Source organism: Georgenia sp. SYP-B2076 (assembly GCF_003991205.1).
Taxonomy (GTDB): domain Bacteria; phylum Actinomycetota; class Actinomycetes; order Actinomycetales; family Actinomycetaceae; genus Georgenia.
Genome location: NZ_RXOZ01000011.1, coordinates 459,394 through 679,682 on the forward strand (window position 1 = coordinate 459,394; position 220,289 = coordinate 679,682).

Below are 220,289 nucleotides of genomic sequence, written 5' to 3' on the forward strand. Positions count from 1 at the left end.
CCGGAGCGACTCCGGCATGACGTCGGCGACGAAACCGCCGTCGTCGAGGTCTCTTACGGTCAGGCACACGCCGGCCACGGCGACGGAGTCCCCGTGGGCCAGGCCCTCCCGCGCGGCGCGGGCGGCCACGGACAGGAGCACGGCGCCGTCGACCTCCCGGCGCGAACGGATGGTGCCGACCTCTTCGACAAGTCCGGTGAACATCAGCATTTCCCTTCTCGGGTGCGGAGGGCGGTGAGGAGGACATCGTCCCCGAGCCGCCGGATCGAGGTGGTGCGCCAGCGCAGGGCCTGGCCGATCGTGGTGACGCCGAGGTCGCCGACCGCGCCCGGCCCGGCGCCGAGCAGGACCGGGGCGACGTACGCGTGCAGCTCGTCCACCAGTCCCGCCCGCAGGGCGGCGGTGAGCAGCGTGGGGCCGCCCTCGAGCAGGACGTGCCGCATCCCGCGGGCGTGGAGCTCGCCGAGCACCGCCGCCAGGTCATGGGTCGGCCGGTGCAGCCACTCCCCCTCGCCGCGGCGCAGGCGGGCGTGGGCGGGGACGGGGCGCTCGCCGACGACGACGCGCACCGGCTGCCGCGGGGCCGCGGGGCCGCCGGGGGTGCGGACGGTGAGGGCGGGGTCGTCCGCCAGCACGGTGCCGGTGCCGACGACGATCGCGTCGACCTGGCCGCGCACCTCGTGGGCGTGGGCGCGGGCCTCGGGGCCGGTGATCCACCGGCTCGTCGCGTCCGGTGCGGCAACCCGGCCGTCGAGCGTGGTCGCCGTCTTGCCGATGAGCCAGGGACGGCCCCGCAGGCCCGCGGTCGCCCAGGAGGCGAGCAGCTCGCGCGCCCGCGTCACGAGCTCACCGCGCAGGCCCGCCTCGGCCGCCGTGACCACGTCGACGCCCTGCTCCCGCAGCCACGCGGCGCCCCCACCGGCCCGCGGCGTGGGATCGTCCAGCGCGTGCACGACCCGCGCCACCCCGGCGGCGTGGAGGGCGCGCGAGCACGGCGGGGTGCGACCGGTGTGGTGGCAGGGCTCGAGCGTGACCACGGCCGTCGCACCGACCAGGCGGGCACGGTCCTGGGGTGCCACGGCGGCCAGCGCGGCGGCCTCCGCGTGGGCGGTGCCGGCGCCGCGGTGCCAGCCCTCGGCGAGGACGGCCCCGTCGGCCGCGAGGAGCACGCAGCCCACGCGGGGGTTCCCGCCCGCGAGCGTGCCGCGGGCCGCCAGGTCGAGGGCGCGCTCGAGGGCGGCGTCCTCGCGGGTGATGGGCCTGGTCTCCACGTCTCTCCTCTCCTCCGGCACGTGGGCCGGGGCGAGGGGACGCCGCAGGGTGGCGACGGCGCCGACCCATCGGTCCGCGGCGCGCCGCCACGTGCTGCCTCCCATCCGGACTTTCACCGTCGGTCCTGGAGTTCCACCAGGTCAGCCGTGCGCCGAGGCGCACGGGTCGCGGACTGTCACCGCCGGCTCGGAATTTCACCGACCCCGGAGCACGTGTTGCTCTGCGGCCATCATGCATGACGTCAGGTGTCGCCGTGCACGGATCGGTCACCATGCGGACACGACGGCGCACACGGCCCGGCATGCGGACGGGCCTGGACGAGGGGTTCGTCCCGCCACTTTCACGATATAGCCCGCCGGGGGCCTTGCCGCAAGACCCGGGTCGTGCCGCAGAATCGCCGACCGAGGCGGAAGCAGCTCGCCCAGCAGGCGTGACTGTGGCGAACCGGCGATCTCGTGGGTGGGAGCGTTCATGATCGACGTCATCGTGGTCGGCGGCGGGCCGACCGGTCTGATGCTGGCGAGCGAGCTGCGGCTGCACGGCGTGCACGTGCTCGTGCTGGAGAAGGAGGCGGAGCCGAGCAGGGTCGTCCGCGGGCTCGGCCTGCATGCGCGCAGCGTCGAGGTGATGGACCAGCGCGGCCTGCTGGAGCGATTTCTCGCGCTCGGCACGAAGTACCCGCTGGGCGGGTCCTTCGCCGGCATCACCAAGCCGGCGCCGGGCCTGCTGGACACCGCCCACCCATACGTCCTCGGCATCCCGCAGACCACCACCGAGCGCCTGCTGGCCGAGCGCGCCGCGGAGCTCGGCGCCCGGATCCGGCGCGGCGGCGAGCTCGTCGGCCTGAGCCAGGACGCCCGCGGGGTGGACGCCCGGCTGGCCGACGGCACGCAGCTGCGCTCGCGCTACCTCGTCGGTTGTGACGGCGGACGCAGCACGGTGCGCAAGCTGCTCGGCGTCGGCTTCCCCGGCGAGCCCGCCAGCGCCGAGTGGCTGCTGGGCGAGGTGGAGACGACGGTGCCGCCGGCGGAGCTGGCCGCGGTGGTGGCCCAGGTCCGCGAGACGCAGCGCGGGTTCGGCGCCGGGCCGCTCGGGGACGGGGTGTACCGCGTCGTCGCGCCCGCTCGGGAGGTCGCCGAGGACCGCACGGTCCCGCCGACACTGGACGAGCTGAGGCAGGCGATGCGGGCCGTCGCCGGCACCGACTTCGGTGCGCACTCACCGCGCTGGCTCTCCCGCTTCGGCGACGCCACCCGGCTGGCCGAGCGCTACCGGGCCGGCCGCGTGCTGCTCGCCGGAGACGCGGCGCACATCCACCCGCCGATGGGCGGGCAGGGACTCAACCTCGGCATCCAGGACGCCTTCAACCTCGGCTGGAAGCTGGCCGCCGCCGTTCACGGCTGGGCGCCCGAGGGGTTGCTGGACAGCTATCACGCCGAACGGCGCCCCGTGGCCGCCGACGTGCTGGACACCACCCGCGCACAGGCCCAGCTGCTGTCCCTCGAACCGGGCCCCCAGGCCGTGCGCCGGCTGCTGTCGGAGCTGATGGACCTCGAGGACGTGAACCGGTATCTCATCGAGAAGATCACCGCCATCGGCGTCCGCTACGACTTCGGCGAGGGCCACGAGCTGCTCGGCCGCCGGCTGCGGGACGTTGCGCTGCGGCACGGTCGCCTCTACGCGCTGACGCACGGTGGCCGCGGGCTGCTCCTCGACCAGACCGGCCGGCTCTCAGTGGCGGGCTGGGCGGACCGGGTCGACCACGTCGTCGACGTCAGCGAGGAGCTGGACCTGCCCGCGGCGCTGCTGCGGCCCGACGGCCACGTGGCGTGGGTCGGCGACGACCAGCGGGACCTGCTCAGCCGGCTGCCCACGTGGTTCGGCGCCGCCGCGCGCTGACCGAGCCCCATCCGCAGGACCGGCGCGCGCCCCGCCCCTACGCTGAGCCCATGAGTGCGAGCGGCGACGCGGCCGGACCGGCCACCAGGAGACCTGGCATGGACCTGCCCGTGATGCCGCCGGTGGCGCCCATGCTGGCCAAGTCCGTCAAGGACGTGCCGACCGGGGACTACCTGTACGAGCCGAAGTGGGACGGCTTCCGGGCCATCATCTTCCGCGACGGCGACGAGGTGGAGATCGGCAGCCGCAACGAGCGCCCACTGACCAGGTACTTCCCGGAGGTGGCCCAGGCGGCCCGCGCCCAGCTGCCGCCGCGCTGCGTCGTCGACGGGGAGATCGTCATCGTCACCGGCGACCGCCTCGACTTCGAGGCCCTGCTCCAGCGCATCCACCCGGCCGCCTCCCGCGTCCATCTCCTCGCCACCGAGACGCCCGCCGCCTTCGTCGCGTTCGACCTCCTCGCCCTCGGCGACCGCGACCTCCAGGGCGAGCCACTGTCCGTGCGCCGCGCCCTGCTCGAGCAGGCGCTCGCCGACGCCCGGCCGCCGGTCCACCTGACCCGCACCACCACGAGCGTCGACGTCGCCCGCGAGTGGCTGCGGCTCTTCGAGGGCGCCGGGCTCGACGGCGTGGTGAGCAAGCCGCTGGCCGCGCCGTACCAGCCCGACGTGCGCGCGATGCTCAAGACCAAGCACGAGCGCACCGTCGACTGCGTGCTGGCCGGCTTCCGGTGGCACAAGACCGGCGACGTCGTGGGCTCGCTGCTGCTGGGTCTGTACGACGACGGCGGACGGCTGCAGCACGTGGGTGTCGCCGCGTCGTTCCCGATGAAGCGCCGCGCCGAGCTGGTGGAGGAGCTCGAGCCGCTCCGCCTCGCCGAGGGGGCCGAGCACCCCTGGGGAGACTGGGCGGACGCGGCGTCGCACGAGGGGGGCCGCCGGCCCGGCGCCCAGAGCCGGTGGAACGCCGGCAAGGACCTCACGTGGGTGCCGCTCCGGCCCGAACGGGTCGTCGAGGTGGCCTACGACCACATGGAGGGCACGAGGTTCCGGCACACCGCGCAGTTCCGGCGCTGGCGCCCCGACCGCGCGCCGGAGTCCTGCACCTACGAGCAGCTCGAGGTGCCCGTGCGGTTCGACCTGGGCGACGTCCTCGGGGACGTCGCCGCCGACCGGTAGCGCCCGGCGGGCCCGGAGCGCCGCCCCCGGCTACTCCTGCTTGGCCCGGCTGGGCTGGACGCGGCTCGGCTCCCCCGGCATCTTCGGATACTCCGGCGGGTAGGGCAGGTCGCCCAGCCCCTCGTCGCGCTCGTCGCGCGCGAACCACTCCAGCAGCGGGGTGAGGTCGTGGGCCACGTCGTCGATCCCGGCGTGGACGTCGCCGCGCTCCGCGAACCGCGCGGGCATCGTGGCGACGGTGAGGTCTCGGGGGTCGACGTCGGCGATCTCGTCCCAGGCAAGCGGCGCCGAGACCGGCGCGTGCGGCAGCGGACGCACGCTGTAGGCGCTGGCGATGGTCCGGTCGCGCGCGTTCTGGTTGTAGTCGACGAAGATCTCCTCGCCCCGCTCCTCCTTCCACCACTTCGTCGTCACACGGCCGGGGAGCCGCCGCTCGAGCTCGCGCCCCAGGGCGATGGCCGCGTGCCGCACGTCGGTGAAGGTCCAGCGCGGCTGGATCCGCACGTACATGTGCAGCCCGCGGTTGCCCGACGTCTTCGGGTACGCGGTCCAGCCGAGCTCGTCGAACAGCTCCCGGGCCACGGCGGCGACGGCGACGGCGTCGGCGAAGTCGGTCCCGGGCTGCGGGTCGAGGTCGATGCGCAGCTCGTCGGGGTGGTCCACGTCGGCGCGCCGGACGGGCCACGGGTGGAACGTGATCGTGCCGAGGTTGACGGCCCAGGCGATGGCCGCGAGGTCCGTGGGGCACAGCTCGGCCGCCGTCCGGCCGCTCGGGAAGGCGATCGTGGCGGTCTCGATCCAGTCCGGCGCGCTCTCCGGGATGCGCTTCTGGAAGAAGGCGTCGCCGTGGGGGTCGGTGCGCGTGGCCCGCTTGGCGTCCGCGCGGACCCCGCCCGGCCAGCGCTCCAGCGTGACCGGGCGCTCCCGCAGGGCGCGGAGGATGCCCTCCCCCACGCTGAGGTAGTACTCGACGAGCTGCCGCTTGGTGATCCCGACCTCGGCGAAGTACACCTTGTCCGGGTTGCTCACCCGCACGGCGCGCCCGCCCACCTCGATCTCGACCGCCGGGGTCTTCGCCGCTGCCATGGCCGAACGCTACCGCGGGCCCAGCCGCGGGGCGTGGCGATCGGGCGCAGCACGCTCGGCGCCCTCACCGAGGGCCGGTAGCGTGACGGGCGTGATGATCTGGCGTGACGGCGTGGTCCGGGCCCTTCGGGCGACCTGGGACGGGGCGACGGAGCTCGCGGTGGAGATCCAGGGGCCGCCGTCCGGCAGCGCACCGGACGACGCCCCGGACGGCGTGCTCCCGCCCGGCGCGACGGTCCGGGCGCTGGCCTACCCGGGGCTCGTGGGCGAGCCCCGGGTGGGCGACCGGGTGACCCTCTCGGCTGCCGCCCTCGCCCGGGGCCTGGGCACCGGGGGCTACGCGATGGTCGTGGCGCTGCCCGACCGGCTGCCGGCCGACCCCCCGGCGGGGCCCGGGCACCTCGTCAAGGGCAGGTACACGCCGCTGCAGACGATGGTCCTCGGCGTTGACGAGCAGGAGTCCGCCCACCATCACCTGCTCGAGGACGCGGACGACCTCGCCGGGCTGCCGGTCGTCGTCGCGGACCTGCACTCCGCCGTGCCGGCCGTCGTCGCCGGGATCCGGAGCGCCGCGCCCGCGCTGCGCGTCGCGTACGTGATGACCGACGGCGGGGCGCTGCCGGCGTGGTTCTCCCGCACGCTGGCCGGGCTGCGCGAGGCCGGGTGGCTGTGGGGGTCGGTCACGGTGGGTCAGGCGTTCGGCGGCGACCTGGAGGCCGTCAGCCTGCACTCGGGGCTGCTCGCCGCGCGCCTGGTGCTGGGGGCGGACGTCGCCGTCGTCGCCCAGGGGCCGGGCAACCTCGGCACCGGCACCCGGTGGGGCTTCTCGGGGACGGTGTGCGGGGACGCCGTCAACGCCGTCGCGACGCTCGGCGGCGCGCCCGTCGCCTCGCTCCGGGTCTCGGGGGCGGACCCGCGGGAGCGGCACCTCGGCATCTCCCACCACTCGATGACCGCCTACGGGCGCGTGGCCCTGGCCCCGGCCGACGTCGTCGTGCCGCACTTCGACGCCGGCACCGACCTGGAGCGCGGCCTCCCCGCGGGGCTGGGCGCGCGCGTGCGCGAGCAGGCCCGGACGCTCGGCGCCCCGACCGGCATCCACCGCCTGGTCGAGGTCTCGACCGAGGGGCTGGCGGCGGCGCTCGCGGACTCGCCCGTGCGGCTGTCCACCATGGGGCGCGGCCTGGAGCAGGACCCGGCGGCGTTCCTCGCCGCCGGCGTCGCGGGGATGCACGCGGCGCGCCTGGCCGAGGGCGCCGCGGAACCACCGGCCTGAGCCCGGGGCTACGACCCGCCCGGCGAGCGTGGCGCCCGCACGCCCCACCGGTCGAGCTCGAGCTCGGCGAGCGCCCTGACGACCGCGGGAGTGCCGGCGCGCCAGTCGCGGACGGGCGACGCGCTCACGGCGGCGAGCCGGCGCAGGGGCTGCCCGGCCAGCGCCCGCAGGGCGAGCAGGTCGATGGGCTCCGCCGAGGCGAGCATCGCGCGCAGCGCCCCCGCCTCGCGCGCATACCGGACCCGCAGCACCAGCCACGGCACCACGACGAGGAGCGCGGGCACCACGGCGACGACGACGCCGAGGGTGAACGCGATGTCGCCGACGACGCGCACGAGCTGGTCGCCGGCGTCGCGCGCCTGCGCCCCGGCGCCCGCCACCGCCTCGAACGGGAGGCCGAGCCGTTCCCCCAGCAGCGGGATGCTGCCGGCCTGGCGCCCCGCCTCGGCCATGTTCGCGGCGACGCTCGCGCCGACGTCCGCGAGGCGCCGCCCCGGTTCCTGGGCGGCGAGGATGGCCGTGTGGACCGTGCGCCCGGCGAGGATGCAGATCACCAGCCAGGCGGCGACGGTGGCGTCGCCCAGGATCTGACGGGCGCGGCGTGCGGGCTGGTCGGCGTAGGGGGCCATGAGCCCTCTCTATACCCCACGGCGCCCCCTCGGCGCAGCGTGTCCCGGAACCGTCGGTACTTGACCGCTCGAGCCCCTCTCTCAGCCGCCCGTCGGCTCGTGCAGGGCGACGAGGGTGGCGAGGCGCCGCGACTCGGCCACGCCGCGCGCGCCGTCGGCCCGCTGGATCGCCATGACGGCGAGCGTGTCGCCGTCGGAGAGGTCGAGCTGGACCCAGGGGTTGCCCTCGCCGAAGGTCACGGAGACGATCTCCGCCCACTCCACGGTGCGGGTGTAGATGAAGTTGCGCACCGTGAGCCCGCGCTCGTCGGGCACCGCCCGCACGGCGCCCTGTCGCCAGAGCAGCCAGCAGATCACCGCGGCGAGCAGCGCCGTGCCGGCCTGGTCGGCGACGCCGAACCGCACGTTCTCCAGCTGGGGCACCGCGATCATGATGAACGCGGCGCCGGCGACGGTCATGACGCCCAGGACCTGCGTGACCCGGCGGGCCATCCGGGGACGGAACGGTGCGTGAAGGTCCTGGCGCGACGTCATGGTCAGAGGCGGCAGGCGTGGATGGAGGTCACGAGGATGGCGCGGGCGCCGACGTCGTACAGGTCGTCCATCACCTTGTTGGTGATCGCCTTCGCCACCATCGCGCGCACGGCCACCCAGGCGCCGTCGTGCAGGGGCGAGATCGTCGGGGACTCGAGGCCGGGCGTGATGGCCACGGCGCGCTCGACGTGCTCGACCGGCACGTCGTAGTCCATGAGCACGTACCGGCGGGCCACCAGCACCCCCTGGAGACGGCGGTCGAGGACCTGCATGGCGGTGGTGACCTCGTGCCCCTCGGGGTGGATGAGCACGGCGGCGGAGTCGAGGATCGGGTCCCCGAACGTCTCCAGGCCCGCGGCGCGCAGGGTGGTGCCGGTCTCGACCACGTCGGCGACGACGTCGGCGATGCCGAGCTGGACGGAGGACTCCACCGCCCCGTCGAGGTGGACGACGCTCGCGTCGATGCCCCGCTCGGCGAGGTAGTTGCCGACGAGGACGTCGTAGCTCGTCGCCACCCGCTTCCCGCGCACCTGCTCGAGCGTGGTGATCTGCCCGGCGGGGGCCGCGAACCGGAACGTCGAGCGCGCGAAGCCGAGGTCGCGCAGCTCGACGGCGGCGACGCCCGAGTCGAGCAGGAGGTCCCGCCCGGTGATGCCCACGTCCACCGTGCCCGACCCGACGTACACGGCGATGTCACGCGGGCGCAGGAAGAAGAACTCGACGTCGTTGACCGGGTCGGCGAGCACGAGCTCGCGGTTGTCGCGGCGCTGGCGGTAGCCCGCCTCCGTCAGCATGGTCGAGGCGGGCTCGGACAGGGAACCCTTGTTGGGCACGGCGATACGCAGCACTTCTCAGCTCCGTGTGGGGGTGGGGTCGGTCGGGGACGTACGCGGCAGCGGGCCGGGCGGCGGCAGCCGCCGCCCGGCCCGCTGTGGCGTTGCGGTCACAGGTGGCGGTACACGTCGTCGAGGGTCAGCCCTCGCGCGATCATCACGACCTGGAGGTGGTAGAGCAGCTGGCTGATCTCCATCGCCGTGGCCTCGTCGCTCTCGTGCTCGGCGGCCATCCAGACCTCGGCCGCCTCCTCGACGACCTTCTTCCCGATGGCGTGGATGCCGGCGTCGAGCTCCGCGACGGTTCCCGAGCCCTCGGGGCGGGTCTCGGCCTTGTCCTGGAGCTCCGCGAAGAGCTGTTCGAAGGATTTCACGGCCCCCACCCTAGTTGCTCGCTCCGGGCAGGAACTGGTCGGTCCATGCGGCGGCGGGGTCGACCTCTCCCCCGAGCAGGCCGCGGCTCGAGAGCAGCCCCACCATGGCGTCCCAGGTGGCGGGGTCGTGGGCGCCGAGCGCGGGCCCCGCCTGGAACAGCGGCACCGTGGCCTCGAGTGCGGCGAGGGCCGCCTTCTGCTGGTCCGGACGGGCCAGGTCGGGCACGTACTTGGCGGAGAGCTCGACGGCGGCGCCGGGGTCGTCGATGACGTCCTGCACGCCGTGCAGCGAGGCGGCGACGACGGCGGCCACGTCGTCCGGGCGGGCCTCGGCCGTCTTGTCGAGCAGCCCGAGGCTGATGCCGACCAGCGGCACCGTGCCCTGGGCGTCGTCCGGGATCGCGATGGTGCGCACGTCCATGCCGGCCTGCGCGAACCGGACGGCGTCGTTGTTGACGAACCCCATGACGGCGTCGACGTGGCCGGCGGACAGCGCCGCCTGCTGGGTGAAGCCGATGTTCTGCACGTCGACGTCCGACTCGGTCAGGCCGGCGCTGCCGAGCAGGGCCAGCAGCCCGAAGTAGGTCTCGCCGAAGGGGCCCGGGATGCCGACGCTGTGTCCCCGGAGGTCGGCGGCGGAGGTGATGTCGGAGTCGGCCGGGACGATCAGCACGACGGGGTAGCTCTGGTACAGGGTGGCCACCGACTTCAGCGGCACCCCCTGGGAGCGGGCCTGGAGCATCTCGTCCCCGCCGGCGACGACGAGGTCCTCCTGGCCCGCGCCGATCGCGGAGAACAGGCCCTCGCTGGCCCCGTGGTGGCGCAGCGTGACGTCGACCCCGGCATCCTCGTAGTACCCGCGCTCCGCGGCGACGTAGAACGGCGCGAACTGGATGTCCGGGGTGTACGTGAGGCCGATCGTCATCGCATCCTGCCCGGCGCTGGCCGAGTCCGTCGGGGGGGCGCTCGTGTCACCGGACGTGGGCGAGGCGCACGCGGCGAGGGTCAGCACGCCGGCGGCGAGGGCGGCGAGGGCGGGGCGGACGGTCATAGAGGTTCTCCTTGGGCTGGGGGCTTGATGGTCGGGGGCGGGTGGACGTCTCACCGGCGCTCCAGGTGGCGCTCGACGGCGCGGAGCAGGCCGAAGATGGCCATCGCGAGGGCGCAGAGCACGAGGAGCGCGGAGAAGAGGCCGGTGGTGTCGGAGGAGCCGCCGCGCACGGAGAGCACCTGGCCCAGCCCCTCGCCGCCCATGACGAACTCGCCGACGACGGCGCCGGTGATGGAGAGCGTGAAGCCGTTGCGCAGCCCGGTCAGCAGGCTCGGCAGCGCGAGCGGGAGCTGGATGGTGCGCAGCAGGGCCCAGCCGGCCGCCCCGTCCAGGCGGGCCGCCTCGACGACGTTCCTGTCGACGGTGCTCAGACCGTGGACCGTGGCGAGGAGGATCGGGAAGAAGACCAGCAGCGCGCAGAGCGTGGCGATGGGGAGCAGGCCGTAGCCCAGCCAGATGACCAGCAGCGGCGCGATGGCGACCGCCGGGATGGCCTGCGAGGCGGCGATGTAGGGGTTCAGCGCGGCCGCGGCCCAGCGACTGCGGAAGACCGCGTACCCCAGGGGCAGGGCGACGACGGTGCCCAGCAGGCACCCGAGCAGCGCCTCGACCAGGGTGGGCACGGTGTAGCCGAGCAGGCCGCCCAGAGTGAGGTCCTGCCAGAGCCTGACGGCCACGGCGGTGGGCGCGGGGAGGAAGAACGCCGGGACCGCCCCGGACCGGGCGGCGGCCTCCCAGACCAGGAGGCCGAGGAGGCCGACGCTCAGGGGGGCGATCCACCGGGGGCGCGCGGCGGTGGCTGTGCGGCGGCCGGCCGACGTGACGGGCGTCGTGTGCCCGGCTGCGACGCGGGCCGCCGTGGGCCCGGGCGACGCGGACGGCGCGCCGTTCGTCGGCGCCGTGCCGCCCGTCGGCGCGGTGCCGGTCTCTCGCGCTGCCTCGGTACTCACTCTGCGTCCTCCCCGTCCGGGCACGTGGACCGGGGACGACGAGGCGCGCGGCAGAGCCGTCACCTCTTCGGCACGCATCGGATGCGTGCCGCGTGCTTCCTCCCATCCGGACTTTTACCGTCGGTCCTGGAGTTCCACCAGGTCAACCGGCACCGTGAGGTGCGCGGCTCGCGGACTGTCACCGCCGGTTCGGACTCTCACCGACCCCGGAGCACGTGCTTGCTACCCGCGCATAGTAACGCGTGCGCCGCCCGCCCGGGTGGGGCGGGCGGGCCGCGGGGGCTAGACCGCGAAGAAGACGGTCTCGCCGGGTCCCTGGACCCGGATGTCGAAGCGGTACCCGTCGCCGTCGCGCCGGGCGATGAGCGTGCCGCGGCGGTCGGCCGGGACGGACTGCAGCACCGGGTCGGTGTCGTTGAGCGGCTCGCCGGGGAAGTAGATGCGCGTCACGCAGCGGTCGAGCATGCCGCGGGCGAGCACGTTCACGTCGATGTGCGGCGCCTCCACCGGGCCGTCGGCGCCGTCGACGTCCGCCGCGGGCAGCGCGCCGGGGCGCACCGTGTGCACGCGCCAGCTCAGGTCGTCCTCCCAGGTGGCGCTGCGGCCGAGACCGGTGAAGCCCTCCACCGTGCTCGGGCGCGCGCCGCGCGGGTCCTCGGGGGTGTCGAACCGCCCCTCGGGGTCGGCCTGCCACGTCTCGACCAGGGCGTCCCGCATGGGCTCGCCGTCGCCGTCGAGCACCAGCCCGGTGATCCAGAACGCGCCCGGCGTGCCCTCGGGCACGACCATCCGGCCCTCCGCGCCCCAGTCCAGGCCGATGGCCAGGTACGGGCCGACGGTCTGTGACGGGGTCAGTCCGAGACGCTCACTCATCGTCCTCGTCCTCCTCTTCCTCGAAGACGCTGGCCTCGGGCCCGCGCAGCACGATGTCGAACTCGAAGGCCAGCGCCCAGGTGTCCTCGGTCTTGGCGTAGTCGAAGCGGGAGATCATCCGGGCGCGGGCCTTCTCGTCCCGGACCGAGTTGTAGATCGGGTCCTGGAAGAACAGCGGGTCGTCGGGGAAGTACATCTGGGTGACGAGGCGCTGGGTGAACGCGCGGCCGAACAGCGAGAAGTGGATGTGGGCCGGGCGCCACGCGTTCGGGTGGTTCCGCCAGGGGTACGCGCCGGGCTTGACGGACGTGAAGCGGTACCTGCCCTCGGCGTCGGTCAGCATGCGCCCGACGCCGACGAAGTTCGGGTCGAGCGGCGCGGGCCAGGTGTCCCACACGTGCGCGTAGCGCCCGGCCGCGTTGGCCTGCCACACCTCCACCAGGGTGTTCGGGACCGGCCGGCCGTCCTCCTCGAGCACGCGGCCGTGCACGATGATCCGCTGGCCGATCGGCTCCCCCGGCCCGCCGTGGGCCACGGTGAGGTCGTTCTCGTTCTCCCCCACGCGGTCGTTGCCGAACACCGGGCCGGTGAGCTCGGTGAGCCGCTGCGGGAGCGCCCGGAGCGGCTCCTTGGGGTGCCGCTTCACGGTCGAGAGGTACTCCGGGCTGTCGAGCGGGGGGTGCACGTCCTGGGGTATCGGGTACTGGGGGACCACCAGGCCGCCACGGGTGATGGCCCCCGGGGCGCGGAGATCGTGCAGACCGCTCATGTCGTCCTCTCCTGGGTCACGTCCTCGTGCCGCACGCGCACCGGCCGCGAGGGACGTCCCTCGTGTTCCCCATGCGCACACTTGTTCCCGGGGACGCTAACGGAGGCGCCGAGTGTCGTCAATCACATCTACCGGCCGGGAGCCGTCGAAAACCACGGTATGCCCGCGGCCAGAAGTACGCGCCGCCTGCTTGACGTGGGACCTACGTCACCCCTACGTTCTCCCTGCGAACTCAAGTTCCCATCGAGAACGACGAGGCGCGCCTGTGCAACGCGGCGCAGGACCAGCCGGCCCCACCCCTGGCCATGACCGTACCGACGACGCCCAAGACAGGCTGAACGACAGCTGGACCGCACGAGCGGGGGCCGAGCCATCACCCCGCCGGCACCCCCGACATAAGGACCAAGAATGCGAATGCGACGCACACCGATGGTGCTGGCCGCCGCCACCGCCCTCATGCTCACCGCGGCCTGCTCCGGCGGGGGCTCCGACGAGACCCCCAGCGCGGCCGGGTCCAGCGACGCCGCCAGCGGCGGAGAGCTGACCTCCATCACGGTCGGCGTCCTGCCCATCGTCGACACCGCGGCCATCTGGCTCGGCAAGGACAAGGGCATCTTCGAGGAGCACGGGCTGGACATGAAGCTCGAGGTCGCGCAGGGCGGTGCCGCCGTCGTGCCCGCCGTGGTCTCCGGGGAGTACCAGTTCGGCTTCTCCAACGTCACCTCGCTGCTCGTGGCCAGCGGCAAGGGCCTGCCCCTCAAGCTCGTGGCCCCGGGTAACTTCTCCACCGGTGACACGAAGTCGGACATCGGCGCCGTCGTCGCGATGCCCGCCTCCGGCATCACGTCCCCCGCCGACCTGGCCGGCAAGACCGTCGCCGTGAACACCCTGAACAACATCGGCGACTCGACCGTGCGCGCGGTCGTGGACAAGGCCGGGGGCGACCCCTCGACGATCAAGTTCGTCGAGATGGGCTTCCCGGACATGCCCGCCGCCGTGGCCTCCGGCAAGGTGGACGCCGCGTGGATCCTCGAGCCCTTCCTGACGATCACCAAGGAGCAGGGCGCGCAGGTCGTCACCTACAACTTCGCCGAGGTCGACCCCGACCTCATGATCGCGGGCTACTTCACCTCGCAGCAGTACGAGCAGAGCGACCCCGACACCGTCAGCGCCTTCACAGACGCCATGGAGGAGTCGCTGAGCTACGCGCAGCAGCACCCCGACGAGGCGCGCGCCATCCTGAGCACCTACACGGAGATCGACCCCACCGTGCAGGAGAAGATGGTCATGCCGCGGTTCGAGAGCGCCATCAACGCCGACAGCGTCCAGCTCCTGGCCGACCTCGCCCTCAAGTACGGCCTGGTCACCGAGCCCGTCGATGTGAGCAAGCTGCTGCCATGAGCACCGCGGCCCTCTCGACGAACGCCGCCACCCCCGGCACGGCCTCTCCCCCGCGACGACGCCCGCGTCGTCGCGGGGGGAAGGCCGTGCTGGGCCTGGCGGGCATCCTCTGCGTGGTCGCGGTGATCGAGCTCGCGCCGCGGGTCGGCATCGTCGACCGGCGCTTCCTGCCCCCGTTCTCGGAGATGTTCGCGGCGCTGGTCGCGCGGGTCCAGACGCCCGAGTTCTGGACGGCGTTCGGGCAGACCCTGACGACGTGGGCGGTCGGCCTGGTCATCGCGATGGCCGCGGGGATCGTCATCGGGATCGTCGTCGGCGGCATCCCCGTGCTGCGCGAGGCGACCTCGTCGACGATCGAGTTCCTGCGCCCGATCCCGTCCGTCGCGCTGATCCCGCTCGCCGTGCTCCTGTACGGCACCGGCATGCGCTCCACGCTCCTGCTGGTGGTCTACGCGTCCTTCTGGCAGGTCCTCGTCCAGGTCCTCTACGGGGTCCAGGACGTCGACCCGGTCGCGCGGGACACCGCGCGCTCGTACCGCTTCAAGGCGCTGACGCAGGCCCGCACGGTCATCTGGCCCACGGCGCTGCCCTACGTCGTCACCGGCTTCCGGCTCGCCGCCACGGTGGCGCTGATCCTGACGATCACCGGCGAGCTGATCATCGGCACCCCGGGCCTGGGCAAGCTGCTGGCCGTCGCCCAGCAGTCCGGCGCGGTGGCCTCGATGTACGCGCTCGTGATCGTCACCGGGCTGCTCGGCGTCGCCGTCAACGTCCTCGCCCGGCTCGTCGAGCGCCGGGTCCTTCGCTGGCACCCCTCGGTGCGACGGGAGAGTGCCGCATGAGCACCACCACGACCCCCATCACCGCCCCGACCGTGCGGCCCGCCGGGCGCCGGGCCCGCCGGGGGATGTCCACGGGCAGGCGCGTCCTGCTCGTCGTCGCCCTGCCGGTGGTCCTGATCGCCGCCTGGTGGGTGGCCTCCGCCGGCTCGACGAGCTTCTTCTTCCCGCCGCTGCGCACGATCCTGGGCGTCTTCCCCGACACGTGGCTGACCGGCCGGATCGCCTCCGACGTCCTGCCCTCGCTGTTCCGGCTCGTGGCCGGCTATCTCATCGCCCTGGTCGCGGGGATCGGGCTGGGCATGCTCATCGGCCTGAACCCGCTGCTGCGCGCGTTCACCGAGCCGGCGCTGGAGTTCTTCCGCGCCATCCCCCCGCCCGTGATGATCCCGATCCTCATGCTCTTCCTGGGCATCTTCACGCCCATGAAGGTCTTCGTCATCGCCACCGGCTGCGTGTGGCCCATCCTGCTCAACACCATCGAGGGGGTGCGCGGCATCGACGACGTCCTGCGCGACACCTCCCGCGTGTACCGCCTGGGCACCGCCGCACGGCTGCGGACCCTGGTGCTGCGCGGCGCCTCGCCGCAGATCATGACCGGGGCCCGCCAGGCCCTGTCCATCGGCATCATCCTCATGGTCATCTCCGAGATGTTCGCCGCGAACAACGGACTCGGCTTCACCATCGTCCAGTTCCAGCGCAGCTTCGCCCTCCCCGAGATGTGGACCGGCATCATCCTGCTCGGCCTCGTCGGCGTCCTGCTCTCCATCATCTTCCGCGCCGTCGAGCGCCCCGTCCTGGCCTGGTACACCGGCCTGCGGCGGTCCCAACGAGGAGGTAACTGATGTCCACCCCCACCGACCGCCCCGCCCCCGGCTCCACGCTGCTCGACGTCCGCGCCCTCCACAAGGTCTACCCCGGCGCCGACGGCGGCACCGAGGCCATCCGCGACCTCACCTTCGAGGTCCGCGCCGGGGAGATGGTCTGCATCGTGGGCCCCTCCGGCGCGGGCAAGACCACGCTGCTGCGCTGCATCTCGGGCCTGCTCGCCCCCAGCTCCGGCCAGGTCGTCCTCGAGGGCACCGCCATCTCCGGGCCGCCCAAGGGCATGGCCGTCGTGTTCCAGGAGTACGCCCGGTCCCTGTTCCCCTGGCTGACCGTGGCGCAGAACGTCGAGCTGCCCCTGAAGGAGAAGGGCCTGGGCAAGGCCGAACGCAAGCGGCTGGTCGCCACCGCCCTGGACGCCGTCGGCCTCGCCGACGTCCCCGCCTCCTACCCCTGGCAGCTCTCCGGCGGCATGCAGCAACGCGTCGCCATCGCCCGCGCCGTGGCCTACGAACCCCACATCCTCCTCATGGACGAGCCCTTCGCCGCCGTCGACGCCCAGACCCGCGCCGACCTCGAGGACCTCGTCCGTGCCCTGTGGCACCGCCTGGGCGTGACCGTCCTGTTCGTCACCCACGACATCGACGAGTCCATCTACCTCGGCCAGCGGGTCCTCGTCCTCTCCGGCCGCCCCACGGTGATCCTCGAGGACGTCACGGTCAACCTGCCCGACGAGCGCGACCAGCTCACCACCCGCAACGACCCCGAGTTCGCCCGCCTGCGCGCCCACATCTACGACCTCGTCCAGAAGGCCAAGCGCGGCTACCGCCCGGGCGACGACGTCTTCGTGCCCGCCGCCGGCGCGCGCGGCGACCTGCCCCCGACGGTCGGTGACGGCCCCTACGCCGGTCTCGCGGGCGCATGAGCACGGAGCGGACGCAGGTCGTCGTCGTCGGCGCCGGCCCCGCCGGCCTGCTGCTGTCACACCTGCTCCATGAGGAGGGCATCGCCACGATCCTCGTGGAGGCGCAGGACCGCGACTACGTCCAGGCCCGGGTGCGCGCCGGGGTCATCGAGCACGGCGCCGCCGACATCCTGCGCCGCGCGGGCGTCGGGGACCGGATGGACCGGGAGGGACTCCCGCACGAGGGCATCGAGCTGCGCTTCGACGGCACCGCGCACCGCATCGCCATGACGGACCTCACGGGGCGCCACATCACCGTCTACGGGCAGCAGGAGATCGTCCACGACCTGACCGAGCGGCGGCTCGCCGACGGCGGCGACGTCCGGTTCGCCTGCGGGCCGGCGGCGATCCACGACATCGACTCCGCGGAACCGTCCGTCACGTACACCGCGGACGGCGGCGAGCACCGCATCGTGGCCGACTTCGTCGTCGCCTGCGACGGCGCCCACGGCGCGGGCCGCCCCGCCCTCGGCGGCGCCCTGACACCCATCGAGAAGGTGTACCCGTTCGCGTGGCTGGGGATCCTCGCCCACGCCGCGCCGCGCATCCACGAGCTCGTCTACGCCAACCACGAGAACGGCTTCGCCCTCTACTCGATGCGGTCCCCGACCGTCACACGGCTGTACCTGCAGGTGCCGTCCACCGACCGCCTCGAGGAGTGGCCGGACGAGCGCATCTGGGACGAGCTCGCGCTGCGGTTCAGCCTCGACGGCCAGCCGTGGGAGCCGACCCGCGGGGAGATCTTCGAGCGCTCGCTCGCGCCCCTGCGCAGCTACGTGGGCGAGCCCATGCAGCGCGGCAGGCTGTTCCTGGCCGGCGACGCCGCCCACACCGTGCCCCCGACCGGCGCCAAGGGCATGAACCTGGCGATCCGCGACGTCGACCTCCTCGCCCGGGCGCTCACCGAGCAGGTCCGCACCGGCGAGGAGGCGGGGCTGCGGACGTACACCGACCGCGCGCTCCGCGCCGTGTGGCGGGCCGAGTACTTCTCGTGGTGGATGACCACGATGCTCCACCGCTTCGACGCCGACTCCGCCTTCGACCGGCGGGTGCAGACGGCGCAGCTGACCAACGTGGTCTCCTCGCGCGCCTACTCCACGGCGCTGGCCGAGAACTACGTGGGATGAGCGAGGACCCAGTGGTGGCCGAGCCGCGCGGCGCCGCCCCGCAGGAGCGCAGCACGAGCTACGTGCAGTCCCTCGACCGGGGCCTGGCGGTGATCCGGGCGTTCGACGCGGACCACGCCCGGCTGACGCTCAGCGACGTCGCCCGGCGCACCGGGCTCACTCGCGCCGCGGCCCGGCGCTTCCTGCACACCCTCGTCGAGCTGGGGTACGTCCACGCCGACGGCCGCCTGTTCGCGCTGCGCCCCCGCGTCCTCGAGCTCGGGTACGCCTACCTCTCGTCACTGACCCTGCCCGAGATCTCCACCCTGCACGTCCAGCAGCTCGCGGAGACGCTGGGCGAGTCGGTGTCCGTCTCCGTCCTGGACGGGCGGGAGATCGTCTACGTCGTCCGGGTCGCGGGCCGACGGATCATGAGCGTGGACCTCGGCGTCGGGACCCGGCTGCCGGCGTACGCCACCTCGATGGGCCGCGTGCTGCTGGCGGCCTTGCCGGGCGACGAGGCCGCCGCCCGCCTGGGCGACCTGGAGGCGCTGACGCGGTACACGGTGACGGACCCGGCGGCGCTGCTCGCCGAGCTCGCCAAGGTCCGCGAGCAGGGCTGGGCGCTGGTCGACGAGGAGCTCGAGGAGGGGCTGCGCTCGATCGCGGCGCCCATCCGCGACGGCTCGGGCGCCGTCGTCGCCGCGGTCAACCTCTCGACGGCGGCGCGGCGCGGCCCCGCCGCGGCCCTGCTCAGCGACGTGCTCCCCCACCTCCTTCAGACCGCCCAGGCGATCTCGGACGACCTCGCCACCCGCCGGTGACGACGGGACGCTCGTGCGACGCCGCGACGACCGGCCCATGACGACCGAGAGCGCCCGCCCGTCCCCCGGCGGGCCGGCCGCCCGCCCGGGCCTGGGCCTGCTGGTGCTCGCCGTCGTCCTGGTCGGCCTGAACCTGCGCGGCCCCATCGTGGGCATCCCGCCGCTCATCGACCAGATCAGCTCGGACCTGGACCTGACAGGGACGACGGCGGGACTGGTCACCTCCGTGCCCCTGATCTGCTTCGCGGTCGGCTCTCCCCTGGTCGCGCTGCTCACGCGGCGCGTCGGCCTGGACCGGGCGGTGCTCCTGAGCCTGGTGCTCCTCGGCGTGTCGGTGGCGCTGCGGCCGTGGGGCGGCCTCGTCACGCTGCTGCTCGGCACCGTGGGCGTGGGGCTGGCTATCACGGTGGGCAACGTCGTCGTCCCGGTCCTCGTGCGGCGCGACGCCGGCGGGCGCACCAAGGAGGTCATGGCGGCCTCGACGAGCTCCTACGGGGTCGGCGCAGCGCTGGCGGTGGCGGTCGCGGTCCCGGTGGCCGCCGTCGTCGGCTGGCGCGGCTCGACCGCCCTGCTCGCGGTCCTCGTGGTGCTCGCGCTGGTGGTCTGGCTGGTGCGCATGCGCCGCGCGGCTGCCGCGCCCGCGGCGGGGCCGGCGGCGGGACCGACGGCCGGGCCCGCGCGGGCCGTGCCGGGTCCCGCCGCCCGTCCCGGGCGGGCCGACGGCCGCGGCCCGGCGGCCCGCCCCTCGGTGTGGACCCAGCCGGCCGCGTGGTGGCTCGCGCTCTTCTTCGGCCTGCAGTCGACGCTGTTCTACAGCTCGAGCGCCTGGCTCCCGCCGCTCGTGGCGGATCAGGCGGGCGTCACCACCGCCACGGCCGGCACTGCCGTGTCCCTCTTCCATCTCCTCGGCATCGCCGGGACGCTCGCCGTGCCCACCCTCCTCGCGCGGCTCGGCAACGCCCGCCGGGTCGCCGTCACGGTGGCCGCGGGCTGGGCGGTGCTCCTCGCCGGGCTGCTGCTCGTCCCGGGGCTGTGGCTCGCGTGGGTGCTGGTCGGCGGCGTCGCGCAGGGCGCCGGCATCGGTCTGGGCCTCACGCTCGTCGCCGTGCGCCCCGTCGACGCCGACTACGGACGCTCGGTCTCCGCGATGGTGCAGGGCGCCGGGTACGGGCTGGCCGCCGTGGGCCCGGTACTGGTCGGCTGGTCGCACGCCGTCACCGACGGCTGGGCCACCCCGGTCCTGATCCTGCTGGCCGCCGCCGCCCTCATGGGCGTCGCGGGGCTGCGCGCCGGGGAGGACGCGCCGATCGGCGCCCGGCGGGGCGTGCCGCACGGCTGACGGCCGTGCGTCACGCCGACGCCGGGCCACGACCCGGGTGGGGCGGTGGCCGGCGCCCCGGCAGGGTCAGTGCCGGTGGGCCTGCTGCGCGAGCCCGCGCAGCGCGTCGACCTCGGCGGCGGCGTCGTCCGCCTTGTACACCGCCGAGCCGGCCACGAAGACGTTGGCCCCCGCGTCGGCGGCCCGCTCGATCGTGGCGCGAGAGACGCCGCCGTCGACCTGGACCCACACGTCGAGGCCGGAGGCGGAGATCGCCTCGCGGGTGCGGCGGATCTTCGGCAGGGTGCCGTCGATGAAGGACTGGCCCCCAAAGCCGGGCTCCACGGTCATCACGAGGATCATGTCGAACTCGGGCAGGAGGTCGAGGTAGGGCTCGATCGGCGTGGCCGGCCGCAGCGCCAGCCCGGCGCGGGCCCCGGCGGCGCGCAGGTCGCGCGCGAGCTTCACGGGCGCGGTCGCCGCCTCGGCGTGGAAGGTCACCGACGCGCAGCCGGCCTCGGCGTAGGCGGGGGCCCAGCGGTCCGGGTCCTCGATCATGAGGTGCGCGTCGACGGGCACGGGCGTGGCGCGGACGATGGCCTCGACCACGGGCAGGCCGAGGGTCAGGTTCGGCACGAAGTGGTTGTCCATGACGTCCACATGCGCATAGTCGGCGCCGGCGATCTTGGCGAGCTCTCCGCGCAGGTCGGAGAAGTCGGAGTTCAGGATGCTCGGGGAGATGAGGATGCTCACTCCCCCAGACTAGGGGCCGACCGTGCGGCGGGCCGGGCGTGCCGCTGTGTCGGTGGCCACCCGGGCGCCCCAGACCGGGCCCGGCGCCCCGAAAGCCCGCCAGCTGCGCCTTGGCATTGTCCCGGCGGGGCCGCGGGAGGACGATCGGGGTGCGACCTGAGGACGTGCGCCCGGCAGAGCGCACGAGGCCGCGCGGGAGGCCAGAGATGGGCACGATGGACCCGCACGCACCGGTGCGCGCCCGGGCCGGGCCCTCGCGCCGGGCCCGGCTCCTCGCCGTCCTGGCGCTCGGGGTCGGGGTCGCGGTGGCGTTGGGTGTCTACGGCCGCCTGCACCCCGCCGCCGGCCGTCCGCTGTTCACCCTCGGCTTCTCGGGCATGCTCCAGATGAAGGCGTGGCTGGGCAGCGCGGCGGTGGCGCTGCTGCTGGTGCAGGTCACCACCGCACTGTGGATGTGGGGGCGTCTGCCGGGCGCCGGGACCGCCCCGCCCTGGGCGGCGCTCGTGCACCGCTACAGCGGAAGCGTCGCGTTCGTCCTCACCCTGCCGGTCGCGTTCCACTGCCTCTGGGCGCTCGGCCTGGCCACCACCAGCCCCCGCGTCGTCGTGCACGGGATCGCCGGGTGCCTGTTCTACGGCGCCTTCGCCGCGAAGATGCTGGGCCTGCGCGTCCGCCGGCTCCCGCGCCGGGCGATCCCGCTGCTGGGTGTCACTCTCCTGGCCCTGCTCGTGCTGGCCTGGCTCACCGCGGCGCTGTGGCTGTTCACGCGCCCCGGCATCCCGCTGACCTGACCCGGAGGGCCCGCCCATGCCGACCGGCACGATGTCCCGTCGCTCAGCGCTCCACGGCCTCGCCATCGCCGTGGCAGCGGCGGTCGCCGGCTACGTGGCCGCCAGGGTGGCCGTCGCCGGCCGCCCGCAGAACGAGGGTGGGGCGGCGAACGCGTACGGCATGACCGCCGCGCCCGCCCAGCGCCTCGCCACCCTCGACCAGGTGCCCCCGGGCGGGGGCCTCGTCCTCACCCAGAGCCGCATCGTCCTCACCCGCGACGCGGGTGGCACGGTGCGCGGGTTCTCCGCCGTCTGCACGCACCAGGGCTGCACCGTCGCGACCGTCACGGCGGAGGCCATCGTCTGCCCGTGCCACGGGAGCCGGTTCAGCCCCCGCACCGGTGCCGTGCTGGGCGGCCCGGCGCCCCGCCCGCTTCCCGCCGTGTCGGTCACGGTCCGCGACCGGGTCGTCTACACCCTCTGAGGTGGTCCTATGCGCTGGGTACAGGCCTTGCCGACGCTGCTGTGGCTGGTGGCCGCCGGGTTCACGATCGGTGCGCTCATCGCCCTGTCCTGAGCGCCGCCGCGGGCAGGGCCGGGGTGCGGCTCACGCCGTCCGGCGGATGAGGGCCAGGAACATCGCGTCGGTCTCGTGCAGGTGCGGCCACAGCTGCACGAAGGGACCGTCGCCCAGGCCCGGCAGCGGGGTCACGGCCACGTCCTGGACGGCGCGGACCGCGTCGAGGAGCTCGACGTCGTCCCGGCGGCGCAGGGCGTCCTCGACGACGACGCGGGTCTCGGCCACGTGCGGGGAGCACGTCACGTAGGCGACCACTCCCCCGGGCCGGACCGCCTCCAGCGCCGAGGCGAGGAGCGCGCGCTGCAGCGGGCCGAGCGCGGCGAGGTCGTCCAGGCTCCGGCGCCACCGGGACTCCGGCCGGCGGCGCAGCGCACCCAGGCCGGTGCACGGGGCGTCGACGAGGACGCGGTCGAACTGTCCCGGCCGCTCGGCGCCGAGCTCGCGGCCGTCGCCCGTGACGACGTCCACGGTGCCGGTTGGGATCGCCGCGACCGAGGAGCGGACCAGGCGGGCGCGGTGCGGGGCCACCTCGTTCGCGGTCAGGTGCGCGCCGCGGACGTGGGCGAGGGCGCCGAGCAGCGCCGCCTTGCCGCCGGGCCCGGCGCAGAGGTCCAGCCAGGCGGCGTCCGGGACGTCCCCCGCGGTGCCGGCGGCGTGCGCGGTGCCGGCGGGAGCGAGCGGCGCGGCGGCCAGCGCCAGGGCGACCAGCTGCGAGCCCTCGTCCTGGACGCCGGCGGCGGCGGCCCGCACCGCGGGCAGGTGCGACGGGTCCCCACCGTCCGGGACGAGGGCCTGCGGGGACCAGCGGCCCGGTGCCGGGTCGGCGCCGGTCTCGCGCTCGGCCTCGGCGGCCAGCTCGTCGACGGAGACGATGCCGGGCCGGGCGACGAGGGTCACCCGCGGCGCGAGGTTGTCCGCCGCCAGCAGCTCCGGCAGCTCCGAGGCCGGGCGGCCGTTCGCGAGGAGGGACTGGCGCATGGCACGGGCGATCCACTCCGGGTGGGAGGTGGTCACCGCGAGCCGCGCGACGGCGTCCGTGCCGGCCGGGTCCGCGGCGTCGGCGATCTCCGCGAGCCAGTCCTCCAGCGGCCGGCGCCCGATGGCGCGGAGCACCGCGTTGACCATGCCCGAGGCGCCGACGCCGACCGTGGCGCGGGCCAGCGTCACCGTCTCGGAAACGGCGGCGTGGGTCGGGACCCGCATGCCGAGGAGCTGATGCGCGCCGAGCCGCAGCAGGTCCAGGACGGGGGCGTCGAGGGTGTTCAGCGCGCGGCCCTTGGTGCACCGGGCGATGACGGCGTCGTAGCGGCCCTGCATCCGGAGGGTGCCGTACGCGAGCTCGGTGGCGAAGGCGGCGTCGCGCCCGACGATCCGTCGCTCGCGCAGCAGGCCGGGCAGGACGAGGTTGGCGTAGGCGTCGCTCTGCCCCACCTGCCGCAGGACGTCGAACGCGGCGCGGCGCGGCTCGTCCGGGGTGGTCGGTCGCTGCACCCGTGCCCGGGCGGCCCGGTCGCGGCCCGCCGCGCGGTCGCGGCCGGCCGGCGGGTGCGCGGCGCGGCCGGGGGCCTCGCTCATGAGCGGGCCCCCAGCGCGCTCGCGTCGGGGAGGTGGGCGCCGCGGGCCCAGGCCTCGGCCGGCATCCAGCTCTTCCCGGCGGGGGCCACCTCGCCGAGGGCGACGGCGTGCGACCCGGTGCCCACGAGCACCTCCCGCTTCCCGGCGCGAACCTCCCCCGGCCGCAGGTCGTCGACGTCGGGCCGGGGCAGGACCGGGCGGAGCTTGAGGCGCGCGCCGCCGGGCGCCGTGGTCCACGCCCCCGGGGCCGGCGTGCAGCCCCGCACGAGCCGGTCGACGGCCAGGGCCGGGTCGGTCCAGCGCACCTCCGCGTCCGCGGGCTCGAGCTTCGGGGCCAGGCTCACGCCGTCGGCGGGCTGCGCCTCGGCGCGGGCGTCGCCCGCGGCGACACCGTCCATGACGGCGGTGAGGAGGTCGGCGCCGGACACGGCCAGGCGGCCCAGCAGGTCCCCGGCGGTGTCACGGGGCCGGACGGTCTCGGTGAGCGTGCCAAGGACGGGCCCTGTGTCCAGCCCGGCCTCGATCTGGAAGACGCTCGCCCCGGTGACCTCGTCGCCGGCGATGACGGCGCGCTGGACGGGGGCCGCGCCGCGCCACGCCGGGAGGAGGGAGAAGTGGAGGTTGATCCACCCGTGCCGCGGGACGTCGAGCAGGGCGGCCGGGATGAGGCCGCCGTAGGCGACGACCGCCGCGGCGTCGAGGTCGAGCGCGTTCAGCTGCTCCGGCACGCCCTCCTCGCGGAGGGTGCGCGGGGTCAGCACTCTCACGCCCTCCGAGCGGGCCAGCTCGGCGACCGGGCTGGCGGCGAGGGCCCGGCCCCGGCCGCGCGGCGCGTCGGGGCGGGTGAGGACGGCGACGACCTCGTGCTGCGAGGCGAGGAGGGCACGCAGCGAGGGCAGGGCGACCTCGGGGGTGCCGGCGAAGAGCAGGCGCATGGTGGACGAGTCTAGGCGCCGGGCCCGCCCGGGGCCGCGGCGGTGCCGGCGCCGGCGGTGGCGTGGCCGTCGATGACCGCGGGCGCGGCCGCGGGCAGGGCGAGGGGCAGGCCGAGCGCGAGGAGGTCGCGGCGCAGGGCGTCCGCGCCGGTGAAGCGCAGGGCGGTGATGCCGAGCGCGGCGGCGCCCGCGACGTTGGCCGGAGAGTCGTCGACGAACACCGTCCGGGCCGGGTCCAGGGCGTAGCGGCCCAGCAGGATGCGGAAGATCTCCGGGTCGGGCTTGACCACTCCCTCGCGGCCCGAGACGACGATGCCCTCGAGGTAGGCGATGGCCGGGGCTGCCGGCAGTGCGTGGGCGAAGGTGTGCGCCGACCAGTTGGTCAGGCCCAGGAGGGGCACACCGGCGTCGGCGAGCTCCGCGACGACCGCGGCGGTGCCCGGGACCGGCCCGGTCAGCGCCGCGGCGAAGTTCTCGCAGTAGCGCGCGAGGGTTCCCGCATGCTCGGGGTGCGCGCCGGCCACGCGGGACTCGGCCTCGGCGAGGGTGAGGCCGGCGTCCATCGCGAGGTTGAGCGCCGGGAAGTCGACGTCGGCCGAGAACCGCTCCCAGGCGGCGCGGTCGAGGTGGTCGGAGACGGCGCCGTACGGCTCCCAGCCCACGAGCACCTGCCCCAGGTCGAACACGACGGTGAGCTCGGGGCCGGGGGTGCGCGTCATGGCGCCATCCTCCCCCACCGGGCGGGCGGCGGGGACGCACTCACCCGCCGGGGCGCGGCGGCGCGCCCGGTCCTCACCACAGGTCCGGCGGGTCCACCTGCACGCGCACCGCGCCGTCCTCCTTGCGGGCGCTGCGGGCCGCCGACGCGTGCGCCAGCTTCCGGCACAGCTCGGTGCCACGGCGCCGGTCCACGCGCAGCACCGCGCGGACCTCCGCCTCCGCGGCGGCCCGCGGGCGGCCGGGACGGCGCGGCGCGTCGGGCGGCGCGGCGTCGGCCCCGGGGGCGCCCGCGGGAACCTCGACCGGGCCGAGCACCTCGAGGTCCTCGAGCGGCTCCAGGTGCGCGAGGAAGGACCGGACCGCGCCGGGCGTCCCCTGGACGGCCGCGAGCCGCACCGCCGGCGGGAACGCCAGCTCGGTGCGCTCGGCGAGCTCCCGCTCCGCGAACCCGGCCGGGTCCCACCGCACGAGGGCCTGCGCGGGCACCGGCGCCGGCTGGCCGAGCAGCATGACCCGGCCCCCGCCGTCGGCGCCGCGCACGAGCGCGGCGGCGTTGAGCCAGCGCCGCAGCGCCTCCGCCGACGCCCAGAGCTCGGGCCGGGACGTGCTGGCGGCGCCGTCGAGGAGCAGGGCGGCGGCGTAGCCCCCGCTGGCGACGGGCTCCGCGCCGGGCGTCGCCACGACGAGCCGGGGCCGGTCGTCGACCGTCTCGACGACGCCGTGGCGCGCCGTCGCCCCGGAGACGACGACCGGGACGGAGGGGAACGCGCGGCCCAGCTCCTCGGCGGTGCGCGAGGAGCCCACGCGGGTGGCGCGCAGGGCCGAGTGGCTGCAGGTGGGGCAGCTCCAGTCGACCGCGTGACGCCCGCACCACGAGCACGTCGGCGCCCGGCCGGCGCCCTCCAGCCGCAGGGGGCCGTGGCACGTGCGGCAGCGCGCGGGCTCGTGGCAGCGCGCGCAGGAGACCACCGGCAGGTAGCCGCCGCGGGCCACCTGGACGAGGACGGGCCCGACATCGAGCGCCTCCTTGGCGAGGCGCCAGGCGGGGTGCGGGATCCGCGCCGCGGCGGCGGCGCCCTCTCGGGCGAGGTCGATCTCGCTGGGCGCCTGCACGCGCGGGGTGGCCCGGCGCACCACCTCGCGGGGCGCCTGCACGGGGAAGGCCCACCGCTGCTCCAGCAGCAGCTGGGCCTCGACCGTCCTGGTGTAGCCGCCCACGAGGAACGCCGCGCCCTCCTGCTCGGCCCGCAGGGCGAGGACCTGCCGGGCGTGCGGGTAGGGGGCGCGGGGCTCGGCGAGGCGGTCGTCGCCGTCGTCGAAGCAGACGCACAGGCCGAGGTCCGGCACGGGGGCGAAGGCGGCGGCGCGGGTGCCGACCACCACCCGCACCTCCCCGAGCAGGACCCGCAGGAAGCTGCGGTAGCGCTTGGCGGGACCGTCGTCCGCCACCAGGCGGACCACCGGCTCGCCCGGCAGGTGCGCGGCGAGCCGCTCGGCCACCTCGGTGACCTGCCGGCTGGTCGCGACGACGACGAGGACACCGCGCCCCGACGCGAGCGTGGCCTGCGCGGCCTGGGCGACCGCGGTGGCCCACGGCACCACCGCGGCCGCGTCGTCGTGGGCGGGCAGCGCGGTCCACACGGCGCGCGGGCCCTCCCCGGCGGCGAGGTGGCGCAGGAACGCCGGTCCGCCGGTGTACGGCCGCCACGCGGCGCCCTCCGGTGCGGGGACGTCGGGGCCGGCGTCGGCCCGGGGGCTGTGCTTCTCGAGGACGGACTTCTCGGTGGTCGCGTGGCGCGGCGGGACCGCGAGGCGGACGACGTCCATGAGCGTCCCGGCGTACCGGTCCGCGACGGCCCGGCACAGCCGCAGCACGGCGGGCGACAGCACGGGCACCGGGGAGACGGCGCGGCGCAGCGGGGCCAGGGCGGTGCGGTGGTCCGTGTCGGCGCGCCGCTCGACCACGAACGCCGACCGGTCCTGGCCGGCGAAGCGGACCTGGACGCGCGTGCCCGGCAGCGCCGTCTCCGCCATCGCGGGCGGGACGAGGTAGTCGAAGGCGTGGTCGAGGTGCGGCAGGGGCACGTCGACCACGACGCGCGCGACCGGGTCGCTCACGCCGTCCCCGTCGACGGGGACGGGACCGGGGGCGGGCAGGTCGAGGAGCGCGCCCTGCTGGGGGCGGGAGCGGCTCGTCGGGGTCATGCCCACATCACATCACGGACGTCCCACACGCCGTCCCGCGGGGTGTGCGCCGGGGTTCACGCGACGGCCGAGCGGAGGTCGTCGACGCGGTCGGTGCGCTCCCACGTGAACTCGGGCAGCTCGCGGCCGAAGTGGCCGTAGGCGGAGGTGTGGCGGTAGATCGGGCGCAGCAGGTCCAGGTCCCGGACGATGGCGGCGGGACGCAGGTCGAAGACCTCGCGGACGGCGGCGACGATCCGGGGCACCGGCACGGTCTCGGTGCCGAAGGTCTCCACGAACAGGCCCACCGGACGCGCCCGGCCGATCGCGTAGGCCACCTGGACCTCGCAGCGGCGCGCCAGCCCCGCCGCGACGACGTTCTTCGCCACCCACCGCATGGCGTAGGAGCCCGAGCGGTCGACCTTGGAGGGGTCCTTCCCGGAGAACGCCCCGCCGCCGTGGCGCGACATCCCCCCGTAGGTGTCGACGATGATCTTCCGGCCGGTCAGCCCGGCGTCGCCCATGGGGCCGCCCACGACGAACTTGCCGGTGGGGTTGACCAGCAGCTCGTGGCCGTCGGTGACCAGCTCGAGGTTCGCGGCGGCGAGCACGGGCGCGACGACCTCGGCCGCCACGGCCTCGCGCAGGAGGTCCTGGCGCACCCACTCGTCGTGCTGGGTGGACACGACGAGGGTGTCCAGGCTCACGGCCCGGTCGCCCTCGTACCCGATGGTCACCTGGGTCTTCCCGTCCGGGCGCAGCCCCGAGACGATGTTCTCCTTGCGGACCTTGGCCAGGCGCTCGGCGAGGCGGTGCGCGAGGTAGATCGGCAGCGGCATCAGCTGCGCGGTGTCGTCGCAGGCGTAGCCGAACATCAGGCCCTGGTCCCCGGCGCCCTGGACGTCCAGGGGATCGAGCGTTCCGGCGTCGTCGCGGCCCTCGAGGGACTTCGTCACGCCCTGCGAGATGTCCGGGGACTGCTGCCCGATCGAGACGGAGACCCCGCACGAGGCACCGTCGAAGCCGATCTTCGACGAGGTGTACCCGATCCGGGTGACCTCGTCCCGCACGATCTGCGGGATCTCGACGTACGCCTTCTCGGTGGTGACCTCGCCGGCCACGTGCACGAGGCCGGTGGTGACCATGGTCTCCACCGCCACCCGGGCCTCGGGGTCCTGCTCGAGGATCGCGTCGAGGATCGAGTCGGAGATCCGGTCGCACACCTTGTCGGGGTGACCCTCGGTCACGGACTCGGACGTGAACTGACGCAGAGCAGGGGCAGAAGTCACCGGTCGATCGTAGTGGCAGCGCGGCGGCGGGCCGTGACCGCGTCCCACAGGCCGTCCGCGACGTCGTCCTTGCTGCCCTGCGCGCGGGCGACGACCTCGCCGTCGGCGTCGAGGATCGTCACGGCGTTGGGCACGTCGCCGAACCCGAGGCCCGCGCCGACCTCGTTGACGGCCAGGAGGTCCGCGCCCTTGCGCCGCGCCTTGGCGCGCCCGTGCGCGAGGGCGTCGGCGTCGGCGTCGCCCGTCTCCGCGGCGAAGCCGACGACGACCTGGCCGGCGCGCAGCCGGTGGGTGGCGAGCTCGGCGAGGATGTCGGGGTTCTGCACGAGCACGATCGGGTCCGGTGTGGCGTCGGCCGTCTTCTTGATCTTGTGCCCGGACGTGGCGGCGGGCCGGAAGTCGGCGACGGCGGCGGCCATGACGACGACGTCGGCGCCGGCCGCGGCGGAGCGCACGGCCTCGCGCAGCTCGGCGGTGGTCTCCACCCGCTCGACGGCGACGCCGGGGTGCGCGGGCAGCAGCGCCGCCTCGACGTTGGCGGCGACGAGCGTGACCCGGGCGCCGCGGCGGGCGGCGGCCAGGGCCAGCGCGATGCCCTGGCGGCCGCTGGACCGGTTGCCGAGGAACCGCACCGGGTCGAGGGGCTCGCGGGTGCCGCCGGCGGAGACGACGACGGTGCACCCGGCCAGGTCGGTCACGGGGCCCGTGCCGACGAGGGCCAGGGCCGCCGACACGATCGCGGCCGGTTCGGGCAGCCGTCCGGGCCCGGAGTCGGTGCCGGTGAGCCGGCCGGAGTCCGGGTCGAGCACCGTCACGCCGCGCGCCCGCAGGGTGGCGACGTTGGCCTGGGTGGCGGGGTGCAGCCACATCTCGGTGTGCATGGCCGGGGCGAGGAGCACCGGGCAGGTCACGGTCAGCAGGGTGGCCGTGAGGAGGTCGTCGGCCAGCCCGGCGGCGGCCCGGGCGAGCAGGTCCGCGGTGGCCGGCGCGACGACGACGAGGTCCGCGCCGCGGCCGAGCGCCACGTGGTCGACGTGCTCGGCGTCGTCGAAGACGTCCGTGCGCACCGGCTCCCCGGACAGGGCCTCCCAGGTGGGCCGGCCCACCATCCTCAGGGCGGCCTCCGTGGGGACCACCCGGACGCGGTGCCCCGCCTCGCGGAGCAGGCGCAGGACGTAGGCGGCCTTGTACGCGGCGATGCCGCCGGTGACTCCGAGGACGACGCGCAACGCGCCGCCCGTCCCCCCGGGGGTCGTGGCGGCGCGTGGGCCGGACTGCTCGGTCATGCCGACGAGGTTAGTCCTCAATCCGCGTGAGGGTCAGCATGCCCTGGTTGATCTCCTGCATGGCGATCGAGAGCGGCTTGTCGTCCTGCCCGGAGGCCACCAGCGGGCCGACGAACTCCAGGAGGCCCTCCTGCAGCTGCGAGTTGTAGGTGTTGATCTGGCGGGCGCGCTTGGCGGCGTAGATCACCAGGGCGTACTTGGAGTCCACGCGCTCGAGCAGCTCGTCGATGGGCGGGTCGGTGATGCCCTCGGGGGCGGCGACGGTTCCGTACATGGGTGACCTTCTTAGGGCTCGGCGGTTCGCGGTCGATGCGCGACGGCGACGCCTGGGGGCGCGGCGCGCATACAGCCCTCGATACTACCCCGCGCTACAACCCCATGAGGGCCATGAGCTCGTCCGTGGCGCGTCCCACATCGTCGTTGACGACCACGTGGTCGAACTCCGGGACGGCCCGGAGCTCCTCCCGCGCGGTGGCGAGCCGGCGCTCCCGCTCCTCGGGGCCCTCGGTCCCCCGCCCGACGAGGCGGTGCACGAGCTCCTCCCAGGACGGCGGGGCGAGGAACACGAGCTGCGCCTCCGGCATCGCGCCGCGGACCTGGCGGGCGCCCTGGAGGTCGACCTCCAGGAAGACGGGACGGCCGGCCGCGAGCATCCGGTCCACCGGGCCCCGGGGGGTGCCGTACCGGTTCCGGCCGTGCACGACGGCCCACTCCAGCATCTCCCCCGCCTCGACGAGGGCGTCGAAGCGCTCGCCCGTCAGGAAGTGGTAGTGCACCCCGTCCACCTCACCGGGCCGCGGCTCCCGCGTCGTCGCGGAGACGGAGATCCACAGCTCGGGGCTGCGCCGACGAAGCTCGGCCATGATGGTGCCCTTCCCCACCGCCGTCGGTCCGGACAGCACCGTCAGGCGTGCGGGGCGGGTGGTCGGCGCGGAGGGGGCGGGGGCGGGCTCGGTCATGACGGCCATCCTGCCAGCACCCGCCGGCACCTCAGCCGAAGCGCTTGATGAGGGCGGCGCTCTGGTGGGGGCCCAGGCCGCGGACGCGACGCGCCTCGGAGATGCCGAACTCCGCCATGAGCGACCGTGCGGTGGCCTTGCCGACGCCGGGCAGCGACTCCAGGAGCGAGACGACCTTGAGCTTGGCCAGCGCCTCGTCGGTGCGGGCCGCCTCCAGCACCTCGGACAGGCTGACCTGGGAGTACTTGAGCCTGCTCTTCACCTCCGCCCGCGTCGCGCGGGCGGCGGCAGCCTTCACCAGGGCGGCGGCACGCTGTTCAGGAGTCAACGGCGGCAGGGCCACGTCGGTCACCTCGTCATGTCACAGGGGCACTGCGTTGGAAGGTAGTTGCTCACCACGCTACCGGCAACGGCTGTCGAACTGGTGGTGAACCGCACACGTCCCGGCGCCCTGAGGGGGTCACCCGGGCGGGTCGCCGCCGTCGGCACCGCCCCCGGCGAGGAGCGCGGTGGCACGCTCCACCGCGGCGGCGAGGCCCCGGCTGTGCGCGCCGCGCCAGAAGGGGCGACCGCAGCGGGCGCACCGGACGAAGTCGTCGTAGCTGCGCCGGGTGCCGGCGGGCAGCACGTCCAGCAGCGCCGCCTTCGCTGCGGGGACCAGCGGGCCGCCGCACGCCAGGCACCGGGTGAAGGGCGCCAGCACCGGCGCGAACCGGCCCAGCACGTCCGCCGTCTGCGCCTCGACCTCGGTGCCACGCACGAACGCGCCGAGCCGGGGCACCGGCTCGCCCAGGACGCGTCGCTTGAGCAGCTCGCGGTCGCGCGTGAGGAGCACCCGCGACTCGGCGAGGGCCAGCTCCGCGAGCTCGTCGTCGCCGGCGTCGGTGCGGTAGGCCACGTCCAGGCCGAGCAGGCGCAGGCGGCGCGCGAGGGAGCCGAGGTGGACGTCGAGGACGAAGCGCAGGGGCTGCGGCGCGGGCTGCGGGCGCGGCGCCGCCGGGACGGCGAGCCGGCGGCCGACCGCGCGCCGGGACGCCGCGGCCGGGGCACCGTCGAGCAGCAGGACCCCCACCTCCGTGAGCGGCACGCCGATCGACTGGACAAGGTGCCCGAGCGTGGCGGAGGGGTCCGCCGGGACGGTCACGGAGCCGCGCCGGCGCGGCGGCGGCAGGTGGAACCGCAGCTCCGGGTCGAAGACGATCTCGAGGCCGGCGGCGCCCGGCTCCCCCATCGACCTCGCCCGCCTCGCCCCGCTCAGCGCGCCAGCGCCGTCCGCACCGTCGTCGTCACCCGCTCGGCGGCGGCGCGCAGGCTCGCGACGTCCGGGCCGGCGCCGAGCACGGCCCGGGACGTGCTCGCCAGGACCTGGTCGCGGGCGTCGCCGAAGACCTCGGCGAGCTCGGCGGGCCCGGCGCCCTGGGCGCCCACCCCGGGCGCGAGCAGCGGCCCGCGGACCGCGGCCAGGTCGAGGCCGAGGTCGCGGACCGCGGACCCGGTCGTGGCGCCGACCACCAGGCCGACGGGGCCGAGGGGGCCGTCGTCCCCCGAGGCGGCGGCGTCGGCGTTCTCGCCGCGGGCGCCGGCGACCATCTGGCCGGCCACGGAGAGCCCCGCGCCCCCGGCGTGCTGGACGCCGGCCCCCTCCGGGTTGGAGGTCAGGGCGAGGACGAACACGCCCCTCCCGTTCGCCCTGGCGAGGTCGAGCGCCGGGCGCAGGGACCCGAACCCGAGGTAGGGCGAGAGCGTGATCGCGTCGGCGGCCAGCGGCGAGCCGTCGCGGAGGTAGGCGTCGGCGTAGCCGGCCATGGTGGAGCCGATGTCGCCGCGCTTGACGTCGAGGACGGTCAGCGTGTCCGCGTCGCGGGCGCGCACGAGCACCTCCTCGAGGACGGCGATCCCGCGCGAGCCGTGCCGCTCGAAGAAGGCCGACTGCGGCTTGAGCGCGGCGACCCGACCGGCCAGGGCGTCGACCACGGTGAGGCTGAAGCGGCGCAGGCTCGCGACGTCGTCCGCGAGCCCCCAGCGCTCGAGCAGGCCGGGATGCGGGTCGATCCCCACGCACACGGGCCCGTGGGCGCTCATGGCGCGGGCGAGCCGGTGCCCGAACGGCGCCCGGCCGGCGGGGTCGCCGGTCCCGGCGTACCGCGCCGTGGGACCCGGCGCGCTCACGCGCCGGCCCCGACCGAGGCCGCGCGCACCGCCGCCGCGCCCACGGGCTCGCCGCGCTGGGCGGCGGCGCGGCGCTCGGCCCGGACGGCGTCGTGCTGCTGGAGGCTGCGCACCTTGAACGCCCCGGCGGTGACGGCCTCGATGGCCTGGACGGCCGCGCCGAACTGCTGGACGGTGGTGATGATCGCCTTGTCCGCGGCCGTGGTCGAGGCCCGGATCTCGTAGCCGTCGGCGCGGGCGCCCTGCCCGTTCGGCGTGTTGACGACCATGTCGACCTGCCCCGAGGAGATCAGGTCGATGATCGTGGGCTCGCCGCCGAGCCCGCGCCCGTCGGACGCCTTGCGCACCACCGAGGCGTGGATGCCGTTGCGGCGCAGGACGACGGCGGTCCCGGCGGTGGCCAGGATCTCGAAGCCGAGCTCGACGAGGCGGGTGACCGGGAAGACGATCGAGCGCTTGTCGCGGTCGGCGACGGAGACGAACACCCGGCCGGAGGTCGGCAGACCGCCGAACGCGGCGTCCTGGGACTTGGCGAAGGCGAGCGGGAAGTTCACGTCCAGGCCCATCACCTCGCCGGTCGAGCGCATCTCCGGTCCGAGGATGGTGTCGACGATCGAGCCGGTGGCGGTGGCGAAGCGCTTGAACGGCAGCACGGCCTCCTTGACCGCGAGCGGCGCCTCGAGGTCGAGGACCGACGCGTCCAGCTGCGGCAGCATGCCCTGCTCGCGCAGGCCGGCGATGGACTCCCCGGCCATGATCAGGGCGGCGGCCTTGGCCAGCTGCACGCCGGTGGCCTTGGCGACGAACGGCACCGTGCGCGAGGCCCGCGGGTTCGCCTCGATGACGTAGAGCACGTCGGAGACCAGGGCGAACTGGATGTTGATGAGCCCGCGCACGCCGACCCCGGCGGCGATGGCCTCGGTGGAGCGGCGGATGCGCGCGATCTCCGCGGTGGAGAGCGAGACGGGCGGCAGCACGCAGGCGGAGTCGCCGGAGTGGATGCCCGCCTCCTCGATGTGCTCCATGACGCCGCCGAGGAAGAGCTCGGTGCCGTCGTAGAGGGCGTCGACGTCGATCTCGATGGCGTCGTCGAGGAAGCGGTCGATGAGCAGCGGCGCCACCCGCCGGGACGCGTCGGCGGAGCCCACGTGCCCGCCGAGGGAGGAGCGGGTGACGTAGTCGGCCAGGCCGGCCTCGTCGTAGACGATCTCCATGCCGCGGCCGCCCAGGACGTAGCTGGGGCGGACCAGGACGGGGAAGCCGACCTCGGCGGCGACGGCGTGGGCCTGCTCGGCCGTCGTCGCGGTCCCGAACGCGGGGGCGGGCAGGCCGGCGCGGGCCAGCACCGCGCCGAAGGCGCCGCGGTCCTCGGCCAGGTCGATGGACTCCGGCGACGTGCCGAGGATGGGCACGCCGGCGTCCTGCAGGCGCTGGGCGAGGGACAGCGGGGTCTGCCCGCCGAGCTGGACGATGACGCCGGCCACCGGGCCGGCGGCGAGCTCGGCGTGGTAGACCTCCAGGACGTCCTCGAAGGTGAGCGGCTCGAAGTAGAGCCGGTCGGAGATGTCGTAGTCGGTGGAGACCGTCTCCGGGTTGCAGTTGATCATGACGGTCTCGTACCGCCCGGCCAGCGCCATCGTGGCGTGCACGCAGGAGTAGTCGAACTCGATGCCCTGCCCGATCCGGTTGGGCCCGGAGCCGAGGATGATCACGGCCTCGCGCTCGCGCGGGCGGACCTCGGTCTCGGTGTCGTACGCGGAGTAGTGGTACGGGGTCTGGGCCGCGAACTCGGCCGCGCAGGTGTCCACGGTCTTGTACACCGGGCGCAGGCCGTAGGCGTGACGCACCTCGCGCACGGCCTCCTCCCCCAGGCCGCGGAGGCGGCCGATCTGGGCGTCGGAGAAGCCGTGGCGCTTGGCCTGGCGGAGCACGCCCTCGGTGAGGGCCTCCGCGCCAGCGACCTGCGCGGCGACCTCCTCGATGAGCGCCAGCTGGTCGAGGAACCACGGGTCGATCGCGGTGGCGCCGTAGAGCTCGGCGACGCTCGCGCCGCCGCGCAGCGCCTGCTGCACGTCGACGAGGCGGTGCTCGGTGGGCACCTTCACGGACTCGAGCAGCGCGGCCGTGGCGGCGGCGTCCGGCCGGGCGCCGTCCCAGTGGAAGACGCTGCCGGTCTTGTCGATCGAGCGCATCGCCTTCTGCAGCGCCTCGGTGAAGTTCCGGCCCAGGGCCATGGCCTCGCCGACGGACTTCATGGTGGTCGTCAGCGTCGGGTCGGCGGCGGGGAACTTCTCGAACGCGAACCGCGGCACCTTGACGACGACGTAGTCCAGGGTGGGCTCGAAGCTCGCCGGGGTGGAGCCGGTGATGTCGTTGGGGATCTCGTCGAGGGTGTAGCCCACCGCGAGGCGCGCGGCGATCTTCGCGATGGGGAAGCCGGTGGCCTTGGAGGCCAGCGCGGAGGACCGCGAGACCCGGGGGTTCATCTCGATGACGACGACCCGCCCGGTGGCGGGCTCGACGGCGAACTGGACGTTGCAGCCGCCGGTGTCGACGCCCACCTCGCGGATGATCGCGATGCCCACGTCGCGGAGCTTCTGGAACTCGCGGTCGGTGAGCGTCAGGGCGGGCGCCACGGTGATGGAGTCGCCGGTGTGCACGCCGACGGGGTCGACGTTCTCGATCGAGCAGACCACGACGACGTTGTCCGCCTTGTCGCGCATGAGCTCGAGCTCGTACTCCTTCCACCCGAGGATGGACTCCTCCAGGAGCACCTCGGTGGTGGGCGAGTAGTGCAGGCCGGCGCCGGCGATGCGGTCGAGGTCCTCCGGGGTGTAGGCCATGCCGGAGCCCAGGCCGCCCATGGTGAAGGACGGGCGCACCACCATCGGGTAGCCGAGCTCGGCCGCGATCGCGTGGCACTCCTCGATCGTGTGCGCGATGGCCGAGCGGGCGCTCTCCGCGCCGCAGCGCTCCACCACGCCCTTGAACTGGTGGCGGTCCTCGGCCAGGTTGATGGCGTCGATGGAGGCGCCGATGAGCTCGACGCCGTACTCCTCGAGCACGCCCGCCTCGTGCAGCGCCAGCGCGGTGTTCAGCGCGGTCTGCCCGCCCAGGGTGGGCAGCAGCGCGTCGGGGCGCTCCTTGGCGATGATCGTGGCGACCACCTCCGGGGTGATCGGCTCGACGTACGTGGCGTCGGCCAGCTCCGGGTCGGTCATGATCGTGGCCGGGTTGGAGTTGACGAGGATGACGCGCAGGCCCTCCTCGCGCAGCACCCGGACCGCCTGGGTGCCGGAGTAGTCGAACTCGGCGGCCTGGCCGATCACGATCGGGCCGGAGCCGATGACCATGACGCTGGAGATGTCGGTGCGCCTGGGCATCAGTGGGTCTCGCTCTCGGTGGTGGGGATGGTGGTGGTGGCGGACCCCGCGGCGGCCGGGGTGCCCGAGCCGGCCAGCGCGGGGGCGGCCGTGTCACCGGCGCCGCCGCCCCGGCGGGTCTGCATGAGGCGCACGAACCGGTCGAAGAGGTGCTCGGCGTCGTGCGGGCCGGCGGCGGCCTCGGGGTGGTACTGGACGGAGAACGCGGGGACGTCCAGGGCGCGCAGGCCCTCCACCACGTTGTCGTTGAGGGCCACGTGGGAGACCTCGACCCGGCCGTACCGGCCGCCGTCGTAGGGGGCCGTGGAGGGCTCGGTGACCGGGGCGTCGACGGCGAAGCCGTGGTTGTGCGCGGTGATCTCGACCTTGCCGGTGGTCCGGTCCAGGATGGGCTGGTTCACGCCGCGGTGGCCGTACTGGAGCTTGTACGTGCCGTAGCCCAGGGCCCGGCCCAGGAGCTGGTTGCCGAAGCAGATCCCGAAGAACGGCAGCCGGGCGTCCAGGACGCCCCGAAGGAGGTCGACCTCGTGCGTGGCGGCCTCCGGGTCGCCCGGCCCGTTGGAGAAGAAGACGCCGTCGGGCTGGTAGGCGAGGACCTCGGCGAGCGAGGTGCGCTGCGGCACGACGTGCACCCGCACGCCGCGCGCGGCGAGCTGCTGGGGCGTGCGGTTCTTGATGCCCAGGTCGAGGGCGACGACGGTGGCGACGGGGTCCTTGCCGGCGAACTCCCCGGCGGGCTCGACGACGTAGGGCTCGTCCGTGGAGACCTCCTGGGCGAGGTCGGCGCCGAGCATCTGCGGCGACTCTCGCACGACGTCGAGCAGCACTTCCAGGGCCTGGTCGGTGAGGTGGTCGGCGCCCGCGGGCAGCGCGGCGCCGGAGAAGATGCCGGCGCGCATGACGCCGCGCTCGCGCAGGTGCCGGGTGAGCGCGCGGGTGTCGACGTCGCAGAGGCCCACGATGCCCTGGTCCGCCAGCTCGTCCTCCAGCTCGCGCACCGAGCGCCAGTTGGAGGCGCGGCGGGCGGCGTCGCGCACGACGAAGCCGGCCACCCAGATCTGGGAGGACTCCGGGTCCTCGTCGTTGACGCCGGTGTTGCCGATGTGCGGGGCGGTCATCACGACGATCTGACGGTGGTACGAGGGGTCCGTGAGGGTCTCCTGGTAGCCGGTCATGCCGGTGGAGAAGACGACCTCGCCCACGGTGCGCCCGGTGGCCGCGTAGGCGCTGCCGCGCAGCACGTAGCCGTCCTCGAGCACCAGGAGCGCCGGCCCGCGCGCGGCGCCGCCGGGCCTGCCGGGCTGCGCGACCGCCGCGTTCTCGGCGGGCGTGCCCGCCGCGGGGTCGTTCACGGCCGGGGTGTTCGTGGCGGGCGCGCTCATGCGCCGACCTCCTCTCGCGCCACGGGGGCGCCGTCGAGCACGGTGGCGCGTCCCCGCAGGAACGTCGCCATGACCTGGCCGGGGAGATCCATCCCGGCGTAGGGGGAGTTGTTGCTGCGGGTGGCCTGCGCGGCGGGGTCGACCACCCGGCGCGCGGCCGGGTCCACCAGGGTCAGGTTCGCGGGCTCGCCGACGGCGAGGGGCCGGCCGTGGTCGTCCACGCGCCCGATCCGCGCGGGGGCGGTGGACATCACGCGCGCGACGTCGGCCCAGCTCATCCGGCCGGTCTCGACCATGACCTCCTGGACGACCGGCAGGGCCGTCTCCAGGCCGGTCATGCCGAAGGCACCGGCGGCCCACTCGCAGTCCTTGTCCTCAGCGGCGTGCGGGGCGTGGTCGGTGGCGACGATGTCGATGGTGCCGTCGGCCAGGCCGGCGCGCACCGCCTCCACGTCCTCGGCCGTGCGCAGCGGCGGGTTGACCTTGAACAGCGGGTCGTAGGACCGGGCGAGGTCGTCGGTGAGGACGAGGTGGTGCGGGGTCACCTCGGCGGTCACGTCGATGCCGCGGGCCTTGGCCCAGCGGACGATGTCCACGCTCCCGGCGGTGGAGAGGTGGCACACGTGCAGGCGGGAGCCGACGTGCTCGGCGAGGAGCACGTCGCGGGCGATGATCGACTCCTCGGCCACGGCCGGCCAGCCGGTCAGCCCGAGCTCGGCGGAGACGGCGCCCTCGTGCATCTGCGCCCCCTCGGTCAGGCGCGGCTCCTGGGCGTGCTGGGCGACGACGCCGTCGAGGCCCTTCACGTACTCCAGGGCGCGGCGCATGAGCACGGGGTCCGCCACGCACTTCCCGTCGTCGGAGAAGACGCGGACGCGGGCGGCGGAGGCGGCCATGGCGCCGAGCTCGGCGAGGACCTCGCCCGCCAGGCCCACGGACACGGCGCCGACGGGGTGGACGTCCACCCAGCCGGCCTGCCGCCCGAGGTTCCAGACCTGCTCCACGACGCCGGCGGTGTCCGCGACCGGGGAGGTGTTGGCCATGGCGTGCACGGCGGTGAACCCGCCGAGCGCCGCGGCACGGGTGCCGGTGAACACGGTCTCGGTGTCCTCCCGGCCGGGCTCGCGCAGGTGGGTGTGGAGGTCGACGAGCCCGGGCAGCGCCACGAGGCCGTCCGCGTCGAGGGTCACCACGTCGGGCGACCCGGCGGCCAGCCGCGCGGCGCCCTCGCCGACGGCGGCGATGACGCCGCCGCTGAGGAACAGGTCCGCCGGGTCCCCGCCGAGCGGACGGGCCCCCCGGATCAGGTAGTCGGTCACAGTCCCATCCCTTCGGTCGTCGTTCCCTCGCCGCCGGCGAGGAGCAGGTAGAGCACGGCCATGCGCACGCTCACGCCGTTGGCCACCTGCTCGATGATGGTCGAGCGCGGCGAGTCGGCGGCCTCTGCGCTGATCTCCAGCCCCCGGTTCATCGGGCCGGGGTGCATGACGATCGCGCGGGCCGGCAGCGTGCGCAGCCGGGCGCCGTCGAGGCCGTAGCGGCGGTGGTACTCCAGCGGCGACGGGAAGAACCCGCCGCCCGCCAGGGACATCCGCTCGCGCTGGACCCGCAGCATCATGATCGCGTCCGGGCCGTCCTGCGCGAGCGCCTCGTCCAAGTCGTGGCACACGGTGGCGGGCCATCCGTCCATGCCGACCGGCAGGAGCGTGGGCGGGGCGACGAGGGTGACCCGCGCGCCGAGGGTGGTGAGCAGGTCGACGTTGGACCGGGCCACGCGCGAGTGCAGGACGTCGCCGACGATCACCACGCGGGCGCCGGCGAGGTCGGAGCCGTCGGGCGCGGCGGGTGCGTCGCTCGCGCCCGGCGTCGCCGCGTGCAGGTGGCGGCGCAGCGTGAAGGCGTCCAGCAGCGCCTGGGTGGGGTGCTGGTGCGTGCCGTCGCCGGCGTTGAGCACGGGCACGTCGATCCAGCCGGAGTGCGCGAGCCGGTGCGGGGCGCCGGAGGCCTGGTGGCGGATGACGACCGCGTCGGCGCCCATGGCCTGGAGGGTCTGGGCCGTGTCCTTGAGGGACTCGCCCTTGGACACGGACGAGCCCTTGGCCGAGAAGTTGATGACGTCGGCGCTGAGCCGCTTGGCGGCGGCCTCGAAGGAGATGCGGGTGCGGGTCGAGTCCTCGAAGAAGAGGTTGACCACCGTGCGGCCGCGCAGGGTGGGCAGCTTCCGGATCGTGCGGCCCTGCGTGGCGGCCATCGCCTCGGCCGTGTCGAGGATCTCGACGGCCTCGGCGTGGCTGAGGTCCTTGGCGGAGAGCAGGTGCCTCATCGGGCCACCTCCTCGGCGCCGTCGGAGATGGTCACCGCGTCGGGTGCGCCGCCGTCGGTCTCGGCGAGCTGGACGCGGACCCGCTCGGTGCGGGACGTGGGCAGGTTCTTGCCCACGTAGTCCGCGCGGATCGGCAGCTCCCGGTGGCCCCGGTCGACGAGGACGGCCAGCTGGACGCTGCGCGGGCGGCCCAGGTCGTTCAGGGCGTCGAGCGCCGCGCGGATGGTGCGCCCGGAGTAGAGGACGTCGTCGACGAGGACGACCACCTTGTCGTCGATGCCCGCGGCCGGCAGCGTGGTGCGCCCCAGCGTGCGGGTCGGCTGGCCGCGCAGGTCGTCGCGGTACATCGTGATGTCGAGCGCACCGACCGGCATCGAGCCGCGGCCCTCGGTCTCGCCGATCCGGGCGGCGATCCGCGTCGCGAGCGGGACGCCGCGGGTGGGGATCCCCAGCAGGACGACGTCGTCGCTGCCGTGGTTGCGCTCGAGGATCTCGTGCGCGATCCGGGTCAGGGACCGGGAGATGTCTGAGTCGGAGAGCACCTGGCGCGCGCCGGGACTCCTGGGCATGCTGGCCACAAAGGACCTCCTTCCCCGCCTCACCGGACGGGCCTTAAAGGATGTCGGACGGCGCCGATGCTACCCCGGCGCGGCGGGTGCCCCGTCCGGCGTCCCGACGGCGAGACGCCGCACGACCGGGCGGCGCGGCCGTGCGGCGCGCCTGCGACCCCGCGCCGATACCGCCGCCCAGAATGGGGAATCGCCGGGCCGCATCGGCGCCGCGCGGGTGGCCGTGGCCAACGTCACCGTCCGAGGAGCATCCATGCGCACCGTCGCACTCAAGAACGTCGTCCTGGGCGAGGGCGCCACGAAGGTCATCGTCCCCCTCACCGGGACCGACGCCGGGACGCTCCTCCGGCAGGCCGACGGGCTCGCGGGCCACAGCCTCGACATCGTCGAGTGGCGCGTGGACCACTACGAGGACGCCCCCGACGCCCAGAAGGTGGTCGCTACGGCCCGGACGCTCGCCGCGCGGCTCGCCGGCAGGCCGCTGCTCGTCACGTTCCGCACCGCGGCCGAGGGCGGCCGGGCGGCCATCGAGGACGGGGCCTACGGCGACCTGCTCGTCGCCGTGGCGCGCTCGGGCGTCGCCGACGCCGTCGACGTCGAGCTGTTCCGCGACGAGGCGCAGGTGCGCCGCGTCGTCGAGGCCGCGCACGAGGCCGGAGTGCGGGTCGTCATGTCCAGCCACGACTTCGCCGGGACCCCGGCCGAGGACGAGATCGTCGCGCGCCTGCGCCGCATGCAGGACCTCGGCGCGGACGTCGTCAAGCTCGCCGCCATGCCCCACGACGCCGGCGACGTGCTGACCCTCCTGGGCGCCACGTGGACCATGCACTCCGTGCACGCGGACCGTCCGGTCATCACGATGGCGATGGGCGGGGTCGGCGTCGTCTCCCGGCTGGCCGGGGAGATCTTCGGCTCCGCGGCGACCTTCGGCATGGTCGGTGAGGCCTCGGCGCCCGGGCAGGTCGACGTCGACGCGCTCGGGCGGGTGCTGGAGCTCATCCACCGCGCCCGCTGAGGGGCAGGCGCCGGCGGGTGGGCGCTGGTCGGCGCCGTCGGTGCCGGTGAGCGGTCAGGTACCGGGGGCCCGGGGGGCGGCATCCGCCGGGAGCGCGAACACCGCGGGCGAGGGGGGAACCTCTCCCCCGCCGGCGCGCCGGCCGAGCTCGGCGACCACGGCCGCACGCATGACCTCGACGTCGGGCTCGTGGCCGGTCATCAGCTTGACCTGGACCTGGGCCTGGTGCAGCAGCATGACCCAGCCCGGCGCGACGGCGCCGCCGGCGTCCCGCCAGGCTCGGGCCAGCGGGCTGGGCCACGGGTCGTAGACGGCGTCCAGGAGCACCGTGCCGGCGAGGGCCGACGCGGAGCCGGCGAGGCGCTCGGTCAGGGCGGCCGCGACGGCGTCCGCCGCGCCGGCGGGGACCGTGGACACCACGACGTCGGCCCCCTCGAGCGCGGCCGCTGCGACGTCGGCCGAGGACCACAGGACGTTCTCGGTGGCCACGCCCATGCGGTGGGCGGCCGCCGGCGCCGCGCCCGGCCCCGCGAAGCTGCGGCCCACGACCGTGGTCCGGGCCGCGCCGAGCTCGGTGAGCGCGGCGACGGCGGAGGAGGCGGTCGCGCGGGCGCCCAGGATGGCGGCGTGCCGGGGTCGCCAGCCCGCCGGGGCAGTCTCCCGGACGGTGGCGACGATGCCGTGGACGTCGGTGTTGAAGCCGACGAGCGGGCCGACCCGCCCGGCGCGGCCGGGCTGCACGACGAGCGTGTTCACGGCGCCGGTGACCTCGGCGAGCGGGTCGACGACGTCCAGCAGCGGGATGACGACCTGCTTGAGCGGCATGGTCAGGGAGAGGCCGCCCCAGGTGGCGTCCAGCTGCGCCAGCACCGCGGGCAGCTGGTGCTCGGTGACGTCCTGGAGCCCGTAGCCCCACCCGGCCAGGCCGAGCCCGGCGTAGGCCGCCCGGTGCAGGGCCGGCGAGAGCGAGTGCGCCACGGGGTGCCCGAGCACCGCGCAGCGGCGCCCGATCCCGGGCGCGGTCAGGTCCTGACCGACGACGGCCATGTGCGTGTTCCTCCTTGGACGACCGCCGCACCGCCGCGCTCGCGGTGCACGGCGGCCGTGCGCGGTCAGCCGAGCAGGGTGGGCTTGAGCTCCAGGATCCGGCCGAGCAGGCCGTTGACGAAGGACGGCGACTCGTCGGTGGACAGGTCGGCGGCGAGCTGGACGGCCTCGTCGATCGCGACGGCGTCGGGCACGTCGTCGTTGTACAGGATCTCCCACACGCCAAGGCGCAGGATCCCGCGGTCCACGCCAGGCATGCGCTCGAGCGACCAGCCCTCCGAGTAGGTGCGGAGCAGCTCGTCGATCTCGACGCGGTGCGCCGCCACCCCCTCGACGATCTCGGCGGCGTAGGCCGGGAAGGCGCCCTGCGCCACCGTCACCTGCTTGCGCTCGGCGAGCAGCGCGAGCAGGTCCTGGGACCTTTCCTCGCCCTTCTGGTCGGCCTCGAAGAGGACGTCCAGCGCCCGGCGACGGGCCTTGCTGCGTGCGGCCACAAGGGTCCTTCCTAGTTCTGGTGCTGCGGTGTCCTGGTGCTGCGGTCGGCGGCCGCGGCCGCCAGCGGGGTGGGTCAGTCGTTGACGCGGCCGAGGTAGTCCCCGGACCGGGTGTCGACCTTGACCTTGGTGCCGATCTCGAGGAACAGCGGGACCTGGATCTCGTAGCCGGTCTCGACGGTCGCGGGCTTGGTGCCCGCGGAGGAGCGGTCGCCCTGCAGGCCCGGCTCCGTGTAGGTGATCTCCATGACCACCGAGGCGGGCAGCTCGACGAAGAGCACGACGCCCTCGTGCGTGGCGACGATGGCGTCCTGGTTCTCGAGGAGGAAGTTCGCGGCGTCGCCGACGGTCTCGGACGCGATCGGGATCTGCTCGTACGTCGCGGAGTCCATGAAGACGAAGAAGTCGCCGTCGCGGTACAGGTACTGCATGTCGCGACGGTCCACCGTGGCGGTGTCGATCTTGACGCCGGCGTTCAGCGTCCGGTCGACGGTCTTGCCGGAGAGGACGTTCTTGAGCTTGGTGCGCACGAAGGCCGGGCCCTTGCCGGGCTTGACGTGCTGGAACTCGACGACGGACCAGAGCTGTCCGTCGATGTTGAGCACGAGGCCGTTCTTCAAGTCGTTGGTCGAAGCCACTTCGGGAGCCGTCCTTCAGATCATGGGAGGCGGCCCGGCCGGAACCGTGGTCCGGCGGGCCGCGCGAGCGCCCGTCAGGATACCCCGTACAGCGCCCAGACACCGAGGACGCCCCACAGCGCCGCCCAGATGTAGCTGGCCAGGGTCCCGATGATGAAGCGCTCCGCGGCGGGGCTCCGCTTGTCGGGGTGCGCCTCCCGCAGCTCGGGGTAGCGCCCGAGCCCCTTGACCGCCAGCACGATCGCCACGGCCTCGGGGAAGCCGGCCAGGACCGACCCGGTGATCGCGAGCCGCTCCAGCATGCCGATCCACGTGCCCCCGCGCAGCACGCCCGCCACGGCGGGGCCTGGCTCCACGCGGCGCAGGACCGCCCAGACGACGAACCGGCCCAGCAGCACGGACAGGACCAGCGCGACGACGACGACGGCGCCCTGGACGCCCGGTCCCGTGGCAGAGATCACTGCGCCTCCTTCTCGCCGGCGCGCACGGCGCCCTCGCCCTCGGCGCGCGCGATGAGCGCGGCCGCGAGCGGGCGTACCGCCCGCTCCTCCTCCAGCAGTGCCGACCGTACCCGCTGGCTGACCGCCTGCTCGGAGATGCCCAGCGCGGCGGCGACGTCCTTCTGCCGCGCCCCGGGGACGAGCCGGTCCGCGACCTCCCAGCCGGCCCTGGACCGGCGCCGGAGCACGGACGCGAGCAGCTGCACGAGGGCGGTGGCCTGCCCGGCCGCCTCGTCGTCGTCGCCGGCGACGACGACGGGCGCGGGCACGCTGCGCCCCCGGGCCCGCTCGACGGCGCCGCGCGCGTGGACGAAGGCCGGCCCCGAGCTCGCGCGCGACGTCTCGGCGAGCGGCTCGTCGACCGCCCCGGCGCCGATGCCCACGGCCCACTCCCCCAGGCGGACGAGGTGGAGCGCGAGGTCGAGGGCGGCGTCGGCGGTGCCCAGCACCGTCTGGACCTCGTCCCCCACGGTGCGCTCCAGCGGCCGGACGACGGCGGACGGGTCCGTGTGCGCGGCGGTCCAGCGGCCCACCTGGTCCAGCAGCGCGGCGACCTTGTCCCCGTGGCGGGTGCTGGCGTTCTGGTCAGCGGTCAGGACGAACATTGCTCAAGGCTAGGGCATTGACCTTGCAGGATCAAGGCACTGACCTTGATAAGGCCAGATCAAGGTGCCGGGGGGCGCCCCAGCTCGGCGAGGACCGCGTGGGCGACCTCCTCCACCGAGAGGTCGGACGTGTCGACGACGGCCGACGCGCTGGCGGCGTAACGGGGACGGCGCTGCGCGGCCATCGAGGAGAACTTCGCCCGGGGGTTGCCGAGGCTGACCGGTCGCGGGACGTTGAGGCCGACGCGGGGCGCACCCGCGGCCAGGGAGACGTCGAGGAAGACGACGGTGCCCCCGGCCCGGGCATACCGCTCCAGGTCCGCGCCCGCGTGCTCCACCGCGCCGCTGCCGAGGGCGACGACGCCCGGCTGCGCGAGCACCTGGGCGACGACGTCGTGCTCGAGCTCGCGGAACCGCTCCTCCCCCACGTCGATGAACAGCTCGCCCACGCCGCGCCCGGCGCCTCCGGCGAGCACCGCGTCCGTGTCGACCAGCGGCACGCCCAGGCGCCGGGCCACCAGCGCGGCGACGACCGACTTGCCGGCGCCCGGCGGCCCGACGAGGACCACGGCGGGGCGGGCGGCGGCTCCGCCGTCGGGGGCGGCCGGCATGCTCTCCCGCCCGTGGCGCGTCACGCGCTCACCCGCGCGTAGGCCTGCGCCAGGTGCTCGGTGGCGGGCGCGCGGAGGATGGTGGGGCGGCCCACGTCCTCGAGGACCACGAACCGCAGGGCGTTGCCGCGGACCTTCTTGTCGTGGGTCATCGCCTCGAGCAGCTCGGGCCACCGGTCGCCGCGGTAGGAGGTCGGCAGGTGCAGCATGGTGAGGATGTCACGGTGGCGCTGGACGACGTCGGCGCCGAGGACGCCCGCGGCGTGGGCGAGCTCCGCGACGAAGACCATCCCGACGGCGACCGCGTCCCCGTGCCGCCACCGGTAGCTCTCGGTGTGCTCGATCGCGTGGGCGAAGGTGTGGCCGTAGTTGAGGATCTCGCGCAGGCCGGCCTCGCGCAGGTCCTCTCCCACGACGCGGGCCTTGACGGCCACGGCCCGCTCCACCAGCTCGCGCAGGGCGGCCGAGCGCGGGTCCAGGGCGCCGAGCCCGCCGTTGGCCTCGATGATGCGCAGGATGTTCTCGTCGGCGATGAACCCGCACTTGACGACCTCGGCGAGGCCCGAGCGCAGCTGCTCGGCCGGCAGCGTGGTCAGGGCGTCGAGGTCGCACACGACCCCGGCGGGGGTGTGGAAGGCGCCCACGAGGTTCTTGCCGGCGGCGGTGTTGATGCCGGTCTTGCCCCCGACGGCCGCGTCCACCATGCCCAGCAGCGTCGTGGGGACGTTGACGAGGCGGACGCCCCGCAGCCACGTGGCGGCGACGAAGCCCGCCACGTCGGTGGTGGCGCCGCCCCCGAGGGCGACGACGGCGTCCTCGCGCCCGAAGCGCAGCTCGCCGAGCAGATCCCAGCACGCCGCCACGACGTCGATCGTCTTGGCCTGCTCGGCGTCGGGGATCTCGCGCAGGACCGCCGTGCGCCCGTCACGCTCGAGGGCCGCGCCCAGCCGGGCCGCGCGGTCGGCCAGCGCGGGGGCGTGGACGACCAGGACGCGGGAGGCCTCGGTGCCGACCATGGCCACGACGTCCTCGTCCAGCCCGTGGCCGACCACGACGTCGTACCCCGGCTGCGCCGCGACGTGGGTGCGGGAGGCGGGCGCGTGCTCGGCGACGGCCGCCCGGACGGCGCCTGCGTCGATCACCACCCGGCCGCGGCGGGCCAGCCCGAGCAGGACGTCCTCCGCGACCTCCTGCGGGCGCCGGTCGGTGGTCGGGACCTGGAGGGTGGCGACGCCCTCGTAGATCGGGCGCCGCTCCTGCATGAGGGCGTTGAACTTCGAGACGGGGTCGCCCATCAGCAGGGGGCGGACGCCGGAGAGGCCGACGCGCGGGAGCGCCTGCGAGACGTCGACGTCGAGGAAGACCACCTCGTGGCCGCGCAGCGCCTCCTGGGTGCCGGGGTGCAGCACGGCGCCGCCGCCGAGCGCGATGACGCCGTCGTGCCTGCGCAGCGCGTCCGCGACGACCTCGTGCTCGAGCTCCCGGAACGCCTGCTCGCCGCGCGCGAGGAAGAAGTCGGGCACGGACATGCCGGCGGCCCGTTCCACCTCGTGGTCGGTGTCGAGGAGCTCGACGCCCAGGACGCGGGCGACGAGGGTGCCGATGGTGGTCTTGCCCGCGCCGGGCGGGCCGACGAGGACGACGTGCGGACGGGGTTCAGCCACCCGTGCACGGTACAACGGCGCCCTGACACGGCGAGACGGGGTCTCACGCGACGCCCCCGGCGTGTGTAGGTGTTGAGCGGTCAAGTCCTCGCAGTGCGGGAACGTGATGCGCTCGGCGGGACGGGCGGGCGCGCCTGCGCCGAACCACCACACACCATCCCTGTCAGTACTTGACCGCTCGCGGAATGTGGGAGCGGGTCTAGCGCTGGTGGGGCGGGATCGCCTCGAGGTAGCCGCGCAGGTTCCGGGCCGCCTCGTCGACGGAGTCGCCGCCCACCTTCTCCAGCAGCGCCTGGGCCAGCACGAGCGCCACCATGGCCTCGGCGACGACGGCCCCGGGCGGGACGGCGCACACGTCCGAGCGCTGATGGATCGCCGTCGCCACGTCGCCGGTGGCGACGTCCACGGTGGCCAGCGCCCGCGGCACGGTGGAGATGGGCTTCAGGGCCGCGCGCACCCGGAGGACCTCGCCGTTGCTCATGCCCCCCTCGGTGCCGCCCGCGCGGTTGGTCCTGCGGCGCAGGCCGTCCTCGCCGGGGACGATCTCGTCGTGGGCGGCGGAGCCACGGCGCGCGGCGGTGCGGAAGCCGTCGCCGATCTCCACGCCCTTGACGGCCTGGATGCCCATGACCGCGCCGGCGAGGCGCGCGTCCAGGCGGCGGTCGCCCGAGACGTGGGAGCCGAGGCCCGGCGGGAGGCCGTACGCGAGGACCTCGACGACGCCACCGAGGGTGTCGCCGTCGCGCTGGCACTGGTCGATCTCGGCGACCATCGCGGCGGAGGTGGCGGCGTCGAAGCAGCGCACGGGATCGGCGTCCAGGGCGGCGACGTCGTCCGGGCCGGGGCCGGCGGCGTCCTCGGGGACGGCGACGGGGCCGATGGCGACGACGTGGGAGGCGAGGCGGACGCCCGCGACCTGATCGAGCAGCGCGGCGGCCACGGTGCCGAGCGCCACGCGGGCGGCGGTCTCGCGTGCGCTGGCGCGCTCGAGCACGGGCCGGGCGTCGTCGAGGTGGTACTTCTGCATGCCGACCAGGTCGGCGTGGCCCGGGCGCGGGCGGGTCAGCGGCCGGTTGCGGGCGATCTCCCGCTCGTCGCCGGTGCCGGCGTCGACCAGGAGCGACTCGCGGGCGACGGGGTCCGCGGACATCACGGTCTCCCACTTGGGCCACTCGCTGTTGCCGATCTCGATGGCGACGGGGCCGCCCATGGTGCGGCCGTGCCGCACGCCCCCGATGACGCGCACGACGTCCTGCTCGAACTTCATGCGCGAGCCGCGCCCGTGGCCGAGACGACGGCGGGCGAGCGCGTCCTGGATCTGGGCGGTCGTCACCTCCACCCCGGCCGGGACCCCCTCGAGGATCCCGACGAGCGCGGGGCCGTGCGACTCACCTGCGGTCAACCATCTGAGCATGCCCGCGATCCTGCCATGTCCGCCGGGCCGGTCCCGCGCGCGTCCACCGCGGGCGGCGGTCTCACGCCCGGATCTGCGGCGCGGCGACGGCGAGGACGGTGGCCACGGCCGCGCCGAGGATCATCCACGGCCCGAAGGCGATGGCCGTGGTCCGCCCGGCCCGCCGCGTGAGCAGGAGGACGACGGCGAAGAACCCGCCGAGCAGGAAGGCGGCGAACGCCCCGGAGAGCACGTGGGCCCAGCCGAACCAGCCGAGCCACAGCCCCAGCAGGCCGCCGAGCTTGACGTCTCCGAGGCCGAGGCCCGCCGGGTGCGCCAGCTTGAGCAGGAGGTACCCGACGAGGCAGGCGAGGGCGGCGAGCAGGGCGCGGCCCAGGTCCGCCCACGCCCCGGTTGTCGTCGCCGCGAGCAGCAGGAGGGCGCCGGCGCCCGCGACCCCCACGAGGAGCAGCCGGTCGGGGAGCCGGTGCGTGCGGGCGTCGACGATGGCCAGCGCCGTGGTCACCGCCGCGAGGAACGCCCCGGCGGCGGCGACGAGACCGGGCTCGCCCGCGAGGGCGACCACGGCGAGGGCGGCGGCGAGCAGGGCGGCCGCGGCGGAGGCGGGGTAGGGCCGCAGGGCCGCGCGGATGGCCGCCGCCGTCATGCCCACGCCGGGGGCTACCCGCCCTGCCGCATCGACGCCCGCAGCTGGGCCACGTTGGCGTTGTGCTCCGCGAGCGTCGCCGCGAACTTCGTCTCGCCCGTGTCGAAGTTGACGGTGACGAAGTACATCCAGTCGCCGGCCGGCGGGTGGACGACGGCGTCGATGGCCGCCGTGCCGGGGGCGCCGATGGGCGTGGGCGGCAGCCCCGGGTGCGTGTACGTGTTGTACGGGTTGCTCGCGTCCGCGAGCTCGGCGCTGCTGGGCACGCCGCCGACCCGGCCGAGGCCGTAGACGACGGTGGAGTCCATCTGGAGGCGGCCCGCGACCTGCCCGGTGTCGGCGAGGCGGTTCTCGATCACGCGCGCCACCTGCCCGTAGTACTCGGGCAGGTTGACCTCGCGCTCGACGATGGAGGCCTTCGTGAGCACGGCCTGGCGCTGGTCGGCGGGCACGCCCCGCTCGTCCAGCCGCGAGACGGTCAGGGCCACCATCGTGCGGAGCATGGCCGCCGCGTCGTCGCCCGGCTCGAAGGAGTAGGTGGCCGCTGCGAGCCAGCCCTCGGGGTTGCCGCCCGCCTCGGCGGGCAGGGCGATGGCGGCGGGGTCGGCCGCCGCCGCCTGCACGTCGGCGAGCGGGACGCCCGCGACGTTCGCGATGCGGTCGTAGACCTGGCTCGCGTGGAAGCCCTCCGGCACGGTGATGGTGATCTCGGCCTTGTTCGCCGGGTCGAGGAGCGCGGCGACGGCGTCGCGCGCCGGGATCTTCTGCGGCAGCGTGTACGTGCCCGGCTGGATCCGGGAGGCGTTGACGTTCTCGGCGAAGGCCTTGGTGAACGCCCGGACGGAGGCGACGACGTCCTGCTTCTCGAGCTCGACGCCCATGTCGTTGCCGGTGTACCCCTCACCGATGACCACGGAGACCTCGCCGGAGCCAGGCCCCGGGTAGTCCTGGGCGGCCGACGGGCGGTTGGACAGGAGGTCGCGCACGTTCGGGACGGCGAAGGCCACGACGGCGACGACCAGGACGAAGGTGAGCGTCATGACGATCCCGGTGCGACGGCGGCGCCTGCGCCGCCGTGCCTCGGCCGCGCGCCGGTGCTCGCGCCGCCCCCGGCGGGGCGGGTCCTCGGCGGGCAGCTCGGCGGCGTCCGGGCCGCCCGGCGGCACGTTCTCGAACAGGTCGTTCACGGGGTCGTCTCCTTGTCCGCAGCATCCGTCCCGGCAGCGCCACCGACCTTGAGCAGCTCACCGGCGGGGACCCCGGTGCGGCGCTCCACCTCGAGAGCCTGCTCCAGGATCACGACCGCGGCCACCTGGTCCACGACCTCCCGGTGGCGGCGTCCCGGCCGGCCGGACGCGTGCAGCGCCTGGTGGGCGCTGACCGTGGTGAGCCGCTCGTCGACCAGCCGCACGGGGACCGGGGCCAGCGCGGCAGCGAGGCGGGCGGCGTACCCGCGCGCCGCCGAGGCGGACCTGCCCTCCCGGCCGGACAGGCTCCGCGGCAGCCCCACGAGCACCTCGAAGGCCTCGTGCTCGTGGACGAGCGCGATGAGCTCGCCGAGGTCGGCGCCGTCCTTGCGCCGGGCGACGGTGCGCACGGGCGTGGCGAGGATGCCCGCGGCGTCGCACCGGGCGACGCCGATCCGGACGGTCCCGACGTCGACGCCGAGCCGGACGCCGCGGCGCAGGGCGGGAACGGCCGCGGGGCCCTCGGGCCCTGTGGGGTCGCCGGCCCCGCCGGCCGCGTCGTGCTGGCTCATGTGCCTGCGATCTTGCCGACCTCGGCGCGCACCGCGTCCAGCGCCCGGCCCAGCGCGGCGACGTCGGTGCCGCCGCCCTGGGCGACGTCGTCCTTGCCGCCGCCGCCGCCGCCGAGGGTGGTGGCGGCCGTGCGGACGAGGGCGCCGGCGCGGACGCCGGCCTCGCGCGCCCCGGCGTTGGTGGCCACGACGACCACCGGGCGCTCCTTGGCGACGCCGCCGACGGCGACGACGGACGGCGCGGCCTCGCCCAGGCGGGCGCGGACGTCCAGGGCCAGCGTGCGCAGGTCGTCCGCCGAGGAGACCTCCCCGGCGTCGTGCGTGACGACCAGGGACGGGCCCACCTGGGTGGCGGCGTCCACGACCTTCCCGGCGCCGGCGAGCAGCTGCGCCTGGCGCAGCGCCGCGAGCTCCTTCTCGGCCGCCTTGAGCTTGGTCATGATGGAGTCGATGCGCTCGGGCAGCTCCTCGGCCCGCCCCCCGACCAGGTGCGTGACCTGGCTGACGAGGGCGTGCTCCTTGGCCTGGTAGCCGTACGCGCCGGCGCCGACGAGGGCGTCCACGCGGCGCACGCCCGAGCCGATGGAGGCCTCGCCGAGCACGGTGACCAGGCCGAGGGTGCCGGTGCTGGGCACGTGGGTGCCGCCGCACAGCTCTTTCGACCAGTCGCCGCCGATGGAGACCACGCGCACGTTCCGGCCGTACTTCTCGCCGAACAGCGCCATGGCGCCGGCGGCGCGGGCCGCGTCGATGTCCATGACCTCGTCCGTGACGTCGAGGTCCTCGGCGAGCTGGTAGTTCACCCGCTCCTCGATCTCGCCCAGCACCGAGGTGGGCACCGAGGAGCCGTGGCGGAAGTCGAACCGCAGCCGCGAGGGCGCGTTCTCGGAGCCCGCCTGCGTGGCCTGGTCGCCGAGGAACTCGTGGAGGGCCTTGTGCACCATGTGCGTCGCGGTGTGGGCGCGGGCGATCGCCTTGCGGCGGGCGGTGTCGATGGCCGCCACCGCCTTCTCGTCCAGCGTGAGGGTGCCCTCGGTGAGGCGCCCGCGGTGCACGGACAGGCCCTTCATCGGGGCCTGGACGTCCGCGACGTCCATGATGGCGCCGCCCTGGAAGGTGATGGTGCCCTGGTCGGCGAGCTGGCCGCCGGACTCCGCGTAGAAGGGGGTGCGGTCGAGGACGACCTCGACGTCCGCGGGCGCGGTGGCCGTGGGCGCGGGCGCCCCGTCCACCAGCAGGCCCATGACCCGGCCCTCGGCCGTGGCGTCGGTGTAGCCGAGGAACTCGACGGTGCCGCCGAGGCGCTGCTGCAGGTCGTGGTACAGCGAGGTGTCGACGTGCCCGGTCTTCTTGGCCAGCGCGTCGGCGCGGGCGCGCTGGCGCTGCTCGTCCATCAGCGAGCGGAAGCCGGCCTCGTCGACGGTGACGCCGTGCTCGGCGGCCATCTCCAGGGTCAGGTCGATGGGGAAGCCGTAGGTGTCGTGCAGGGCGAAGGCCTCCTTGCCGGGCAGGACCGGCCTGCCGGAGGTGCCCGAGACGGCGCCCTTCGCCTTGGTGACGGCCGTGTCCAGGATCGTCGTGCCGGAGACGAGGGTGCGGCGGAACGCCTCCTCCTCCTCGTACGCGACGTGCGAGATCCGCTCGAAGTCGGTCTCGAGCTCCGGGTAGGAGCCCTTCATCGCGTCCTTGGAGGCCGGCAGCAGCACCGGCAGGGCCGGGTCGTCCACGCCGAGCAGCCGCATGGAGCGCACGGCGCGGCGGATCAGGCGGCGCAGCACGTAGCCGCGGCCGTCGTTGCCGGGCCGGACGCCGTCGGCGATCAGCATCATTGCGGAGCGGACGTGGTCGGCGACCACGCGCATGCGCACGTCGTCCTCGTGGCCGCCGGCGGCGCCGTAGGCCCGTCCGGACAGCTGCTGGGCGGCCTCGATGACGGGATAGGTCTCGTCGATCTCGTAGAAGTTCGCCTTGCCCTGCAGGATGAACGCCAGCCGCTCGACGCCGAGGCCGGTGTCGATCGACTTGTGCTCGAGCTCGCGCAGGAGCGGGTAGTCCTTCCCGGCGCCCTCGCCGCGAAGGTACTGGTCGAAGACGAGGTTCCAGATCTCCACGAACCGGTCGCCCTGCTTGTCGACCTCGGGGCCGCCGTCGGGGCCGTGCTCCGGCCCGCGGTCGTAGTGGATCTCCGAGGTCGGGCCGGCGGGACCGGGCTGGCCGGTGTCCCAGAAGTTCTCCTCGCGGGTCTGGAACTGCAGGCGCGACGCGGGCAGGCCGATCTTGTTCAGCCAGACGTTCTTCGCCTCCTCGTCCTGGTCCCAGCAGGTGATCCAGAGACGGTCGCCGTCGAGGCCGTACCCGCCCTCGTCGAGGCTGGAGGTCAGCAGGTCCCACGCGAACGTGATCGCCTCCTCCTTGAAGTAGTCGCCGAAGGAGAAGTTCCCGGCCATCTGGAAGAAGGTGCCGTGGCGGGTGGTCTTGCCGACCTCGTCGATGTCGTTGGTGCGGATGCACTTCTGCACGGACGCCGCGCGCGGCCACGGCGGCTGCTGGGTGCCGACGATGTAGGGGATGAAGGGCACCATGCCGGCGATCGTGAAGAGGATCGACGGGTCGGGCGAGACTAGGGGGACGCTGGGCACGACGGCGTGGTCGTGCTTGGCGAAGTAGTCCAGCCAACGGGTACGGATCTCAGCGGTGCGCATGGTTCCTCTCGGGGCGTGCTGTGCGGTGGTGCGGGTCGGCCGGTGGTGCCGGTCAGTAGAACGAGTACGGCAGCTCGTCTGTTGCGTCGTCGGTCTCGCCGGGGGCGGTGCCACGGTGACGGGCCGCGCGGGCGCGCGCGACGTCCTCGCGCGCGGCCGCGACCGCGTCCTCGCCCGGCAGGAGCGCGGCGCGCAGCTCGGCCTCCCGCTCCCGGAAGGCCGTCGTGAAGTCCTCCGGGAGGCTGCGCAGCCGGTCGAGGAGCGACGGGGCGCGGCCCGCGACCATGGCCGCCGTCGCGGTCACCGCGAGGAGGCCGAGGCCGACGAGCCCGAGGACCAGGCGGGGGCGCATCTCAGCGGCCCTTCCCGCCGCCGAGCACGGAGCGCACGGCGTAGGAGAAGGCGGAGAGCTTGATGAGCGGGCCGCCCACGGTGGCCGAGACGAGCGTGGTGAGGGCGGAGACGTCCTCGGTCGCGCGCGCCGCCGACGTCGTGATCGTGTCGACCTTGCCCAGCTGCCCGTTGGCGGCGCGGATGGTCTCCACCGCCTCGTCGATCGCGGGCAGGGTGTGGCTGGTGAGCTCCTTGACGGTGCCGCGCGCCTCGTCGAGGACCTTGCCGAGCTTGAGCAGCGGGACGGCGAGGACGACGACGAGCGCGACGAAGGCGAGCGCGGCGACGAGACCGGCGATGTCTCCGACCGACATGGGAGCTCCTTTTCGGAAGACGTGGTGCAGGGCTGGGGGACGGACGGTGGCGGGTCATGCAGCTGACCAGGCACGGGGCGCCATCGGAACGTCGTGGACGAGGCTACCCTGCCGACAGCAACGCCCCGGGCACCGGCACAGGCCGGCTGCCCGGGGCGCAGCGGTTCAGGAGTGTGAGGCGGTCAGCGCGAGTAGTACTCGACGACCAGCTGGACCTCGCAGGTCACGGGGACCTCGGCGCGCTTGGGGCGGCGGACCAGCTCGGCGCGCAGCTTCGTGAGCTCGACGTCGAGGTACGCGGGCAGGTTCGGCAGTACGTCGCGGTGGGCGCCCGCGGCGGCCACCTGGAACGGCGTCATGGCCTGGCTCTTGGGCTTGACCTGGATGACCTGGCCGGGCTTCACGCGGAACGAGGGGCGGTCGACGAGCTTGCCGTCCACGAGGATGTGGCGGTGCACGACGGCCTGGCGGGCCTGGGCGATGGTGCGGGCGAAGCCCGAGCGCAGGACGAGGGCGTCCAGGCGCATCTCGAGCAGCTCGACGAGCGACTCACCGGTCAGGGCCTGCTCGCGGCGGGCCTCCTCGAACACGCGCTGCATCTGCGCCTCGCGGATGCCGTACTGCGCGCGCAGACGCTGCTTCTCCTTCAGGCGGACCGCGTAGTCCGACTCGGTGCGGCGACGGGCGCGGCCGTGCTCGCCGGGCCCGTAGGGGCGCTTCTCGAAGTACTTGACGGCCTTGGGGGTCAGGGCGATGCCCAGGGCGCGGGAAAGGCGCACCTGACGGCGCGTACGGCTCACTGCCATGATCTGTTCTTCCTGTCGTTGTGACGTCACACCGCCCGGGTGGAGGTACCCGTCCGGCGTGGGGTCGACCGTGATGGCCAGGACCCCAGGTGGTTGGCGGCCCCCGTGGGGGGCTCGGCGCAACCGGGAAAGCCTAGCACTACCGCTCGGAGAGGATCTGCCTGATCCTGGTCAGCCGGGCTGTGATGTCGCGCTCGTGGCCGTAGGCCGTCGGCTCGTAGTACCGCTTGCCGACGAGCTCGTCCGGGGCGTACTGCTGCGGGGCGATGCCGTGCGGGTAGTCGTGGGCGTACCGGTAGCCCTGCCCGTGCCCGTGCTGCTTCGCCCCCGCGTAGTGGGCGTCGCGCAGGGGCAGCGGGACGGCGCCCGCCTTGCCGGCCTGCACGTCGGCGATGGCCGCGTTGATCCCGTTGTACGCGGCGTTCGACTTCGGGGCGGTGGCCACGTGGACCACGGCCTCGGCCAGGACGAGGCGCCCCTCGGGCATGCCGATGAGCGCGACGGCCTGCGCGGCGGCGACGGCGGTCTGCAGCGCGGACGGGTCGGCCATGCCGACGTCCTCCGCGGCGGCGATGACGATCCGCCGCGCGATGAACCGGGGGTCCTCCCCCGCCACCACCATCCGGGCGAGGTAGTGCAGGGCGGCGTCGACGTCGGAGCCGCGCATGGACTTGATGAACGCGGAGATCACGTCGTAGTGCTGGTCGCCGTCGCGGTCGTAGCGCACCGCGGCCACGTCCACGGCCCGCTCGACCGCCTCAAGGCCGATCTCCGCCTCCTCGGCGGCGTCGGCGGCCCCGGCCGCCGCCTCGAGGATGGTCAGGGCCTTGCGCGCGTCGGCGCCGGCGAGGCGGACGAGGTGGTTCTCGGCGTCCGCGGCGAGGGTGAGCGCCCCGCCGAGGCCGCGCTCGTCGGTCAGGGCCCGCTCGACGAGCGTGCGCACGTCCCGCTCCCCCAGGGGGCGCAGCGTCAGCAGGAGCGAGCGGGAGAGCAACGGGGAGATCACCGAGAAGCTCGGGTTCTCCGTGGTGGCCGCCACCAGGGTCACCCAGCGGTTCTCGACGCTGGGCAGGAGCGCGTCCTGCTGGGACTTGGAGAAGCGGTGGACCTCGTCGATGAACAGGACCGTCTCCTCGCCGGAGGTGACGAGGCGGCGGCGGGCGGCCTCGACCACCTCGCGGACGTCCTTGACGCCCGCGGTGACGGCGGAGAGCTCGGTGAACCGGCGGCCGGAACCGTGCGCCACGAGGTAGGCGAGCGTCGTCTTGCCGGTCCCGGGCGGCCCCCACAGGACCACGGAGGACGGCGCGATCCGGCGTCGCCCCGTCTCCGCCGGCTCGACCAGGCGGCGCAGCGGCGACCCGGTCTCGAGCAGGTGCTCCTGCCCCACGACCTCCTCGAGGGTGGCCGGGCGCATGCGCACGGCGAGCGGTGTGCCGGCACGCGCGACGGGTACCCCGACGTCGTCCGCGCCGGCAGCCTCGAAGAGATCCATCCGACGAGCCTACGCATCCCGCGGGGGCCGGGCGGCACGCGCCCCGCGCCGCCCGTGCGCCCGTGCGCGTACCCGGCGCGACCCGTGCGCGCGCCCGGTGCGCCCCATTCGCGTGCCCGGCGCGACCCGTGCGCGTGCCCGGCGCGCCCCGGTGCGTTGCCCGGGGCGGGCGCGCGCCGGTGCGAGACTGTCCCGGTGTTCGACCTCCTCGGCCGCGCTGTCGCCCGGCATCCACGGACCATCGTCGGCGTCTGGGCGGTCCTCGCCCTGCTCTGCGGCCTCGGGTCGCTGACCGGGTTCGGCGGGCAGGGCCTGTTCGACCGCCTGCACACCGGGGAGCCGTCCGTGCCGGGCTCCGAGAGCGACGCCGGCCGGGACATCCTCGCCGGTGTGGGCGACACCCCGGACCAGATCTCCCTGCTGGTGCAGGGCACCGACCTCGCCGACCCGGCGGTGGCGGCCGATGTCGCCACCGCCCTGGAGCCCGCCCACGCCGGCCTGGCCGAGATCGACGGCGTCGACACCGTCGTCGACCCGTTCCTCCTGCCGGACATGCTCGCCAGCCCGGCCGCCGCGGGGCTCGTGTCCGCCGCGGAGGACGGCTTCCTCATGGTCGTGGTCCTGGAGGACAACCTCGACGACGACGCCCAGGGGGCCGCGCACGCCGCCGTCGTCGACCGGCTCCGGCAGGTGCCCGCGGACCTCGCCGGCGTCGCGCCGGGGGCCAGCGGCATCGCCAGCTCGGGCACGCTGATCGGCCAGAGCATCGTGGACCAGGTCCGCGAGGACCTCGTCACCGGGGAGATGGTGGCCCTGCCGGTGGCCCTGGTCATCATGGTGCTCGTGTTCGGCGGGTTCCTCGCCGCCGGGCTCCCGCTCCTCGGGGCGCTCGTCTCGATCGTGGGCGGGCTGGGCGTGCTGCTGGCGCTGAGCTACGTGATGAACGTCGACTCGTTCGTCGTCAACGTCATCACGGTGATCGGCCTCGCGCTGTCCATCGACTACGGGCTGCTCGTCGTGTCGCGCTACCGCGAGGAGCTGCACCGGCTCGCCGCGGGCGCCGACGGCGTCGTCGACGCCGGCTCGCCGGCCGCCGGCCTCCCGACCAGGCGCGTGCGGCTTCGGCGGCGCGCCCGGCGGGACCCGCTCGTCGCTGAGGCCGTGCGCGCCACCGTCGCCACGGCGGGGCGGACGGTGATCTTCTCCGCGATCACCGTGGCCCTCGCGATCACCGGCCTGCTGCTCATGCGGCCCGAGGTCCTGCGCTCCATCGCCGCCGCCGGCATCGCCGCCGTCCTCTTCGCGGTCGCCTCCGCGATCACGCTCGTGCCCGCCGTGATCACGCTGCTCGGCGGGCGGCTGGGGCGCCCGTCGTCGCTCACGCGCGTGCCGGCCCTGCGGCGGCTCGTCGGGGCGCTCGGCGACGTGGCCCCGCGCGACGGGTTTTTCTCCGCGCTCGCCCGCCGCGTGCACGCCCACCCGTGGGTCGTCCTCGTCGGCACCCTCGCGGTGCTGGTGCTCCTGGCCTCGCCGGTCACCGGGCTGAGCATGCGCAGCTCGGGCACCGAGATCCTGCCCACGGAGTCCGACCAGCGCGACTACATCGCCGTCCTCGCCGAGGACTACCCGGCGTCCGCCACCGCGGACCTCACCGTCGTGACCGACGCGTCCCCCGCGGAGGCGACGGCGTGGTCGCAGGAGGTCGCCGACCTCCCGGGCGTCGAGCGCGTCGACCCGCCCGTCGCCGCCGGCGACCACACGGTGCTCGGCGTGTTCTTGGACGCGGCCGACCCGGCCGGCGCCGAGGCCACCGCCGTCGTCGAGGCGGTCCGCGCCCTCGACCCGCCCTTCGGCACGTGGGTGGTGGGGCAGGCCGCGAGCCAGCTCGACTTCAACGACTCCCTGGTGAACGGGCTGCCGGCGGCCGGCGCCGTCGTCGTCGTGGCGATCTTCGTGCTGCTCTTCCTCATGACCGGCTCGGTGCTGGTGCCCGTCAAGGCGCTCCTGGTCAACCTCCTCTCCCTGACCGCCTCCCTCGGGGTGACGGTGTGGATCTTCCAGGAGGGGCACGGCGCCGGCCTGCTCGGCTTCACCCCCGTGGCCGGCCTGGAGTCCTACGTGGTCGCCATCGCCGTGGCGTTCGGGTTCGGCCTGGCCATGGACTACGAGGTGTTCCTGCTCTCGCGCATCAAGGAGTACTGGGACGCGGGCCTGAGCAACGACGAGGCCGTAGAGCGGGGCCTGCAGCGCTCCGGGCGCATCATCACCTCCGCGGCCCTGATCATGGTGGCCGTGTTCGCCGGGTTCGTCAGCGGGGACCTCATCGTCATCAAGGAGGTCGGGGTCGCGCTGGCGGTGACCGTGCTCGTGGACGCCACCCTCGTGCGGATGCTGCTCGTCCCGGCGACGATGACGCTGCTCGGGCGGTGGAACTGGTGGGCGCCGGCACCGATGCGCCGGATGTACGAGAGGTTCAAGCTGGTGCACTGAGGGTCGGGTGGGTCGGGGCGGGGCCCTGCCCCGCCCCTCCCGGCCGTCGCTCACCTGCCGCCGCCCGCGCGGTCCTGCCCCGCGTCAGCCAGACCTTAGGCTGCGGCCGTGCCCCTGCTGCTCGACCTGACGCCGCTGCGCGTCAACGCGTCCTACCGTCGGCTCTGGACCGGGTTCACCCTCTCCGGGATCGGCACGCAGCTGGCGACGACGGCGATCGGGCTGCAGGTCTACGAGATGACGGGCAGCTCGTTGGCCGTCGGGCTGGTGGGCGTGTTCGCACTGGTGCCCATCGTGGTGCTGGGCCTGTACGGCGGCGCCCTGGTCGACACCCACGACCGGCGCACCGTGGCGCTGGTGGGCGGGGCGGTGCTGTGGCTGGCGGCGATCCTCAACACGGTCCAGGCGTGGGCGGGCAACACCGAGCCATGGGTGCTCTACGTGCTCGTCGTGGTCTCGAACGCCGGCTTCGCCGTCGTCTCCCCGGCGCGCTCCGCGATCTACCCCCGGCTGCTCCCCGACGCGCTCCTGCCGGCCGCCAACGCGCTGAACGTGGGCGCGATGAACGCGGCACTGACCGTGGGGCCGCTCCTGGCCGGCGTCCTCATCGACCAGTACGGGTACACCGCGACCTACGCCCTGGACGCCGCCATGTTCGCCTTCGCGATGTGGGGCCTCCTGCGCCTCGAGCCGGTGCCGCCGGCCGGTCCGGACGGCGGCCGCCCGGGGGCCCGCCGGCGGGCGCCGGGCCTTACCAGCGTGCTCGACGGCCTCAGGTTCCTCGCGACCCGGCCCAATGTGCGCATGACGTTCCTCGCCGACTTCTGCGCGATGATCCTGGCGCAGCCCCGCGCCCTGTTCCCCGCCGTCGCCCTCTTCGCCTTCGGCGGGGGCGCGGCGACGGTGGGGCTGCTCAGCGCCGCGATCGCGGTCGGCGCGATGACGGCGATGATCTTCTCGGGCCGCCTGGGGGCGGTCGTGCACCAGGGGCGGGCGGTCGTCGTCGCCGTCGCCCTCTGGGGTGCCTCGATCGTCGGCTTCGGGATCGCCGTCCTGACGGCCGGGCGGGCGATCGAGCGAGGGCTCGCGCTCGTGCTGGCCGCCGTGTGCCTGGCCTGCGCGGGTGCGGCGGACTCGGTCTCCTCCGTGTTCCGCAACACGATCCTGCAGTCCGCCACCCCGGACCACCTGCGCGGACGGCTGCAGGGCGTCTTCATCGTCGTCGTGGCGGGCGGCCCCCGGCTGGGCGACCTGGTCTCCGGGTCGGCCGCGACCCTGTGGACGGAGTGGGGCGCCGTCGTCGCGGGCGGGGCGGCGTGCATCCTCGTCGTGCTCGCGCTGGCACGGTGGCAGCGCGGCTTCCTCGCCTACGACTCGCGCCGCCCGGCGCCCTGACCGCGGCACCCCCGCGGGGCCGCCCTACGGGGAACCCGCCGCCGCGCGCAGCGCCCGCACCGCCTCGGCCGCCGACCCGACGTCCTGCGGCCGGGCCGGGCCGGCGCGCTGCGCCAGCGTGTCCTGGTACGCCATCATCGCGATCACGCGACCGGCGGAGGCGTCGACCGCGTCCCGGTCGAGGGTGCCGTCCTCGATGGCGGCGACCACCGCGGCGTGCGCGACCGCGTTGTCGGCGGGGCTGAGCAGGAGGTCGGCGCCCGCGGCCAGCGCCGCGACGGCGACGTCGCCGGGCCCGCCCACGCCCCCGAGCGCGCCCATCCCGAGGCTGTCGGTGACGCTCACGCCGCCGAAGCCGAGGTCCTCCCGCAGCACCCGGTAGGCCCGCGGTGACACCGACGCCGGCGTGCCCGGGTCCCACGCCCGCACGTCGACGTGGCCCATCATCACCATCGGCACCTCGGCCTGCACGGCCGCCCGGAACGGCGGGAGGTCGTGGGCGCGGAGCTCGGCGTCGGTGGCGTCCCGGACGGGCAGGGCGACGTGGGAGTCGGTGGTGAGCGCGCCGTGGCCGGGGAAGTGCTTGGCGGCGGGGAGCACGCCCCCCGCGAGGAAGCCCTTGGTGGCGCGGGCGATGGTACGGGCGACCACGGCCGGGTCGGTGCCCGCCCCGCGGGTCGCGATGGTGACGTCCGCCCCCGGCACGGTCACGTCCGCGACCGGCGCCCAGTCCACGGTGACGCCGGAGGCGCGCAGCTCGGTGGCCATCGCCGCGTAGGCGTCCGTGACCACCCTCGCGTCGTCGACCTCGCCGGCGACGGCGAACGGCGGGAACGTCGTCCAGGGGCCGACGTCCCCGGACATGCGCTGGACGGCGCCGCCCTCGTTGTCGGTGCCCACCAGGCCGGGCCAGTCCCGCCCGTCGGCGGCCACGGCCCCGTGCACGCCGGTGGACAGGGCCAGCACCTGGTCGAGGCTCGCGACGCTGTCCCCGGTGACCATCACCCCGGCGAGGTGCAGGTCACTCACCAGGTCGACGGCGGTGGCGGGGTCCGTGCCGCGCAGCCGTCCGACGATCAGCTGCCCGGCGACCTGCTCGGGGGTCATGGCGGCGGCGCGCCGGGTGGCCGCGACCACCTGGTCCGGCGTCGGGCCCCACGGCGCGGCGGCGAGCTGTTCGGCGCGGACGTCGTCGAGCGCGGAACGGGCGGAGGTCTCGGCCGCCGCGGGGCTCTCTCCCGCGCCCCGCACCGCCGTGCCGCCGGCGCAGCCGGCGAGCAGGGCCGCCAGGCAGGCCACGGCGGCGGCCCGGCGCGCCCGGCCGGCCGCGCGGGACCGCCGCGGCGTCACAGGAAGCGCGCGGGGTCACCGGCGCCGACGCGAAGCACGTCGGGAGCGCCGGAGGTCAGGTCCACCACGGTGCTCGGCTCGGCCGAGCCGACATCGGAGTCGATGACGACGTCGACGGCGTCGCCCAGCTCGTCCTTGACCTCCCAGCCCTCGGCCAGCGGTTCCTGGCGGCCCGGGAGGATCAGCGTGCTGGACACGAGCGGCTCGCCGAGCTCGGTCAGCAGGGCCTGGGTGGGTCGGTGTGCGGGGATCCGCACCCCGACGGTGAGCTTCTTCGGGTGGAGCATCTGCCGCGGCACGTCCTTGGTGCCCCGCAGGATGAACGTGTAGGGCCCCGGCGTCGCCGCCTTGATGAGCCGGAAGACCGCGTTGTCGACGACGACGAGCTGCCCGAGCTGGGCGAAGTCGCTGCACAGGAGCGTGAAGTGGTGCTTGTCGTCCAGGCGCCGGATGGCGCGGATGCGGTCCAGCCCCGTCTTGTTGCCCATCGTGCACCCGAGCGCGTACCCCGAGTCGGTGGGGTACGCCGCCAGCGCGCCCTGCCGCAGCAGGTCGACCGCCTGGGTGACCAGGCGGGGCTGCGGGTCCTGCGGGTGGATCTGGAGGTAGCGCGTCACGAGAGGTGAGTCTTCCGCACCGGCGCGACATGCGCCCGCCCCCTGGAGCGCGACAGGTCAAGTCCTAGCAGCCGGGTCGATCGGGTTGCTAGGACTTGACCTGTCAGCGCCAGAGGGAGGGGTCAGGACTGGGTGGCCTCGGCGGTGGCGCGGGCCTGCCGGCCGTTCGCCTCACCGTCGCCGGTGTCCTTGGGCTTGGCGTCCACGCCGGCCTCCTTGCGCTGCTCCGGCGTGATCGGCGCCGGCGCCTGCGTCAGCGGGTCGTAGCCGCCCCCGGACTTGGGGAAGGCGATGACGTCGCGGATGGAGTCCGAGTGCGTCAGGAGGGAGACGATGCGGTCCCAGCCGAACGCGATGCCGCCGTGCGGCGGGGCGCCGAGCTTGAAGGCGTCGAGGAGGAAGCCGAACTTCTCCTGCGCCTCCGCCTCGCCGATGCCCATGACCGAGAACACCCGCTCCTGGACGTCGCGGCGGTGGATACGGATGGAGCCGCCGCCGATCTCGTTGCCGTTGCAGACGATGTCGTAGGCGTACGCCAGGGCCTCGCCCGGGTCCTCCTCGAAGCGGTCGATCCACTCCGGGGTCGGGGACGTGAAGGCGTGGTGCACGGCTGTCCAGGCGCTGTGGCCCAGGTCCACGTCGTCGTCCTCGCCGGCCGGCTTGAACAGCGGGGCGTCGACGACCCACACGAAGGACCACGCGTCCTCGTCGATCAGGCCGACGCGCCGACCGACCTCGAGGCGGGCGGCGCCGAGGAGCGCGCGGGCGTCCGAGGCCTTGCCGGCGGCGAAGAAGACGCAGTCACCGGGCTGTGCGCCGACGGCGGCGGCCAGCCCGGCCCGCTCGTCGTCGGAGATGTTCTTGGCGACCGGGCCGCCGAGGGTGCCGTCCTCGCCGACCGTGACGTAGGCCAGGCCCTTGGCGCCGCGGGACTTCGCCCAGTCCTGCCACGCGTCGAAGGTGCGGCGCGGCTGCGCGGCCCCGCCGGGCATGACGACGGCACCGACGTAGGGGTTCTGGAACACGCGGAAGGGGGTGTCCTTGAAGAACTCGGTCAGGTCGGTCAGCTCGAGGCCGAAGCGCAGGTCGGGCTTGTCGGTGCCGTACCTCTCCATCGCATCCTTGAAGGTCATCCGGGCGATGGGGCGCGGGATCGACACGTCGATGAGGTTCCAGACCTCCGCGAGGACCTCCTCGGCGACGGCGATGACGTCGTCCTGGTCCACGAAGCTCATCTCGACGTCGAGCTGGGTGAACTCCGGCTGGCGGTCGGCGCGGAAGTCCTCGTCGCGGTAGCAGCGGGCGATCTGGTAGTAGCGCTCCATGCCGCCGACCATGAGGAGCTGCTTGAACAGCTGCGGCGACTGCGGGAGGGCGTACCAGGATCCCGGGGAGAGCCGCGCGGGGACGAGGAAGTCGCGGGCGCCCTCCGGGGTGGAGCGCGTCAGGGTGGGGGTCTCGATCTCGACGAAGTCCTGGCCGTCGAGGACGCGGCGCGCGGCCTGGCTGACCTTGGCGCGCAGGCGCAGGGCGTGCTGGGGCGCCTTGCGGCGCAGGTCGAGGTAGCGGTACTTCAGCCGCGTCTCCTCCCCCACCTGGCCGGCGTCCTCGGCGTGCTCGGACACCTGGAACGGCAGGGCGTCGGCCTTGTTCAGGACGACGACGTCGCTGGCGATGACCTCGACCTCGCCGGTGGGCAGGTTGGGGTTGGCGTTGCCCTCGGGGCGGCGCTGCACCTCGCCGGTGACCTGCAGGACGAACTCGCTGCGCAGCTCGTGGGCGACCTGCTCGTCGCGGATGACGACCTGGGCGATGCCGGAGGCATCCCGCAGGTCGATGAAGGCCACGCCGCCGTGGTCACGGCGGCGGTCCACCCAGCCGGTCAGGGTCACGGTGGTGGAGATGTCGCTGGCGCGCAGGGAGCCTGCGGTGTGTGTGCGGAGCACGGGGTTCCTTCCGGATCGGTACGGGCGCACCGCTAGACGGGCGGGCGCTGGGGCGATCTTAGTTCCCCGGTCCGCCGCCCCGTCCCGGCGGGCCGGCCCGCCGGGTCGGCGCGGGCGAGGTGGCCCGGTGCGCCCCGCGTCGGGGATGATCGGGCGGTGCGTGCGCAGACCTCCCGGACCAGCGCCGGCCCGGGGCACCCGGACCGGCGTGCCGGCGACCGCCCCGGCGCGGCCGCGCCGGACCTCGTCCGGCTCCTCCTGCTCGCCTCCGTCTCGTTGATCACGCTCGTGGCGTTCGAGAACCTCGCCGTGGGCACCGCCATGCCGCGGGTGGCGGAGGAGCTGGACGGGCTGCGGCTGTACGCCGTCGCCTCCGGCGTCCCGCTCGCGGCGCAGCTGGTGGGCACGGCGGTCGGCGGCGGCTGGTCCGACTCGCGCGGGCCCCGCGGGTCGCTGGTGGCCGGCATCGGGCTGTTCTGCGCCGGGCTCGTCGTCGCCGGCCTCGCGCCGACCATGGAGGCCCTGGTCGTCGGTCGCGCCGTGCAGGGCTTCGGCGGCGGCCTGCTCCTCGTGCCGTTGTACGTCCTGGTGGGCTCCGTGGTGCCCGCGTCCCAGCAGCCCCGGTTCTTCGCGGCCTTCGCGGCGGCCTGGGTCGTGCCCGGCCTCGTCGGGCCGGGGGCGGCCGGGCTGGTGGTCGAGCACACCTCCTGGCGGTGGATCTTCCTCGGCGTGCCCGCGCTCACGCTCGCCGCCTCCGCGCTCCTCGTCCCCCTGCTGCGCCACCTCGGCCGCCCTCCCGCCCCGCCGGCCGGGGACGCCGGGGCGCGACGGCGGACCAGGCGGCTGCTGCTCGCCGCGCTCGGCGCCGGCGTCGCGGCGGCCACGCTGCAGGTCGCCGGCGCGGAGCCGGGTGCGTGGACGCTCGGCGCGGCCGCGGCGGCCGTCGTCGTCCTCGCGCTCTGCTCGCCCGTGCTCCTGCCCGCCGGCACCGTGCTGCTGCGCCGGGGCGTGCCCGCGGCGGTCGCCTGCCGCGGGCTGCTCAACGCGACGTTCATGAGCGCGCAGACGTTCCTGCCCCTGCTCCTGGTGCGCGAGCACGACTGGTCCGTGGCCGCCGCCGGCCTCGTGCTCACCACCAGCTCGGTCACCTGGGCCCTCGGCTCGCAGCTCCAGGGCCGGGTCCGCGGCCCGCGCGGCCGCGCCCGCCTGGCGTGGCTCGGACCGCTGATCCTGTCCGCCGGCACCCTGATGACGGCCGGGGCGACCCTCCCGGGCGTCCCCGCCTGGGCCGTCGTCGTGGGCTGGACCGTCGCGGGCGCCGGGATGGGCCTCGTCTTCCCCGCCCTCGCCGTGCTCGTGCTCCAGGCCACCGCGCCCGAGGAGCACGGCCGCGTGAGCTCCTCGCTGCAGATCTCGGACGCGCTGGGGGCCGCCCTCGGCCTGGCGGGGGCCGGCGCGCTGTTCACGGCGCTCGTCGGCTCCGGCGGCACCGGCGCCTACCTCGCGGGCCTGCTGCTCGCGACCGTCCTGGGGCTGCTCGCCGCCGCCGCCGGTGCCCGGGCGGTCTCCCGGGACCGGCCTGTGCCGTAACTCACCGGCCCCCCACTGTCGCCGCGGCGGTCCGCACCGATAACCTGGTCTCTCCTGGAGTGCACATACCGCTACCGGGCCCCGCGCGGATGTTCGCATGGCCGGGCCCCTCGTGCGGACGGTGCTTCGCCCACCTGGCGAAAATCACCTCGCTCCGCATCTGATGAGGGGTTCCCCTTGACCATTCATGCCATCGACCATGCCCGCACGCTCGACGACGACGTCGTGGCGGACCAGCCCGTCCTCGCCGCCGTCGAGGCCGACGCGGCCGAGCCCGAGACCACCGACGCGGTGACCTTCGCCGACCTCGGCCTGCCGAGGGACCTCCTGTCCGCGGTCGAGGACCTCGGCTTCACCATCCCCACCGACATCCAGGCCGAGGCCATCCCGGTCCTGCTGAGCGGCCGCGACGTCGTCGGGATCGCCCAGACGGGCACCGGCAAGACCGCCGCGTTCGGCCTCCCGCTGCTCGCCGCCGTCGACCCGAGCCGGCGCGAGGTGCAGGCGCTCGTCCTCACGCCCACCCGCGAGCTCGCCATGCAGGTCTCCGACGCGATCGCGTCCTTCGGCCACCGCACCCGCGACCTCACGGTCCTCTCGGTCTACGGCGGCTCGAGCTACGTCCCGCAGCTGCGGGCGCTCAAGGACGGCGCCCAGGTCGTCGTCGGCACCCCCGGCCGTGTGATGGACCTGATCGAGCGCGGCAGCCTCAGGCTCGGCGCGCTCCGGTTCCTCGTGCTGGACGAGGCGGACGAGATGCTGCGCATGGGCTTCGCCGACGACGTCGAGCAGATCGCCTCGCACGTGCCGGACGACCGCCGCACGGCCCTGTTCTCCGCGACGATGCCCGCGGGCATCAAGAAGGTCGCCGCCACGCACCTGACGGACCCGGTCCGGATCGCGACCAGCCGCGCCGCCTCCACCGTCGCCACGGTGCACCAGACCTACGCGATCGTCCCCTTCCGTCACAAGATCGGCGCGCTGGCCCGGGTGATCGCCACCAGCGAGGCCCAGGCGGCCATCGTGTTCGTGCGCACCAAGGGCACCGTGGAGGACGTCTCCCTCGAGCTCGCCGGCCGCGGCATCTCCGCGGCGGGCCTGTCCGGCGACGTGCCCCAGAAGGAGCGCGAGAAGCTCGTGGACCGCCTGCGCCACGGCACCCTCGACGTCCTCGTGGCCACCGACGTCGCCGCCCGCGGCCTCGACGTCGAGCGCATCGGCCTGGTCGTCAACTTCGACGTCCCGCGTGAGGCGGACACCTACGTCCACCGCATCGGGCGCACCGGCCGCGCTGGTCGCACCGGCACCGCGCTGACGTTCCTCACCCCGCGCGAGCGGGGCCAGCTCAACCAGATCGAGCGGCTCACGGGCACCAAGCTCGAGGAGATCACCCTGCCGACCCCGGCCGACGTCTCCGCCCACAAGGCGCAGCAGCTCTTCACGAAGGTCGCCGGCCGCCTCGAGGGCGGGCGCCTGGAGATGTACCGCGACGCCGTCGCCGGCTACGTCGAGTCCACGGGCGCCGACGTCGCCGACGTCGCCGCCACCCTGCTCGCGCTGGCCGTGGGCGACGAGGGCCCGCAGCCCCGCACCGACGGGGACGACCACCGCACCCGCCACGACGAGCGCATGGACGACGACGGCACGTTCGTCGCCGCCCGCTTCGACGCCGGCCCCTCCCGCAACCACACCGTGGGCGGGTCCCGCGGGCCGTCCGAGCGCGGCGGGCGCCGCCCCCGCGTGGCCGGCGTGCGCTACCGCGTGGAGGTCGGGCACAAGGACGGGGTCCAGCCGGGCGCGATCGTCGGCGCGATCACCGGCGAGGGCGGCCTGCGCGGCTCCGACCTCGGCAAGATCGACATCTTCCCGAGCTTCTCGCTCGTGGAGATCAGCGGCGACATGTCCCCCGAGACGACCCGCCGCATCGGGCTCGCGAAGGTGGCCGGCCGGCCCCTGAAGATCCGCCCGGACGAGGGCCCGCGCGGCGCCGGGGACCGCAAGGGGCACGGCGACCGCGGTGGCTACGGCGACCGCGACCGCGGTGGCGACCGCGACCGCGGCAGCTACGGCGACCGCGACCGCGGCGGCTTCCGCGCCTCCCGGCCGTCCTCCGGCGGGGCCGGTGCGCGCCGCACGTACGGACACTGACTCCCGCCCGGGCCGCTGACGCCCGGACGACCACGACGCCCGCCCCGCCTCGAGCGGGGCGGGCGTCGCCGTCTCCCCGGCCGCCCTCCGCCCGCGAGCGGTCAAGTACTAGCTGCGACGTCACGAGCGCCAGCCACGGAGGGACGCGGGCTTGACCGCTCGGCGCACAGGGGCCGGCGGGTCAGCGGGTCAGGTGGGCCAGGGCCGCGTGGAAACGCGCGAACGCCGCGAGCTGGGACTCGAGCGGGTCCACCACCTGCTCGCGCACCGAGGCCGCGACCACCGCGCGGAGCCGGTGCTCCACCCGGCGGGCGCGCCGGCGCGCGCCGGCGCGGGCGGCGAGGCCGCCCAGCAGCGCCAGGACGAGCCCGACGGCCAGCCCGCCGGCGAGCAGCACCGTCGGCCACGGCACCGGGCCCGCCATGGGCGTCACGAGCTCCGGCAGCCGCAGGTAGGCCATGACGGCCAGGACCCCCAGCCACGCGCCGCCGACGAGGGCGGCGAGCACGAACAGCCACTGCGCCGCGCCGAAGACCCGCCACCACGCGGGCCGGCGATCCTGCTCCAGCTCGGTGCCGGCGATCTGCTGGTCGAGGGAGTCCACGAGCGACGGGATCCGCGCGCCCACGTCCTCCAGCACGTCGGCGCGCCACGGCCCGGGCAGGTGCGTGGTGCCGGCGGCCGCCAGGGCGTGGGCCGCCGAGCGGACCGCGGCCTCCTGCACCGGCGTGGGGCCGGGCAGGGACGTGCGCACCAGGCGCGCGTCGTCGGTGGGCGCGTCGAGGTGGAGGCGCCTGAGCGGGTCGGGCCGCAGGCGCGCGAGCCAGCGCACGGGCGGCCAGCCCACCCGGCGGCGGGCCGCGCGGATGTAGGAGCCGCGGACGGCGTCCCGCACGGCGTCGACGCCCGCGGCGCGGGCGGCGGCCGTGGTGAGCCGGGCGGCGGGCCCCTCCCCCACGGTCGTCGGCGGCTCGGGTGCCGCGGGGTCGGTCTCGGCGGCCGCGGCGAGGGCGGCGGCGCAGGTCCGCACGTCCGCGGCGAGGCGCAGCTGGGCCGTCCGGGTGTTCTCGGCGACCTCGGTCAGGCGGGCGCGCAGCTCCGGCAGGCCGGTGCCCTCGCGCGCGGAGGCGGCGAGCACCAGGGCGCCGTCGAGGCCGTCGCGCTCCAGGAGCCCGGTGAGGTCCGCCAGGACGCCGTCGCGCTCGGCCGGCGAGAGGGTGTCGACCTGGTTGAGCACCACCACGGTCACGTCCGCGTGGGCGGCCATGGGGCGCAGGTAGTCGCGGTGGACCACCGCGTCGGCGTACTTCTGCGGGTCGAGCACCCACACCAGGACGTCGACGCGGCCGGCCATGCGGGCGGCGACCTCGCGGTGCCGGACGGCGGTGGAGTCGATGTCGGGCAGGTCCACGAGGACGAGGCCACCCGGGGTCTCGCCGCCGTAGGTGCGCTCGGGCACGCCGAGCCAGTCCAGCAGGTCGGCGGCGTCGTCCTCGCCCCAGACCGCCGCCAGCGGCCGGCTCGTCGTCGGGCGGGTCGCGGCGACGCGCGCGACCTCGCGGCCGACCAGGGCGTTGAACAGGGACGACTTGCCCGAGCCGGTGGCGCCGAGGAGCGCGACGACGGTGCGGCCCGCGGGCAGGTTCTGGCGCTGGTCCGCGCGCAGCAGGAGCGCGTGGGCGCTCTCGACGACAGGCGCCGGCAGGTGGTGCTCGGCGAGCACGACGGCGCGCCGGAGCTGGGCGAGGTCGTCGGGCAGGGTCGCGGCCGGGTCGGCGGGGCGTCGTCGGATCCTCACAGCCCCGCCTCCGCACGGCGGGCGGCCCGCACGGCGGTCACCGCGCCGGCGATCCGGTCGGGGGCGTCCGCGTCGATCTCCAGGGCCGCGAGGGCGCCGCGATAGGCGCCGGCCTGCTCGGCGAGGTACACGCCGGCGCGGCGGTGGAGGTCCTGCCGGGCGGCCCTGGCCATCTTGCGCACGGCGTCGTCGCCGAAGACCGCCTCGAGGAGCTTCTGGGCGACGACGGCGGTGCCGCCGGCGATCGCGATCTCCGCCCCGGTCAGGCCCGCGGTGGAGGCGAAGATGACGACCATGAGGGCGATGGCCAGCCCGTTGACGCCGAAGGAGAGCATCCGGGCGGTGAAGCGCTTGTCCGCCCCCTCCTCGCGGATCATCGACAGGAGGTCGCCCTGCCAGCCGCGGACCTGGCGGGACGCCTGCTCGATGAGTGCGGTCTCGGGCGTCAGCGCGCGCGTGGCCTCGGCGAGGACCGCGCGTGCCCCGGGCTCGAGGCGCCACGCGTGGTCGACGTCGGCGGCGGCGCGCTCGGCCTCCGCGACCAACAGGGTCTGCATCCCCGTCTCGATCGCGGCCTCCACCTGCTCGGTGGGCGCCGGGCGCCCCTTGAGGAAGCCCCCGATGCGGTCCCGGAGGCGGCCGACCTGGGCCTCGACGGACCGGAAGAAGTCGCCCGTGCCCACGAACTCCTGCCAGCGGGCGAGCACCTCGCCGCGCAGCAGGGCGCCGTCCTCGGTGGCGTCCATGATGCGCTGGTGCGCCTGGGCGTACGCGGTGTCGACCTGGCCCGCCAGGGTCACCTGGGCGCCGATCTGCGCGCGGGCGCCGTCCGCGACGATGCTGGCCCGCGCCAGGGCGGCGTCGACGGCGCCGCCGAGGGTCTGGCGCGCGACGGACGCCCGGGTGCCGGCGTCCGCGGCGATGCCCTGAAGCCAGCTCTGGAGGGCGGCGACGTCCTCGGCGGGCAGGAGGCCGGCGCCGTCCAGCGCCGTCTCGCCGATGACGAACAGCGGCGCCCGGCCCAGGCCCTCGTCCTCGAGGCGGCCCGCGAGGTCCTGCCGCACCTCCGCGCTGACGCCCGCGGGCACCCGGTCGAGCACGACGGCGATGACGATCCGCCGGTCCGCCGCCTCGGTGAGCAGCGCCCACGGCACCGCGTCGCCGTAGCGCGCCGCGGTCGTGACGAAGACCCACAGGTCCGCGGCGGCCAGGAGCTGACCGGCGAGCTCGCGGTTCTCCGACACCACGGAGTCGATGTCGGGCGCGTCCAGCAGCGCCAGGCCCTGCGGGATCCGCGGGCTGGCCCTCAGCTCCAGCTCGCGCTGCACGCCGACGCCCGCCGGCGTGGGCGGCGCCCCCGGGGCGACGTGCACGCGGGACAGGCCGGGCAGGATCCGGTCGTCGGTGAACCATGCCTCGTCGTCGGGGTGGTGCACCAGCAGCGGCCGGCGGGTGGTCGGACGGATCGCGGAGGCCATGGTGACCTGCTCGCGCAGCAGGGCGTTGACGAGCGTGGACTTGCCCGCGCCCGTCGAGCCGCCGACGACCGCCAGCAGCGGCGCCTCGATCTGCTCGTAGCGCGGGATGACGTAGTCGTCGAGCTGGTCGAGGACCTCCTTGCGCTCCCGGCGCGCCTCCGGGGCGCTCTCGACGTCGAGGGGCAGGACCACGTCGGTGAGCACGGAGCGCAGCTCGCCCAGCGCCCCGAGGACGGCACGGGCCCCGTCGCCCGTGCCGGAGGGAAGGGACAGGCTCATCGCGGCCCCAGCGGCAGGTCGGCCAGGGACGCCACCCGCGGCCACAGGTCCTCGGCGGGCGGCGCCCACGCGGCGGGGTCCGCGGCCTGCTGGTCGCCGGAGCGGATGTCCTTGACCTCGTCCCCGGCGCCCGGCGCGCCGGGGAACCACACGAACGGGATGCCGCGGCGGTCCGCGTAGCGGATCTGCTTGCCGAACTTCGCTGCGGTGGGCGCGACGTCGGTGGGGATGCCCCGCCCGCGCAGCGCCGCGGCGACGCGGTCGCTCGCGGCGCGGTGCTCCTCGTCCGTGACAGCGACGAGCACGGCGGTGGGCACCGCGCGGCTCGCCGTCGCGAGCCCGTCGCCGAGGACGCGCGCCAGCAGCCTGGAGACGCCGATGGAGAGGCCCACGCCCGGGAAGGTGCGCTTCCCGTCGGAGGCGAGGGAGTCGTACCGGCCCCCCGAGCAGATGGACCCGAGGTTCTCGTGGCCCACGAGGGTCGTCTCGTAGACGCTGCCGGTGTAGTAGTCCAGGCCGCGGGCGATCTTGAGGTCGGCGACGACGGTGCCGGGCGAGCGCTCCTGCGCGGCCTCGAGGAGCGCCACCAGCTCGCCGAGCCCCTCGTCGAGCAGGGCCGAGCGGGCGCCGAGCGCCAGGACCCGGTCGGCCACGGAGGCGTCGGTCCCGCTGATGGCGGCGAGCTCGAGGGCCTGCGCGGCCTGCTCGGGCGTGGCGCCTGCCTCCTCCCGGAGCCCCTCCGCGACGCCGTCGCGGCCGATCTTGTCGAGCTTGTCGATCACCCGCAGGGCGGACTCGACGTCCGCCAGCCCGATCGCCTCGTAGAAGCCCTGGGCCACCTTGCGGTTGTTGACGCTGATGCGCACCGGCGGGATCGGCAGGGCGGCCAGCGCCTCCGCCATCACCAGGGGCAGCTCGACCTCGAAGTGGAAGGGCAGGGTGTCCGCGCCCACGACGTCGATGTCCGCCTGGGTGAACTCCCGGAACCGGCCGTCCTGGGGGCGCTCGCCACGCCAGACCTTCTGGATCTGGTAGCGCTTGAAGGGGAAGGTGAGCTGGCCCGCGTGCTCGAGGACGTAGCGGGCGAACGGCACGGTGAGGTCGAAGTGGAGGCCGAGCTGGCGCTCGGCGTCGCCGTCCCCCGCGGCGTCCTGCTCCTCCTGGAGCCGACGGAGCAGGTAGACCTCCTTGGAGGTCTCACCCTTGCGCAGCAGCTGGGAGAGCGGCTCGACGGCGCGGGTCTCGACGCTCGCGAAGCCGTGGAGCTCGAAGGTCCGGCGCAGCGAGTCGAGGACATGCTGCTCGACCACGCGCCCGTCGGGCAGCCACTCGGGGAATCCGGACAGAGAAGACGCACGTGCCATGGGGCTGATCCTTCCATCCCGGCGCGCCCCGCGCCGATTCGGCCCGCCGTCCGATACCAGCCGGATTCCGGCGGCGACGCGCGCCGGCCCGTCGCCGACCCTCACCGACCGAGCACGTCGCGCAGGTACGGGTTCGTCGTCCGCTCGCGAGAGAGCAGCGAGACGGCGCCGTGCCCGGGCAGCAGGACGGTCGTCGGCGGAAGGGCCCGGACCAGGGTCCGCAACGTCGCGCTCATCTCCCGCTCGTCCCCGCCCGGCAGGTCGGTGCGGCCGACCGAGCGGGCGAAGACCACGTCGCCGCACAGCGCGAGCAGGTGCGTCCCGTCGTCGTCGGGGGCGACGTCGGCGGGGAGGAGGCGCGGCGCGTCGACCTCGCCGCGCACGAGCAGGACGGTCGATCCCTCGGTGTGGCCGGGCGCCGGCAGGGCACGGACGACCACGCCCGGCACCAGGAGGCCCCCACCGCCCGCGAGCGTCGCCGACGGGAGCGGCACCACGGTCTCGGGGCGCCGCCACGGGGTGCCCGCCAGCTGGAGGAACGTCGTGGCCAGCGGCTCGCCCAGGGCGGCCGCGGGGTCGTCCAGGCGGTACAGGTCCGGCGCGGCGACGTAGACGGGCGCGGGACCTGCCACCGCCGCCGCGTCCCAGACGTGGTCAGCGTGGGCGTGCGTGAGCACGACCGCGCCCACGCCCAGCCGGTAGCGCTCGAGGAGCTCCGCCACGCCGTCCGCGGCACCCGCGCCGGGGTCGACGACGAGCGCGTCACCTCCCTCCGCGGCGGCGATCACGTAGCAGTGGGCGTCGAACACGGGGGCCGTGGTCCTCAGGAGCAGCATGGCGTCAGGCTAACGGCGTCGCGGCCGCCGGCGCCGCGACGCGTGCGCGCGGGACGACGCGGGGCGTGCCGGACAATGAGGTGTGTTCGTGGTCGCCGCAGTCCCTAGACTGGGAGCCTCGTCAAGCACCGCCTGCCACCGTGCTGGCCGGCGGGGTGCGTCCGCATGGCGCGTCCGCGCGACGGGGCTCTGGGGGCACGCCTCCAGCAGAAGTACCGAGAACGGTGTGGCGCCTCGCCAACCCCGTCATCCCGAAGGAGTGACCTCGAAGTGACCGAGCAGCCGAGCCCCCGCGAGACCTACGACGACCCGTCGACCACGCAGACCGAGGTGACCGCCCCGGCCGACTCACCGGCCCCCGAGACGGCGCCCGCCCAGGGCGAGGCCCAGGACCGCACGGACGTTCCGGCGGTCGCGGAGGCCTCCGTCGCGCCGGCCCAGGAGGCGGCAGTGCCCCCGGCCGAGCCGGCCCCCCTGCCCCCGGCCGAGGAGGCGGCTGTCCCTCCGGCCGAGCCGGCCCCCCTGCCCCCGGCCGAGGAGGCGGCAGTCCCTCCGGCCGAGCCCGCCCCGGCACCGGCCGCCCAGGCCGAGCCCGCCCCGGCACCGGCCGCCCAGGCCGAGCCCGCCCCGGCACCGGCCGCCCAGGCCGAGCCCGGTGATGCCCGCCCCGCGCCCCGGCCCACGCCCCGCCCCGTGCCCCGGCCCCGGGTCCCCGGCGCCGCGGGCGGTGCGGCGCAGACGCCGGTGCCCCCCGCCGTGACGGCGCCGCCGGTGGACGCGCACGACGCTGCCGAGGCGGCCGCCTGGGGACGGGTCGACGACGACGGAACCGTCTGGGTGCGCGAGGCCACCGGTGAGCGCGTCGTGGGGCAGTACCCCGGTGCCGACACCGAGGAGGCGCTGGGCTTCTACGTCCGCCGGTTCCTCGACCTCCAGGCCCAGGTGGCGCTCTTCGAGGCGCGCCTGCCCCAGATCGCCGGCAAGGAGATCGACCAGACCCTCGCCACCCTGACCGAGGCCCTCGAGGCCCCCACGGCGGTCGGCGACATCGACGGTCTTCGCTCGCGCCTGGAGCTGCTGCGGGCGGTCGCGGACCAGCGGCGCGAACAGGCGGCCGCCGAGCGCGAGGCCGCACGGGCCGAGGCCGTCGCCGAGCGGACCGCCATCGTCGAGAAGGCGGAGAAGATCGCCGCCCAGGACGGGTCCCGCACGCAGTGGAAGCAGTCGGGTGAGCGGCTGCGCGAGCTCCTCGACGCGTGGAAGACCGCGCAGCGGTCGGGTCCGCGCCTGGACCGGGCCACCGAGGACTCCCTGTGGAAGCGTTTCTCGCACGCCCGCACGGCGTTCGACCGGCACCGCCGGCAGTACTTCTCCGACCTTGACGCCAGCCAGGCCTCGATCAAGGACGCCAAGGAGAAGCTGATCGCCCGGGCGGAGGAGCTGTCCACCTCCACCGACTGGAGCCGGACCGCCACCGCCTACCGGCAGCTGATGGACGAGTGGAAGGCCGCGGGCCGGGCGTCCCGCAAGGACGACGACGCGCTGTGGGCGCGCTTCCGCGCCGCACAGCAGAAGTTCTTCGACGCCCGCAGCGCCCTGAACGCCGAGGTGGACGCCGAGTTCGGCGAGAACCTCAAGGTCAAGCTCGCCCTCCTGGAGGAGGCCGAGGCGCTGCTGCCCGTCACGGACGTCAAGGCCGCGAAGGCCGCGCTCCGCCCCATCCAGGAGCGGTGGGAGGAGGCGGGCAAGGTGCCCCGCAACGACGTCCAGCGCGTCGAGGGCCGGATGCGCGCCGTCGAGCAGGCCGTCCGCGACGCCGACCAGGCCGTCTGGCAGCGGTCCAACCCCGAGAAGCGTGCGCGCGCCGAGGGTGCCGTGGCGCAGCTCGAGTCCGTCATCGCCACGCTCGAGACCGAGCTGGAGGAGGCCCGCGACAGCGGGGACGAGAAGCGCATCAGCGACGCGCAGGCCGCGCTCGAGGCGCGCCGCGCCTGGCTCGCGCAGGTCCAGCGCACCGCCCAGGGCTGAGCCGCCCCCGGCCGCGCGGCCACCGCCGCGCGGCCGGGGCCCACGCGGCCCGGGCCTACAACGGCCGGGGCCTACAACGGCTCGGGCGCCGGCGTCCTTGCGTTCTTCGTCCCGGTGACGCGGTAGGCGTCGAAGACGCCGTCGATGCGGCGCACCGCGGCGAGCACGTGGCCAAGGTGCGACGGCTCGGCCATCTCGAACACGAACTTGCTCAGCGCGACCCGGTCCCGGGACGTCGAGACCGCGGCCGACAGGATGTTGACGTGGTTGTCGGACAGCACCCGCGTGACGTCGGAGAGCAGGGCGTTGCGGTCCAGCGCCTCGACCTGGATCTGCACGAGGAACGTGGTCTGCGCCCGCGCCGCCCAGCTGACCTGGACCAGCCGCTCGGGCTGGTTCCGCAGCGCGTCCACGTTGGCGCAGTCCGCCCGGTGCACCGAGACGCCCGCCCCGCGCGTGATGAAGCCGACGATCGGGTCCCCGGGCACCGGCGTGCAGCAGCGCGCGAGCTTGACCCAGATGTCGCCGTCGGACATGCCCTCCACGATGATGCCGGAGTCGCCGGTGCGGTGGCGCGGGCGGTGCTCGCCGGGAACGGTCGCCTCGGCCAGCGTCTCCTCGGCGCCGGGCTCGCCGCCCATCGTCTGGACGAGGCGGCGCACCACGGTGCTCGCGGAGACGTGGTTCTCGCCGATGGCCGCGTACAGCGCGGAGACGTCGGCGTAGCGCATCTCGGTCGCCAGGGCGCTGAGCGACTCGTGGTTCATGAGCCGCTGGATCGGCAGGTTCTGCTTGCGCATGGCCTTGGTCAGCTGCGTCTTGCCGACCTCGATGGCCTCCTCGCGCCGCTCCTTGGTGAACCAGGCCTTGATCTTGTTCTTGGCGCGCGGGCTCTTGACGAAGGAGAGCCAGTCCTGGCTCGGGCCGGCGCCCTCGGCCTTGGAGGTGAACACCTCGACGCTGTCACCGTTCTCCAGGATGGAGTCCAGCGGCACGAGCCGCCCGTTGACGCGGGCGCCGACCGTGCGGTGCCCGACCTCGGTGTGGACCGCGTAGGCGAAGTCGACCGGCGTCGCCCCGGCGGGCAGCGCAAGCACGTCACCCTTGGGCGTGAACACGTACACCTGCGAGCCGGACATCTCGTAGCGCAGCGAGTCGAGGAACTCGCTGGGGTCGGCCGTCTCGCGCTGCCAGTCCACCAGCTGGCGCAGCCACCCCATCTCCTGCGTCCCCGGGGGCTCGGCGTCCGCCTTCGCGCCCTTGGCGTTGGGGTTCTCCTTGTACTTCCAGTGCGCCGCCACCCCGTACTCGGCGCGCCGGTGCATGTCGTGCGTGCGGATCTGGATCTCGACCGGCTTGCCGCCCGGGCCGACCACCGTGGTGTGCAGCGACTGGTACAGGTTGAACTTGGGCATCGCGATGTAGTCCTTGAACCGCCCCGGCAGGGGCGTCCACCGGGCGTGCATCGCGCCGAGCGCCGCGTAGCAGTCGCGGACGGTGTCCACGAGCACACGGACGCCCACGAGGTCGAAGATGTCGTCGAAGTCGCGGCCGCGCACGATCATCTTCTGGTAGATCGAGTAGTAGTGCTTCGGCCGGCCCGTGACCGTCCCGCGGATTTTGGCCGTGCGCAGGTCCGCCTCGATCTGCATGCTCACCGTGGCGAGGTACTCGTCGCGCGCGGGCGCCCGCTCCGCGACCAGGTGCTCGATCTCCTCGTACACCTTGGGGTAGAGCGTCGCGAACGAGAGGTCCTCGAGCTCCCACTTGATGGTGTTCATCCCCAGGCGGTGCGCCAGCGGGGCATAGATCTCGAGGGTCTCGCGGGCCTTCTTCTCCGCCTTCTCGGCCGGCACGTACTTCCACGTCCGGGCGTTGTGGAGGCGGTCGGCGAGCTTGATGACGAGGACGCGGATGTCCTTGGCCATCGCGACGACCATCTTGCGGACCGTCTCGGCCTGCGCGGCGTCACCGTAGGTGACCTTGTCGAGCTTGGTGACGCCGTCGACCAGCAGCGCGATCTCGTCGCCGAACTCCGCGCGCAGCTGCTCCAGCGGGTAGTCGGTGTCCTCGACCGTGTCGTGGAGCAGCGCGGCGGCCAGCGTCGACGGCGTCATGCCGAGCTCGGCGAGGATCGTCGCGACGGCGACGGGGTGCGTGATGTAGGGGTCGCCGCTCTTGCGGAGCTGCCCGCGGTGCGCCTTCTCGGCGACCTCGTAGGCGCGCACGAGGATCTGCGTGTCCGCCTTCGGGTGGTTGGCGCGCACGGCGCGCAGCAGCGGCTCGATCGCCGGGGGGTTGCTGTGCCCGCGTGACCCGAGCCACACGAGGCGCGATCGCACGCGGGAGCCGGGCACCACCGTGTCGGTGGAGCCGCCCTCACCCGTGGTCGAGACTCGTTCGCCGGCCATTGGTCGATCTTACGGCGTACCGACAAGCCGGACGACCACCGGCTCCCGCGACGTCGGCGGGCGCCTCCCCCTGCGCACAGCCCGCACGGGGGCCGGCGCCCCGGGCCGCGTCAGTACCGGCGCCCCGCGGGACGCGTCAGTAGACGAGGACGGAGTCCACCTGGTAGCCGTCCAGCTTCGCGCGGCCGCGCAGGCCGGAGAGCTCGAGGAGCATGGCCAGCGCGACGACCTGGCCGCCGCTGCGCTCGACGAGCTCGATGGCGGCCGCGCCCGTCCCGCCCGTGGCGAGGACGTCGTCGATGATCAGCACCCGCTGGCCCTCCTCGACGGTCTCGGGCCGCAGCTCCATGCGGGCGGTGCCGTACTCCAGCTCGTAGTCGACGCCGACCACGGGGCCGGGCAGCCGACCGGCCTTGCGCACGGTGATCATCCCCACGCCGAGCTCGAGCGCGAGCGGGGCCGCGAGGATGAAGCCCCGGGACTCCAGGCCCGCGACGGCGTCGACCCGACCGCGGTACTTCTCGGCCAGCCCGCGCACCAGGGACCCGAACGCGTCGCCGTCGGCGAGCAGCGGGGTGATGTCCCTGAACAGCACCCCCGGTGCCGGGAAGTCCGCGATCTCGCGGACGTGCCCGCGGACCAGGTCGGTCAGCGCGTCGGGGAACGCGGTGGTCGGTGTTGTCGTCATCGTCGACCTCTCGTGCGTCGCTTGGGCTGGGCCGCGGTCCCCAGGTGGTGACCCGCGACGACGCCGACACCGAGCTCCTCGCGGGTCGCCGGCAGGTCCTCTGCGTCGTCCTCGATCGCGCCGGCGGCGGCGCGGGCCTTCGCGCGGTGCGCGAGCACCGAGCGGGTGTGCTTGGCGATCGGCGCCTGTCGCTCCCTCAGCACCACCTCGAGGGGGGTGGCGATGAAGATCGACGACGCGGTGGACAGGAGCATGCCCACGAACAGCGCCAGGGCGATGTCGCGCAGCGTGCCGGCTCCGAGCAGGAACGCCCCGACGAACAGGACGGAGGCGACCGGCAGCAGGCCCGTGACCGACGTGTTGATCGACCTGATGAGGGTCTGGTTCACCGCGAGGTTGGCGCCCTCGGCGTAGGTCCGCTTGTTCTGGTTGAGCAGGTGGGCGTTGTTCTCGCGGACCTTGTCGAAGACCACGACGGTGTCGTAGAGGGAGTACCCGAGGATCGTGAGGAACCCGATGACCGAGGCCGGCGTGACCTCGAAGCCGACGAGCGCGTACACGCCCACGGTGATCACGAGGTCGTGGAGCAGGGCGCCGATCGCGGCCAGGGACATGGTCCAGGTGCGGAAGTACGCGGCCATGACCACGGAGACGAGGACGAGGAAGATCACCAGGCCCTGGATGGCCTTGGCCGTGACGCCGGCGCCCCAGGTGGGGCCGACGAACGTCGCGGCGACGTCCTCCACCGGGACGCCGTAGGCGTCGGCGAGCCCCTGCTGGACCTGGTCGGTCTGCTCGGGGGTCAGCTCGCCGGTCTGGACGCGCAGGGAGTCGGTGCCGACGGTGGAGACGCGCGGCGGCTCACCGGCGCCCAGGTCCGCGAGCACGGTCTCGGCCCGCTGCTGGTCGAGCGTGGCCGCCCCGGAGACGGTGAACTGCGAACCGCCCCGGAACTCGATGCCGGGGTTGATCCCCTTGATCCCGAGGACGAGGAGCGAGCCGATGACGAGCGCGAGGCCGACGGCCAGCCAGCGGCGGCGGTGGCCGACGATGTCGGGCGACCGCTTGCCGGTGTAGAGCTCGTTGCCGATCGTGGCGAGGCTGGGCATCACCGCTCACCTCCTGCGGAAGGGCTGTCGATGGGGCGCTCGGACGCGGGCGGCGGGTCCGCCGGATCACCCGGTGGCGGCGCGGCGGCCGGGCCGGCCTGGTCGGCGGCCTCCGCCTCGCGGCGGCGGGCCTCGGCCCGCTCCGCGGCGCGGCGCTCGGCGATGGTCATCCGCGGCGCGTCGTCGATCGGCTCGGTCGCCACCGGCGCGGCGCGCCGCTCGGCGCGCCCGGGGCGGGCCTCGGCGCCGCCGGCGGAGGAGCCGACGCCGGCACCGACGAGGGTCTTCTCCTCGGCGCCGGCGCGCGCCGGTCGGGCGGGTGCCGCGGACGGGCCGAAGCGCCCGCGGCCGCGGTACGTCGACGCGGTGGCGCCGAGGTGGACCGGGTCGAGCCCGGAGAGCCGGTGGCCCTGGCCGAAGAACTTCGTGCGCACGAGCAGCTGCATGAGCGGGTGCGTGAACATCACGACGACGACCAGGTCGATCAGGGTCGTCAGGCCCAGGGTGAACGCGAAGCCGCGCACCCCGCCCACGGCGAGGAAGTACAGCACGACGGCCGCGAGGAAGTTGACCGCGTCCGAGGCGAGGATCGTGCGCCGGGCACGGGACCAGCCGTGGTCGACGGCGTCCGCGAGGATGCGGCCCTCGCGGACCTCGTCGCGGATGCGCTCGAAGTAGACGATGAACGAGTCCGCGGTGACACCGATCGCGACGATCATGCCGACGACGCCCGGGAGGGAGAGCCGGTAGCCGATCGTCCAGGAGAGGAGGGCGATCACCCCGTAGGTGAGCGCCGCGGCGATGAGGAGGCTCGCGACGGCGACCAGGCCCAGCCCGCGGTACTGCCAGAGCATGTACAGCACGACCAGCGCGGCGCCGAGGATGCCGGCGAGCACGCCGCGCGCCAGCTGCTCGCTGCCGAGCGTGGCCGAGATCTGGTCCTCGGACTGGACCTCGAAGTTCAGGGGCAGGGAGCCGAAGTTCAGCTGGTTCGCCAGGGCCGTGGAGCTCTCCCGGGTGAAGCTGCCGCTGATCTGGGCGCGGCCGTCGAGGATCGCGTTCTGCATGACGGGGGCGGAGATGACGAGCCCGTCGAGCACGATGGCGAACTGGTTCTGCGGGGGCTGCTGGCCCACGAGGCGCTGGCTCACCTCGGCGAACTGCTTGGTGCCCTCGCGGTCCATCTGGAGGGAGACGATCCACTGGCCGGTGCTCACGCCCTGGTTGTTCGTGCCCATGCCGGAGGACGCGGAGCTGATGCGCGTGCCCTCGAGGTCTGTCGGGCCGAGGACGTACTTGGCGCTGCCGTCGGTGGAGCACGCCACCAGCGGGGCCGCCGGGTCGTCGGTGATGCCGCCGGTGCGGTTGGCCGGGTCGGTGCAGTCCAGCGTGAGGTAGTCGTAGGTGGTCTGCTCCGTGAGCCAGGCGAGGTCGGAGTTCGACGTGGGCGCCGCGGTCGGCTCGGTGGAGAGCTGCCCGTCGCCGTTGGTGTCGGCAGCGGTCCGCGCGGCCTGCTCGACCTCCTCCCGGGTGGGCGGCGTCGTCGGCGTCTCGGTGGGCGCGGGTGTCGCGCCGTCGGCGGGCTGCTGGGCGGCCGCCGCGGCGGCCGGGTCGATCGTCGTCGGCGCGCCGACGAGCAGGACCGGGCGGAAGCGCAGCTGGGCGGAGCGCCGGACGAGGTCGAGCGTGGCCTTGTCGGGCTTGCCCGGCAGGGACACGACGATGTTCTGCCCGCCCTGGCTCGTGATCTCCGCCTCGGAGACGCCCGAGGCGTCCACGCGCTGGCGGATGATCTCGATCGCCTGGTCGACGTCCTCCTGGGTGACCTTGGAGTTGTCGGTGGTCTTGGGCGTGAGGATCAGCTGGGTGCCGCCCTCGAGGTCCAGCGCGAGCTTGGGGGCAAAGGTGGCGTCAGAGAGCCGGTTACCCGCCACCACCGACCCGAGCAGGGCGATGAGGAGGACGAACAGGAGGCCGAGGGTCCGGCGTGGACGTGCTTTCGGGCGTTGCGCCACCGATGTCTTCTCTCGTGCGGGGCGTGCCTGCGGCACGGCCTGTGCTGTCGCGGTCGGGCGGGAGGGTCAGGCGCGCGGGCCGGCGCCCGTCTCCCCGTCACGCTTGTCAAGGTCCAGCGGCGTGTGCCCGTCGGGGCGCGTCGCGTCGTCCGGACCGGCGATCAGCGTCGACGCGTCGTCGGGGACCACGAGGGACTCGTCGGCCTGCTCCTCGTCGTGCACGACGGCGAAGGGCGGCTCCTTGATCTCCTTGATCGCGGTCTTGAACCAGATGGTCTCCACGCCGGAGGGGCTCTCGAGGGTGACCACGTCGCCGTCGATCTCGACGATCCGGCCGAAGAACCCGCCGATCGTCATCACCGAGGTGCCGGGCACCATCATCTCGTCCATGCGTGCGCGCTGCTCGGCGACCTTCTTCTTCCCGCGGGTGGTGGTGAACCACATGACACCGATCATCAGTGCGAGGAAGATAAAGAGTTCATATCCCATGAGGGCGTGGCTCCGGTCAGATCGTGGGCAATAGCCCCATGAGTCTAGGCGAGACGCGCGCCTGCCCCCAACACCCCGCGCCCGTGAACCGCCACACCGTCATTTTCCGGCGCGCATTTCTCGGCGCGTGCGGGGGCGCCGGTGCGTTCAGGCGAACAGCATCCCGTCGGCCGGCCGTGCGATGCCGAGGTGGTCGTAGGCGGCGCTGGTGGCCATGCGGCCCCGCGGGGTGCGGATCACGAGGCCCTCGCGCACAAGGAAGGGCTCGGCCACGGTCTCCACGGTCTCGGGCTCCTCCCCCACGGTCACCGCCAGCGTCGTCAGCCCCACCGGCCCGCCGCCGAAACGGCTGCACAGCGCCTGCAGCACGGCGCGGTCGAGGCGGTCCAGGCCCAGGCGGTCCACCTCGAAGACGTCGAGCGCGCCGTGCGCGGCGGCCAGGTCGAGCACGCCGGTGCCGCGCACCTGGGCGAAGTCCTGGACCCGGCGCAGGAGGCGGTTGGCGATGCGCGGCGTGCCGCGCGAGCGCGAGGCGAGCTCGCGGGCGGCGTCGTCGTGCAGCGGGGCGCCGAGCAGCCCGGCGCTTCGCCGGAGGACCCGCTCGAGCTCGGCGGGCGAGTAGAAGTCGAGGTGCCCGGTGAAGCCGAAGCGGTCACGGAGCGGCGCGGGTAGCAGGCCCGCGCGGGTGGTGGCGCCCACCACGGTGAACGGCGGCAGCGCCAGCGGGATGGACGTGGCGCCTGGCCCCTTCCCGACGATGACGTCGACCCGGTAGTCCTCCATCGCGAGGTAGAGCATCTCCTCGGCCGGGCGCGCCAGCCGGTGGATCTCGTCGATGAAGAGGACGTCGTGCTCCTGGAGGGAGGACATGATGGCGGCCAGGTCGCCGGCGTGCTGGATCGCGGGACCGGAGGTGATCCGCAGGGCGCCCTCGACCTCCGCGGCGATGATCATCGCCAGCGTCGTCTTGCCCAGGCCGGGCGGCCCGGAGAGCAGGACGTGGTCGGGCGGAGTCTGGCGGCCCTTCGCCGCGTCGAGCAAGAGTGAGAGCTGGTCGCGCACGGTCTCCTGGCCGACGAAGTCCTCCAGGCGCCTGGGGCGCAGCGCGGCCTCGGCGGCCCGCTCGACGTCGTCGGCCCCGGCGCCGAGGACCTCCCGGTCCTCAGCCACGGCCGTGCCCGCCGAGGTGCTGCAGCGCGGCGCGGAGGATGGCGGGCACCTCGGTGGGGCCGCCGTCGCCGGACAGCACGGCCTCGACGGCCGTCTCGGCGACCTTCTCGCTCCAGCCCAGCTGCACGAGGGCCTCGACGACCTCTGGCGCGCGTCCGCCGCCGGTCGCGGCCGGGGTCGCGGACGGCACACCGTCCGTCGGGGCGCCGAGCTTGTCGCCGATCTCCAGGACGATGCGCTGGGCACCCTTGCGCCCGATGCCGGGGACCCGCTGGAGTGCGGCGAGGTCCTCCCCCGCGACGGCGCGGCGCAGCGCGTCCGGGGTGTGCACGGCCAGCATGGCCAGCGCCAGGCGCGGGCCCACGCCCGAGACGGTCTGGAGCGTCTCGAAGACGCCCCGCTCGTCGTCGTCGGTGAAGCCGAAGAGGGTGAGCGAGTCCTCGCGGACCACCAGCGAGGTCGCGAGCCGCGCCTGCCGTCCGGGGGCAAGGCCGGCGAGCGTCGTCGGTGCGGCGTGCACGAGCATCCCGACACCTCCCACGCGGACCACGGCGTGGTCGAGGCCCACGGCCTCCACCTCGCCCGTCACTGACGCGATCATGTTCCTCCGGTCACTCCTGCGCGCACCCACCGCGCGCGACGAACAGCTGTACGACTGTGAACCTACCCCTTGGGGGCGACGGCCCCGGCCCGCCGCGCCCCCCGCTCCGCCTCGGCCCAGATCCGCTGCGCCGCGGTGAGGCCGCCGCCGGTCGCGCGCGGCAGGGTGTCCGCCCCGCCGTACTGGGCCCGCACCGCGCTGCCGGCGCCGCCGCCGCGCCACGCGTGGCAGATGGCCAGGGCGAGGGCGTCCGCGGCGTCCGCGGGCTTGGGGCGCTCGGCGAGCCCGAGGATGCGCCTGACCATCTCCTGGACCTGCGCCTTGTCGGCGCGGCCGTTGCCGGTGACGGCCGCCTTGACCTCGCTCGGGGTGTGCAGCGCGAGGGGCAGGTGGGCGCGGGCCGCGGCGAGCATGGCCACCCCGGCCACCTGCGACGTGCCGGTTACGCTGCGGACGTTCGACTGCGCGAACACGCGCTCGACGGCCACGACGTCGGGCCGGTGCCGGGTGAGCCACTCGTCGAGCGTCTCGGCCACCGTCAGCAGCCGCAGGTGCGGGGCCTGGTCCGGGGGCGTGCGCACCACCCCGACGTCCACGAGGCTGACCTTGCGGCCGGCGGTGGACTCGACGACGCCGAGCCCGCACCGGGTCATGCCGGGGTCCACTCCGAGGATGCGCACGCCGCTACTCTCGCACCGCGTGCCCACACCGGGGCGCAGCGCCCCTGCGCGTCCGGCGGACGTGCCGGGAATCACGCCGCCGGACGGCGCGCGGGTCGGTCAGTCCTCCTCGTCGAGCGCGGCCATGACCTCGTCGGAGGCGTTGAAGTTCGCGTAGACGTTCTGGACGTCGTCGCTCTCCTCGATCGCGTCGATGAGGTGCAGCACCTTGCGCGCGCCGTCGACGTCGACGTCGACCTCCATCGACGGCACGAACTGCGCCTCCGCGGAGTCATACTCGATGCCGGCCTCCTGCAGCGCGGTGCGGACGGCGACGACGTCGGTCGCCTCGGAGCGGATCTCGAAGGCCTCACCCAGGTCGATGACCTCGTCGGCGCCCGCGTCGAGCACCGCCGCGAGGACGTCGTCCTCGTTCAGGCCGTCGGTCTTGGGGGCGATGACGACGCCGCGCCGGTTGAACAGGTACGCCACCGAGCCCGGGTCGGCGAGGTTGCCGCCGTTCCGGGTGAACGCGACGCGGACGTCCGAGGCCGCGCGGTTGCGGTTGTCCGTCAGGCACTCGACGAGGAGTGCGACGCCACCGGGGCCGTACCCCTCGTACATGATCGTCTCGTAGTCGGCGCCACCGGCCTCGACGCCGGAGCCGCGCTTGACGGCGCGGTCGATGTTGTCCGCGGGCACGGAGTTCTTCTTGGCCGTCTGGACGGCGTCGAAGAGCGTCGGGTTGCCGGCCAGGTCACCGCCGCCCGTGCGGGCGGCCACCTCGATGTTCTTGATCAGCCGCGCGAAGAGCTTGCCGCGCTTGGCGTCGATCGCGGCCTTCTTGTGCTTGGTCGTGGCCCATTTGGAGTGACCGGACATGTGATCTCCTAGCTGCTTCGGTCGTGCGTGCGTGGCACGGCGGTGGCGTCCCGGACCATCGTGACGAAGAGACGGTGCACCCGCGTCTCTCCTCCGATCTCGGGGTGGAACGCGGTGGCGAGCAGCCTGCCGTACCGAACTGCCACGATCCTACCGTCGCCCTCGTCGCCCGGGGCCCGCGTGCGGGCCAGGACCTCCACGCCCTCCCCCGCGCGCTCGACCCACGGGGCGCGGATGAACACCGCGCGCAGGGGCGGGTCGTCCGGGCCCGCGCCGAGCGCCGGGGCGAGGAGGTCCTGCTCGAAGGAGTCGACCTGGCGCCCGAACGCGTTGCGCCGCACCGTCATGTCGATGCCGCCGAGCGTGGCCTGGTCGGCGGTCGCGCCCTCCACGCGGTCGGCGAGCAGGATCATGCCCGCGCAGGAGCCGTAGACCGGCAGTCCCTCGGCGATCCGCCGGCGCAGCGGCTCGAAGAGGTCGAAGGCGCGGAGGAGCTTCTCCATCGTGGTCGACTCGCCGCCGGGCAGGACCAGCCCGTCGACGGCGGCGAGCTCCGCCGCCCTGCGCACCGTGACCGCGGCGGCGCCCTCCGCGGTCAGGGCGACGACGTGCTCGCGCACGTCGCCCTGGAGGGCGAGGACGCCGATGGTCGGGGACACCTGGGTCCGCGCGGGCGAGGAGGGGGAAGCCGTCACGAACGGCAATTCTATGTCCGCGCCGGTACCGCTCCCCCGCGCCGGGCAGCGGGGCGGCGGACGGTCCGCCCGGTCGTCAGAGCGACGACTCGTCCAGGTGCGGGGTCGTGCCGTCCCACCCGTGGGTCAGCAGGGCGCGCAGCAGGTCCGGCAGCGGCCGCGGGTACACGGTCGTCCCGGCGGCGACGGCGGCCTCGAGCTCGGCCAGCGGCCACCAGCGCACCTCGTCCAGGACGTCGCGCTCGAGGTCCGTCCAGCCCGCGTCGACGATCGCCGCCGCGGAGGAGACCCGGGCGAGGAAGAACTCCTCGTCCTGCCGGCACGTGACCCGGGCGAAGTCGAACACCGCGCTCCGCGTGAGCACCGGGCCCTCGAGGTCGCCCGGCCCGACGACCAGGCCCGTCTCCTCGAGGACCTCCCGGGCGGCACCGACGCGGACGTCCTCCGTCGCGTCGAGCCCGCCGCCCACGGTGAACCACCAGGACCGGGTCACCTCACCGGCGTCGTGGCCGCGCACGAGGAGGACCCGACCCGACTCGTCCACGAGGATCACCCGCGCGGCCCGCCGGAACGGCACCCCGTCCGGGCCCGGGACCCACTCGGGTCCCAGGCCGTAGGTCAGGACGTCAGCCATGCCGGGCCAGGGTCACCAGCCGCGCTCGGCCAGGCGGTGCGGGACGGGGATCTCGTCCACGTTGATGCCGACCATGGCCTCGCCCAGACCGCGGGAGGCCTGGGCGATGACGCCGGGGTCGTCGAAGAAGGTCGTGGCCTTGACGATGGCGGCCGCGCGCTGCGCGGGGTTGCCGGACTTGAAGATGCCCGAGCCGACGAAGACGCCCTCGGCCCCGAGCTGCATCATCATGGCCGCGTCCGCGGGGGTGGCGATGCCGCCGGCGGTGAAGAGCACCACCGGGAGCTTGCCGGCCACGGCGACCTCCTTGACGAGGTCGTACGGGGCCTGGAGCTCCTTGGCGGCGAGGTACAGCTCGTCCTCGGGAAGGTTCTGAAGGCGCCGGAGCTCGTCGCGGATCTGACGCATGTGGGTCGTGGCGTTGGAGACGTCGCCGGTCCCCGCCTCGCCCTTGGAGCGGATCATGGCCGCACCCTCGGTGATGCGGCGCAGGGCCTCGCCGAGGTTGGTGGCGCCGCAGACGAAGGGCACGGTGAACCGCCACTTGTCGATGTGGTGGGAGTAGTCGGCCGGGGTGAGGACCTCGGACTCGTCGATGTAGTCGACGCCGAGGGACTGAAGCACCTGGGCCTCGACGAAGTGGCCGATACGGGCCTTGGCCATGACGGGGATCGTGACGGCGCTGATGATGGAGTCGATCATGTCGGGGTCGCTCATGCGCGAGACCCCGCCCTGGGCGCGGATGTCAGCGGGGACCCGCTCGAGCGCCATGACGGCGACGGCGCCGGCGTCCTCGGCGATCTTGGCCTGCTCGGCCGTGACGACGTCCATGATGACGCCGCCCTTGAGCATCTCGGCCATGCCCCGCTTGACCCGCGCGGTGCCCTGCTGCGGCGACTGGGCATCTCGCTCGACGGTGGCGAACTCGTTCTCTGACACGGTGACCTCTACGGGACGGGGGACGGACAGGGCCGAGTCTAGTCGGCGCCCGCACACGCCCTCCGCCACGTCTCAGCGGCGGTCAGGGGCCCGCGGTCAGGGCGCGGCGGCGGCGAGCACCGAGCGGCTGCGCAGCACCGTGTCCAGCAGCTCTCGCTCGTCGCGGCGCACACCGACGTCGTACCGGCCGCTCAGCCCGCGCTGACGGGCGAACGCCAGCGCGGTGGCCGCGGCCTGGAACTCGGTCATGGCGGCGCCGACGCGCGGCCCGCGGGACGCCGCCCAGGCGCGCGCCCGGCGTCGTCCCCGCATCGACGTCAGCATGGTGATCTCGTACGGGGCGAACCAACCGGCCTGGGCGTACTCGGTGAGCCGGTTGCCGATGGTGGCCTTCTCGTCGTTGCGCAGCCACACCACCAGGACGATGCCCGCGACGAAGAGCGGCACCTGGAACAGCCAGTAGAGGGCCTGGTACACCGCGAGGACGGCGGAGGCGTTCCAGACGGCGTGCAGCAGCATCGCGGAGACCAGGCCGAGCGGGAGGAGCCACACCCAGGCCGCGCGGCTGCGGGCGCGGGACGCGAACCCGAGCGCGATGCCCGTGCAGGCCGTGAAGGTCACGTGCGCGAACGGCGCCTGGAGCGCGCGGGAGACGAACACCTCGGTGAGGCTGTCCTGGAAGCGGACGAAGTACAGGACGTTCTCGGTGAACGCGAAGCCCGCCGCGACGACGGCGGCGTAGACGATGCCGTCGACCGGGCCGTCGAAATAGCGCCGGCGGAGCAGGAAGATGAGCAGGACGCCCAGGCCCTTGGCGCTCTCCTCCACGACGGGCGCGCCGAGCACCGAGGCGACGACCTCCGTGTGCATCGCGCTGCCGGTGGCCGCCAGCACCATGCGGCTGAACTGGTCGTTGAGGGAGAGCGAGACGGCGGTGGACACCCCGATGCCCCAGGCGAGCGCGGCGAGGAGCATGCTGCGCGGCTCGGGCTCCCAGCGGTCGACCCAGCTGACGACGACGAGGACGCCCACGAGCGGGCCGAACGCCAGCACCCCGGCCACGGCGGTGGGGACGGTGCCGCCCTCGCTGAGCACCAGGGACAGCACCCAGATCACGCCCACGAGGCCGAGGGCGATGCCGACCGTCTCCACCACCAGCGTGGAGGTGCGCCGCGGCGGCGCCTGACGCCACTGGGGCTGCGCGGGGAACGGCGCCCCCGGGGCGTGCGGTCCGCTGCTCATGCGCGCCACCCTAGGGCCATCACGGCGACGACGGCGGAGCGGGACCGCGGCTCAGTGCTGCGGCCGTGCGTCGTCCATGTCGAAGGGCTCGGGCAGCGGGGCGCGGCCGGCGAGGTGGAACACCCGGACGACGCTTCGGGCCCGGATGCGCCGGACCTGCTGGACGTGGGCGTTGTGGAACCGGCGGGCCAGCTGCAGGCGGTACCAGGCCTGGTCCAGCTGGGCGAGCACGTCGCGGGCCCTGGGGTCCTCGGCCAGCTCCGCGCGCTCCTCGTCGGCGCCGAGCACGGCCCGCAGGGTGCGGCTCAGCTCGCTCTCCAGCAGCCCACGGTCCACCCGCGGCCCGCCCGCCGGGTCGGGCGGCGGGGCGGCCAGGGCGTCGGCCTCGGGCCGGCCCTCCAGGCCGTCGCGGACGAGCCCGACGGGGGCGGCGTCGATGGCCCGCAGCGCCACGTCCGTGACGATGAGGGCCTCCGCCGGGTCGAGCACGCCGCACCCGGCGAGCTCGGTGGCCGCGGTGGCGCGCCGCACCAGCTGGGCCTCGAGGGTGGTCCTGGAGCGCAGCACGGTGCGGTGCAGCCGGTCCACCCGCGAGGCCTGGACCCACAGCGCCCACGCCGCGACGGCCAGGACGCCGACGGCGACCAGCGCCCACTCGCTCAGGCCCACGTCTGGCCCTCTCCCCCGGTGACCAGCTGGGTCGCTGCCCGCAGCCGCCCGAACATGGTGCGTGAGCGCGGGTCCTCCCGGACCCGGGCGTGGGCCGTCGAGAGCACGAGGTCGTAGACCGAGAGCACCTGGCTCGTCACCCGCGACCAGTCGTAGCGCCGCACGGCGACGGCGGCCCGCTCGCGTGCCGCCCGGGTCGACGCCGGGTCGCGGAGCACCTCGACGAGGGTGCGCGCCAGGCTGGCGCTGTCGCCGCGGTGAAAGAGCCGGCCCAGCTCCCCGCCGTCGAGGACGGCCTGGAAGGCGGGGATGTCCGCGGCGACCACCAGCGAGCCGGCGCTCATCGCCTCCACGAGGACGATGCCGAAGCTCTCGCCGCCGGTCTGCGGGGCGACGTAGACGTCCACCGAGGCGAACAGGCTGGCCTTCTCCTCGTCGCTGATGCCGCCGAGGAAGGTCACGGAGTCCCCGAACCGGGCCAGGAGGGCGCGCTCGTCGGCGGCGTCGCCGCGGCCGGCGACGAGGAACCGCGCGCCCGGGACCTGCTCGAGCACGGGGCCGACGGCGTCGGCCAGGATGGGCAGCCCCTTGCGGGGCTCGTCCAGGCGGCCGAGGAACGCCACGGTGGGCCGCTGCGGCGTCCCCGACCAGGCGGGGTTGCGCGGCGCGGCGGCGAACCGGTCGACGTAGACGCCGTTCGGGACGACGACGGCGTCGCCGCCGAGGTGCTCCACCAGGGTGCGCCGCGCCTCCTCGGACACCGCGATCCGCCCGGTGATCTTCTCGAGCATGGGGCCCACGAGCGGCGAGATCGCCTGAAGCGCGCGCGAGCGTTCCATGGAGGAGTGGAAGGTGCCGACGACGGGACCGTCGGCCACCCACAGCGCCAGCATGCCCGCCGACGGGATGACCGGCTCGTGGATGTGCAGCAGGTCGAAGTCGCCCTGATCGACCCAGCGGCGCACGCGCCCGGCGACGACTGGCCCGAAGTTCAGCCGCGCGACCGAGCCGTTGTACGGGATCGCCACCGCCCGCCCGGTGGAGACGACGTAGTCGGGGACCGGCGTGGCGTCCTCCGCGGGCGCCAGCACGCTCACCTCGTGGCCCAGGCGGATCAGCTCCTCCGCGAGGTCACGGATGTGGAACTGCACCCCGCCCGGCGCGTCGAAGGAGTACGGGCAGACCATGCCGACCCGCATCAGCGCGGGTCCCGGGCGGCGGGCGCCGCCGTCGGCACGGAGGCGGGTTCCGCCGTCGGAGCGGGGCCGGCGGCGGCGGGTTCCGCCGTCGGTGCGGGGCCGGCGCCGGCGGGTTCCGCCGTCGGAGCGGGGCCGGCGGCGGCGGGTTCCGCCATCGGTGCGGGGCCGGCGGCGGAGCGGGCCAGGCGGTCGGCGTCGAGGTCCTCGAGGAAGACCTTCTGGAGCATGTGCCACTGCGCCGGGTGACGGCGGATCGCGTCGGCGAGCCAGTCGACCCAACGCTGCGTGAGCTGCTCGACCGTGTCCTCCCTGCCGCGGTCCAGGCGCGGGGAGAACTCGATCACGAGGCCCCACGGCGTGCCGGCCGCGCGGCGGCGGGCGCCGCGGAGCCGCTCGTGGCGCACCATCGTGGCGTGCAGGGCGCGGCCGGCGGCCAGGCTCAGTGCGGCGGGGCCGGGCGCGACGCGTGCGCGGTGGCCGAGCAGGTCCACCTCGATGCCAGTGCGGGACAGGTCGCGGTCGGCGAGGAGCGGGATGATCGCCGCCTCGGCGCGCGCGTGGCGGAGCAGGTCACGGAAGACGGACCCGCCCTTCTCCAGCGGGATGATGGTCATCCCCAGGCCGGTGCGGAAGTCGAGGAAGCCCTGGAAGATCTCCTCCGGCTCCAGGTGCTCGGCCACGGTGACGACGTGCGCGAGGTCCTGCTCGCCCCAGGCGCCGGCAAGGTCCCAGTTGCCCGAGTGGGACAGGGCCGCGACAACGGAGCGGCCGGCCTCGAACTCGGCCCGCAGCGGGCCGTCGCCGGTCACCCGGACGCGCGCGGCCACCTGCTCGGCGGACATCCCCGGCAGCTGGAAGGCCTCCCGGTAGTAACGCAGGTAGGCACGCAGGTTCTGCCGGGACACCCGGCGCAGGGCGCGCCGGCCCAGGTCCGGGCGGATGCGCGCGAGGTTGGCCTCGAGCTGCCGGATGCCGCCGACCCGGGCGAGCCACGCCCCGTCGGCGGCCAGGCTGAAGAGCCCGCGGGTCACGGGCTCGGGCAGCCGCACCACCGCGCCCTGCGCGAGCCGGAAGACCCGCACGGCGTCCAGGCTCACCGTGGCGCGCCTTCGGAGCCCCCCGGGGCGGACGGGCCGGACGTGCCGGGCGCCTCAGTCCCGCGCGCCTGGACGTAGACGGTGCGCATGCGCTGGACGACGGTGACGGCGCTGGCCAGGGCGAGCAGCCCGAGGGCCGCCGTCATGACCTCGGCCGGGAGCCCGAGGCCGACCAGCAGGGTGGCGACGAGGACGACGACGAGGCGGTCGGCCCGCTCGGCCAGCCCGATGTTCGCGGTCATGCCGAGCCCTTCGGCGCGCGCCTTGGCGTAGGGCACGACGCCGCCGAGTACGAGGCAGGCAAGCGCGGCCGCGGAGGTCGCGGTGCCCGTGGCGCCGTCCAGGTGGCGCAGCGACCAGAGCAGGACGCCGGAGAAGATGGCCGCGTCGGCGAGGCGGTCCATGGTGGAGTCCAGGAACGCCCCCCAGCGCGAGCTCCGGCCCAGCTGCCGGGCCATCTGACCGTCGAGGTTGTCCGCGACGACGAGCGCCCCGAGCACGAGCGCCCCCACGGCGAGATGGCCGGTGGGCAGCAGCGTGAGGGCGGCGCCCGTCACGGCCACCGTGCCGACGACGGTGACGACGTCGGGGCTCACTCCGAGGCGCACCAGCAGCCGTGCGGCCGGCCCGAAGACGATCGTGGCGAAGCCTCGCCCGCTCCTGCTCAGCACTACTGCTCCGTCCTGCGGGCCGCGTGCCCGTCCGTCGCGGCGACCTGGTCCCAGCCGCGCGCGAGCAGGTCCCGGGTGTCCCCGAGGATCTGCGGCAGCGCCTTGGTCCGGGCGATGATCGGGAAGAAGTTGGCGTCGCCGCCCCACCGGGGCACCACGTGCTGGTGCAGGTGCCCGGCGATGCCGGCCCCCGCGACCGCGCCCTGGTTCATCCCCAGGTTGAACCCGTGGGGCGCGGAGACGTCGCGGAGCACCCGCATCGCGGTGGCGCTGAGGGTGCCGATCTCGTCGCGCTCGTCGTCGGTGAGGTCGGTGAGGTCCGCGACGTGGCGGTACGGGCAGACGAGCAGGTGCCCGGGGTTGTACGGGTAGAGGTTGAGCACCACGTACGCGGACGCGCCGCGGTGGACGATCAGGCCGTCCTCGTCGGTGCGCCCGGGGGCGCGGCAGAACGGGCACGCCGCCTCGCCGTCGTCCTCGGGGCGGTCGTCGCCGTCGATGTACGCCATCCGGTACGGGGTCCACAGGCGTTGGAAGGCGTCCGGGACACCGGCGTGGTCGGCGGCCGGCTCGGCCTGGACGCGGTCGGGCTGGGCCGGCTCGGCCGCCGCCGGCTCGGCGCCGCTGCGCTGCTCGTCCACGCTCAGACCTGCTCCCGGCCGGCGATGGCTGCCGTGATCCTCTCGACCGCCTCGGCGACCGGGACCTGGTTCTCCTGGTGGCCGTCCCGGAACCGGAACGACACGGCGCCCGCCTCGACGTCCTCGCCGCCGGCGATGAGCACGAAGGGCACCTTCTCCTTGGCGGCGTTGCGGATCTTCTTGCCGAAGCGGTCGTCGGAGTCGTCGAGCTCGACGCGCACGCCCTTGGCCCGCAGCTGATCGAGGACGCCGCGGAGGTAGTCGTCGAAGGCGTCGGCCACCGGCACGCCGAGCACCTGCACGGGGGCGAGCCACGCCGGGAACGCGCCCGCGTAGTGCTCCAGCAGCACGGCGAAGAACCGCTCGATCGAACCGAACAGGGCGCGGTGGATCATCACCGGCCGCTGCCGCGAGCCGTCCGCGGCGGTGTACTCGAGGTCGAAGCGCTCTGGCAGGTTGAAGTCCAGCTGGATCGTGGACATCTGCCAGGTGCGGCCGATGGCGTCCTTCGCCTGGACGGAGATCTTCGGGCCGTAGAAGGCCGCGCCGCCCGGGTCGGGCACGAGCTCGAGCCCGGACGCGGTGGCGACCTCCTCGAGGGTGCGGGTCGCCTCCTCCCAGGCGTCGTCGGTGCCGACGGACTTCTCCGGGTCGCGGGTGGAGAGCTCGAGGTAGAAGTCCTCCAGGCCGTAGTCCTTGAGCAGGCCGAGGACGAAGGTGAGCGTGCGGGTCAGCTCGTCCTTCATCTGCTCGCGGGTGCAGTAGATGTGCGCGTCGTCCTGGGTGAAGCCGCGCGCCCGGGTGAGGCCGTGGACCACGCCGGACTTCTCGTACCGGTAGACCGTGCCGAACTCGAACAGCCGCAGCGGCAGCTCGCGGTAGGAGCGGCCGCGGGAGTCGAAGACGAGGTTGTGCATCGGGCAGTTCATCGGCTTGAGGTAGTAGTCCTGCCCCTGCCGGCGCACGTTGCCCTCGGCGTCGAGCTCCTCGTCGAGGTGCATCGGGGGGTACATGCCCTCGGCGTACCAGTCGAGGTGCCCGGAGATCTCGAACAGCTGCTTCTTGGTGATGTGCGGGGTGCTGACGAAGGAGTAGCCCTCCTCCAGGTGCCGACGGCGGGAGTAGTCCTCCATCACGGTGCGCACGATCCCGCCCCTGGGGTGGAAGACGGCGAGGCCGGAGCCGATCGCGTCGGGGAAGGAGAACAGGTCCATCTCCGCGCCGAGGCGGCGGTGGTCGCGCCGCTCGGCCTCGGCGAGCCGCTCCGTGTAGGCCTTCAGTTCGTCCTTGCTGGGCCAGGCGGTGCCGTAGACGCGCTGGAGCTGGGGGTTCTTCTCACTGCCGCGCCAGTAGGCGGCGGCAGAGCGCATGAGGGTGAAGCCGTTGCCGAGCAGCTTGGTCGAGGGCAGGTGCGGCCCGCGGCACAGGTCCTTCCAGGCGACCTCTCCCCCGCGGCGGACGTTGTCGTAGATGGTCAGCTCGCCGCCACCCACCTCGACCGAGGCGCCCTCGGCGACCTCGCCGTCGGAGTCGTGCCCGGGGCCCTTGAGCCCGATGAGCTCGAGCTTGTAGGGCTGGTCGGCGAGCTCCGCGCGGGCCTCCTCCTCGGTGACGACCCGGCGGCGGAAGGTCTGCCCCTCCTTGACGATGCGGGACATCACCTTCTCCAGCGCCTTGAGGTCCTCCGGGGTGAACGGCTGCTCGACGTCGAAGTCGTAGTAGAACCCGTCCTTGATGGGCGGCCCGATGCCGAGCTTCGCGTCGGGGTTGACCTGCTGGACCGCCTGGGCGAGCACGTGCGCGGCCGAGTGCCGCAGGATCATCAGGCCGTCCGGGCTCTCCAGGGTGACGGGCTCGATGCTCGCGCCGCCCGGCAGCGTGGCCAGCTCGACGGCGAGGTCCCGCAGGTCGCCGTCGACCCGGAGGGCGACGACGTCGCGGCGGTCGGCGAAGAGGTCCGCGCCGGTCGTCCCACCGGTGACCGTCTGCTGAACGCCGTCGATGGTCAGTGGGTGGTCGGTGGCCACGGTGTGTCTCCTGCTCGTGCTGCGGATAAGGACACAGCGATCGTACCGATGCGGCGGCAGGCGCCCGACGTCGCCGCCGGGCCGGGGTACCCGGCGGCGGCCGCCGCTCCGCCCGGGGACGACGAAGAGGCCCGGAACCATGCGGTTCCAGGCCCTGGTGGATCACCCATGGGCTCTTAAGGCTGAATCTGGAAGGCAATCGGAGGAGGCTGAAACTCGAGTGGCTCACGAGGCGGCGGGACCGGATCACGACCGGGTTGAGTGCCAGGGAGGACCCGCCGATGCTGAATGACGCACCACCTCGTTCTGACCACGCAGCCGATCGCCGGATCCCAAAGACGTTCGCGGGTCCTCCGTGGTCCAGCGGACGCTTGGAGCTCAAGCGATGCGACTTCTACCTGGCGATATGGAACCCATCGTCCCAGGTCACGGCGGCACCCGTCGCTCATGACTCGCCTACGCCATCGGTGGATCCAGGATCAGAGGGAACGCTCACGGCGATTCCGGTGGCGTTTCCAACCTCTGTGTGAGGGGGGTGCTGGCCAGGTCGTGAGCACCGGTGAAGGTCCAGCGCCGTCGGTAGCGACGGCGGCGCGTTCGGCCGTGATGTGATCGAGGTTGTCCACGGCACGGCCGGGCTAGGGGCACGCCCGTAGCCAGTTCGCGGCGGTCGGCCGCCGGGAGGCCGAGCTTGTCCCGGGCGCGGGCGACGAGGACGCGATGCCTCCGCGAACGGCTTACTAACATTTCCGGCGAAAGTGTTAGTAGTATCGCCGACGTGGAGACACTTCCCGTCCCTGGCCTCGGCTACGAGGACCACACCTGGGTCGCCGAGAGCGACGGCACGTCCTCGCGCGCCAAGATCTCCGCCGCCTCGGGCCCGTACCGCTCCGCCGTCGTGCCCGACCTCGCCGAGTACGACCCTCGACTCCCGGCCGACCTCGCCGCGGACGCCGAGGAAGCCACCTCCGCGTTGTCGCGCTTCGACGCCTACGCCCGCTCCGTGCTCGGGGTCGACTCCCCCACGCTCGGGCCGATGTCGTCCATCCTGCTGCGCACCGAGTCCACCTCCTCGTCGCAGATCGAGAACCTCACAGTCGGCGCCCGCCAGCTCGCCCTGGCCGAGATCGGCCAGTCCACCTCCGGCAACGCCCAGGTGGTCGTCGCCAACGTGCGCGCCATGGAGGCCGCGCTCGAACTGGCCGACCAGCTGGACGAGCAGGCCGTGCTGACCATGCAGGCCGAGCTGCTGCACGCCCAGCCCGGCTGGGAGCAGCACGCCGGCCGCTACCGCGACGGACTCGTGTGGGTCGGCACCAGCAGCATCTCCCCGCGCGGTGCCTCCCATGTCGCCCCGCAGCCCGAGCAGGTGCCCGCCGCGATGGCGGACCTGATGCGGTTCATGCGCCGCGACGACCTGCCCGTGCTCGTCCAGGCCGCCATCGCCCACGCCCAGTTCGAGACGATCCACCCGTTCGCCGACGGCAACGGGCGCACCGGCCGAGCCATCGTGCACGCGCTGCTGCGCGCCAAGGGCGTGCTGCGCTCGACCACGGCGCCGGTGTCGGCCGGACTGCTCAAGGACACCGACGGCTACTTCGACGCGCTGACCGCGTACCGCGCCGGCGACGCCCGTCCCATCGTCGAGCGGTTCTCCGACGCCTCCCGGTTCGCCGCCTTCTCCGGCGCCCAGCTCGTCGACGACCTCGCCGCCCAGGTCGACGACGCCCGCCAGCGGCTGACCGGCTTGCGCCCCCAGGCCGCGGCTTGGCGGGTCGTGCCGCACCTGGTCGCCCACCCGGTGGTCAACGCGAACCTGCTGACCACCACCCTCGGCCTGAACCAGATGGCCGCCCAGCGCGCCCTCGCCCAGCTCACCGACGCCGGCGTGCTCGAGGAGCGCACGGGGAAGCAGCGCAACCGCGTCTGGCAGCACCTCGGGATCATCGAGGTGCTCGACGTCTACGCCCAGCATCTGCGCCGGACCTGACCCGGGTGCCTGGTTACGACGACCATCACCACGACGCGCACCGTCGCCTGAGACGCACACCGTGGCCATCGCCGCCGCCCAAGAAGGCGCCCGCGCGGCCGGAGCGAAGGAATCCACCCTCGGCGCCGGCATTGCCGCCGCGACGGACTTCGTCACCGACGTCGGTCGCCACGCAATCACCGACGTCACGGTCGGCGGGGAACGGGGAGACCTGGTCGCACGCATCACTGTGACCGGCACCGCGACTTCCGTCCTGCCCGGCTTCGCACCGCAGATCACCGCGCGGGCCGAGGCACCCGTGGAAAAGGGCGACGGCACCATGAACCGGCTGCGGAGGCGCTTGCACCGCGGCGGCGACCGCGGGTCGTCGTCGCTCGAGGCGGCGATTGTCGTGCCCGCGTTCATCCTCTTCGTCGGTCTGCTGATTTACGCCGGCCGCACCGCCGTCGCCCACCAGGGCGTCGAGGGCGTCGCCTACGACGCCGCCCGGTCCGAGTCCATCGCCCGCACCCCCGCCGAGGCCCAGACCCGTGCCGCGACGGCGGTCGACTACGCGCTCGTGGCTCAAGGGCTGCGGTGCGCGAGCCACGACATCGACCTCGACGCCTCCGGCCTGGACAAGCCGGTCGGTCAGCCTGGCACGGTCACCGCGACCGTCTCGTGCACGATCGACCTGGGAGACCTCGCCGTGCCCGGCGTGCCGGGCCAGCGCACGGTTTCCGCGACCATGTCCGCCGTCGTCGACGCCTACCGGGCGGCGCCATGAACCGGCTGCGCCAGGCCGTGTGGCGGTGGCTGGCGGCGGCCGGGCGTGACGAGCGCGGCTCGATCTCGGTGTGGGCGGCGACGTCGGCGGTCATCATGATGATCTGCGTCGGCATCGCCCTCGACCTTGGCGCCCAGGTCCACGCCCAGCAGCACGCCCGCGGCGTCGCCGCGCAAGCGGCCCGCGTCGGCGGCCTGCACCTGGATGCCGCCGCCGTCACCGGCGCCTATCCGTCCATCGCTGTCGGCGAGGCCCGCGTCGCCGCGCAGGCCTACCTCGACGCCTCCGGCGTGGCGGGGACCGTGACCGTCACCGGCGGCGACACCGTGCACGTGTCCGTGACTGACACCTACGACCCACGCTTCCTCGAGATCTTAGGGGTCTCGAACCTGACCGTCACCGGGGATGCCTCCGCCCAGGTGATTCGCACGTTGGGAGACCGCGAACAATGACCTCCCTCAAGCAACGGCTCTTCGGGCTGCTCGTCACTCTCGGCCTGGTCGCCTTCGCCGTCGGGTTCCCCGCGCTGCTGACGCTCATCGGTCTCAGCCCCGCCGGCATCGCCGCCCACCCCGCGTGGGCGCACCTGCTCGACGCCGCGGACTGGAAGGTGGTGTGGGTCGGGCCGGGCATCTTGGGCTGGGGCGTGTGGTCGGTCCTGGTCTACTGCCTGTTCGTCGAGCTGGTCGCCGCAGTCCGTAACGTCCACGCCCCTGAGCTCCACGGTCTGTCGCTGCCGCAGCACACGGCTCGCACCCTGATCGCGTGAGCCGCGCTGCCTTTCATCACCACGAGCGTGTCCGTCCCGCTCGCCGCCACCGCCGCCGCCGGCTCGGAGGGCCGCCGCCACCACCGAGGACGACGTCGCCTCCCTCGACCCACCCGTCCCGCAGTCGACCGCGGGCGCTGTGCTCGCGGCCTACCCGACCCTTGAGGACGACCTGAAGCTGTGGCGAATGGGTGACAAGTGCCCGGTGCCGCGGGTGATGCTGCTCGGCAAGCTCCGCGCCACCGCGCACGGCGTCAGCAAGGAGGTGTCCGAGCGCAAGCATCACTACATCGAGCTGATGACCTACCTGTGGTCTCACCCGCACGGCGTCACCTCAGCGACTCTGGCCGATGAGTTCGGGTACACGCGCGAGCGCGCCCGCGTCGAGGTCAGCCATCTGCGCAAGTACCTCGGCACCGACCCGCGCACCGGCGAGACCTACCTGCCCACCGCCCCAGGCACCCGCGAGCGCACCGAGAACGGCTGGACCGGCTACACGCTGCGCGGCGTGCTGTTCGACGTCGACCTCTTCCGCCGCCTACGCGCCCGTGCCCAAGCACGCGGCGCCGACGGGATGCCTGACCTCCTCGCCGCTCTGCGCCTGGTCCGCGGTGAGCCGTTCGCGGACCTGCGCCCCGACTCGTGGAGATGGATGTTCGAGGGCGAACGCTTCGACCAGGAGTTCGCCGCCGCGATCAGCGACGTCGCCCACCTCATCGCCAACCGCGCCATGAAGGACGGCGACCTGCCCACCGCCCGCCGCGCCGCCGAGATCGCACTCAGCGCCTCCCCATACGACGAAATCTCCCGCCTCGACCTCGCCAAGGTCGCCGAGCTCGAAGGCAACCACGCCGAGGCCGCGCAGATCAGGGGCGAAGGCATCTTCGAGCGCACCGACGACTACCGCGGCCCGCTCGACCCGTCGGAGCGGACAGGAAAGATCGCGTCGACGCGTCGACGCCGCCCCTAGCGGCGGTTGGCGGGTGGGTCTGGGCGCCGACGAGGCGCTGGAGTTCCTCCACACTCATGAGGTACGCGTCGCGGCGGGTGCGGTCGGGGCGTTTGTCGGCCTCAATGGCGACCTGCTCGTCGAGCATCCGCTGGTACATGTCGGCAAACGGTGCGTGAGCGTTGCCCCGCGGTCGTTCTTGGCAGAGAAGGCGTACTGCAGCTCCGGCCAGCGCTCATCGCCGACCAGGTAGTGGGCGTACAACGGTAGCCCCGCCTCTCGGCAGTCGTTGAGGTCGAAACCGGCGAAGCGCAGGCTGTGGACGAGTTCGCTGACGAGTTCGAGCCATCGCCCCTCAGCCTGTTGATGCTGAACGTCGCGATCCGGAACAGGTCCGGCACGACCGCGCTGTCGCTGGCGCTGAGCTCGGGGTCGATGCCTGCAAACTCGGTCGTACACTCACGAGAGAACCCGTGTTCAAAACCATCACGGAGAAGCCCGCGTTCAAGAACGCGGCACGGTAGCACCTGTGCATAGTCCCCGCCGGACGGGTACTACGGGTGGCAGAAGCTCGGTGAGGCCGGGAAGAAAGAGCAGCCGTACTACCTGCACGCCGAGGACGGTTCCATCCTGGCCTTCGCCGGTCTGTACGAGTGGTGGAAGGACCCGTCCATGCCGGACGACCACCCGGACAAGTGGCGGTGAACCAACACGGTTCTGACCACGAGCGCGTCCGACGGGCTCGGGCACGTGCACGACCGCTCGCCGGTGAACGTGCCGGCTGACCTGCTCGACGGCTGGCTCGGCCCGGACCTCACCGACCCAGACAAGGTGCGGGAACTCGTCGCCGCCGTGCCCGAACCGAGGCTGGTTCCGCGGCCGGTCGGCAAGGCCGTGGGCCCGGTTCGCAACAACGGACGGGAGCTCGTCGAGCCGGTCGAGACCTGACCGTGCGCATCGCCGGCGCCGAATTCCGCGTAGCCGTCCCCCACTGAAGGGCTAACACGCACTAACGCAGTTGCAGGTGCCAGCGCACCAACCTTGTGGCTCGGGCCGCGGTCTGGTGAGCGGTAACCCAAGAGGTCGTGAGAGGAGGGCGGTCGAGCTTCGTGGCAGAGCCTTGTGTGGTCACGGCTTCAGCAGCCCGGACGGCGAGACCCCCGGATGACGTGAGGAGATCCTGACGCGCAGCACCGTGGGTCGGATCAGGAGCTCCAGCGGCGGTCGCAGAATGACCGCCTCGCCGTCGAGCCCTGCGTGGACCGGCTCTTTAGCGTCGATGACCACGGAGCTGGCGGTCCACGCCCGGCCGGCCTGAGGCCGGGGGCCATCTGGGAGGTCCAGGACCACTATTCCGAGCTGCCCACTGGCCAGTGTGGGCCGGGTCCCGGTCACGAGCGGCCGATTCAACGCGTAGGGGTTGTTGGACACGAGCACGGCGGCCGGATGCGCGTGCTCGCGACCCCGGTCGTCGACGATGTGCAGTGCGGGGGCGGCTCGGCTCGGCCCGAGCACCGCCCGGACTGTCTCCGCGAGGGTCCGCACCTTCGCATCGCGGTACCCGGAGCGCTGGATCGCCTCGCCGTAGATCCCCAGCGAGACGTTGTTGAGGAACAAGCGCCCGTCGACCTTGCCGACGTCGATCCGGCGCTCGACCCCCTCGGTAAACGCCTCCAGCGCACCTACGAGATCGCGCCGATCCACACCGAGGTCGAGGGCGAAGTGGTTGCGGGTCCCGGCCGGGATGCAGACGAGGGCCAGCCCGTGGGTGACCGCCGCTGCCGCGGCGACGGCAAGCGAGCCGTCGCCGCCGGCAACGCCTAGGCCGTCGGCGCCCCCGCGCACCGCGTCGGCGACGAGCTCGTCGAGGCTCGCGTCCGGGCCGAAGGTGAAGACGTCGATCCCGAGCGCTCGGGCCCGCCCGGCGAGGTCCGCGTGCACCGCCTTCCCGCCGCCGGAGGCCGGGTTGATGAACAGCACGGGCCGTCGCAACGGGGCGGCCGGCGTCCATCCATGCCGCAGGGGGCTGGGCCGGGGCAGCTCGGGCGCGCTCATCGGGGCCGCTCACAACCACCCGGCGCGCCGGAAGTTCCAGTGGAGGGCCCAGACGGCGGCGACCATGACTGCCAGCGCGTAGGCGTAGCCGAAGGGCCAGGTGAGCTCGGGGATGTGGCTGAAGTTCATGCCGTAGATCCCGGCGATGATCGTGGGCGCGGCCGCGATCGCGGCCCATGCCGACACCTTCTGCATGATCACGTTCTGACGGACGGTGACGCGCGACAGGTTGGCACTGAGCAGGCCGTCGAGGCGGCCCGACAGCAGCTCCACCTCCTCGGACAGTCGGCGAGCGTGGTCGCCGGCATCCCTCAGGAGGGCGCGCACGCCGTCTGGGGACATCACCGGCTCGCCGCGCTGGAGCGTGTCAAACACGGCGAGCACGGGATGCACCGCCCGGCCGAGCTGGTCGACGCGGCGGTGGTGGAGGTAGATCGCCTCGCTCTGATCCCGATCTCCCTGGAAGACGGCCTGCTCCATCCGCTGGGCCTCATCGACCAAGAGGTCGGCCACGCGCTCAGCATCGTCGACCACCGTGTCGAGCACGGCCCACAGGGCCGCCATCGGGCCGAGCGCCGTGACCACCGGATGCCCGTCGATGCGCCGGCGGATGCTGCCGAAGACGTCGCCGGCTGACCGGCTGACCACGATGGCGTACCGCGCTCCCACGAAGACGTCGAGCTCGCCGACGTCGAGCTGTCCCACGGCCTCGTCGTAGCGGACCGTCTTGACGACGACGAAGACGCAACCACCATACGCCTCCAGCTTCGGGCGCTGGTGGCCCTCGAGCGCGTCTTCGACGGCGAGCGCTGGCAGGTCGAAGCATCCGCTGAGCTCGTCGAGCTCCTCGCGAGCGGGCTGGCTCACCGCCACCCACACGAACCCCGGCCCTTCGCGGGACAGGCGAGCGGCGTCGGCGACGCTCGTCGCCTCCGCGTCGCGAACCCCGGCGTGGTACCGCGCGGAGTCGACGATCACGGCCGATCCAGACTCGACACCGGGCGGCCTCACACGCTACGGCCGCAGGTGGATAGACAGGGCCCGACGAACTCGGTCATCCGCTCGCCTCCAAGGACGCCGCCGAAGAAGCCTGCCCCCGTGCCTTGCTGACGAAGTCGACGGAACACAGAGTAGTAGCAGCGGAAGACCAGAAGCCAGGGCGCCAGGTGGCCGACCGCGCTCACGGACAGGAGGAAACGATGGCCCTGACCAGAATGAGCTGTTTGCGGGAGCCGGTGGATCTCGGCGGCGCGTGCTTGGGCGCGGTCCGATGACGAGTCCTGCCGGCGCGGACGCACCGGTGCCACCCACGTCAGCCGCGCGTCCCGCCGGGCCGCCGTCGGGCCGCCTCGCCGCGCGCTTGGAGGCGCGCGACATGACGCCGCCGTCCGTCCTCGACGACCTCACACGGCTCGACCTGGCGACGTACCAAGCGATCGCCGAGACCCCGACGCCCACGCTCGACGAGCCGCTCCGCCGGCTGTCCCTCGTCGCCAGCCACTCCAAGCTCTGGATGGGGATCGCCGCGCTCATCGCGGCGCTGGGCGGAGCCTCGGGTCGTCGCACGGCCGTCACGGCGCTGACGGCGGTGGCGGTCAACTCGCTCGTCGTCAACCTCCCGCTGAAACTGCTCGGCCGACGTGCCCGGCCGGACCGTGTGGCAGCACGCGTGTCGCCGACCCGCCAGGTCCCGATGCCGACGTCGCCCTCGTTCCCCTCGGGTCACGCGGCGTCCGCGTTCGCCTTCGTCGCTGCGGTGGCGCGGACGATGCCCGGCGTGGCCCGCTGCTTGAGGGCGCTGGCGTACCTCGTCGGCTACTCCCGCGTCCACACCGGCGTCCACTATCCCGGCGATGTCATCGTCGGGGCCTTCGTCGGCACGGCGATCGGCGAGTCCGTCGCCTACGCCGCCAGCCATCGACCGCGTGGTAGGCGGTAGCGCCGACGGGATCCCGTGCAGCGGACGGCCACGAGGGTCAGTGGATCAGCCTCTCGAGCAGCAGCAGCACCACCCCGAGCGCTCCCTCGACCGCCGCGAATAGGCCCGCGCGGAGCCATGTCGCGCCGGCACGTCGGCCGGCGACGAATCCCCAGCCGACGATCTGAGCGATTGCGGCGGCCATCGCGAGCGCCGCGCCGGTCTCGCGCGACCACGCACCGACCCACGCGAGCGCGAGCAGGAGCGTGGGGACGACCGCCGCTTCGACGAGTGGCCATTCGCGGCGTGCAATGGTGAGCGCGTCGCGGCGCCGGAACATCTGGCCTGCCGAAATCCGCGCGCCGACGACCTCCGACCACCAGTGCGCCAGCCAGAAGACGAGCATCGATCCGAAGGCGGTCAACGTCATCGCGCGCGCGTCGCGTCCGACCTCGAAGGAGAGCCCGACGACGGAGGCGACGAGGAACGATCCGTAGACGGCGGCGCCGAACCGGATGCTCGCACGCGATTCGAACGGGGCGTTCGCCGTGCCGTCCTGCGCTCTCACTTCGAGGCGGGCGAGTCGGCGGCGGACGTCGCGCGGGCGTTCGTCCGTTGCTGTGGCCATGGGGGGCTCCTCCCTCGTGTTTGCGAACACAAGGGAGCGTGGTCCGCCCCGCTGCCAGACCGCTGCCGCAGGCGCGGTCGCGGCTGCCACGCGGGCCGGCGCGCGGGATCGCCGGCTCAGGAAGGCGCGGCCGCGGCTGTCGTCTCGGCGCCGTCGCCCAGACCTGCCAGGCGGACTGCAGCCGCCGCGGCCGGGTCCTCCGACAGCACCACGAAGAGGCTCTCGCGCGGCCGGTGCGCCCGCGGGGCCTTGGACCACGTGAGCACGTTGCGATATAGTTTCGCGGCCGTCTCGGCGTCGCCGGCCACCGCGAGGACGCGACCGAGTTCCACGCGCGCATGGGCAGCGGCCCAAGACGCACGCGCCGCCTCGGCCGTAGCCAGCGCGCGTCGTGCGAGCTCTTCGGCCTGGGTGACGTCGCCGCCCGCGAGGGCGCTCGACGCGAGCCCGGACAGCGCGAACGCGGCGTGATCGGCGAGGCCTGTTCGACCTGCGAGGTCGAAGGCGCGACGGTACGCGACCGTTGCGGCGCGGCTGTCGTGCCGGTGCTCGGCGACCCACGCCTCGAGCAGCACCGCGGGAACGAGGAACGCGTCGAAGCCTGTGGCCTTGGCGTGACGGCGCGCTTCCGCTGCCATGGCGGCGACCGTGGCGACTTCACCCGCCGCTGCGGCGACCTGCGCACGGAGGAGGCCGGCCGCTGCGCTCGCCCAGTGGTTCTCGCCGGCGAGCCTCGCACACCCCCGTCCCGCGAGCGCGGCACCCCGTTCGACGTCGCCTGCCTCGGCGATCGCGAGGCCGAGCGCCGCCTCGACCAGGCCGAGCTCCGGAGATGCCGCCTCGCCGCCTTCGACCGCGAGGGCCCGTTCGCCGATCTCGATCGCGGCGTCGAGGTCGAGTTCCTCGGTGGCGAGGTAGCAGCGGAAGGCCTGGAGCTCGAGCCACTCGCCGACCGGCACGGTCCCTGACGCCGCGGCCAGCGCGAGCTCAAGGAAGCGTCGGCCCTCGGCCACGCGTTGGGCGAGGATGAAGTACCAGACGAGCGGCGCCAAGCGCGCAGCGATGCCGCTGTCGCGGGCATTGCGAGCGTAGGTGAGCGCAGCCCACAGGTTGTCGTTCTCGAGCTCGAGCCGGCGGACCCAGGCCTGCCAGTCGGCTCCTCGAAGCTTTGTCTGCGCCGCCTCGGCGAGGGTCGCGAAAGACTCGGCGTGCGCCCGCCGGGCGGCGGCGAGACGACCGTTCTCGGCGAGGCGACCGAGCGCGTACTCCCGCACCGTCTCCAGCAGGTCGTAGCGCGCGCCTTCGGCCGGGAACGACACGGACAGGATCGACTTGTCGACGAGCACGCCCAGCAGGTATGTCATGGTCGGCTCATCGAGTCCGTCGCTCGCCGCGGTGGTGACCAGGGACGGCAACGACGCGCCGCCCCGATGTACCGCGACGTGGTGGAGCAGCGACTTCTCGTCCGCGTGCAGGAGGTCGTAGCTCCACTCCACGAGCGTCCCAAGAGCCACGCGGTTCACATCCAACTTCGACAAGTCGCCGAGGAGCTCGAGGCGGTGCTCGACGAGGTGAAGGATCTCCACGACCCCGAGGGCGTGGGCGCGCGCGGCGGCAAGCTCGATCGCGAGCGGCAGCCCGTCGAGCTGGCGGCTGATCTTCGCCACGAGCGGGGCGGCCTCCGCCGTGAACTGGAACCCAGGTCGTGCGGCCTGTGCGCGCTCGACGAAGAGCCGCACTGCCGGCGAGTCGACGCCGTCGCCCGGGCCCGTACCGGGCCCTCGGAGCGGCTCGACCGTCACCCGGGCCTCGCCGGGCACGTGCAGCACCTCGCGGCTCGTCGTGAGCACCCGCACGTCCGGACAGCCGGCGACGACCGCTGAGGCGACGCGCGCCGCCTCTACGACGACGCGACCGCAGCCGTCGAGCCACAGGATCGCGTCGGCGTCCCGCAGGCGATCAACGACCCGGGCGAGCGGGTCGGTGCCCCGGACGTCCACGGCGTGCGCGACCAGGCGAACGACGTCGTCCGCCCCGCCGGCACGGCCGAGGTCGACGAACCACACCCCGTCGGCGAACTCGTGCTCCACGGAGCGGGCCGCCTCCAACGCGAGCCTGCTCTTGCCGACGCCCGGCGGTCCGGTCAGCGTCACGAGACGGTGCTCGCGGACCAGAGCGAGCACCTGGGCGAGCGCCTCCTCGCGATCGACGAACGAGGTCGAGGGAGCGGGGAGGGTGCCTCGTCGCCTCCGGGCGGCCGGGACGGGCGCGATCGCGGGATCCTGCGCGAGGATAGCGTTCTGGAGCCGCCGCAGCTCGGGCCCCGGCTCTAGCCCCAGCTCCTCCGAGAACACACGCCGCGCCTCGCGGAAGGCCTCGAGGGCGTCGGGCTGGCGGCCGCTGCGGTACAGCGCGAGCATCAGCTGTCCCCACAGGCGCTCCCGGAACGGGTTCTCCTCGAGCGCCGCTCGGAGGGCGGGCAGGACGTCCCCGTGCTCGCCGAGCGCGAGCGCCGCCTCGAACTGCTCCTCAAGCGCGTCGACGCGAAGGGAGTCGAGCCGCCGTGCCTCGGCGCTGAACCAGGCCGTATCGGTGAGGCCGTGCAGTGCCGGGCCGCGCCAGAGTTCCAGCCCGCGCGCAACCGACTCGGCCGCCGCGCCCGCATCCCCTGCGCGCAGCGCATCACGCGCCTCGCGCAGCAGGTCCTCGAACCGCCGCGCGTCGACCGCCGCGTCCGTCAGCGCGTAGCCGTCCGGCGTCGCGGCGATCGCCTCCGAGCCGAGCGCCGCCCGAATACGAGCAACGTGGTGCTGGACGGCATTGCGCGGCGCGGCAGGCAGGTCATCCGCCCACAGGGCGTCGATCAGCGAGTCGACGCCGACGACGCGACCACAGCGGAGCGCGAGGAGCGCGAGGATCCCTCGCCGCTTGCCGCCGCTCACGTTCGCCGGCCGCCCACCGGTGAAGGCCTCGAACGGGCCGAGAAGTCGGACTTCCACCTGGTGGTTCATGCGCGCACGGGGGTCGGCCTGCACGCATCAGTTTCCCACGCCAGCAGCGCGCGGGTCTAGGCACGAGCCGCGGCGGCGGCCTGGCCTTCGTCGCGCGCACGTCTTCATCTCTTCATCGCTCGCCGCACGGACGCTGGCTCGATCGCGGCGTGGCAGCACCGGCGACGAGCGTGGCAGTGACGTGGCAGCGATGGACGAGAACGTTGATGTGTCAGTGCTCCACAAACACGAAAGGAAAAGCACATGGCTGCAATCGAGAACGTGGTGGTCGTCCGGTTCACCGAGCCGAGCAAGGCCTACCAGGCGCTGAGCGTGCTGAAGGACTGCGACGCCGAGGGCCGGATCGCGCTGCGATCCGCGGCGATCGTGGATCGTACATCCGAGGGACTCCTGCGCACACCCGAGGAAACCGACAACATCGGTCTCTTCGGCACCGCGAGCGGCTCGCTGCTCGGGATGCTCATCGGCGTCCTGGGCGGCCCGGTCGGTGTGCTCGTGGGCTGGGGCGCCGGTGCCATGATGGGCGGGGCGTTCGATATCGATCGTGCCGTGAAGTCGGACGAGGCGCTCACCGAGCTCGGCAGGGCCATCCCGCCGGGATCCACGGCAGTGATCGCGACCGTGGGCGAACCGGCGGTCGAGGTGATCGACGCGGAGATGACGAAGTTGGAGGGCGAGGTCACGCGCCGTGCCGTCGGCGAGGTCATGGACGAGCTGGAGGCGGCGGAAGATGCCGCCGAGGCAGCCGCACGTGAAGCCCGGCGAGAGCTGCGCAAGACGCGCAAGGCCGAGCTGAGCGCGAGCGTCGACGCGCGCGTCGGAGCGGTCAAGGAGAAGCTCCACATCTCATGACGGCGATCCGCCACGTCACGAGGGCAATGCCCTGCGAGTGAGATGACGCTCCTGTTGGGCCCGTCGGCCGAAAGACCGGCGGGCCTCAACTTCTGCGGTCGTGCAGCGGTTCGGCGTCGTGCTCGAGGTCGTGCTCAGGCGGTCAGGGCCCGGAACGGGTTGGTGGTCACCTCCCGGGCGCCAGCGCCGGGAATGGCGGTCAAGCGGCGGTGGGCGAGGATGTCCAGGCCGAAGTTGCAGTCCCCTGGGCCAGCCCGCCCAGGAGCATGTCGACCAGACGGGCGCGGTACGGCTCGAGGGCGGCCCGCACGTCCTTGTCCCGCCCAGGTCCGAGAATGGTTGCGGTCCGGCGACGCCACCTGAATCTGTCCCGCACCCGGAGCTCGCCATGTCCGACGCTGGCCGGATACCGATAGTGCCTCGTCCGGCTTGCCCGCTGATCAGCCTGTGGCGCTATCGGACACTGACCTGCACCAGGGCCAGTCGGCGCTGCTGATCGTGTTCGACCCGTCGCCCGCAGACGCGATCGATCGGTATGCCAACCCGCAGGCACGCCCCGGGGGTCGTCCACGACTCGAACCTGGGCAGACCATGATTGACGAGGTCATCACCGATCAGTCGCGCCCGACCGGTGACCGTCACGTACCACCCGGTGTGGTGTGCGGTGTCCATCGATTCAGTACCGAAGGACATCAGTGGCTCCTGCACGGCAGCGGCAAGGCGGTTCTCATAGCCGGTTTCGAAGACCACCTCGCCCGCTTGGACGACGAAGTTCACCAGCATGAGCTGCGGCTCGCCAGAGCGGACGTACGAGACCCAGCCCAATCCGCAAGCTGGCAGCAACCGAAGGCAGTCGTCGGGAGACAACATCACAACATGGCACTCTGCGTCGGTCATCAACGACTCACCAACTCCCCGCGTCCTCATTTGAGTCTCGGAAAGGGCGCCCACGACTCGGCCAAGGGCGCCCGAGGCCCCAGCCGCCGCGCCCATATTGCCTGCACCGGCCTCACACTCTCTCGGCGAGAGACTCGGCAACGAGCCCCATGTCGGTGAGTCGGTAGACCCGCCACACCCGCAAGTCCCTGCCCTCGCCCCCGGCGTCCTTTTCGTGGAAGCGCACCGCGTCCGGCCAGGGTGCTCCCTCACCGGTGACGGTGTGATGCCCCGTCTTCCCCTCGAGGATGAACGTCGTCGGGCCCTCGAACTTTTCAATATCGCAAGGCGCGCGTCCCTGTACCTCGATGACTTTGTCCGGCACTCCCGAGACAACCGTCTCAGGCGGCGAGTGCGCCATGGCCGTCCCCTAGAGGTCAGCGGTGCCAATCCGAGCGAGGGCGTCGTCATCACCCTCGCACATACCGTGGAAGATCCCCGATCGTCTCATCTAGTGCTGTGGAGGCGGCGGTCCTCCTCACTGACGCACAGTTCCAGGATTTGCGCGCCGTCGACGGTGCACCGAGGGCTCCGGCGCCACCTACGTGCTCAGCCGGCTGCCGGACAGGCACGCCGGCCATCACCCATCAACCCGCATCCTCAGCACTGCTCGCCCGAACCGGCACCGGCGCGCGCCGTCGGGCATCAGTCGGTGATGGCGTCGGTCCGCCTGCAATTTCCCGCCGCAGGCGCGACACCGAGCTGTGGCCCATGGGTGGTGGCGGCCACAGCTCGAGCCGAGGTCTAGGGCTGCTGGTCGTGGGCCCGACGGGTAGGCGCCGCCGGGCGCGGAGCCACTCGCCGTCCGAATGGGCGACATCAGTCGAGAGGTGGACGCGACGGGCTGGATCCGATCACGCCCGGTCCCCTCAGTCCTCATCGTGCTCTCATCGGCGGGTGCTGACACTGGTCGTCATCAGGGCCGTCCAGCGCGAAGGGAGACCGCCATGTCCACGCGGGAGGCATCGCCCAGCTGTGATCAGGGAACGTCGCCATCCGGCGGGGATCACCAGCGCGGCTCCGGCGGGTCTTTGGGGCCGGAGAGGATTTGGTCGACCTGGCCGGTCGCGATCGGGGTGGCGCTGTTCGACCTGCTGTTCTTCGGACCGGGTCTGCCCGGGACGGTCATCACGCTGGGGGGTTTGGGCGCCGCGGCGGTAGCGGTTCTAGGCATCGTGGTGGTAGCCGTTCATCGTGCGAGCCGACGATGGCGGGCAAGACCGGAGGCCCCACCTCCCCAGGTCAGTAGCAACTGACCCGGAAGCGAGACCATGACGGGGATCGAGGACTACGCCCTGCTGGGTGACCTGCACACCGCGGCCCTGGTCAGCCGGGAGGGCTCGATCGACTGGATGTGCGTGCCGCGCTTCCACTCCCCCGCCTGTTTCGCGGCGCTGCTCGACACCGCCGAAGCGGGCCGGTGGCTGCTCGCCCCCGCCAGCGGCGGGAACTGCAGTCGTCGGCGCTACCGCGGGGACACCCTGGTCCTGGAAACGGAGTGGGAAACTCACGAAGGGAGTGTCCGAGTCCTTGACTTCATGCCGCCCCGGGGTGAGGCGCCCGCCGTCGTCCGCCTCGTTCAAGGCGTCAGCGGCGCCGTCCCGATATTCGGAGAGCTGCGACTGCGCTTCGACTACGGGCACGTTATCCCGTGGGTGCGCAACATCGGCGGTGCGATCGAGGCGGTCGGGGGGCCGGACGCGGCATGGCTGCGCACCCCGGCACCGCTGCAAGCCCGGGACTATCGCACCGTCTCCGAGTTCGTGGTCCGCGCCGGCCAGACCGTCCCCTTCGTGTTCACCTGGGCGCCGGGTCCCGTCCGCACGCCCGAACCAGTCGACCCCGAACAGGCGTTGAGCGACACCATGGACTTCTGGGAGCGGTGGTCCGCCCGCTCGTCCGTCACAGGGCGGTGGCGCGACACGATCCAGCGCTCCCTCATCGTGCTCAAGGCGCTCACCTACGCCCCCACCGGCGGGATCGTCGCCGCGGTGACCACGTCGCTGCCCGAGCTGCCCGGCGGCTCGCGCAACTGGGACTACCGATACTGCTGGTTGCGCGACGCGACGTTCACCCTGCAGGCGCTGCTTGCGGCCGGTGACGACGAGGAGGCGAGGGACTGGCGGGAGTGGCTGCTCCGCGCCGTCGCAGGGGACCCCGGGACGCTGCAGATTATGTACGGCCTCGATGGCACACGCCGCCTGCCGGAGATGACCCTGCCGTGGCTGGCCGGCTACGAGAACTCAACACCGGTCCGCATCGGGAACGCCCGCCGCCGGTCAGCTCCAGCTCGATGTCTGGGGTGAGGTCCTCGATGGGCTGCACCTGGCCCGGCAGGCCAACATGACACTCCCCGATGACGCCTGGGACCTGCAGGTGGCGCTGATGGACCACCTCGAAGGCCGTTGGCGCGACCCCGACAACGGCCTGTGGGAGATGCGCGGCCCCCGGCGCCGCTTCACCCACTCCAAGGTGATGGCCTGGGTTGCCGCCGACCGCATGGTCCGTGCCGTGCAGGACGCCGGCCTCCCCGGCCCGGCGAGGCGATGGGAACAGCTCCGCGACGACATCCACGCCGACGTCCTGACGCACGGCTACAACCACGAACGACACACGTTCGTGCAGTGCTACGGCGGTACCGACCCGGACGCCAGCCTGCTCCTGCTCCCTCGCCTCGGGTTCCTGCCCGGCCCGGATCCCCGCGTCCTCGGCACCATCGCCGCGATCCAACGCGAGCTCACCCCGGAGGGACTCGTGCTGCGATACCGCACCGAGACCGCCGACGACGGCCTGCCCACCGGCGAAGGCGTATTCCTCGCGTGCTCCTTCTGGCTCGTCGACGCCCTGCACCACGCCGGCCGGGAGAGGGACGCCATCGCGCTGCTCGAACGGCTGCTGTCCTTGCGCAACGACGTCGGACTGCTCAGCGAGGAGTTCGACCCCGTGACCGGCCGCCAGCTCGGCAACACCCCGCAGGCCCTCAGTCACGTCCCCCTGGTGGTCAGCGCCCTACAACTCGGCCAGCACCGCCCTCACCAGAGCGACCAAGCGATGCGCCCGCTGTCGCTTAAGGCAACCGTCGGCAGATGAACAACCTCGGCCGACGGAACCGGGCGCGAAGCCCACGCCTTGGCGCCAGCCGAGCTATCCACCCGAGGCGCCGCCGCCAAGCGCCGCCTGGCGTCAGGGGCGCCGCGGGCGAACACGTGCCTGCTGAACCACTCTCAGGCAAGGCCGATCGAGGAGAAGTGCCATGACGCCGGAGGAAGCCTGGGGCCATGTCATCGCTTTGCTCAGTGAGCGAAGCGACGCAGTCTTGAGTCCCCAAGCCACCACTACCCTGCTCAACCTCCTAAACCTCGGCCACACCATCGCGGAAGAGCGCAATGAACCCGAGCAGTTCAACATCGCCGTCCGAGAACTCGCCGAAGTCCTCGCCGAGTCGACCGCTCTGTCAAACGCCGAGGACGGTAAGGCCAATGACGAACAACCACGAGGCCCAGCCACTGTCGACGTGGACACCGTCGACCTCGTGCTGCTCGAGCTGTGCCCCCTCTGGCCGCTTTGCTGAGCTAACACACGAAGGTGCCGAGCTTGGATCTGAGGCCCTGTCCCCCGTGGGCCGTCAACGGACGAGGGTGGCCGCGGCAACTGTCAGGCCGCCGGTGCCGAGGTTGCCCATCTAGGGGCGGGCGCGACGCCCTTGGGCCCCGCCCCATGCGCGGGGGATGGCTCGGCCTGAGATCGGCGGGCGTGACACCTCGTGGCCACGGGGGAAGGATGGACCCGCACGCTGAAAGATCCTTGGGGCCCGCAGGCTCCCAGCCTCTCCCCGAGTCGCGCCAGCGTGCACTCAGGTGGATGTCGCTGACTGGAGCGATGGGCGTGGGAGTCACCCCAAGAGCCGTTGGAGCCTCGCCGGACCTGCTGGCGCAACTGTCGCACCATCAAGGCCGTCCCTCCCGGCAGGCGCTGGACCAGGCCCCGCGCGCCCGCGGCCAGCTGGTGGACTTCCGGGCGGAGCCAGCGCGATACCACGCCCCGCCGAACGCCGCCGCCCGCCTCCTGGGTACGACGGCGTGAGCGCGGTCTCTGGCAGGACGGCCACCGGCAGGACAGCCCGCGACGACACGTCCGCCGGCACGTCGGAGTGGCTGCGGCGAGACCGGTCACGCCGCTGGGCCGCGTACGTGGCGGCCGCCCTCGGCCTGGTGGGGCTGCTCTCGGCGCTGTCCCGGCCGTTGCGCGGGCGCGTCGAGACTTTGCTGGAGGTCATGCCGATCGTCGTGCCACGCACCGCGGTGCTCACCCTGGTCTTCGTCTCCGTCGCGCTGGTGCTTACCGCCCGCGGCCTGCGCCACGGCCAACGGCTGGCGTGGCTGGCCGCCGGGCTGCTCCTGCTCGCCTCCGTGGTGCTGCACCTGATCAAGGGTCTCGATGTTGAGGAGGCGACCCTGGCGACGGTCGGAGTGGTCTGGCTCGCCACCCAGCACCGGGCGTTCCCGGTGCTGCCGACCCGGGTGGCCGCGAAGCGTGCCGCGGTGCTCGGTATCGCGGGCGTGGTGGTGGTGGTGGGGATGTCGCTGTTGCTTGCCGTCCAGGCGCGCCCGGGCGCGGTACGCGCGCTCGGCGCCTTCGCGGGCCCGGTTCCCGCGGCCGCGGGCATGGCGCTGCTGGGCAGCGTGGCGTGGCTGCTGCTCACCCCGGGCCAGCCCGAGGCGCTGGTGGGCCAGGCGCACCGACGCGAGCGGGAGCGGGCCCGCGAGGTGATGACCCGCTGCGGCGGGGACAGCCTGGACTTCTTCGCACTGCGTGACGACAAGCATTGGTTCTTCACCGGCCGCAGCGTGGTCGCCCATGCGGTGCGCGGCAACGTGTGCCTGGTCTCCCCGGACCCGATCGGTCCGGGCGAGGAGAGGGCGGACGCGTGGGCGGAGTTCATGGCGTACGCCGAGCGGTCCGGCTGGTCCGTCGCGGTGGTCGGCGCGGCGCAGGCGTGGCTGCCGGTCTACGAGGCCACCGGGCTGCGCAGCATCTACCCGGGAGACGAGGCAGTCGTGGACTGCCGGACCTTCACGCTGACCGGCCACGCGATGCAGAGCGTGCGCCGGGCCCACCGGCGAGTGGGCGTGGCGGGCTTCACGGCCACCTTCCACGAGCCCGCCACTATGGACGACGCCACCCGGTCCGCGCTGCTGGAGCTGTCGACCCAGGGCCGTCGCGGGGAAGGCGAACGCGGCTTCTCGATGACGCTCTCCCGGCTCTTCGACCCTGCGGACGTCGGCGTCTTCGTGGCGGTGGGGCGCGACCCCGCCGGCCACCCGGTGGCGTTCATCCAGTGGGTACCTGCCGCACGGTTGCCCGGCTGGTCGCTGGACGTCATGCGGCGCAGCACCACGGCCCAGCTGCCCAACGGCGTCAACGACTTCCTCATCGTCGAGACGATCGCCAAGGTCCGCGAGCTTGGTGGCAGCGCCCTCAGCCTGAACTTCGCGATGTGGCGGCGGGTCGTCGCCGGTGAGCACGACTCGGCCGCGGCCCGCGTCGGCCGGCAGGTGTTGCGCCGGATGTCCCGCCGGGCCCAGATCGAGTCGCTGTGGCGGTTCAACGCCAAGTACGGCCCCCGCTGGGTGCCCCGCTACGCGGCCGTGGGCGCTATCGACCTCATCCCCGGCCAGGGCCTCGCCATCGCCGACGTCGAGGGCTTCACGGAGGTCCCGGTCCTCGGCCGGCTCGTGGGCCGGAGGCGGCCATGACGGTCTCGCTTCCTCGCCGCGCTGCCCGGCACGATCGGCTACGCCCCCGGCTCGATCATTCGGGCCGGGGGCCCTCAGGGCGCCACCCGGCTGGCCGTGGGGGCACCGGCTGAGCTGGTGTGCGCCGTCGCGGCGACCGGCTCGCGGGTCGAGTGCGCACGGGTGGATTGTGGCCGCGCCACGTACGCGGGCCGGACGCCTCCCGAGTGCCCCACGGGCCGGGCCGCCCGGTCCTGCCGTCGAGCTGCCGAAGTTCGTGGGCAAGACCCGTCGGTGTGCGTGCACACCTCCCGGATAGCTCACGTCGGTGGAGCCGCGGCACTGGGCGCCGCCCCTTCCGCGGCTTCCTCATCGTGCTCTCATCGGCCGGTGGTGACGCTGGTTGTCATCGCGGTCGTATAGCGCGAAGGAGCCCGCCATGTCCATGTGGAAGGCACCGTCCGGTCGCCAGCAGGGAGGTCTGCGGGCCGAGACCGGGAAGGACCACCGGCGAGGTCCCGACGCGTCTTCGGGGCCGGAGAGGATCTGGTCGACCTGGCCGATCGCGATCGCGGTGGCGCTGTTCGTCCTGCTGTTCTTCGGACCGGGTCTACTGGCGTCGTCGGGGACGGAACATCTCTCCTACAGCACCTTCCTGTCGGACGTGCAGGACCGCGACGTCTCATCGGTCGCCGTGGGGAGCGCGGGTCAGATCACCGGCGAGCTGACCAACGGCAAGGACTTCACCACCCAGGCGCCGGTGTGGGCGCTGACCACCACCGACCTGTCGAGCCGTCTGGAGGAGGCGGGCGTGCACGTGTCCGCCCACGCGCAGAGCGGGACGGTGGAGCAGCTCGTGGCGTCCGTGCTGCCGACCCTGCTGCTGGTCGGGTTCCTGGTGTGGACCCAGCGGGCCGTCGCCTCGCGCGCCGGTGGGCTCGGTGGCCTGTTCCGCACGAAGGCCCGCGTCACGGAGGCAGAGCGACCCCAGACCACGTTCGACGACGTCGCCGGGTACGAGGGGGCCAAGGAGGAGGTGCGGGAGGTCGTGGACTTCCTGCAGCACCCCGACCGGTACCGGCAGGCGGGTGCGAGAGGGCCGCGGGGCGTGCTGCTCGTCGGTCCCCCGGGCACGGGCAAGACGCTCCTGGCCCGCGCGGTCGCCGGCGAGGCGCAGGTGCCCTTCTACGCGGTCACCGGCAGCAGCTTCGTCGAGGTCTTCGTCGGCCTCGGCGCCTCACGGGTGCGTGATCTGTTCGCCCAGGCCCGCGCCAACGGCCCCGCGATCGTTTTCATCGACGAGATCGACGCGATCGGCGGCCGCCGCGGCGTGGCCGGGTCCCCGGTCACGACGAGCGGGAGCAGACACTCAACCAGCTGCTTGCGGAGATGGACGGCTTCACCCAGGCCAGCTCCGTCGTCGTGCTCGCCAACACCAACCGCCCGGAGATCCTGGACCCCGCCCTCCTGCGACCCGGGCGCTTCGGCCGACAGGTCACCGTTCCCCTGCCCGCCCTGGTCGACAGGGAACGCATCCTGGCCGTCCACACGCGTGAGAAGCACCTCGGCGCCGACGTCGACCTCCGTGCCGTGGCCCGCGGAACACCCGGGCTTAGCGGCGCCGAGCTGGCCAACCTGGTCAACGAGGCGGCCCTGCGCGCGGCACGAGCGAACAGGAGCGAGCTGCGCGCCACCGACTTCGACGACGCCCGTGACCGGCTCATCCTGGGCCGACGCGACGCGAACGCCCTGCTGCCCGACGAACGCCTCCGGGTCGCGGTGCACGAGTCCGGCCACGCCCTTGCCGCCGCGTTGTCCCCCACCGCCGACCCGGTCGCGAAGATCACCATCCTGCCGGCAGGGATGGCGCTGGGCGCCACCCACCAGCTTCCCGTGGACGAGCGCCGCCTCTACACCGAGCGGTACCTCACCGACCTCCTGACCATCCGCCTGGCAGGGCGGTGTGCCGAGCTGCTGGTCCTGGGGCAGGCATCGACCGGCGCCGCGGACGACCTCGCCGGGGCCACCCAGCTGGCCCGGCGGATGGTCCTCGAGTACGGCTTGTCCCGGCTCGGCCCGGTCGCCTACCCGCCCTCACCAACCCAGGGGCTGGACGGGAGCCCGGAGCGCCCGTACGGGGACGACACCCAGCGGCTGGTCGACACGGAAGTCTCGCGGCTGCTCCGCGAGGCCAGCAAACGAGCGGACAGCCTCCTGGCCGGCCACCGGTCTGCGCTCGACCTGGTCGCCCACCTCCTGCTCGAGGCAGAGACGGTCGACGGCTCGAGCGTCTACGACATCCTCCGCAAAGTCTCGACGGGCGTCACCTGAAGGGCTGCGCTCCCGGATCCGCGGCACCACTTTCGCCGACCTGTGTCGACAACACGTCTGCTCGCCCACCCCGACACATCACCGCTAGGAGAATCCGATGAACACCGTCGCACACCGCACCACACCGACGATGCCGCCTCGCCTGCGCTGGCTTGCCGTACTGATCGCCGGGCTCGTGCTCTTCGGCGCTATCGGCGCTGTCACGCTGAGCACGGGTGATCCGATCTTCCTGCCCTGTCTCCTGCTCTTGGGGGCCGCCATCGTCCCGGTGACGCTGTCCACCTTCGTCTCCGAGGCCGAGCCCACGCACCTCTCGCTGGCGAGCATCCTGACGGCCGCCGTGCTCGGCGGTGTCCTCGGTGGCATCCTCGCCGGGCTGCTGGAGTTCGACACCGCGCGGACCCTCGGCGGGCTGCCGTTCTCGATGGTGGCCGTCATCGAGGAGTGCGCGAAGCTCGCCGTGCTGGCGGCGTTCTTGGTCTGGCGCCACCCCCGGCTACGGACCGTGGACGGGCTGGTGCTCGGCGTCGCGGTCGGCAGCGCTTTCGCCGCGGTAGAGACGATGGGGTACGGCTTCGTCATGCTGCTGCGCACCGGCGGGAACCTGCTCTCCGTCGACGACCTGCTGGCGCTGCGAGCCCTGAGCAGCCTGGGTGGTCACGCCGCCTGGACCGGCTTGGCGTGCGCGGCGCTGTTCGCGGTGCCCAGCGCCCGGCGCCGGGCCCTGGGTTGGCTCCGCTTCTTCGCCGTGCTCATCGGTGTCATCTCGCTGCACGCGGGGTGGGACAGCGCCGCCGGCGGGGGTTACGACGACCTAGCGCTCGGGCTGGTCAGCTTCGCCGCCCTGATGGCGCTCACCTGGTCGCTGCGCCGGGCCGCGCGCGGTTCGCTCGAGCCACCGAAGGGTGTCGATCACTCGCTCACGGCTTGGATTCGGCACGCCCCCGGTGCGCCCCCTTCGACCTCAAGGTCCCTGGCCGGCGCTCCCGTCGCCGGCGCCGTAGGCGGCCGGTGATTCGCGAGGTGCGCAACTGCGCAGTCAAGACCGGCCCCTGGCGGCACGTCCCGCGCCAGGGTCCAGTCTGTGTCTGGTTGCCGACACACGCGGCAGGACCGTCGGCGCAGGGGCGCCGGCGTCTGGATGGTCCAGCGGCGGGTGGCACGGTCATGTACTCAGGCGAGGGGCAACCCTGCGGTGACCACCGCGCCTCCGAGCGGGTCGCCGTTGCGCGCCTCGACGGTGCCGTCGTGTGCGGCAACGATCGCCCGGACGATCGACAGGCCCAACCCGGCCCCCGAACTTCCCCGGGTACGCGCGCGGTCGCCCCGGACGAACCGATCGAACGCGGAGCCGCGAACGCCGGGCGGGAAGCCCGGCCCGTCGTCGGCTACCTCGAGCATGGCCCATTCCTGGTCACGGGCGACGCGCACGCGCACCGTGGTCGCCCCCGCGGCGGCGCTGTTGCCCGCGAGGTTGGCGAGCACCTGCCGCAGCAGGTCGGGGTCGCCGAGCACGAAGGCCGGCTCACCGGAGGCATGGATGCGCACCCCGAGCACGGGCGCGAGGCGCCGGGCCTCGGTGACGGCAAGATCGAGCAGGTCGGCCAGCTCGCGGCGGATGATCAGGGACCCGGCCTGCGCCCGGGCCAACAGCAGGAGGTCCTCGGCCAGCCGCGACAGCCGCGCGGCTTCGCCAAGTGCCGCCCGCAGGGAGCGTTCGACCTCTTCGGGGTCGTCGGCCGCGGACAGCGCGAGCTCGAGCTCGCCGCGCAGCACGGCGATCGGGGTGCGCAGCTCGTGGCTTGCGTCGTCGACGAAGGCCCGCTCGCGTTCGAAGGCGACCCGCAGCCGGCCGAGCATGGCGTCGAGGGTGCGGGCCAGGCGGGCGATCTCATCGTCGCCGGGCACCGGCGGCAGGCCGCGGGCGGCCTCGAAGGTGGAGATCGCGGCCGCCTCGCGCGTCAGGACGTCCACCGGCCGCAGCGCCGCCCGGACCACCAGCCAGCCGGCGATCGCGAGGACTGCGACCAGCAGCGGCGCGGCGAGAACGAGGACCTCGAGCAACCGACGGCGCGCCTCGTGCAGCGGCTCCACCGAGGCCGCGACGCTGAGCACCCCGGTGCCGTCGACACGCTGGGAGAACACCCGCACCGCCGAGAGTGCTCGATCCTCGCCCCGCTCCAGGAGCCGGGTCCGCAGCACCTCGGCCCGGACGCGGCGCACCCCGTCCGGCGACAGGAGCCGGCTGTCCCCCAGAGCTGCGGACCCGGTCAGGACGGCGCCGTCCGCTCCGTACAGCTGCGCCAGCGGATCCCGGACCACGGCCTCCACGTCCCCGGCGGCGACCGCCGCGACCAGGTCACCGCTGCGGTCACGCAAGTCGTCATCGAGCGCCGTGACCAGCTGCCGGCTCAGGATCAGATACAGCAGGGCCAGGCACAGCACCAGAGCCGCTGCCGCCCCCACCGCGAACACCAACGTCACCCGCGCACCCAGGGAGCGCGGCATCAGTCGCACGGCACCTCACCCCCGCTTCGACGGCTTTCACGGACTTCTACGCTCCCTCGCCAGCATGACGACGGAAAGGTCCCTTGGATACCTCGGGCACCGTGTGGAGCCGCACGTAGGGACGGTGCCGTCAACCGAGCCGGCTCAGGGATTGCTCGGCGCCCTCGACCGGCGTCACCAGTTCTTGGGCCGAGCAGCTTCTTTCATCGTCCCCTCATGCGTCCGGAGTCACCGTAGTGACCATGACCAAGAGCAGCAGGTTTGGGGAGCCGCCGCACCGCCGCGTTGAACGAGAGGCCGAGATGGGGCACCTGCGGCTCCGGCATGGCTGGGAGCTTCACCCCGCGGTGCGCGCGGACGACCGGACGACCGCCGGTGAACGCGCAGCCGGCCGGGCCGGTGACGTCCTTGGTTCGTGGGTGGTTGTGGCGTCAGCCCCCGTCCTGGTCGCTCTGGGCGTCGCGGTGGCCATCTGGCATGACGGTCACGGAGGGCCGATCGCCCTCCTAGGCCTCGGGCTGTCCGGCCTGGCGGTCTGCGAGCTGCAGTTGGTGCTCCTGATGGCCCGTCGCGCCGACCGCACGGCAGCGCAGGTGGCGCTGTACGACCTGGAGTGGGACCGGCAACGGGCGGCAGCGGTGGATGAGCTTCGAGAGGACGTGGGCCGGCTGCGCGCTGACCTCGCCCGGCTCGCCGCCCTCATGGAGTCCTCGAGGCTGCCCCGCGGGACCCGCGGACACGACGGCTAGCCCGGCGTCGAGGTGCGGAGCGCTGAGGGATATGCCCGACCGACCGCCACCGGCGAGAAGGTCGGAGGCCGAAAGGGGGCAGAAAGGTGTCTAGGCTTTTGGTCATGCGGCTGCTGGTCGTCGAGGACGAACCGGGGATGAGGTCCCTGCTCGTGCGCAGCCTGCAGCGCGAGGGGTACGCCGTGGACACGGCCGACAACGGCGAGGACGCGTTGTGGAGCGTCGCGGAGAACGCGTACGACGCTGTGGTGCTCGACGCGATGATCCCCGCGCCGGACGGCTTCGAGGTGTGTCGCCGCATCCGCGCCGAGGGTCAGTGGGTGCCGGTGCTCATGCTGACCGCGCGCGACGCCGTACCTGACCGGGTCCGGGGTCTTGACGCGGGTGCCGACGACTACCTGACGAAGCCGTTCGCCCTTGCCGAGCTCTTCGCCCGGATCCGCGCCCTCACTCGACGTGACCCGCTGGAACGACCGGCCGTGCTGCAGGTCGGTGATCTGACGCTGGACCCGGCGTCACGGCTCGTCCGCCGGGGAGGTGTGGACATCGCCTTATCGCCGAAGGAGTTCGCGCTCCTGCACGAGCTGATGCGCCGCCCCGGCGAGGTGCACAGCCGCACATCGCTGATCGACCACCTGTGGGACTTCGCCTACGACGGCGCCTCCAATGTCGTCGACGTGTACGTGCGCTACCTGCGCGACAAGGTCGACCGCCCCTTCGGCCGGGACACCATCCGCACCGTCCGGGGCGCGGGCTACCGGCTCGACCCGGACGCGTGAGCGCGGCGCCGACGTGAACCGGGCGCGCAGGGGGGGACGGGGAGGCACGCTGGGGCGCTGCGGCGGCCGTGCTCGTCGTGGCCGCCGTGCACCTGGCCATGCCGGAGCGGCTCTCACCCGGCCCGCGCTGGGCCGTGCCGGCCCTGGAGATCGTCCTGCTCGTCGCGCTGCTGGCTGCCAACCCCACGCGGATCACCCGGGAGTCGCGCGACGCGCGCGCTCTCTCCCTGGTCTTGGTTGCCGTGATCGCCACAGCCAACGCCCTCTCGCTCATCGAGCTCACCCGGCTCCTGCTCGCCGGCGGCGCGGCCAACGGCCGAGAGCTCATCGTGGCCGCGGTCGGCGTCTGGCTGACCAACGTCGTGGTGTTCGCCCTCGTGCTCTGGGAGGTCGACCGCGGGGGCCCGCACGCCCGCAGCGTGGGACGCGAGAGCGCACCGGAGCTGCTGTTTGCCCAGATGACGATGGACGACGCGAGCTGGTCGCCGTCGTTCGCCGACTACCTCTACGTCAGCTTCACCAACTCGACGGCGTTCAGTCCCACCGACACCCTGCCGCTGTCCAGGCGCATCAAGATGACGATGCTCGCCCAGGAGCTGCTCTCGTTCATCACGGTGGGACTCGTGGTGGCCCGGGCGGTGAACATCCTCGCCTGACACCACCACGGAGCCCCGCTCTCACCGCTCCCTCATCTCCGCCGGGACACGCTTGACCTCGCCGATTCGGGGACGGGAGCCGAGATGATCGACGAGCAGACGCTACGGCGGTCGCGGCGGCGGCACGAGACCACAGCCGCCTGGTGCTCAGGCCTGGCCCGTGGGCACGGGTGCGTGCCGTCTCGCCCATCTGTCCCGATCCCGGTGGCCGATGTGGGCCGGGCGCGAGGTGGTCGTTCATGATTCTCGTCCGAGATCTGACCGCGGTGCCCTGGTGGGTGCTCCTGCTGGCCGTCTTCACGCTCCCCGCGCTGGAGGCATCCATCCTGCTCGGCCTGCTCGTCCCCGGTGAGATCGCGGTCCTGCTTGGCGGCGTGCTCGCCCATCAGGGCAAGGTGCCCCTGGGCGCCGTGATGGTGGCCGCCGTCGCCGGCGCGGTCATCGGGGACAACATCGGCTATGCGGTGGGCGTTCGCATGGGGTCCGCGCTGTATGCTCGCGCACCCGACCCCGTGACGCGACGTCTGGACGCCGCCCGAGCCTTCGTGCGCAGGTTCGGCGCAGCGGCAGTGCTACTCGGCCGCTGGACCGCCTTCCTGCGCGCCCTGGTCCCCTCCGTCGCCGGCGCCAGCGGCGTGCCCTACCGACGGTTTGCCGCCTTCAACGTCCTGGGCGGGGCGCTGTGGGGCGTCGGGGTCGCCCTCATCGGGTATCTGGCCGACGCCGCCTACCACCAAGCCGAGCGGACCATCGGCCTGGCCTGGATGGTGGCGACACTGGTCCTCCTGACCGCCGCCCTAGTCGCGACGCACCGAGGCCGCCGCATGCCCGACCGGCGGCGACCACCGACCCCATCGCCCTCATCGCCCTACGGGTCACGGGCGCAGGCGCTCTACCGGCCGCGGCAAGGCCTGCCGTCGCCATCTCCTCACTCTCACGGTGGTCTCATGCGCATCTGTCACGGTGGCGACATGGCGGTTGACAGGAACCGGCCACCGCCCTGTCACAGGGGGCGGCCACTGCGTCCGCTCACCTTCCGAAGTCCGCGGGACGACCGGAAGCCGCTAGCTTCGCCGAATCTTTGGAGATCCCGATGAGCCGCGACGACTTGATGACGACGACCTCCTCCGCCGCGCCACTCCACGGCGCTGGATCGGGCCGGCAATCCGCCCGGAATGAGGACGGTTTGCAGGCGCAAAGCCGACGCACGGCCCGGGCAGGGCACGACCCGACGCCCCATCAGAGGTGGCCGCTCAAGGTGGTAGCCGTTCTCGCCGCCGCCATCTTCGGAGTGGGCCTGCTCTGGTTCCACAACGGTGCAGAGTCCCTCGTGGGTGTGCACCAGGTGGCCAGCGTCGGCTTGCAGCAGCGCACGCACGGCCTCGAGGCCCTGGACATGTACCTCGTGCCCGCGGCCGGCACCACTGCCGGTGGCGCGGCGACGTCATGGGGGCTCGCCGGTGCGCTCATCGTCACCAACGGAACCCACGACCAGCTGCTGAGTGTGAGCATCGATGGCCGGCCCGCGGTGATCACCACCCCGCCCGGCGCTCCGGGCGCCATCACCGTCACGGCGGCCCGTCTGACGGACCTCGGCTTCACCGCCCGGGACCCACAGGTCACCGTCGACGATCCTGCCATCCAGGCAGGTTCCGTCGTCCCCGTCACCCTGACCTTCGCTCACCGAGGCGACGTCCACGTCTCCACCCCGGTGATCACATCGCCTTCAGGACCCGATCCCGTGGTGCGCACACTCGACACCGGCGGGCGATGACGTCTCTGCCTGCCGGCGGCTCCAAGCGGCGACACCGCTGAAACAGCATCACGACCCCCACCTTGCCCGCCGAGACCAACCACGGCGCCGGCCCACACCTGCCGACGCCGGTGACTCCCCAGAGGCGCACCATGCTCAGGAACCTGGAACTCACACTTACGGACGTTCCCGCCCCGACACCCCACCCGTCCGATGTGTGGCAGCACGCAGGCGAAACCGCGCCGCAGGACGTGCGCATGCCGATCGACTACGACGTCCCGCCCGGCGCGACGCCCGACTCCTTCACCCTCGGGGACACCACGTCCTGGCGCGACTTCCCCGAGCCGCGCGAGGACCCCGCCACCTGCCGGGGCGAGCAAGGCAACTGCAACAAGTCCGCCGGCGACTCCGCCGACCCACCCTCGCTCGGTCTGCTCCCGCCGGCGTGGTCAGTCGTGGGCGGCGTCGAGCTCGTGGCCGCGGCCTGGTGCCTCGCCCCTCGGTGCTCCTGGTCGATCAACGGCGAGCCCGACGTCGTCGACGCCGCCGCGGCGAAGCACACCCGAGACGCCGGGCACGCCTCGATGGTCCATTCCTGGCCTCTCGTCGACACCGGTCTCTCGTCGACCGAGACCTTCCACAGCCGAGTTCCCGATTGGAAGTCCAATGCCTACCAATGACCCGGGTGCCCGGACCGCCGAGCTGCTCACTGGAGCCGTACGGAGCTCTGCCGCCCCCCAGGACCTGCTGGTGCACCTGTCCCACCAGCAGGGCCCGCTCACCTCGCCTCTCGTCGGCACGGTTCTCGCCGTCATTGCCGCGGTGCTGACGTTGCTGCTCCTGCGCCGCGTGCGCCGCGCGGGCGGGGTGGCCCGCATGGGCCGAGGCCGCATCACCGCCCGGACGACCTCCGTCGTCGGCATGGTCGCGCTGGCCACCGCCGCCTACGTCAACGCCTACGCCGGCTACCTCCCCACACCCGGCTCGCTGGCCCAGGCCGCGGGGCTCTCCACCGTCGCCGCCGCGGGGGTAAGCGGGCCGGCACGGACCGTGGACGCGGGCCAGGTGTCCGCCATCCGCATCACCGCCCCCCGCCTCGGCATCACCGACGGCACCACGTACGTCTACACCCCGCCCGGCTACACGCACTCGCCGGCCCGCCGCTACCCTGTCATCTACCTCATCCCCGGCTCGCCCGGCACGCCGGCCGACTGGTTCCGCGCCGGCCGGGCAGACCTGGTGGTCGACTCTCTGGTGCGCGCCCACGCCATGCCGCCCGCGATCGTGGTGGCGATGAACACCGCCGCCGGGCTCACCGGGGACACCGAGAGCCTTAACGTCGTCGGCGGCCCCCAGGTCGAGACCTATTACACCCGCGTGGTCGTCCCGTACGTCGACGCGCACTACCGCACCGTCCCCGACCGGGCCCACCGCGTCATCGGCGGGATGTCTTCGGGCGGCTTCGCCGCGCTCAACGTCGGGCTGCACCACCTCGACCTGTACGCGACCATCCTCGCCTTCGAGCCCTACGGCGACCCCGGGCCCGGCAACCTGCGCCGCCTCCTCGGCGGCGACGTCGCTCAGTACCTGGCCAACTCGCCCCGTCACTACATCCCCACCATGGCCTTCCCCGAGCCGGTCAGCGTCTTCCTCGACGTCGGCGGGGCCACCGGCCACGACGTGACCAACGTTCGCGCCCTGGCGGCCCAGCTCGCCGCCCGCGGGCAGCAGGTCGAACTGCGCATCGAACCCGGCCAGCACCACACCTGGATCGAGGCCGCCACCGGCCTGCCGTACGGACTCGCCTTCGCCTTCCCCCACCTCCCCGACACCCCGGCATGAGTGCGGTCAAGACCCAGCCCCGCCCGGGCGGTCGGGCGCCTGGGCGCGGTACCGCTCATGAGCCGAAGCACTAGCCGGGCGTGGTGGTCTCGTCGGCGGGGGTGTTATCGGATGGCGTCCTGGACGACCACTCGGTCGAGGACCTGGCGAAACGCGCCTCGCACCTGCGTCGCGGTAGCCACCAAATCGTTCGGGCGGCCCAAGCCGTTCGCCCCGACGCCCGGCTGGGGTCGAAGATGGTTGCTCGCGCCCCGGAGCGCGCACGGGCGGCACATGGTCGCCGCCGACTCTGTCGGCGCGCTGGCGGTGCTGATTGGCCGCTTGGCAGCGCTGATGCGCACCCTGGTCCCCTGTGTGGCCGGCGCCAGTGGCCTCCCTACCGGCGCTTCGTCGTCTACATCGCCTTCGGAGCGGCCCTGTGGGGCGCCGGAGTTGCGGGTGTCGGGTATCTCGCGCGCGCCGCTCTGCACCGGGCCGAGCGGAGCCTAGGGCTGGCGGCGATGATCGTCGCGCTCCTGGTCCTGCTCGCGGCCTTGGTGGAGGCGCACCGTCTGGGCCGACGCCTGACGCCATCCGCCCCGAGAACGCACCACCATCCGGACCGCATAAGGCCGCGGACATCCCTCGCCCTCACGGACCTCTCATCCGCCGCGTCGCACGCTGGTTCCGTCAGAGAAGCTCGCCGCCTGGAGCGAAGGACCATGTCGAGGATTGAGGACTACGTCCTCCTGGGCGACCTGCACACGGCAGCCCTGGTCAGCCGGGAGGGCTCGATCGACTGGATGTGCGTGCCCCGGTTCGAATCCGGAGCCTGCTTCGCGGCGCTGCTCGACACCGCTAAGGCGGGCCGGTGGCTGCTTACCCCCGCAGATGGCGGGCCTTGCAGCCGACGGCGCTACCGCGGCGACACCCTGGTCATGGAAACCGAGTGAGACACCCCGGCGGGAAGCGTCCGGGTCGTCGACTTCATGCCACCCCGGGGGGCCACGCCCCACGTCGTGCGCCTCGTGCAGGGCCTTCGCGGCACCGTCCAGATGTTCGGAGAACTGCGTCTGCGCTTCGATTACGGCCACGTCGTCCCGTGGGCGCGCAAGGTGGGCGGCGCGATCGAGGCGGTGGCGGGTCCGGACGCGGCATGGCTGCGCACCCCGGCGCCGCTGCGACAGCACGGTGACCGAACCGTCTGCGAGTTCGTCGTTCACTCGGGCCAGACCGTCCCGTTCGTCCTGACCTGGGCACCGAGCCACCTGCCCACGCCCGACCCCCTCGACCCCGAGCAGGCACTGCGCGACACCGTCGACTTCTGGGCCGGCTACGTCGAGGAGGCGACGTCCTGGCGCGAGTGGCTACTCCGCGCCGTGGCCGGCGATCCCGGCACCTTGCAGATCATGTACGGCCTCGACGGGACACGCCGCCTGCCGGAGGTGCCCCTGCCGTGGTTGGCCAGCTATGAGAGCTCCACCCCCGTCCGCACCGGCAACGCCGCAGCCGGCCAGCTCCAGCTGGACGTGTGGGGTGAGGTTCTTGACGGGCTTCACCTGGCCCGTCAGGCCAACATGAGAGCCAATGACGACGCCTGGGACCTGCAGGTGGCGCTGATGGACCACCTGGAAAGTCACTGGCGGGACCCCGACAACGGCCTGTGGGAGCTGCGCGGGCCGCGGCGCCACTTGACCCACTCCAAGGTCATGACCTGGGTCGCCGCCGACCGCATGGCCCGCGCCGCGCGCGACAGCAGGCTCCCCGGCCCCATGCGACGCTGGCAACAGCTTCGCGACGACATCCACTCCAACGTCCTGCGCCACGGCTACAACGACGAACGGGGCACGTTCGTCCAGTCGTACGGCGGCAGCGAGCTGGACGCCCGCCTCCTTCTGATCCCCCGCGTGGGCTTCCTGCCCGGCACGGACTGTCGCGTGCTCGGCACCATCGACGCGATCCAGCGTGAGCTGACCCAGGACGGGTTCGTGCTGCGATACCGCACCGATGCCATTGACGACGGGCTGCCCGCGGGCGAAGGAGTCTTCCTCGCGTGCTCCTTCTGGCTGGTCGACGCCCAGCACTATGCCAGGCGGGAACACGACGCGATCGCGCTGCTCGAGCGGCTGCTCTCCCTGCGCAACGACGTCGGGCTGCTCAGCGAGGAATGGGACCCGGGACGGGTCGCCAGCTCGGGAACGCTCCGCAGGCCCGGAGCCACTTCCCCCTCGTGGTTAGTGAACTCCAGCTCGCCCAGCACCGCTCCCGCCACAGCGACCAACCAATGAGCGCCGCCCACCTCTCCCGCGAGCTCCAGCCGGTGAACGACCCTGGCGACGGGTACCCGGCCGGGTACCGGCGCCAGCATCAGGCCCGGCCCGTCTCTCATGGGTCTCTCATGCGTCGTCTGCGAAGTTGATCCCATGACCATTGAGGCCAAACGGCTGCTGGTAGGTCAGCCGCTGCGGACCGGAAGCCTCGGTCAGCAGCTGCTCACCAAGAGGTTGGCGCTGCCCGTCTTCTGCAGCGACCCGATCTCCTCGGTGGCGTACGCGACCCAGGAGATCCTGCTCGTGCTGGCACTTGGCGGACCGATGCTGCTGCACCTGACCCGGGGTGTGGGCCTGGCGATCCTGATGCTCCTGGGCATCGTCGTCGCTTCGTACCGGCAGATCTGCTTTACCTACCCCAGCGGGGGCGGGGCGTACGTCGTCAGCCGCGACACCCTCGGGGAGCGGGCCAGCCTGGTCGCCGCCGCCGCGCTCCTGGTCGACTACGTGCTGACCGTGGCGGTGTCGGTAGTGGCCGGCGTGGACGCGATCACCTCGTACGCCGCAGCACTCAACCGCCACGCGGTCGCCCTCTCCCTCGGGTTCGTGCTGCTGTTGATGCTCGTGAACCTTCGCGGGCTGAAGGAGTCCGGTCGCGGCTTCGCCGCTCCCACCTACGCGTTCATCGCCGGCATCTTCCTGATGTTCGCTGTCGCGGCCTGGCGGGTGATGACCGGGCAGCACCTGCACGCTGTCAGCGCAAACTTCCACCTACAGCCGGCGCATCACCTCGCAAGACTGCTCCTGGTGGTGCTCGTGCTGCGCGCGTTCGCCTCCGGGTGCACCGCCCTGACCGGCGTCGAGGCGGTCAGCAACGGCATCCCGGCCTTCCGGCCGCCAAAGTCGCGCAACGCGGCCACCACCCTCGCCGTGATGGGCGTCCTCTCGGCCACCATGTTCGGCGGCATCACCCTGCTGGCCCTGCTCACCCATGTGCAGATGGCCGACGAACCGGGACGACTCCTGGGCGCACCCGCCGGCTACGTGGAGCCGACCGCTCTCGCCCAGATCGCCGAGGCCGTGTTCGGCCCTGGGCCGATCTTCGCATTCATCCAAGCGGCCACGGCCGGCATCCTCGTGCTCGCCGCCAACACCGCCTTCAACGGGTTCCCCGTCCTGACCTCTCTCCTCGCCCGCGACGGCTACCTGCCGCGCCAGCTGCACCATCGCGGGGACCGGCTGGTCTTCAGCAACGGGATCATCGTGCTGGCGCTGGCCGCCGGCCTCCTGGTCGTCGTCTTCGACGCCAACGTCTCCCGGCTGATCCAGCTCTACATCCTCGGCGTCTTCGTGTCCTTCACCCTGGCCCAGGCCGGGATGGTCCGACGCTGGCAACGGGACCTGGCGCGCGCCACCGACCGGCAACGGCAGCGCATCCGGCGGGGCCAGGTGATCAACGCCCTCGGCGCCGTCACCACGGCCCTCGTCCTGGTCATTGTCGTGGTGACCAAATTCAGCCACGGCGCCTGGATCGTGTGCGTCGCCATGCCTGCACTGTTCCTGCTCATGCGCCACATCGGCCGGTACTACGAGAAGGTGCGCCAGGAGACCGCGCTGCACGACGAGCCCACGCGCCCGGCGAGCAACCACGCCCTCGTGCTGGTGTCCGGGCTGAACCAGCCGACTGCGCAGGCGGTGGCCTACGCCAGGGCCATCTACCCCGCCAGCCTCGAGGCGGTCACCGTCCAGATCGAGCAGGACGAGACCGAGGAGCTCAAACGCGCCTGGGCGGACCACCACGTCGACGTCCCGCTGGTCGTCCTGTACTCCCCCTACCGCGAGATCACCCGACCGGTCGTCGATTACGTCAGGACCTACCCCCGCAGCAGCCCCCGCGACGTGATCACCGTGGTGATCCCGCAGCGCGTCGCCGGCCGGTGGTGGGAACAGCCCCTGCACAACCACAGCGCGCTGCGGATCAAGAGCCGCTTGCTGTTCCAACCCGCCGTCGTGGTCACCTCGGTGCCCTATCAGCTGCGCTCGGCTATCGCCCGCGTTCACCGCCCCGACACCGGGGACCGCGACACGCTGATCCTGCATGCGGCCCGCCACACGAGCCCGCAGCCGCCGTCCCGATTGTAACCGGGGGCGCCGGGCGCCTGGCACAGCGATGGGCAACCTGACCGATCACCGGACGCAGCAGCGTCCGCACAAGGATCGTCATCCTCCGGAGATAGCGATGAACCAGCACTACCTGACGGTCAACCGCCCCGACGCCCAGGACGGTGCCGCCGGCGGGGCCACCCCGCCAACCCGCTCCAGCTATGCCCGCTGCGGCCGAGTTGCTGCAGATGTACTGGCGCATCGGCCACACGATCCTGAACCGTCAGGAGGCTGAGGGATGGGATACCCGGGTCATCGGCCGGCTCGCGGTGGACCTGAGGGCGGCCTTCTCGACCATGCGTGGCCTGTCCCGGAGCAACCTGAAGTACATGCGTCAGATGGCCGCCACGTGGCCGGAGGAGGCAGTTGGCCAACAGGCTGTTGGCCAACTGCCCTGGGCCCATGTCACGGTCCTGCTCGACAAGCTCGAGGACCAGGGTGAGCGGGACTGGTACGCCGCCGCGGCCGTAGAGGACGGCTGGTCGCGCAACGTCCTGCTCAACCAGATCATGAGGCGGCTTCACACCAGGGGCGGCGCCGCCCCGTCCAACTTCCCCGCCCACCTGCCCGCCGCCGACTCCGAGCTCGCCCAGCAGCTCACCCGCGACCCCTACGTCCTGGACTTCCTCGACCTAACCGGCCCCGTCGCTGAGCGCGACCTCGAAACCGCGCTCATGAACCGGCTCCAAGACTTCCTCCTCGAGCTCGGCCACGGCTTCGCCTTCGTCGGCGCCCGTACCACTTCGAAGTCGACGGTGACGACTCCTAGATCGACCGGCTCTTCTTCAACTGGGCCCAGTCCGCTTCGTCGTCGTCGAGCTCAAGATGGACCGCTTCACCCACGAGCACCTCGGCTTCTACGTCAGCTGGGTCGACGCCAACCTCCGCAACCCCGACCGCCACTCCCCCACCATCGGGATCCTGCTGTGCGCAGGACGCAACGACAACGTCGTGCGCTACGCCCTCGCCGGCACCAACCAACCCCTCGCGGTCGCCGACTACACCTACGCCCCCCTCCCCGCCGCGGCCCGGGAGGCCGTTCCCACTGACGTTGAACTTGCCGCTGCGGCTGGTGCTGCACTTACTTATCTCACCGACGAAGGCACCGCAGCCGAAGGTAAGGGCCCATGAAGAATTGCCCTCGGCGGCAAATCGTAAGAGAAGATGACGCCGTGGACTGGCAAGCAATCGCAGCGGTAATCACTGGACTGGGCGTCATCGCGTCGTTCATAACCACGTGGTGGGCGCTACGGCATGACCGGCGGATCGCTGAGAAGCAGGCAGAGCGCTCAGAAGCCGCTGCCCGCCTCAGCGAGTCCTACACCCAACGGATGGTTGACGCTCTGGAAGCTATCGCCCGCGAAGGGGTCTCTTCGGCAGTGCCGGTCCAGATCGGAGTCCGATGGTCCCTCACCTTCCACAGGGGTGACACGTTTCTTCTAGAAAATGTGGGCGATGCAACGGCTTACAACGTGACGATAAGCGGACACAACTCGCTGGTTGGTCCTGACGTCACCTCAGGCGGCCCTCGTCTCCAACCCGGTGAGGCGCTGACCTTCCTGGCCGCGATTGTTCTAGCAACATCCGATACAACAATCACCATTGAGTGGAACGACACAGCCGAACGGGATGCAGATCGTCGGACGTGGCGGTACCCGTTGCCAGTCCCTGCACGCCAGTAAGTCGCCGCCGCTCGTCTCAGAAACGGTCGCAGAACCGGGGCACGACGCGAACCAGTTTTGCGACGGGTTGTGGACGCACGCCGAGCCGGGTTGTGTGACATCTACAACGTCATTGAGGGGCACTCGGACGAACCGCCGGGCGCGCTGTGGGTTGGTCAGGAGTCGTCGTGGGCGAGCGCCGTCCGTCGCCGACCTCACCCGCCAGCGCGGCCGACCGACGACCTCGTCGATCCCGCGACCGCACCACCGCCGAACCCACGGGCAGACCGGTATCGAACGGTGCCCCTCGCCGACACCCGAGAATGTCCCGCCGGTTCGGACGCCCCGCCTGCGCGCCACGGGCGACCTTCCTCGGGCCCAGCGGGCCGGGAAACCGGCCGTAACTGAGATTCCTGATAGAGACTGGAGATGAGCACAATGCGGTCCTCAAGGACGACGACGGTACGAAGCACTGCGCTTCCGGCCAACCTCGTCTCGCTGGCAGTCGCCGCCGAACACATCGGCGTCCACCCCAAGACGCTGCGCCGGCGGATCGCCGACGGCACCCTCACCGGCTATCGCATCGGCTGGTCCGGGTCGACCTCGACGAGGTCGCCCGACGCCCGATCACGACCATCACCACGACGCGCACCGTCGCCTGAGACAAGCTCTCCCGACGCTGGGCGACACTGGTCGTTGCGGGTGGCCCTGTGGGGCTACGGATTCACGCCGGCGGGCCCCACCCAACCATGGGGCCGACATCGGTGCAGGTCGCAACGCCATTTCACCAGCGGCCCCGGTGGGCCGAGGCGTCTGACGCCGTGGGCCTTACGCCCTCGAACCTGTGGGGCTTACGTGCTGTCCAGAGTTGCTCTCACGTGGACCGCTTGCCGTTGGTGGCTTTCGATATGGGGTTGTTGCTGGCATCGGGTCGGGCGGCTTCCTCTTCGGTGCCGTCAGGTCGACCGGCACTAAGCTGAAGTCGTCCGGCGCGTCGGCCATGTGAGCCTCCCGCGCCGCTACCGCTGCCTGGTACCTCATGGCCGCGTGCGGGGTGGTGTGCCCCAGGCGTGCCTGCGGCTCCGCGATCGTCGCCCCGGTCCGTGCGGCCTGGGTCGCCGCGGTCGCGCAGGCCGTGGATGCGCAGGTCCGGCCGGCCTATCGCCCGTCTCGCCTCGTCCCACACCTTGTAGAGCACCGACTGAGAGATCGGCGTGCCCACGCGGGAGGGAAAGACCAGCCCGTCGGCACCGGCCTGGGAGAACGCGCCCATGTGTGTCTGGAGGACCCTCGTCACCGAAGCGGGCAGGTGCACGATTCGCGCACCGGCCTCGGTCTTGACCCCGCGCACGACCTTGCCCTGGCCGCGCAGGTTCTGGATCTGCGACTCGACGACGACCCTGCGGCCGACGAGGTCGATGTTGGGGCGACGCAGGTTGCGGAACTCCTCGGATCACAGCCCGGACCAGGCCGCCAGCAGAATCATGGCCCGGTACCGCTCGTCGAGGTGCAGCAGCGCCTCGGCGATCTGCTCCGGTGTGGCGATGGTCTTCTTCGACCTGCGCGGCGCCTCGGAGGCACCACGGATCGTGCACGGGTGGTGGTGGACGAGACGGTCGCGCACCGCCGCGTTGAAGACGGAGGACACGAAGCCGTACACGCGCGCGGTCATCGTCTTGCCGGTCTGCTGCTGCAGCCTGGCGTACAAGGAGGTGACGTCGCGCGAGGAGATCGCCCGCAGCGACTTCCTGCCGAGCTCGTCGTGTGTGAGAAACCTCTTCACGTAGGTCTCGTACTCCTCGCGGGTGCGCGGGGCGAGCTTCCGGACTCCCATGTTGGCCGCAACGTACTCGTTGAGGGTCACCGTGATGCGCGCCACCCGTTGCTCGGGCGGGAGCCACTCCCCCCGCGCGATCAGCGCCTCCTCGGAGTACAACCCCGCCTCGGCGTCGATCTTGGTCGTGAGGGTCCGGTGATACCGGCCCAGATCCGGCCGAGGTAGCGCGCACGCCACCCGGCCGTCTTGCCGGTCCTCGCGTTCTTGCGGCGCTCGGTCTGCCCGAATCCTCGCCGGCTGCCTGCCATCTGGATCTCGCCTCCCACGGACTAGGCGTTCGTCGATCACCAGTCCGTGGGGCTGTGGTGGGGCTAGCAGAGCCCCACCGAGGCCATTCGGGTCCTCTCGTGTCCACCTGGGGCGGGCACAGAAAGGGCTTCTGACCTGAGCTTTCGCCGGTCAGAGGCCCCATCGTGATGGTGGGCGATACTGGGTTCGAACCAGTGACCTCCTCGGTGTGAACGAGGCGCTCTACCACTGAGCCAATCGCCCGCGTCCGGGGCGCTCACCGTGGTGCGCGCTTGCCGTTGCGAGATGTGATCGTAGCGAACGCAGCGCCCAATCGTGAAACCGAGACCCCCATCCGGGAGTGAGAGGAAGGCCACACCCCGATTTCGGGGCCGCCGCCGGTGTTCTCGGGGTCCGACTTCCCGCGTCAGGGGTCGGGGGTGAGCACGTGCCGGCGCGCGTACACCTCCGCGACCCGCTGGGTCAGCGGCCCGGGGGTGAGGTCGCGCCCGTCGACGGCGACCACGGGGACCATGCCCCGGGTCGAGGAGGTCAGCGCGGCATGCTCCGCCCCGGTCAGCTCGGCGATGTCCATGACCTCCTCGTGCACGTCGATGCCCTCCTCCCGCGCCCACTCGAGCACGACGGCGCGCGTGACCCCGGCGAGGCACCCGGAGCTGAGCGGCGGGGTCAGGAGCGCGCCGTCGCGCTCGACGAAGACGTTGGTGCCCGTGCCCTCGCACAGCTCGCCGCGGGTGTTGGCGAAGATCGCCTCGTCCGCCCCGCGCTCGTGCGCCCAGGCCAGCGCCCGCACGTTCTCCGCGTAGGAGATGGTCTTCAGGCCGGCGATGGGCGAGCGCTCGTTGCGCACCCACGGCACCACCGCCACGCGCACCGCCCCCGGCGTCCCGGTCGGACCCGCGGCGACCACGAGCGTCCCGGGCCCCCACGCCGCGTCCGAGCCGAGCGGCCCCGGCCCGGCGGTCCACAGGATGCGGATGCGGGCGAGCTCGGTCCCCCACGCGGCCGCGACCTCGGTCACCGCACCGCGGACCACGTCACGGTCCGGCACCGGCAGGCCCAGCCCCCGGGCGGAGCGCTCCAGGCGGTCGATGTGCCGGGTCAGCGCGAAGGGCACCCCGCGGAGCAGCTCGCACGCCTCGAACACGCCGTCACCGACGGTCAGGCCGTGGTCCGTTACGCGCACCAGCGGGGTCTCCGGATCACGCAGGGCGCCGTCGAACCACACGATCACGCGGTTTTCCTGGGCCATGGAGGGCACTGTGGCACGGGTCACGCCCCAAAACCACCCCCGCGGTTTGAACTTTCGTCGACGCACTGGTTATTGTTCTGGAGCACCACGGAGAGCGGGAACGCCCGCCGGGGAGCATGCGGATGTGGCTCAGTTGGTAGAGCATCACCTTGCCAAGGTGAGGGTCGCGGGTTCGAGTCCCGTCATCCGCTCGGAGGGGACCACCACCCGGGTGGCAACCAGCCTCAGGGTGGCGTGGCCGAGAGGCGAGGCAGCGGCCTGCAAAGCCGTACACACGGGTTCGAATCCCGTCGCCACCTCCGATTCATGCAAGGCAATGGGCGATTGGCGCAGCGGTAGCGCGCTTCCCTGACACGGAAGAGGTCACTGGTTCGATCCCAGTATCGCCCACCAGCAAGACAGAAGGCCGTCCGGAGAGACCCGGGCGGCCTTCTGCGTCGATGGTGACTGTGCCGGGGCGCACCCCGGCGCGTCCGTCGGACCGGTTGCCTTGGCAGAGCCCGTCAGGCAGGCTCGATCTCCCCGACCAGACAGAGAGCGAACCGTAGCCCCCTTGACCCAACAGTTCCCCTCCACCGCCGCCGATGCCCAGGCCCCGCGCGGGTTCGCCACCCCTCACGGGATCCGCATGGTCGCGACCGACCTCGACGGCACCGTGGTCCCCCACGGCCGACCGATGTCCCCCCGCACCATCCACGCCCTCCGGTCGGCGGACGAGGCGGGCCTCCGCGTCGTCTTCGTGACCGGCCGGCCGCCACGGTGGCTCGAGCCCGTCGTGGAGGCCACGAGCCATGCCGGGTACGCCATCTGCGCCAACGGCGCGATCACGCTCGACCTCGCCACGGACTCCGTCGTCTCGGTCCGCTCCATCGCCGCGGAGACCATCCTCGAGGTTGCCGAGCGACTCAGGTCCGCCGTGCCCGACGTGATCTTCGCCGTCGAGACCCCGGAGAGCTTCCGCGTGGAGGACGGCTACGAGGACATGCGCGGCGCGCGCCCGGCCGAGGGCAGCGAGCCGCAGGAGCTCATGCGCATGCCCCGTGCGAGCACCCGGCACCTCCCGGACCTGCTCGACGACGAACCCGTCATCAAGCTCGTCGCCATCAGCCCCGGCTCCACGCCGGACGCGCTGCTCACGGCCGGCCGGCGGCACCTCGGCGACCTCGTCACCGCCACGCACTCCAGCATCGGCACCGCGCTGCTCGAGATGAGCCCGCTCGGTACGACCAAGGCGACCGGGCTGACCGAGCTCGCCGCCTTCCTGGAGATCGATCCGAGGACCGTCATCGCCTTCGGCGACATGCCCAACGACATCGAGATGCTCCGCTGGGCCGGGACCGGTTACGCCATGTCGGGCGGCCATCCCGACGCCCTCGCGGCGGCCGACCAGATCGCTCCCCCGGCCGAGCTCGACGGCGTCGCGCAGGTCCTCGAGGCCGTTCTCGCACGCGACGCCGGCCGCCTGCGCCCGTAGATGCACGGACGGGAGGCCATCCGATGAGCGGACCATGTTCACCTGCAGAGACCCACGTTGGAGGACCTCGACGAACGCGTCTCCGGAGACTGACACGGAAGAGGTCACTGGGTCGGTCCCAGTATCGCCCACCAGCAAGACGGAAGGGCCGTCCGGAAAGATCCGGACGGCCCGTCTTGCGCCCTGAGCAGGCCGTACCTCAAACGGGGCTGTGAAGGCAGAAGGCGGGGTCCCGGGTGCCAGAGTGCCCATGGTGTGACGGGAGCCACATGGCGTCGACCACGTCGGATCCGCACAGGCCGCCTTCACTGCCTGGGCACAACCCCCCACCCCGAACTGATTGGGCCGGCCGCACGCTCACGAATCTGGAACCGGCCTCGTGTCGTTAGGGTTCTGGCATGTCGATTCAGGGACGGCTCGTGCCCCGCACCTACCCGCCGGGAGTCACCTGCTGGGTCGACACCGAGCAGCCGGATGTCGAGGCGGCCTGCCGGTTCTACGGTGGCCTCTTCGGCTGGACGTTCGAGAACGCCGCCGCGCCCGGCGCCCCCGTGCGCTACGTCATCGCCAGGCTCGGCGGGCGGGACGTCGGCGCGGTCGCGGGGCCCCGCGACGGCACGGCGACGTGGAACACCTACGTCGCCGTCGACGACGCGGACGACTGGGCGCGGCGGCTGGTCGCGCTCGGCGCCACCGTCCGGTCGGCGCCGGCTGACGCCGGTGAGGGCGGCCGGGGCGCGGTCCTGGCCGACCCTGAGGGGGTCGAGCTGCGCCTCTGGCAGCCGCGCAGGCGGCTCGGCGCCCAGGCCGTCAACGAGCCGGGCGCGTGGAACTTCAGCGATCTCCACACGGGCGACCCCGAGGCCGCGACGGCGTTCTACGCGGAGGCGTTCGGCTGGAGCATCGAGGACGTCGGCTTCGGCAGGATGATCCGGCGACCGGGCTACGGGGACCACCTCGAGGCGACCTCCGACCCGGACATCAGGGCCCGGCAGTCCGCCGTGAGCACTCCCCCCGGCTTCGAGGACGCCATCGGCTGGCTCGCCCCCATCGCTCCCGGCGAGACGCCACACTGGCACGTCTCCTTCGCGGTGGCCGACAGGGACCGGACGGCCGCCGACGCGGAACGCCTCGGCGGGCACGTCCTCGACGCGGCGGAGACCGAGTGGACGCGCACCGCGCTGCTCCGCGACCCGCAGGGCGCGGAGTTCACCGCCAGCCAGTTCACCCCGCCGTCGCGCTGAGCCGCGTCGCCGCCTCCCTACCGGCGCCCGCGTACCGGAGAGCGCCGGCGGCGGATCAGCCGCCGAAGGGGGGCAGGACGTTCTGGTCGACCAGCCGGTCGAAGAGCTGCAGCAGGCGCGTCTCGGTGTCGAGCGCGTCGGCGAAGCCCGCCTGCCGGATCTTCACGGTCGAGGTGATGTTGTCGGCCTCGTGGTGGAACAGGAAGTCGCCGACGCCCCACCCGACGAGCTCGTCGAAGGGGGTGCGGGCCAGGTCGTGCCGCTCCACCAGGCGCTGCCAGATGCCGGCCCGGGCGGGCATGGCCTCGGCCAAGGACATCTGCTGCGGCGGCGCGTACGCCATGCCGAAGTGCTCGGCGAACCGCGGGAACAGCTGCGACCAGCGGAACTGGTCGCCGTTGGTGACGTTGAAGACCTGGTTCGACGCGGCGGCGGCGGAGCCCGCCCAGACGGTCGCGCGCGCCAGGAGCTCGGCGTCGGTCGTCTGGTACAGGACGTCGTAGGCGGCGCGGGTGCCCGGGAAGCGCAGCGGCAGGCCCAGCTCCTTGCTGATCGCGGCGTAGACGCCGATGACCAGGAGCAGGTTCATGGGGTTACCGGTCGCGTAGCCGGTGACGCCCTCGGGCCGCAGCGCCGTGAACGCGAAGCCGCGCTCCTCCGCGGCGCGGCGGAGCAGGTCCTCCTGGGTGTAGTAGAAGTGCGGGGCGATCAGGCGCGGGTCGGACTCCTTCGCCGGCGTGTTGAAGAAGCCGAGGTGGTGGCCGTAGGCCTTGCCGCCCTGGTACAGGGTGACGTGCTCGAGGGGGGCGCCGGCGGCACGGAGGGCGTCGAGCGTGTTCCGCAGCAGGGCGTCGTTCACCTCGATGAGCGCGGCGTCGGTGGGCCTCTCGATGTACGCGGCGAAGACGAGGCGGGTGACGGCGCCGAGGTCACTCAGCCCCCGCGTCGCGGCGGCCGCGTCGAGCAGGTCGATGCCGTGGTGCTTGCCACGGGGCCTCGGGCAGGTCGCGACGGCTGACGCCGTGGACCGTCCAGCCGAGCTCGGCGTACTGCCGGGCGGCGTAGCTGCCGATGAGGCCGGCGTCGCCGGCGACGAGGACGGTGCCGCCGTTCCGGGGCATGGGCGTGAGGTCCAGTCCGGGGACTGCGGCCATGGGTGAGCTCCGTTCACTCGGGTGTGCGCGACGAGGCGCCGCCGGACCGGCGGCCGCCTCGTCCGTCCGACGGGCGTGGCTCAGGCGAAGGGCTGCGACGCGTCGTCGAGCGCCGCGACCTCGTCCGCGGTGAGCTCGAGCGGCGGCGCGGCCATCAGGGCCGGCAGCTGCTCGGCCGAGCTGACGGAGGCGATCGGGGCGGTGACGCCCTTAGCCAGCAGCCACGCCAGGGCCACGGTGGTCGGCTCGACGGCGCGGGCCTCGGCGATCGCGACCAGGGCGTCGACCACCTGCAGGGCGTCGTCAGTCAGCAGGTCGGCGGCGAAGAGGGCGCGGGCCTTGCCCTCGAAGTCGGCCCGGGTGCGGTACTTGCCGGTCAGGACGCCGGAGGCGAGCGCGAAGTAGGGGAAGACCGCGACGTCGAACTCCTCCGCGATCGGCTTGTAGCCCTGCTCGTAGTCCTTGCGATGGATGAGGTTGTACTGCGGCTGGATGGCGACGGGGAGGGTCAGGCGCTCGCGGGTCGCGACCTCGAACCACTCGCGCATGCGCTCCGGGGTGAAGTTGGACAGGGCGATGTGGCGGACGCGGCCGGAGGTCACGAGGCCGTCGGCGACGCGGACCTGCTCCTCGATGGAGACGTTCTCGTCGTCGTAGTGCGCGTAGTAGAGGTCGACGTGGTCGGTCTGCAGACGCTTGAGCGACTCGTCCAGCGCGGCGTCGGCGTTCTCGGCCGCCAGGCCCTGGCGCGACGGCTTGCCGCCCACCTTGGTGGCGAGGACGATCTGGTCGCGGTTCCCGCGCTCGGCAATCCACTCGCCCAGGATCGTCTCGGAGTCGCCGCCCTCGCTGCCCTCCGCCCACATGGCGTACGAGTCGGCGGTGTCGATGAAGTCGCCGCCGGCCTCGACGAAGGCGTCGAGCACGGCGAAGGACTGCTCACGGTCCGAGGTCCAGCCGAAGGTGTTGCCGCCCAGGTTCAGGGCGAAGATGTCGATCTCGGTGCGGGGGATGCGGGTCACAGGAGCTCCTTCAGGCGTGGATGCGCGGCGAGCCCTCGGTCGATGACTTGCCGCGGAAAGTAATCTACCGATGATCACTTGCCGCGTCAAACGATGGCCTAGGATGAGCCCATGGCGACGACGCGCGAGGCCCGCTGGCTCGATCCGGACGAGGACCGGACCTGGCGCTCCGTCTGGACCCTGATGACCTGGCTGCCGGTACGGCTGGACGTCCAGCTCCGCGCGGACGCGGGGATGAGCCTGGCCGAGTACAACGCGCTCTCGCAGATGTCGGAGGCGCCCGACCGCACGTTGCGGCTCAGCGACCTGGCCGCCGCCACCAACATGACGCTGTCCCACCTCTCGCGCGTGATCAGCCGGATGGAGACGTCGGGCTGGGTGACCCGCTCCCCCGATCCCGCCGACGGCCGCTACACGCTCGGCCACTTGACCGACACCGGCTGGGAGAAGGTGGTCGCCGTCGCGCCGGGGCACGTCGAGGCCGTGCGGCGCTACGTGTTCGACACGCTCGGTGCCGAGCAGGCCGCGGCACTCGGCGACGCCGCCGCGCACATCGCCGCGGCGGTGGCGCCGCCCCGCCCGCAGCGGGGGTGAGCCTCGGGCGTCGGTCCACACGCCCGCCGCCTTCCGGCCGGCGGGTGGCGGGACTAAAATCCGCCGTGCCGGTGACGCCCGTCCGCGAAAGGGGTGCCCACGCATGCGCGATCCTCAGGGCCGACCGCCCCCGCGCCGGATCCCTTCCCGGGCCGCCACGCTGCTCGCCCTGGTGCTCGCATCGGTGGTGACGGCCTACGGCGCCCCGCCGTCGGCGTCCGTCCCCGCCGCCGCGGCGTCCCCCGTGGTGGCGGTCCCGGCTGCCGGTGAGCGGATGGCCGCCGCGGCGGTGCAGATCAAGGACTTCGCGTTCGCGCCCAGCCCGCTGACGGTGGCCGCGGGCACCACCGTGACCTGGACCAACCAGGACCGGACCGCGCACACGGTCACCGCGGACGACGGGTCCTTCGACAGCGGCCGGATCGCGCCCGGCGCCACGTTCCAGCACACGTTCGCCGCATCCGGCACCGTCGCCTACCACTGCACCATCCACCCGGGCATGCGGGCGACCGTCGTCGTGAGGTAGCGCCACCGCGGACCGGTCCGGCGCACCGGTCACGCAGACGCGGCCCCGCGCGTGGGCGCAGGCGCCGACGGCGGGCGCAGGCGCAGCAGCCCGCCGCTCACGACGGCACCCCAGCAGCGCCCGGCGGGGAACCAACCGGTCAGCCCGTCCCCGGTCACGGCGACGTCGACCCGCGCGGCGGCGACGCGGCCGCGCCCGAGCACGAACGCCCCGAGCAGGCGCGCGTCTGGACCCTGCTGGAGCAGGCGGAGGGCGCCCGCCCCGGGGGCGGCCACCCGGGAGGTGTGGGGGACGGCTGTCACGCCCCACCCCCGGCCGGCGGCCCTGACCGCCCCGCCCCGGGCGTCGCCGTCGAACACGCCCAGCACCTTCGGCAGCGCCCAGCTGCGCCGGCCCGCGACCAGGCTCGCCGCGGAGTCCACCGCGATGAACGGCACGTGCAGGGCGGGGCCGGCGCGGCCGAGCAGGCCGACGGCGCCGAGCACCTCCGAGTACGGGCCGACCGGGCTGTGGTGGTACCGGACCAGCGCGCCGACCCGGACCAGCGGCGCCGCGCTCGCCCGCACCGCCGGGGGAAGTGCCGCGCGCGCCGCGGCACGTACCGGACGTCCCGCGACGCGCCACCACAGGAGCGCGTCGACGCGGCACGTCCACGGGGCGCCCGGGACGTCCGTCGCCAGGCCCGCGAGCTCGTCCGCGCGGAGGCGTGTCTCCGCGGTGCCCGGCACGCCCGCCAGGTCACGGACGACCGGCGCGGGCGCTCCGCCGTCGGCGCGCCGCCGCACGTCAGGCCCGCGCCAGGTCGAGCTCGAACCGGTCCCCCGCGGGCGCGAACCCGATCTTGGCGTAGTAGGGCTCGCGCATCCCCGGTGTCGTGAGCACCTTGCGGTAGCCGCGCTCGCGCAGCGCGTCCGAGGCGTGGAAGACGAACTCCCCGGGCGTGAAGTCGCGGTACTTCTCGGTGACGTAGTCGAGGTCGACCTGCGCCACGCCGTCCCCGGCGTCGTGGAGGAGCACGTAACCGACCGTCTCCTCGCCGCGAACGATCAGGTACGCCTCTCCCCCGGGGGGAGGGCCGGCGAAGGTGGGCGTGAACCGCAGGACGTCCGCGCGGTGCAGGCTCAGCAGGTGACGCAGGTACTCACCGTCCGGGTCCACGCGAAGCACCTCGTACGCCCGGTCGGAGTGCCGCGTCCCCAGCAGCCGGTAGAGGTTGACGACCTGGATGACGGCGAGCACCAGGTTGAGCGCCGCCACGGGCCAGACCTCCAGGAGCCCGTTGTAGACGATCTGGATGACGCAGCCGACCAGGTTGATGAGCCTCAGGCGAAGGATGCGCTGCTGCATCATCGACCACACGACGATCGCGGAGCCGACCCATCCGACGATCTCCAGCCAAGGCATCGCGCCGCGCTCCTTCGTCAGGCGTCACGCCACACGTGACGGTCCGCCCGGATCATCCCATCCGCAGCGCGCCCGACGGCGCCACGTGACCGACCTCACACCGCCCGCGCTGCCGGGATCCTGGGCGCATGCCAATGTAGGCGAATGCAGATCTGGCCCGGCCGCCCCTATCCCCTCGGTGCCACCTTCGACGGCACCGGCATCAACTTCGCCCTCTACTCCAGCGTGGCCGAACGCGTCGAGCTGTGCCTGCTAGACGACGACGGCACCGAGACCCGTGTCGAGGTCACCGAGGTCGACGCGCACGTGTGGCACGCCTACCTCCCCGGCGGTCAGCCCGGGCAGCGGTACGGCTACCGGGTCCACGGCCCCTACGACCCGGCCGCCGGTCACCGGTGCGACCCATCCAAGTTCCTGCTCGATCCCTACGCCAAGGCCATCGACGGGCAGATCGACGGCGACCCGTCGCTCTACTCCTACGACTTCGAGGACGCCGGAGCGCGCAACACCACCGACTCGCTGGGCCACACGATGTCCTCGGTCGTCATCAACCCTTTCTTCGACTGGGGCTACGACCGGCCGCCCAACCACGAGTACCACGAGTCCGTCATCTACGAGGCCCACGTCAAGGGCCTGACCAAGCTGCACCCGGGCATCCCGGAGGAGTTCCGCGGCACCTACGCCGGCCTGGCGCACCCGGTGGTCATCGAGCACCTCACCACCCTCGGGATCACGGCCATCGAGCTCATGCCCGTGCACCAGTTCGTCAACGACCCGCACCTACAGGAGAAGGGCCTGACCAACTACTGGGGCTACAACACGATCGGCTTCTTCGCCCCGCACAACGGCTACGCCTCGTACGGCACCCGCGGTGAGCAGGTCCAGGAGTTCAAGTCCGTCGTCAAGGCGATGCACGAGGCGAACATCGAGGTCATCCTGGACGTGGTGTACAACCACACCGCTGAGGGCAACCACATGGGTCCCACGCTGTCCTTCCGCGGCATCGACAACGCCTCGTACTACCGGCTCGTCGACGACGACAAGGCGCACTACTTCGACACGACGGGCACGGGCAACTCGCTGCTCATGCGCTCCCCGCACACCCTGCAGATGATCATGGACTCGCTGCGGTACTGGGTCGAGGAGATGCACGTCGACGGCTTCCGTTTCGACCTCGCCTCCACCCTCGCCCGCGAGCTGCACGAGGTGGACCGGCTCTCCGCGTTCTTCGACATCATCCAGCAGGACCCGGTCATCTCCCAGGTCAAGCTCATCGCGGAGCCGTGGGACGTCGGCGAGGGCGGGTACCAGGTGGGCGGGTTCCCGCCCCTGTGGACGGAGTGGAACGGCAAGTACCGCGACACCGTCCGGGACTTCTGGCGGGGCGAGCCCTCCACCCTCGGCGAGTTCGCCAGCCGCATCACCGGCTCCTCGGACCTGTACGAGCACACCGGGCGCCGCCCCGTCGCTTCGATCAACTTCGTCACCGCGCACGACGGCTTCACCCTGCGCGACCTCGTCTCCTATAACGAGAAGCACAACGAGGCCAACGGCGAGGGCGGCGCGGATGGGGAGTCCCACAACCGGTCCTGGAACTGCGGCGTCGAGGGCCCCACGGACGATCCGAAGATCACCCGGCTCCGGCTGCGCCAGAAGCGCAACTTCCTCACCACGCTCCTCATGAGCCAGGGCGTGCCGATGATCGCCCACGGTGACGAGCTCGGCCGCACCCAGGAGGGCAACAACAACGTCTACTGCCAGGACAACGAGCTCTCGTGGGTGGACTGGGACCTCGACGAGGAGCGCACCGCCCTCCTCGAGTACACGCGCAAGATCGTCCAGCTCCGCAAGGACCACCCGGTGCTCCGCCGGCGCCGCTTCTTCGCCGGCTCGGCGGAGCACGGCGGCGAGTCCGAGATCGGCGACATCGAGTGGTTCACCCCCGCCGGCGAGCACATGGCCGACGAGGACTGGGGCGTGTCCTACGCCCGCTCGGTGATGGTCTTCCTCAACGGCCAGGCCATCCCGGAGCCCGACGCGCGCGGCGAGCGGATCATCGACGACAGCGTCCTGGGACTGCTCAACGCCGACGGGAAGGCCATCGAGTTCACGCTGCCGGACGCGAGCTTCGGCTCGTCCTGGGTCACGGTGCTGGACACGGCCACGCCCAAGCCGGTCGCGAAGAAGCGCGCCCCGGGCTCCACCATCCGCGTGGAGGGCCGCAGCACCATCATCCTCATGCAGCCCGCCGAGGAGGCGCAGTGACCCCGAGGCGCGACGCCCTTCCCGGCACCCCGGACAGGGGCGCCACGGCCGGGACCGCGCAGGGCCACCTGCCCGCGCCCGGCAAGCGGCTGCCCGTGAGCACGTACCGGCTCCAGCTGGGCCCCGACCTGTCCTTCGCGCAGGCCGAGGCCGCCGTGCCCTACCTGGCTGCGCTCGGCGTCACGGACCTGTACCTCTCCCCCGTCCTGCAGGCCGCCCCGGGCTCGACCCACGGCTACGACGTCGTCGACCACACCCGCATCAGCGACGTGATGGGCGGACGGGCCGGGCTGGAGTCCCTCGCCGCGGCCGCGCACGCCCGTGGGATGGGCGTCGTGGTCGACGTCGTGCCCAACCACATGGCGGTGCCGACGCCGGCCTGGCACAACCGGGCGCTGTGGTCCGTGCTCTCCGGCGGGGCCGACTCCCCCTACGCCCGCTGGTTCGACATCGACCTGGAGGCGGGCGACGGCATCCTCATGCCCGTCCTCGGTGCCCGCATCGGTGACGTGCTCGCCTCCGGCGACCTGGCCGTCGACCACGTGGTGATCCCCACCGAGCCCGACGCGGGCGAGCAGGCGGTGCTGCGCTACTACGACCACGTCTTCCCCATCCGCCCGGAGACGGAGCACCTGCCCCTGACGGAGCTGGTGGAGCGCCAGCACTACCGCCTGGCCTACTGGCGCGTCGCGGACGAGGAGCTGAACTACCGCCGCTTCTTCGACGTCGGCACCCTCGCCGCGGTGCGGGTGGAGGACCCGGAGGTCTTCGACGCCACCCACGCCCTGCTCCTGGAGCTGCACGCGCAGGGCGTCATCGACGGCTTCCGCATCGACCACCCCGACGGCCTCGCGGACCCGCGGGGGTACCTGCGCCGCCTGCACGAGGCCACCGGCGGCGCCTGGGTCGTCGCCGAGAAGATCCTCGAGGCCGACGAGGAGCTCCCCGCCGACTGGCCCGTGGCCGGGACCACCGGCTACGACGCCGCCTGGCGGCTGCACGCCCTGCAGGTGGACCCGGCCGGCGCGGTGCCCCTGGCGGCGCTCATGCAGGAGATCACGGGCGAGAGCGCGAGCCTGCCCGCCGTCGTGGAGGAGGCCAAGCGCCAGATCGTGCGCACCTCGCTGTACGCGGAGGTGCACCGGGTCGCGACGCTGCTGGCCGAGATCTGCCACGCCGACGTGCGCCTGCGGGACCACACCTTCCTCTCCCTCCAGGACTGCGTCGTCGAGCTGGTGGTGGCCTTCGACCGCTACCGCGCCTACGTCGTGCCGGGCGAGCCCGCCCCGCCGACCAGCGAGCGCGTGCTGCGCGAGGCCGCGGAGGCCGCCCGCCCCCACCTGGCGCCCGACCGGCACGACACGCTCGACGTCGTCGTCGAGCTCCTGCTCGGCGGGGAGGCGGGCAGCGCCGGGCGCACCCACGAGGCCCGGCGGGCAGAGCTCATGGTCCGCTTCCCGCAGGTGTGCGGGGCCGTGATGGCCAAGGGGGTCGAGGACACCGCCTTCTACCGCTGGACGCACCTGCAGAGCCTGTGCGAGGTCGGCGGCGACCCGGCCCGCTTCGGCATCGACCCGGACGAGCTGCACGGGTGGGCCGCGCGCACCGGCGCGGCGTGGCCCGCGACCATGACCGCCGGCACGACCCACGACACGAAGCGCGGCGAGGACGTCCGCGCCCGCATCGGCGTCCTGTCCGAGCACGCGGCGGCGTGGGCGGCGATGGTCACGGCGCTGCGTGAGGAGACCGCGGACCTGCGCCCCTCGGACCTGGACGGGCGTGCCGAGAACCTCCTGTGGCAGACGCTGGTGGGCACCTGGACCGCCGCGGGGCCCATCAGCGACGAGCGGCTCCAGGCCTACCTCGTCAAGGCCGCCCGCGAGCAGAAGTCCTGGACCAGCTGGACGGCCCCGGACCTGGCCCGGGAGGAGGCGTTCGGGGCGTACGCCACCGCGCTGCTCTCGCACCCGGCCGTCGTCGCCGCCTTCGCCAGCTGGGTGCAGCGGGCCGAGCCCGCCGTGCGCGGCGCGGTGCTGAGCACCAAGCTCCTGCAGCTGACTGTGCTCGGCGTCGCGGACGTCTACCAGGGCACGGAGATCACCCAGACCTGGCTCGTGGACCCCGACAACCGCCGCCCGGTGGACTTCGGCGCCCTCGCGGCGCGGCTCGCGGCGCTGGACGCCGGCGCGCAGCCGGGCTCGGTCGACGACGAGAAGCTCCGCCTCACCGCGGCCGCGCTGCGGCTCCGGCGGGCGCACCCCGCGGCGTTCGTCGGCCCGGAGGCGGGCTACCAGCCGCTGCCGACGACGACCGGGCACGCTGTCGCCCTGGCCCGGACCGACTCCGGCGGCGCGCGGGTCGTCGCCGTGGTCACGCGCCTGGCGGCCACGACCAGCTCCGTCCACGGACTGCCGGATGCCACCGTGGTGCTCCCCGAGGGGAGCTGGCGTGACGTCCTCACCGGCGCGTCGGTGCCGGGCGGGGTGTGCCGCCTGGACGACCTGCTCGCCACCTCCCCGGTGGCGCTGCTCGAGAGGATCTGATGGACGCCGAGGACCTTCCGCAGGCCGCGCCGCGCGCCGACCTGGCCGCCCGGGGCGGCGTGGGCGACGGCGGCGCCCCGGTGCGGGTGTGGGCGCCGACCGCTCGCTCGGTCGAGCTCGTCGCCGTCGGCGCGCGGGAGCCGATGCGCGCCCGGCCCGGCGGGTGGTGGGACTCGGCCGCGGCCCTGGCGCCGGGCACCGACTACGCGTTCTCGCTCGACGGGGGGCCGGACCTGCCGGACCCCCGCAGCCCCTGGCAGCCCCACGGCGTGCACGGGCCCTCGCGGACCTTCGACACCGGGGCGCACGCGTGGGCCGACGACGGCTGGGCCGGGCGCTCCAGCCTGGGCGCCGTCATCTACGAGCTCCACGTGGGCACGTTCACGCCCGCGGGCACGCTCGACGCCGCCGCGGAACGGCTCGACCACCTCGCCCAGCTGGGCGTGGACATGGTCGAGCTCATGCCCGTCGCCGCGTTCCCGGGGTCCGCGGGATGGGGCTACGACGGCGTCGCGCTCTACGCCGTCCACGAGGCGTACGGAGGCCCGGCGGCCCTGCAGCGCTTCGTCGACGCCGCGCACGCCCGGCGCATCGCCGTCTGCCTCGACGTCGTGTACAACCATCTCGGCCCGTCCGGCAACTACCTCGGCGCCTACGGCCCCTACTTCACCGACCGCCACCACACGCCCTGGGGCGCCGCCGTCAACCTCGACGGGGATGACGCGGGCGAGGTCCGGGCCTTCGTGGTCGAGAACGCGCTGCGGTGGCTGCGCGACTTCCACACCGACGCGCTGCGCCTCGACGCGGCCCACGCCCTCAAGGACGACTCCGTGCGTCACCTGCTCGCCGAGCTCGCGGACGCCGTCGCCGCCCTGGAGGCCCAGGTGGGCCGGCCCCTGTCCCTCATCGCCGAGTCCGACCTCAACGACGCCCGGATGGTGACGCCCACCACCGCCGGCGGCCTGGGCATGACGGCGCAGTGGGACGACGACGTCCACCACGCGCTGCACGCCCTGCTGACCGGGGAGCGTCACGGCTACTACGTCGACTTCGGCGCCCCGGCCACCCTCGCCAAGGCGCTCACGGGCGTCTTCGTCCACGACGGCACGTTCTCGACCTTCCGCGGGAAGGACTGGGGCGCCCCGGTGCCCGCGGAGGTCGACGCCCGCCGCTTCGTCGTCTTCTCCCAGGACCACGACCAGGTGGGCAACCGCGCGCTGGGCGACCGGCCCAGCAGGGTGCTCGGGCCCGGCCGGCTCGCCGTCAGCGCCGCGATCGTCCTGCTCGGCCCGTACACCCCGATGCTGTTCATGGGCGAGGAGTGGGGCGCGACCACCCCGTTCCAGTACTTCACCGACCACGGCGAGCCCGAGCTCGCCGAGGCGGTGCGCAAGGGCCGCGCCGAGGAGTTCGGCACGCACGGGTGGGCGGACCTCTACGGCGGCGAGATCGAGGTGCCGGACCCGCAGTCGCCGCAGACGGTGGCCGCCTCGCGGCTCGACTGGGACGAGCGGGACCGGCCGGAGCACGCGCGCCTGTTGCGCTTCTACCGCGACCTCATCGCGCTCCGCCGCGCCGAGCCCGACCTCTCCTCGGGCGAGCGCGCCGCGACGACCGTGACGGTGGCGGGTGACGGCGGCTGGCTCGTCATGCACCGCGGCGTCATGGACGTCGTCGTCGCCCTCGCCGACGGGGCCACCACCGTGCCGCTGCCCACCGGGGACGCCGGCGCGCCGGAGGTGGTCCTGGCCTGGGGCGAGACCCGGCTGGCGGACGACGGCACGGCGCTCACCGCGCAGGGCCCGGGCGTGGCGGTGCTGCGCAACGCCTGACGCGTGCGGGCGGCACGGTCAGATCGCGAGGTGCCGGGTGCGGCCGTCCCAGTGCGTGTGGACGGCTACGGCGGGAGTGCCCTCGGCGCGCAGGATCTCGTACTCGTCCGCGCACGGCACCTGCGGGTAGGTCACCCAGAGGTTGTGCGCGGTCATGCAGAAGTCGAGGTCGAGGCGCACGAGCAGGCCCATGAGCTCGCCGATGGTGGGGTCGTCGACCTTGGCGAAGGCGTCGTCGAGGAGGACCAGGCGCAGCGCCGTGTCGCCCAGGCCCGACAGGTAGGCGTCCGCCGCGGCAAAGAGGGTGACGTAGGAGACGAACCGCGTCTCGCCCTGGGACAGCTTGGCCCGCCCGCGCAGCTCTCGCCGGTCGTGCGGTCCGGGGCCGAGGATGGTCACCCGCATGTGGTGCCACGCGCGGTAGTCCAGGGCGTTCTTGAGGTGCTGGGCGTACCCGGCGGTCTCGTCCAGCGCGAACTGCTCCTCGACCTGCTCGCGCAGCAGCGTGATGAGCTCGTCGGTGCGCTCCCCCGGCCGCACGGCCGACGCCGCCTGCACGAGCTCCTTGATGCGGTGGACCCGGCTGCCCTCGGGCGCGTCGAGCACCCAGGCGAGGCGCACCCCGATGCCGTGGGACGTGCTGATGCTGCGCAGGCTGTCGTTCATGGCGGCCACGAGGTGATCGGACTGCGCCAGGCGCCGGCGCAGCTCCTCGCCCACGCCGCCGACGACGAAGTTGGTGAACACCTCGTGCTCGCGGCTCGTCAGGGCCTCGCGGGCCCGCTCGACGCGCGCGCGCAGGTCCGCGGCGGCCTCGGCCACGGGGCTGCGGCCGGTGGTGTCGACGAGCTCGACGAGGTGGAGGTCCTCGGCGACGGTGTGCACGACGTCGAAGCCGCCCTGCAGCTCCGCCTCGAGCTTCTGCTGGGCGCGCATGAGCACGTTGAGGTCGGCGCTCCCCGCCCCGGCGACGGCGCCGCGCACCGCACCGGCCGCGGCGCGGACGAGCTCGGGCGTGACCGCCTGGCCGGTGGTGCCGGCCGGCAGCAGGTCGAGGTCGGCGCGGCCGGTGGCGGCGGCGACCACCCCGGGCAGGGCGAGCTGCCGGCGCAGCCGCCCGAGCACACCGGTGAGATGCTCCCCCGCGGCGGCGGCGGCGGCCTCGGCGGTCTCGGCGTCGCGGCGGGCCACGGCCTCCTTCTCGCCGAGCTGCTGGGCGCCGCGCCGGGCATCCGCCAGCTCGCGCGCCACGCGCCGGTGCTCCTCCTCCGTCTCCGCGAGCCGGCGGTGGACCTCCCGCGCCTCCTGCCCGAGGCTCTCGGTCAGCGCCTCGACCTCGGCGGCCTCGCGGTGCCACTGCGCCCACGCCGCGTCGGCGCCCAGCTCGGCCTCGGCGCGCCGCACCCGGTGCCCGTCGAGCCTGGCGACCTCCTCGGCGTGCCGCGAACGGGCGCGGGCGAGCGTGGTGAGGGCGGACGCGGCGCCGCGGCACGCCCGCTGCGCGGCCTGGGCGGTGTCGCGCACCTCCTGCAGGCCGTCGGCGTCGAGGGGCAGCTCGTGCCGGTCGCACAGGGTGCGGTGGGTGGCTTCCTGCGCCTTCCAGGCGGCGCGCAGCTCGGCGGACCGCTCCGCGAGCCGGGCCGCCTCGGCACGGGTGCGGGCCGCCTGCCGGGCGGCCGCGACGGCAAGGGTGCGCGCCTGCGCGAGCGCCGCGGTCGTCGGCGCCGTCCGGACATGGCCGGTGAGGTCCGCGCGCGCGGCCACGAGCCGGTCGCGGGCCCCGGCCCGGTCGGCGGCGCGCTCGTCGAGGGCGGCCAGCTCGTCCTCGATGCGGGCGAGGCGGGCGGTGCGGGCCGCCGCCCGGGCCGCGGCGCCGATGTGCCGGGCCGTGTCCGCGGCGCGCCGGCCGCGGAGCGGCCCGTTGCCCCAGGAGCCGTCCACGTCCACCCACGTGGTGTGGCTGCCGGCGCCGAGGCCGATGCGGGCCAGGACGGCGCTGACGATGGCCGCCGGGACCGTGGCCGCGGGGTCGGGCACGAGCGCCGCCCGCAGCGGCTGCGGGGCGGGCGAGGACGCGGCGGTGAGCAGGGTCTGCCCGTCCTCGGCGACGAGCGCGCCGTCGACGCTCAGACCCGCGCCGAGGAGGCCGGCGGACAGCAGCGCCGCCTCGAGCCCGGCCCGGTCGGCCGCGCTGAGGCCGTCGGCGAAGTCCACGGCCCGCCACAGCGGCTGCGCGCCGCCGGTCAGCGCCCGGGCCCACGGCGCGGCGGGCGGCTCCGGGTCCTTCGCGGCGCGGAGCTCGCGCTGCTCGTCCGTCAGCGCGCGCCGGCGGGCGCCGTCGGCGTCCGCCTCGGCGTCCAGCGCGGCGCCCGTGCGGGCGAGCCGGTCGCGGGCCGCATCGGCGGCCTCGGCGGCGACCCGGTCCAGCTCGTCGAGACGCGGGGCGCCGTCGCGGGCCCCGCTGATGTCGCCACCCAGCACGTCCACGTCGAAGAGGAGCGGGCCGACGGCGGTGGCCGCCCAGCCCACGTCGCCGAGGAGCTCGGCCGTGCGGGGCTGCGCGGTCCACGCGCGCCAGGCGGCGGCGAGCTCGCGGGCGGCGGCGTCGCGGTCCTGACCGCGTTCGCCCGCGACCGTCTCGTCCGCGTCCCGGCGCTCCGCGGCCTCGCCGGCGGCGTCCTCGACGTGGTCGGCGGCCGTGCGGGCGCGGGCCAGCTCGACCGCGCCCTGGTGGCGGTTCCCGGCCTCGCCGGCCCGGGCCTGCGCGGCGGCGGCGACCTCGCCCGCCCGGGCGGCGGCCTCCTCGAGGTCCGTGGGCGTGACCATGAGCTGCTGGGCTGAGGGCCGCTCGTGCGCCGTCGGCTCATCCTCGAGGGAGACGCGCACGGGCTCGGCCGGCGCGGGCACCGGGACGAGGCGGGCCTCCACGGAGGCGGGCAGCGTCGTCGTCGCCAGGTGCGCCCCGCGTAGGCCGGCGCGGGCGTCGTCGAGCACGTGGGCCGCCTCGCGGGCGGCCTCGATGGCTTCCGTGCCGAGCTGGTCCGCCGCCGCGACCGCGTCGGCCTCGACCTGACGGGCGGCGCGCGCGGAGTCCAGCTCGCGCCGGGCGAGCTGGGCGAGCGTGCTGACGTGCCGGTTGCGTCCCGCCAGGTCCTGGCCGGCGCGGTAGGCGTCGGAGTCCTTGAGGCCGGCCGCGGTGGCGGCGAGCTCACCCTCCCGGGTCTCGAGCCCCTCCACCGTCGCCCGGGCCCCGGCGCTGCGGGCGGCGAGGTCGTCCCGGTCGGCGGCGGCGGCCTGGGCGGCCTCGGTGGCCTCCCGCCCGGCGTCGGCGGCGCGACCCGCGCGGTCGGCGGTGGCGCCCAGCTCGGTGGCCGCGTACCGGCTGTAGGTGCCGAGGAAGGCGGTGACGTGCTCGAGGGCCGCGGCGAGGCGGCGCTGGGACTCGCGGGACTCCGACAGGTCGTCGAGCCGGCCGCCCGCGTCGTTGAGGGTCTCCTCGGACAGCGGCGGCAGCGCGTCGGAGAGGATCCGCGGCAGGTTGCCCTCCTCGATCCGGTTGCCGACGTCGGGCGAGCGCAGCGTGCGGATGAGCTGCAGGAGCCCGTCGTAGCGCTCCCGCGCCCCGGGACCGGTCAGACCGAAGACGACGGAGCGGACCCGCTCGCGGTGCGTCTCCGGGTTCTCGGTGATGCGGTCGGCGCCGACCAGCTCCGTCAGCCGCTCGCGGGACATCGGCTGGCGGGCGACGTCGAGCAGCTCGAGCTCGTGGCCCACGCGCAGCGGGGTGGTGAAGTACCAGACCTTCGCCTCGCCCGAGCTCGCCGACCAGCGCACGAGCGCGCCGAGCGTGAGGTGCTCGCGGCCGGTCTCGCCGTCGCGGACGAGCTCCGCCCACAGGTACCCGAGCCGGTTGCCCTGCCCCTCCGCGCCGACCTTCATGAGCTCGTCGAGGCGGACCTTGCCGGAGCCGGTGGAGTCCATGCGGCGCCGGTCGGCGTCGAGGACGAACGGCAGGAGCATCTCGAGGGCGCGGCTCTTGCCCGAGCCGTTGGTGCCGCGCAGCACCATCCGGCCGCCGGAGAACTGGAAGGTCTCGGCCCAGTAGTGCCAGACGTTGACGATGCCGGCCCGGTGCAGGCGCCACCGGTGCGGATGGTGCTTGACCTGGTCCTCGGCCGCGCCCGGAGCGCCCTCGGGCGTGGCGGTCGGCGTCGTGGTGGCACTCATGCGTCCTCCTGGAACGGGAACAGGCTCTGCTGCCCCGGGAGCACGGGCACGTCGGTCTCGCCCGCCACGGGTGGGGCGGGCGAGCGGCGGGCCACGCGCTGGGGCTCGGGCTGGTAGCGGGCGCAGGCGGGGTGGAGCACCAGGCCGGCGGGTGTGCGGCGCGCCAGGCTGAGGTCCTCCAGCCGGGCGACGACCTCGGCCTGGAGGTACTCGGGATCGCTGGCGAACGCCTCGGCGAAGGTCGCGCCGTACTGCTCGACCAGCAGCTGCACGGCGTCGGAGACCGCCGCCCAGGGGGCGAGCAGGCCCGGCACGACCGTCCCGTCGACCTCGGCGGCGGCCCCGGGGCCGCCGTCGAGATCGTCGACGAGGGCGTTGACCAGGAGCAGGGCGACATGCGCGACGGTCCCCTGGCCGGGGAACGCGACGTCGGTGAGCTCGCCGTCGACGTCGTAGGCCAGGGCGCCCTCCTGGCGGACCTCCAGGGTCAGGCCGAAGCTCTCGGCCAGGGTGCGGCTGAGCTCCGCCCGCTCGCGGGACAGGACGTGCTGCTCGGCGTCCGTGAGGTCCTCGCGGCGCACGAGCGGGTTCTCCACGAGCTTGCGGCGCAGCGTGCGGCGGGGCTGCTCGGCGGGCGTGTCGCCGGTGCCGCGCACCAGGAGCTCCTCCGCGGTGGCGACCTCGCGCAGCGGCCGGGCGAGCACGTGGGTGAGCAGGGTCCGGTTGACGTCCAGCAGGGCCTCCTCCTGGCGGTCGCCCCAGGCGGTGACGGAACCGTCCGTCTCGGTGAGCACGCCCCAGTCGAGGAGCAGCGCGATGGCCTGCACGAGGTGACGCCGGTCGGAGAGCGAGTCGTCCATAGTGATGCCGGCGCCCGCGGCGTCGGCGCGGACCTGTCCGACCAGCGAGCCCAGGAGCACCTGGTCACCGCTGGTGGTCTCCAGCAGGCCCGCGCACACCAGCGCGAGGTAGGCGTAGGTGCGCGGCGCGAACGGCTGCCCCCCGCGGCGCTGGGCCGGCCGCGGCGGGGCGTCGGCGCTCGGGGCGTCCTTGACGAGCCGGGCGAAGGAGGCCTCGACCACCAGCGGGTAGCCGAGCACGGCGGGGAACATCTTCTTCAGCGCGGCGGCGTGCCGGCGGACGAGCGCGAGCTCCTCGCCGCGCCGGGCGCGGGTGAGGACCGGGTGGGACAGCAGCGCCCGGGCGGCCTCCCGCCGCTCGGCCGCGTCGTGCTCGGCGGTGCCGTGGGGGGTCACGCGCGCACCTCCTCGAGCTCGGGGTCGAGCAGGTGCTCGGGCTCGAGCAGGTGCTCGGGCTCGAGCAGGCGCTCGCGCTCGACCTCGGGTCCGAGCTCGGCCGCGGACCGCGGCCCGGTCCCGGGCGCGCGCCCAGGCGCCTCGGCACCGGCCGCGGTCACCTCGAGGACGAGCCCGTGGACCGTGAGGTCGCCGTCGGGGGTGCGCAGCACGGTGGTCGCGGCCTGGTCCGGCGTGGCGGTGAGGGTGAGCCCCAGGTCGGTGTCCGTGGCGCGCGCCGCCGCCTCCAGCTGGGGGTGCACCGCGAGCAGCCGGGTGAGCTGCCCGAGCAGCAGGGTCAGCGCGGCCGGGCTCACCGCGGCGCCGTCGAGCCGGCCCGCGGCGACGAGCTCAGCCACCGCGGCCGCGCGGGCGTCGGCCTCGTCCTGGGCCTCGGCCAGCAGCCGCACCCGGTCCAGGCCGGGGTCGGGCACCGAGGCGGTGCGCCCCCGGGCGCCGCGGTCGCCGCGTTCGCGCAGGCTCAGCGGCACCTCCACGGGCGTCGCCGCCCACCAGGAGGTCGTGGCGCCGTCGCGGGGGTCGGGCTCCTCGGGGCCGCCGAGGAGGTGGCGGGCGGGGTAGGCGCCGAACGCGGCGGCATACAGCCGGTGCGCCTCGTCGGCGCCCGCGGTGTCAAACCAGCCGGCGAGCCTGAGCAGGTCCGCGCGCCGGCTCACCCCGGTGCCCGCGGACGCGAGCATCCGCTTGGTGTTGGCCAGGAGCTGACCGAGGGCCTGGTCCGCGGCCATCCGCAGCGTCTCCGGGCCGGAGCGGGCATCAGCGCCGGTGTACCAGCCGCGCACCTGCTCCCAGTCCTCACGGGTGCGCCCGGGCAGCCGCTCGGTGCGCGCGTCGGCCGAGGCGAGCGTGGGCAGCGCAGAGAGCGCCGCGAGCAGGTCGTCGAGCACCGGCTCGAGCGCCGCGAAGCGGCGGGCGACGACGGGGGCGTGGCGGGCGACGTCGGCGGTGAGCAGGTCGATGTAGTCCAGCAGCAGCCGCTTGAACTGCTGGTACTCCTCGCCGGCGAGGTCGTAGCGGGTGAGCACGGTGTTCACGTACGCGTAGAAGTCGCGGACGCTGTCGGAGAACAGCCGCTGGTTGTTGAACACCGTCGTCACGTCGCCCGAGAGCGCGTCGGCGTCCACGGGCCGGGAGCCGGTGGCCGCCTGCATGCGGGCGACGATGCGGTCGAGGGTCTCGGCGGTGGCGCCGAGCAGCTCGCGCGCGACCTCCCGGGCGCCCTCCCCGGCGGCGAGGACCGCCTCGGCCTCCCGGTGCACCCGGACGCCGAGCTTGGATGCCTGGTAGCGGGCGCGGGAGCGGACGTAGTCCTGGACGGTGGCCACCCGGGCGTCGCGGATGCCGCGCACGAGGTTGCCCCACCTCTCGAGCTGCTCGCACCGGGTGGTGACCTCGTCGACGGAGAGGGCGACGCCGCGCTCGGCCAGCCCGTCGCTCACCTCGGAGGCGGACAGGTCGGCCAGCAGCGTCGAGGTGAACAGCGTCATGATGGCGCGGTAGTCCCCCGCCAGGTCTGCCGTGAGGTAGCGGAACAGGTCCAGCCGTGCGGGCGCCTGCCGGGCAGGGTCGTCGTGAGGACCCTCGACATCGTTCACCTGACCATGCTCCTGTCCGTCCGTATGCCCCGTTGCCGCGCCTTCCGGGCATCCGGGGCACGCAGGCCGCGCCCGTGCGGGCCCGGCGACGTCCGCCGCGGCCGGTGAGCCCCCGTGGTCCGCGCGGCGCGGCGACCCTCCACCTTAAACGTCGGCTCATGCCGGTATTGCCCTGCCGCGCGCGCCGGCAGCGTGACGTAGGACGCGTCCGGTGCGCGGCGGCCGCCCACGGGCGCCGACCCGCGCCGGGTGCGACACTGCCCAGGTGAGGGCGCGAGGCCCGCTGAGCGCGGCGATCATCGGCCTGGGGCTCGCGGTCCTGTGCGGCTGCGAGGGAGCCGGTGCGCCACCAACCACCACCGGACTGTCGGGCGCTCGGTCCGGGGCGCCGTCGGACGGCCCGACCGCCGTGCCACCGGCGTCCGCCACCTCGCCGCCACCGCCGCCCGCCACCTCGGCGTCACCCACCGCCTCCGCGCCACTGCCGCCGCCGTTCCGCTCGGCCATCAAGGCCGTCACGGCGGAGGGGCTCTCGGCGTCGTGGCGGCCCGGCTGCCCCGTGCCGGTCGAGGGCCTGCGCGCGGTGGAGGTCACCTTCTGGGGCTTCGACGGGACGGCCCACACCGGCGTGCTGGTGGTGGAGGCCGCCGTCGCCCAGGATGTGACGGCGATCATGTCGGACCTCTACGGTGCCCGGTTCCCGATCGAGCGGATGGAGCCGGTGGACCTCTACGGCGGGGACGACGACGCGAGCATGGCGGCCAACAACACGAGCGCGTTCAACTGCCGCGCCGTCACCGGAGGCTCGTCCTGGTCAGAGCACTCCTACGGGCGCGCTATCGACGTCAACCCGCTGGTGAACCCCTACGTGGCGGGCGCCGTCGTCCTGCCGACCGCAGGCACGGCGTACGCCGACCGCGCCCAGGATGCGCCGGGGATGATCCACGCCGGTGACGACGTCGTCCGCGCCTTCGCCGCCCGCGGCTGGAGCTGGGGCGGCACGTGGGCCTCACCGAGGGACTACCAGCACTTCTCGCTGTCCGGCAGGTGAGCCGTCACGTGCGGGTGGCGGCTGCGCCGGTGACGCGGCGTCAGTGGTAGTAGACGCCGATGCGGTGGCCGTCGACGGTGGCGACGGGGACGTCCATGTCGTAGATCTCGCGGAGCCGCTCGGTGTCGATGATCTGCTCCGGGGTGCCCTGGCACAGGACCTTGCCGTCCTTCATGGCCACGATGTGGTCGGAGTAGCAGGACGCGAAGTTGATGTCGTGGACGACGACGACGACGGTCTTGCCGAGCTCGTCGGCGGTGCGGCGCAGCAGTTTCATCATGGTCACGGCGTGCTTCATGTCGAGGTTGTTCAGCGGCTCGTCGAGCAGGACGTAGTCGGTGTCCTGGCACAGGACCATGGCCACGAACGCGCGCTGGCGCTGCCCGCCGGAGAGCTCGTCGAGGTACCGGCCGGCGAGGGGGCCGAGGTCGAGGTAGTCCAGCGCGGCGGTGATCTGGCGGCGGTCCTCGACCGTCAGGCGCCCGCGCGAGTGGGGGTAGCGCCCGAAGGCGACAAGGTCCCGCACGCTCAGGCGCACGGCGAGGTGGTTGTCCTGCCGCAGGATGGACAGTCGCTTGGCCAGGTCCCCGGACGGGGTGGCGGCCACGTCGAGGCCGTCGACCAGGACGCTGCCGGCGTCCATGCCCAGCAGCCGCGCGACGATGGAGAGCAGGGTGGACTTCCCGGCGCCGTTGGCGCCGATGATCGAGGTCACCCCACCCGCGGGCAGGGTCAGGGAGACGTCGTCGACGACCACGCTGCGGCCGTACGTCTTCGTCAGGGACCGGACCTCGATCATCGGGAACCTCCACAGGTCGGGCGCGAGCGGGTGAGCGGCAGGCATGTTCGGGTCATCGTCTGCCTCCACGGATGAGCAGCAGGATGAAGACGATCCCGCCGACGAACTCGATGATCACGGAGAGCACCGTGTCCATCCCGAAGACGTGCTCGAGGACGGTCTGCCCACCCACCAGGGTGAGGATCCCGAGCAGGGACGCGGCGGGCAGGACGTAGGCGTGGCGGTGGGTCCCCGCGACGGCGTAGGCGAGGTTGGCCACGAGCAGCCCGAAGAAGGTGATGGGCCCGACCAGGGCGGTGGACACGGACACGAGCAGCGCGCAGGCGCTCAGCGCCCGCAGCACCAGGCGGCGGTGGTCGACGCCCAGCGCGAGGGCGTGGTCCTGGCCGAGCGCGAGGACGTCGAGGTCGCGGCGCACCCACCACATCCACGCGCACACCAGCGCGACGATGACCGCGCAGACGGCGAGCAGGCCCGGGTCCACGGCGCTGAAGGACGCGAACAGGCGGTCGGTGACGATGAGGTACTCGTTGGGGTCGATCACCCGCTGCAGGAACGTGGCCAGCGACCGGAACAGCGTCCCCAGGACGATGCCGACCAGGACCATCAGGTACAGCGACCGGCGCGGCCCGCCGAACAGCCAGCGGAACAGCGCCGCCGAGAACGCGAGCATGACGCCGACCTCGAGGCCGAACCGGGTCGTGGCCGCCGTCGCGATCACGGCCGTGGAGCCGAGGAAGAACACGCCCGCCGTCTGGATCAGGGCGTACATCGCGTCGAAGCCCATGATCGACGGCGTGAGGATCCGGTTCTCCGTCACCGTCTGGAACACGACCGTCGAGACCGCGATCGCCACCCCGACCAGGATCATCGGGGCCAGCCGGGCCGCGCGCAGCGGCGCGACGAGCGCCCACGCGTCCAGGGCGCCCACGAGCACGAACGCCACCGCGGCCACGGCGGTCGCTGCGCCGAGGAGGGCCAGGCGTATCCCGGGGGTCAGGCGTCGGTGGCCACGCGGCCGGTCGGCCGTCAGGGTCGCCGTCGCAGTCGGCGAGCTCGTCTTGTCAGCGCGCACCGGAGGGCCTCCGCAGCAGCAGGTAGAGGAACACGGCGGCGCCCACGACCCCGACGACGACGCCGATCGGGATCTCCGCGGGATGGATCACGAGGCGCCCGACGATGTCGCACACCAGGACGAAGCCGGCGCCCAGGATCGCCACCCACGGCAGCGACCGGCGCAGGTAGTCGCCCATCGCGAGGCTGACGATGTTGGGCACCACCAGGCCGAGGAACGGCAGGCCCCCCACGACCACGACGACGACCGCGCTGGTGACCGCGACGACGGACAGCCCCAGGGCCAGGACCCGCCGGTAGTTCAGCCCGAGGTTGGTGGTGAACTCCTCGCCCAGGCCCGCGACGGTGAACCGGTTCGCAGCGACGTACGCGATCACCGCGCACACCCCCACGACCCAGAGCATCTCGTAGCGGCCCCGCACCACCCCGGAGAAGTCGCCCGTCATCCAGGACGAGAGGGTGTGGAGCAGGTCGTTGCGGTAGGCCAGGAACGTGCTCACCGCGGCCACGACGCCGGAGAGCATCATCCCCACCAGCGGCACCACGACCACCGACCGCAGCGGGATCGACCGCAGGATCCGCAGGAAGAGCGCGGTGCCGGCGAGGGCGAACACGGCCGCCACGGCCATCTTCCCCGCCAGGGGCATCGCCGGGGCCGCCAGGGTGACCACCAGCAGGCCCAGGCCCGCGGACTCCGTGGTGCCGGCGGTGGAGGGCTCGACGAACTTGTTGCGCACCAGCAGCTGCATCACCAGCCCGGCGATGGCCATCGCGGAGCCGGACAGCAGGATCGCCAGCGTCCGCGGCACCCGGGACGCCAGCAGGGTCTGCTCCTGGGTGGAGGTGAGGTTCCCGGAGAGCACGTCACCGACAGAGAGGTCGGAGACCCCGACGAACAGGCTCACGCCCGCCGCCGCGAGCACGCCGAGCACGCCGGCGAGCAGCACGAGGTGCCGCCGGCGGGTGCCGGCGGCCACGGCCTCGCGCCCGTCGGGCGCGGGCGTGCCGGGCGTGGGCGCACCGGCGGCGGGCGCGGCCTGGCCGCGCCCGCCGCCGTGGTGCGTGACCGTCATGCGCCGAGAGCCTGGCCGACCTCGTCGAACATGGCGGCGACGTTGCTGAGCCCGTGCTGGGCGATGTACCAGCGCTGGGGGTCGAGATAGACCACCTGCTCGGACTGCCACGCCGTCGTGGACGCGACGAGCTCGTTGTCGAGGACCTGCTGCGCGGCCTGCCCGGCGCCCTCGCCCTGCCCGACCGCGGCGTCCCGGTCGTTGACGAAGAGCCAGTCGGGGTTGGTGTCCCGGATCATCTCGAAGGAGACGACCTCGCCGTGCGGGGTGTTCTCCACGCCGCTGACCGCGTCCGCCACGCCGAGCTCGGTGAAGATCGGCCCGAAGCGCGAGTCCTCCCCGTACATGGTGACCTCGCCGCCCGAGGTGGACAGGACCATGCCGGCGCCGGCCGCCTCGCCGAGCGGGCGGATCTGCTCGGCCTCGGCCGCGATGTCGGCCAGACCCTTCTCGACCTCGTCCTCCTTGCCGAAGATCTCGCCCAGGATCCGGGCGGAGTCGCCGAACTCGTCGAGGAAGTTCGCGTACCCGAACGTGACGTCCACGGTCGGGTACGTCTTGGCGAGCTCCGGGTAGGCCGCCGCCGACCGGAAGCCCACGACGACGAGGTCGGGGTCCAGGCGCGCGATGGCCTCGTAGTCCGGCTCCTGCAGCGTGCCCACGTCGGTGTACTTCTCGCCCTCGTACGCGCTGAGGAAGTCCGGGACGGGCGAGGACAGCGGCAGACCCACCACGTCGCCGCCCAGCCCGAGGGCGTCGATGGTGTCCAGGGCGCCGAAGTCGAGGACCACCACGCGCTGCGGGTCTGCGGGCACCTCGGTGCTGCCCTGGGCGTGCTCCACCGTGACGGTCTCCGCGTCCGCGGAGCCGGCTGCGGACTCCTCCCCGGTGCTCGACGAGCACGCGGCGAGGAGGAGGGCGATCGATGCAGCTGAGGCTGCGGCAGCGGTGCCGCGACGCGTGATGAGGCTCACGAGGTCTCCAGAGATTGGGAGGAAGGAGTTCCTAACGAAGGGGAGCCTAACCTAGATATTCGCAAGCGTCATGTGCCGTAAATAAAATGTGGTCGGAATCCCGCCCGACGGCGCGCCCGTCCCGCACCGGGACCCCGCCCCAGGTGCATGACCAGGGACGTTGGTCCCAGAAGCGGGACGGACGGATGCTCAGTCGTTCGGGACGGCAGTCTCGGGCGCCGTGCCGCCGGCCGCCGTCGTCGTCGCCGTCGCCGTCTCCTCGGCCGGAGCACCGGACGGTGCCCGCCGTCGACGGAGGGCGCCGCGGACCGCGCCGGGCAGCGCGCGCGCCGCGCCGGGCAGCGCGCGCACCGCCCCTACCGCCGCCCGCTTGCCCCGCAGAGCCAGGACCAGCGCCCGGTAGAGCGCCGGGCGGACGGGCACGTCCCACGCGCCGTCAACGTCGGTGACCTCCTCGGAGAACTTCGTCTTGAAGTCCCGGACCCCGCTGAGCTGCGGCGCGCGCTCGGAGTCGATGCCCATGAGGTCGAAGCGGCGCACCCCCGAGGCGCGCAGCGCGCACGCCATGTGCCACACGAGCAGGTCGGCGGCGCCGGACCGGCGGCCCTCCGTGTTCGAGGCGGCGTAGTAGTACGTGGCGTGGTCGCCGCCCACGGCCACGATGCCCCAGGCGAGGGGGCGCCCGTCGCGGCGGGTGACGAAGATCCGGGCGTGCTCCCCACCGAGCGCGGACAGCATGGTCCAGTACACGTCCTCGGAGGAGATGCCGAAGCCGTCGCGGCCGCCGGTCTCGACGAGGAGCTGGTAGAGCTCGGAGAACCGCTCGCGGGAGAGCCCCGTCTCCTCGGCGGCCGTCATGGACGTCTCGCGCAGGGCCTTGCGCACGTCGCGGCGCCCCCGCTTCTTCATCGACGCGAGGATCTCCTCCTCGGGCCGGTCCAGGTCGAGGATGACGGTGCGGTCGTAGGTGACCGTCTGCAGGAGCTCGTGCAGGTCGTCCGACCGGTGCCGCGCGTGGAGGCGGGCGAAGACCAGCCCGCGGTCGGCGCGGCGCACCGCGGCCACGAGCGCCTCGCGCAGCGCCCGCTCCCGCTCCGGCGTCGGCTCGGCGACCCAGACCGGGCCGTGCTTGGCCCACAGGTAGCGGAAGCCCCGCCCGTCGAGCTCGGTGAGGGAGATCAGCGCGAGGAGCTCCTCCCCGTCCCAGACGCCGAGGCGGCGCCACGGCCGACGGCCCGGGACCGCGTCGTCGAACGCGTCCCAGGCGGGCATCTGCTCGAGCGGGATGGTGACCCCGGCGCCGAGGCGCAGGTAGGTCTCGTTGTCGAGCGGTCGCACCGCGACAGTCATGGAGCTCCTCAGTGGCCGGGTCAGAAGCCCGTGCCGGTCGGTCGGGGGTAGTGCGTCCGCAGGGCGCGGACCTGGTTGACGCCCGCGAGCAGCCGGTAGGCGGTGCGCCGCAGGTTCGTGTCGGCCGGGTAGTCGAGGGGGTGCACGGCCCGGCGGCGGCGCAGCACGCCGCGCACCTTGGCGCGCAGCGACCGGTCGCACAGGTAGCGCGGCAGCACGGCGGTCGGGACGTACGCGAAGACCCCGAGGTCGGTGGCCAGCTCCGGGGCGTGCGCGCGGTGGTGCACGCGGTCCTCGACCATCGCCCGCACGGGGTTCGCGCCGCCGACGTTGATGTAGTAGTTGGACCGGCCGATCCGGGGGTTGATGTCGAGCAGGCGCGGGACGCCGTCGCGCGGGTCGATCTTGAGGTCCACGCTCGCGTAGCCGCGGTAGTCGACGGCCGTGAGCACGCGCCGGACCGTGGCGACGAGGTCGGTGTCGTACTCGACGAGCGCGATCGCGGCGTTGCCGAGGAAGGCCGGCTGGTGCAGGCCGAGGAGCACCTGGCCGGACGCGGCCATGGTCATCTCGCCGCGGCTGTCGACGTAGACGTTGACCAGCCGGTTGAACGTGTCGTCCCCGGGCACCAGCTCCTGGACGAGCATCTCGCCGCCGAACCCGGCGTCCTTGACCGCCTGGAGGATGTCGACGACGTCGTCCACCCGGTCCGCCGCGAAGATCTTCTTGCGGCCGGGGAACTGCAGGGTCTCGTACTCCCCCGACGTGGCGGGCTTGACGACGACGGGGAAGGTGAGGTCGGCCAGGGCGCGGGGCCAGGCGAGGCGGTCCGTGCCCGGGATGTCGACGGCGACGCCGGCCGGGCCGGCCACGCCCTCGGCCCGCAGCACGCCGCCGAGCACGCCCTTGTCCCCGACCCGGTCGATCACCGCGTCGGTGGGCGTGGGGACGACGAAGCGCTCCTCCAGCCAGGCGCGCTCCCGGCGCACGAGGTCGATGTGGTGCTCGACGTTGACCATGAGGACCCGGTCGCCCGGGCGCTCGGCGGCGATGCGGTCGAGGGTGGCGAGCAGGCGCTCGTCGTCCGCGCCGGCACCCATGTAGACGTTCTCGATGATGCTGGAGTGGTCGATCGGGCCCCGCGGGCCCTCGCTGACGACGATCGAGCGCACGCCGTAGGCCTCGTGGAAGGACCGGGCCATGGAGTAGACGCCGATGTCCGTGCCGAGGAGGACCGGTGTCAGGGGGGATGTCATTCGGTGCGGTCCTCAGCAAGCTCGTCCGGGGGCCGTGCCCTCGTGTCCGTGGTCCGGGTCAGTGTAGTCACGCGGCTGCGGCGCGCCTCTCCCCCGCCGCGCTGGTGCCACCTAGCCTGGGGCTGTGAAGGAAGACGTGCCGGTGGCACCACCGGACTTCCAGGAGGCGCTGCTCAGCCTGCGCGGTCACCGTCTGCGCCCCGAGCTGCACCTGGAAGAGGTGCCCGCGCCGTCCCGCATCGCGCCCTACGCCCTCGCGCTCACCGGCGAGGTCAACGCGTCCCCGCGCACCATGGACCCCGACGGCTTCCTCGGGCACGGCCGGTTCGTCGTCCTGCACGACCCGGCCGGGCAGGAGGCCTGGCGGGGCACCTTCCGGATCATCGTGCTGGCGAAGGCGCAGCTCGAGGACGAGGTCGGGTCCGACCCGCTCCTCGGCGAGGTGGGGTGGTCGTGGCTCACCGACGCCCTGACCGAGTCGGGCGCCGGGTACCACGACCTGTCCGGCACGGTCACCCGCGTGCTCTCGGAGACCTTCGGCGGCCTGGAGCTGCGCGAGGGACAGGTCGAGCTCGAGGTCAGGGCGTCGTGGACGCCCACGACGACGGACCTCGGCCCGCACCTGCGGGCGTGGGCGGCGCTGACGTGCACGGCGGCCGGTCTGGAGCCGCTCCCCGAGAATGTCACCGCACTCACACGGCGGCACTGAGCGCGCCCGGGGCGCGGGCGGCGCCGCCGGACGTACGGTGGTGGCCGTGCCAGCCGCCACCGACGCCAGTACCCCGCCGACGCAGCCCGGGGGCCAGGCGTCCGCCGCGGCCCCGGCCGGGACCGCGGACCCAGGCCCGACGGCGATCCCCGTCGCGCCCCCCACCCACGTCGGCACGGGCGGCCTGCCGCCGGTCCCCCTGAACGCGCCCGCCGACGGCGTCCCGCCGGTCACCGACACCCCGGCCGCGCTGGACGCGGCCGTGGCCGCCCTCGCGGCCGGCGCCGGCCCGGTGGCCGTGGACGCCGAGCGCGCCTCCGGATACCGCTACGGCCAGAGCGCCTACCTGGTCCAGCTGCGCCGGTCGGGCGCCGGGACGGTCCTGGTCGACCCCGCGGCGCTGAGCGACCTGAGCGGGCTCGGCGCCGTGCTCAACCCCACCGAGTGGGTGCTGCACGCCGCCGACCAGGACCTGCCCTGCCTGCGGGAGGTCGGGCTCGCCCCCGCCGCCCTCTTCGACACCGAGCTGGCCTCGCGCCTGCTGGGCCGCGAACGGGTCGGCCTGGCCGCGGTCGTCGCGGAGAACCTGGGGTTCGCGCTCGCGAAGGAGCACTCCGCGGCCGACTGGTCGACCCGGCCGCTGCCGGAGGCCTGGCTGCGCTACGCCGCGCTCGACGTCGAGCTCCTGCTCGAGCTGCGCGAGCTGCTCAGCGCGCAGCTGGACGCGGCGGGCAAGCTCGAGTGGGCGCTGCAGGAGTTCGAGCACGTCCGCCTGGCGCCGCCCGCGCCTCCGCGCACGGACCCGTGGCGGCGCACGTCCGGGCTCCAGGTGGTGCGCAGCCCCCGCGGGCTCGCCGTCGCCCGCGAGCTGTGGAACGCCCGCGAGGACCTCGGCAGGCGGCGCGACCGCTCCCCCGGCCGCATCCTGCCCGCCGCGGCCATCGTGGCCGCGGCCGTGGCCATGCCGCGCACCGAGCGCGACCTGGTCGCCCTCAAGGAGTTCGCCGGCAAGGGCACGCGGCGCCAGGCCGCGTACTGGCAGGCCGCGATCAGCCGGGCGCTCCAGCTGCCCGAGGCCGAGCTCCCGCCGCGCCGGGCCGCACGGGAGCCGGGCCAGCTCCCCTCGCCCCGCGGGTGGACCGAGAAGAACCCGGACGCCGCCGACCGGCTCGAGGCGGTGCGCACCTGCGTGCGCGCCCTGGCCGCCGAGCTGGGCCTGCCCCAGGAGAACCTGCTCGCCCCGGCCACCCAGCGGCAGTTCGCGTGGGAGACGCAGCCCGCCCCCACCCCCGCCCAGGTCGGGGACCGCCTCGCCGCGCTCGGAGCCCGGCCGTGGCAGGTCTCCCTCGTCAGCGGGCCGCTCGCGGAGGTCCTCGGCGCCTGACGCGCGACGCCGGACGCGCGGCACGGTCGCCCGCCGCGCCGTCCGCGCATCCGTGTCACCGGGACCCGGTAGGCTCCCCCACAGATACCTGAGACCGACAGTGACGTCTATCTGGGAGATCCTGTGCCGACCACCGCCGCACCCGAGCGCGCCACCCTGGCCCGCGGAACCGACGTCGAGGTGCCGGGCCTCGGCACGGTCCTCGTGCTCACGCTCTCGCAGGAGGACGGCAGCGACCGGCCCTGCGCGCTCGGCCCCCGCGGCGTCGCGCATCTCGAGGGAGCCGTGGCCGCCGCCGGAGACCGGGCCCGGGCCGGTGACATCGGCGCCGTCGTGCTCACCGGGACCGGGCGCACGTTCCTCGCGGGGGCGGACCTGTCCGTGATCCGCGCCGCGGACGAGCCCGCGCAGGTCCGGGAGCTCGCCGAGGCCGGGCACCGCGTCGTCGCCGCTCTCGCGGACCTCCCGGTCCCGACGCTCGCGCACCTCAACGGCGCCGCGCTCGGCGGTGGCCTCGAGGTCGCACTGGCGTGCGCCTACCGGACGGCCGCCCCCGGCGTGCAGGCCATCGGGCTGCCGGAGACCTACCTCGGCCTGCTTCCCGGCTGGGGCGGGTGCACCCTCCTGCCCCGCCTGATCGGCCCGGAGGCCGCGCTCACCGTCATCCTCGACAACCCGGCGCGGGGCAACCGGGTGCTGGACGCCCGCGCCGCCCTCGCGATCGGCCTGGTCGACGCCGTGGTCCCCGCCGCGCTCGCCCCCGCCCTCGACTGGCTGCGGCGGGTGGTCGCCGGCGAGGTCGACGTGCCCCGCCGGGTCCCGGCGCCGACCTCGCCCGGGCGGCTCGACCCCGCGGACGACGCCGAGTGGCTGGCCGCCGTCGACGCGCGCCACGAGGCGGCCCGGGCCCGGGCCGCCGGCGGCGCCCCCGCGCCGCTGCGCGCCCTCAGGACGGTGGCCGCGTCCCGGACCCGCACCAGGGCGGAGTCGTTCGCGGTGGAGGACGAGGCGCTGGTCGACCTGGTCATGACCGACGAGCTGCGGGCGGGGCTGTACGCCTTCGACCTGCTCGCCCGCCGGGGCAGGCATCCCGCCGGGCGCCCCGAGGGCGCCCCGCCGGCCGAGATCCGGTCCGTGGGCGTCGTCGGCGCGGGCCTCATGGCCGGCCAGCTCGCGCTGCTGCTGGCCCGCTCCCTGCACGTCCCCGTGACGATGCGCGACCTGGACGACGAGCGGGCCCGGCGGGGCCTGGCGGCCGTGCACGACCAGGTCGACCGGCTGGTGGCGGGCGGCCGCCTCGGGCCGGACGAGGCGGCACAGCTCCTGCCGCTGCTGCGCGCGACGACGGACCTGGCCGACCTGGCGGGCGCCGACCTCGTCGTCGAGGCGGTCTTCGAGGACCTCGACGTCAAGCGGCGGGTCTTCGCCGAGCTCGAGACGGTGGTCGGGCCGCGGGCCGTGCTGGCCACGAACACCTCAGCCCTGTCCGTCACCGCCATGGCCGACGGGCTGGCCCACCCGGAGCGGGTGGTCGGCCTGCACTTCTTCAACCCCGTCGCCCAGATGCCGCTGGTCGAGGTGGTGCGCGCCGCGCGCACGGACGAGCCGACCTCCGCGGCCGCGTTCGCCGTCGCCGCCGCGTGCCGCAAGAGCGCCGTCGCCGTCGCGGACGCCCCCGGGTTCGTCGTCAACCGCCTCCTCGTGCGCCTGCTCGGCGAGGTCCTCGGCGCCCTGGAGGAGGGCACGACGGTCGCCGACGCCGACCGCGCCCTCGTCCCGATGGGCCTGCCCATGGGCCCGTTCCAGCTCCTCGCGCTGGTGGGGCCCGCGGTGGCCGAGCACGTCCTGGTCACCTTGCGCCGGGCGCTCGGCGACCGGTACCCGGACTCCCCCGGGCTCGCCCGCGTGGTGAGGGAGGGCCGGAGCATCGTCGCCGCGGCGGGCCGGCCCGGCGCGTCCTCCCCGGTCGACCCGACGATCGGCGAGCTCTTCGGCTCCCGCCGCGTGCGCGAGCCGCTGGACGCCGCGGGCCTCCTCGGGCGCGTGCGGCACGCCCTGGCGGAGGAGACGGCGCTGCTGCTCGAGGAGGAGGTGGTCGGCGACGCGGGCGACGTCGACCTCGCCATGGTCCTCGGCGCGGGGTGGCCCCTGCACAACGGCGGGCTCACGCCCTACCTGGACCGCACCGGGGCCGCGGAGGAGGTCACCGGCCGGCGGTTCCACCCGCCGGGCGAGGCGAGCGTGCCCCGGCGGGACTGAGGCTCCGGGCGCGGCGTGGTCGCCCGCGGGCGGCCACGCCTGGCCGCCCGCCGGCCGTCCGCGTGGTCGCCCGTCAGTAGACGGTCAGCCCCCGGGCCCGGAACTGGTCCCGGACGCGGTCGACCGTCGCGGCGTCCGGCGCCGGCGTGTCGGTGAGCTCGTACGCCATGCCGAGCCGCTCCCACTTGTCACGGCCCATGTTGTGGAAGGGCAGGACCTCGACGCGGGCGACGTTGCTGAGGCTGGCGACCTGGTCCGCCACGGCCTCCACGTTCTCCGGGGCGTCGGTCAGTCCCGGGACGAGCACGAACCGGATCCACATCGGTGTGCCGCGCGCGTCGAGGCGCCGGCTGAAGTCGAGCGTGGGGCCCAGGTCCCGGCCGGTGGTACGCCGGTAGGTCTCCGCGAGCCCCGACTTGATGTCGAGCAGGACGAGGTCGACGTCATCGAGGAGGGCGTCGGAGGCGTGCGCACCGAGGAACCCGGAGGTGTCGATCGTGGTGTGGACCCCCATCTCCTTGGCGCCGCGCAGCAGGCGGGCGAGGAACGCCGGCTGCATGAGCGGCTCCCCGCCGGAGACGGTCAGCCCGCCGCCGGTGGCGCGGAACACGGGCAGGTAGCGCCGCACGCGGGCGAGCAGGGTGTCGACGGCGATCGGCTCGCCGTCCTTCATCTTCAGGGTGTCGGGGTTGTGGCAGTACAGGCACCGCAGCGGGCAGCCGGCCAGGAAGACGGTCAGCCGCGTGCCGGGCCCGTCGACGGCGGTGACGAGCTCCCAGGAGTGCATGGAGCCGATGGCCCCCGCGCGGACGGCGGCGACGTGCTCGGTGTGCGTCATCTCCTCGGCGAGCTCGAGGCCGGCCGTGCCGGCGGAGCGGCGCATCCGGGGCACGGCGTCCTCGGGGATCGGCTCGTACTCGCCGTTGATGCCGTCGGGGGCGACGACACCGGCCAGGACGGGTCCGTCGGTCGTGCTCATGCTCGCTCCTGCTCCTCCGTGGTGGGTGCCCAGCGCGGCGGCCGGGTGGTGGGTGCCCGGCGTCGCGCCGGGCACCCACCCGGGGCTACAGGGCGCCGTGGAACGTCCGCGAGATGACGTCGAGCTGCTGCTCGCGGGTCAGCCGGACGAAGTTCACGGCGTAGCCGGACACCCGGATCGTCAGCTGCGGGTACTTCTCCGGGTTCTCCATCGCATCGTAGAGGGTGTCCCGGTTCAGCACGTTGACGTTCATGTGGTAGCCGCGGGAGCCCATGTACGCGTCCAGGAGGCCGACCAGGTTGATGGCCTGCTCGTCCGCGGTGCGGCCCAGGCCCGACGGGACCACGGTGTTGGTCAGCGAGATGCCGTCCTGCGCCTGCGAGTACGGCAGCTTCGCCACCGACAGGGCGGAGGCGAGCATGCCGTGGGTGTCGCGGCCGTTCATCGGGTTCGCGCCCGGGGCGAACGGCGCGCCGCCGGGGCGCCCGTCCGGCGTGCTCCCGGTCTTCTTGCCGTAGACCACGTTCGAGGTGATCGTCAGCACCGACTGCGTGTGCAGCGAGTTCCGGTAGGTGGGCAGCCGACGGATCTTGGCCATGAACTTCTCGACCAGGGTCACGGCGATGGAGTCCACCCGGTCGTCGTCGTTGCCGAAGGCGGGGAACTCGCCCTCGACCTCGTAGTCCACGACCAGCCCGCTCTCGTCGCGCACGGGGCGCACGGTGGCGTACTTGATCGCCGAGAGGGAGTCGGCCGCCACCGACAGGCCCGCGATGCCGCACGCCATGGTGCGCAGCACGTCCTTGTCGTGCAGCGCCATCTCCAGACGCTCGTACGCGTACTTGTCGTGCATGTAGTGGATGCAGTTCAGGGCGTCCACGTAGGTGGCGGCGAGCCAGTCGAGCATCACGTCGTACCTGGCCACGACGTCGTCGTAGTCGAGGACGTCGCCGGTCACGGGAGCGGTGACGGGGGCGATCTGCTTGCCCGAGACCTCGTCACGGCCGCCGTTGATGGCGTACAGCATCGCCTTGGCCACGTTGACGCGCGCCCCGAAGAACTGCATCTGCTTGCCGACCCGCATGGGCGAGACGCAGCACGCGATGGCGGCGTCGTCGCCCCAGTCCTGACGGATCAGCTGGTCCGACTCGTACTGGATGGCGGAGGTGTCGATGGAGACCTGGGCGCAGAAGCGCTTGAAGCCCTCGGGGAGCTCCTCGCTCCACAGCACCGTCAGGTTCGGCTCGGGCGCCGGCCCGAGGTTGTACAGGGTCTGCAGCATCCGGAAGGAGCTCTTCGTCACCAGCGGGCGGCCGTCCTCGCCGATGCCACCGATGGACTCCGTCACCCACGTCGGGTCGCCCGAGAAGAGCTCGTCGTACTCGGGGGTCCGCAGGAAGCGCACGATGCGGAGCTTGATGACGAAGTCGTCGATCATCTCCTGCGCCTGCTCCTCGGTGAGGACGCCGTCGGCCAGGTCGCGCTGGACGAACACGTCCAGGAACGTCGAGGTGCGGCCCAGCGACATGGCGGCACCGTTCTGCTCCTTCACCGCGCCCAGGTAGGCGAAGTAGAGCCACTGGATCGCCTCGCGGGCGCTGCCGGCGGGGCCGGAGATGTCGTACCCGTACCCGGCGGCCATCTCCTTAAGCTCGGTCAGGGCCCGGATCTGCTCGCTGTTCTCCTCGCGGTCGCGGATGACGTCCTCGACGGAGCGCTCGGCGTCGAGCTCGGCCCGCTCCGCCAGCTTGCCGGCGATGAGGGCGTCGACGCCGTACAGGGCGACGCGGCGGTAGTCGCCGATGATGCGGCCGCGGCCGTAGGCGTCCGGCAGCCCGGTGAGGATGTGCGAGCTGCGCGCCTTGCGCACGTCCGGCGGGTAGACGTCGAAGACGCCCTGGTTGTGGGTCTTGCGGTACTTGGTGAAGATGTCGCGGACGACCGGGTCGACCTCGTACCCGTAGGTCTGCAGCGAGGTCTCCACCATGCGCCACCCGCCGTACGGCATGATCGCGCGCTTCAGCGGGGCGTCGGTCTGCAGCCCGACGATGACCTCGTGGTCCTTGTCGATGTACCCGGGCGCGTGCGCGGTGATGCCCGCCGGGGTGGTGGCGTCGACGTCGTAGACGCCCTTCTCGCGCTCCGCCGGGAACATGCCCATGAGGATGTTCCAGATGCCGGTGGTGCGTTCGGTCGGGCCGGCAAGGAAGCTCGCGTCGCCCTCGTAGGGCGTGTAGTTGGTCTGGATGAAGTCGCGCACGTCGATCGCGCTCTGCCAGGGCCCGGCGCTGAACCCGCGCCAGGGGCCGCTGGTGGCGGGGACCTCGTGGACCGTCGTGGTGGCCATCTGGCTGCCTCCTCGTCATGGCGACAACCCTTGCCGCCCGATGGGATCAACTCTAAGAAACGGACATGCCGGACCCCCGGGACCTAGGGCGCAACCACGCCGTGGGGGCCGTCACACCTGCTCAGCGGGTGGGCGGCAGTGCCCGCCCGTCCCCCGCGGGCGGCAGCGCGCGCGCGTCGTTCACGGGCGCGACGCTCCCGGCCACCGGGCCCAGGGCCGCGACCGCGGCCGCGGTCTCCCGGGCGATGTCCTGGCCGCGGAGGTGGAAGTCCTCGACGAGCTGGAGGCGCGTGGCGTGCTCGAGGAAGCGGTGCGGGAGGCCATGGCTGCGCACGGGCACGTCGGTCCCGGCGCCCGCCAGCGCGTCGCGCAGGGCCGAGCCGACGCCGCCGCTCGCCAGGCCGTCCTCGATCGTGACGACGAGGTCGTGCTGGCGCGCCAGGGTGAGCAGGTCGTCCGGCACCGGCAGCACCCAGCGGGGGTCGGCGACCGTCGAGCCGATGCCCTGGGCGTCGAGCGCGTCCGCGACCTCCGTCGCGGTGTGGGCCAGCGGCCCGACGCCGACCACGAGGACCCGCGGGATGCCACCGTGGCGGGCGAGGACGTCCACGGCGCCCTGACGCCCGATCGCGGGCAGCGCCGGGGGCAGCGCGCCCTTGGGGTAGCGCACCACCGTGGGGCCGTCCTCCACGGCGACGGCCTCGCGCAGCGCCGAGCGCAGGGTGCCCTCGTCGCGCGGGGCGGCCAGGCGCAGCCCCGGCACGGTCCGCAGCAGCGCCATGTCCCACATGCCGTTGTGGGAGGCGCCGTCGTCGCCGGTCATGCCGGCGCGGTCGAGGATGAAGGTGACCCCGGCCTTGTGCAGGGCCACGTCCATCAGCGTCTGGTCGTACGCGCGGTTGAGGAAGGTGGCGTACAGGGCCACCACCGGGTGCAGGCCGGAGAAGGCCATCCCGGCGGCGGAGGTGACGGCGTGCTGCTCCGCGATCCCGACGTCGAAGACCCGCTCCGGGAACTCCTCGGCGAAGGGGGCCAGGCCCACCGGGGCGAGCATGGCGGCGGTCAGTGCGACGACGTCGCTGCGGCGCCGCGCGATCTCGACGATCTCCTCGGCGAACACGGAGGTCCAGCCGAAGCGCGAGGGCGCCACCGGGAGTCCGGTCTCCGGGTGGATCACGCCGACGGCGTGGAACCGGTCCACGACGTCGGTCTCCGCCGGGGTGTAGCCGCGGCCCTTCTGGGTGATGGCGTGCACGATGACGGGGCCGCCGAACGCCTTGGCGCGCGCGAGGGCGAACTCCATGGCGCCGATGTCGTGGCCGTCGACCGGGCCGACGTACTTGATGCCCAGCCCCTCGAACAGCCCCTGGGGCGCGATGACGTCCTTGAGGCCCTTCTTCATGCCGTGCAGCGCGTCGTAGGTGACGCGCCCGGGCGGCCCCGAGCGCTGCAGCGTCCGCTTGCCCCAGCCGAGGACCTTCTCGTAGCTCGGGGTGGTGCGCAGCGCGTCGAGATGGTGCGCGAGGCCGCCGATCGTCGGGGCGTAGGAGCGGCCGTTGTCGTTGACGATGATGACGAGCGAGCGGTCCTGCCCGTCGGCGATGTTGTTCAGCGCCTCCCAGGCCATGCCGCCGGTCAGCGCGCCGTCCCCGATGACGGCGACGACGGTGCGGTCGTTCATGCCCCGCAGCTGGTTGCCCTTGGCGATGCCGTCGGCCCAGCTGAGCGCGGTGGACGCGTGGGAGTTCTCCACGATGTCGTGGTCGGACTCCCCGCGGCTGGGGTAGCCGGACAGGCCGCCGCGACGGCGCAGCTCCGTGAAGTCCTGCCGACCGGTGAGGAGCTTGTGCACGTACGCCTGGTGACCGGTGTCGAAGACGACGCGGTCCCGCGGCGAGTCGAACACCCGGTGCAGCGCGATCGTCAGCTCGACCACGCCCAGGTTCGGGCCCATGTGGCCGCCCGTCCGGGCCACGGAGCTGACGAGGAAGTCACGGATCTCCTTGGCGAGCACCTCCAGCTCGGGCGCGGTGAGCCCGCGCAGGTCGGCGGGGCGACGGATGCGCTCCAGCTGGCTCATAGTGTTCCTTCCCGGCGGCGCCGCGAACGGGAGGGGCGCACCAGCCCACCACTGTAAGACCGTCGGCGCCGCGGGGCGAGGCCGGCCGCCGGGCGGCACGCGCCGGGGCGCCGCCCGGGCACGCGCCGGGCGCCGCCCCGGCACGCGGGAGCCGCCGCGCGGTTCGCCCGCCAAGGCCCGTGTCGGTGTCACCGGGCCGCCGTACGCTCGGGCCATGAGCAGTCGCGACGACGCACCGGCCGACCCTCCCGCCTCGCTGCCCTACGGCACCTGGCCTTCCCCGATCTCGCCCGAGACGCTGACCGCGCGCACCGTCCAGCTCTCCCTCCCGCAGGTGGACGGCCCGGACACGTACTGGCTCGAGGGGCGTCCCGAGGAGGCCGGCCGCACCGTGCTCGTGCGCCGCACCGCGGACGGGCGGGTCCAGGAGGCGGTCGGGCCCATGCCGGACGGCACGCCGGCCGACGTGCGCTCGCGGGTGCACGAGTACGGCGGGCCGGCCTACGCGGTCCGCGACGGCGTCCTCGTGCTCTCGCACGTCACGGACGGCCGCCTCTACCTGCTCCGCACGGGGGCCGACGCCGGGCCCCGGCCGCTCACCCCGGAGGGCCCGTTGCGGTTCATGGACCCGGTGCTCGACCTCGACCGGGGGCTGGTCTACGCCGTCCGCGAGGACCACGGCGTCGCGGCGCGGGAGCACGGCGAGGCCGTCAACGAGCTGGTGGCCGTCCCGCTCGACGGCTCGGCCGCCGAGGCCGGCGCGGGCGTCGCCGTCCTGGTAGCGGGCCGCGACTTCGTCTCCTCCGCGGCGCTCAGCCCGGACGGCAGGCTGCTCGCGTGGATCGCGTGGGACCACCCCGAGATGCCGTGGACGAGCTCCGAGCTGCACGTCGGCGAGATCGCCGACCACGCCGGCTCATCGGGCGCCACGCCCGGCACCGTGCGGCTCGCGGGCGACACGGTCCTGGCCGGCGGCGCGGGCGTCAGTGTCGCCCAGCCGGTGTGGACGGCCACCGGGGACCTCGTCCACGTCGACGACTCCTCCGGGTGGTGGAACCTCTACCGCACCGAGGGCCTGGGCCGTCCCCGGGCCGGCACCGCGGGAGCCGGGACCGGGCGGCGCGGACCCCGGACGCGTGCGCTGCACCCCGGCGAGATGGAGTTCACCCGGCCGCAGTGGACCGCCGGCCCGAGATCGGTCGCCGTGCTCGACGAGGAGCACCTGGTCTGCTCGTGGACCCGGGACGGGCGGTGGCACCTCGGCGCGATGCGGGCGGCCAACGGCGAGCTCGACGAGTGGCCCCTCGAGTGGGAGCCGGTCGGCGACGTCTGCGCGGGCGACGGGCGCGTCGTCCTGGTGGCGGCCTCCCCCACGCGGGCGCCCGCGCTCCTCGAGGTAGACCTCGAGCGCCGCGCGGTGTCGGTGCTGCGCCGGTCGACCGAGGTCGAGCTCTCCCCCGCCGACCTCTCGGTGGCGCGGCCGGTCTCCTGGCCCACCGCCGACGGGGCCCGGGCGCACGGCTTCTTCTACGCGCCGGCGTCCGCCACGGCGCGCGGACCGGCCGACGAGCGGCCGCCGCTGATCGTCATGGCCCACGGCGGCCCCACGTCCGCCGTGGACGACACCCTGAGGCTCGGCACGCAGTTCTGGACGTCCCGGGGCTTCGCCGTGCTCGACGTCAACTACGGCGGCTCGACCGGGTACGGGCGCGCCTACCGGGACCGGCTCGACGGCCGGTGGGGCGAGGTGGACGTCGCGGACTGCGCCGCCGGCGCGACACACCTGGCCGGGCGCGGGCTGGTCGACGGCGCCCGGATGGCGATCCGGGGCGGCAGCGCCGGCGGGTTCACCACGCTCGCGGCCCTGACGTCCACCGAGGTCTTCAGCGCCGGCGCCAGCCTGTACGGGATCGGCGACCTCGAGACCTTCGTCGGCGAGACGCACAAGTTCGAGTCGCGGTACCTGTTCCGCCTCGTCGGCCCCTACCCCCAGGAGCGCCGGCGCTACCTCGACCGGTCGGCCGCGCACCATACCGACCAGCTCACGGCGCCGGTGCTCCTCCTCCAGGGCACCGACGACAAGGTCGTGCCGCCAGGTCAGGCCCGGCAGATGGCCGACGCCGCCACCGCCCGGGGGCTCCCGGTCGCGCTCGTGATGCTCGATGGCGAGGCGCACGGGTTCCGGCGTGCGGAGAGCATCCAGGCGGCGGTCCTCGCGGAGCTGAGCTTCTACGGCCAGGTGTGGGGGTTCGAGCCCGCCGGCGAGGTCCCGCCGGTCCGGGTGGACAATCTCACGTCGAGGTAGCCCGCGCCGCCCGGGCGCCCAGGCTCAGCTGACGTTGCGCGCCGCGCGGCGGCGGGCGAGCTCGTCCTCGACGCGCGGGGCCTCCTCGTCGTGCGCCCGCTCGGTCGGCAGCTCGGCCAGCGAGCCCTCGACCTCGCGCCACACCTTCCCGACGGCGATGCCGAAGACGCCCTGCCCGCCCTGGACGAGGTCGATGACCTCGTCGGCCGAGGTGCACTCGTAGACCGACGCGCCGTCGCTCATGAGGGTGATCTGGGCGAGGTCCTCGACGCCGCGCTCGTGGAGGTGCTCGATCGCGGCGCGGATCTGCTGGAGGGACACCCCGGTGTCGAGGAGCCGCTTGACGACCTTGAGGACGAGGATGTCGCGGAAGCTGTACAGCCGCTGGCTGCCCGAACCCTTGGCGCCGCGGATGCTGGGCTCCACGAGTCCCGTGCGCGCCCAGTAGTCGAGCTGGCGGTACGTGATGCCCGCCGCCCGGCAGGCGGTCGGGCCCCGGTAGCCGGTGTCCTGGTCCAGGTCGGGCAGCGTGTCACCGAAGAGCATGCCCTGGGCTCGCTGAGGAACGCCGGGGACGGCGTCCGCCGTAGCATCCGTGCCGCTCACAGGGTTTCTCCATTCGTCCACGTCCCCGGCCCGGGCGCATGTGCGCCCTCCTCAGGGGTGTTGCTGCCTTGCCGGTCCTGAGGACACGCTATGACCCTCCAAGGGGCAGGTCAACGACGGTGCCCGTGGACGAGTCCGGCGTGTCGCGCCAGGCGTGTCTGAGGCTCGACCCGCGGGTGAGAGATGCGCAACATCTGACGAGCCGGCTACTCCGGAACGGCCCCGCCGCCGGCGTCCTCACCGGTGGGTCCCTCGCCGGGGGTGCCGCCGCGGTCGCTCCTGCCCGGCCCGCGCTCCGGCCCGGGCTCCCCCTCGTGCTTCGGCGGCGGGCCGGGTTCCCCGAAGTCCTCGGGCTCGACGCCGGCGAGGAACGCCCGGAACTCCTCGAGGACTTCCGGTGACTCCGCGCCCCGCCCGCCCGCGGTCCCCCCGCCGCCGGCGGCCTCGGCGATCTCCGTGGCGTCCAGTCCCGCGTCCTCGACGGGGACGCCGGCGAGGGCGAGGAGGCTCTCGTCACAGAGCACCGCGCAGTGGGCGCGCAGCGCGATCGCGATGGCGTCGGACGGGCGGGCGTCGACGACCGCCCCGCCGCTGAGCACCACCTCGGCGTGAAAGATGCCGTGGAGCACCCGGGTCACGCGCACCTCGAGCACGCGGACCCCGAGGCGGTCGAGGATCGAGACGAGCAGGTCGTGCGTCAGCGGCCGCGGCGGGACCAGCCCCGCCTGCGCCGACGCGATGGCGGCCCCCTCGCGGGGGCCGATGACGATGGGCAGCACCAGGTCGCCGCCTGGTTCGCCCAGGACGACGACGACCTCGTTGCCAGGCACGCTGACCCGCACGCCGAGCACCACCATCTCGCGCATGTCGCTACGGTACGTCGCCGTCGGTGGCGACGCGCCCGGAAATTTCCGGATCAGCCGAGCTGGTCGACCGCGGTGCGCAGGAGCTCGGCGTGGAGGGTGGCGTACAGCTCCGCCAGCTCGGCCGCGCGGGCGGCGCTGCGCTCGCGCGCCGCACCGGAGTGCTGGGCCCGTTGCGGCGCGACCACCTGGTCGATCACGTCGGCCTGCCGCTCGGCGTTGGTGCGGACGGTGCGCAGGTGGCGCGGGCTGATCCCGTGGCGGGCGAGGGCGAGGGCGGCCTGCACGACCTGGACCGCGCGACCGGGAAAACGTCCGCGGGTGTCCGCCAGGATGAGGCCGGCCTGGGCCATCTCGTCCAGCTCGGCCTCGCTGGCGCCCGTCAGCTCGCAGACCTCGGGCACGCTCACGCGCGCCCCCGGGGCGGGGAGCACCAGCTCGCCGTCGCGGCTGACCATGCGCGCATGGGACGGCTGCAGGGCGGCGCGCCCGGCGTCGAGGTCCGCGAGCTGGTCGCGGATGACCCGCAGCGGCAGGAAGCTGTCCCGCTGGGCGATGAGCGCGTACCGGATGCGCTCGGCGTCCGCGCGGGAGTACATCCGGTAGCCGGAGCCGGTGCGACGCGGGCTCACCAGGCCCTGCTCCTCGAGGAAGCGCAGCTTGGAGATGGTCACGGCCGGGAACTCCGGCTTGAGCACCGAGAGCACGGTGCCGATGCTCATCGTGGGCTCGTGCGACACCCCGGGGGGCCACGACGACCCGGGCTCGCCGGCGCGCTCCCGCCCGTCGGCGGCTGCCCGGGCCGGACCGCCGCGCTCGTCGGTGGGACGTCGGTCAGCGGCGGGTGTCACCGGGCGTCTGCACCCGCCGGCCCCTGATGGGCGGCGCGCTGACGGCTCGGGTGGTAGGTCAACCGGTACTTGCCGATCTGCACTTCGTCGCCGCTGCGCAGCGTGACGGAGTCGATGCGCTCCCGGTTGACGTAGGTGCCGTTCAGGCTGCCGACGTCGCGCACGGCGAAGCCGCCCTCGACGGCCAGGAACTCGGCGTGCTTGCGCGAGACCGTCACGTCGTCGAGGAAGATGTCCGAGCTCGGGTGACGACCGGCGGTGGTGCGGTCGGCGTCGAGCAGGAACCGGGCGCCGGCGTTGGGACCGCGCTGGACGATGAGCAGCGCCGACGCGGGCGGCAGCGCCTCGACGGCGGCCGCGTCGTCGACGCTCATGCGCTGGGCGGCGAACTCGGCCTCGGCCTCGGACCCGATCGCGCCGAAACGCGCGGTGTTCGTGACGTCAGGACGTTCGGGCTGCTCCGGGGTGCTGGTCATGTGCCTGCCTCCTGGGGGTTGCTCGGTCGTCGGGCGCTCGCGCGTACCCGCTGTGCTCGTCTCCACTGTAGAGGTCCGGGCGACTCCTGGGTCACCACGGCCTAGCGCTCGGCGCCCTCGGCCGGGACGGGCGTGGCGTGCTCCGGCGGCTCGAGGGTGCGCACCGAGGTGATCTCCACCACGTCCCGCTGCTGGAGCTCGACGACGCCCTGCGCGTTGCGCACGGAGGCCAGCGCCCCACCCGGGATGCCGAGGGCGACGGACACGGTCTCGGGGTCACCCACGGCCACCCACCTGTAGGGCGGGGAGATCGCCGTCCCGTCGACGACGACCCCGTGGGCGTCGTCGTCCAAGATCCAGCTGCTCGCCGTGATCCGCTGGCCGGACAGCTCGATGGCCTCGGCGCCGGCGTTGCGCAGCTCCTCGAGGATCGTGACGAGGGTCTGCGCCCGGACGTGGTTCTGCGGGTCGCGGATGGTCAGGACCACGCCGGGACCGCTCACCGGCAGCGTGCCGGCCAGCACGCCCTGGACCCGGGCCTGCTCCCGGGCGGCCGCCTCGGCCGCCTGCCGGGTGTCCGAGCTCGAGCGCAGCTCCGAGAGGTCGGCGCGCAGCTCGTCGCGCTCGTCGCCGAGCTCGGCGTTGCGCTGCGTGAGCTCGTCGAGCAGCCGCACGAGGTCGTCCTGCCTCATGCCCGCCAGGGCGTCGCCCTGCGTCTGGCGCACCTGGGCGACGACCCCGAACCCGAGCGAGGCGCACAGGACCGCGGCGACGACGTAGGTGGCGTTGACCCGCGGCACGAGCAGCGCCCGCCAGGCGCTGCGCCTGCCGCCCGCGGCGGCGCCCCTGCCGGACTCGTCGGGCCCCGGGGTGGGCTCGTCCGGCCCCGTTGCGGGCTGGTCGCCGGGCTTCTCGGTGGGCTGCTCCGACACGGGTCAGGCCCTGAAGACATGGCGCCGGATGGCCGCCGCGTTGGAGAAGATCCGGATGCCGAGGACGACGACGACGGCGGTGCTCAGCTGCGCACCGACACCGAGCTGGTCGCCGAGGAAGACGATGAAGGCGGCGATGAGGACGTTGAACACGAAGGAGACGACGAAGACCCGGTCGTTGAACACGCCGTCCAGGCCGGCGCGGGCCGCGCCGAAGAGCGCGTCCAGGGCGGCGATGAGCGCGATGGGCAGGTACGGCTGGAGCCCGAGGGGCACGGTGGGCTGGAGCACGATGCCCGCGACCACACCGACGACCAGACCGATGATGGCAAGCATCAGCTCAATTCCCCGTCCCGTTCCGGCTCGGGCCGGCACTCATGTTCGCTCCCGACCCTTCCATACCGGACGGCTTCGGCGCCACACCGCCGCCGCCGTCGCCCACGGGAGTGGCGAAGCGCAGCCCGGCGGCCGGGTCCGCGGGCAGCTCGAGGTCCCTGGCGCTGCGGACCTCGACCGTGATGTCGAAGTTGCTGCGCAGCACGCCCAGGTGCGTGGCCGCCGGGGTGCCGGCGAGCCGCGACTGCAGCTGGGTGGGGTCGCCGATCACCTCGACCTCGTAGGGGGAGGAGACGGGCTCGAGGTTGACGAGGACCGCCTGCCCGGCGGACCGGATCGCAGTGGTCGCCCCCAGCCGCTGACCGTCGATGGCGATCGCCTCGGCCCCCGCCGCCCACAGCCCGTTGACGAGGACCTGCAGGTCGAGGTCCTGGACCCGCTCATCCTCGGAGCCCGGCGCGCCGTCCTGCGCGGCGCGGGAGTCCGTCAGCTCGACGACGATGCCGGGCCCGCGCACGCGGACGTGCCCGGAGGCCACCCCGAGGTCACGCATGCGGGCGAGGGCCTCCTCGTCGGTCCCCGCCAGCGCGCTCGCCTGGAGACTCGCGATCTCCTGGGCCCAGGCGTCGTTGGTCGCGCGGAGCTCGTCGCCCTGGGCGCGGCGCTCGTCGATCTGGTTCACCAGCAGTGTCCGCGCGGCGGTGACCTTGCCCTGCGGGACGCGGAGCTCGCGGGCCGCCCAGACGCCGCCCGCGCCCATGGCGACGCAGACGAGCAGGACGACCGCCCGGCGCCACCCTGCACCCTCGCGCGGCGGCCGGCCGCCTGACGCGACGGCGGTGTAGCCGGCGTCGAGGGGGTTCTCGAGCATCTCCCGCAGCAGGGACATGGACTCGTCGGGCCGCCGTCCGGGCGGGCGGGAGGGTGCGGGCGGGCGGGAGGGTGCGGGCGGGCCGGGGGGCCCGGACGGGCGCGGCGTCGCGGGCGTCATCGCGCGCTCACGCCAGGGCGGTCCTGGCGGGAGATGCGCAGGACCTGCTCGAGATAGACCAGAGCGGCGAACCAGTACAGGCCGACCCCCCACAGCGCGCTCGCCCAGCCGAAGGTCCAGGCGACGTCGCCCACGACGCTCGGCACGTTGCCCAGGAGGAGCAGCGGGAACGCGTACATGAGCGCGAACGTGCCCGCCTTGCCGGCGAGGTGCACGGGCAACGGCCCGTAGCCGTGCCGGGTCAGGACGGGCATGGTGCAGGCGAGGACCACATCGCGCCCGGCGATGACGATCACGAGCCACCAGGGCACGACGTCGCGCCAAGCGAGCCCGACGAGGCTGACGAAGATGTAGAGCCGGTCGGCGGCCGGGTCGAGGAGCTGCCCGAGGCGGGAGACCTGGTTGAACCGGCGCGCGATGACGCCGTCGAACCAGTCGGTGGCGCCCGCCACCACCAGGACGACCAGCGCGGCGACGTCCCGCTCGGTGAAGATCAGGACCCCGAAGACCGGCACGAGCAGCAGCCGGCCGCCGGAGATCACGTTGGGCAGGGTCCACACGCGGGAGGAGATCGCCGACGACGTGCTCTCCCGGGGGGCCTGCGTGCTCACCTGCACACCCTACGGGGGCGCGGGCACGCCCGGGTGCGGGCGACGCGCCCGGCCGGGGCGTGGGACCCTGGCACCGTGCTCGAGCTGCTCACCGGGTCCGGGATGGCCATGGCCGCGGGCCTCAACGCCTACATCCCGCTGATATGCCTGGGGCTGCTGTCCCGGTTCTCCGACCTGCTCACGCTTCCCGCCGGGTGGCAGTGGCTCGAGAGCACGCCCGCCCTGGCGATCCTGGCCGTGCTGCTGCTCGTGGAGGTGGTGGCCGACAAGGTGCCCGTGGTCGACACCGTCAACGACGTTCTTCAGACGGTCGTGCGCCCGACGGCGGGCGGCATGGTCTTCGCCGCCGGGTCGGCCTCCCGGACCACCGCGGTGACCGACCCGTCCACCCTGCTGGAGAACTGGCAGTGGGTGCCCGTGGTCCTCGGTGTGGTGCTCGCGCTGACGACGCACACGGTCAAGGCCGCGGCGCGCCCGGTGGTCAACGCCACGACCGCGGGCACGGGCGCGCCAGTGGCCTCCACGCTCGAGGACGTCTCCTCGGTGGCGCTCGTGGTGGTCTCGGTGCTGCTGCCGGTCCTCGTCGCCGCCGTCGTGGTCGTCGTCCTGGTGCTCGTCATCCTCGCGGTGCGTCGATGGGCCGGCGCCCGCGCGAGACGCCGCGCCGCCGCGCGCACCGGGCCCGGGCATGCGGGGCACGCCGGGCACGCCGGGCGCGCCGGGCGCGCCGGAAACCTTCCGTGACGGACGGGGTCGGCGAAGTTCCCTAGGCTGCCGTCATGACTCCTCGCATGCGGTTCGGCCTCTTCCTGCCCCAGGGCTGGCGGTTCGACCTGGTCGGTATCGACGACTCCCAGCACTGGCCCACCATCAGGTCCCTGGCACGGCGCGCCGACGCGGGCGACCTCTGGGAGTCGCTGTGGGTCTACGACCACTTCCACACCACGCCCGTCGCGAGCGAGGAGGCCACGCACGAGGCGTGGTCGCTCATGGCGGCTCTGGCCGCGAGCACCGACCGGATCCGCCTGGGGCAGATGTGCACCTGCATGGCCTACCGGAACCCCATGTACCTGGCCAAGGTCGCCGCGACGGTCGACCACGTCAGCGGCGGCCGCCTCGAGATGGGCATCGGCGCCGGCTGGTACGAGCACGAGTGGCGGGCGTACGGCTACGGGTTTCCCCGCGCCGGCGCGCGCCTGAAGATGCTCGAGGAGGGTATCCAGATTCTCGAGCAGGCGTGGCGCGAGGGCGAGGCGACGTTCCACGGCGAGCACTACGACGTCGACGGCGCGATCTGCCGGCCCCTCCCCCTCCAACCAGGCGGCGTCCCGCTGTGGGTGGCCGGCGGCGGCGAGAAGGTCACGCTGCGCATCGCCGCCCAGCACGCCCGGTACACGAACTTCGTCGGCACCCTCGGGGGCTTCACGCACAAGAGCGCGGTCCTGCGCGAGCACTGCGACGCCGTCGGCACCGACTTCGACCAGATCACCCGGTCGGCCAACTACAACGTGACCATCGGACGCACCGAGGCTGAGGTCGCCGGGCGGCTCGAGGCGCTCGTGGCGCGGCTGAGCCCCCACATGAGCGCCGACGACGTCGAGCGCCAGGTTCACGGATTCAAGGACCTGCCGGCCTATGGCACTCCGGAGCAGATCGTCGAGAAGCTCACCGCCCTGCGCGAGGCGGGCCTGAGCTACGGCATCTTCTACTTCCCGGAGGCGGCGTACGACACGGAGGGCATCGAGCTCTTCGAGCGCGAGGTCATGCCCGCACTCGCCTGAGCAGGTCGGGGGCCGGGGCGGCTCAGGACCACGCAGGCCTGAGCCGGGGCACGGCGCGCCGCCGGCGGTGGCGCGCCGCTGTCAGCGGGCCGGGGGGCGCGGTGCGCCGTCAGCGGGCCGGGGGCGCGCTGACGGCGTCAGCGGGGGTCAGCGCGCGACGCGCCTCGCGGCCTGCGCCTCCTTGGCGGCCCCCACCGCGAGGGAGTCCGCGAGCTCGTTGTGCTCGTCCCCGGCGTGCCCGCGCACCCACTCGAAGTCGGTCCGCCCGGTCCGGGCGCCGAGCTCGGCGTCGATGGCCTGCACGAGCGCGAGGTTCTCGGGCACCTTCCCGTCACCCTTGAGCCAGCCGCGGCGCTTCCAGCCCTTGGCCCACTTCGTCGCGATGTTGATGACGTACTGGGAGTCGGCCCGCACCAGCAGGTCGACCTCGGGGCCGGCGTGCCGCAGCGCCTCGAGCAGCGCGAGCAGCTCGCCGATGTTGTTGGTGCCGTGCTCGAGGCCACCGGCGCCGGTCTCGCCGGTGGTCTGGTCCACCCAGGCCCACCCGGTCGGCCCGGGGTTGCCCAGCGCGGAGCCGTCGGTGGCGACGACCTTGCCGTAGCCGGCGACCGAGCGCGCCGGTGCGGGCTCGGCGGCCGCGCGGCCCCGCCCCCTGGCGGCCGCGGCCGGAGCCTGGGTGGAGCGGGTCAGCCCTCGGCCGTCGAGGAGGGCGCCCACCCGCTCGGTGTGCCAGACGTAGAACACCGTGCCGTCGCGAAGCTTGGCGTCCTTGGCCAGCCCGTCCGAGACGGCGCGCTCGGCGGCGCTGGCACCTTCCTTGAGCCCGAGCTCGGTCAGGTGCTGCCCGACCTCGCGGGCCGTCAGCGCGAACATCTTGCCCAGCTCGGTCTGTGTGGACCAGCTCTTCGAACCCAACGTCTTCTCCTCATGCGGCGGTGGTGCCCGGCCACCCTCCTACGCGCGGGGGGCGCGCGCCACCATGAACACGCCTCCGCCGGCGTGCGGTGCCGCACACCGCCCGCGCGCTCACGCCGCCCGCAGCTGCGCGTCGATCGCCACGGCCCACGCCGTCACCCGGTCGAAGTCGCGCCAGTCCCCGCGGGTCTTCCACCGCTCCAGGAAGCCCGTGGCCTCCTCCCCCACCTTGCCGGCGAACATCACGTACCCCCGCACGCCCGCGCGCTGCGCCAGGGCGGCCAGGTCGCCGGGCACCCGCGCCGCCTCGGGGGCCGACAGCGCCGCCGCGACGGCCCCGTCGTGCGGGTGCTCCCCGGTGGGGCCGGTGCTGAACAGCCAGGTCGGGCCCCCGGGGCGCTGGCGCTCCATCCGCCGCAGGAAGCTGCGACCCTCCGCCATCCACTGACCGTGGTAGATGGCGCTGCCGAGGATCACGGCGTCGTAGGCGCGCAGGTCGATGACGTCCGCGACGGGCAGGACGTCCACGTCCCGTCCGGAGGTGCGCAGCACCGCACCGACCGCCTCGGCGATCTCGGCCGTCGACCCGTGCCTGCTCGCGTACGCCACCAAGACTCTTGTCCCCATGGCCCGCCTCCCGGGGAAGCCGCGACGCCGTCGTCGGCTCGTGGTCCACCCTGCCCCAGCGACGCCGCCGGCGGAAGTGACCATGGTCCCGGGTCGCCCGGCACGACCCGCGGCCCCGTTCGCAGATGCGGGAGGTTTCCCGCCCGGAGCCCTACATCCCGGCGCCGGATGCCAACTAGGATCCTGGACATATCCCGGCCCCGCGGCAGCAGGCCGCAGCAAGCGGGGCAGCTGCTCGACGAGGAGTGTGCCCATGGACGACGTCGCCACCACCTCGATCCGCAACGTGGTGCTGGTCGGTCATGCCGGCAGCGGGAAGACCTCGCTGGGCGAGGCGCTGCTCCACCGCGCCGGCGCCACGAGCCGGCTGGGCCGCGTCGACGACGGGACGTCGGTCCTCGACGCCGAGCCGGAGTCGGTCCGGCGCCGGTCGACCCTCACCCTCGCCATCGCCTCGATGACGTGGACGGTGACGGACGGGCAGACGTGCAAGATCAACCTCATCGACACCCCCGGGCACGAGGACTTCGCCCAGGTCGTGGACGCGGGCCTGTCCGTCGCGGATCTCGCCGTCGTCGTCGTCAGCGCCGTCGACGGCCCCCAGCCCGGCACGGAACGCGTCTGGGCGCGCTGCGCCGAGCTCGGCCTGCCGCGCCTCGTCTTCGTCACCAAGGAGGACAAGCCGTCCGCCGACTACGACCGGATCATCACGCAGGCGCGGGACACGTACGGCGCCGGCGTCGTGGCGCTGGAGCTGCCGGTGGGCTCGCAGCAGTCCTTCCACGGCGTGGTCGACCTCCTCTTCGACCGCTCCCGCGAGTACGACGCCGACGGGCTGGGACGCACGGTGCCCGTCGCCGACGACCAGGTCGAGGAGCAGCGCAGGCGCCGCGACGAGCTCGTCGAGGAGGTCGTCAGCGGCGACGACGACCAGCTCGAGCGGTACCTCGCCGGGGAGACGCTGTCCGCGCAGGACGTCCAGCGCACCCTGGCGCGGGAGGTGGCCGACGGCCTCGTGTTCCCCGTCCTCGTCGGCTCGGCCGCCACGGGCGTGGGCGTCGACCGCCTCGCCGACTTCATCTGCGAGCTGGGCCCCTCCCCCGCGCAGCGGCCCACCACCGTGCTCGTCGGCGGCAGGGCCACCCCCGTGCCGGCTGACCCGGCCGGTGAGCCGCTCGTCCACGTCTTCCGGACCATGGCCGACCAGTTCGTGGGCCAGGTCTCGCTGCTGAAGGTCCTCTCGGGCACGCTGCGCGGGGACGACAAGCTCGTCAACACCACCACGCAGTCCGAGGAGCGCCTCCACGGCCTCTTCTTCCTCCGCGGCAAGGAGCACGTGCCGACCACGAAGGTGGTGGCGGGCGACCTCGGCGGGGTCGCCAAGCTCGCCGCCTCACCCACCCGGTCCCTGCTGGCCCTGCCCGGGCGGCCGGTCAGCCTGGCCCCGCTCCCCGCGCCGGCGGCGGGCTACACCCTCGCGGTGCGGCCGCTGACCCAGAGCGACGACGACAAGCTTCCCGAGGCGCTGCGGCGGCTGTGCGCCGAGGACCCCGGCCTGGTCGTCAACCAGGACGACGAGGCCGGCCAGACCCTCGTCACCGCGGTCGGTGACACCCATCTCGCCGTCGCCCTCGAGCGCCTCGAGCGCAAGTTCGGCGTCAAGGTGGAGACCGAGGCGGTGCGCGTGCCGTACCGCGAGACGATCTCGGCGCCGGTCGAGGTGGAGGGCAAGGTCAAGAAGCAGTCCGGGGGGCACGGCCAGTTCGCCGTCACGCAGCTGCGGGTGAGCCCCGCGGCGCGGGGCGCGGGGCTGGAGTTCGTGGACTCGGTGGTCGGCGGCGCCATCCCGCGGCACTACATGCCCGCCGTCCAACGCGGGGTCGAGGACGCGATGGTCTCCGGCGGCCCGCGGGGCCACCGCCTGACGGACCTGCGGGTCGAGTGCGTGGACGGCAAGTACCACTCGGTCGACTCCTCGGACATGGCCTTCCGCACCGCCGCCGCGCTCGGCGTCGCCCAGGCCCTCCGCCAGGGCGGCTCGATCGTGCTCGAGCCGGTGTCGGCGGCGACCATCACGGTGCCCACCGCCAGCCAGGGGGACGTGCTCGCCGACCTCGCCACGCGCCGGGGCCGCGTCGTCGACACCGGCGGGGGCGGCGGCGGCGAGGAGGTCATCGAGGCCGTGGTGCCGACGGCGGAGCTGCGGCGCTACGCCGTCGACCTGCGGGCGCTGACCGCCGGGCGGGGCCACTACCGCGCCGTGCACGACCATTACGAGCCGGTGCCCGAGAACCTTCTGGCCCAGATCGGGGACCCGGCCGGCGTCGGCCGCGCCTGACCCCCCTGCAGGTGCAGGTGCAGGTGCAGGTGCAGGTGCTGACAGGTCAAGTCCTCGCAGTCGCCTACCCGTCCTCGTGGCGCCCGCCGGCGGGCACCGGCACGTCGGCGGAGGCCACGAGGACGACTTCGGCGCCGTGGGACCTGATGAGCCCGGCCTGGCGCCAGAGGGCGTCCGTGGTGCCCTCGTGGCAGCCCTCCTTCTCGTCCCCCAGGTGCGGGCCGACGAGCATCGGGCCACCCCGGGACCGGTCGAGGTCCCAGGGCCGGCCGCCGGCCAGGTGGCGGTTGATCGACGTCGGGTGCTGCTGCTCGACGACCCACACGTCGTCGAGGCCGCTGTTACGGGCGTTCGAGAAAGGGGTGTCGATGAGGCGGTGGGATCCGGCGAAACGCAGCGCCGGCTTGGCGCGGTGCACGGTGAGCAGGTCGAGACGGCTGCCCGCGCCGCCCGCCAGCACGATGAGCAGGGTGCGGGTGGGGGCCATGTGCCAGCTCCGGAAGCGTTCTGGCGCGTCGGGTCAGTCCGGGCGATCGTGCGTGCCCCGCGCCGCTGCAGCAACCCGAGCGGCGGCCGCGTCACCGCGGGGCGCGGTCCGTACGTGCCGGGTCACCGCCCCCCGCAGATGCTCCTATGAATGTCAGTACTTGACCGCTCGGCGCCCATGGCGGGGGCACCTCACCGCTCGGCGCCCAGGGCGGGGGCGAGCTGGGCGCGGAGCGCGCGCAGGAGGTGGTCGTGGGCCTCGACGACGAGCCGGCGCAGCGCGGCCGGGGCGTCGGCGTTCTGCTGCAGCCAGGCGGCGGCCAGGCGCGCGACCGGGTGCTCCTCCGGCTCCTGCCCCGGCGTGGCGTCCTGGTGCCCGGGGAAGAGGCCCCTGACCAGCCGGCCCGCGATCTCGATCGAGTGCTCGGCCCACACCTGCCGCAGCGCGTCGAAGTAGCGCGGGGCATACGGGGCGGTGAGCTCGGCGTGCAACGGCTGGGTGAAGCCCGCGATCGTGGCGTCCACGTGGTCGTTGGTCAGGCCGCCGGGGCGCATGAGGGTGGCCCACGCGCTCGCCCGGACCGCCGGGTCGGGCAGGGCGGTGAGCGCGGCGAGGTGCTGCGTGGCGCCGTCCGCGGTGGGGTCGCGCACGAGCTCGGCGTTCAGCTCCTCGGTGGTGGCGGCGCCGACGGACGCGAGCGACTGCCACAGCGACCAGCGCAGCTCGGGGTCCAGGGGCAGTCCGGGCACGACGAGCGTGCCGTCGAGCAGCCCCCGCACCCGGGGCGCGGCGGCGGGGACGGTCGCCGCGGCGCGCGCGAACGAGCGCGCCCACACGAGCTGGGCGTCGGAGCCGGGGGCGGCCGCCCGCAGCTGCGCCCAGGACCCGTCCGCGAGCTCGGCGCGGCGGGCGGCGCGCCGGCCGGCGGGCGCGTAGCGCTCCACGGCGACGACGGCGTTCAGGGTCAGGCCCGCCAGCACCGCACTGTCGGTCTCCGCGCCCCCGTGGCGCAGGACGAGCGCGAGGTAGTCCGCCGCCGGGAGCAGCGCGTCGCGCGTGGCGTTCCACAGCGCCGACCAGACGAGCGAGCGAGGCAGCGTCTGGGTCAGCGCGCCGAGGTGGTCCGTCGCGGTGGCCAGGCTCGTGGGGTCGAGCCGGACCTTGGCGTAGGTGAGGTCGTCGTCGTTGACCAGGACGAGCGCGGGCAGCGGCAGCCCGGCCGCCTCGGCCACCTCGGTGGCGGCGCCGGTGACGTCCAGCTCGAGGCGGCGGGTGCGCACGAGCCTCGTGCCGCCGTCATCCTCCTGCAGGGCGTACAGGCCCACGGCGAGGCGGTGCGGGCGCGGCACGCTCGCCCCGGTCACGGGGTCCGCCGCGTCCTGGTGCAGGAACAGGCGGCCGATGCGGTCGCCGTCGGGGACGACGTCGGCGCGCAGCGTGGACGTGCCGGCGGTCTGCAGCCAGAGGCGCGCCCACTCGGTCAGGTCGCGCCCCGAGGTCCTCTCGAGCGCGCGCAGCAGGTCCTCCAACGTCGTCGAGGAGAAGGCGTGCTCGGCGAAGTACTCGCGGGCGCCTGCGAAGAACTCCTCGGTGCCCACGTAGGCCACGAGCTGCTTGAGGACGGAGGCGCCCTTGGCATAGGTGATGCCGTCGAAGTTCTGCTTGGCCGCCTCGAGGTCGGCGATGTCCGCGACGACGGGATGGGTGGTGGGCAGCTGGTCCTGCGTGTACGCCCAGGCCTTCCGGCGGTTCGCGAAGGACACCCACGCGTCGGAGAACTCCGTGGCGGCCACGGACGCGTGGGCGCCCATGTAGTCGGCGAAGGACTCCTTGAGCCACAGGTCGTCCCACCACCGCGGGGTGACGAGGTCACCGAACCACATGTGGGCCATCTCGTGCAGGATCGTGTTCGCCCGCGCCTGGTACTGCGCCCGCGTGGCCGCCGAGCGGAAGACGTAGGACTCCGTGAACGTGACGCAGCCCGGGTTCTCCATGGCGCCCAGGTTGTACTCGGGCACGAAGACCTGATCGTACTTGCCCCACGGGTAGGGGTAGGCGAACTCGCGGTGATAGAGGTCCAGGCCCTGACGGGTGACCTCGAGGATGCGGTCGGCGTCGAGGTGCTCGGCGAGCGAGGCGCGGCACAGCACGCCGAGCGGGACGTCGAGCTCGCCGCCGTCCGGCAGCGGGCCGCGCCAGCCGCCCGTGACCCGGTGGTAGGGCCCGGCGACGACGGCGGTCAGATAGGTGGACATCGGCGGCGTCGGCGCGAAGGTCCACCGGCTCACGGCGTCACCGGTTCCCGCGGCGTCCCCGAGGTGGTCGACCACGGCGACGGGCTGGTTGGACAGCACGTGCCAGCCCGCGGGCGCCGTGACCTCGAACGTGAAGCTGGCCTTGAGGTCGGGCTGCTCGAGGTCGGCGAAGACGCGGCGGGCGTCCGCCGGCTCGTACTGGGTGTAGAGGTACGTCTGCCCGTCCACGGGGTCCACGAACCGGTGCAGGCCCTCGCCCGAGCGTGAGTAGAGCGCGTCGGCCTCGACCGTGACGACGTTGTCCCCCGCCAGGCCGTCGAGCAGCACCCGGGCGCCGTCATAGACCTCCGCCGGGTCGAGGGACCGGCCGTTGACGACGACGGACCGGACCTCGCCCAGGAAGTCGAGGAACGTCGTGGGCGCCGAGGACGTGAAGCGCACGGTCGTGACCGAGGGGAAGGTGGCGCGCGCCGGGTCGGGCGCGCCGCTCAGGTCCAGGCGCACGTGGTAGTCGCTCACCCGCAGGTGGGCGGAGCGGTCGCGGGCCTCGGCCCGGGTCAGGTTCGCCGTCGTTGTCACCCCGGCAGACAACCACATCGCCGCGACGGCGATCCAACCGCGAGCCGGTTCCCGTCCAGCACCGGCCGGTTCACTGCCCCGAACCGGTTCACCTTCGACGCCGCCTGCCGATGTGGTGGATGACTCCTGTCCGTCCAGCAGAATGGCACGCCCCCGTGAGAGCTCGTCCCGTCATCGCGGCGCTCGCCGCAGTCGTCGTCGCCGTCACCGCCATGGCCGTCCCGGCCGTAGGGGCCGGTGCCACCGCGGCGGGTACGGCCGAGATCTCCCGGCTGGAGGGGACGGACCGGTATGTCACGGCGGCGACGATTTCCGAGGCGACTTTCGCCCCCGGGGTGAAGGTCGCCTACGTGGCCAGCGGCACCGACTTCCCCGATGCCCTGGCCGGGGCGCCCGTGGCCGGCATGGGTGGCGCGCCGGTGCTCCTCGTCCCGCCGAGCGGCATCCCCGCCTCGGTCCGGACCGAGCTGGTCCGCCTCAAGCCGGGGCGCGTCGTCGTCCTCGGCGGCACCGGCGCCGTCAGCGCCGCGATCGAGACCCAGCTGGGGACGTACACCCGCGGCGGCGTCACCCGCCTGGACGGGGCGGACCGCTACGCCACGGCGGCGACGATCTCCGAGGCGAGCTTCGCCCCCGGGGTGAAGGTCGCCTACGTGGCCAGCGGCACCGACTTCCCCGATGCCCTGGCCGGGGCGCCCGTGGCCGGCATGGGTGGCGCGCCGGTGCTCCTCGTCCCGCCGAGCGGCATCCCCGCCGCGGTCCGGACCGAGCTGGTCCGCCTCAAGCCGGGGCGCGTCGTCGTCCTCGGCGGCACCGGCGCCGTCAGCGCCGCGGTCAAGACCCAGCTGGGGACGTACACCCGCGGCGGCGTCACCCGCCTGGACGGGGCGGACCGCTACGCCACCTCGGCGACGATCTCCAAGGCGAGCTTCACCACGGGAGCCGACGTCGTCTACCTCGCCAGCGGCACGGGGTTCCCGGACGCCCTGGCCGGCGCCCCGGCGGCCGCGACGGCGGGCGCGCCCGTCCTGCTCGTCGCCCCCACCGGCCTCCCGGCCGCCGTGCGCACAGAGCTCGTCCGCCTCCGTCCCGCGAGCATCGTCGTCGTCGGCGGGCCCGGCGCGGTCAGCGGCGCCGTGGCCGCGCAGGCGGCCACCGCGGTGGCGGGGAGCGAGATCGCCAGGATCGCGGCGGCGTACTCGGCCCCGCCGGCCGGCCGCGGCGCGGGGGTCCGCGCGCTGGCCTGGGCCCAGACCCAGCTGGGTGTCCCGTACCGGTACGGCGGCGCCGACCCGACCGGGTACGACTGCTCGGGGCTGGTCATGCGCGCCTACGAGAACGCCGGTGTCCAGCTGACCCGCACCACCAGGCAGCAGTGGGCCTCCACGACCCGGGTGGCGCTGGCAGACCTGCAGCCCGGCGACATCGTGTTCTGGTCCAGCGACGGCGAGCCGTCGGGGATCTACCACAACGCCCTGTACGCCGGCGTGGACCCCGTCACCGGGAAGCACATGCGACTCCAGTCACCCTCGCCCGGCAAGGTCGTCGAGCTGGTCCCGATGTACGAGACGAACCTGCTGCCCTTCGGCGGCCGCATCGGCTGAGCCGCCGGCCCTGCACCGCCACCGCCCGGCCGCCGGCCCTGCACCGCCACCGCCCGGCCGCCGGCCCTGCACCGCCACCGGGCGGCCGGCGGGGGGCCGCCGTCGGGTCGCCGGTGTCTGGTCAGCGCCCCGCCCGCGTGCCAACCTTGCCTCACGGCGGTCACCCGCTCGCAGCAGGCATCTCGACGACGGGCACGGGCGCCCAGGAGAGAGGTTGTGCCATGACATCCCCGACATTCCCCGACGGCGCGGTGGTCGTCGGCGTGGACGGCACGGGCAAGGCGGAACGGGCCCTCGTCTGGGCCGGGAACGAGGCCGCTCGTCGCAAGGCCGCGGTGCACATCGTCTACGCCTTCCCCTGGCTCACGTCCGTGCGCAGCGACGTGGTCATGCCGGCGGCGGACGTGGTCGAGGCGGGCGAGCGCATCACCACGGCGGCGATGAACCAGGTCCGCGCCGCGCACCCGGAGGTCACGGTCACCACCGAGGTCCTCCTGGAGGAGCCCGACGTCGCCCTCGTCAACGCCTCGGAGCGCGCGTCCTTCGTCGTGATGGGCGCCCGGGGCCTCGGGAGGATCGCGAGCCGGCTGCGTGGCTCGGTCTCGCAGAAGGTCGCCTCCCACGCCCACAGCCCGGTGGTCGTGGTCCGCGAGGAGGCCAAGAAGATCGACGGTCCCGTGGTGGTCGGCGTCGACCTCGAGGACAACGCCACGAACGTGCTGGAGTTCGCCTTCGCCACCGCGGCCAGCCGCGGGTTCGGCGTGCTGGTCGTCCACGCGGACCGCGGGGACAACGTCCGCCCAGAGTTCGTGGACGAGGGCGTGCAGCGCTTCCTCAGCAAGCGGTCGGAGGCGACCGCCCGGGCGGTCGAGGAACTGGTCTCGGGTGTGCGGGAGCGGTACCCCGAGGTTCCCGTCGAGATCAAGCGAGTCGCGGGTCACCCGGTGGACGCGCTCGTGAGCGAGTCCGAGCAGGCGTGCATGGTCGTCGTGGGCAGCCGTGGTCGCCGCGGCCTCGCCGGCCTCGGCTCGGTCAGCCGCGGCGTCCTCCACGAGGCGCCCGTGGTGGCGGTCGTCCGGGAGCCGGCGGCGACGTAGACGCCCGGGGGCTGCGGGACGCCGCGAGCGATGGGGACGCCGCTGGGCACGGGGACGCCGCTCAGTGCCCGAAGGCCTCCTCGAGCCACCACGATGGCTCGTCGCCGACCACTTTCGCGTCGACGAGCAGCGGGGTCGAGCGTGTCCCCTCCAGCCAGGTGCGGACGGCGGCTACGTCCGCCACAGCGCGCACCGTCACCCCCGTGAACCCGTAGCCGCGTGGGATGGCCGCGATGTCGGTCGGTGGGAGGACGACGGTCGACAGGTCCGCCCCTGACGGGGCGAGGTGGTGCAGACTCCTCGGCCACCCACTGCGCGCACGCCGCAGACATGCCGGGGCTGTGCGGGCCCGTCTCGCTCCGGTTGATCCCCTGCTCCTGCGTCACGCGGGCCGACCAGCGGTGCGGCACAGGAGCCAGCCGCCGTCGTGCAGCGGCCCGTGCTCGTCCACGAAGGCCCGGATGTGCTCCACCTCGACGAGGAAGTCCGGGTCCGCGGTCACGTTCGCCGCATCGTCGCGGACCACCGCCGGGGCGATGAGGCGGGCCGGCGGCACGGAGGAGATATCTTCCTGGTCCCGCCCGGTGATTCAGTGTTCCGGGGCGTCGAAGTGGGTTCCTGTGTGCTCACCCGTGCGGAAGTTGTTCCAGTACCAGGCCGAGCCGCGGTCGTCGTACCGGCTGATCTCCTCGAGCTGGAAGCGGGCGGTCTGGCCCAGCTGTCCGGCCAGCCCGGCACACGGCACCGGACCCGTACCGGCAGAACGGCTGAGCGGTCGCGCACCACGCGCCCGAGGGGCCGGGACACCGGCCGACGCCTATGCTGGGGCGGCCCGGCGCGGGCCGGGCGGGTGGAGGAGCTGTCGTGGACGAGGGATCGGACGGCCGCGGCCGGGCCGGCAGGCTGGCGCAGGCGTCGGGGCCGGACGACGACCTGTCCGACGGCCGTCGCGAGAGCCCGGAGCAGCGCGCCGACCGGAACTGGAACGAGCTTCTCCAGGAGCTGCGCGTCACGCAGACGGGGGTCCAGATCCTCACCGGCTTCCTGCTCACCCTGCCGTTCCAGAACCGTTTCGCCGACCTCGCCCCGGATCAGGTCGTCGTCTACCTCGTCCTGGTCATCCTCGCCGCCGCGACGACCGTGCTCGTGATCGCGCCGGTGAGCCTGCACCGCCTCCTGTTCCAGCGACGGCTCAAGCCGGAGCTCGTCCGGGCAGGCCACCTCGCCGTGCTCGGCGGCCTCGTGTCGCTCGCGCTGGTCGTCTCCGGCACGGTCCTGCTCATCTTCGACGTCGTCGTGGGGCGCGGCGCGGCGATCGGTGCCGCCGGTGGGATCCTCGCGGTGCTTCTCGTGGGCTGGCTGCTCGTGCCGATCCTCTTCGGGCGCCGGGGGCGCCGCCGCCCATGATCGAGCCGGTCCGGGTGACCTCGACGGTCGTGCTGGACCCGGGCGAGCTGCGGTGGCGGTTCTCGCGCTCCCGCGGGCCCGGCGGGCAGGGCGTCAACACGACCGACTCGCGCGTCGAGGTCGCGCTGGACGTCGCCCGGACGCCGTCCCTGAGCCAGGCGCAGCGAGAACGCGTCCTGACGGCGCTCGAGGGCCGGCTCGTCGACGGCGTGCTCACGATCGCGGCCTCCGAGCACCGTTCGCAGCTGCAGAACCGGCGTGCGGCCCTCATGCGGCTCGTCGCGCTCCTGCGGGAGGCGCTCGCGCCGCCCGCCCGTGCGCGTCGCGCCACCCGGCCCTCGCGGGGCGCCGTGCGCCGGCGCGCCGAGTCCAAGCAGAACCGCAGCAGGACCAAGCAGCTGCGTCGTCGACCGACTGACTGACTGACCGACTGATCCCACACCTGAGGCACGGGAGAGGCACATGGACCGCACAGACACGCTGGTCGCCGCGCAGGCCGTCGCCCTGGCAGGCCTGGCGTGGCCCGGGCCACCGCTGTGGCGACCGAGGGCGCCGGTCCGCGCCGCGGGGGTCCTGCTCGCCGCCGCGGGCGCCGCGCTCGCCCTCGCCGGCGTGCGGCCGTACGGGCGTCACCTCACCCCGCACGTGCAGCCCGCGCCGGCGGTGCCGTTGATCACCACTGGCGCCTACCGCGTCATCCGGCATCCGATCTACACCGGGCTGACGCTGGGCGGCGCGGGGGTGGCGCTGCTCCGCCGTCGCCCCGAGCCGGTGGCGTCCTGGGCGGTCCTGACCGCCGTCCTCACGACCAAGTCGCTCCTCGAGGAGCGCGCCCTCACCAAGCGCTTCGGTGCGCAGTACGTCGCCTACGCGGCGCGGACGCCCCGTCTGCCCGGCCGACGCCGGCGACGTGCGGACGGATAGGTCGACCTCGCCCCCCCGACTGACACCAAACGCACCACCGCAAGCGCCCAGACCCAGCAACAACGTGTCACTCGACGCGCCCCCCGCGGGCCGCGGGCTTGAGCCGCGCAGCCCACCTGCGCCCGGGCGCCCGGAGCCGCGGCGCCGCGGAGCTCCGCAGCCGGGGCTGTGGGCTGTGGGCTGTCGACCGCCGAGCGCCGCGCGCCGGCTGCGCCGACTGCGCCGACTGGGTGACGGCTATGGCTCACCGCCGCAGGCGCCACCGGGGGACACACCCTCGACGACCCTCAAATCACCCCAAATCACCCCCGCCCTCGCCCCCCACCCACCTTCCGATTTTCCCCCGGACTTCATCCAGCCCATGCGTGGCAGGCGCTGTAGGACACGTGTTGGACTCGAATCTGACCAAGCCGACGTCGGCTTCCAGGACCTCCTGGGGTGCCGACGACGGCACGGGAGGACACGTGACGGAACAGTCGTCGCTCGGGCAGGGATCGGGCACCTTCGAGACAGGCAAGCCGCGCCACGAGACGCTGGGTGTGGGAGTCCAGGACAGGCCGCGCACCACCCACCGGAGGGGGCCGCACCCGTCCCGGTTGCACCACGTCTTCGAGAGCACCTGCGACGCCAGGCCGGACGCCACGGCGCTCGAGTGCGAAGGTAGGAGCGTGAGCTACAGCGAGCTGGACGGGCTCGCCAACCGCCTCGCCAACTACCTCCTGGCCACGGGCCTCGCCCCCGGCTCGCGCGTCGGGATCCTGATCCCACGGTCGGTCGAGATGTATGCGTCGCTGCTCGCCTCGCTGAAGGCGGCGGCGACCTTCGTGCCGATCGATCCCTCGGCGCCGGCGGAGCGGCTCGCGTTCATCGCCGAGGACTCCGCGCTGGACCTGGTGCTGACCACGTCGGCCTTCGCGGACGTCTGCGACGAGCTGCCCATCCGGGTTGTGCACGTCGATGCCGTGGGCGGCGAGCTGCTCGGAGCGCCGAAGGGGCGCCCCAGCATCGCCGCGTCGGGCGACCCGGTCTGCTACATCATCTACACCTCGGGCTCCAGCGGGCGGCCCAAGGGTGTCGAGGTCACCCAGTCGAGCATCTGCAACTTCATCAGCATCATCCCGGAGATCTACGGGGTGCTGCCCTCGGACCGCGTCTACCAGGGCATGACGATCTCGTTCGACTTCTCCATCGAGGAGATCTGGCCCACCTGGGCAGTCGGGGCGACGGTCGTGGCGGGTCCCGACGACGGGCGCCGGGTGGGCGCCGGCCTCGCGGACTTCCTCGAGGACGCGGCCATCACGATGATCTACTGCGTCCCGACGGTGCTGGCGACGCTCGACCGGACCATCCCCTCGATCCGCACCGTGAACGTCGGTGGCGAGGCCTGCCCGGCCGAGCTGGTCGAGCGCTGGGGAACTAACGGGCGGCGCATCCTCAACACCTACGGCCCCACCGAGACCACCGTGACCTGCACGTGGGCCGAGCTGCGCCCCGGCAAGCCCGTCACCATCGGCCGGGCGCTGCCGACCTACACGATCACCCTGCTCGACGACGCGCGCCGGCCGGTGCCTCACGGCGAGGTCGGGGAGATCTGCGTCGGTGGCCCGGGTGTGGCACGCGGGTACGTCAACCGGCCCGACCTCACGGCGGACCGGTTCATCCCCGACCCCCGTGGCGGCGGGAGGATCTACCGGACCGGTGACCTCGGACGGATTCTCCCGGACGGGGAGATCGAGTACCTGGGACGGGCGGACAGCGAGATCAAGATCCGCGGGCACCGCGTGGACCTGCAGGAGATCGAGAACCTCCTCCTCGAGGACGAGCACGTCTCCGCGGCGGTGGTCAAGCTCCTGCCCTCCCCCGGCACGGGAGGCGAGCTCGCCGGCTACCTCTTGATGAACGAGTCCCTGCCCGTGGACGGCGCGCTCCTGACCCGCCTGCACGCCGAGCTGCGTCGCAAGGTGCCGCCCTACATGGTGCCCGCGTACCTCGAGGTCCTCGACGAGATCCCGATGCTGCCCAGCGGCAAGGTGGACCGCAAGAACCTCCCCGACCCGCAGACCCAGCGCCTCATCGGCGGGGACAAGGAGCACGTCGCCGCCCGGACCCCCACCGAGCAGCGGATCGCCGCCGTCTGGGAGGAGGTGCTCCATCTGCCCGCGGGCACGATCTCGGTGGAGGCCGACTTCTTCGACGACCTGGGCGGTCACTCGCTCATCGCCGCGACCGTCGTCTCCCGGCTGCGTTCCGGGCAGAGCGACTCGCGCCTGTCGATCATGGACCTGTACGCACATCCCACGGTCGCCTCCCTCGCGCAGCGGCAGGACGAGGACTCCCTCGAGCGGGACGCCCTGGGCGGGACGCAGGTCGAGGCGGCCGCCCCGCCGCGCCCGAAGCCGCCGCGACGGTGGCGGGTGGCGACCCTCGGCCTGGCCCAGGTCGGGTGGATCTACACGATGCTCGTCGTCTTCATGCTGCCCATCGCGGTCGTCTACAGCATCCACCGGGGCGAGCCGTCCGTCGTGATGGTCGAGCAGCTCGCGCTCACCTTCCCGGTCTCCTACCTCGTCGGCCGGTGGCTCTTGCCGCTGGCCGCCGTCCGGCTGCTCTGCCGACGGCTGGGGGCGGGCACCTACCCGCTGTGGGGCTGGGTGCACCTGCGCGTGTGGGCGGCGCAGAAGGCCATGACCCTCTCGCCGCTGAACATGCTCTCCGGCTCGCCCTGGGCCGCGGGCTACCTGCGCCTGGCGGGGGCGCGCGTGGGCGAGGCGTGCCACATCGGTACCGCGCAGATCCCGCTGCCCTCCCTGCTCACCCTCGGTGACGGCGCGACGGTCAGCTATGCCGCCCACCTCAACGCCTTCGACATCGCCGACGGCGTGCTCACCATCGGGCACATCCGGGTCGAACGGGACGCCGTGGTGGGGGCGAACACCGTCCTGCACGGACCCTGCACGGTCGGTGCCGGCGCGATCCTGCGGGAGCAGTCGCTCCTGCAGTCCGGTCAGTCGGTCCCCCCGGGCCAGACCTGGCTCGGGTCGCCGGCGAAGCCGCTGGCGTCGAAGGGCGACCCGGTCTTCGAGCTGATGGCCGACTGCACGCTCGCGCCCCGCACGTGGCCGCATCGGCTGCTACCCGGCTTCGCCGTCGGGCTGGCGATCCTCGAGCTCATGCCGCTCGCCACGCTCGTGCCGATCGTGGCCCTCGTGTGGTGGTCGCTGCTCCAGCAGGGCGAGCTGGCCGCGCTGATCGTCACCGCGTGCTCCGGGCCGCTGTTCGTAGCCACCACCTGCACGCTCATCCTGGGCATCCGACGGCTGGCGCTGCCCGCGACGCCGGTGGGCGTGCACCACCTCCGCTCGCAGCTGGGCATGGAGAAGTGGTTCGGGGACAAGCTCTTCGAGCTGAGCCTGGAGCTGACGAACACGCTGTACTCGACGCTGTACACGCCGATCTGGCTGCGAGCGCTGGGGGCGCGCGTCGGGCGCGGCGCGGAGGTCTCGACGATCGCGAACATCGACCCCGACCTGCTCACCCTCGAGGCGGACAGCTTCGTCGCCGACATGGCGAGCGTCGGCAGCGCTACGTACTGCAACGGCCACGTCGCCTTCCGCGCCACCGACGTCGGCACCCGTGCCTTCGTCGGCAACGCCTCGTTCATCCCGTCGGGCATGCACCTGGGTGACGGCTCGCTCATCGGCGTCCAGTCGGTCCCGCCCGTCGCGGGCGTCGCCCCGGGCACGTCGTGGCTCGGCTCGCCGCCGTTCTTCCTGCCGCGCCGCGAGATGTACGACGAGTTCACCGAGGCACAGACGTTCCGCCCGTCCCGCCGTCAGGTCCGCAACCGCTACATCATCGAGTTCTTCCGGATCGTGCTGCCCAGTTCGGTCCTGGCGCTCTCCACCTTCGCGACGCTGTACACGCTCTCCTTCGTCGCCGCCTCGCAGGCGATGTGGGCAGTCGTCCTCGCCCTCCCCGCCATCGCGCTGACGGCCAGCCTGACCGTGGTGCTCCTCGTCGCAGCGCTCAAGTGGGTCGTCGTGGGCAGGTACCGCCCACGGGTCGAGCCGCTGTGGAGCGGCTTCGTGCGTCGGACCGAGTTCGTCACCGGCATCTACGAGGCCGCCGCGGTCCCGGTGCTGCTCGCCATGCTGGCCGGCACGCCCCTGCTCGGCCCTGTGCTGCGCCTGTTCGGCGCGAAGGTCGGCCGGCGCACGCTCGTGGACACCACCTACCTCACCGAGTTCGACCTCGTCCGCATCGGCGACGACGTCGCGGTCGGCACCGCGGCGTCGCTGCAGACGCACCTCTTTGAGGACCGCGTCATGAAGATGTCCACGATCACCCTCTCCGAGCGGTCCAGCGTCGGCTGCCGGGCGGTCGTGCTCTACGACTCCGTCGTCGGCCAGGACGTCACACTGGCGCCCCTGTCCCTGGTGATGAAGGGCGAGAGCCTCCTGCCGGGCACGACGTGGTGCGGGATCCCCGCCCAGCCGGGCGAACGGCGCCCGCGCCCCCAGCCCGACCGGACCGTGAAGCGCGAGCGTGTCCCGCGGCCCGGCCTGTCCGCGCAGCCCGACCGGGCCACCGATGAGGGAGCGTCGTGATGCGCCGCCAGGCACCACCCCTGTCCGCGAACGCCGGGGGGCCCCCGCTCCGGGTCACGCCCATCGAGGAGTCGACGACGAGCACGCGAGCCGCCACACCGGCGGCCCCACAGGTCGTGGCGGGACCGGGCCCCGGGCCGGTGACGACCACCCGGCCCGCCGCAGCCGCCGCCGCCGAGGTGACGATCCCCCACGACTGCGAGCCGGCCACGCTCGCCGCCAAGCGCGGGGCCGGCGCGGCCAAACCAGGCCGGCTCACCGGGATCGACATCGCCCGCTGTGTGGCGGTCTTCGCGATGATGTCCGTGCACATCCTTCCCGCCGTCGGACCGAACGGGGCCATGTCCCTGCCCTTCGTCCTCGCGGCGGGGAAGTCGGCGGCGCTGTTCGCCGTCGTGGCCGGGGTCGGCGTCGCCTTCTCCTCGGGCCGGGAGAAGCGCCCGCGCGGCCGCCGCTGGGTGGCCGCCGCCGCCTCCATGGTCGTCCGCGCGGTTCTCATCGCGACGATCGGGCTGCTGCTCGGCGAGGTTGTCCCCTTCGACACGGCCGCGGTGATCCTCGCGTACTACGGGATCCTGTTCGTGCTCGCGATCCCGCTGCTGTCCCTGTCGGTCCGCTCCCTCGCCGTCCTCGGGCTGGTGTCCGCGGTCGTCATCCCCGTCCTGAGCCACCTGGTGCGCCCGGAGCTGGGTACGCCGGCCCTGATCAACCCGACCTTCGGTGAGCTCGCCGACCCGGGCGCGCTCCTGAGCCAGCTGTCCCTGACCGGCATCTACCCGGCGGTCCCGTGGGTCGCCTACATCTGCGCCGGCATGGCGGTCGGACGATCCCGGCTCGCCTCGCGCGGCGTCGTCCTGCGGATCACCGTCATCGGCGTCGTCCTCGCGGTGGCCGCGAGCGCGACGTCGTGGTTGCTGCTGAACCCGCTCGGTGGCTGGAAGCACCTCGAGGCCGTCGCCCTGCCCAACATGACGCTCGTGGAGTACACCGACCTGGTGGTCTGGGGCGCAGACGGCACGGTGCCGACCACGTCGCCCTGGTGGCTGGCCCTGCTCACGCCGCACTCGACGACGCCCCTGGACCTGCTGTACACGACAGGGATCGCGCTGACGGTGGTCGGCGTCGCGCTCCTGCTCGGGCGGGTCGCGGGGCGGGTGCTGGCGCCGCTCGCCGCCGCCGGCAGCATGCCCCTGACCCTCTACTCCTTCCACCTCCTCATGCTCGCCTCCCCATTCATGCCCGCGAGCCCCACCGCGACCTTCGTGCTCCAGGCCGTCGTGCTCGTCACCTTCGCCAACCTGTGGAGCCGACGGTGCAAGCGGGGCCCGCTGGAGCACGCGCTCTCCTTCGTGACCGACCACGTGCGCACCCTCATCATGGGCGCGCGGCGGACGCCCACGCCCGACCACCGGACGCCCGACCACCCCCTCGCCCCGGCTGGGGCCCGGTAGAGCACGATGCAGCCGGACCGCCCGCTCGCGCTGGTCTACCGGGGTCCGGCGTCGCTGCCCGGCTGCCCGGAAGCCGTCGCCGCGCTGCTCATTGGGTCCCGCTGGGATCTGGACGTGCGCTTCGTCGGCCCGAAGGAGGACCTGTCCCTCTCCCCAGAGGTCCTGGCCGGGGCGGTCCTCTACGCCCAGCCAGGCGGCGGGGAGCTGACCCGCGCGTACCGCAAGCTCCGGCGGCAGGCGCCGGCGATCCGGGACTTCGTCCGGGGTGGCGGCCGCTACCTCGGCTTCTGCCTCGGCGGGTACCTCGCCGGCCAGACCCCAGGTTTCGGGCTCCTGCCCGGCGACACCGACCAGTACGTCGCCTCCCGGGGGGCCACGCTTGCCGGGGACGGCGACGCGCTCGTGGCCGTCCGGTGGCGGGGACGCACGCGCGAGCTCTACTTCCAGGACGGCCCGTACTTCGTCCTCGACCCTGCCGGTCACGGCGTCGACGTCCTGGCCGTCTACGACAACGGCCTGCCCGCCGCGGTCGTCGCCCCGTACGGCCGGGGCGTCGTCGGCGTCGTGGGACCGCACCCGGAGGCGACGCCGGACTGGTTCTCGGACAGCGGCCTGCGGCAGCCGGAGCGGCCAGGTATCGATCTCGGCCTCGACCTTCTCGACACGGTGCTCACCGCATGAGCCGTACCGGGCGGCGACGGCACGGCGTCCCGGCGGCCCCCCGGGTGCGTTGCGCGGTGTGGTGGGCGACGCCATCGGACCAGCCGGCGCTCGTCGGACTCCTCGACGACGACGAGCGTCGCCGCCGCAGCCGCCTGACCGCGGGCGGAGCCCGGGAGCGGTACGTCACCGCCCACGTCCTGCTGCGCCTGCTGCTGGCGGAGGCGACCGGCGTGCGGGCCGCCGACCTGCGCTTCGACACCACCTGCTACCGCTGCGGCGCGGACCACGGCAAGCCCCGCCTCGTGGGGGCCGGAGCCCGGGCGGCGGTGGGTTTCAACGTCTCGCACGCCGAGGGCCGGGTCGCCGTCGCCGTGACCGACGGCGCGGCCGTCGGGATCGACGTCGAGCCCGTGCTTGAGCCGGCCGCGGACGCGGTGGCCGAGGAGATCCTCGGCCCGACGGAGCTCGAGGCCTACCGGGCGCTGCCGGCCGACGCGCGCGCCCGGGCGCTGGCCGTGTGGTGGACCCGGAAGGAGGCGGTGCTCAAGGCCACCGGCGACGGTCTCGCCCTGGCCCCCGCGCTGGTCCCGGTCAGCGCGCCGGACGAGCCCGCGGCCCTCGCCACGGCGGGGTCGGGCCATGCCTCACCGGAGCCCGCGCTCGGCCTCCACCTCCAGGACCTCGCACCCGTGGCGGGCTACGCCGCGTGCGTGGCCGTCCTGGGCCCGAGCGGCCTCGACGTCTCGGAGCACGACGCCGACCCGCTGCTGGCCGGATGAGCCGAGCGAATCGCACAGCGGGTCCCCAGGCGCCGCGGATATCGTGTGCTCGATGAGGCGACGCTGCCGGCTCCTGGCCGTCCTCCTGCTGGCTCTGCTCCTGCTCGTCGCGTGCACCCGCTCCCCGGAGCCGCCGGCACCGACCCCGACCTCCTCCGGGTGGCCCGCGCCCTCACCGTCGCGGCCCGTCGTCGAGCTGCGCTTCGACGTGGCGGACGACCTCCGCTCCGTCCAAGGGTCGGAGAGGGTAACGTTCACACCCGACCTGCGCGTCTGCGAGCTGGTGTTCCGCGCGTGGCCGAACAAGCCCTCCACCGCGGAGGCCGGCAACTCCCTGACGGTGGGCACGGTCTCGGTCGACGGCACCCGGGTGCCCGCGGACGTCCAGGCCGCCGGCGCGCCGGACGGGGCCCCGGGCACGCTCATCGACGTGCCGCTGCCCAGCTGCGTCGACGCGGGGACGAGCGTCGAGGCGAGCCTGACGTTCTCCCTCGTCCTCGGTGAGGACACCGACGAGCGCGTCGGGACATCGAGCGAGGACGAGGTCGCGTGGTTCGGCGGCGCCTACCCGCTGCTGGCCTGGCAGCCGGGCGTGGGCTGGGCGAAGGAGGCGGCGGTGCCCGTCGTGGGCGAGGTGAGCACCAGCGAGGACGTCGAGCTGAGGTCGTTGGAGGTGGTGGCCTCCTCCCGCTTCGACGTCCTGGGCGTCGGGTCGCAGGAGGGCACCCGCACCGACGGGTCGGGGCGGACGACGCACCGGTTCACGGCACCGGCCGTGCGGGACATCGCCGTGACCGTGGGCGACCTCGAGACCTACGAGCAGCAGATCGACGGCGTCGCCGTGCACATCGGCGCACCCAAGCTCGGCACCCAGGCGCAGCTGCGGCACTGGGCCGACCAGATCGCCAGCTCGCTGACGCGGCTGCGCGACCAGCTCGGCCCGGTGCCGTACGACGACCTCTGGATCAGCGTGCTGCCGGCCGTCAGCGACGGCATCGAGTTCCCCGGGGCGGTGCAGTTCGCCGATGTCGACCCTCAGCAGAACGGCGGCCTGGTCACGCACGAGCTCGCGCACATGTGGTTCTACGGCCTCGTCGGCAACAACCAGGGGCTCCACCCGTGGCTCGACGAGTCCTTCGCGACCTTCGTCCAGCGGGTGGTCGACAACCCCGACCGCGACCCCGCCCCCTCCAACGACGTCCCCGACCGAGCCCGGGGGGATGTCGGCGAGCCCATGTCGTTCTGGCTCGACTTCGACCGCCCCAACCGGGCCTACGTCCGCGGCGTGTACGACGCGGGCGCGGACGCCCTGATCGAGGCGCGGCAGCGGGCGGGCGCCAAGGCGTTCGACGAGGCGCTGCGTGGCTACCTGCGGGCGAACGCCCACAAGATCGCGACGCCCGACGACGTCGCGAGGGCCTTCGCGAACCTACCTGAGGCACTCACGGTTCTGCAGCGAGCCGGTGCACTGACCGCGCCGGCGGCCTGAGGCCGAAAATCAGGCGCCGGCCTGGGGCCCGATGGTGATGTCGCCGTCGTACTGGTCGATGAGCCAGCGCGGGCCGGTCGGGGCCGTGGACGGCAGGAGCCAGACGGTCATCGTCTTCTTCGCGTCGACGTCCACCGTCGCGCCGTCCTGGAGATACTCCAGCGCGGCGGTATCGGTGTAGGTGACGACCAGCCGCGCGGGGCTGAACCCCGACGGCTCCTCCAGCCCGATGTGCAGGCCGGTGATCTGCTGCGTCTGCACCGGGTCGCCGTCCGAGGGCATCGTCCACGCCGGCTCGTCAAGGTGGAACATCTCAAGGGGGCGGATCGCGTCCTGGGCGTCCGCGTCACCGGCCGCGGCGGCTCTCGCCTGAAGGGCGAAGTCCTCGGCCGCCGAGGGCGTGAGGTGGTCCTGCACGCCCGAGGTCAGCTCCTCGTAGGTGTAGGTCTTGTCCTGGGGGTCCAGGAACGGTGCGGGGTAGGACCGGTCGAGGGCGAAGGCCGTGAGCTCGTCGTACGCCTGCTGGACGCGGTCCGCCCCGAACACCTTCGTCGCCTCGGGGGCGATGACGGGCGGGGCGACGTACTCGTCCGGGGCCACCTGGGCCGGGCTCGTCGCCTGGCCGCAGCCGGCGAGCAGGGCAGAGACGGTGACGACGAGCATGGCCGACCTACGACGAGACGTCACGAGCTCCCCCGCGTCTTCGACGACATGACAGGCCACCGTCCCCGGTGGCACGCCCAGGCTACGCGGGACCGTCCCCCGGCCGCGCGTTTCCGGCCCGGGATCCGGCGGAAGCGGTGCCGAGCCAGGTGTGCGGGTTCCGGTCCCAGCACCAGCCCAGCTTGGGCCGCCGCTCGCTGATCCAGATGGCCGGGACCCGCTGGTTCATGCCGGTGCGTGAGGCTGCGAGCGAGAAGCACCGGTTCGGCCGGAGCATGTCGGGGCGCACCGTCACGAGCGAGAGGCCCTCGGCGATCGTCAGCGGCGTGCGCCCCCGGGCCCGGATGGTGGCGAGGGCCGTCTCCGGGGGGACGCCGACGTGCTGCGCGCCCACGTCGACGCCGATGAGTAGGTAGGCGCCGTCCGGGACGGGCACGTCGTCGAGCGTCCGGTAGGTGCGTGCCTCCTCCTCGTCGATCACGCTCACGCCGTGCCGGGTCCCGCGCCGCATGGCCGGCACGACGTCGTTGGTGCGCAGCCGGGCTGGGTCGAGCACGAGGACGACGGGCACGTGGTCCTGCGCTACCACCGTCTCGTCGCGGACGTCTCCCAGGTCGGCCGCCGCCTGCCGCAGCGGCAGCAGTGCGGCGCGGAAGGCGTCGTCGTCCTGTCCGAGCAGCGCGGGAAAGCCGAGGTCCACGTAGACCTGGACCTGCCTGTCGAGCTCGGCCTCGGCGCCGGCGGCGGGGTCGAAGCCCGTCGCGGCGGGCGAGGGCGGCGCGGAGAGGGTGGGCAGGTCGGCCCGGGGGGCGACGATGACGGTGGGCATGGTGTCCTCTCGACGGCGCGGGCAGGGAAGGGCACGAGCCCGGAACGGCAGGGCGCTCGGGGAACGCGCTGCTCATCGCAGATGTTCCCGCGCGCGGCTGCCAGCAAACGGTCAAGCGACCGCGTGGACGGTGCAGCACGTGGACGGTGCAGCACGTGGACGGTGCAGCGCGTGGACGGTGAGGCCACCGCGCCGGCCGTCAGCGCTCCTGCTGCCCCAACCCGGCGGTGGCCTCCCGGAAGTCGTCCAGCAGCCGGCCCAGCGCGGCGCCCGTGTAGGCGTTCACGGTGCCGACGCGGTCGACGACGAGCTGGACCCTGGTCAGGAGCCGCTCGAAGTCCGCGCTGCGCCGCACCTTGTCGAGCCGCTCGCCGTCCGCGTGCAGCAGGAAGTACCCGACGAGGTCGCCACCGTGCCGCTCCAGGAACCAGGCGTCGACCCCGTCGATCCGGCCGTCCTTCTCGAGGCTGTCGAAGTAGTGCATCGCCTCCTCGAAGAGCTCGACGGCCTTGCGCTCGCGCCCCCGCACGATTTCGCCCCATCCGATGAACAGCGCCTCGTCAGCCATGGAGTCCTCCTCGACGTGTGGTGCCGACTCTAGGCGGGCGGCCCGGCGCGCGCTTCGGGACGCGGCTGACGGCAATCGGGTCGCCGGCTTACCCGCGCCGCCTCACCCCGCGGCCCGCTCACCGGTGCACCGGCTCGAGCACCCCGGCGGCGGCGTGGCGCGCGGCCGCCCGGCGCAGGTCCCTCTGCCGCGCGGTGATGTGGCGGGCGACGACTGCGGCGTCCCGGCCGGCCCCGTGCACCATGCCCGAGGAGAAGGCGTACAGGAAGGGCAGCCCGAGGAAGTACAGCCCCGGGGAGCCGTCGGCGTCGCCGCGCCACTGCCGTGGGTAGCCGTCCTCCCCGAGGACGGCGGGCTCCACCCAGCCGAAGTCCTCGCGGAACCCCGTGCACCACACGACGGTGCGCACCGTCAGGACCCGGCCGTCGTCGAGCACCGGCAGCCCGTCCCGGACACCGACGACGTGGGCGTCGATGCGTTCGACGCCGGCCCGGTCCAGGTCGGCCCGCTTGACGCGGATCAGGGGCGCCCCGCCGTGGCGGACCATGGGCGCCATCCTGCGCCCGACCGGCGTCCTGAGCGTGAGCACGTGCCGGGCGAGGAACGTGAGCACCGGCGTGACCAGCGAGGCGACCGGGCTCTCGATGTCCAGCGGCATCTCGCCGTGGTCGGGTCCGACGAGGTAGGTCGAGTGCGCGCCGGCGAGCTCAAGGGCGAGGTCGGCGCCGGACGTCCCGGCCCCGACCACGACCACCGGGCCCGCCGGGAGCTGGTCGGGCCGGTGGTAGGCGGTGGAGTGCAGCGAGACGATCCTCGGGTCGAGGTCCGCGGCGAAGGCCGGCACGTACGGCCGCCTGTGACCGCCCGTGGCCACGACCACCTGCTCGACGTCGAAGCGGTGGCCGCCGGCCGTGACGACGTAGCCGCCGCCCTGCGTCCGGACCCGGTCGACCCTCACACCGGTGCGCACCGGCAGCGCCATCCTGGCCGCGTACGTCTCGAGGAAGGCTCCCATCTCGGCCCCGGTGGGGAAGGCCCCCCGCGGGGCGGGGAACCGCATCCCCGGCAGGCCGTCCGCGTGCGCGGGGGTGAACAGCCGCAACGAGTCGTAACGCTCTCGCCACACGCCCCCGACGCGGTCGCGGGCCTCCAGGATGACGAACGACTGGCCCCGCCGGGCCAGGTGGTAGCCGGCGGCGAGCCCCGTCTGCCCGGCGCCGATGATCACGGTGTCCACGTGCTCCGGGTCCCCGGACGGGAGCCCTCCGACGACGACGCTAGGCCCCGGCGCGACGGCGCACGTCGGGCGATCTACCCATCTCGCCGGCCCCGGGCATGGGTGATCCTGTGCAGCACGGCGGGCGCTCACACCAGGTGGTGCTCGTACGCGTAGGCCGTGGCGGCGGCGCGCGAGGCGAGGTCGAGCTTGGTGAAGATGTTGCTCAGGTGCCGGGCCACCGTCTTCTCGCTGAGGACGAGGTCGGCGGCGATCGCGCGGTTCGTCCGTCCCGTGGCGACCAGGCGCAGGACCTCGACCTCGCGCGCGGTCAGACCCCCAGGGGCCGCGGCGCGGCCCGGGCTCCGGGCCGGCCCCGCGGCGCCCTCGGGCGACTCCAGCGCGGCCAGCTCCGGCAGGGCGCCGAGCTCGGCGAACGTCGCGGCGGCGGCGCCCCGCTCCAGCTGCGCGCCGTCGGCGTCCCCGAGCAACCGGCACGCCCGGGCGAGCAGGACCCGCGTGCGGGCCGCCTCGTACGGCGCGTCGAGCTCCTGCCACGCCGCGCACGCCTCACGCAGCGCCGCGAGCGCGCCGGTGGCGTCGCCCTCCGCGAGGCGGACGGCCCCGCGGGCGTGGGCGGCGACGGCCGCCAGGAGCTGCGCCCCGTGGGTGCGGGCCGCCGTCGTCAGCTCCTCGGCACCGGCGCGCGCGGCGGTGACGTCGCCGACGGCGAGCATGACCTCCACGTAGGCCGGCAGCAGACGGCAGCGTGCCACTTCGTCGCGGATCTCGGCGCAGGCCCGGCGGATCGAGGCCGCCGCCTGGTCGGGCCGCCCCTGGGCGAGCCGGAGCAGCGCCATCCCGGGCTGGGCGTGCCCATACGCGGCGGCCTCGCGATAGGCCGCCTCCGCCTCCGCGAGGTCGCCGCGCAGCCGGAGGATCTGCGCGCGCTGGTAGAGCGCCATGCCGAGGACGGGCTGTCCCGGCGGCTGGGCGAGGCGTTCGACGGCCCTGTCGGCCTCGGTGAGCGCCGCGGCCCAGTCGCCCCGGTACACGAGGAGCTCGGAGCGGTGCACGAGGCACTCGCCGCGGAAGGGCACCAGGTCCGGCTGGGACTGGCACCACCGGGTCAGCGCGTCGGTCCACTCGCGGGCCCGGCCGAGGTCGAAGATCGCGTGGCACGTGTCGATCACCGCGCAGTAGACGATGCCGGCGGGCAGGCCCGAGACGGCCCCGGAGGTGACGTCGACCATGACCTCGTCGAGGACGGCGAATCCCTCCTCGACCTCGCCCGCAACCACCCGGCTGGTGCCGACACCGAGCTTGGCCAGTGCGACCAGGTCGGCCTCGCGGTGGCGTTCCGCCACGGCCAGCGCGGCGGAGAAGCCCTCCAGCGCGGTTGCCCCGTCGCCCGCGCGCACGGCCGCGAGCGCCGGCGGGACCAGGAGGTACGCGCGTTCCACCTCGCCGACGCGGCCCTCCTCCACGAGGCGCCGGACCCGCGCCACCCAGCCTGCGCTCTGGGCGTGCTGGCCCCGGTTGTTCAGGACCATCCCGGCCATGAACGCGCACCGCACCGCGCCGAGCGTGTCGTCGTCGTCGAGGAAGACGGGGTAGGCCCGGGCGAGGAGGTCGCAGCCCTCCTCGTCGTGGCCGACGAGGAGGGCGGAGGTCGCCAGCCGATAGAGATCCTCCGCGCCGATCGGCGCGTCCTGGGCGACGGCGGCCAGGTGGGCATAGGCGCTGGCCCACTCGCGGCGCGCGAACGACTCGCGCCCCCGCTCGAGCAGCTCGACGACGGCCATCCCACTCTCCCGCTGGGCCCGGCTTCTCCGACTCCGCTCCCGCCACGCTACTCCGGCCCTCCCGCGGCGTCCCGCGTCCGGGCGCGTGGGAATGGCGCCGACCCCGCGTCCGCGGCGGGCGAACGGCGCGCGGGCATGATGGCGGGCGCGCGCCCGTTGAGGAGGCATGGACGAGGCCATGGACGCCTACTCATCCGTCGTGACCACGGTGGCCGCGGCCCTGCAGCCGTGCGTGCTCTCGGTGCTCGTGCGCAGCAGGCGGGGCACGGGCGCGGGCTCGGCGGTGGCGTTCACCGAGGACGGGTTCCTCGTGACCAGCGCGCACGTCGTCGAGGGGGTCAGCGGCGGCGGCGTGATCTCCGCCGAGGGCGAGGAGGCCCCGTTCGACGTCGTCGGCGCGGACCGGCTCTCCGACCTCGCCGTCCTGCGCACGCGCGCGGGTCTGACACCGCCGGCCACGCTGGGCGACGCGGACCGTCTGCGGGTGGGCCAGCTCGTCGTCGCCGTCGGGAACCCGCTCGGCCTGGCCGGCTCGGTCACGGCCGGCGTCGTCAGCGCCCTGGGCCGCTCGCTGCCCGTGCGCACCACGCGGGGCGCGCACTCCATCGACGACGTCATCCAGACCGACGCGGCGCTCAACCCGGGCAACAGCGGGGGCGCGCTCGCGGACGCCGCGGCGAGCGTGGTGGGCATCAGCACGGCGGTGGCCGGCATCGGGCTCGGGCTGGCGGTCCCGGTCAACGCCACCACCCGGCGCATCCTCTCCGAGCTCATCGCGACCGGCGGGGTGCGCCGCGCCTGGCTCGGCATCGGCGGCGTCACCGTGGCGCTCCCCCCGCCCCTGGCGGAGCGGCTCGGGCGGAGGACCGGTCTGCTCGCCTCCGAGGTGGTCCCCGGGAGCCCGGCGGCCTACGCGGGCCTGTACATCGGCGACATCGTCATCGCCTCGGGCGACGTCCCCGTGCGGACCCCTCAGGACCTGCAGCGCCTCATGCTCGGCACCGCCGTCGGGAGCCGCTTCCCGGTCACGGTGTTCCGGCGGGGCGCGCTGGTCGACGTGGTCGTGACGCTCGCAGAGCTCGTCGTCTGATCAGCGGCGCCGCGGACCACTAGCCTTCGCCTCATGAGGCCCCCCTCGTCCCCGCCGCCCGCGGGCGGACCGTCCCGCCGGCGGGGGCTTGACGTGCTCGCGGCCCTCGGCCTCCTGCTCCTGGTGGTCGTCCTGCCGGTCTACGTGGTCTCCGGGCTCCTCGCGCCGACGTGGGCGGTGGTCGTGCTCCTGCTGGTCTGGCTCGGGCTCCTCGCGCTCGGCGTCCGCTGGTTCCGGGCCCACCCCGGGCGGGTCCTGGCGCTCCCGGTGGCCGCGGCCGCGGTCTGGCTCGCCGCCATGTACCTCGGCGACGTGCTCCTCGGCTGGACCGCCTGAGCCCGAGCGCCGTGAGGAAGCGGGCCAGCCCCGCCGTAGCCCCGCCGTCGTCGCTAGTGCCCGCGCAGCCGGACGATCTCGCGCCGTTCCCGCTTCGTCGGCCGCCCGGCGCCGCGGGGCCGCTCGGGCACCGCGGCGCGCGCCTCGACCGGGACCGGTGGCGGGCTGTGGTCGACGAGCGCCTCGGCGGCGACCGTGGCCCCGACGCGCTTGAGCAGGATGCGCGTCACGACGACGATGCGCTCGCGCTCGCCGCCACGCACGACCACCTCGTCGCCCACCTTGACCGCCGTCGCCGGCTTGGCACGCTCCCCGTTGACGCGCACGTGGCCCGCCCGGCAGGCGGACGTGGCCTGGGACCGGCTCTTGAACAGGCGCACGGCCCACAGCCAGCTGTCCACGCGTGCCGACGCCGGCGCCTCAGTCCCTGCCACGCCCCGACCCTATGTCGCCGGGCGACCAACGAGGCCGGTCACCCACGACCGGCGAGGCCGGAAACCCCCACGGGCGTCGCAGCACCACCCGGCCCCCGAACGTATGCGGGGGCTGTGCGGGGGCTGTGCGGGGGTTGCGCGCGTGCGGCACGCGCCTAACGTTGGACCCGTCCGGCACGGTCGGCGCGCCGCAGACAGCCCAGACGCCTGCGAGCGGTCACCCCGTGCGACCCCCTTGCGGGAGGTAGTCGACCATGTCTCCTACCGCCGCCCTCGTGCAGGGCGCCCTGGCCGCCGCGGCCGCCGCCACCGCCAGCAGCGGCCGCCTCATCATCGCGACGGTCCTGGCGATCGCCGCGGTGGTCCTCCTCATCACGTGGCTCAAGATCAACCCGTTCCTCTCGCTGATGATCGGCTCGGCGGTCCTCGCGATTGTCTCGGGCTTCAACATCGGCGACGCCGTCACGAGCTTCAGCAAGGGCGTCGGCGACACGTTCGGCAGCGTCGGCATCCTCGTCGCGCTCGGCGCGATCGTCGGGAAGCTGTTGATCGACTCCGGCGGCGCCGGGCGGGTGGTCGACACCATCGTCGCGCGCGTGTCCGGCGGGGCGCTGCCCTGGGCCATGGCGGGCGCCGCCGCGCTGGTCGGGCTACCGATGTTCTTCGAGATCGGCCTCGTGCTGCTCATCCCCATCGTGCTCATGGTGGCGCGCCGCGCCAGGGTGCCCATCCTGCTCGTCGGCATCCCGGCCCTGGCCGGCCTGTCCGTGCTCCACGGCATGGTGCCGCCCCACCCCGGGCCGCTGGTCGCGATCGCCGCCCTCAAGGCGGACCTCGGCCTGACCCTGGCCTTCGGCCTCATCATCGCGATCCCGACCGTCATCATCGCCGGGCCCATCTTCGGCAGGATCATCGCCCCTTACGGCCCGCAGGAGCTCCCCGCCGACAGCCCCATGTACGCCGAGATGGAGGCCATGGCGGGGCGCCGCGAGGCCGCCAGCACCGGTCAGCGGCCGGTGCGCACACCGGGGTTCTGGGTGACCATCGGCACGGTGCTCCTCCCCGTGGTCCTCATGCTCGCCCGCGCCGTCGCGGAGATCGTCTCGACCAAGGGCAACAGCGTCCACGACATCCTCTTCATCCTGGGCACCCCGGTGGTCGCGCTGCTCATCGGCACGCTCGTCGCGACGGTGACCATGGGCTACGCCATCGGCGCCGGCCGCGCCAGCGTCGCCGACACCATGACCAGCGCCCTTCCGCCCATGGCCGGCACCCTGCTCATCATCGCCGCGGGCGGCGGGTTCAAGCAGACGCTGGTGGACTCCGGCGTCGGCGACCTCATCGCAAAATGGGCCACCGGCGCCCACCTCAGCGTGCTGATCCTCGGGTGGGCGGTCGCCGTGCTCATCCGGCTGGCCACCGGCTCGGCAACCGTGTCGACCATCACCTCGGCGGGCATCGTGGCCCCGCTCGCGGCCGACCTCACACCAACGCACCTCGCGCTGCTCGTCATCGCCGTCGGGTCCGGGTCGCTCTTCTTCTCACACGTCAACGACGTGGGTTTCTGGCTGGTCAAGCAGTACTTCGGGATGACGGTGAAGCAGACCATCCTCAGCTGGTCGGTGATGGAGACCATCATCTCGGTGTGCGGGCTGATCTTCGCGCTGCTACTCAGTCTCGTGGTGTGACCCGCCGGCGGGTGCGAGCCGCCGGCGGGTGCGGCCCGCCCGCGGCTCCCCTGCCGTCCCTCCCACCCGCGGGCGCGCTACTGCCCCAGGAGCTCGCGCAGGCGCCCGGCGTTACGGACTGCGTTCCCGCCGCCGTCGTTGTTGAAGTACGCGAACACCTCCCGGCCGCCGGCCTCCCACTCGCGGATCCTGTCTGCCCACCACCGCAGGTCGTCCTCGGAGTAGCTCCCCGCATAGAGGTGCTCCGGGGCCGGCCCGTGCAGGCGGACGTAGGCGAACGGTGCCGTCACGCGCAGCACGCACGGCAGACCCGCCCCGCTCATGACGCAGTACGCCGCCTGGTGGCGCTCCAGGATCGAGAACACCTCCTCGGTGTGCCAGCTCGGGTGGCGGAGCTCGACCGCGACGCGCATCCACGCCGGCAGCTGCCCGAGGAAGTAGTCCAGCCGGGCGTCGTCCCGGGCGTGCTGGGGCGCGAGCTGCACGAGCAGCACACCGCGCCGGTCGCCCAGCTCGTGCCAGCACCCGGTGATCCGCTGGACCCAGCGCTCCGGGGCGTAGAGCTTCTTGGCGTGGGTCAGGCCCCGCGGCGCCTTGACGGAGAGCAGGGAGCCCGCCGGGATCCGCCGTCGCCAGCTCGCGAACGCCGCGTCGCGCGGCCACCGGTAGAAGCTCGCGTTGAGCTCGACGGTGCGGAAGGCGCTGAGGTAGCGGCCCAGGCGCTCGCGCGGCGGCAGCCCCTCCGGGTAGAGCACCCCGGTCCAGTGGTCGTAGCTCCAGCCTGACGTGCCCACATGCGCTGTCACAATTCCCTCCCGCGGCCGAGGGTATCTCCGCCGCGGGCGACCGCATCCCGACGGCTAACCGTGGTCCTGATCGCCCGGTGCAGTCGTGGTCTGCGCGATCCGGGCCGCCCAGGCCGCGCGGGCGCCGGAGTCGCCGACCCGGTAGACCTGCACCCCGGACGCCACCGCAGCGACCACAGCCAGTGCCGCCACCACGGCGCCCACCGCTCGCGGTGCGCCGCGCGGACGATCCGCCGCCGGCGCCCCTTGTCGACGCCGGCCCACGAGGACCAGGACCCAGAGCAGGACGGCCAGGGCGACGCCGAACCAGACCAGCTGCGCCCCGAGCGCGCCGTGCGCGCCGGGTTCGCCCACTCGTTCCTGCAGCGCCTCCCCGGACTCCTTGGCCACCGGCAGGAGGAGCGCCGCGACGGTCGCGGTCACCGCCACGACGGGGGCGTAGCCGCGCCAGCGGGGCACGGCCACCACCGCGATGGTGCCCACGACGGCGAGCGGCAGGAGCACGACCACGGCGTGCACGACGAGCGGATGAACCGGCAGACCATTGATGACGTCGAACATCTCGGCTCCCCTGGAAGACGCGGACGTGTGGGCGGACGTGGTCACATGCTGGAGCGGCTCGGTGAAGAATGTCTGGGCGTTGCCGGGAAAACTTCTGAGGAGCGAGCAAGGAGGCTCGAGCATGTCATCCCCGTCCGTGCAGGTTCCGGCCGCGAGCGTCGTCGTCGGTGTCGACGGGTCCCGGCGCGGCGAGCACGCAGCCGAGTTTGCGGCCGCTGAGGCCGCCAGGCGCGGGACGAACCTCCGTCTCGTCAACGTCGTCCCGTACTTCACGTCCCTCGCCGCGCCCGACATGTACTCGCCCGACCTCCCGCGGGCCCTGGACCGCACGGTGTCCGAGCGGGCCGTCGTTGCAGGTGCGCACGCGCCATTCCGAGCTCGACGTCACCTCGGACGTGCGGGCGGGCCGCGTCGCCTCGGAGCTGATCAAGGCGTCCCTGGACGCCGCCCTCATGGTGGTGGGCGCACGCGGTCACGGGACGCTCGCCGGCAAGCTCCTTGGGTCGGTCTCGCAGCAGGTGGTGGCGCACGCCCACGGCCCGGTGGTCGTGGTCCGGGGATCGGCGCCGATCGATGCCGGCCCGGTCGTGGTGGGCGTCGACGTCGACCTGCGCACGGTCCGCGAGCACCCCGTCGAGGCACTGCGACGCGAGTCCCAGGAAACTAGCCTGCTCGTGGTCGGCAGCCGAGGGATGGGCGGATTCACCGGGCTCCGGCTGGGCTCGGTCAGCCACGGCGTGCTCAGCCGCGTCCGCTGCGCGGTGGCCGTCGTCCGGGGCACGTGAAGGAGCCGGCCCTGCGCCTAACGTGAACGAGCCCGGCCCTGCGCCTATGGGGTTCGGGCGCGCCCGGTGCCGCGCACCGGCGTCGCGGTCAGCGGGTCGTCCGGCCAGGCGTGCTTGGGGTAGCGGCCCCTCAGCTCGGCGCGCACCTGCGGATACCCGGTGCGCCAGAACGACTCGAGATCGGCGGTGACCGCCGCCGGGCGCCGGGCGGGCGAGAGCAGGTGGAGCAGGAGCGGCACGCGGCCCCCGGCGATGCGGGGGGCCGAACGCCATCCGAAGGCCTCCTGGATGCGGACCGCCAGCACGGGCTGCTCGCCGTCGTAGTCGACGCGGACGCTCGCGCCGCTCGGGACGTCGACGCGTTCCGGTGCCAGCTCGTCGAGCCGTGCGGCCTGGGGCCACGGTAGGAGCCGGCGGAGCGCGGCGCGGACGTCGATGCGCCGCAGGTCCTGGGCCCCGCGAATGCGCGCGAGGTCGGGCCCGAGCCAGGTTTCGACGTCGGCCAGGAGTGCGTCGTCGGACACGTCGGGCCACGGCGGCCCGAGCGCCGCACGGAGGAAGGCCAGGCGTGCGCGCAGCCCGGTCGCGGCGGCCGACCAGGGCAGCAGTGCGAGCCCCTCCCGGGCCAGGCCGTCCCTCACCGCCGCTGCGACCAGGTCCGGCGGCGGGTCCGGGATCGTCGTGGACGACAGCTCGATCGCGCCGAGCGAGGTGGCGCGCCGGGCGACAACCCGGCCGTCAGTCCACGAGACGGCCTTCCGCTCGGCCAGCAGCGTCGGGGCGGCCTCGACCGCGAGGTCTTCGTCGATCGGCGCCGCGGAGCGGATGGTCGCGTCCCGGCGGCCCGCGCCGCGGTCGGCGTCCGCGACGGCCAGCCAGGGCAGGCCGGCCAGCGGAGACCCGGCGGGCAGGGTGGCGCCGGTGCCCGAGGTCATCAGGTAGGCGCTGCCCCCCGGACGCCGTCGGGCGATACGGTCCGGGTGAGCCAGCGCGACGACGAGACCCACCGCGAGGTCGTCGGTGAGGCGCTCCCCGGTCGCTGGCGTGTCGCCGCCGGTGCGCGGTCGTGCCGTGTCAGCGGCAGTGCCCGCGCCGGAGAGGCCGGAAAGTCCGCGTCCCGAGTGCCGGCTACCGGCGGGCAGCGCCCGCTCCAGCCGCCTCGCCTGCGCGAGCCACGTTCCGGCGTCGGGCCCTCCCCGGCGCAGCGCGCGCAGCGCCGCCACCAGGTCACCGCCGGGCGCGCGCACGTCCTCCGCCATCATGGCCACGACCTCTGCGGCCCGGCGAGCCCCGAGGACGTCTGCGGCGTCCAGGAGGGCGCGGGCCAGTCGCGGGTCCGTCCCGATGCCGGCGATGACGCGGCCGCGCTCGCTCACCGCGCCGTCCGGACCGATCGCACCGATCGCGAGGAGCACGGCCCGGGCCGCGGCCATGGCGGCGGTGGGCGGGGCGTCCATCAGGGCAAGGTCGGCGCCGTCGGGGCTGCCCCAGCAGGCGAGCTCGAGGGCGAACGCGGTGAGGTCGGCGGTGGCGATCTCGGGCTCGGGGTGGGCGGGCAGGCGCGCATGGTCGGCGGCGGACCAGCAGCGGTAGACCGCGCCCGGGCCCTCGCGGCCCGCCCTGCCGGCGCGCTGGCGGGCGGACGCACGGCTCACGCTGACCGTGACGAGGCCGCCCAGGCCGCGGCGGTGGTCGGTGCGGGGCTCACGGGAGAAGCCGGCATCGACGACGATGCGGACCCCCGGAACGGTGAGGGACGACTCGGCCACGGCGGTGGCGACCACCACCCGGCGGCGCGGCCCGGCGGTCAGCGCCAGGTCCTGCTCACGGTGGGACAGGCGCCCGTGCAGCGGCCGCACGTCCGCGTCGATGCCCGCGAGGCGCCGCGCCGTCCCGTTCACCTCTGCGGCGCCGGGCACGAACACGAGGACGTCGCCTTCGTGCTCGGCCAGTGCGCGCCGGGTGGTACCCGCCACGTGGTCGAGAAAGGCGGGCGTGACGCCGCGGGCATCGGTGCGGCTCACGCGCGGCGGGGGCGGGCACCACACCTCCGCCACCGGGTGCAGGGAGCCCTCGACGGCCACCACCTGTGCCGGGTCGGCACCGCCCAGCAGGACGGCGGTGCGCTGCGCCTCGACGGTGGCGGACATCGCCACGACCGGCAGATCGTCGCGGAGGTTGGCCCGGACGTCGACCAGGAGCGCCAGCGTGAGGTCGGAGTCGAGATGGCGCTCGTGGACCTCGTCGAGCACGACGGCGCCGACGCCAGGAAGGTCGGGGTCGCGCTGCAGGCGCCGCAGCAGGACGCCGGTGGTGACCATCTCGACACGGGTTGCCTGGCTGGTGCGCCGCTCCCCGCGCACCGCGTAGCCCACGCTCCGGCCGACCGGCTCACCGAGCAGCTGCGCGAGCCGGCGCGCGGCTGCCCGCGCGGCGATCCGGCGCGGCTGGGTGACGATGACGACCCCGTCGACGGCCGCCGCCAGAACCGGCGGGACCAAGGTGGTCTTGCCCGTTCCTGGTGGCGCCTGCAGCACTGCGACGCCGCGACGGCGGACCGCGACGGTGAGCGCGCCCAGCCCGCCCAGCACCGGCAGGTCGGGCGGGTCGGCGAGCAGCCTGGAGATCGGATCGTCGGCCACGCCTGCAGTCTGCCCCCGACCGCCGACAGATCCCCGCTGGGCATCGCTCCCCGAGACGGCCGCGGCACGCCGATCTGCGTGAGCGGTGGCGGCGGGGCGTTAGTGGGTGGCTCTCGCTGCTCGTGCGAGGTGGGGCGGTGCGCTGCCTCGAGCGGCGACGTCGGCCGGACGCTCCCGGCGGCGCAAAGACGCTCTGTCGCCATTCGGCCGCGCCGTGCCGCGGCCCAAGACGTAGCGTGGCCCCATGGGTCCGGCAACGCGCATGACAGACACGTTGATCCGTTACTACCAGCGGCGGATCTCTCCGAGGAAGGGCTGGAACTGCGCGCACCTGGTCGCCTACGGCGGACAGTCCTGCTCGGCCGCCGTGCGTGACATCGTCGGACGCCGTGGCGTCATCCGTGGCGCCCTGCCGTCGGCGGCCCGATTCGTCGCCTGCTACCGGGCCGCGACTCTCCTCATGGCCACGGACGTGCGTGGGGTGTGCTGCTGCGGCGGCATTCCGATCCCCTTCCGCTTCTAATTCTCCCCGCTCGCGGCGAGCTCGCCCGCGGGGCTCGTCATCCGATCTTCTTCGCTGTTATTGGTCTGATCTCTGCAGGACCAAGAACGGTGGCGTGTGCTGGCGCAGCGCGCACGTCGCGGGGACGGGACCAGGTCTTGCCGCGCGGTTAAACAGATGGGCCTCTGCCGCCCTGGCGCCGAGCGAGCAAGGAGGCGCCGATCGTGGTGCGCGGTCTCGGGAAGAGGGACCGCTTGCGGACTCCCGTGTGGAGTTCGAGCCGCCGGTGGCGGTCCGCGTGGGCTCCGTTGTGCACATACCCGCGACCGCTTGTGGTCTTTGTCACAGGCAGGGAGTAGGCTCGTACACATGTTCGATACATCGGCGGGCGAGGGGACGGCCGGGGGCGACGCGCCCGGGGGCCGGCCGCGGGCCGGAGCCGGGGGGCTGGAGGCGGTGCTGTCGGTCTTCCTCCAGGCGGCCCGGGTGGCCCGGGTGGCGCACGGCGCCCCGGTCGGGCGCCCCTCCGCGGCCGTGGTCGACCTCGTGCTGCCTCGCCCCGGCTGGCACCGCCGGAGTGATGCCGGCGGGCCCGGGACCGCGCCCGCCGCCCCGGCCGGGCAGGCGGTGAGCGGCCCGCCGGAGCCGCCCGAGCCGGCGGCTGAGGCCGCCGGTGCCGACCCGCGCGGCGCCGACCCGGGCCACGCCGACGCGGACCACGCCGACCCAGGCGATCCCGCCGGTCCGGCCGGTGCCGCTGCGCCCGCTGTCTCGGTCGGCGCGGACCCGGGCCACGCCGACCCGGACCACGCCGACCCGGACGATGCCGACCCGGAGGATGCCGCCGGTCCTGCCGGTGCCGCTACGCCCGCCGCCGACGCAGGCGGTGCCGCTACGCCCGCCGCGGACGAGGGCGGTGTTGGTGCGCCCGCCGCGGGTGGGGTGCTGGCGGGGGCCGGTGAGCTGGTGGGGATGGACCTCGCGGTCGTGCTGGCGGGCGTGGCCCCGGCCGGGCAGGACGCGGGCGACCTGGTCGAGCTCGCTGCGGGGTGGTCCCGGCTGATCTCCTGGGCCCACGCCCAG

Annotated in this window: 191 protein-coding genes, 4 tRNA genes, 7 pseudogenes and 2 riboswitches (1 of these 204 running past the window's edge); of the genes and pseudogenes, 80 read left to right on the forward strand and 122 right to left on the reverse strand. The window is 73.9% G+C overall.

All coding sequences use genetic code 11. The features are described from left to right. Both EJK16_RS06920 and ribD read right to left on the reverse strand, forming a co-directional pair. On the reverse strand, nucleotides 1–204 hold the 5' end (the start) of the coding sequence (locus EJK16_RS06920) for a riboflavin synthase (RefSeq protein WP_127127639.1). The gene continues 396 nt to the left of window position 1, outside the view; only the first 204 of its 600 coding nucleotides appear in the window; its start codon is at nucleotides 202–204; its stop codon lies off the left edge, out of view. Then, nucleotides 204–1,271: a bifunctional diaminohydroxyphosphoribosylaminopyrimidine deaminase/5-amino-6-(5-phosphoribosylamino)uracil reductase RibD gene (gene ribD / locus EJK16_RS06925; RefSeq protein ID WP_240645829.1), complete on the reverse strand. Its 1,068-nt coding sequence runs from the start codon at nucleotides 1,269–1,271 to the stop codon at nucleotides 204–206. Before ribD ends, EJK16_RS06920 begins: the two co-directional genes overlap by 1 nt. 87 nt (nucleotides 1,272–1,358) lie before the next feature. Then, a riboswitch (FMN riboswitch) is annotated at nucleotides 1,359–1,488 on the reverse strand. 255 nt (nucleotides 1,489–1,743) lie between these two features. Between ribD and rox the strand changes: the two genes are divergently transcribed. Both rox and EJK16_RS06935 read left to right on the forward strand, forming a co-directional pair. Beyond that, the gene (rox, locus tag EJK16_RS06930) at nucleotides 1,744–3,171 is read left to right on the forward strand and encodes a rifampin monooxygenase (protein ID WP_127127643.1); all 1,428 of its coding nucleotides are present in this window, start codon (nucleotides 1,744–1,746) and stop codon (nucleotides 3,169–3,171) included. Nucleotides 3,172–3,269: 98 nt separating this feature from the next. After that, nucleotides 3,270–4,349 carry an ATP-dependent DNA ligase gene (locus EJK16_RS06935; protein WP_127128027.1) on the forward strand — a complete coding sequence of 360 codons (1,080 nt, stop codon included), beginning with the start codon at nucleotides 3,270–3,272 and terminating at the stop codon, nucleotides 4,347–4,349. A 30-nt stretch (nucleotides 4,350–4,379) separates the two neighbouring features. Here the strand turns inward: EJK16_RS06935 and ligD are convergent, their stop codons facing one another. Further along, the gene (gene ligD, locus EJK16_RS06940) at nucleotides 4,380–5,435 is read right to left on the reverse strand and encodes a non-homologous end-joining DNA ligase (protein ID WP_127127645.1); all 1,056 of its coding nucleotides are present in this window, start codon (nucleotides 5,433–5,435) and stop codon (nucleotides 4,380–4,382) included. A 91-nt stretch (nucleotides 5,436–5,526) separates the two neighbouring features. Between ligD and EJK16_RS06945 the strand changes: the two genes are divergently transcribed. After that, nucleotides 5,527–6,711 (forward strand): DUF3866 family protein, encoded by a 1,185-nt coding sequence (locus EJK16_RS06945; RefSeq protein ID WP_240645830.1) that lies wholly within the window; start codon nucleotides 5,527–5,529, stop codon nucleotides 6,709–6,711. An 8-nt stretch (nucleotides 6,712–6,719) separates the two neighbouring features. Here EJK16_RS06945 and EJK16_RS06950 read toward each other — a convergent pair whose 3' ends face one another. From EJK16_RS06950 to pcaH, 8 genes are all read right to left on the reverse strand, one after another. Then, nucleotides 6,720–7,340 carry a hypothetical protein gene (locus EJK16_RS06950; RefSeq protein WP_127127649.1) on the reverse strand — a complete coding sequence of 207 codons (621 nt, stop codon included), beginning with the start codon at nucleotides 7,338–7,340 and terminating at the stop codon, nucleotides 6,720–6,722. An 81-nt stretch (nucleotides 7,341–7,421) separates the two neighbouring features. Then, complete coding sequence (locus EJK16_RS06955; RefSeq protein WP_127127651.1) at nucleotides 7,422–7,874, reverse strand: PH domain-containing protein; 453 nt, start codon at nucleotides 7,872–7,874, stop codon at nucleotides 7,422–7,424. A 2-nt stretch (nucleotides 7,875–7,876) separates the two neighbouring features. Then, nucleotides 7,877–8,722, reverse strand: a complete 846-nt coding sequence (gene hisG, locus EJK16_RS06960; protein ID WP_127127653.1) for an ATP phosphoribosyltransferase — start codon at nucleotides 8,720–8,722, stop codon at nucleotides 7,877–7,879. A 95-nt stretch (nucleotides 8,723–8,817) separates the two neighbouring features. Continuing rightward, a complete protein-coding gene (locus tag EJK16_RS06965) occupies nucleotides 8,818–9,081 on the reverse strand; it encodes a phosphoribosyl-ATP diphosphatase (RefSeq protein WP_127127655.1) in 264 nt (87 codons plus the stop codon). Nucleotides 9,082–9,091: 10 nt separating this feature from the next. Continuing rightward, nucleotides 9,092–10,132, reverse strand: coding sequence for an ABC transporter substrate-binding protein (locus tag EJK16_RS06970; RefSeq protein ID WP_127127657.1), 1,041 nt, complete (start codon nucleotides 10,130–10,132; stop codon nucleotides 9,092–9,094). A gap of 50 nt (nucleotides 10,133–10,182) precedes the next feature. Continuing rightward, nucleotides 10,183–11,082 carry an ABC transporter permease gene (locus tag EJK16_RS20510; RefSeq protein ID WP_205739626.1) on the reverse strand — a complete coding sequence of 300 codons (900 nt, stop codon included), beginning with the start codon at nucleotides 11,080–11,082 and terminating at the stop codon, nucleotides 10,183–10,185. Between the two features lie 90 nt (nucleotides 11,083–11,172). Then, nucleotides 11,173–11,299: riboswitch (FMN riboswitch) on the reverse strand. A 65-nt stretch (nucleotides 11,300–11,364) separates the two neighbouring features. Further along, entirely contained in the window at nucleotides 11,365–11,955 is a 591-nt protein-coding gene (gene pcaG / locus EJK16_RS06980; RefSeq protein WP_127127659.1) for a protocatechuate 3,4-dioxygenase subunit alpha, read from the reverse strand. Continuing rightward, a complete protein-coding gene (pcaH, locus tag EJK16_RS06985) occupies nucleotides 11,948–12,724 on the reverse strand; it encodes a protocatechuate 3,4-dioxygenase subunit beta (protein WP_127127661.1) in 777 nt (258 codons plus the stop codon). Before pcaH ends, pcaG begins: the two co-directional genes overlap by 8 nt. 414 nt (nucleotides 12,725–13,138) lie before the next feature. Between pcaH and EJK16_RS06990 the strand changes: the two genes are divergently transcribed. The 7 genes from EJK16_RS06990 (at nucleotide 13,139) to EJK16_RS07020 (ending at nucleotide 20,022) form a co-directional block, all read left to right on the forward strand. Then, the gene (locus EJK16_RS06990; RefSeq protein WP_127127663.1) at nucleotides 13,139–14,125 is read left to right on the forward strand and encodes an ABC transporter substrate-binding protein; all 987 of its coding nucleotides are present in this window, start codon (nucleotides 13,139–13,141) and stop codon (nucleotides 14,123–14,125) included. Further along, complete coding sequence (locus EJK16_RS06995) at nucleotides 14,122–14,967, forward strand: ABC transporter permease (RefSeq protein WP_127127665.1); 846 nt, start codon at nucleotides 14,122–14,124, stop codon at nucleotides 14,965–14,967. The genes EJK16_RS06990 and EJK16_RS06995 overlap by 4 nt, the downstream gene beginning before the upstream one ends. Nucleotides 14,968–15,032: 65 nt before the next feature. After that, the gene (locus tag EJK16_RS07000) at nucleotides 15,033–15,809 is read left to right on the forward strand and encodes an ABC transporter permease (protein ID WP_127128031.1); all 777 of its coding nucleotides are present in this window, start codon (nucleotides 15,033–15,035) and stop codon (nucleotides 15,807–15,809) included. Further along, nucleotides 15,809–16,714 carry an ABC transporter ATP-binding protein gene (locus EJK16_RS07005; RefSeq protein ID WP_127127667.1) on the forward strand — a complete coding sequence of 302 codons (906 nt, stop codon included), beginning with the start codon at nucleotides 15,809–15,811 and terminating at the stop codon, nucleotides 16,712–16,714. Before EJK16_RS07000 ends, EJK16_RS07005 begins: the two co-directional genes overlap by 1 nt. Continuing rightward, nucleotides 16,711–17,880 carry a 4-hydroxybenzoate 3-monooxygenase gene (locus EJK16_RS07010; protein ID WP_127127669.1) on the forward strand — a complete coding sequence of 390 codons (1,170 nt, stop codon included), beginning with the start codon at nucleotides 16,711–16,713 and terminating at the stop codon, nucleotides 17,878–17,880. The genes EJK16_RS07005 and EJK16_RS07010 overlap by 4 nt, the downstream gene beginning before the upstream one ends. After that, a complete protein-coding gene (locus EJK16_RS07015) occupies nucleotides 17,877–18,683 on the forward strand; it encodes an IclR family transcriptional regulator C-terminal domain-containing protein (RefSeq protein WP_127127671.1) in 807 nt (268 codons plus the stop codon). The genes EJK16_RS07010 and EJK16_RS07015 overlap by 4 nt, the downstream gene beginning before the upstream one ends. 37 nt (nucleotides 18,684–18,720) lie before the next feature. Then, entirely contained in the window at nucleotides 18,721–20,022 is a 1,302-nt protein-coding gene (locus EJK16_RS07020; protein ID WP_127127673.1) for an MFS transporter, read from the forward strand. A gap of 66 nt (nucleotides 20,023–20,088) precedes the next feature. Here EJK16_RS07020 and rpe read toward each other — a convergent pair whose 3' ends face one another. Then, entirely contained in the window at nucleotides 20,089–20,754 is a 666-nt protein-coding gene (gene rpe, locus EJK16_RS07025) for a ribulose-phosphate 3-epimerase (protein WP_127127675.1), read from the reverse strand. 206 nt (nucleotides 20,755–20,960) lie between these two features. On the opposite strand from rpe, the gene EJK16_RS07030 reads away from it, so the two are divergent. Both EJK16_RS07030 and EJK16_RS07035 read left to right on the forward strand, forming a co-directional pair. Next, a complete protein-coding gene (locus EJK16_RS07030; RefSeq protein WP_240645831.1) occupies nucleotides 20,961–21,545 on the forward strand; it encodes a DUF6529 family protein in 585 nt (194 codons plus the stop codon). Between the two features lie 16 nt (nucleotides 21,546–21,561). Continuing rightward, the gene (locus EJK16_RS07035; RefSeq protein WP_127127677.1) at nucleotides 21,562–22,008 is read left to right on the forward strand and encodes a Rieske (2Fe-2S) protein; all 447 of its coding nucleotides are present in this window, start codon (nucleotides 21,562–21,564) and stop codon (nucleotides 22,006–22,008) included. Nucleotides 22,009–22,131: 123 nt separating this feature from the next. Here the strand turns inward: EJK16_RS07035 and EJK16_RS07040 are convergent, their stop codons facing one another. The 16 genes from EJK16_RS07040 to pyrR all read right to left on the reverse strand — a co-directional run bounded on the left by EJK16_RS07040 (nucleotide 22,132) and on the right by pyrR (nucleotide 40,878). Next, nucleotides 22,132–23,679 (reverse strand): RsmB/NOP family class I SAM-dependent RNA methyltransferase, encoded by a 1,548-nt coding sequence (locus tag EJK16_RS07040; RefSeq protein WP_127127679.1) that lies wholly within the window; start codon nucleotides 23,677–23,679, stop codon nucleotides 22,132–22,134. Then, a complete protein-coding gene (fmt, locus tag EJK16_RS07045) occupies nucleotides 23,676–24,614 on the reverse strand; it encodes a methionyl-tRNA formyltransferase (RefSeq protein WP_127127681.1) in 939 nt (312 codons plus the stop codon). Before fmt ends, EJK16_RS07040 begins: the two co-directional genes overlap by 4 nt. Before the next feature lie 11 nt (nucleotides 24,615–24,625). Further along, the gene (locus EJK16_RS07050) at nucleotides 24,626–25,333 is read right to left on the reverse strand and encodes an HAD family phosphatase (protein WP_127127683.1); all 708 of its coding nucleotides are present in this window, start codon (nucleotides 25,331–25,333) and stop codon (nucleotides 24,626–24,628) included. Between the two features lie 73 nt (nucleotides 25,334–25,406). Next, entirely contained in the window at nucleotides 25,407–27,539 is a 2,133-nt protein-coding gene (locus tag EJK16_RS07055) for a primosomal protein N' (protein WP_127127685.1), read from the reverse strand. 56 nt (nucleotides 27,540–27,595) lie between these two features. Next, nucleotides 27,596–28,807, reverse strand: a complete 1,212-nt coding sequence (gene metK, locus EJK16_RS07060; protein ID WP_205739627.1) for a methionine adenosyltransferase — start codon at nucleotides 28,805–28,807, stop codon at nucleotides 27,596–27,598. After that, complete coding sequence (gene coaBC / locus EJK16_RS07065) at nucleotides 28,804–30,036, reverse strand: bifunctional phosphopantothenoylcysteine decarboxylase/phosphopantothenate--cysteine ligase CoaBC (RefSeq protein ID WP_127128037.1); 1,233 nt, start codon at nucleotides 30,034–30,036, stop codon at nucleotides 28,804–28,806. The genes metK and coaBC overlap by 4 nt, the downstream gene beginning before the upstream one ends. A gap of 67 nt (nucleotides 30,037–30,103) precedes the next feature. Next, a complete protein-coding gene (gene rpoZ / locus EJK16_RS07070) occupies nucleotides 30,104–30,367 on the reverse strand; it encodes a DNA-directed RNA polymerase subunit omega (RefSeq protein WP_127127687.1) in 264 nt (87 codons plus the stop codon). 94 nt (nucleotides 30,368–30,461) lie between these two features. Next, the gene (gmk, locus tag EJK16_RS07075; protein ID WP_127127689.1) at nucleotides 30,462–31,052 is read right to left on the reverse strand and encodes a guanylate kinase; all 591 of its coding nucleotides are present in this window, start codon (nucleotides 31,050–31,052) and stop codon (nucleotides 30,462–30,464) included. 31 nt (nucleotides 31,053–31,083) lie between these two features. After that, entirely contained in the window at nucleotides 31,084–31,395 is a 312-nt protein-coding gene (gene mihF, locus EJK16_RS07080) for an integration host factor, actinobacterial type (RefSeq protein ID WP_127128039.1), read from the reverse strand. 117 nt (nucleotides 31,396–31,512) lie between these two features. Beyond that, nucleotides 31,513–32,283 carry a Mut7-C RNAse domain-containing protein gene (locus EJK16_RS07085; protein WP_127127691.1) on the reverse strand — a complete coding sequence of 257 codons (771 nt, stop codon included), beginning with the start codon at nucleotides 32,281–32,283 and terminating at the stop codon, nucleotides 31,513–31,515. A 23-nt stretch (nucleotides 32,284–32,306) separates the two neighbouring features. After that, the gene (gene pyrF, locus EJK16_RS07090; protein WP_127128041.1) at nucleotides 32,307–33,134 is read right to left on the reverse strand and encodes an orotidine-5'-phosphate decarboxylase; all 828 of its coding nucleotides are present in this window, start codon (nucleotides 33,132–33,134) and stop codon (nucleotides 32,307–32,309) included. Nucleotides 33,135–33,217: 83 nt separating this feature from the next. Next, nucleotides 33,218–36,604, reverse strand: coding sequence for a carbamoyl-phosphate synthase large subunit (gene carB / locus EJK16_RS07095; protein ID WP_127127693.1), 3,387 nt, complete (start codon nucleotides 36,602–36,604; stop codon nucleotides 33,218–33,220). Beyond that, complete coding sequence (gene carA / locus EJK16_RS07100) at nucleotides 36,604–37,986, reverse strand: glutamine-hydrolyzing carbamoyl-phosphate synthase small subunit (RefSeq protein WP_127127695.1); 1,383 nt, start codon at nucleotides 37,984–37,986, stop codon at nucleotides 36,604–36,606. Before carA ends, carB begins: the two co-directional genes overlap by 1 nt. Further along, entirely contained in the window at nucleotides 37,983–39,305 is a 1,323-nt protein-coding gene (locus EJK16_RS07105) for a dihydroorotase (protein WP_127127697.1), read from the reverse strand. The genes carA and EJK16_RS07105 overlap by 4 nt, the downstream gene beginning before the upstream one ends. Further along, on the reverse strand, nucleotides 39,302–40,309 hold the full coding sequence (locus EJK16_RS07110; protein WP_127127699.1) for an aspartate carbamoyltransferase catalytic subunit: 1,008 nt from the start codon (nucleotides 40,307–40,309) through the stop codon (nucleotides 39,302–39,304). The genes EJK16_RS07105 and EJK16_RS07110 overlap by 4 nt, the downstream gene beginning before the upstream one ends. Beyond that, the gene (gene pyrR, locus EJK16_RS07115; RefSeq protein ID WP_127128043.1) at nucleotides 40,306–40,878 is read right to left on the reverse strand and encodes a bifunctional pyr operon transcriptional regulator/uracil phosphoribosyltransferase PyrR; all 573 of its coding nucleotides are present in this window, start codon (nucleotides 40,876–40,878) and stop codon (nucleotides 40,306–40,308) included. Before pyrR ends, EJK16_RS07110 begins: the two co-directional genes overlap by 4 nt. Nucleotides 40,879–41,131: 253 nt before the next feature. Here pyrR and aroD point away from each other — a divergent pair, with 253 nt between their 5' ends. Further along, a complete protein-coding gene (gene aroD, locus EJK16_RS07120) occupies nucleotides 41,132–41,893 on the forward strand; it encodes a type I 3-dehydroquinate dehydratase (protein WP_127127701.1) in 762 nt (253 codons plus the stop codon). Between the two features lie 54 nt (nucleotides 41,894–41,947). On the opposite strand, the gene EJK16_RS07125 is transcribed toward aroD, so the two are convergent. From EJK16_RS07125 to EJK16_RS07200, 16 genes are all read right to left on the reverse strand, one after another. Beyond that, entirely contained in the window at nucleotides 41,948–42,940 is a 993-nt protein-coding gene (locus tag EJK16_RS07125) for a shikimate dehydrogenase (RefSeq protein ID WP_127127703.1), read from the reverse strand. Nucleotides 42,941–43,005: 65 nt separating this feature from the next. After that, nucleotides 43,006–43,434, reverse strand: coding sequence for a transcription antitermination factor NusB (nusB, locus tag EJK16_RS07130; RefSeq protein WP_127127705.1), 429 nt, complete (start codon nucleotides 43,432–43,434; stop codon nucleotides 43,006–43,008). Nucleotides 43,435–43,508: 74 nt separating this feature from the next. Then, nucleotides 43,509–44,072: an elongation factor P gene (gene efp, locus EJK16_RS07135; RefSeq protein WP_127127707.1), complete on the reverse strand. Its 564-nt coding sequence runs from the start codon at nucleotides 44,070–44,072 to the stop codon at nucleotides 43,509–43,511. Nucleotides 44,073–44,146: 74 nt separating this feature from the next. Further along, on the reverse strand, nucleotides 44,147–44,533 hold the full coding sequence (locus EJK16_RS07140) for a hypothetical protein (RefSeq protein ID WP_370275972.1): 387 nt from the start codon (nucleotides 44,531–44,533) through the stop codon (nucleotides 44,147–44,149). After that, nucleotides 44,530–45,177 carry a hypothetical protein gene (locus EJK16_RS07145; RefSeq protein ID WP_127127709.1) on the reverse strand — a complete coding sequence of 216 codons (648 nt, stop codon included), beginning with the start codon at nucleotides 45,175–45,177 and terminating at the stop codon, nucleotides 44,530–44,532. Before EJK16_RS07145 ends, EJK16_RS07140 begins: the two co-directional genes overlap by 4 nt. Before the next feature lie 59 nt (nucleotides 45,178–45,236). Continuing rightward, a complete protein-coding gene (locus tag EJK16_RS07150) occupies nucleotides 45,237–45,812 on the reverse strand; it encodes a shikimate kinase (protein ID WP_240645832.1) in 576 nt (191 codons plus the stop codon). Next, the gene (gene aroB / locus EJK16_RS20585) at nucleotides 45,809–47,452 is read right to left on the reverse strand and encodes a 3-dehydroquinate synthase (protein ID WP_127127711.1); all 1,644 of its coding nucleotides are present in this window, start codon (nucleotides 47,450–47,452) and stop codon (nucleotides 45,809–45,811) included. The genes EJK16_RS07150 and aroB overlap by 4 nt, the downstream gene beginning before the upstream one ends. A 199-nt stretch (nucleotides 47,453–47,651) precedes the next feature. After that, entirely contained in the window at nucleotides 47,652–48,866 is a 1,215-nt protein-coding gene (aroC, locus tag EJK16_RS07160) for a chorismate synthase (RefSeq protein ID WP_127127713.1), read from the reverse strand. Between the two features lie 61 nt (nucleotides 48,867–48,927). Then, nucleotides 48,928–49,512 (reverse strand): prepilin peptidase, encoded by a 585-nt coding sequence (locus EJK16_RS07165; RefSeq protein ID WP_127127715.1) that lies wholly within the window; start codon nucleotides 49,510–49,512, stop codon nucleotides 48,928–48,930. 14 nt (nucleotides 49,513–49,526) lie between these two features. Continuing rightward, complete coding sequence (gene mltG, locus EJK16_RS07170) at nucleotides 49,527–50,699, reverse strand: endolytic transglycosylase MltG (RefSeq protein ID WP_127127717.1); 1,173 nt, start codon at nucleotides 50,697–50,699, stop codon at nucleotides 49,527–49,529. Next, nucleotides 50,696–51,271 (reverse strand): Holliday junction resolvase RuvX, encoded by a 576-nt coding sequence (gene ruvX, locus EJK16_RS07175; RefSeq protein WP_127127719.1) that lies wholly within the window; start codon nucleotides 51,269–51,271, stop codon nucleotides 50,696–50,698. The genes mltG and ruvX overlap by 4 nt, the downstream gene beginning before the upstream one ends. Then, entirely contained in the window at nucleotides 51,268–53,973 is a 2,706-nt protein-coding gene (gene alaS / locus EJK16_RS07180; RefSeq protein ID WP_127127721.1) for an alanine--tRNA ligase, read from the reverse strand. Before alaS ends, ruvX begins: the two co-directional genes overlap by 4 nt. Before the next feature lie 52 nt (nucleotides 53,974–54,025). Then, on the reverse strand, nucleotides 54,026–54,325 hold the full coding sequence (locus EJK16_RS07185) for a hypothetical protein (protein WP_127127723.1): 300 nt from the start codon (nucleotides 54,323–54,325) through the stop codon (nucleotides 54,026–54,028). Between the two features lies 1 nt (nucleotide 54,326). Next, nucleotides 54,327–54,680 (reverse strand): DUF948 domain-containing protein, encoded by a 354-nt coding sequence (locus tag EJK16_RS07190; protein ID WP_127127725.1) that lies wholly within the window; start codon nucleotides 54,678–54,680, stop codon nucleotides 54,327–54,329. A gap of 182 nt (nucleotides 54,681–54,862) precedes the next feature. Beyond that, entirely contained in the window at nucleotides 54,863–55,486 is a 624-nt protein-coding gene (gene rpsD / locus EJK16_RS07195; RefSeq protein ID WP_127127727.1) for a 30S ribosomal protein S4, read from the reverse strand. 139 nt (nucleotides 55,487–55,625) lie between these two features. Beyond that, complete coding sequence (locus EJK16_RS07200) at nucleotides 55,626–56,981, reverse strand: replication-associated recombination protein A (RefSeq protein ID WP_127127729.1); 1,356 nt, start codon at nucleotides 56,979–56,981, stop codon at nucleotides 55,626–55,628. 195 nt (nucleotides 56,982–57,176) lie between these two features. On the opposite strand from EJK16_RS07200, the gene EJK16_RS07205 reads away from it, so the two are divergent. Together EJK16_RS07205 and EJK16_RS07210 are read left to right on the forward strand one after the other, a co-directional pair. Beyond that, the gene (locus EJK16_RS07205) at nucleotides 57,177–59,471 is read left to right on the forward strand and encodes an MMPL family transporter (RefSeq protein ID WP_127127731.1); all 2,295 of its coding nucleotides are present in this window, start codon (nucleotides 57,177–57,179) and stop codon (nucleotides 59,469–59,471) included. Between the two features lie 108 nt (nucleotides 59,472–59,579). Then, nucleotides 59,580–60,866 carry an MFS transporter gene (locus EJK16_RS07210; RefSeq protein ID WP_127127733.1) on the forward strand — a complete coding sequence of 429 codons (1,287 nt, stop codon included), beginning with the start codon at nucleotides 59,580–59,582 and terminating at the stop codon, nucleotides 60,864–60,866. A 24-nt stretch (nucleotides 60,867–60,890) separates the two neighbouring features. On the opposite strand, the gene EJK16_RS07215 is transcribed toward EJK16_RS07210, so the two are convergent. The 3 genes from EJK16_RS07215 to aspS form a co-directional block, all read right to left on the reverse strand. Continuing rightward, complete coding sequence (locus tag EJK16_RS07215) at nucleotides 60,891–62,216, reverse strand: glycoside hydrolase family 3 N-terminal domain-containing protein (RefSeq protein WP_127127735.1); 1,326 nt, start codon at nucleotides 62,214–62,216, stop codon at nucleotides 60,891–60,893. Beyond that, nucleotides 62,213–62,833 (reverse strand): L-threonylcarbamoyladenylate synthase, encoded by a 621-nt coding sequence (locus tag EJK16_RS07220; RefSeq protein ID WP_127127737.1) that lies wholly within the window; start codon nucleotides 62,831–62,833, stop codon nucleotides 62,213–62,215. The genes EJK16_RS07215 and EJK16_RS07220 overlap by 4 nt, the downstream gene beginning before the upstream one ends. Nucleotides 62,834–62,955: 122 nt before the next feature. Continuing rightward, complete coding sequence (aspS, locus tag EJK16_RS07225) at nucleotides 62,956–64,779, reverse strand: aspartate--tRNA ligase (protein WP_127127739.1); 1,824 nt, start codon at nucleotides 64,777–64,779, stop codon at nucleotides 62,956–62,958. A 156-nt stretch (nucleotides 64,780–64,935) separates the two neighbouring features. On the opposite strand from aspS, the gene EJK16_RS07230 reads away from it, so the two are divergent. Together EJK16_RS07230 and EJK16_RS07235 are read left to right on the forward strand one after the other, a co-directional pair. Next, the gene (locus EJK16_RS07230; protein ID WP_205739628.1) at nucleotides 64,936–66,369 is read left to right on the forward strand and encodes an MFS transporter; all 1,434 of its coding nucleotides are present in this window, start codon (nucleotides 64,936–64,938) and stop codon (nucleotides 66,367–66,369) included. A gap of 177 nt (nucleotides 66,370–66,546) precedes the next feature. After that, nucleotides 66,547–68,517 (forward strand): DEAD/DEAH box helicase, encoded by a 1,971-nt coding sequence (locus EJK16_RS07235; protein ID WP_370275974.1) that lies wholly within the window; start codon nucleotides 66,547–66,549, stop codon nucleotides 68,515–68,517. Between the two features lie 181 nt (nucleotides 68,518–68,698). On the opposite strand, the gene EJK16_RS07240 is transcribed toward EJK16_RS07235, so the two are convergent. The 4 genes from EJK16_RS07240 to EJK16_RS07255 form a co-directional block, all read right to left on the reverse strand. Then, nucleotides 68,699–70,315: a GTPase gene (locus EJK16_RS07240; RefSeq protein WP_127127743.1), complete on the reverse strand. Its 1,617-nt coding sequence runs from the start codon at nucleotides 70,313–70,315 to the stop codon at nucleotides 68,699–68,701. Continuing rightward, complete coding sequence (locus EJK16_RS07245; protein ID WP_240645833.1) at nucleotides 70,312–72,072, reverse strand: dynamin family protein; 1,761 nt, start codon at nucleotides 72,070–72,072, stop codon at nucleotides 70,312–70,314. The genes EJK16_RS07240 and EJK16_RS07245 overlap by 4 nt, the downstream gene beginning before the upstream one ends. Next, nucleotides 72,069–73,436: a histidine--tRNA ligase gene (gene hisS / locus EJK16_RS07250; protein ID WP_127127745.1), complete on the reverse strand. Its 1,368-nt coding sequence runs from the start codon at nucleotides 73,434–73,436 to the stop codon at nucleotides 72,069–72,071. Before hisS ends, EJK16_RS07245 begins: the two co-directional genes overlap by 4 nt. Nucleotides 73,437–73,537: 101 nt before the next feature. Then, complete coding sequence (locus EJK16_RS07255) at nucleotides 73,538–74,272, reverse strand: MBL fold metallo-hydrolase (protein ID WP_127127747.1); 735 nt, start codon at nucleotides 74,270–74,272, stop codon at nucleotides 73,538–73,540. Between the two features lie 270 nt (nucleotides 74,273–74,542). Here EJK16_RS07255 and EJK16_RS07260 point away from each other — a divergent pair, with 270 nt between their 5' ends. Continuing rightward, nucleotides 74,543–76,300, forward strand: a complete 1,758-nt coding sequence (locus tag EJK16_RS07260) for a DUF349 domain-containing protein (protein WP_240645834.1) — start codon at nucleotides 74,543–74,545, stop codon at nucleotides 76,298–76,300. 71 nt (nucleotides 76,301–76,371) lie between these two features. Here EJK16_RS07260 and EJK16_RS07265 read toward each other — a convergent pair whose 3' ends face one another. The 19 genes from EJK16_RS07265 to thrS all read right to left on the reverse strand — a co-directional run bounded on the left by EJK16_RS07265 (nucleotide 76,372) and on the right by thrS (nucleotide 96,138). After that, nucleotides 76,372–78,711, reverse strand: coding sequence for a bifunctional (p)ppGpp synthetase/guanosine-3',5'-bis(diphosphate) 3'-pyrophosphohydrolase (locus EJK16_RS07265; RefSeq protein ID WP_127127751.1), 2,340 nt, complete (start codon nucleotides 78,709–78,711; stop codon nucleotides 76,372–76,374). A 136-nt stretch (nucleotides 78,712–78,847) separates the two neighbouring features. Then, a complete protein-coding gene (locus tag EJK16_RS07270) occupies nucleotides 78,848–79,399 on the reverse strand; it encodes an adenine phosphoribosyltransferase (protein WP_127127753.1) in 552 nt (183 codons plus the stop codon). Continuing rightward, entirely contained in the window at nucleotides 79,396–80,508 is a 1,113-nt protein-coding gene (gene secF / locus EJK16_RS07275; protein ID WP_127127755.1) for a protein translocase subunit SecF, read from the reverse strand. The genes EJK16_RS07270 and secF overlap by 4 nt, the downstream gene beginning before the upstream one ends. Further along, nucleotides 80,508–82,523: a protein translocase subunit SecD gene (secD, locus tag EJK16_RS07280; protein ID WP_127127757.1), complete on the reverse strand. Its 2,016-nt coding sequence runs from the start codon at nucleotides 82,521–82,523 to the stop codon at nucleotides 80,508–80,510. The genes secF and secD overlap by 1 nt, the downstream gene beginning before the upstream one ends. A gap of 66 nt (nucleotides 82,524–82,589) precedes the next feature. Then, nucleotides 82,590–83,012 (reverse strand): preprotein translocase subunit YajC, encoded by a 423-nt coding sequence (gene yajC / locus EJK16_RS07285; protein ID WP_127127759.1) that lies wholly within the window; start codon nucleotides 83,010–83,012, stop codon nucleotides 82,590–82,592. A 147-nt stretch (nucleotides 83,013–83,159) separates the two neighbouring features. Next, complete coding sequence (gene ruvB / locus EJK16_RS07290) at nucleotides 83,160–84,182, reverse strand: Holliday junction branch migration DNA helicase RuvB (protein ID WP_127127761.1); 1,023 nt, start codon at nucleotides 84,180–84,182, stop codon at nucleotides 83,160–83,162. After that, complete coding sequence (gene ruvA, locus EJK16_RS07295; protein ID WP_127127763.1) at nucleotides 84,175–84,783, reverse strand: Holliday junction branch migration protein RuvA; 609 nt, start codon at nucleotides 84,781–84,783, stop codon at nucleotides 84,175–84,177. Before ruvA ends, ruvB begins: the two co-directional genes overlap by 8 nt. A 62-nt stretch (nucleotides 84,784–84,845) precedes the next feature. Beyond that, a complete protein-coding gene (gene ruvC, locus EJK16_RS07300) occupies nucleotides 84,846–85,463 on the reverse strand; it encodes a crossover junction endodeoxyribonuclease RuvC (RefSeq protein ID WP_127127765.1) in 618 nt (205 codons plus the stop codon). Between the two features lie 99 nt (nucleotides 85,464–85,562). Further along, complete coding sequence (locus EJK16_RS07305) at nucleotides 85,563–86,324, reverse strand: YebC/PmpR family DNA-binding transcriptional regulator (RefSeq protein WP_127127767.1); 762 nt, start codon at nucleotides 86,322–86,324, stop codon at nucleotides 85,563–85,565. Between the two features lie 8 nt (nucleotides 86,325–86,332). Beyond that, entirely contained in the window at nucleotides 86,333–87,019 is a 687-nt protein-coding gene (gene pdxT / locus EJK16_RS07310; RefSeq protein ID WP_164737217.1) for a pyridoxal 5'-phosphate synthase glutaminase subunit PdxT, read from the reverse strand. Between the two features lie 76 nt (nucleotides 87,020–87,095). Then, nucleotides 87,096–87,653, reverse strand: a complete 558-nt coding sequence (locus tag EJK16_RS07315; protein WP_127127771.1) for an NUDIX hydrolase — start codon at nucleotides 87,651–87,653, stop codon at nucleotides 87,096–87,098. Nucleotides 87,654–87,665: 12 nt separating this feature from the next. Beyond that, a complete protein-coding gene (gene pdxS / locus EJK16_RS07320) occupies nucleotides 87,666–88,592 on the reverse strand; it encodes a pyridoxal 5'-phosphate synthase lyase subunit PdxS (RefSeq protein ID WP_127127773.1) in 927 nt (308 codons plus the stop codon). Between the two features lie 96 nt (nucleotides 88,593–88,688). Further along, nucleotides 88,689–89,834, reverse strand: a complete 1,146-nt coding sequence (locus EJK16_RS07325; RefSeq protein ID WP_127127775.1) for a PrsW family intramembrane metalloprotease — start codon at nucleotides 89,832–89,834, stop codon at nucleotides 88,689–88,691. A gap of 51 nt (nucleotides 89,835–89,885) precedes the next feature. Beyond that, nucleotides 89,886–90,503 carry a hypothetical protein gene (locus tag EJK16_RS07330; protein ID WP_127127777.1) on the reverse strand — a complete coding sequence of 206 codons (618 nt, stop codon included), beginning with the start codon at nucleotides 90,501–90,503 and terminating at the stop codon, nucleotides 89,886–89,888. Next, on the reverse strand, nucleotides 90,494–91,702 hold the full coding sequence (locus tag EJK16_RS07335; RefSeq protein WP_127127779.1) for a glycosyltransferase family 4 protein: 1,209 nt from the start codon (nucleotides 91,700–91,702) through the stop codon (nucleotides 90,494–90,496). Before EJK16_RS07335 ends, EJK16_RS07330 begins: the two co-directional genes overlap by 10 nt. Further along, complete coding sequence (locus tag EJK16_RS07340) at nucleotides 91,702–92,799, reverse strand: phosphatidylinositol mannoside acyltransferase (RefSeq protein ID WP_127127781.1); 1,098 nt, start codon at nucleotides 92,797–92,799, stop codon at nucleotides 91,702–91,704. Before EJK16_RS07340 ends, EJK16_RS07335 begins: the two co-directional genes overlap by 1 nt. Next, on the reverse strand, nucleotides 92,796–93,470 hold the full coding sequence (gene pgsA, locus EJK16_RS07345) for a phosphatidylinositol phosphate synthase (protein WP_127127783.1): 675 nt from the start codon (nucleotides 93,468–93,470) through the stop codon (nucleotides 92,796–92,798). The genes EJK16_RS07340 and pgsA overlap by 4 nt, the downstream gene beginning before the upstream one ends. Beyond that, nucleotides 93,470–94,111, reverse strand: coding sequence for an HIT domain-containing protein (locus EJK16_RS07350; RefSeq protein ID WP_370275976.1), 642 nt, complete (start codon nucleotides 94,109–94,111; stop codon nucleotides 93,470–93,472). Before EJK16_RS07350 ends, pgsA begins: the two co-directional genes overlap by 1 nt. Nucleotides 94,112–94,113: 2 nt before the next feature. Next, nucleotides 94,114–96,138, reverse strand: coding sequence for a threonine--tRNA ligase (gene thrS, locus EJK16_RS07355; RefSeq protein WP_240645835.1), 2,025 nt, complete (start codon nucleotides 96,136–96,138; stop codon nucleotides 94,114–94,116). A gap of 778 nt (nucleotides 96,139–96,916) precedes the next feature. Here thrS and EJK16_RS07360 point away from each other — a divergent pair. From EJK16_RS07360 to EJK16_RS20090, 6 genes and pseudogenes are all read left to right on the forward strand, one after another. Continuing rightward, nucleotides 96,917–98,128: a Fic family protein gene (locus tag EJK16_RS07360; protein ID WP_127127787.1), complete on the forward strand. Its 1,212-nt coding sequence runs from the start codon at nucleotides 96,917–96,919 to the stop codon at nucleotides 98,126–98,128. Between the two features lie 61 nt (nucleotides 98,129–98,189). Then, nucleotides 98,190–98,894, forward strand: coding sequence for a TadE family protein (locus tag EJK16_RS19810; RefSeq protein ID WP_205739629.1), 705 nt, complete (start codon nucleotides 98,190–98,192; stop codon nucleotides 98,892–98,894). Next, nucleotides 98,891–99,346, forward strand: a complete 456-nt coding sequence (locus tag EJK16_RS07370; RefSeq protein ID WP_240645836.1) for a TadE/TadG family type IV pilus assembly protein — start codon at nucleotides 98,891–98,893, stop codon at nucleotides 99,344–99,346. Before EJK16_RS19810 ends, EJK16_RS07370 begins: the two co-directional genes overlap by 4 nt. Beyond that, nucleotides 99,343–99,663 (forward strand): hypothetical protein, encoded by a 321-nt coding sequence (locus tag EJK16_RS07375; protein ID WP_127127789.1) that lies wholly within the window; start codon nucleotides 99,343–99,345, stop codon nucleotides 99,661–99,663. Before EJK16_RS07370 ends, EJK16_RS07375 begins: the two co-directional genes overlap by 4 nt. A gap of 187 nt (nucleotides 99,664–99,850) precedes the next feature. Further along, the gene (locus tag EJK16_RS07380; protein ID WP_127127791.1) at nucleotides 99,851–100,633 is read left to right on the forward strand and encodes a bacterial transcriptional activator domain-containing protein; all 783 of its coding nucleotides are present in this window, start codon (nucleotides 99,851–99,853) and stop codon (nucleotides 100,631–100,633) included. Between the two features lie 534 nt (nucleotides 100,634–101,167). After that, a pseudogene (locus EJK16_RS20090) lies at nucleotides 101,168–101,560 on the forward strand (SOS response-associated peptidase); the annotation flags it as partial. A gap of 180 nt (nucleotides 101,561–101,740) precedes the next feature. Here EJK16_RS20090 and EJK16_RS07395 read toward each other — a convergent pair. Together EJK16_RS07395 and EJK16_RS07400 are read right to left on the reverse strand one after the other, a co-directional pair. Then, nucleotides 101,741–102,667, reverse strand: a complete 927-nt coding sequence (locus EJK16_RS07395) for a diacylglycerol kinase family protein (RefSeq protein ID WP_127127795.1) — start codon at nucleotides 102,665–102,667, stop codon at nucleotides 101,741–101,743. 9 nt (nucleotides 102,668–102,676) lie between these two features. Further along, a complete protein-coding gene (locus tag EJK16_RS07400) occupies nucleotides 102,677–103,645 on the reverse strand; it encodes a magnesium and cobalt transport protein CorA (RefSeq protein WP_164737219.1) in 969 nt (322 codons plus the stop codon). 397 nt (nucleotides 103,646–104,042) lie between these two features. Between EJK16_RS07400 and EJK16_RS07405 the strand changes: the two genes are divergently transcribed. After that, complete coding sequence (locus EJK16_RS07405; RefSeq protein ID WP_127127799.1) at nucleotides 104,043–104,606, forward strand: phosphatase PAP2 family protein; 564 nt, start codon at nucleotides 104,043–104,045, stop codon at nucleotides 104,604–104,606. Between the two features lie 37 nt (nucleotides 104,607–104,643). Here the strand turns inward: EJK16_RS07405 and EJK16_RS07410 are convergent, their stop codons facing one another. Both EJK16_RS07410 and EJK16_RS07415 read right to left on the reverse strand, forming a co-directional pair. Continuing rightward, the gene (locus EJK16_RS07410) at nucleotides 104,644–105,213 is read right to left on the reverse strand and encodes a hypothetical protein (RefSeq protein WP_127127801.1); all 570 of its coding nucleotides are present in this window, start codon (nucleotides 105,211–105,213) and stop codon (nucleotides 104,644–104,646) included. Nucleotides 105,214–105,329: 116 nt separating this feature from the next. Next, nucleotides 105,330–108,212, reverse strand: coding sequence for a BTAD domain-containing putative transcriptional regulator (locus EJK16_RS07415; RefSeq protein ID WP_164737220.1), 2,883 nt, complete (start codon nucleotides 108,210–108,212; stop codon nucleotides 105,330–105,332). Nucleotides 108,213–108,467: 255 nt separating this feature from the next. On the opposite strand from EJK16_RS07415, the gene EJK16_RS07420 reads away from it, so the two are divergent. Next, on the forward strand, nucleotides 108,468–109,076 hold the full coding sequence (locus EJK16_RS07420; RefSeq protein ID WP_127127805.1) for a DUF1269 domain-containing protein: 609 nt from the start codon (nucleotides 108,468–108,470) through the stop codon (nucleotides 109,074–109,076). A 453-nt stretch (nucleotides 109,077–109,529) separates the two neighbouring features. Here EJK16_RS07420 and EJK16_RS19485 read toward each other — a convergent pair whose 3' ends face one another. Both EJK16_RS19485 and EJK16_RS19490 read right to left on the reverse strand, forming a co-directional pair. Beyond that, nucleotides 109,530–109,973, reverse strand: a complete 444-nt coding sequence (locus EJK16_RS19485; protein ID WP_164737221.1) for a pyridoxamine 5'-phosphate oxidase family protein — start codon at nucleotides 109,971–109,973, stop codon at nucleotides 109,530–109,532. A 112-nt stretch (nucleotides 109,974–110,085) separates the two neighbouring features. Further along, on the reverse strand, nucleotides 110,086–110,373 hold the full coding sequence (locus EJK16_RS19490; RefSeq protein ID WP_164737222.1) for a hypothetical protein: 288 nt from the start codon (nucleotides 110,371–110,373) through the stop codon (nucleotides 110,086–110,088). 910 nt (nucleotides 110,374–111,283) lie between these two features. Between EJK16_RS19490 and EJK16_RS07430 the strand changes: the two are divergent. The 7 genes and pseudogenes from EJK16_RS07430 to EJK16_RS07450 all read left to right on the forward strand — a co-directional run bounded on the left by EJK16_RS07430 (nucleotide 111,284) and on the right by EJK16_RS07450 (nucleotide 119,093). Beyond that, nucleotides 111,284–113,102, forward strand: a pseudogene (locus EJK16_RS07430) (glycoside hydrolase family 15 protein). Nucleotides 113,103–113,265: 163 nt separating this feature from the next. Continuing rightward, a complete protein-coding gene (locus EJK16_RS07435) occupies nucleotides 113,266–113,583 on the forward strand; it encodes a hypothetical protein (RefSeq protein ID WP_127127809.1) in 318 nt (105 codons plus the stop codon). Nucleotides 113,584–114,091: 508 nt separating this feature from the next. Beyond that, a complete protein-coding gene (locus EJK16_RS07440; protein ID WP_127127811.1) occupies nucleotides 114,092–115,768 on the forward strand; it encodes a bifunctional lysylphosphatidylglycerol flippase/synthetase MprF in 1,677 nt (558 codons plus the stop codon). A gap of 424 nt (nucleotides 115,769–116,192) precedes the next feature. Continuing rightward, nucleotides 116,193–117,062 (forward strand): annotated as a pseudogene (locus tag EJK16_RS20590) (ATP-dependent metallopeptidase FtsH/Yme1/Tma family protein); the annotation flags it as partial. Between the two features lie 38 nt (nucleotides 117,063–117,100). Further along, nucleotides 117,101–117,244: pseudogene (locus EJK16_RS20595) on the forward strand (AAA family ATPase); the annotation flags it as partial. 39 nt (nucleotides 117,245–117,283) lie between these two features. Then, nucleotides 117,284–118,078 (forward strand): hypothetical protein, encoded by a 795-nt coding sequence (locus EJK16_RS20100; RefSeq protein WP_370275987.1) that lies wholly within the window; start codon nucleotides 117,284–117,286, stop codon nucleotides 118,076–118,078. A 97-nt stretch (nucleotides 118,079–118,175) separates the two neighbouring features. Further along, on the forward strand, nucleotides 118,176–119,093 hold the full coding sequence (locus EJK16_RS07450) for a PrsW family intramembrane metalloprotease (protein WP_127127813.1): 918 nt from the start codon (nucleotides 118,176–118,178) through the stop codon (nucleotides 119,091–119,093). Nucleotides 119,094–119,251: 158 nt separating this feature from the next. On the opposite strand, the gene EJK16_RS07455 is transcribed toward EJK16_RS07450, so the two are convergent. Continuing rightward, nucleotides 119,252–120,586 carry a cell wall metabolism sensor histidine kinase WalK gene (locus EJK16_RS07455; RefSeq protein ID WP_127127815.1) on the reverse strand — a complete coding sequence of 445 codons (1,335 nt, stop codon included), beginning with the start codon at nucleotides 120,584–120,586 and terminating at the stop codon, nucleotides 119,252–119,254. A 242-nt stretch (nucleotides 120,587–120,828) separates the two neighbouring features. On the opposite strand from EJK16_RS07455, the gene EJK16_RS07460 reads away from it, so the two are divergent. The 12 genes and pseudogenes from EJK16_RS07460 to EJK16_RS20415 all read left to right on the forward strand — a co-directional run bounded on the left by EJK16_RS07460 (nucleotide 120,829) and on the right by EJK16_RS20415 (nucleotide 131,908). Then, nucleotides 120,829–121,335, forward strand: coding sequence for a hypothetical protein (locus EJK16_RS07460; RefSeq protein WP_127127817.1), 507 nt, complete (start codon nucleotides 120,829–120,831; stop codon nucleotides 121,333–121,335). Nucleotides 121,336–121,439: 104 nt separating this feature from the next. Beyond that, nucleotides 121,440–122,114, forward strand: coding sequence for a response regulator transcription factor (locus EJK16_RS07465; RefSeq protein ID WP_127127819.1), 675 nt, complete (start codon nucleotides 121,440–121,442; stop codon nucleotides 122,112–122,114). A gap of 68 nt (nucleotides 122,115–122,182) precedes the next feature. After that, nucleotides 122,183–122,770, forward strand: a complete 588-nt coding sequence (locus tag EJK16_RS07470; protein ID WP_205739631.1) for a DUF1345 domain-containing protein — start codon at nucleotides 122,183–122,185, stop codon at nucleotides 122,768–122,770. Nucleotides 122,771–123,009: 239 nt separating this feature from the next. Then, nucleotides 123,010–123,867, forward strand: coding sequence for a DedA family protein (locus EJK16_RS07475; RefSeq protein WP_127127821.1), 858 nt, complete (start codon nucleotides 123,010–123,012; stop codon nucleotides 123,865–123,867). Next, complete coding sequence (locus EJK16_RS07480) at nucleotides 123,864–124,544, forward strand: hypothetical protein (RefSeq protein ID WP_127127822.1); 681 nt, start codon at nucleotides 123,864–123,866, stop codon at nucleotides 124,542–124,544. Before EJK16_RS07475 ends, EJK16_RS07480 begins: the two co-directional genes overlap by 4 nt. Before the next feature lie 236 nt (nucleotides 124,545–124,780). Then, the gene (locus tag EJK16_RS19495; RefSeq protein ID WP_164737223.1) at nucleotides 124,781–125,203 is read left to right on the forward strand and encodes a hypothetical protein; all 423 of its coding nucleotides are present in this window, start codon (nucleotides 124,781–124,783) and stop codon (nucleotides 125,201–125,203) included. After that, complete coding sequence (locus EJK16_RS07485) at nucleotides 125,190–126,365, forward strand: esterase family protein (RefSeq protein ID WP_164737224.1); 1,176 nt, start codon at nucleotides 125,190–125,192, stop codon at nucleotides 126,363–126,365. Before EJK16_RS19495 ends, EJK16_RS07485 begins: the two co-directional genes overlap by 14 nt. Nucleotides 126,366–127,066: 701 nt before the next feature. Next, nucleotides 127,067–127,297, forward strand: a complete 231-nt coding sequence (locus EJK16_RS20600) for a trehalase-like domain-containing protein (RefSeq protein ID WP_370275977.1) — start codon at nucleotides 127,067–127,069, stop codon at nucleotides 127,295–127,297. Between the two features lie 36 nt (nucleotides 127,298–127,333). Continuing rightward, nucleotides 127,334–128,632, forward strand: a complete 1,299-nt coding sequence (locus tag EJK16_RS07490) for a glycoside hydrolase family 15 protein (protein WP_370275978.1) — start codon at nucleotides 127,334–127,336, stop codon at nucleotides 128,630–128,632. Nucleotides 128,633–128,767: 135 nt separating this feature from the next. Next, a complete protein-coding gene (locus EJK16_RS07495) occupies nucleotides 128,768–130,756 on the forward strand; it encodes an APC family permease (protein WP_127127826.1) in 1,989 nt (662 codons plus the stop codon). A gap of 209 nt (nucleotides 130,757–130,965) precedes the next feature. Continuing rightward, nucleotides 130,966–131,457: pseudogene (locus tag EJK16_RS20410) on the forward strand (DUF1016 N-terminal domain-containing protein); the annotation flags it as partial. Between the two features lie 145 nt (nucleotides 131,458–131,602). Next, nucleotides 131,603–131,908: a PDDEXK nuclease domain-containing protein gene (locus tag EJK16_RS20415; RefSeq protein ID WP_127127828.1), complete on the forward strand. Its 306-nt coding sequence runs from the start codon at nucleotides 131,603–131,605 to the stop codon at nucleotides 131,906–131,908. A gap of 1,404 nt (nucleotides 131,909–133,312) precedes the next feature. Here the strand turns inward: EJK16_RS20415 and EJK16_RS20605 are convergent. The 4 genes from EJK16_RS20605 to EJK16_RS07530 all read right to left on the reverse strand — a co-directional run bounded on the left by EJK16_RS20605 (nucleotide 133,313) and on the right by EJK16_RS07530 (nucleotide 135,776). Then, nucleotides 133,313–133,873 carry a hypothetical protein gene (locus EJK16_RS20605; protein WP_127128061.1) on the reverse strand — a complete coding sequence of 187 codons (561 nt, stop codon included), beginning with the start codon at nucleotides 133,871–133,873 and terminating at the stop codon, nucleotides 133,313–133,315. A gap of 18 nt (nucleotides 133,874–133,891) precedes the next feature. Beyond that, nucleotides 133,892–134,452, reverse strand: a complete 561-nt coding sequence (locus EJK16_RS07520; protein WP_127127831.1) for a hypothetical protein — start codon at nucleotides 134,450–134,452, stop codon at nucleotides 133,892–133,894. Nucleotides 134,453–134,692: 240 nt separating this feature from the next. Further along, nucleotides 134,693–134,767 (reverse strand) — tRNA-Val (locus EJK16_RS07525). 163 nt (nucleotides 134,768–134,930) lie between these two features. Further along, on the reverse strand, nucleotides 134,931–135,776 hold the full coding sequence (locus EJK16_RS07530; protein ID WP_205739632.1) for an aminotransferase class IV: 846 nt from the start codon (nucleotides 135,774–135,776) through the stop codon (nucleotides 134,931–134,933). 118 nt (nucleotides 135,777–135,894) lie between these two features. Between EJK16_RS07530 and EJK16_RS07535 the strand changes: the two genes are divergently transcribed. The 5 genes from EJK16_RS07535 (at nucleotide 135,895) to EJK16_RS07555 (ending at nucleotide 138,494) form a co-directional block, all read left to right on the forward strand. Continuing rightward, nucleotides 135,895–135,967 (forward strand) — tRNA-Gly (locus tag EJK16_RS07535). Between the two features lie 37 nt (nucleotides 135,968–136,004). After that, nucleotides 136,005–136,075: transfer RNA gene (locus EJK16_RS07540), tRNA-Cys, on the forward strand. A 19-nt stretch (nucleotides 136,076–136,094) separates the two neighbouring features. Further along, nucleotides 136,095–136,169, forward strand: a tRNA-Val gene (locus tag EJK16_RS07545). Between the two features lie 160 nt (nucleotides 136,170–136,329). Further along, nucleotides 136,330–137,250, forward strand: coding sequence for an HAD family hydrolase (locus tag EJK16_RS07550; RefSeq protein WP_127127833.1), 921 nt, complete (start codon nucleotides 136,330–136,332; stop codon nucleotides 137,248–137,250). A gap of 398 nt (nucleotides 137,251–137,648) precedes the next feature. Then, the gene (locus EJK16_RS07555; RefSeq protein WP_127127835.1) at nucleotides 137,649–138,494 is read left to right on the forward strand and encodes a VOC family protein; all 846 of its coding nucleotides are present in this window, start codon (nucleotides 137,649–137,651) and stop codon (nucleotides 138,492–138,494) included. A 55-nt stretch (nucleotides 138,495–138,549) separates the two neighbouring features. Here the strand turns inward: EJK16_RS07555 and EJK16_RS07560 are convergent, their stop codons facing one another. The 3 genes from EJK16_RS07560 to EJK16_RS07565 all read right to left on the reverse strand — a co-directional run bounded on the left by EJK16_RS07560 (nucleotide 138,550) and on the right by EJK16_RS07565 (nucleotide 140,670). Next, nucleotides 138,550–139,353 (reverse strand): NAD-dependent dehydratase, encoded by an 804-nt coding sequence (locus EJK16_RS07560; RefSeq protein WP_240645837.1) that lies wholly within the window; start codon nucleotides 139,351–139,353, stop codon nucleotides 138,550–138,552. Nucleotides 139,354–139,423: 70 nt separating this feature from the next. Then, entirely contained in the window at nucleotides 139,424–139,648 is a 225-nt protein-coding gene (locus tag EJK16_RS20105; protein ID WP_240645838.1) for an NAD-dependent epimerase/dehydratase family protein, read from the reverse strand. Nucleotides 139,649–139,728: 80 nt separating this feature from the next. Then, entirely contained in the window at nucleotides 139,729–140,670 is a 942-nt protein-coding gene (locus tag EJK16_RS07565) for an aldo/keto reductase (RefSeq protein WP_127127837.1), read from the reverse strand. A gap of 111 nt (nucleotides 140,671–140,781) precedes the next feature. Here EJK16_RS07565 and EJK16_RS07570 point away from each other — a divergent pair, with 111 nt between their 5' ends. Together EJK16_RS07570 and EJK16_RS07575 are read left to right on the forward strand one after the other, a co-directional pair. Then, nucleotides 140,782–141,264 carry a MarR family winged helix-turn-helix transcriptional regulator gene (locus tag EJK16_RS07570; protein WP_127127839.1) on the forward strand — a complete coding sequence of 161 codons (483 nt, stop codon included), beginning with the start codon at nucleotides 140,782–140,784 and terminating at the stop codon, nucleotides 141,262–141,264. Nucleotides 141,265–141,367: 103 nt separating this feature from the next. Beyond that, complete coding sequence (locus tag EJK16_RS07575; RefSeq protein ID WP_127127841.1) at nucleotides 141,368–141,790, forward strand: cupredoxin family copper-binding protein; 423 nt, start codon at nucleotides 141,368–141,370, stop codon at nucleotides 141,788–141,790. 29 nt (nucleotides 141,791–141,819) lie between these two features. Here the strand turns inward: EJK16_RS07575 and EJK16_RS07580 are convergent, their stop codons facing one another. After that, a complete protein-coding gene (locus EJK16_RS07580) occupies nucleotides 141,820–142,518 on the reverse strand; it encodes an acetoacetate decarboxylase family protein (protein ID WP_205739633.1) in 699 nt (232 codons plus the stop codon). Between the two features lie 58 nt (nucleotides 142,519–142,576). After that, nucleotides 142,577–143,194, reverse strand: coding sequence for a YgjV family protein (locus EJK16_RS07585; RefSeq protein WP_127127843.1), 618 nt, complete (start codon nucleotides 143,192–143,194; stop codon nucleotides 142,577–142,579). 144 nt (nucleotides 143,195–143,338) lie between these two features. On the opposite strand from EJK16_RS07585, the gene glgX reads away from it, so the two are divergent. The 3 genes from glgX to treZ are packed head-to-tail and all read left to right on the forward strand — an operon-like array spanning nucleotide 143,339 to nucleotide 149,834. After that, nucleotides 143,339–145,459, forward strand: a complete 2,121-nt coding sequence (gene glgX / locus EJK16_RS07590) for a glycogen debranching protein GlgX (RefSeq protein ID WP_127127845.1) — start codon at nucleotides 143,339–143,341, stop codon at nucleotides 145,457–145,459. Beyond that, entirely contained in the window at nucleotides 145,456–148,002 is a 2,547-nt protein-coding gene (gene treY / locus EJK16_RS07595; protein ID WP_127127847.1) for a malto-oligosyltrehalose synthase, read from the forward strand. Before glgX ends, treY begins: the two co-directional genes overlap by 4 nt. Next, nucleotides 148,002–149,834 carry a malto-oligosyltrehalose trehalohydrolase gene (gene treZ / locus EJK16_RS07600; RefSeq protein WP_127127849.1) on the forward strand — a complete coding sequence of 611 codons (1,833 nt, stop codon included), beginning with the start codon at nucleotides 148,002–148,004 and terminating at the stop codon, nucleotides 149,832–149,834. The genes treY and treZ overlap by 1 nt, the downstream gene beginning before the upstream one ends. 18 nt (nucleotides 149,835–149,852) lie before the next feature. Here the strand turns inward: treZ and EJK16_RS07605 are convergent, their stop codons facing one another. The 3 genes from EJK16_RS07605 to EJK16_RS07615 are packed head-to-tail and all read right to left on the reverse strand — an operon-like array spanning nucleotide 149,853 to nucleotide 156,972. Next, nucleotides 149,853–154,061, reverse strand: a complete 4,209-nt coding sequence (locus tag EJK16_RS07605) for a TIGR02680 family protein (protein ID WP_127127851.1) — start codon at nucleotides 154,059–154,061, stop codon at nucleotides 149,853–149,855. Further along, nucleotides 154,058–155,317 carry a TIGR02678 family protein gene (locus EJK16_RS07610; RefSeq protein ID WP_127127853.1) on the reverse strand — a complete coding sequence of 420 codons (1,260 nt, stop codon included), beginning with the start codon at nucleotides 155,315–155,317 and terminating at the stop codon, nucleotides 154,058–154,060. The genes EJK16_RS07605 and EJK16_RS07610 overlap by 4 nt, the downstream gene beginning before the upstream one ends. Then, a complete protein-coding gene (locus EJK16_RS07615) occupies nucleotides 155,314–156,972 on the reverse strand; it encodes a TIGR02677 family protein (RefSeq protein ID WP_127127855.1) in 1,659 nt (552 codons plus the stop codon). The genes EJK16_RS07610 and EJK16_RS07615 overlap by 4 nt, the downstream gene beginning before the upstream one ends. Nucleotides 156,973–157,237: 265 nt before the next feature. Here EJK16_RS07615 and EJK16_RS07620 point away from each other — a divergent pair, with 265 nt between their 5' ends. Continuing rightward, entirely contained in the window at nucleotides 157,238–158,023 is a 786-nt protein-coding gene (locus EJK16_RS07620) for a M15 family metallopeptidase (protein ID WP_240645839.1), read from the forward strand. A gap of 40 nt (nucleotides 158,024–158,063) precedes the next feature. Here EJK16_RS07620 and EJK16_RS07625 read toward each other — a convergent pair whose 3' ends face one another. The 6 genes from EJK16_RS07625 to EJK16_RS07650 form a co-directional block, all read right to left on the reverse strand. After that, the gene (locus EJK16_RS07625; protein WP_127128069.1) at nucleotides 158,064–158,822 is read right to left on the reverse strand and encodes an ABC transporter ATP-binding protein; all 759 of its coding nucleotides are present in this window, start codon (nucleotides 158,820–158,822) and stop codon (nucleotides 158,064–158,066) included. A gap of 52 nt (nucleotides 158,823–158,874) precedes the next feature. Next, entirely contained in the window at nucleotides 158,875–159,897 is a 1,023-nt protein-coding gene (locus EJK16_RS07630; protein WP_240645840.1) for an iron chelate uptake ABC transporter family permease subunit, read from the reverse strand. Then, nucleotides 159,887–160,969 carry an ABC transporter permease gene (locus EJK16_RS07635; RefSeq protein WP_127127857.1) on the reverse strand — a complete coding sequence of 361 codons (1,083 nt, stop codon included), beginning with the start codon at nucleotides 160,967–160,969 and terminating at the stop codon, nucleotides 159,887–159,889. Before EJK16_RS07635 ends, EJK16_RS07630 begins: the two co-directional genes overlap by 11 nt. Then, complete coding sequence (locus EJK16_RS07640; RefSeq protein ID WP_164737226.1) at nucleotides 160,966–161,943, reverse strand: siderophore ABC transporter substrate-binding protein; 978 nt, start codon at nucleotides 161,941–161,943, stop codon at nucleotides 160,966–160,968. Before EJK16_RS07640 ends, EJK16_RS07635 begins: the two co-directional genes overlap by 4 nt. A gap of 189 nt (nucleotides 161,944–162,132) precedes the next feature. After that, entirely contained in the window at nucleotides 162,133–163,293 is a 1,161-nt protein-coding gene (locus tag EJK16_RS07645) for a GNAT family N-acetyltransferase (RefSeq protein WP_127127861.1), read from the reverse strand. A gap of 20 nt (nucleotides 163,294–163,313) precedes the next feature. Beyond that, nucleotides 163,314–164,549 (reverse strand): hypothetical protein, encoded by a 1,236-nt coding sequence (locus tag EJK16_RS07650; protein ID WP_127127863.1) that lies wholly within the window; start codon nucleotides 164,547–164,549, stop codon nucleotides 163,314–163,316. Nucleotides 164,550–164,673: 124 nt separating this feature from the next. Here EJK16_RS07650 and EJK16_RS07655 point away from each other — a divergent pair, with 124 nt between their 5' ends. From EJK16_RS07655 to EJK16_RS07665, 3 genes are all read left to right on the forward strand, one after another. Further along, entirely contained in the window at nucleotides 164,674–165,258 is a 585-nt protein-coding gene (locus tag EJK16_RS07655) for a DUF3000 domain-containing protein (RefSeq protein ID WP_127127865.1), read from the forward strand. 46 nt (nucleotides 165,259–165,304) lie between these two features. Continuing rightward, nucleotides 165,305–166,642 (forward strand): HRDC domain-containing protein, encoded by a 1,338-nt coding sequence (locus EJK16_RS07660; protein WP_370275979.1) that lies wholly within the window; start codon nucleotides 165,305–165,307, stop codon nucleotides 166,640–166,642. Nucleotides 166,643–166,765: 123 nt separating this feature from the next. Beyond that, nucleotides 166,766–168,901, forward strand: coding sequence for a 3-hydroxyacyl-CoA dehydrogenase NAD-binding domain-containing protein (locus EJK16_RS07665; RefSeq protein ID WP_127127869.1), 2,136 nt, complete (start codon nucleotides 166,766–166,768; stop codon nucleotides 168,899–168,901). A gap of 73 nt (nucleotides 168,902–168,974) precedes the next feature. Here the strand turns inward: EJK16_RS07665 and pflA are convergent, their stop codons facing one another. The 3 genes from pflA to dxs form a co-directional block, all read right to left on the reverse strand. After that, complete coding sequence (gene pflA / locus EJK16_RS07670) at nucleotides 168,975–169,784, reverse strand: pyruvate formate-lyase-activating protein (RefSeq protein ID WP_205739662.1); 810 nt, start codon at nucleotides 169,782–169,784, stop codon at nucleotides 168,975–168,977. 181 nt (nucleotides 169,785–169,965) lie between these two features. Next, nucleotides 169,966–172,227, reverse strand: coding sequence for a formate C-acetyltransferase (gene pflB / locus EJK16_RS07675; protein ID WP_127127873.1), 2,262 nt, complete (start codon nucleotides 172,225–172,227; stop codon nucleotides 169,966–169,968). A gap of 121 nt (nucleotides 172,228–172,348) precedes the next feature. Beyond that, nucleotides 172,349–174,307, reverse strand: a complete 1,959-nt coding sequence (dxs, locus tag EJK16_RS07680; protein ID WP_127127875.1) for a 1-deoxy-D-xylulose-5-phosphate synthase — start codon at nucleotides 174,305–174,307, stop codon at nucleotides 172,349–172,351. Nucleotides 174,308–174,521: 214 nt separating this feature from the next. On the opposite strand from dxs, the gene EJK16_RS07685 reads away from it, so the two are divergent. Next, on the forward strand, nucleotides 174,522–176,612 hold the full coding sequence (locus tag EJK16_RS07685; RefSeq protein WP_127127877.1) for a S9 family peptidase: 2,091 nt from the start codon (nucleotides 174,522–174,524) through the stop codon (nucleotides 176,610–176,612). A 24-nt stretch (nucleotides 176,613–176,636) separates the two neighbouring features. Here the strand turns inward: EJK16_RS07685 and EJK16_RS07690 are convergent, their stop codons facing one another. The 8 genes from EJK16_RS07690 to EJK16_RS07725 form a co-directional block, all read right to left on the reverse strand. Then, nucleotides 176,637–177,158 carry a MerR family transcriptional regulator gene (locus EJK16_RS07690; RefSeq protein WP_127128073.1) on the reverse strand — a complete coding sequence of 174 codons (522 nt, stop codon included), beginning with the start codon at nucleotides 177,156–177,158 and terminating at the stop codon, nucleotides 176,637–176,639. Nucleotides 177,159–177,424: 266 nt separating this feature from the next. Continuing rightward, nucleotides 177,425–178,084 carry a bifunctional nuclease family protein gene (locus EJK16_RS07695; RefSeq protein ID WP_164737227.1) on the reverse strand — a complete coding sequence of 220 codons (660 nt, stop codon included), beginning with the start codon at nucleotides 178,082–178,084 and terminating at the stop codon, nucleotides 177,425–177,427. A 50-nt stretch (nucleotides 178,085–178,134) separates the two neighbouring features. Beyond that, nucleotides 178,135–178,803 carry a MerR family transcriptional regulator gene (locus tag EJK16_RS07700; RefSeq protein ID WP_127127879.1) on the reverse strand — a complete coding sequence of 223 codons (669 nt, stop codon included), beginning with the start codon at nucleotides 178,801–178,803 and terminating at the stop codon, nucleotides 178,135–178,137. A 125-nt stretch (nucleotides 178,804–178,928) separates the two neighbouring features. Continuing rightward, a complete protein-coding gene (locus EJK16_RS07705; RefSeq protein ID WP_127127881.1) occupies nucleotides 178,929–179,408 on the reverse strand; it encodes an FHA domain-containing protein in 480 nt (159 codons plus the stop codon). A gap of 101 nt (nucleotides 179,409–179,509) precedes the next feature. Next, entirely contained in the window at nucleotides 179,510–180,340 is an 831-nt protein-coding gene (locus EJK16_RS07710) for a DUF881 domain-containing protein (protein WP_127127883.1), read from the reverse strand. 3 nt (nucleotides 180,341–180,343) lie between these two features. Next, nucleotides 180,344–180,676, reverse strand: coding sequence for a small basic family protein (locus EJK16_RS07715; RefSeq protein ID WP_127127885.1), 333 nt, complete (start codon nucleotides 180,674–180,676; stop codon nucleotides 180,344–180,346). Nucleotides 180,677–180,680: 4 nt separating this feature from the next. Further along, nucleotides 180,681–181,565 carry a DUF881 domain-containing protein gene (locus EJK16_RS07720; protein ID WP_164737228.1) on the reverse strand — a complete coding sequence of 295 codons (885 nt, stop codon included), beginning with the start codon at nucleotides 181,563–181,565 and terminating at the stop codon, nucleotides 180,681–180,683. 98 nt (nucleotides 181,566–181,663) lie between these two features. Next, nucleotides 181,664–182,278 carry a CDP-alcohol phosphatidyltransferase family protein gene (locus EJK16_RS07725; RefSeq protein ID WP_240645841.1) on the reverse strand — a complete coding sequence of 205 codons (615 nt, stop codon included), beginning with the start codon at nucleotides 182,276–182,278 and terminating at the stop codon, nucleotides 181,664–181,666. A 75-nt stretch (nucleotides 182,279–182,353) separates the two neighbouring features. Here EJK16_RS07725 and EJK16_RS07730 point away from each other — a divergent pair, with 75 nt between their 5' ends. Next, nucleotides 182,354–183,022: a DUF4126 domain-containing protein gene (locus EJK16_RS07730; protein ID WP_127127889.1), complete on the forward strand. Its 669-nt coding sequence runs from the start codon at nucleotides 182,354–182,356 to the stop codon at nucleotides 183,020–183,022. 47 nt (nucleotides 183,023–183,069) lie between these two features. Further along, nucleotides 183,070–184,059, forward strand: a complete 990-nt coding sequence (locus EJK16_RS07735) for an LLM class F420-dependent oxidoreductase (protein ID WP_127128079.1) — start codon at nucleotides 183,070–183,072, stop codon at nucleotides 184,057–184,059. 147 nt (nucleotides 184,060–184,206) lie between these two features. On the opposite strand, the gene EJK16_RS07740 is transcribed toward EJK16_RS07735, so the two are convergent. Both EJK16_RS07740 and EJK16_RS07745 read right to left on the reverse strand, forming a co-directional pair. Next, a complete protein-coding gene (locus EJK16_RS07740; protein ID WP_240645842.1) occupies nucleotides 184,207–184,974 on the reverse strand; it encodes a ribonuclease H in 768 nt (255 codons plus the stop codon). A gap of 111 nt (nucleotides 184,975–185,085) precedes the next feature. Then, nucleotides 185,086–185,601, reverse strand: a complete 516-nt coding sequence (locus EJK16_RS07745; protein WP_164737229.1) for a flavodoxin domain-containing protein — start codon at nucleotides 185,599–185,601, stop codon at nucleotides 185,086–185,088. 253 nt (nucleotides 185,602–185,854) lie between these two features. On the opposite strand from EJK16_RS07745, the gene EJK16_RS07750 reads away from it, so the two are divergent. Then, the gene (locus EJK16_RS07750; RefSeq protein ID WP_127127893.1) at nucleotides 185,855–187,939 is read left to right on the forward strand and encodes an elongation factor G; all 2,085 of its coding nucleotides are present in this window, start codon (nucleotides 185,855–185,857) and stop codon (nucleotides 187,937–187,939) included. 64 nt (nucleotides 187,940–188,003) lie between these two features. On the opposite strand, the gene EJK16_RS07755 is transcribed toward EJK16_RS07750, so the two are convergent. Beyond that, entirely contained in the window at nucleotides 188,004–188,426 is a 423-nt protein-coding gene (locus EJK16_RS07755) for a sugar phosphate nucleotidyltransferase (RefSeq protein ID WP_127127895.1), read from the reverse strand. Between the two features lie 191 nt (nucleotides 188,427–188,617). Further along, nucleotides 188,618–191,260 (reverse strand): aminopeptidase N, encoded by a 2,643-nt coding sequence (pepN, locus tag EJK16_RS07760; RefSeq protein WP_240645843.1) that lies wholly within the window; start codon nucleotides 191,258–191,260, stop codon nucleotides 188,618–188,620. A 155-nt stretch (nucleotides 191,261–191,415) separates the two neighbouring features. On the opposite strand from pepN, the gene EJK16_RS07765 reads away from it, so the two are divergent. Together EJK16_RS07765 and EJK16_RS07770 are read left to right on the forward strand one after the other, a co-directional pair. Beyond that, nucleotides 191,416–192,864, forward strand: a complete 1,449-nt coding sequence (locus EJK16_RS07765) for a cell wall-binding repeat-containing protein (RefSeq protein WP_164737230.1) — start codon at nucleotides 191,416–191,418, stop codon at nucleotides 192,862–192,864. A gap of 221 nt (nucleotides 192,865–193,085) precedes the next feature. Further along, nucleotides 193,086–193,961, forward strand: coding sequence for a universal stress protein (locus EJK16_RS07770; protein ID WP_127127901.1), 876 nt, complete (start codon nucleotides 193,086–193,088; stop codon nucleotides 193,959–193,961). A 61-nt stretch (nucleotides 193,962–194,022) separates the two neighbouring features. Here the strand turns inward: EJK16_RS07770 and EJK16_RS20420 are convergent, their stop codons facing one another. The 3 genes from EJK16_RS20420 to EJK16_RS19830 all read right to left on the reverse strand — a co-directional run bounded on the left by EJK16_RS20420 (nucleotide 194,023) and on the right by EJK16_RS19830 (nucleotide 194,706). Next, on the reverse strand, nucleotides 194,023–194,145 hold the full coding sequence (locus EJK16_RS20420; protein WP_255411473.1) for a hypothetical protein: 123 nt from the start codon (nucleotides 194,143–194,145) through the stop codon (nucleotides 194,023–194,025). 198 nt (nucleotides 194,146–194,343) lie between these two features. Next, nucleotides 194,344–194,550, reverse strand: coding sequence for a cyclase family protein (locus tag EJK16_RS19825; protein ID WP_370275988.1), 207 nt, complete (start codon nucleotides 194,548–194,550; stop codon nucleotides 194,344–194,346). Next, the gene (locus EJK16_RS19830; protein WP_205739635.1) at nucleotides 194,551–194,706 is read right to left on the reverse strand and encodes a cyclase family protein; all 156 of its coding nucleotides are present in this window, start codon (nucleotides 194,704–194,706) and stop codon (nucleotides 194,551–194,553) included. Between the two features lie 119 nt (nucleotides 194,707–194,825). Between EJK16_RS19830 and EJK16_RS07780 the strand changes: the two genes are divergently transcribed. From EJK16_RS07780 to EJK16_RS07815, 8 genes are all read left to right on the forward strand, one after another. Then, nucleotides 194,826–195,368, forward strand: a complete 543-nt coding sequence (locus tag EJK16_RS07780) for a DUF6328 family protein (RefSeq protein WP_240645844.1) — start codon at nucleotides 194,826–194,828, stop codon at nucleotides 195,366–195,368. Beyond that, complete coding sequence (arfB, locus tag EJK16_RS07785) at nucleotides 195,365–195,790, forward strand: alternative ribosome rescue aminoacyl-tRNA hydrolase ArfB (protein WP_127127903.1); 426 nt, start codon at nucleotides 195,365–195,367, stop codon at nucleotides 195,788–195,790. The genes EJK16_RS07780 and arfB overlap by 4 nt, the downstream gene beginning before the upstream one ends. Before the next feature lie 40 nt (nucleotides 195,791–195,830). After that, the gene (locus EJK16_RS07790; protein ID WP_127127905.1) at nucleotides 195,831–196,292 is read left to right on the forward strand and encodes an isoprenylcysteine carboxylmethyltransferase family protein; all 462 of its coding nucleotides are present in this window, start codon (nucleotides 195,831–195,833) and stop codon (nucleotides 196,290–196,292) included. 539 nt (nucleotides 196,293–196,831) lie between these two features. Beyond that, nucleotides 196,832–200,899 (forward strand): Pls/PosA family non-ribosomal peptide synthetase, encoded by a 4,068-nt coding sequence (locus tag EJK16_RS07795; protein ID WP_255411475.1) that lies wholly within the window; start codon nucleotides 196,832–196,834, stop codon nucleotides 200,897–200,899. Beyond that, nucleotides 200,899–202,350 (forward strand): heparan-alpha-glucosaminide N-acetyltransferase domain-containing protein, encoded by a 1,452-nt coding sequence (locus EJK16_RS07800; RefSeq protein WP_127127909.1) that lies wholly within the window; start codon nucleotides 200,899–200,901, stop codon nucleotides 202,348–202,350. Before EJK16_RS07795 ends, EJK16_RS07800 begins: the two co-directional genes overlap by 1 nt. Nucleotides 202,351–202,356: 6 nt before the next feature. Next, nucleotides 202,357–203,031 (forward strand): BPL-N domain-containing protein, encoded by a 675-nt coding sequence (locus tag EJK16_RS07805; RefSeq protein ID WP_127127911.1) that lies wholly within the window; start codon nucleotides 202,357–202,359, stop codon nucleotides 203,029–203,031. Then, the gene (locus EJK16_RS07810; RefSeq protein WP_127127913.1) at nucleotides 203,028–203,792 is read left to right on the forward strand and encodes a 4'-phosphopantetheinyl transferase superfamily protein; all 765 of its coding nucleotides are present in this window, start codon (nucleotides 203,028–203,030) and stop codon (nucleotides 203,790–203,792) included. Before EJK16_RS07805 ends, EJK16_RS07810 begins: the two co-directional genes overlap by 4 nt. Nucleotides 203,793–203,844: 52 nt before the next feature. After that, on the forward strand, nucleotides 203,845–205,281 hold the full coding sequence (locus EJK16_RS07815; RefSeq protein WP_164737231.1) for a M1 family metallopeptidase: 1,437 nt from the start codon (nucleotides 203,845–203,847) through the stop codon (nucleotides 205,279–205,281). 9 nt (nucleotides 205,282–205,290) lie between these two features. Here EJK16_RS07815 and EJK16_RS07820 read toward each other — a convergent pair whose 3' ends face one another. From EJK16_RS07820 to EJK16_RS07840, 5 genes are all read right to left on the reverse strand, one after another. Continuing rightward, a complete protein-coding gene (locus tag EJK16_RS07820; RefSeq protein WP_127127917.1) occupies nucleotides 205,291–205,944 on the reverse strand; it encodes a hypothetical protein in 654 nt (217 codons plus the stop codon). An 82-nt stretch (nucleotides 205,945–206,026) separates the two neighbouring features. Continuing rightward, nucleotides 206,027–206,773, reverse strand: a complete 747-nt coding sequence (locus EJK16_RS07825) for a DUF5701 family protein (RefSeq protein WP_205739636.1) — start codon at nucleotides 206,771–206,773, stop codon at nucleotides 206,027–206,029. Nucleotides 206,774–206,972: 199 nt separating this feature from the next. Further along, nucleotides 206,973–207,341, reverse strand: a complete 369-nt coding sequence (locus EJK16_RS07830) for a hypothetical protein (protein ID WP_127127919.1) — start codon at nucleotides 207,339–207,341, stop codon at nucleotides 206,973–206,975. 118 nt (nucleotides 207,342–207,459) lie between these two features. Further along, complete coding sequence (locus EJK16_RS07835; RefSeq protein WP_127127921.1) at nucleotides 207,460–208,578, reverse strand: NAD(P)/FAD-dependent oxidoreductase; 1,119 nt, start codon at nucleotides 208,576–208,578, stop codon at nucleotides 207,460–207,462. A gap of 128 nt (nucleotides 208,579–208,706) precedes the next feature. After that, nucleotides 208,707–210,362, reverse strand: a complete 1,656-nt coding sequence (locus EJK16_RS07840; RefSeq protein WP_127127923.1) for a LuxR family transcriptional regulator — start codon at nucleotides 210,360–210,362, stop codon at nucleotides 208,707–208,709. A gap of 166 nt (nucleotides 210,363–210,528) precedes the next feature. Here EJK16_RS07840 and EJK16_RS07845 point away from each other — a divergent pair, with 166 nt between their 5' ends. After that, nucleotides 210,529–211,452: a S1C family serine protease gene (locus EJK16_RS07845; RefSeq protein WP_127127925.1), complete on the forward strand. Its 924-nt coding sequence runs from the start codon at nucleotides 210,529–210,531 to the stop codon at nucleotides 211,450–211,452. 33 nt (nucleotides 211,453–211,485) lie between these two features. Further along, the gene (locus EJK16_RS07850; RefSeq protein WP_127127927.1) at nucleotides 211,486–211,788 is read left to right on the forward strand and encodes a hypothetical protein; all 303 of its coding nucleotides are present in this window, start codon (nucleotides 211,486–211,488) and stop codon (nucleotides 211,786–211,788) included. A 53-nt stretch (nucleotides 211,789–211,841) separates the two neighbouring features. Here EJK16_RS07850 and EJK16_RS07855 read toward each other — a convergent pair whose 3' ends face one another. Next, complete coding sequence (locus EJK16_RS07855; RefSeq protein ID WP_127127929.1) at nucleotides 211,842–212,222, reverse strand: RNA-binding S4 domain-containing protein; 381 nt, start codon at nucleotides 212,220–212,222, stop codon at nucleotides 211,842–211,844. A 254-nt stretch (nucleotides 212,223–212,476) separates the two neighbouring features. Between EJK16_RS07855 and EJK16_RS07860 the strand changes: the two genes are divergently transcribed. Beyond that, a complete protein-coding gene (locus tag EJK16_RS07860) occupies nucleotides 212,477–213,910 on the forward strand; it encodes a gluconate:H+ symporter (protein ID WP_127127931.1) in 1,434 nt (477 codons plus the stop codon). A 77-nt stretch (nucleotides 213,911–213,987) separates the two neighbouring features. Here EJK16_RS07860 and EJK16_RS07865 read toward each other — a convergent pair whose 3' ends face one another. Then, nucleotides 213,988–214,716: a DUF72 domain-containing protein gene (locus EJK16_RS07865; RefSeq protein ID WP_127127933.1), complete on the reverse strand. Its 729-nt coding sequence runs from the start codon at nucleotides 214,714–214,716 to the stop codon at nucleotides 213,988–213,990. 54 nt (nucleotides 214,717–214,770) lie between these two features. After that, nucleotides 214,771–215,400, reverse strand: a complete 630-nt coding sequence (locus EJK16_RS07870; RefSeq protein WP_205739637.1) for a DUF2231 domain-containing protein — start codon at nucleotides 215,398–215,400, stop codon at nucleotides 214,771–214,773. Here EJK16_RS07870 and EJK16_RS20610 point away from each other — a divergent pair. Together EJK16_RS20610 and EJK16_RS20425 are read left to right on the forward strand one after the other, a co-directional pair. After that, nucleotides 215,399–215,575 (forward strand): annotated as a pseudogene (locus EJK16_RS20610) (universal stress protein); the annotation flags it as partial. The gene EJK16_RS07870 and the pseudogene EJK16_RS20610 overlap by 2 nt on opposite strands. A 58-nt stretch (nucleotides 215,576–215,633) precedes the next feature. Beyond that, the gene (locus EJK16_RS20425; protein ID WP_127127935.1) at nucleotides 215,634–216,062 is read left to right on the forward strand and encodes a universal stress protein; all 429 of its coding nucleotides are present in this window, start codon (nucleotides 215,634–215,636) and stop codon (nucleotides 216,060–216,062) included. A 44-nt stretch (nucleotides 216,063–216,106) separates the two neighbouring features. On the opposite strand, the gene hrpB is transcribed toward EJK16_RS20425, so the two are convergent. Continuing rightward, the gene (hrpB, locus tag EJK16_RS07885) at nucleotides 216,107–218,704 is read right to left on the reverse strand and encodes an ATP-dependent helicase HrpB (protein ID WP_205739639.1); all 2,598 of its coding nucleotides are present in this window, start codon (nucleotides 218,702–218,704) and stop codon (nucleotides 216,107–216,109) included. Nucleotides 218,705–218,948: 244 nt separating this feature from the next. Between hrpB and yidD the strand changes: the two genes are divergently transcribed. Both yidD and EJK16_RS07895 read left to right on the forward strand, forming a co-directional pair. Beyond that, entirely contained in the window at nucleotides 218,949–219,227 is a 279-nt protein-coding gene (yidD, locus tag EJK16_RS07890) for a membrane protein insertion efficiency factor YidD (protein ID WP_127127937.1), read from the forward strand. A 348-nt stretch (nucleotides 219,228–219,575) separates the two neighbouring features. Then, a pseudogene (locus EJK16_RS07895) lies at nucleotides 219,576–220,289 on the forward strand (hypothetical protein); the annotation flags it as partial.

Excerpts from the sequence above, each read along its gene's own strand:
- rox (WP_127127643.1), top strand. The coding sequence starts at position 1,744 with ATGATCGACGTCATCGTGGTCGGCGGCGGGCCGACCGGTCTGATGCTG.
- EJK16_RS06935 (WP_127128027.1), top strand. The coding sequence starts at position 3,270 with ATGGACCTGCCCGTGATGCCGCCGGTGGCGCCCATGCTGGCCAAGTCC.
- ligD (WP_127127645.1), bottom strand. The coding sequence starts at position 5,435 with ATGGCAGCGGCGAAGACCCCGGCGGTCGAGATCGAGGTGGGCGGGCGC.
- EJK16_RS06950 (WP_127127649.1), bottom strand. The coding sequence starts at position 7,340 with ATGGCCCCCTACGCCGACCAGCCCGCACGCCGCGCCCGTCAGATCCTG.
- EJK16_RS06955 (WP_127127651.1), bottom strand. The coding sequence starts at position 7,874 with ATGACGTCGCGCCAGGACCTTCACGCACCGTTCCGTCCCCGGATGGCC.
- EJK16_RS06970 (WP_127127657.1), bottom strand. The coding sequence starts at position 10,132 with ATGACCGTCCGCCCCGCCCTCGCCGCCCTCGCCGCCGGCGTGCTGACC.
- pcaG (WP_127127659.1), bottom strand. The coding sequence starts at position 11,955 with ATGAGTGAGCGTCTCGGACTGACCCCGTCACAGACCGTCGGCCCGTAC.
- pcaH (WP_127127661.1), bottom strand. The coding sequence starts at position 12,724 with ATGAGCGGTCTGCACGATCTCCGCGCCCCGGGGGCCATCACCCGTGGC.
- EJK16_RS06990 (WP_127127663.1), top strand. The coding sequence starts at position 13,139 with ATGCGACGCACACCGATGGTGCTGGCCGCCGCCACCGCCCTCATGCTC.
- EJK16_RS06995 (WP_127127665.1), top strand. The coding sequence starts at position 14,122 with ATGAGCACCGCGGCCCTCTCGACGAACGCCGCCACCCCCGGCACGGCC.
- EJK16_RS07000 (WP_127128031.1), top strand. The coding sequence starts at position 15,033 with ATGTCCACGGGCAGGCGCGTCCTGCTCGTCGTCGCCCTGCCGGTGGTC.
- EJK16_RS07005 (WP_127127667.1), top strand. The coding sequence starts at position 15,809 with ATGTCCACCCCCACCGACCGCCCCGCCCCCGGCTCCACGCTGCTCGAC.
- EJK16_RS07010 (WP_127127669.1), top strand. The coding sequence starts at position 16,711 with ATGAGCACGGAGCGGACGCAGGTCGTCGTCGTCGGCGCCGGCCCCGCC.
- EJK16_RS07015 (WP_127127671.1), top strand. The coding sequence starts at position 17,877 with ATGAGCGAGGACCCAGTGGTGGCCGAGCCGCGCGGCGCCGCCCCGCAG.
- EJK16_RS07020 (WP_127127673.1), top strand. The coding sequence starts at position 18,721 with ATGACGACCGAGAGCGCCCGCCCGTCCCCCGGCGGGCCGGCCGCCCGC.
- EJK16_RS07030 (WP_240645831.1), top strand. The coding sequence starts at position 20,961 with ATGGGCACGATGGACCCGCACGCACCGGTGCGCGCCCGGGCCGGGCCC.
- EJK16_RS07035 (WP_127127677.1), top strand. The coding sequence starts at position 21,562 with ATGCCGACCGGCACGATGTCCCGTCGCTCAGCGCTCCACGGCCTCGCC.
- EJK16_RS07040 (WP_127127679.1), bottom strand. The coding sequence starts at position 23,679 with ATGAGCGAGGCCCCCGGCCGCGCCGCGCACCCGCCGGCCGGCCGCGAC.
- fmt (WP_127127681.1), bottom strand. The coding sequence starts at position 24,614 with ATGCGCCTGCTCTTCGCCGGCACCCCCGAGGTCGCCCTGCCCTCGCTG.
- EJK16_RS07050 (WP_127127683.1), bottom strand. The coding sequence starts at position 25,333 with ATGACGCGCACCCCCGGCCCCGAGCTCACCGTCGTGTTCGACCTGGGG.
- EJK16_RS07055 (WP_127127685.1), bottom strand. The coding sequence starts at position 27,539 with ATGACCCCGACGAGCCGCTCCCGCCCCCAGCAGGGCGCGCTCCTCGAC.
- rpoZ (WP_127127687.1), bottom strand. The coding sequence starts at position 30,367 with ATGTACGGAACCGTCGCCGCCCCCGAGGGCATCACCGACCCGCCCATC.
- gmk (WP_127127689.1), bottom strand. The coding sequence starts at position 31,052 with ATGACCGAGCCCGCCCCCGCCCCCTCCGCGCCGACCACCCGCCCCGCA.
- EJK16_RS07085 (WP_127127691.1), bottom strand. The coding sequence starts at position 32,283 with ATGGGGGAGCCGGGCGCCGCCGGCCTCGAGATCGTCTTCGACCCGGAG.
- pyrF (WP_127128041.1), bottom strand. The coding sequence starts at position 33,134 with ATGAGCGCCCACGGGCCCGTGTGCGTGGGGATCGACCCGCATCCCGGC.
- carB (WP_127127693.1), bottom strand. The coding sequence starts at position 36,604 with ATGCCCAGGCGCACCGACATCTCCAGCGTCATGGTCATCGGCTCCGGC.
- carA (WP_127127695.1), bottom strand. The coding sequence starts at position 37,986 with ATGAGCGCGCCCGCCACGAACACCCCGGCCGTGAACGACCCCGCGGCG.
- EJK16_RS07110 (WP_127127699.1), bottom strand. The coding sequence starts at position 40,309 with ATGAGGCACCTGCTCTCCGCCAAGGACCTCAGCCACGCCGAGGCCGTC.
- pyrR (WP_127128043.1), bottom strand. The coding sequence starts at position 40,878 with ATGCCCAGGAGTCCCGGCGCGCGCCAGGTGCTCTCCGACTCAGACATC.
- aroD (WP_127127701.1), top strand. The coding sequence starts at position 41,132 with ATGCGCACCGTCGCACTCAAGAACGTCGTCCTGGGCGAGGGCGCCACG.
- EJK16_RS07125 (WP_127127703.1), bottom strand. The coding sequence starts at position 42,940 with ATGGCCGTCGTCGGTCAGGACCTGACCGCGCCCGGGATCGGGCGCCGC.
- EJK16_RS07145 (WP_127127709.1), bottom strand. The coding sequence starts at position 45,177 with ATGTTCGTCCTGACCGCTGACCAGAACGCCAGCACCCGCCACGGGGAC.
- aroC (WP_127127713.1), bottom strand. The coding sequence starts at position 48,866 with ATGCTCAGATGGTTGACCGCAGGTGAGTCGCACGGCCCCGCGCTCGTC.
- EJK16_RS07165 (WP_127127715.1), bottom strand. The coding sequence starts at position 49,512 with ATGACGGCGGCGGCCATCCGCGCGGCCCTGCGGCCCTACCCCGCCTCC.
- ruvX (WP_127127719.1), bottom strand. The coding sequence starts at position 51,271 with ATGAGCCAGCACGACGCGGCCGGCGGGGCCGGCGACCCCACAGGGCCC.
- alaS (WP_127127721.1), bottom strand. The coding sequence starts at position 53,973 with ATGCGCACCGCTGAGATCCGTACCCGTTGGCTGGACTACTTCGCCAAG.
- EJK16_RS07185 (WP_127127723.1), bottom strand. The coding sequence starts at position 54,325 with ATGCGCCCCCGCCTGGTCCTCGGGCTCGTCGGCCTCGGCCTCCTCGCG.
- EJK16_RS07190 (WP_127127725.1), bottom strand. The coding sequence starts at position 54,680 with ATGTCGGTCGGAGACATCGCCGGTCTCGTCGCCGCGCTCGCCTTCGTC.
- rpsD (WP_127127727.1), bottom strand. The coding sequence starts at position 55,486 with ATGGCAGTGAGCCGTACGCGCCGTCAGGTGCGCCTTTCCCGCGCCCTG.
- EJK16_RS07200 (WP_127127729.1), bottom strand. The coding sequence starts at position 56,981 with ATGGATCTCTTCGAGGCTGCCGGCGCGGACGACGTCGGGGTACCCGTC.
- EJK16_RS07245 (WP_240645833.1), bottom strand. The coding sequence starts at position 72,072 with ATGAGCCTGTCCCTTCCCTCCGGCACGGGCGACGGGGCCCGTGCCGTC.
- hisS (WP_127127745.1), bottom strand. The coding sequence starts at position 73,436 with ATGGCACGTGCGTCTTCTCTGTCCGGATTCCCCGAGTGGCTGCCCGAC.
- EJK16_RS07255 (WP_127127747.1), bottom strand. The coding sequence starts at position 74,272 with ATGCTGCTCCTGAGGACCACGGCCCCCGTGTTCGACGCCCACTGCTAC.
- EJK16_RS07265 (WP_127127751.1), bottom strand. The coding sequence starts at position 78,711 with ATGGCCGGCGAACGAGTCTCGACCACGGGTGAGGGCGGCTCCACCGAC.
- EJK16_RS07270 (WP_127127753.1), bottom strand. The coding sequence starts at position 79,399 with ATGACGACAACACCGACCACCGCGTTCCCCGACGCGCTGACCGACCTG.
- secF (WP_127127755.1), bottom strand. The coding sequence starts at position 80,508 with ATGCCCAGCCTCGCCACGATCGGCAACGAGCTCTACACCGGCAAGCGG.
- yajC (WP_127127759.1), bottom strand. The coding sequence starts at position 83,012 with ATGGGATATGAACTCTTTATCTTCCTCGCACTGATGATCGGTGTCATG.
- ruvA (WP_127127763.1), bottom strand. The coding sequence starts at position 84,783 with ATGATCGCGTCAGTGACGGGCGAGGTGGAGGCCGTGGGCCTCGACCAC.
- EJK16_RS07305 (WP_127127767.1), bottom strand. The coding sequence starts at position 86,324 with ATGTCCGGTCACTCCAAATGGGCCACGACCAAGCACAAGAAGGCCGCG.
- EJK16_RS07315 (WP_127127771.1), bottom strand. The coding sequence starts at position 87,653 with ATGGCTGACGTCCTGACCTACGGCCTGGGACCCGAGTGGGTCCCGGGC.
- EJK16_RS07325 (WP_127127775.1), bottom strand. The coding sequence starts at position 89,834 with ATGAGCAGCGGACCGCACGCCCCGGGGGCGCCGTTCCCCGCGCAGCCC.
- EJK16_RS07335 (WP_127127779.1), bottom strand. The coding sequence starts at position 91,702 with ATGCGGGTCGGCATGGTCTGCCCGTACTCCTTCGACGCGCCGGGCGGG.
- EJK16_RS07370 (WP_240645836.1), top strand. The coding sequence starts at position 98,891 with ATGAACCGGCTGCGCCAGGCCGTGTGGCGGTGGCTGGCGGCGGCCGGG.
- EJK16_RS07375 (WP_127127789.1), top strand. The coding sequence starts at position 99,343 with ATGACCTCCCTCAAGCAACGGCTCTTCGGGCTGCTCGTCACTCTCGGC.
- EJK16_RS07380 (WP_127127791.1), top strand. The coding sequence starts at position 99,851 with ATGGGTGACAAGTGCCCGGTGCCGCGGGTGATGCTGCTCGGCAAGCTC.
- EJK16_RS07395 (WP_127127795.1), bottom strand. The coding sequence starts at position 102,667 with ATGAGCGCGCCCGAGCTGCCCCGGCCCAGCCCCCTGCGGCATGGATGG.
- EJK16_RS07405 (WP_127127799.1), top strand. The coding sequence starts at position 104,043 with ATGACGCCGCCGTCCGTCCTCGACGACCTCACACGGCTCGACCTGGCG.
- EJK16_RS07410 (WP_127127801.1), bottom strand. The coding sequence starts at position 105,213 with ATGGCCACAGCAACGGACGAACGCCCGCGCGACGTCCGCCGCCGACTC.
- EJK16_RS07420 (WP_127127805.1), top strand. The coding sequence starts at position 108,468 with ATGGCTGCAATCGAGAACGTGGTGGTCGTCCGGTTCACCGAGCCGAGC.
- EJK16_RS19485 (WP_164737221.1), bottom strand. The coding sequence starts at position 109,973 with ATGACCGACGCAGAGTGCCATGTTGTGATGTTGTCTCCCGACGACTGC.
- EJK16_RS19490 (WP_164737222.1), bottom strand. The coding sequence starts at position 110,373 with ATGGCGCACTCGCCGCCTGAGACGGTTGTCTCGGGAGTGCCGGACAAA.
- EJK16_RS07435 (WP_127127809.1), top strand. The coding sequence starts at position 113,266 with ATGACGCCGGAGGAAGCCTGGGGCCATGTCATCGCTTTGCTCAGTGAG.
- EJK16_RS07450 (WP_127127813.1), top strand. The coding sequence starts at position 118,176 with ATGAACACCGTCGCACACCGCACCACACCGACGATGCCGCCTCGCCTG.
- EJK16_RS07455 (WP_127127815.1), bottom strand. The coding sequence starts at position 120,586 with ATGCCGCGCTCCCTGGGTGCGCGGGTGACGTTGGTGTTCGCGGTGGGG.
- EJK16_RS07460 (WP_127127817.1), top strand. The coding sequence starts at position 120,829 with ATGACCAAGAGCAGCAGGTTTGGGGAGCCGCCGCACCGCCGCGTTGAA.
- EJK16_RS07465 (WP_127127819.1), top strand. The coding sequence starts at position 121,440 with ATGCGGCTGCTGGTCGTCGAGGACGAACCGGGGATGAGGTCCCTGCTC.
- EJK16_RS07475 (WP_127127821.1), top strand. The coding sequence starts at position 123,010 with ATGATTCTCGTCCGAGATCTGACCGCGGTGCCCTGGTGGGTGCTCCTG.
- EJK16_RS07480 (WP_127127822.1), top strand. The coding sequence starts at position 123,864 with ATGAGCCGCGACGACTTGATGACGACGACCTCCTCCGCCGCGCCACTC.
- EJK16_RS19495 (WP_164737223.1), top strand. The coding sequence starts at position 124,781 with ATGCCGATCGACTACGACGTCCCGCCCGGCGCGACGCCCGACTCCTTC.
- EJK16_RS07485 (WP_164737224.1), top strand. The coding sequence starts at position 125,190 with ATGCCTACCAATGACCCGGGTGCCCGGACCGCCGAGCTGCTCACTGGA.
- EJK16_RS20600 (WP_370275977.1), top strand. The coding sequence starts at position 127,067 with ATGTCGAGGATTGAGGACTACGTCCTCCTGGGCGACCTGCACACGGCA.
- EJK16_RS07490 (WP_370275978.1), top strand. The coding sequence starts at position 127,334 with ATGCCACCCCGGGGGGCCACGCCCCACGTCGTGCGCCTCGTGCAGGGC.
- EJK16_RS07495 (WP_127127826.1), top strand. The coding sequence starts at position 128,768 with ATGACCATTGAGGCCAAACGGCTGCTGGTAGGTCAGCCGCTGCGGACC.
- EJK16_RS20415 (WP_127127828.1), top strand. The coding sequence starts at position 131,603 with ATGGACCGCTTCACCCACGAGCACCTCGGCTTCTACGTCAGCTGGGTC.
- EJK16_RS07530 (WP_205739632.1), bottom strand. The coding sequence starts at position 135,776 with ATGGCCCAGGAAAACCGCGTGATCGTGTGGTTCGACGGCGCCCTGCGT.
- EJK16_RS07555 (WP_127127835.1), top strand. The coding sequence starts at position 137,649 with ATGTCGATTCAGGGACGGCTCGTGCCCCGCACCTACCCGCCGGGAGTC.
- EJK16_RS20105 (WP_240645838.1), bottom strand. The coding sequence starts at position 139,648 with ATGGCCGCAGTCCCCGGACTGGACCTCACGCCCATGCCCCGGAACGGC.
- EJK16_RS07570 (WP_127127839.1), top strand. The coding sequence starts at position 140,782 with ATGGCGACGACGCGCGAGGCCCGCTGGCTCGATCCGGACGAGGACCGG.
- EJK16_RS07575 (WP_127127841.1), top strand. The coding sequence starts at position 141,368 with ATGCGCGATCCTCAGGGCCGACCGCCCCCGCGCCGGATCCCTTCCCGG.
- EJK16_RS07585 (WP_127127843.1), bottom strand. The coding sequence starts at position 143,194 with ATGCCTTGGCTGGAGATCGTCGGATGGGTCGGCTCCGCGATCGTCGTG.
- glgX (WP_127127845.1), top strand. The coding sequence starts at position 143,339 with ATGCAGATCTGGCCCGGCCGCCCCTATCCCCTCGGTGCCACCTTCGAC.
- treZ (WP_127127849.1), top strand. The coding sequence starts at position 148,002 with ATGGACGCCGAGGACCTTCCGCAGGCCGCGCCGCGCGCCGACCTGGCC.
- EJK16_RS07605 (WP_127127851.1), bottom strand. The coding sequence starts at position 154,061 with ATGAGTGCCACCACGACGCCGACCGCCACGCCCGAGGGCGCTCCGGGC.
- EJK16_RS07625 (WP_127128069.1), bottom strand. The coding sequence starts at position 158,822 with ATGATCGAGGTCCGGTCCCTGACGAAGACGTACGGCCGCAGCGTGGTC.
- EJK16_RS07635 (WP_127127857.1), bottom strand. The coding sequence starts at position 160,969 with ATGACGGTCACGCACCACGGCGGCGGGCGCGGCCAGGCCGCGCCCGCC.
- EJK16_RS07645 (WP_127127861.1), bottom strand. The coding sequence starts at position 163,293 with ATGACTGTCGCGGTGCGACCGCTCGACAACGAGACCTACCTGCGCCTC.
- EJK16_RS07650 (WP_127127863.1), bottom strand. The coding sequence starts at position 164,549 with ATGACATCCCCCCTGACACCGGTCCTCCTCGGCACGGACATCGGCGTC.
- pflA (WP_205739662.1), bottom strand. The coding sequence starts at position 169,784 with ATGCGCCGCTCCGCCGGCACGGCCGGCCTCGAGCTCGCCGAGGAGATG.
- pflB (WP_127127873.1), bottom strand. The coding sequence starts at position 172,227 with ATGGCCACCACGACGGTCCACGAGGTCCCCGCCACCAGCGGCCCCTGG.
- dxs (WP_127127875.1), bottom strand. The coding sequence starts at position 174,307 with ATGAGCCAGCTGGAGCGCATCCGTCGCCCCGCCGACCTGCGCGGGCTC.
- EJK16_RS07685 (WP_127127877.1), top strand. The coding sequence starts at position 174,522 with ATGAGCAGTCGCGACGACGCACCGGCCGACCCTCCCGCCTCGCTGCCC.
- EJK16_RS07690 (WP_127128073.1), bottom strand. The coding sequence starts at position 177,158 with ATGCTCTTCGGTGACACGCTGCCCGACCTGGACCAGGACACCGGCTAC.
- EJK16_RS07695 (WP_164737227.1), bottom strand. The coding sequence starts at position 178,084 with ATGCGCGAGATGGTGGTGCTCGGCGTGCGGGTCAGCGTGCCTGGCAAC.
- EJK16_RS07700 (WP_127127879.1), bottom strand. The coding sequence starts at position 178,803 with ATGAGCATCGGCACCGTGCTCTCGGTGCTCAAGCCGGAGTTCCCGGCC.
- EJK16_RS07705 (WP_127127881.1), bottom strand. The coding sequence starts at position 179,408 with ATGACCAGCACCCCGGAGCAGCCCGAACGTCCTGACGTCACGAACACC.
- EJK16_RS07715 (WP_127127885.1), bottom strand. The coding sequence starts at position 180,676 with ATGCTTGCCATCATCGGTCTGGTCGTCGGTGTGGTCGCGGGCATCGTG.
- EJK16_RS07720 (WP_164737228.1), bottom strand. The coding sequence starts at position 181,565 with ATGTCCCTGCTGCGGGAGATGCTCGAGAACCCCCTCGACGCCGGCTAC.
- EJK16_RS07735 (WP_127128079.1), top strand. The coding sequence starts at position 183,070 with ATGCGGTTCGGCCTCTTCCTGCCCCAGGGCTGGCGGTTCGACCTGGTC.
- EJK16_RS07745 (WP_164737229.1), bottom strand. The coding sequence starts at position 185,601 with ATGGGGACAAGAGTCTTGGTGGCGTACGCGAGCAGGCACGGGTCGACG.
- EJK16_RS07750 (WP_127127893.1), top strand. The coding sequence starts at position 185,855 with ATGGACGACGTCGCCACCACCTCGATCCGCAACGTGGTGCTGGTCGGT.
- EJK16_RS07755 (WP_127127895.1), bottom strand. The coding sequence starts at position 188,426 with ATGGCCCCCACCCGCACCCTGCTCATCGTGCTGGCGGGCGGCGCGGGC.
- EJK16_RS07770 (WP_127127901.1), top strand. The coding sequence starts at position 193,086 with ATGACATCCCCGACATTCCCCGACGGCGCGGTGGTCGTCGGCGTGGAC.
- arfB (WP_127127903.1), top strand. The coding sequence starts at position 195,365 with ATGATCGAGCCGGTCCGGGTGACCTCGACGGTCGTGCTGGACCCGGGC.
- EJK16_RS07790 (WP_127127905.1), top strand. The coding sequence starts at position 195,831 with ATGGACCGCACAGACACGCTGGTCGCCGCGCAGGCCGTCGCCCTGGCA.
- EJK16_RS07800 (WP_127127909.1), top strand. The coding sequence starts at position 200,899 with ATGCGCCGCCAGGCACCACCCCTGTCCGCGAACGCCGGGGGGCCCCCG.
- EJK16_RS07805 (WP_127127911.1), top strand. The coding sequence starts at position 202,357 with ATGCAGCCGGACCGCCCGCTCGCGCTGGTCTACCGGGGTCCGGCGTCG.
- EJK16_RS07810 (WP_127127913.1), top strand. The coding sequence starts at position 203,028 with ATGAGCCGTACCGGGCGGCGACGGCACGGCGTCCCGGCGGCCCCCCGG.
- EJK16_RS07815 (WP_164737231.1), top strand. The coding sequence starts at position 203,845 with ATGAGGCGACGCTGCCGGCTCCTGGCCGTCCTCCTGCTGGCTCTGCTC.
- EJK16_RS07820 (WP_127127917.1), bottom strand. The coding sequence starts at position 205,944 with ATGCTCGTCGTCACCGTCTCTGCCCTGCTCGCCGGCTGCGGCCAGGCG.
- EJK16_RS07825 (WP_205739636.1), bottom strand. The coding sequence starts at position 206,773 with ATGCCCACCGTCATCGTCGCCCCCCGGGCCGACCTGCCCACCCTCTCC.
- EJK16_RS07830 (WP_127127919.1), bottom strand. The coding sequence starts at position 207,341 with ATGGCTGACGAGGCGCTGTTCATCGGATGGGGCGAAATCGTGCGGGGG.
- EJK16_RS07840 (WP_127127923.1), bottom strand. The coding sequence starts at position 210,362 with ATGGCCGTCGTCGAGCTGCTCGAGCGGGGGCGCGAGTCGTTCGCGCGC.
- EJK16_RS07845 (WP_127127925.1), top strand. The coding sequence starts at position 210,529 with ATGGACGAGGCCATGGACGCCTACTCATCCGTCGTGACCACGGTGGCC.
- EJK16_RS07850 (WP_127127927.1), top strand. The coding sequence starts at position 211,486 with ATGAGGCCCCCCTCGTCCCCGCCGCCCGCGGGCGGACCGTCCCGCCGG.
- EJK16_RS07860 (WP_127127931.1), top strand. The coding sequence starts at position 212,477 with ATGTCTCCTACCGCCGCCCTCGTGCAGGGCGCCCTGGCCGCCGCGGCC.
- EJK16_RS07870 (WP_205739637.1), bottom strand. The coding sequence starts at position 215,400 with ATGCTCGAGCCTCCTTGCTCGCTCCTCAGAAGTTTTCCCGGCAACGCC.
- yidD (WP_127127937.1), top strand. The coding sequence starts at position 218,949 with ATGGGTCCGGCAACGCGCATGACAGACACGTTGATCCGTTACTACCAG.